This is a genomic window from Duganella rhizosphaerae, from assembly GCF_040364205.1.
In the GTDB taxonomy this organism is placed as follows: domain Bacteria; phylum Pseudomonadota; class Gammaproteobacteria; order Burkholderiales; family Burkholderiaceae_D; genus Rugamonas; species Rugamonas rhizosphaerae.
In genome coordinates this window covers 563,562-793,532 of record NZ_BPWK01000002.1, presented here as the reverse complement: position 1 = coordinate 793,532, position 229,971 = coordinate 563,562, and the positions used below count along the sequence as shown (strand labels likewise).

The 229,971-nt window shown below is 64.7% G+C and carries 193 protein-coding genes, 2 tRNA genes and 2 pseudogenes (2 of these 197 running past the window's edge); 93 read left to right on the top strand and 104 right to left on the bottom strand.

Annotated features, from left to right (window positions below):
- The 6 genes from RUGAMON1_RS07320 to RUGAMON1_RS07295 form a co-directional block, all read left to right on the top strand.
- Positions 1-250, top strand: the final stretch of a protein-coding gene (locus RUGAMON1_RS07320) for a carbohydrate ABC transporter permease (protein WP_445229869.1). The gene continues 611 nt to the left of window position 1, outside the view; only the last 250 of its 861 coding nucleotides appear in the window; its start codon lies beyond the left edge, outside the window; it ends in the stop codon at positions 248-250.
- On the top strand, positions 247-1,062 hold the full coding sequence (locus tag RUGAMON1_RS07315; RefSeq protein WP_445229868.1) for a carbohydrate ABC transporter permease: 816 nt from the start codon (positions 247-249) through the stop codon (positions 1,060-1,062). Before RUGAMON1_RS07320 ends, RUGAMON1_RS07315 begins: the two co-directional genes overlap by 4 nt.
- Positions 1,059-2,561: a glycoside hydrolase family 3 protein gene (locus RUGAMON1_RS07310; RefSeq protein WP_445229867.1), complete on the top strand. Its 1,503-nt coding sequence runs from the start codon at positions 1,059-1,061 to the stop codon at positions 2,559-2,561. The genes RUGAMON1_RS07315 and RUGAMON1_RS07310 overlap by 4 nt, the downstream gene beginning before the upstream one ends.
- Positions 2,562-2,586: 25 nt before the next feature.
- On the top strand, positions 2,587-3,888 hold the full coding sequence (locus RUGAMON1_RS07305; protein ID WP_445229866.1) for an MFS transporter: 1,302 nt from the start codon (positions 2,587-2,589) through the stop codon (positions 3,886-3,888).
- A gap of 4 nt (positions 3,889-3,892) precedes the next feature.
- On the top strand, positions 3,893-5,014 hold the full coding sequence (locus RUGAMON1_RS07300; RefSeq protein ID WP_445229865.1) for an ABC transporter ATP-binding protein: 1,122 nt from the start codon (positions 3,893-3,895) through the stop codon (positions 5,012-5,014).
- Between the two features lie 109 nt (positions 5,015-5,123).
- The gene (locus RUGAMON1_RS07295) at positions 5,124-6,428 is read left to right on the top strand and encodes a hypothetical protein (protein WP_445229864.1); all 1,305 of its coding nucleotides are present in this window, start codon (positions 5,124-5,126) and stop codon (positions 6,426-6,428) included.
- Between the two features lie 119 nt (positions 6,429-6,547).
- On the opposite strand, the gene RUGAMON1_RS07290 is transcribed toward RUGAMON1_RS07295, so the two are convergent.
- Complete coding sequence (locus RUGAMON1_RS07290) at positions 6,548-7,864, bottom strand: glycoside hydrolase family 18 protein (RefSeq protein ID WP_445229863.1); 1,317 nt, start codon at positions 7,862-7,864, stop codon at positions 6,548-6,550.
- Between the two features lie 20 nt (positions 7,865-7,884).
- Positions 7,885-8,640: a GntR family transcriptional regulator gene (locus RUGAMON1_RS07285; RefSeq protein ID WP_445229862.1), complete on the bottom strand. Its 756-nt coding sequence runs from the start codon at positions 8,638-8,640 to the stop codon at positions 7,885-7,887.
- A gap of 403 nt (positions 8,641-9,043) precedes the next feature.
- On the opposite strand from RUGAMON1_RS07285, the gene RUGAMON1_RS07280 reads away from it, so the two are divergent.
- Positions 9,044-11,785, top strand: a complete 2,742-nt coding sequence (locus tag RUGAMON1_RS07280) for a TonB-dependent receptor (RefSeq protein WP_445229861.1) — start codon at positions 9,044-9,046, stop codon at positions 11,783-11,785.
- A gap of 83 nt (positions 11,786-11,868) precedes the next feature.
- Positions 11,869-12,840 (top strand): cupin-like domain-containing protein, encoded by a 972-nt coding sequence (locus RUGAMON1_RS07275; protein ID WP_445229860.1) that lies wholly within the window; start codon positions 11,869-11,871, stop codon positions 12,838-12,840.
- Between the two features lie 25 nt (positions 12,841-12,865).
- Here RUGAMON1_RS07275 and RUGAMON1_RS07270 read toward each other — a convergent pair whose 3' ends face one another.
- The 3 genes from RUGAMON1_RS07270 to RUGAMON1_RS07260 are packed head-to-tail and all read right to left on the bottom strand — an operon-like array spanning position 12,866 to position 14,550.
- Positions 12,866-13,786: an NAD(P)/FAD-dependent oxidoreductase gene (locus RUGAMON1_RS07270; protein ID WP_445229859.1), complete on the bottom strand. Its 921-nt coding sequence runs from the start codon at positions 13,784-13,786 to the stop codon at positions 12,866-12,868.
- The gene (locus RUGAMON1_RS07265; protein WP_445229858.1) at positions 13,761-14,225 is read right to left on the bottom strand and encodes an Rrf2 family transcriptional regulator; all 465 of its coding nucleotides are present in this window, start codon (positions 14,223-14,225) and stop codon (positions 13,761-13,763) included. Before RUGAMON1_RS07265 ends, RUGAMON1_RS07270 begins: the two co-directional genes overlap by 26 nt.
- 49 nt (positions 14,226-14,274) lie before the next feature.
- Positions 14,275-14,550: an acylphosphatase gene (locus RUGAMON1_RS07260; RefSeq protein ID WP_445229857.1), complete on the bottom strand. Its 276-nt coding sequence runs from the start codon at positions 14,548-14,550 to the stop codon at positions 14,275-14,277.
- 183 nt (positions 14,551-14,733) lie between these two features.
- On the opposite strand from RUGAMON1_RS07260, the gene RUGAMON1_RS07255 reads away from it, so the two are divergent.
- Entirely contained in the window at positions 14,734-15,333 is a 600-nt protein-coding gene (locus RUGAMON1_RS07255) for a hypothetical protein (RefSeq protein WP_445229856.1), read from the top strand.
- Positions 15,334-15,347: 14 nt separating this feature from the next.
- Here RUGAMON1_RS07255 and RUGAMON1_RS07250 read toward each other — a convergent pair whose 3' ends face one another.
- From RUGAMON1_RS07250 to rpsP, 8 genes are all read right to left on the bottom strand, one after another.
- Entirely contained in the window at positions 15,348-18,098 is a 2,751-nt protein-coding gene (locus RUGAMON1_RS07250) for a M16 family metallopeptidase (RefSeq protein WP_445229855.1), read from the bottom strand.
- A gap of 105 nt (positions 18,099-18,203) precedes the next feature.
- Positions 18,204-18,539 (bottom strand): DUF3579 domain-containing protein, encoded by a 336-nt coding sequence (locus tag RUGAMON1_RS07245; protein WP_445229854.1) that lies wholly within the window; start codon positions 18,537-18,539, stop codon positions 18,204-18,206.
- 235 nt (positions 18,540-18,774) lie between these two features.
- The gene (locus RUGAMON1_RS07240) at positions 18,775-19,743 is read right to left on the bottom strand and encodes a CobD/CbiB family protein (protein WP_445229853.1); all 969 of its coding nucleotides are present in this window, start codon (positions 19,741-19,743) and stop codon (positions 18,775-18,777) included.
- A 44-nt stretch (positions 19,744-19,787) separates the two neighbouring features.
- Positions 19,788-20,456, bottom strand: a complete 669-nt coding sequence (locus tag RUGAMON1_RS07235) for a CoA pyrophosphatase (protein WP_445229852.1) — start codon at positions 20,454-20,456, stop codon at positions 19,788-19,790.
- 187 nt (positions 20,457-20,643) lie between these two features.
- The gene (rplS, locus tag RUGAMON1_RS07230; protein ID WP_008446022.1) at positions 20,644-21,030 is read right to left on the bottom strand and encodes a 50S ribosomal protein L19; all 387 of its coding nucleotides are present in this window, start codon (positions 21,028-21,030) and stop codon (positions 20,644-20,646) included.
- A 119-nt stretch (positions 21,031-21,149) separates the two neighbouring features.
- Positions 21,150-21,896 (bottom strand): tRNA (guanosine(37)-N1)-methyltransferase TrmD, encoded by a 747-nt coding sequence (gene trmD, locus RUGAMON1_RS07225; RefSeq protein WP_070358876.1) that lies wholly within the window; start codon positions 21,894-21,896, stop codon positions 21,150-21,152.
- Between the two features lie 21 nt (positions 21,897-21,917).
- Positions 21,918-22,478 (bottom strand): ribosome maturation factor RimM, encoded by a 561-nt coding sequence (gene rimM / locus RUGAMON1_RS07220; RefSeq protein WP_445229851.1) that lies wholly within the window; start codon positions 22,476-22,478, stop codon positions 21,918-21,920.
- A 14-nt stretch (positions 22,479-22,492) separates the two neighbouring features.
- Entirely contained in the window at positions 22,493-22,738 is a 246-nt protein-coding gene (gene rpsP, locus RUGAMON1_RS07215) for a 30S ribosomal protein S16 (RefSeq protein ID WP_332854645.1), read from the bottom strand.
- 218 nt (positions 22,739-22,956) lie between these two features.
- On the opposite strand from rpsP, the gene RUGAMON1_RS07210 reads away from it, so the two are divergent.
- From RUGAMON1_RS07210 to RUGAMON1_RS07200, 3 genes are all read left to right on the top strand, one after another.
- Entirely contained in the window at positions 22,957-23,385 is a 429-nt protein-coding gene (locus tag RUGAMON1_RS07210; protein ID WP_445229850.1) for a TM2 domain-containing protein, read from the top strand.
- A gap of 14 nt (positions 23,386-23,399) precedes the next feature.
- Positions 23,400-23,987 carry an outer membrane lipoprotein gene (locus tag RUGAMON1_RS07205; protein ID WP_445229849.1) on the top strand — a complete coding sequence of 196 codons (588 nt, stop codon included), beginning with the start codon at positions 23,400-23,402 and terminating at the stop codon, positions 23,985-23,987.
- 66 nt (positions 23,988-24,053) lie between these two features.
- Positions 24,054-25,037: a proline dehydrogenase family protein gene (locus tag RUGAMON1_RS07200; protein WP_445229848.1), complete on the top strand. Its 984-nt coding sequence runs from the start codon at positions 24,054-24,056 to the stop codon at positions 25,035-25,037.
- Positions 25,038-25,059: 22 nt separating this feature from the next.
- Here RUGAMON1_RS07200 and RUGAMON1_RS07195 read toward each other — a convergent pair whose 3' ends face one another.
- Entirely contained in the window at positions 25,060-25,281 is a 222-nt protein-coding gene (locus RUGAMON1_RS07195; protein WP_445229847.1) for a type II toxin-antitoxin system HicB family antitoxin, read from the bottom strand.
- Positions 25,278-25,466, bottom strand: a complete 189-nt coding sequence (locus tag RUGAMON1_RS07190; protein ID WP_445229846.1) for a type II toxin-antitoxin system HicA family toxin — start codon at positions 25,464-25,466, stop codon at positions 25,278-25,280. The genes RUGAMON1_RS07195 and RUGAMON1_RS07190 overlap by 4 nt, the downstream gene beginning before the upstream one ends.
- A 159-nt stretch (positions 25,467-25,625) precedes the next feature.
- Here RUGAMON1_RS07190 and RUGAMON1_RS07185 point away from each other — a divergent pair, with 159 nt between their 5' ends.
- From RUGAMON1_RS07185 to RUGAMON1_RS07140, 10 genes are all read left to right on the top strand, one after another.
- Positions 25,626-26,426 (top strand): 4'-phosphopantetheinyl transferase family protein, encoded by an 801-nt coding sequence (locus RUGAMON1_RS07185; protein ID WP_445229845.1) that lies wholly within the window; start codon positions 25,626-25,628, stop codon positions 26,424-26,426.
- Positions 26,419-27,381: a LysR family transcriptional regulator gene (locus tag RUGAMON1_RS07180; protein WP_445229844.1), complete on the top strand. Its 963-nt coding sequence runs from the start codon at positions 26,419-26,421 to the stop codon at positions 27,379-27,381. The genes RUGAMON1_RS07185 and RUGAMON1_RS07180 overlap by 8 nt, the downstream gene beginning before the upstream one ends.
- A 223-nt stretch (positions 27,382-27,604) precedes the next feature.
- On the top strand, positions 27,605-33,136 hold the full coding sequence (locus RUGAMON1_RS07175; protein ID WP_445229843.1) for a type I polyketide synthase: 5,532 nt from the start codon (positions 27,605-27,607) through the stop codon (positions 33,134-33,136).
- Entirely contained in the window at positions 33,133-39,684 is a 6,552-nt protein-coding gene (locus RUGAMON1_RS07170) for a non-ribosomal peptide synthetase (protein WP_445229842.1), read from the top strand. Before RUGAMON1_RS07175 ends, RUGAMON1_RS07170 begins: the two co-directional genes overlap by 4 nt.
- A gap of 4 nt (positions 39,685-39,688) precedes the next feature.
- Positions 39,689-40,444: an ABC transporter ATP-binding protein gene (locus tag RUGAMON1_RS07165; protein ID WP_445229841.1), complete on the top strand. Its 756-nt coding sequence runs from the start codon at positions 39,689-39,691 to the stop codon at positions 40,442-40,444.
- Positions 40,441-41,667 carry an ABC transporter permease gene (locus RUGAMON1_RS07160; RefSeq protein ID WP_445229840.1) on the top strand — a complete coding sequence of 409 codons (1,227 nt, stop codon included), beginning with the start codon at positions 40,441-40,443 and terminating at the stop codon, positions 41,665-41,667. Before RUGAMON1_RS07165 ends, RUGAMON1_RS07160 begins: the two co-directional genes overlap by 4 nt.
- Before the next feature lie 29 nt (positions 41,668-41,696).
- Complete coding sequence (locus RUGAMON1_RS07155; RefSeq protein ID WP_445229839.1) at positions 41,697-42,449, top strand: outer membrane lipoprotein-sorting protein; 753 nt, start codon at positions 41,697-41,699, stop codon at positions 42,447-42,449.
- A gap of 21 nt (positions 42,450-42,470) precedes the next feature.
- On the top strand, positions 42,471-43,796 hold the full coding sequence (locus RUGAMON1_RS07150) for a hypothetical protein (RefSeq protein ID WP_445229838.1): 1,326 nt from the start codon (positions 42,471-42,473) through the stop codon (positions 43,794-43,796).
- A 15-nt stretch (positions 43,797-43,811) separates the two neighbouring features.
- Positions 43,812-44,639, top strand: coding sequence for a thioesterase II family protein (locus tag RUGAMON1_RS07145; protein WP_445229837.1), 828 nt, complete (start codon positions 43,812-43,814; stop codon positions 44,637-44,639).
- 41 nt (positions 44,640-44,680) lie between these two features.
- The gene (locus tag RUGAMON1_RS07140) at positions 44,681-45,616 is read left to right on the top strand and encodes an NAD-dependent epimerase/dehydratase family protein (protein WP_445229836.1); all 936 of its coding nucleotides are present in this window, start codon (positions 44,681-44,683) and stop codon (positions 45,614-45,616) included.
- 30 nt (positions 45,617-45,646) lie between these two features.
- On the opposite strand, the gene RUGAMON1_RS07135 is transcribed toward RUGAMON1_RS07140, so the two are convergent.
- From RUGAMON1_RS07135 to RUGAMON1_RS07125, 3 genes are all read right to left on the bottom strand, one after another.
- Positions 45,647-46,348, bottom strand: a complete 702-nt coding sequence (locus RUGAMON1_RS07135) for a helix-turn-helix transcriptional regulator (RefSeq protein ID WP_445229835.1) — start codon at positions 46,346-46,348, stop codon at positions 45,647-45,649.
- Positions 46,349-46,592: 244 nt separating this feature from the next.
- On the bottom strand, positions 46,593-46,829 hold the full coding sequence (locus tag RUGAMON1_RS07130; protein ID WP_445229834.1) for a hypothetical protein: 237 nt from the start codon (positions 46,827-46,829) through the stop codon (positions 46,593-46,595).
- A gap of 74 nt (positions 46,830-46,903) precedes the next feature.
- Positions 46,904-47,641, bottom strand: a complete 738-nt coding sequence (locus RUGAMON1_RS07125) for a siderophore-interacting protein (RefSeq protein ID WP_445229833.1) — start codon at positions 47,639-47,641, stop codon at positions 46,904-46,906.
- 116 nt (positions 47,642-47,757) lie between these two features.
- Between RUGAMON1_RS07125 and RUGAMON1_RS07120 the strand changes: the two genes are divergently transcribed.
- A complete protein-coding gene (locus RUGAMON1_RS07120; protein ID WP_445229832.1) occupies positions 47,758-48,150 on the top strand; it encodes a MarR family winged helix-turn-helix transcriptional regulator in 393 nt (130 codons plus the stop codon).
- Positions 48,151-48,156: 6 nt separating this feature from the next.
- Here RUGAMON1_RS07120 and RUGAMON1_RS07115 read toward each other — a convergent pair whose 3' ends face one another.
- The 8 genes from RUGAMON1_RS07115 to ugpQ form a co-directional block, all read right to left on the bottom strand.
- Positions 48,157-48,372, bottom strand: a complete 216-nt coding sequence (locus tag RUGAMON1_RS07115) for a type II toxin-antitoxin system HicB family antitoxin (RefSeq protein ID WP_445229831.1) — start codon at positions 48,370-48,372, stop codon at positions 48,157-48,159.
- A gap of 9 nt (positions 48,373-48,381) precedes the next feature.
- Positions 48,382-48,570, bottom strand: a complete 189-nt coding sequence (locus RUGAMON1_RS07110; RefSeq protein WP_445229830.1) for a type II toxin-antitoxin system HicA family toxin — start codon at positions 48,568-48,570, stop codon at positions 48,382-48,384.
- A gap of 129 nt (positions 48,571-48,699) precedes the next feature.
- Entirely contained in the window at positions 48,700-50,490 is a 1,791-nt protein-coding gene (locus RUGAMON1_RS07105; protein ID WP_445229829.1) for an acyl-CoA dehydrogenase, read from the bottom strand.
- A 75-nt stretch (positions 50,491-50,565) separates the two neighbouring features.
- Positions 50,566-51,498, bottom strand: coding sequence for an electron transfer flavoprotein subunit alpha/FixB family protein (locus tag RUGAMON1_RS07100; protein ID WP_445229828.1), 933 nt, complete (start codon positions 51,496-51,498; stop codon positions 50,566-50,568).
- Positions 51,499-51,508: 10 nt separating this feature from the next.
- Complete coding sequence (locus tag RUGAMON1_RS07095) at positions 51,509-52,258, bottom strand: electron transfer flavoprotein subunit beta/FixA family protein (RefSeq protein ID WP_020705405.1); 750 nt, start codon at positions 52,256-52,258, stop codon at positions 51,509-51,511.
- Between the two features lie 175 nt (positions 52,259-52,433).
- A complete protein-coding gene (locus RUGAMON1_RS07090) occupies positions 52,434-52,691 on the bottom strand; it encodes a sulfurtransferase TusA family protein (protein ID WP_008445984.1) in 258 nt (85 codons plus the stop codon).
- A 201-nt stretch (positions 52,692-52,892) separates the two neighbouring features.
- A complete protein-coding gene (gene alaS / locus RUGAMON1_RS07085; RefSeq protein WP_445229827.1) occupies positions 52,893-55,502 on the bottom strand; it encodes an alanine--tRNA ligase in 2,610 nt (869 codons plus the stop codon).
- A gap of 67 nt (positions 55,503-55,569) precedes the next feature.
- Positions 55,570-56,322, bottom strand: coding sequence for a glycerophosphodiester phosphodiesterase (gene ugpQ, locus RUGAMON1_RS07080; protein ID WP_445229826.1), 753 nt, complete (start codon positions 56,320-56,322; stop codon positions 55,570-55,572).
- A 49-nt stretch (positions 56,323-56,371) separates the two neighbouring features.
- On the opposite strand from ugpQ, the gene RUGAMON1_RS07075 reads away from it, so the two are divergent.
- Genes RUGAMON1_RS07075 through RUGAMON1_RS07065 form a run of 3 tightly spaced genes read left to right on the top strand, consistent with a single transcriptional unit; the run spans position 56,372 to position 59,220 of the window.
- A complete protein-coding gene (locus tag RUGAMON1_RS07075) occupies positions 56,372-57,169 on the top strand; it encodes a M48 family metalloprotease (RefSeq protein ID WP_445229825.1) in 798 nt (265 codons plus the stop codon).
- A gap of 36 nt (positions 57,170-57,205) precedes the next feature.
- Positions 57,206-58,435 carry a CaiB/BaiF CoA transferase family protein gene (locus tag RUGAMON1_RS07070; RefSeq protein ID WP_445229824.1) on the top strand — a complete coding sequence of 410 codons (1,230 nt, stop codon included), beginning with the start codon at positions 57,206-57,208 and terminating at the stop codon, positions 58,433-58,435.
- On the top strand, positions 58,435-59,220 hold the full coding sequence (locus RUGAMON1_RS07065) for a hypothetical protein (RefSeq protein ID WP_445229823.1): 786 nt from the start codon (positions 58,435-58,437) through the stop codon (positions 59,218-59,220). The genes RUGAMON1_RS07070 and RUGAMON1_RS07065 overlap by 1 nt, the downstream gene beginning before the upstream one ends.
- A 35-nt stretch (positions 59,221-59,255) precedes the next feature.
- On the opposite strand, the gene RUGAMON1_RS07060 is transcribed toward RUGAMON1_RS07065, so the two are convergent.
- Together RUGAMON1_RS07060 and RUGAMON1_RS07055 are read right to left on the bottom strand one after the other, a co-directional pair.
- The gene (locus RUGAMON1_RS07060; RefSeq protein WP_445229822.1) at positions 59,256-59,591 is read right to left on the bottom strand and encodes a hypothetical protein; all 336 of its coding nucleotides are present in this window, start codon (positions 59,589-59,591) and stop codon (positions 59,256-59,258) included.
- A 128-nt stretch (positions 59,592-59,719) separates the two neighbouring features.
- Positions 59,720-60,478, bottom strand: coding sequence for a DUF1223 domain-containing protein (locus tag RUGAMON1_RS07055; protein WP_445229821.1), 759 nt, complete (start codon positions 60,476-60,478; stop codon positions 59,720-59,722).
- Positions 60,479-60,644: 166 nt separating this feature from the next.
- Here RUGAMON1_RS07055 and RUGAMON1_RS07050 point away from each other — a divergent pair, with 166 nt between their 5' ends.
- Positions 60,645-61,244 carry a hypothetical protein gene (locus tag RUGAMON1_RS07050; RefSeq protein ID WP_445229820.1) on the top strand — a complete coding sequence of 200 codons (600 nt, stop codon included), beginning with the start codon at positions 60,645-60,647 and terminating at the stop codon, positions 61,242-61,244.
- Here RUGAMON1_RS07050 and RUGAMON1_RS07045 read toward each other — a convergent pair whose 3' ends face one another.
- Positions 61,245-62,465: an MFS transporter gene (locus tag RUGAMON1_RS07045; protein WP_445229819.1), complete on the bottom strand. Its 1,221-nt coding sequence runs from the start codon at positions 62,463-62,465 to the stop codon at positions 61,245-61,247.
- Between the two features lie 105 nt (positions 62,466-62,570).
- Between RUGAMON1_RS07045 and RUGAMON1_RS07040 the strand changes: the two genes are divergently transcribed.
- Positions 62,571-63,464 carry a LysR family transcriptional regulator gene (locus RUGAMON1_RS07040; RefSeq protein ID WP_445229818.1) on the top strand — a complete coding sequence of 298 codons (894 nt, stop codon included), beginning with the start codon at positions 62,571-62,573 and terminating at the stop codon, positions 63,462-63,464.
- 22 nt (positions 63,465-63,486) lie between these two features.
- On the opposite strand, the gene RUGAMON1_RS07035 is transcribed toward RUGAMON1_RS07040, so the two are convergent.
- From RUGAMON1_RS07035 to RUGAMON1_RS07020, 4 genes are read right to left on the bottom strand one after another with little or no spacing between them, the layout of a single operon-like run.
- Positions 63,487-64,359, bottom strand: coding sequence for a hypothetical protein (locus RUGAMON1_RS07035; RefSeq protein WP_445229817.1), 873 nt, complete (start codon positions 64,357-64,359; stop codon positions 63,487-63,489).
- Positions 64,360-64,373: 14 nt separating this feature from the next.
- Positions 64,374-65,150: a hypothetical protein gene (locus tag RUGAMON1_RS07030; protein WP_445229816.1), complete on the bottom strand. Its 777-nt coding sequence runs from the start codon at positions 65,148-65,150 to the stop codon at positions 64,374-64,376.
- 2 nt (positions 65,151-65,152) lie between these two features.
- A complete protein-coding gene (locus RUGAMON1_RS07025) occupies positions 65,153-65,656 on the bottom strand; it encodes a hypothetical protein (protein ID WP_445229815.1) in 504 nt (167 codons plus the stop codon).
- A gap of 33 nt (positions 65,657-65,689) precedes the next feature.
- Complete coding sequence (locus RUGAMON1_RS07020; protein ID WP_116993529.1) at positions 65,690-65,983, bottom strand: DnaJ domain-containing protein; 294 nt, start codon at positions 65,981-65,983, stop codon at positions 65,690-65,692.
- Positions 65,984-66,247: 264 nt separating this feature from the next.
- Here RUGAMON1_RS07020 and RUGAMON1_RS07015 point away from each other — a divergent pair, with 264 nt between their 5' ends.
- The 4 genes from RUGAMON1_RS07015 to RUGAMON1_RS07000 all read left to right on the top strand — a co-directional run bounded on the left by RUGAMON1_RS07015 (position 66,248) and on the right by RUGAMON1_RS07000 (position 71,232).
- Positions 66,248-68,014: a glutamine--tRNA ligase/YqeY domain fusion protein gene (locus RUGAMON1_RS07015; protein ID WP_445229814.1), complete on the top strand. Its 1,767-nt coding sequence runs from the start codon at positions 66,248-66,250 to the stop codon at positions 68,012-68,014.
- 191 nt (positions 68,015-68,205) lie between these two features.
- On the top strand, positions 68,206-70,047 hold the full coding sequence (locus RUGAMON1_RS07010) for a CHASE domain-containing protein (protein ID WP_445229813.1): 1,842 nt from the start codon (positions 68,206-68,208) through the stop codon (positions 70,045-70,047).
- A 147-nt stretch (positions 70,048-70,194) separates the two neighbouring features.
- Complete coding sequence (locus RUGAMON1_RS07005) at positions 70,195-70,935, top strand: glycine-rich domain-containing protein (RefSeq protein ID WP_445229812.1); 741 nt, start codon at positions 70,195-70,197, stop codon at positions 70,933-70,935.
- 96 nt (positions 70,936-71,031) lie between these two features.
- Complete coding sequence (locus RUGAMON1_RS07000; protein ID WP_445229811.1) at positions 71,032-71,232, top strand: hypothetical protein; 201 nt, start codon at positions 71,032-71,034, stop codon at positions 71,230-71,232.
- 92 nt (positions 71,233-71,324) lie between these two features.
- Here the strand turns inward: RUGAMON1_RS07000 and RUGAMON1_RS06995 are convergent, their stop codons facing one another.
- Complete coding sequence (locus RUGAMON1_RS06995; RefSeq protein ID WP_008445950.1) at positions 71,325-71,564, bottom strand: hypothetical protein; 240 nt, start codon at positions 71,562-71,564, stop codon at positions 71,325-71,327.
- A 259-nt stretch (positions 71,565-71,823) separates the two neighbouring features.
- A complete protein-coding gene (locus tag RUGAMON1_RS06990) occupies positions 71,824-72,069 on the bottom strand; it encodes a hypothetical protein (protein ID WP_445229810.1) in 246 nt (81 codons plus the stop codon).
- Between the two features lie 161 nt (positions 72,070-72,230).
- Here RUGAMON1_RS06990 and RUGAMON1_RS06985 point away from each other — a divergent pair, with 161 nt between their 5' ends.
- On the top strand, positions 72,231-72,494 hold the full coding sequence (locus RUGAMON1_RS06985) for a hypothetical protein (RefSeq protein ID WP_445229809.1): 264 nt from the start codon (positions 72,231-72,233) through the stop codon (positions 72,492-72,494).
- On the opposite strand, the gene RUGAMON1_RS06980 is transcribed toward RUGAMON1_RS06985, so the two are convergent.
- Positions 72,495-73,373 carry an SDR family oxidoreductase gene (locus RUGAMON1_RS06980; protein WP_445229808.1) on the bottom strand — a complete coding sequence of 293 codons (879 nt, stop codon included), beginning with the start codon at positions 73,371-73,373 and terminating at the stop codon, positions 72,495-72,497. It abuts the gene before it with no gap.
- An 11-nt stretch (positions 73,374-73,384) separates the two neighbouring features.
- Here RUGAMON1_RS06980 and RUGAMON1_RS06975 point away from each other — a divergent pair, with 11 nt between their 5' ends.
- The 4 genes from RUGAMON1_RS06975 to RUGAMON1_RS06960 all read left to right on the top strand — a co-directional run bounded on the left by RUGAMON1_RS06975 (position 73,385) and on the right by RUGAMON1_RS06960 (position 76,832).
- Positions 73,385-74,413 carry a CDP-6-deoxy-delta-3,4-glucoseen reductase gene (locus RUGAMON1_RS06975; RefSeq protein ID WP_445229807.1) on the top strand — a complete coding sequence of 343 codons (1,029 nt, stop codon included), beginning with the start codon at positions 73,385-73,387 and terminating at the stop codon, positions 74,411-74,413.
- Positions 74,414-74,479: 66 nt separating this feature from the next.
- Complete coding sequence (locus RUGAMON1_RS06970) at positions 74,480-75,712, top strand: MFS transporter (protein WP_445229806.1); 1,233 nt, start codon at positions 74,480-74,482, stop codon at positions 75,710-75,712.
- Positions 75,713-75,725: 13 nt separating this feature from the next.
- Positions 75,726-76,391, top strand: coding sequence for a DUF1345 domain-containing protein (locus tag RUGAMON1_RS06965; protein ID WP_445229805.1), 666 nt, complete (start codon positions 75,726-75,728; stop codon positions 76,389-76,391).
- Positions 76,392-76,460: 69 nt separating this feature from the next.
- Positions 76,461-76,832 carry an HPF/RaiA family ribosome-associated protein gene (locus RUGAMON1_RS06960; protein ID WP_445229804.1) on the top strand — a complete coding sequence of 124 codons (372 nt, stop codon included), beginning with the start codon at positions 76,461-76,463 and terminating at the stop codon, positions 76,830-76,832.
- A 17-nt stretch (positions 76,833-76,849) separates the two neighbouring features.
- On the opposite strand, the gene RUGAMON1_RS06955 is transcribed toward RUGAMON1_RS06960, so the two are convergent.
- Entirely contained in the window at positions 76,850-77,629 is a 780-nt protein-coding gene (locus RUGAMON1_RS06955) for a helical backbone metal receptor (RefSeq protein ID WP_445229803.1), read from the bottom strand.
- Positions 77,630-77,770: 141 nt separating this feature from the next.
- Here RUGAMON1_RS06955 and RUGAMON1_RS06950 point away from each other — a divergent pair, with 141 nt between their 5' ends.
- A complete protein-coding gene (locus RUGAMON1_RS06950; RefSeq protein ID WP_445229802.1) occupies positions 77,771-78,766 on the top strand; it encodes a GGDEF domain-containing protein in 996 nt (331 codons plus the stop codon).
- Here RUGAMON1_RS06950 and RUGAMON1_RS06945 read toward each other — a convergent pair.
- Positions 78,744-79,340 carry a DUF5610 domain-containing protein gene (locus tag RUGAMON1_RS06945; RefSeq protein WP_445229801.1) on the bottom strand — a complete coding sequence of 199 codons (597 nt, stop codon included), beginning with the start codon at positions 79,338-79,340 and terminating at the stop codon, positions 78,744-78,746. The genes RUGAMON1_RS06950 and RUGAMON1_RS06945 overlap by 23 nt on opposite strands.
- Positions 79,341-79,414: 74 nt before the next feature.
- Between RUGAMON1_RS06945 and sbcB the strand changes: the two genes are divergently transcribed.
- Entirely contained in the window at positions 79,415-80,857 is a 1,443-nt protein-coding gene (gene sbcB / locus RUGAMON1_RS06940) for an exodeoxyribonuclease I (RefSeq protein ID WP_445229800.1), read from the top strand.
- 94 nt (positions 80,858-80,951) lie between these two features.
- Here the strand turns inward: sbcB and pyrF are convergent, their stop codons facing one another.
- Positions 80,952-81,773: an orotidine-5'-phosphate decarboxylase gene (pyrF, locus tag RUGAMON1_RS06935; protein WP_445229799.1), complete on the bottom strand. Its 822-nt coding sequence runs from the start codon at positions 81,771-81,773 to the stop codon at positions 80,952-80,954.
- 96 nt (positions 81,774-81,869) lie between these two features.
- Between pyrF and RUGAMON1_RS06930 the strand changes: the two genes are divergently transcribed.
- The 3 genes from RUGAMON1_RS06930 to RUGAMON1_RS06920 all read left to right on the top strand — a co-directional run bounded on the left by RUGAMON1_RS06930 (position 81,870) and on the right by RUGAMON1_RS06920 (position 84,132).
- Positions 81,870-82,631 (top strand): SDR family NAD(P)-dependent oxidoreductase, encoded by a 762-nt coding sequence (locus RUGAMON1_RS06930; RefSeq protein WP_445229798.1) that lies wholly within the window; start codon positions 81,870-81,872, stop codon positions 82,629-82,631.
- A 288-nt stretch (positions 82,632-82,919) separates the two neighbouring features.
- Positions 82,920-83,312 (top strand): VanZ family protein, encoded by a 393-nt coding sequence (locus RUGAMON1_RS06925; RefSeq protein ID WP_445229797.1) that lies wholly within the window; start codon positions 82,920-82,922, stop codon positions 83,310-83,312.
- A gap of 361 nt (positions 83,313-83,673) precedes the next feature.
- The gene (locus RUGAMON1_RS06920; RefSeq protein ID WP_445229796.1) at positions 83,674-84,132 is read left to right on the top strand and encodes a hypothetical protein; all 459 of its coding nucleotides are present in this window, start codon (positions 83,674-83,676) and stop codon (positions 84,130-84,132) included.
- Here the strand turns inward: RUGAMON1_RS06920 and RUGAMON1_RS06915 are convergent.
- Positions 84,129-85,040 carry a TraB/GumN family protein gene (locus tag RUGAMON1_RS06915; RefSeq protein WP_445229795.1) on the bottom strand — a complete coding sequence of 304 codons (912 nt, stop codon included), beginning with the start codon at positions 85,038-85,040 and terminating at the stop codon, positions 84,129-84,131. The genes RUGAMON1_RS06920 and RUGAMON1_RS06915 overlap by 4 nt on opposite strands.
- A gap of 286 nt (positions 85,041-85,326) precedes the next feature.
- On the opposite strand from RUGAMON1_RS06915, the gene RUGAMON1_RS06910 reads away from it, so the two are divergent.
- Together RUGAMON1_RS06910 and RUGAMON1_RS06905 are read left to right on the top strand one after the other, a co-directional pair.
- Positions 85,327-86,334 (top strand): LLM class flavin-dependent oxidoreductase, encoded by a 1,008-nt coding sequence (locus RUGAMON1_RS06910; RefSeq protein WP_445229794.1) that lies wholly within the window; start codon positions 85,327-85,329, stop codon positions 86,332-86,334.
- A 112-nt stretch (positions 86,335-86,446) separates the two neighbouring features.
- Entirely contained in the window at positions 86,447-87,586 is a 1,140-nt protein-coding gene (locus RUGAMON1_RS06905; protein ID WP_445229890.1) for an MFS transporter, read from the top strand.
- Positions 87,587-87,694: 108 nt separating this feature from the next.
- Here RUGAMON1_RS06905 and RUGAMON1_RS06900 read toward each other — a convergent pair whose 3' ends face one another.
- The 5 genes from RUGAMON1_RS06900 to RUGAMON1_RS06880 form a co-directional block, all read right to left on the bottom strand.
- Positions 87,695-88,159 (bottom strand): hypothetical protein, encoded by a 465-nt coding sequence (locus tag RUGAMON1_RS06900; protein WP_445229793.1) that lies wholly within the window; start codon positions 88,157-88,159, stop codon positions 87,695-87,697.
- Entirely contained in the window at positions 88,159-89,013 is an 855-nt protein-coding gene (locus tag RUGAMON1_RS06895) for a hypothetical protein (RefSeq protein WP_445229792.1), read from the bottom strand. The genes RUGAMON1_RS06900 and RUGAMON1_RS06895 overlap by 1 nt, the downstream gene beginning before the upstream one ends.
- Positions 89,013-89,807: a hypothetical protein gene (locus RUGAMON1_RS06890; protein ID WP_445229791.1), complete on the bottom strand. Its 795-nt coding sequence runs from the start codon at positions 89,805-89,807 to the stop codon at positions 89,013-89,015. Before RUGAMON1_RS06890 ends, RUGAMON1_RS06895 begins: the two co-directional genes overlap by 1 nt.
- A 46-nt stretch (positions 89,808-89,853) precedes the next feature.
- Positions 89,854-90,363 carry a DUF6160 family protein gene (locus RUGAMON1_RS06885; RefSeq protein ID WP_445229790.1) on the bottom strand — a complete coding sequence of 170 codons (510 nt, stop codon included), beginning with the start codon at positions 90,361-90,363 and terminating at the stop codon, positions 89,854-89,856.
- Positions 90,364-90,517: 154 nt separating this feature from the next.
- A complete protein-coding gene (locus tag RUGAMON1_RS06880) occupies positions 90,518-91,027 on the bottom strand; it encodes a DUF6160 family protein (RefSeq protein WP_152837113.1) in 510 nt (169 codons plus the stop codon).
- A gap of 583 nt (positions 91,028-91,610) precedes the next feature.
- On the opposite strand from RUGAMON1_RS06880, the gene RUGAMON1_RS06875 reads away from it, so the two are divergent.
- The 9 genes from RUGAMON1_RS06875 (at position 91,611) to RUGAMON1_RS06835 (ending at position 99,918) form a co-directional block, all read left to right on the top strand.
- A complete protein-coding gene (locus RUGAMON1_RS06875; protein ID WP_445229789.1) occupies positions 91,611-92,378 on the top strand; it encodes a C39 family peptidase in 768 nt (255 codons plus the stop codon).
- Between the two features lie 37 nt (positions 92,379-92,415).
- Positions 92,416-93,450, top strand: a complete 1,035-nt coding sequence (locus tag RUGAMON1_RS06870) for a transporter (RefSeq protein ID WP_445229788.1) — start codon at positions 92,416-92,418, stop codon at positions 93,448-93,450.
- A 14-nt stretch (positions 93,451-93,464) separates the two neighbouring features.
- Positions 93,465-95,096 (top strand): OmpP1/FadL family transporter, encoded by a 1,632-nt coding sequence (locus RUGAMON1_RS06865; RefSeq protein WP_445229787.1) that lies wholly within the window; start codon positions 93,465-93,467, stop codon positions 95,094-95,096.
- Positions 95,097-95,114: 18 nt separating this feature from the next.
- Positions 95,115-95,675, top strand: coding sequence for a DUF2059 domain-containing protein (locus tag RUGAMON1_RS06860; protein ID WP_445229786.1), 561 nt, complete (start codon positions 95,115-95,117; stop codon positions 95,673-95,675).
- On the top strand, positions 95,672-96,673 hold the full coding sequence (locus tag RUGAMON1_RS06855; RefSeq protein WP_445229785.1) for an AraC family transcriptional regulator: 1,002 nt from the start codon (positions 95,672-95,674) through the stop codon (positions 96,671-96,673). The genes RUGAMON1_RS06860 and RUGAMON1_RS06855 overlap by 4 nt, the downstream gene beginning before the upstream one ends.
- A 35-nt stretch (positions 96,674-96,708) precedes the next feature.
- Positions 96,709-97,422, top strand: a complete 714-nt coding sequence (locus tag RUGAMON1_RS06850) for a cyclic di-GMP-binding domain-containing protein, MshE-related (RefSeq protein ID WP_445229784.1) — start codon at positions 96,709-96,711, stop codon at positions 97,420-97,422.
- Positions 97,423-97,573: 151 nt separating this feature from the next.
- Positions 97,574-98,383 (top strand): helix-turn-helix domain-containing protein, encoded by an 810-nt coding sequence (locus RUGAMON1_RS06845; RefSeq protein WP_445229783.1) that lies wholly within the window; start codon positions 97,574-97,576, stop codon positions 98,381-98,383.
- 44 nt (positions 98,384-98,427) lie between these two features.
- Positions 98,428-99,522: a zinc-dependent alcohol dehydrogenase family protein gene (locus RUGAMON1_RS06840; RefSeq protein ID WP_445229782.1), complete on the top strand. Its 1,095-nt coding sequence runs from the start codon at positions 98,428-98,430 to the stop codon at positions 99,520-99,522.
- A 12-nt stretch (positions 99,523-99,534) separates the two neighbouring features.
- Positions 99,535-99,918, top strand: coding sequence for a hypothetical protein (locus RUGAMON1_RS06835; RefSeq protein WP_445229781.1), 384 nt, complete (start codon positions 99,535-99,537; stop codon positions 99,916-99,918).
- A 45-nt stretch (positions 99,919-99,963) separates the two neighbouring features.
- Here RUGAMON1_RS06835 and RUGAMON1_RS06830 read toward each other — a convergent pair whose 3' ends face one another.
- Both RUGAMON1_RS06830 and RUGAMON1_RS06825 read right to left on the bottom strand, forming a co-directional pair.
- Positions 99,964-100,500 (bottom strand): hypothetical protein, encoded by a 537-nt coding sequence (locus RUGAMON1_RS06830; protein ID WP_445229780.1) that lies wholly within the window; start codon positions 100,498-100,500, stop codon positions 99,964-99,966.
- 144 nt (positions 100,501-100,644) lie between these two features.
- Complete coding sequence (locus RUGAMON1_RS06825; RefSeq protein WP_445229779.1) at positions 100,645-102,273, bottom strand: M28 family peptidase; 1,629 nt, start codon at positions 102,271-102,273, stop codon at positions 100,645-100,647.
- Between the two features lie 86 nt (positions 102,274-102,359).
- On the opposite strand from RUGAMON1_RS06825, the gene gluQRS reads away from it, so the two are divergent.
- The 3 genes from gluQRS (at position 102,360) to RUGAMON1_RS06810 (ending at position 105,355) form a co-directional block, all read left to right on the top strand.
- Positions 102,360-103,280, top strand: a complete 921-nt coding sequence (gluQRS, locus tag RUGAMON1_RS06820) for a tRNA glutamyl-Q(34) synthetase GluQRS (protein ID WP_445229778.1) — start codon at positions 102,360-102,362, stop codon at positions 103,278-103,280.
- A gap of 68 nt (positions 103,281-103,348) precedes the next feature.
- On the top strand, positions 103,349-104,845 hold the full coding sequence (locus RUGAMON1_RS06815) for a CYTH and CHAD domain-containing protein (RefSeq protein ID WP_445229777.1): 1,497 nt from the start codon (positions 103,349-103,351) through the stop codon (positions 104,843-104,845).
- A gap of 66 nt (positions 104,846-104,911) precedes the next feature.
- The gene (locus RUGAMON1_RS06810) at positions 104,912-105,355 is read left to right on the top strand and encodes a MarR family winged helix-turn-helix transcriptional regulator (protein ID WP_445229776.1); all 444 of its coding nucleotides are present in this window, start codon (positions 104,912-104,914) and stop codon (positions 105,353-105,355) included.
- 19 nt (positions 105,356-105,374) lie between these two features.
- Here the strand turns inward: RUGAMON1_RS06810 and RUGAMON1_RS06805 are convergent, their stop codons facing one another.
- The 4 genes from RUGAMON1_RS06805 to RUGAMON1_RS06790 all read right to left on the bottom strand — a co-directional run bounded on the left by RUGAMON1_RS06805 (position 105,375) and on the right by RUGAMON1_RS06790 (position 108,012).
- The gene (locus RUGAMON1_RS06805) at positions 105,375-105,833 is read right to left on the bottom strand and encodes an acyl-CoA thioesterase (protein ID WP_445229775.1); all 459 of its coding nucleotides are present in this window, start codon (positions 105,831-105,833) and stop codon (positions 105,375-105,377) included.
- 94 nt (positions 105,834-105,927) lie between these two features.
- Positions 105,928-106,317: a hypothetical protein gene (locus tag RUGAMON1_RS06800; RefSeq protein WP_445229774.1), complete on the bottom strand. Its 390-nt coding sequence runs from the start codon at positions 106,315-106,317 to the stop codon at positions 105,928-105,930.
- Positions 106,318-106,344: 27 nt separating this feature from the next.
- Complete coding sequence (locus RUGAMON1_RS06795) at positions 106,345-106,944, bottom strand: LysE family translocator (RefSeq protein WP_445229773.1); 600 nt, start codon at positions 106,942-106,944, stop codon at positions 106,345-106,347.
- A 114-nt stretch (positions 106,945-107,058) separates the two neighbouring features.
- Positions 107,059-108,012: a LysR family transcriptional regulator gene (locus RUGAMON1_RS06790; protein WP_116993569.1), complete on the bottom strand. Its 954-nt coding sequence runs from the start codon at positions 108,010-108,012 to the stop codon at positions 107,059-107,061.
- Between the two features lie 99 nt (positions 108,013-108,111).
- On the opposite strand from RUGAMON1_RS06790, the gene RUGAMON1_RS06785 reads away from it, so the two are divergent.
- Genes RUGAMON1_RS06785 through RUGAMON1_RS06765 form a run of 5 tightly spaced genes read left to right on the top strand, consistent with a single transcriptional unit; the run spans position 108,112 to position 113,236 of the window.
- A complete protein-coding gene (locus RUGAMON1_RS06785) occupies positions 108,112-108,813 on the top strand; it encodes an HAD family hydrolase (RefSeq protein WP_445229772.1) in 702 nt (233 codons plus the stop codon).
- Positions 108,814-108,869: 56 nt separating this feature from the next.
- Complete coding sequence (locus tag RUGAMON1_RS06780) at positions 108,870-110,144, top strand: NAD(P)/FAD-dependent oxidoreductase (protein ID WP_445229771.1); 1,275 nt, start codon at positions 108,870-108,872, stop codon at positions 110,142-110,144.
- A gap of 25 nt (positions 110,145-110,169) precedes the next feature.
- On the top strand, positions 110,170-111,708 hold the full coding sequence (locus RUGAMON1_RS06775; RefSeq protein WP_445229770.1) for a hypothetical protein: 1,539 nt from the start codon (positions 110,170-110,172) through the stop codon (positions 111,706-111,708).
- The gene (locus RUGAMON1_RS06770; protein WP_445229769.1) at positions 111,705-112,244 is read left to right on the top strand and encodes a DinB family protein; all 540 of its coding nucleotides are present in this window, start codon (positions 111,705-111,707) and stop codon (positions 112,242-112,244) included. Before RUGAMON1_RS06775 ends, RUGAMON1_RS06770 begins: the two co-directional genes overlap by 4 nt.
- The gene (locus RUGAMON1_RS06765) at positions 112,241-113,236 is read left to right on the top strand and encodes a 2-hydroxyacid dehydrogenase (RefSeq protein ID WP_445229768.1); all 996 of its coding nucleotides are present in this window, start codon (positions 112,241-112,243) and stop codon (positions 113,234-113,236) included. Before RUGAMON1_RS06770 ends, RUGAMON1_RS06765 begins: the two co-directional genes overlap by 4 nt.
- A gap of 3 nt (positions 113,237-113,239) precedes the next feature.
- On the opposite strand, the gene RUGAMON1_RS06760 is transcribed toward RUGAMON1_RS06765, so the two are convergent.
- Both RUGAMON1_RS06760 and RUGAMON1_RS06755 read right to left on the bottom strand, forming a co-directional pair.
- Entirely contained in the window at positions 113,240-115,198 is a 1,959-nt protein-coding gene (locus RUGAMON1_RS06760; RefSeq protein ID WP_445229767.1) for an ATP-binding protein, read from the bottom strand.
- Positions 115,195-115,764 (bottom strand): TOL_0243 family YfiR-like periplasmic protein, encoded by a 570-nt coding sequence (locus RUGAMON1_RS06755; protein WP_445229889.1) that lies wholly within the window; start codon positions 115,762-115,764, stop codon positions 115,195-115,197. The genes RUGAMON1_RS06760 and RUGAMON1_RS06755 overlap by 4 nt, the downstream gene beginning before the upstream one ends.
- Before the next feature lie 218 nt (positions 115,765-115,982).
- On the opposite strand from RUGAMON1_RS06755, the gene RUGAMON1_RS06750 reads away from it, so the two are divergent.
- The 3 genes from RUGAMON1_RS06750 (at position 115,983) to RUGAMON1_RS06740 (ending at position 121,028) form a co-directional block, all read left to right on the top strand.
- Entirely contained in the window at positions 115,983-118,097 is a 2,115-nt protein-coding gene (locus RUGAMON1_RS06750; protein ID WP_445229766.1) for a TonB-dependent receptor plug domain-containing protein, read from the top strand.
- Positions 118,081-119,394, top strand: a complete 1,314-nt coding sequence (locus RUGAMON1_RS06745; protein WP_445229765.1) for an ABC transporter substrate-binding protein — start codon at positions 118,081-118,083, stop codon at positions 119,392-119,394. Before RUGAMON1_RS06750 ends, RUGAMON1_RS06745 begins: the two co-directional genes overlap by 17 nt.
- A gap of 251 nt (positions 119,395-119,645) precedes the next feature.
- Positions 119,646-121,028, top strand: coding sequence for a DUF3422 family protein (locus RUGAMON1_RS06740; protein ID WP_445229764.1), 1,383 nt, complete (start codon positions 119,646-119,648; stop codon positions 121,026-121,028).
- Positions 121,029-121,033: 5 nt separating this feature from the next.
- Here the strand turns inward: RUGAMON1_RS06740 and RUGAMON1_RS06735 are convergent, their stop codons facing one another.
- Positions 121,034-122,167, bottom strand: coding sequence for a hypothetical protein (locus RUGAMON1_RS06735; protein WP_445229763.1), 1,134 nt, complete (start codon positions 122,165-122,167; stop codon positions 121,034-121,036).
- 11 nt (positions 122,168-122,178) lie between these two features.
- Positions 122,179-123,015 (bottom strand): alpha/beta hydrolase, encoded by an 837-nt coding sequence (locus RUGAMON1_RS06730; RefSeq protein ID WP_445229762.1) that lies wholly within the window; start codon positions 123,013-123,015, stop codon positions 122,179-122,181.
- A 140-nt stretch (positions 123,016-123,155) separates the two neighbouring features.
- On the opposite strand from RUGAMON1_RS06730, the gene RUGAMON1_RS06725 reads away from it, so the two are divergent.
- The 3 genes from RUGAMON1_RS06725 to RUGAMON1_RS06715 all read left to right on the top strand — a co-directional run bounded on the left by RUGAMON1_RS06725 (position 123,156) and on the right by RUGAMON1_RS06715 (position 126,158).
- Positions 123,156-123,935, top strand: a complete 780-nt coding sequence (locus RUGAMON1_RS06725; protein ID WP_445229761.1) for an alpha/beta fold hydrolase — start codon at positions 123,156-123,158, stop codon at positions 123,933-123,935.
- 73 nt (positions 123,936-124,008) lie between these two features.
- Positions 124,009-125,010: an acetamidase/formamidase family protein gene (locus RUGAMON1_RS06720; RefSeq protein ID WP_445229760.1), complete on the top strand. Its 1,002-nt coding sequence runs from the start codon at positions 124,009-124,011 to the stop codon at positions 125,008-125,010.
- Positions 125,007-126,158, top strand: a complete 1,152-nt coding sequence (locus RUGAMON1_RS06715) for a M23 family metallopeptidase (protein ID WP_445229759.1) — start codon at positions 125,007-125,009, stop codon at positions 126,156-126,158. Before RUGAMON1_RS06720 ends, RUGAMON1_RS06715 begins: the two co-directional genes overlap by 4 nt.
- On the opposite strand, the gene RUGAMON1_RS06710 is transcribed toward RUGAMON1_RS06715, so the two are convergent.
- Positions 126,155-126,547 carry a MerR family transcriptional regulator gene (locus RUGAMON1_RS06710; protein ID WP_445229758.1) on the bottom strand — a complete coding sequence of 131 codons (393 nt, stop codon included), beginning with the start codon at positions 126,545-126,547 and terminating at the stop codon, positions 126,155-126,157. The genes RUGAMON1_RS06715 and RUGAMON1_RS06710 overlap by 4 nt on opposite strands.
- A gap of 69 nt (positions 126,548-126,616) precedes the next feature.
- Between RUGAMON1_RS06710 and RUGAMON1_RS06705 the strand changes: the two genes are divergently transcribed.
- Positions 126,617-127,846 (top strand): NADH:flavin oxidoreductase/NADH oxidase family protein, encoded by a 1,230-nt coding sequence (locus RUGAMON1_RS06705; RefSeq protein WP_445229757.1) that lies wholly within the window; start codon positions 126,617-126,619, stop codon positions 127,844-127,846.
- Here RUGAMON1_RS06705 and RUGAMON1_RS06700 read toward each other — a convergent pair.
- From RUGAMON1_RS06700 to RUGAMON1_RS06640, 13 genes are all read right to left on the bottom strand, one after another.
- On the bottom strand, positions 127,816-130,608 hold the full coding sequence (locus RUGAMON1_RS06700; RefSeq protein ID WP_445229756.1) for a glycoside hydrolase family 2 TIM barrel-domain containing protein: 2,793 nt from the start codon (positions 130,606-130,608) through the stop codon (positions 127,816-127,818). The genes RUGAMON1_RS06705 and RUGAMON1_RS06700 overlap by 31 nt on opposite strands.
- Positions 130,608-132,869: a glycoside hydrolase family 95 protein gene (locus RUGAMON1_RS06695; RefSeq protein WP_445229755.1), complete on the bottom strand. Its 2,262-nt coding sequence runs from the start codon at positions 132,867-132,869 to the stop codon at positions 130,608-130,610. Before RUGAMON1_RS06695 ends, RUGAMON1_RS06700 begins: the two co-directional genes overlap by 1 nt.
- A 1-nt stretch (position 132,870) precedes the next feature.
- Entirely contained in the window at positions 132,871-135,747 is a 2,877-nt protein-coding gene (locus tag RUGAMON1_RS06690; protein WP_445229754.1) for a TIM-barrel domain-containing protein, read from the bottom strand.
- 15 nt (positions 135,748-135,762) lie between these two features.
- Entirely contained in the window at positions 135,763-137,409 is a 1,647-nt protein-coding gene (locus tag RUGAMON1_RS06685) for a GH35 family beta-galactosidase (RefSeq protein WP_445229753.1), read from the bottom strand.
- A gap of 21 nt (positions 137,410-137,430) precedes the next feature.
- The gene (locus tag RUGAMON1_RS06680; protein ID WP_445229752.1) at positions 137,431-140,391 is read right to left on the bottom strand and encodes a TonB-dependent receptor; all 2,961 of its coding nucleotides are present in this window, start codon (positions 140,389-140,391) and stop codon (positions 137,431-137,433) included.
- 340 nt (positions 140,392-140,731) lie between these two features.
- Positions 140,732-141,874, bottom strand: a complete 1,143-nt coding sequence (locus RUGAMON1_RS06675; RefSeq protein WP_445229751.1) for a sugar ABC transporter permease — start codon at positions 141,872-141,874, stop codon at positions 140,732-140,734.
- Positions 141,875-141,879: 5 nt separating this feature from the next.
- The gene (gene xylG / locus RUGAMON1_RS06670; RefSeq protein WP_445229750.1) at positions 141,880-143,403 is read right to left on the bottom strand and encodes a D-xylose ABC transporter ATP-binding protein; all 1,524 of its coding nucleotides are present in this window, start codon (positions 143,401-143,403) and stop codon (positions 141,880-141,882) included.
- A gap of 58 nt (positions 143,404-143,461) precedes the next feature.
- Positions 143,462-144,466 carry a D-xylose ABC transporter substrate-binding protein gene (xylF, locus tag RUGAMON1_RS06665; protein ID WP_445229749.1) on the bottom strand — a complete coding sequence of 335 codons (1,005 nt, stop codon included), beginning with the start codon at positions 144,464-144,466 and terminating at the stop codon, positions 143,462-143,464.
- A 47-nt stretch (positions 144,467-144,513) separates the two neighbouring features.
- Complete coding sequence (locus RUGAMON1_RS06660; protein ID WP_445229748.1) at positions 144,514-146,286, bottom strand: IlvD/Edd family dehydratase; 1,773 nt, start codon at positions 146,284-146,286, stop codon at positions 144,514-144,516.
- Positions 146,283-148,229: a D-xylose 1-dehydrogenase gene (xylB, locus tag RUGAMON1_RS06655; RefSeq protein ID WP_445229888.1), complete on the bottom strand. Its 1,947-nt coding sequence runs from the start codon at positions 148,227-148,229 to the stop codon at positions 146,283-146,285. The genes RUGAMON1_RS06660 and xylB overlap by 4 nt, the downstream gene beginning before the upstream one ends.
- A 132-nt stretch (positions 148,230-148,361) precedes the next feature.
- Complete coding sequence (locus tag RUGAMON1_RS06650; protein WP_445229747.1) at positions 148,362-149,600, bottom strand: XylR family transcriptional regulator; 1,239 nt, start codon at positions 149,598-149,600, stop codon at positions 148,362-148,364.
- Between the two features lie 117 nt (positions 149,601-149,717).
- Positions 149,718-153,062, bottom strand: a complete 3,345-nt coding sequence (locus tag RUGAMON1_RS06645) for a GDSL-type esterase/lipase family protein (RefSeq protein ID WP_445229746.1) — start codon at positions 153,060-153,062, stop codon at positions 149,718-149,720.
- Positions 153,063-153,165: 103 nt separating this feature from the next.
- Positions 153,166-154,335 (bottom strand): MFS transporter, encoded by a 1,170-nt coding sequence (locus tag RUGAMON1_RS06640; RefSeq protein WP_445229745.1) that lies wholly within the window; start codon positions 154,333-154,335, stop codon positions 153,166-153,168.
- A 114-nt stretch (positions 154,336-154,449) separates the two neighbouring features.
- Between RUGAMON1_RS06640 and RUGAMON1_RS06635 the strand changes: the two genes are divergently transcribed.
- Entirely contained in the window at positions 154,450-154,704 is a 255-nt protein-coding gene (locus RUGAMON1_RS06635; RefSeq protein ID WP_445229744.1) for a hypothetical protein, read from the top strand.
- 26 nt (positions 154,705-154,730) lie between these two features.
- Here RUGAMON1_RS06635 and RUGAMON1_RS06630 read toward each other — a convergent pair whose 3' ends face one another.
- A complete protein-coding gene (locus RUGAMON1_RS06630) occupies positions 154,731-156,626 on the bottom strand; it encodes a methyl-accepting chemotaxis protein (RefSeq protein ID WP_445229887.1) in 1,896 nt (631 codons plus the stop codon).
- A 233-nt stretch (positions 156,627-156,859) separates the two neighbouring features.
- Positions 156,860-159,559: a phosphocholine-specific phospholipase C gene (locus RUGAMON1_RS06625; protein WP_445229743.1), complete on the bottom strand. Its 2,700-nt coding sequence runs from the start codon at positions 159,557-159,559 to the stop codon at positions 156,860-156,862.
- A 401-nt stretch (positions 159,560-159,960) separates the two neighbouring features.
- Between RUGAMON1_RS06625 and RUGAMON1_RS06620 the strand changes: the two genes are divergently transcribed.
- Positions 159,961-161,541, top strand: coding sequence for an isocitrate lyase (locus RUGAMON1_RS06620; protein WP_445229742.1), 1,581 nt, complete (start codon positions 159,961-159,963; stop codon positions 161,539-161,541).
- 439 nt (positions 161,542-161,980) lie between these two features.
- On the top strand, positions 161,981-162,235 hold the full coding sequence (locus RUGAMON1_RS06615; RefSeq protein ID WP_445229741.1) for a hypothetical protein: 255 nt from the start codon (positions 161,981-161,983) through the stop codon (positions 162,233-162,235).
- An 87-nt stretch (positions 162,236-162,322) separates the two neighbouring features.
- On the opposite strand, the gene RUGAMON1_RS06610 is transcribed toward RUGAMON1_RS06615, so the two are convergent.
- Entirely contained in the window at positions 162,323-163,201 is an 879-nt protein-coding gene (locus RUGAMON1_RS06610; RefSeq protein WP_445229740.1) for a GNAT family N-acetyltransferase, read from the bottom strand.
- 94 nt (positions 163,202-163,295) lie between these two features.
- Here RUGAMON1_RS06610 and RUGAMON1_RS06605 point away from each other — a divergent pair, with 94 nt between their 5' ends.
- On the top strand, positions 163,296-163,814 hold the full coding sequence (locus RUGAMON1_RS06605) for a transglycosylase SLT domain-containing protein (protein ID WP_445229739.1): 519 nt from the start codon (positions 163,296-163,298) through the stop codon (positions 163,812-163,814).
- Positions 163,815-164,292: 478 nt separating this feature from the next.
- Here the strand turns inward: RUGAMON1_RS06605 and RUGAMON1_RS06600 are convergent, their stop codons facing one another.
- Positions 164,293-165,156 (bottom strand): CPBP family intramembrane glutamic endopeptidase, encoded by an 864-nt coding sequence (locus RUGAMON1_RS06600; protein ID WP_445229738.1) that lies wholly within the window; start codon positions 165,154-165,156, stop codon positions 164,293-164,295.
- An 11-nt stretch (positions 165,157-165,167) separates the two neighbouring features.
- On the bottom strand, positions 165,168-165,641 hold the full coding sequence (locus RUGAMON1_RS06595; protein WP_445229737.1) for a MarR family winged helix-turn-helix transcriptional regulator: 474 nt from the start codon (positions 165,639-165,641) through the stop codon (positions 165,168-165,170).
- Positions 165,642-165,827: 186 nt separating this feature from the next.
- Between RUGAMON1_RS06595 and RUGAMON1_RS06590 the strand changes: the two genes are divergently transcribed.
- From RUGAMON1_RS06590 to RUGAMON1_RS06555, 8 genes are all read left to right on the top strand, one after another.
- Positions 165,828-168,179, top strand: a complete 2,352-nt coding sequence (locus RUGAMON1_RS06590) for a GNAT family N-acetyltransferase (protein ID WP_445229736.1) — start codon at positions 165,828-165,830, stop codon at positions 168,177-168,179.
- Positions 168,180-168,803, top strand: coding sequence for a hypothetical protein (locus RUGAMON1_RS06585; protein ID WP_445229735.1), 624 nt, complete (start codon positions 168,180-168,182; stop codon positions 168,801-168,803).
- Positions 168,804-168,808: 5 nt separating this feature from the next.
- A complete protein-coding gene (locus tag RUGAMON1_RS06580) occupies positions 168,809-169,864 on the top strand; it encodes a peptidoglycan-binding protein (RefSeq protein WP_445229734.1) in 1,056 nt (351 codons plus the stop codon).
- Between the two features lie 210 nt (positions 169,865-170,074).
- The gene (locus tag RUGAMON1_RS06575; RefSeq protein WP_445229733.1) at positions 170,075-171,313 is read left to right on the top strand and encodes a hypothetical protein; all 1,239 of its coding nucleotides are present in this window, start codon (positions 170,075-170,077) and stop codon (positions 171,311-171,313) included.
- Positions 171,314-171,439: 126 nt separating this feature from the next.
- The gene (locus tag RUGAMON1_RS06570) at positions 171,440-171,784 is read left to right on the top strand and encodes a hypothetical protein (RefSeq protein ID WP_445229732.1); all 345 of its coding nucleotides are present in this window, start codon (positions 171,440-171,442) and stop codon (positions 171,782-171,784) included.
- A gap of 747 nt (positions 171,785-172,531) precedes the next feature.
- Positions 172,532-173,173, top strand: a complete 642-nt coding sequence (gene udk, locus RUGAMON1_RS06565) for a uridine kinase (protein WP_026335110.1) — start codon at positions 172,532-172,534, stop codon at positions 173,171-173,173.
- Between the two features lie 427 nt (positions 173,174-173,600).
- Positions 173,601-173,810, top strand: a complete 210-nt coding sequence (locus RUGAMON1_RS06560) for a hypothetical protein (RefSeq protein WP_445229731.1) — start codon at positions 173,601-173,603, stop codon at positions 173,808-173,810.
- A gap of 9 nt (positions 173,811-173,819) precedes the next feature.
- Positions 173,820-174,242: a hypothetical protein gene (locus tag RUGAMON1_RS06555; protein WP_445229730.1), complete on the top strand. Its 423-nt coding sequence runs from the start codon at positions 173,820-173,822 to the stop codon at positions 174,240-174,242.
- Between the two features lie 57 nt (positions 174,243-174,299).
- Here the strand turns inward: RUGAMON1_RS06555 and RUGAMON1_RS06550 are convergent, their stop codons facing one another.
- From RUGAMON1_RS06550 to RUGAMON1_RS06535, 4 genes are all read right to left on the bottom strand, one after another.
- The gene (locus RUGAMON1_RS06550; protein ID WP_445229729.1) at positions 174,300-176,459 is read right to left on the bottom strand and encodes a peptidase domain-containing ABC transporter; all 2,160 of its coding nucleotides are present in this window, start codon (positions 176,457-176,459) and stop codon (positions 174,300-174,302) included.
- Between the two features lie 14 nt (positions 176,460-176,473).
- Entirely contained in the window at positions 176,474-177,742 is a 1,269-nt protein-coding gene (locus tag RUGAMON1_RS06545) for an HlyD family secretion protein (protein ID WP_445229728.1), read from the bottom strand.
- A 261-nt stretch (positions 177,743-178,003) separates the two neighbouring features.
- The gene (locus RUGAMON1_RS06540; RefSeq protein ID WP_445229727.1) at positions 178,004-178,483 is read right to left on the bottom strand and encodes a hypothetical protein; all 480 of its coding nucleotides are present in this window, start codon (positions 178,481-178,483) and stop codon (positions 178,004-178,006) included.
- A 627-nt stretch (positions 178,484-179,110) separates the two neighbouring features.
- Positions 179,111-179,344, bottom strand: a complete 234-nt coding sequence (locus tag RUGAMON1_RS06535) for a hypothetical protein (protein WP_445229726.1) — start codon at positions 179,342-179,344, stop codon at positions 179,111-179,113.
- 471 nt (positions 179,345-179,815) lie between these two features.
- On the opposite strand from RUGAMON1_RS06535, the pseudogene RUGAMON1_RS06530 reads away from it, so the two are divergent.
- Positions 179,816-180,196: pseudogene (locus RUGAMON1_RS06530) on the top strand (transposase); the annotation flags it as partial.
- A gap of 149 nt (positions 180,197-180,345) precedes the next feature.
- On the opposite strand, the pseudogene RUGAMON1_RS06525 reads toward RUGAMON1_RS06530, so the two are convergent.
- Positions 180,346-181,203, bottom strand: a pseudogene (locus RUGAMON1_RS06525) (phage integrase N-terminal domain-containing protein); the annotation flags it as partial.
- Positions 181,204-182,331: 1,128 nt separating this feature from the next.
- On the opposite strand from RUGAMON1_RS06525, the gene RUGAMON1_RS06520 reads away from it, so the two are divergent.
- Complete coding sequence (locus RUGAMON1_RS06520; protein WP_445229725.1) at positions 182,332-182,637, top strand: helix-turn-helix transcriptional regulator; 306 nt, start codon at positions 182,332-182,334, stop codon at positions 182,635-182,637.
- 41 nt (positions 182,638-182,678) lie between these two features.
- Here the strand turns inward: RUGAMON1_RS06520 and RUGAMON1_RS06515 are convergent, their stop codons facing one another.
- From RUGAMON1_RS06515 to acs, 4 genes are all read right to left on the bottom strand, one after another.
- On the bottom strand, positions 182,679-183,359 hold the full coding sequence (locus tag RUGAMON1_RS06515; protein WP_445229724.1) for an Arm DNA-binding domain-containing protein: 681 nt from the start codon (positions 183,357-183,359) through the stop codon (positions 182,679-182,681).
- Positions 183,352-184,662, bottom strand: a complete 1,311-nt coding sequence (locus RUGAMON1_RS06510) for a tyrosine-type recombinase/integrase (RefSeq protein ID WP_445229723.1) — start codon at positions 184,660-184,662, stop codon at positions 183,352-183,354. The genes RUGAMON1_RS06515 and RUGAMON1_RS06510 overlap by 8 nt, the downstream gene beginning before the upstream one ends.
- A gap of 230 nt (positions 184,663-184,892) precedes the next feature.
- Positions 184,893-184,983, bottom strand: a tRNA-Ser gene (locus RUGAMON1_RS06505).
- Positions 184,984-185,060: 77 nt separating this feature from the next.
- On the bottom strand, positions 185,061-187,049 hold the full coding sequence (acs, locus tag RUGAMON1_RS06500) for an acetate--CoA ligase (protein WP_445229722.1): 1,989 nt from the start codon (positions 187,047-187,049) through the stop codon (positions 185,061-185,063).
- A gap of 223 nt (positions 187,050-187,272) precedes the next feature.
- On the opposite strand from acs, the gene RUGAMON1_RS06495 reads away from it, so the two are divergent.
- From RUGAMON1_RS06495 to RUGAMON1_RS06455, 9 genes are all read left to right on the top strand, one after another.
- Entirely contained in the window at positions 187,273-187,863 is a 591-nt protein-coding gene (locus RUGAMON1_RS06495) for a YqhA family protein (RefSeq protein ID WP_445229721.1), read from the top strand.
- A gap of 28 nt (positions 187,864-187,891) precedes the next feature.
- Positions 187,892-189,421 carry a fumarate hydratase gene (locus RUGAMON1_RS06490; protein ID WP_445229720.1) on the top strand — a complete coding sequence of 510 codons (1,530 nt, stop codon included), beginning with the start codon at positions 187,892-187,894 and terminating at the stop codon, positions 189,419-189,421.
- The gene (murI, locus tag RUGAMON1_RS06485; protein ID WP_445229719.1) at positions 189,421-190,260 is read left to right on the top strand and encodes a glutamate racemase; all 840 of its coding nucleotides are present in this window, start codon (positions 189,421-189,423) and stop codon (positions 190,258-190,260) included. The genes RUGAMON1_RS06490 and murI overlap by 1 nt, the downstream gene beginning before the upstream one ends.
- Before the next feature lie 113 nt (positions 190,261-190,373).
- Positions 190,374-190,449: transfer RNA gene (locus RUGAMON1_RS06480), tRNA-His, on the top strand.
- Between the two features lie 648 nt (positions 190,450-191,097).
- A complete protein-coding gene (locus RUGAMON1_RS06475; RefSeq protein WP_445229718.1) occupies positions 191,098-191,721 on the top strand; it encodes a hypothetical protein in 624 nt (207 codons plus the stop codon).
- Positions 191,722-191,853: 132 nt separating this feature from the next.
- Positions 191,854-192,474, top strand: a complete 621-nt coding sequence (locus tag RUGAMON1_RS06470; RefSeq protein ID WP_445229717.1) for an OmpA family protein — start codon at positions 191,854-191,856, stop codon at positions 192,472-192,474.
- Between the two features lies 1 nt (position 192,475).
- Positions 192,476-194,035 (top strand): caspase family protein, encoded by a 1,560-nt coding sequence (locus tag RUGAMON1_RS06465; protein ID WP_445229716.1) that lies wholly within the window; start codon positions 192,476-192,478, stop codon positions 194,033-194,035.
- A gap of 31 nt (positions 194,036-194,066) precedes the next feature.
- Positions 194,067-194,522 (top strand): hypothetical protein, encoded by a 456-nt coding sequence (locus RUGAMON1_RS06460; protein ID WP_445229715.1) that lies wholly within the window; start codon positions 194,067-194,069, stop codon positions 194,520-194,522.
- A gap of 26 nt (positions 194,523-194,548) precedes the next feature.
- A complete protein-coding gene (locus RUGAMON1_RS06455) occupies positions 194,549-195,007 on the top strand; it encodes a hypothetical protein (RefSeq protein ID WP_445229714.1) in 459 nt (152 codons plus the stop codon).
- Here the strand turns inward: RUGAMON1_RS06455 and RUGAMON1_RS06450 are convergent, their stop codons facing one another.
- The 5 genes from RUGAMON1_RS06450 to RUGAMON1_RS06430 form a co-directional block, all read right to left on the bottom strand.
- On the bottom strand, positions 195,008-196,822 hold the full coding sequence (locus RUGAMON1_RS06450) for a CHASE2 domain-containing protein (protein WP_445229713.1): 1,815 nt from the start codon (positions 196,820-196,822) through the stop codon (positions 195,008-195,010).
- A gap of 7 nt (positions 196,823-196,829) precedes the next feature.
- On the bottom strand, positions 196,830-197,681 hold the full coding sequence (locus RUGAMON1_RS06445) for a hypothetical protein (protein WP_445229712.1): 852 nt from the start codon (positions 197,679-197,681) through the stop codon (positions 196,830-196,832).
- A 19-nt stretch (positions 197,682-197,700) separates the two neighbouring features.
- Positions 197,701-206,073 carry a two-partner secretion domain-containing protein gene (locus RUGAMON1_RS06440; protein WP_445229711.1) on the bottom strand — a complete coding sequence of 2,791 codons (8,373 nt, stop codon included), beginning with the start codon at positions 206,071-206,073 and terminating at the stop codon, positions 197,701-197,703.
- A 40-nt stretch (positions 206,074-206,113) separates the two neighbouring features.
- On the bottom strand, positions 206,114-207,688 hold the full coding sequence (locus RUGAMON1_RS06435) for a ShlB/FhaC/HecB family hemolysin secretion/activation protein (RefSeq protein ID WP_445229710.1): 1,575 nt from the start codon (positions 207,686-207,688) through the stop codon (positions 206,114-206,116).
- 199 nt (positions 207,689-207,887) lie between these two features.
- Positions 207,888-209,399 carry a cyclic nucleotide-binding domain-containing protein gene (locus RUGAMON1_RS06430; RefSeq protein WP_445229709.1) on the bottom strand — a complete coding sequence of 504 codons (1,512 nt, stop codon included), beginning with the start codon at positions 209,397-209,399 and terminating at the stop codon, positions 207,888-207,890.
- Positions 209,400-209,578: 179 nt separating this feature from the next.
- Between RUGAMON1_RS06430 and RUGAMON1_RS06425 the strand changes: the two genes are divergently transcribed.
- A complete protein-coding gene (locus RUGAMON1_RS06425) occupies positions 209,579-210,031 on the top strand; it encodes a hypothetical protein (RefSeq protein WP_445229708.1) in 453 nt (150 codons plus the stop codon).
- A gap of 127 nt (positions 210,032-210,158) precedes the next feature.
- Positions 210,159-210,284 (top strand): hypothetical protein, encoded by a 126-nt coding sequence (locus tag RUGAMON1_RS06420; RefSeq protein WP_020705285.1) that lies wholly within the window; start codon positions 210,159-210,161, stop codon positions 210,282-210,284.
- A 4-nt stretch (positions 210,285-210,288) separates the two neighbouring features.
- On the opposite strand, the gene tssA is transcribed toward RUGAMON1_RS06420, so the two are convergent.
- The 16 genes in view from tssA to tssF are tightly spaced (at most 37 nt apart) and all read right to left on the bottom strand, a layout consistent with a single transcriptional unit that may run on beyond the window.
- Positions 210,289-211,503 (bottom strand): type VI secretion system protein TssA, encoded by a 1,215-nt coding sequence (gene tssA / locus RUGAMON1_RS06415; protein ID WP_445229707.1) that lies wholly within the window; start codon positions 211,501-211,503, stop codon positions 210,289-210,291.
- Positions 211,504-211,515: 12 nt separating this feature from the next.
- Positions 211,516-212,154 (bottom strand): formyltransferase family protein, encoded by a 639-nt coding sequence (locus tag RUGAMON1_RS06410; protein ID WP_445229706.1) that lies wholly within the window; start codon positions 212,152-212,154, stop codon positions 211,516-211,518.
- Between the two features lie 23 nt (positions 212,155-212,177).
- Complete coding sequence (locus RUGAMON1_RS06405) at positions 212,178-216,320, bottom strand: type VI secretion system protein (RefSeq protein ID WP_445229705.1); 4,143 nt, start codon at positions 216,318-216,320, stop codon at positions 212,178-212,180.
- 37 nt (positions 216,321-216,357) lie between these two features.
- Positions 216,358-217,137 (bottom strand): DotU family type IV/VI secretion system protein, encoded by a 780-nt coding sequence (locus RUGAMON1_RS06400; protein WP_445229704.1) that lies wholly within the window; start codon positions 217,135-217,137, stop codon positions 216,358-216,360.
- A gap of 10 nt (positions 217,138-217,147) precedes the next feature.
- Entirely contained in the window at positions 217,148-218,473 is a 1,326-nt protein-coding gene (tssK, locus tag RUGAMON1_RS06395; RefSeq protein ID WP_445229703.1) for a type VI secretion system baseplate subunit TssK, read from the bottom strand.
- Between the two features lie 18 nt (positions 218,474-218,491).
- Complete coding sequence (locus RUGAMON1_RS06390) at positions 218,492-219,010, bottom strand: hypothetical protein (protein WP_445229702.1); 519 nt, start codon at positions 219,008-219,010, stop codon at positions 218,492-218,494.
- 10 nt (positions 219,011-219,020) lie between these two features.
- A complete protein-coding gene (locus RUGAMON1_RS06385; protein WP_445229701.1) occupies positions 219,021-220,442 on the bottom strand; it encodes a cation:dicarboxylate symporter family transporter in 1,422 nt (473 codons plus the stop codon).
- An 8-nt stretch (positions 220,443-220,450) separates the two neighbouring features.
- Complete coding sequence (locus tag RUGAMON1_RS06380) at positions 220,451-221,737, bottom strand: dicarboxylate/amino acid:cation symporter (RefSeq protein WP_445229700.1); 1,287 nt, start codon at positions 221,735-221,737, stop codon at positions 220,451-220,453.
- 9 nt (positions 221,738-221,746) lie between these two features.
- Positions 221,747-222,631, bottom strand: coding sequence for a substrate-binding periplasmic protein (locus tag RUGAMON1_RS06375; protein ID WP_445229699.1), 885 nt, complete (start codon positions 222,629-222,631; stop codon positions 221,747-221,749).
- Complete coding sequence (locus tag RUGAMON1_RS06370; RefSeq protein WP_445229698.1) at positions 222,628-222,882, bottom strand: hypothetical protein; 255 nt, start codon at positions 222,880-222,882, stop codon at positions 222,628-222,630. Before RUGAMON1_RS06370 ends, RUGAMON1_RS06375 begins: the two co-directional genes overlap by 4 nt.
- 22 nt (positions 222,883-222,904) lie before the next feature.
- Positions 222,905-223,291: a DUF4280 domain-containing protein gene (locus tag RUGAMON1_RS06365; RefSeq protein ID WP_026335104.1), complete on the bottom strand. Its 387-nt coding sequence runs from the start codon at positions 223,289-223,291 to the stop codon at positions 222,905-222,907.
- Positions 223,291-224,028, bottom strand: coding sequence for a toxin-antitoxin system YwqK family antitoxin (locus tag RUGAMON1_RS06360; protein WP_445229697.1), 738 nt, complete (start codon positions 224,026-224,028; stop codon positions 223,291-223,293). Before RUGAMON1_RS06360 ends, RUGAMON1_RS06365 begins: the two co-directional genes overlap by 1 nt.
- A gap of 1 nt (position 224,029) precedes the next feature.
- The gene (locus RUGAMON1_RS06355) at positions 224,030-226,021 is read right to left on the bottom strand and encodes a type VI secretion system Vgr family protein (RefSeq protein WP_445229696.1); all 1,992 of its coding nucleotides are present in this window, start codon (positions 226,019-226,021) and stop codon (positions 224,030-224,032) included.
- A complete protein-coding gene (gene tssH, locus RUGAMON1_RS06350; RefSeq protein ID WP_445229695.1) occupies positions 226,018-228,717 on the bottom strand; it encodes a type VI secretion system ATPase TssH in 2,700 nt (899 codons plus the stop codon). The genes RUGAMON1_RS06355 and tssH overlap by 4 nt, the downstream gene beginning before the upstream one ends.
- Positions 228,718-228,722: 5 nt before the next feature.
- A complete protein-coding gene (gene tssG, locus RUGAMON1_RS06345; RefSeq protein WP_445229694.1) occupies positions 228,723-229,739 on the bottom strand; it encodes a type VI secretion system baseplate subunit TssG in 1,017 nt (338 codons plus the stop codon).
- Positions 229,727-229,971: the 3' portion of a type VI secretion system baseplate subunit TssF gene (gene tssF / locus RUGAMON1_RS06340; RefSeq protein WP_445229693.1), read on the bottom strand. 1,507 nt of this gene lie beyond the right edge of the window; only the last 245 of its 1,752 coding nucleotides appear in the window; the start codon falls outside the window, past its right edge; its stop codon occupies positions 229,727-229,729. Before tssF ends, tssG begins: the two co-directional genes overlap by 13 nt.

The following is a 229,971-nucleotide window of genomic DNA, read 5'->3' as shown; positions in this document are numbered from 1 at the left end:
GCTGCGCCCGACCATCATGGTCTGCACCATCCTGTCCGTGCTGGCCGCCTTGAAGGCCTACCAGGAAGTGGACGTGCTGACCCAGGGCGGCCCGATGAACTCCACCTTCACCGGCTTGTACTACGCCTACGACCAGGGCCTCAAGCACCTGAAGCTGCCGCGCGCATTGGCCGCCAGCTTCGTCATGTCCATCTTCTGCATCGGCATCGCCCTGCTCTGCCTGCGCTACATCAAGCCCAAACACCGATGAAGACGATCGCCCGCTCCCTGCTCCACTATCTGCTGCTCTGCGCGATCGCGGTCGTCTGCGTGTTCCCGTTCTGGTGGACGCTGGTGACGGCCATCTCCACCGAGGGCAACATCTTCGCCTTCCCGCCGACCTTCTGGCCGAACCAGCCGTCGTTCGAGAACTTCATCGAAGTGTTCAAGGCGATTCCGATCTGGTCGTTCTTCCGCAACTCGGTCTTCATCGCCGCCTGCACCGTTTTCTGGAAGCTGGCGCTGTGCTCCGCCGCCGCCTACCCGCTGGCGCGCATGCGCTTCAAGGGCCGCAAGCTGGTGTTCGGCCTGATCCTCGCCACGCTGGTGCTGCCGTCGGAAGTGAACTTCCTGGTCAACTTCATCACCGTGACGAAACTGAGCCTGGTCGACACCTACACCGGCGTGATCCTGCCCAACGTCGTCACGGCGGTGGCCATCCTGCTGCTCAAGCAAGCCTTCGAGGAAGTGCCGCAGGACCTGATCGACGCCGCCCGGGTCGACGGCGCCTCCGAGTGGACCATCTTCAGCAAGATCATGCTGCCGCTGATCGCGCCGTGGCTGGCCACGGTCGGCATCCTGACGGCGGTCGAGGCATGGAACGAATACATCTGGCCATCCATCGTGATGAGCAAGCCGGACGAATTCCCGCTGTCGGTGGGCGTGCTGTATTTGCGCGGCACCTTCGGCAGCAGCACGCGCGTGATCGCCGCCGGCACCATCTTGACCATCCTGCCCACGCTGGCAGCCTTCCTCTTTACTCAACGATTCTTCATGCGTGGCATGGACGGAGCTGTGAAATGACCCCAACCCAAAACGACCTCAGCGAATTTAGACAGATCGCCGGACAACTTATCATGATCCGCTTCCCCGGCACCGTGCTCGATGCCGCCACCGCCGACTTCATCAAGGCCAACGGCATCCGCGCCGTCTGCCTGTTCCGCGGCAACATGACCGACTCCGAACAGCTGGCCAAGCTGACCGCCGACCTGCGCGCCGTCATGGGCCCCGAGTCGCTGATCGGCATCGACCAGGAAGGCGGCGCCGTGGTGCGCTCGACCTGGGTGCCGGCGCCGCCGGCCGCCATGGGCCTGGGCGCGGCCAATGACACCGACCTGGCCTACCGCACCGGCGCCGCCGTGGCGCGCGCGGTCAAGGCGCTGGGCTTCAACTGGAACTTCGCGCCGGTGCTGGACCTGAACAACAACCCGCACAACCCGGTGATCGCCGAGCGCTCCTTCGGCGCCGAGCCGCTACGCGCCGCCGAACTGGCGATGGCGTGGATGGCCGGCAGCCACGCGGAAGGCGTGTCCTGCTGCGTCAAGCACTTCCCCGGCCACGGCGACACCAACGTCGATTCGCACCGCGACCTGCCGACCGTGAACAAGCCGGTCGAGGAGTTGAACCGGCTGGAGCTGGCGCCGTTCCGCATCGCCTCCGGCGCCGCTCCGGCCATGATGACCGCCCACATCGTCTACCCGACACTGGACCCGGACAACCCGGCCACCATGTCGCGCCGCATCCTCACCGGCCTGCTGCGCGAGGAATGGCAGTACAAGGGCGTCGTCATCACCGACGGCATGGACATGCACGCCATCGCCGGCCGCTACGGCGTGGGCAACGCCGCCGTGCGCGCGCTGACCGCCGGCGCCGACATGGTAATGGCGCTGGGCACCACCGAAACGCAGAACGAAACCTTGGACTCCATCGCCGCCGCCATCGCCTCGGGCGAGCTGGCTATGGACGCCGTCAAGCAACGCCTGGACCGCCTGGCGTCGCTGGCGCTGGCCTATCCCTGCAAGCCGCGCTCCTACAAGGAAGACGCCGCCGACCGCGAAGTGATGGCCGAAGGCTGGCGCCGCAGCCTGACCGCCTACGGCGCGCCCACCCGCCCGCCACAGGGCGCGCAGGTGCGGCTGGTGGTGCGCCAGGACGTGGTCAGCGACGGCGTGTCCGAAGCCGGCGTGCCGGCCGAGGGCGTGGCCGCATCGCTGCGTCGCCTGTACGACGTCGAGCTGACCACCTTCGCCGACGCCGACACCTTCGACTGGAGCGCGCTGCCGCAGGATGGCCGCTTCACCATCCTGGCCTCGACCTCGCGCCTGCGCTACGGCGAACACGCCCGCGCGACATGGAAACCGGACCTGCACCTGGCCCTGTGGAACCCGTATCAGGCGCTGGACATCCAATCGCCATCGCTGATGACCTACGGCTTCGCCCAGCCGGCGCTGGACGCGGTCAACGGCTGGCTGTGCGGCGAACTGGAAGCCACCGGCAACGCACCGGTGCCCGGCTTCGCATAAACCATCAATCAGGGGAGGAGGCAATATGGACAACAAAAAAATACGCAACCCGAAGTTCTGGGTACCCAGCCTTTACCTGGCGCAGGGCCTGCCGTTCTTCGCGGTGGCGATCGTCGCCAACCAGATGTTGAAGAGCATGGGCGTGCCCAACGACGAGCTCAATCACTGGACCGGCTTGATCGGCTTCGCCTGGGTCTTCAAACCCCTGTGGAGCCCCTTCCTGGAACTGGCCAGCAGCAAGAAGCTGGTGGTGGTCGGCTTCCAGATCTTCGGCGGCTTGTGCCTGGGCGGCGTGGCGCTGGCGCTGCACGCGCCGTTCTGGTTCGCGGCCTGCATGGCCATGCTCGCGCTGGTCGGCATCTCGTCGGCCACGCACGACATCTCCTGCGACGGCCTGTACATCTCCAGCCTGGATGAAAAAGGCCAGGCCAAATACGCCGGCTGGACCGGCACCTTCTTCAACGCCGGCAAGTTCTTCACCACCGGCGGCCTGCTGCTGCTGGCCGGCCACTTCGAGAAGACGCTGGGCGTGGTGCCGGCATGGACCATCAGCTTCTGCATCCTGGCCGTCATCATGGTGGCGCTGGGCCTGTACAACAGCTGGGCGCTGCCGACCGCGCCGAACGAGGCCACCGCCGACACCAACGCCGGCGCCATCGCCCGCACGCTGGGGGAAGTGATCGTCGAATTCTTCAGGAAGCCCGGCATCTGGATCTCGATCGTGTTCATCATCCTGTTCCGCGCCGGCGAGGCGCAGGTGCAGTCGATCGGCCCCCTGTTCCTGCGCGAGGCGCGCAACCTCGGCGGCCTTGGCCTGACCACCGCCGAAGTGGGCGCCGTGTACGGCACCGTCGGCACCGTGGCCTTCGTGGTCGGCAGCATCGCCGGCGGCTACTTCACCTCGTGGCTCAGCCTCAAACGCGCCATCCTGTGGCTGATCCTCGCGGTCAACCTGCCCAACGTCGCGTTCTACCTGCTGTCGGTGTTCCAGCCCACCGAGCTGTCGGTGATCGGCGTGGCGCTCAGCGTCGAGATGTTCGGCTACGGCTTCGGCTTCGTCGGCCTGATTTTGTACATGATGCAGGTGGTCGCGCCGGGCAAATACCAGACCGCGCACTACGCCTTCTCGACCGGCATCATGCAGCTGGGCTTCGTGCTGTTCAAGCTGTTCAGCGGCGACATCCAGATCTCGCTGGGCTACCAGCACTTCTTCATCTGGGTGATGCTGTGCGCGATCCCGGTGGCGGTGCTGTCGCAGCTGATCCCGATGACGGCGCGCCCGCAGGCAGAGCAAGAGCCGGCGCCGCAAGCCGTGCGCGCGGGTTAAGCGGATGGCCAGCGTCAGCCTCAAACAGATCGTCAAGCGCTACGACCAGACCCCGGTGGTGCACGGCGTCGACCTCGATATCGCCGACGGCGAATTCATGGTCTTCGTCGGCCCGTCCGGCTGCGGCAAGTCGACACTGCTGCGCATGATCGCCGGCCTGGAAGACATCAGCGGCGGCACGCTGCACATCGGCGGCGCGCTGGCCAACGACATCGCGCCGGCGCAGCGCAAGCTGGCCATGGTGTTCCAGTCGTACGCGCTGTACCCGCACATGACGGTGTACGAGAACATGGCCTTCGCGCTCAAGCTGGCCGGCCGCAAGCCGGCCGAGGTGGCGGCGGCGGTGCAGCGCGCGGCGGCCATCCTGCAGATCGCCCCGCTGCTCAAGCGCCGGCCGAAGGAGCTCTCCGGCGGCCAGCGCCAGCGCGTCGCCATCGGCCGCGCCATCGTGCGCACGCCGCAGGTGTTCCTGTTCGACGAGCCGCTCTCCAACCTCGACGCCAGCCTGCGCGTGCAGATGCGGGTGGAGATCAGCCGCCTGCACCAGGAACTCAAGACCACCATGATCTACGTCACCCACGACCAGGTCGAGGCGATGACCTTGGGCCAGCGCATCGCGGTGTTCAACGCCGGCCGCATCGAGCAGGTCGGCACGCCGCATGAACTGTACAACCATCCGGCCAACCTGTTCGTGGCCGGCTTCCTCGGCACGCCGAAGATGAACTTCATCGCCGGCGAGATCGTCGCGCTGTCGGCCGGCCACGCCAGCGTGCTGCTGCCCGGCGGCGCCATCGTCGCGGTGGACGCCGAGGGTTCCACCGGCGGCCCGCAGCGGGGCGACCGCGTCACGCTGGGCGTGCGCGCCGAGCACCTGTCCGTCGCCGGCGCCGCCAAGGGCGACGCCAACACCATCGACGTCGGCATCGGCCACGTGGAATACCTGGGCGACCAGTCCATCGTCTACACCACCTTGGCCGGCGCCGGCGAAATGATCGCCGTCAAGCAGCCGGCCGAAGCGCCGCCGCTGCACGCCGGCGACCTGACGCGCATCCACCTGCCGCCGTCGCGTTGCCTGTTATTCAGCGCCGACGGCCGGGCACTGGCGCGCGGGCCGGCACACGCTTGAATTCGTAATTCGAACCGGTTTTATGTAACAATACGCGGGTTTGTACTGTCGCGATGGCAAGGCCTACCCGCCGGCCCTCTAATTTGTTTGATAGAAAGAAGGATAATTCATGTCCCACATTCGTCTCGCTCGTATTAGCCTGATCCTGGCCGCCATCGGCCTGAACGCCGCACCGGCCATGCTGGGCATGTCCCCTGCCTACGCCGCCGAAGCCGCCAAGCCGGCCGAGCCGCCCAAGGATGCCGTGCGTCCCGAGATCTACAAACTGATCGACCCGGCACAGACCAAGGAACTGCTGGCAGCGAAGAACTACGCCGAATTCAAGAACCGCATCGACACCGCGGCCGCCATGCCGAACGTGACGCCGTACGAAGACTTCATCCTGAACCAGATGCGCGTGCAACTGGGCCAGGCCTCCGGCGACTATCCGGGCACCGTCAAGGCGCTGAGCGCCATGATCGAATCGGGCCGCCTGAAGCCTGAAGACAAGCTGCGCTTCATCGACGCCGTCGGCGGCATCTACTACAGCAACATCAAGGACTACGACCAGGCCATCACCTGGTTCACCCGCTACGGCACCGAGTCGGGCGACACCCTCAAGCAGCGCCAGTTCATCGTGCGCTCCTACTTCTTCAAGGACGATTTCGCCACCGCCAAGGCCGAAGCGCTGAAGGACGTCGCCGCGGCCAAGAAATCCGGCGCCATCCCGCCGAAGGACGAGCTGAACCTGCTGGGCAACGTCGGCATCAAGACCAAGGACACCGAGCTGTATCTGCAAGCGGTGGAAGAGCTGACCCGCTACTATCCGAGCGAAGACTACTGGTTCGACCTGCTGAACCGCACCCGCGGCAAGAAATCCTACGCGCCGCGCCTGGACCTGGACATCGCCCGCCTGAAAGCGCTGGCCGCGCCATCGAAGATGGAGCCTGAGGACTACGCGGAAATCGCCGAACTGGCGGTGCTGGGCGGCTTCTTCACCGAAGCCAAGATCGCCATGGACAAGGGCTACCCGGGCGCCATCCCGGCCGACAAGAACAAGGCCGCGCTGCAGAAAATCCGCGACAGCGCCAACAAGGGCGCCGCCGACGACGCCAAGAACATCGACAAGGGCATCGAATCCGCGCAGAAGTCGAAGGACGGCGTCGGCCTGGTCAACCTGGGCTACAACTACGTCACCCTGGGCCAGGCCGACAAAGGCATTGAGCTGATGAAGCAAGGTATCGCCAAGGGCGTGGCCAAGAATCCGGAAGACGCCAAGCTGCGCCTGGCCTACGCGCTGGCCATCGCCGGCAAGAAGGACGAATCGGTCAAGCTGCTGGAAACCATCAGCGGCAACGACGGCCGCGGCGACCTGGCGCGCTACTGGATCATGTACCAGAACCCGCCAAAAGCAGCACCGGCGGAAGCCAAGTAATCCAGGCAAAGCCGGCCCAGCGCCGGCTTTTTGTTACCCCGCACAGCCAAGCGGGGTCAGACCCCGTGCGGGGTCTGACCCCTAAGTGGCGCGGCTGGCGTATCGCTTAAGCACACGGGTTATGGCAAGCGCCGCATGGCGGCCGACAGGGCGTCGAGCAGCTGATGCCCGCCGTCGTTGCTCAACTCCCAGAACATCGCCCCGCGCAGGCCCTGCGCCTTGATGTAGCGGGCCTTCTCCTTGAGCGAGACCGGATCCTCGTAGCTGATCCAGACCCGCTCCCCCGCATGGTACAGGTACGGCGCCTTGGCCGCGCCGTTCCAGTAGCGCCGGTAGCCCCTGCCGCCCTCGTATCCCGCCGTCAGATAGCCCTGCTTGAGCAGATGGCTGTAACCATACGAATTGCCGCCGTCCACGCCGCCGCTGGCGCCGCCGTCGCACAATTGATACTGGCCGTCGCCGTTGGCGCCGGGCGCGCAGCCCTTCCAGCCATAGCCATAGAACGGCACGCCCAGCACCAGCTTGTCCGCCGCCACGCCGGCCTGCAGGTAGCGCTGCACCGAACCCGCCGCGTGGAAGCCGCTGGCCGTCACCGGATCGCCGGGATCGCCGGGATCGGCCGACAGCGCCGCATGGTGGCCGCTGCGCTTCTCCCACGGCATGTGGTAGTCGTAGGCCATGATGTTGATCCAGTCCAGGCTCTGCGCCAGCTGCCCGATCCAGCCGCTGCCGGCCGCGCCCCCGTTGACGTAGTTGGCGTTGCCGCCGGCGGCGATGGTGATGCTGTAATGCCTGCCATCCTGCCGGCCGGCGGCGTCGAATGCCGCGCGCAGCTCGCGCGCCAGCAGGATGAAGTTCTGCTTGTCGGCCGGCCGCGCGCACACCGCGCCCGCCACGCACGGCACGCCGGCCTCGGTCGGATATTCCCAGTCGATGTCGACGCCGTCCAGGCCGAAGCGCCGCATCAGCTTCACCGCCGAGGCGACGAAGCTGGCGCGCGCCTCCACGCTGTCGGCCACGTTGGAGAACTGGTTGGACCAGTCCCACCCGCCGACCGACACCACCACCTTGAACTGCGGATGCCGCTGTTTCAGCGCCACCAGCGCGCGCAGGTTGGCGCCATCGCTGGCGGCGTCGCGGAACACCAGCGCGCCGTTGGCCGAGGCGGCGTCGCCGGCCGCGTCCTGGCACGGCGCCACGTAGTTGACCGAGGGCTCGGGGTTGCCGTGCCGGCCGTTCCAGCAGACGTCGAGGAAGGCGTACAAGGCCATCGTCAGCTGGCCCGCGCCGACGTTGGCGGCGGTGACCGGGAAGGCGTCCGACTTCCAGCCGGGATAGTAGCCGACGATTTCCGCCCCGGCGCCGGCGGCGGTGGCGGTGACGGGCCAGGCGGCGGCCAGCGCCGCCGCCATGGCCCAGCGTTTCAGTTGGTGCATGTGCATAGATCCTTGCAAGGTTAGCCGGCGTTCAGTTCCGCCACGAAGTCATACATGTCGCCGCGGAAGTACGAGCGGCAGAATTCCACCGCGCGGCCGTCGCGCAAAAAGCCCAGCCGCTCGACCGACAGCCCGGCGTCGCCCTCCTTCGCCTGCAGCAGCGCGGCCTGTTCGGCGTTGAGCAGCAGCGCCGACAGCCGCTGCAGGGCGCGCACCGGCCGGTTGCCGGCCTTCTCCAGCGCGTCGTACATCGACACGTCGACCGCCTCCAGCGACGGCAGGCAGGACGCCACGATGGTCGCGTACTCCAGGCACATCGGCACGTCGTCGGCGTAGCGCATGCGGTGGAAGCGGTACACCGCCGCGCCGGGGCTGAGCCGCAGCCGCATCGCCTCGTCCGGCGTGACCGTGCCCTCCGAGCGCTTGAGCCAGACGCTGCGCGGCGTGCGCCCGCGCGCCCGCATGTCCTCGGAAAACGAGGTCAGCTTGGCGAAGTTCTTCTCGATGCGGGTGTTGATGAAGTTGCCCGAGCCGGGCCGGCGCACCAGCACGCCCTCGCCGACCAGGCCGTCGATCGCCTTGCGCACCGTGATGCGCGACACCGCCAGGTCCGCCGCCAGCTGGCGCTCGGCCGGCAGCGCGTCCTCCGGCTTGAGCAAATGCTGCTCGATGGCCGAGCGCAAAGCCCGTTGCAGGCGCTGGTACAGAGGGAGGTTACTGGTCTCATTGAGGTGCGCCCGGATGTGTACCAGTGGGGTCAGAGTATCGCTGTCCATAACGCTGCAGGCATCCTGTTTGTAGTTGTCAATTGATAATACCAAAAAAAGACCAGCGCGCAGCCGCCGTCACCTTCCGGATCTGCAAATATTTTTCGTACCACCCTTCAAACCCGCATGGATGCTGGCTTTCAGGCTGTTGCAGATCATCACAACAGTGGTCCGTACCGGCACCGCAGCGGTATTACATAGTTGCCGAAGACACACTCTGTATGCCGCATACAACATTACGAAAAAGAATTTCAAAGTGGTAGTGATCTGGTATTAAAAGACGGGTATATTGGCGTTGGATTGGTTTTGTAAGTGGTTTGTAAGAAGTAAAAAACGGCATCAACAATCAGTGGGCTCGGCGGAGCCTTCATCAACGGGAGGGAACATGTACCACAATTCGAATAACACTAAAATGTCCAAACTGACGCCTATCGCGACCGCAGCCGCCATCCTGGCGCTGAGCGTCTCGATGACCGCTCAGGCACAACAGGCCGCGGCAGACAAAGAGCCTGAAGTCGTCATCGTGAGCGGCATCCGCGGCTCGCTGCAACAATCGCTGTCGGTCAAGCGCAACGCGTCGAGCAACGTCGACGTGATCACCGCCGAAGACGTCGGCAAGATGCCGGACAAGAACGTCGCCGACTCGCTGCAACGCGTCCCAGGCGTGAACATCTCCACCTCGGGCGCGGGCTCGGGCGGCTTCGACGAAAACGACCGCGTGTCGATGCGCGGCACCGCCCCGTCGCTGACCCAGACCCTGATCAACGGCCACGCCGTCGCCTCGGGCGACTGGTTCGTGCTGGACCAGGTGGGCGGCGCCGTCGGCCGTTCCGCTTCGTACTCGCTGCTGCCGTCGGAAATCGTCGGCCAGGTGGTGGTCTACAAATCGCCGACCGCCGACCAGATCGAAGGCGGCTCGAGCGGCTCGATCGACATCCGCACCCGTCATCCGCTGGACTTCAAGCAGCCGATCTCGATGGAGGCGACGGTGCAGGCGGTGTACGCCACCTTGCCGGAAAAAACCGATCCGCAAGTGAGCGCGCTGTTCAACTGGAAAAACGAAGCCGGCACGCTGGGCCTGATGGTGCAAGGCTTCTCGGAAAAACGCAGCCTGCGCCGCGACGGCCAGGAGCTGCTGCAGTGGACCCAGGTCGCGCCGACCAACGCCGCCGTCAAGACCAATCCCGACCTGGCCAACGTCTGGTTCCCGCGCCTGATCGGCTCCTCGCTGTTCCAGCAGGAGCGCAAGCGCAAGGGCGGCCTGATCGACCTGCAATTCAAGCCCAGCCGCGACTTCAGCCTGGAGGCGACCTACTTCCGTTCGAAGATGGACGCGTCCAACTTCAACACCAACTACATGACCGACATGAACGGTTCCGGCATGCTCGGTTCGGGCGTCGCGCCTGATCCGGGCTACGTGATCCGCAACGGCACGCTGGTGTCGGCCTCGTTCGCCAACAAGGGCACGGCCGCCAAGCCGCTGCGCTACGGCATCGTCGACGACATCGTCCGCGAAGGCGCCTACGCCCAGACCGAGTTCTTCGACCTGGACGGCAAATGGCGCGCCACCGACCGCCTGGTGCTCACCGCCAAGGCCGGCTCCACCAAGGGCAAGGGCGTGACCCCGAGCCAGGGCGTGTTCGAGGGCGACGTCAACAACTCCGGCGCCAGCTACCAGCTCAATGGCCTGGGCAGCCCGGCCAACGTCAAGTTCCCCAACATCGACGTCTCCAAGTTCACCGGCACCCCGCTGGACTGGGTGTTCGGCGTCTCGCCGGCCACCACCGACGACAAGGAGACCTACGGCCAGATCGACGCCGCCTTCGCGCTCGACAGCGGCGTGTTCCGCGAACTGAAGTTCGGCGTGCGCGGCTCGCACCACACCCGCGCCAACTTCGAAGTGGCGCAAGGCCCGAACTGGTCCAACACCGACGTCGGCGGCAGCACTACCAACCCGGCCTGGAGCGGCACCACCTATCCTGGCAACTTCGGCAAGGACCTGGGCGGCGACTTCCCTAAAAACGTCTGGATCCTGGATCCGGCGGTGCTGAACGCCTGGGGCGACCTGCACTCGAACCGCGATGTCTCGCGCACCTACTACCAGGACATGTTCGACCTGAAGGAAAACACCAAGGCGATCTACGCCCAGGCCGAGATGGAAGGCGACGGCTGGAACGGCAACGTCGGCCTGCGCATCGTGCGCACCGAAGGCACCTCGAACGGCTACCAGATCCTGCAGAACCAGCCGGCCGGCGGCACGCTGCCAGCCTATCCATGGGGCGGTTTCGTCCAGAAGACGGCGATCGACAACAACAGCACCATCCCGCTGCCTAGCCTGAACCTGAAGTTCGACCTGCGCTCCGACCTGGTGGCCCGCGTCGGCCTGTCGCGCACCATGACCCGTCCCGACTACGGCGCCCTGGGCGGCGCGGTGCTGCTGACCGACGAGACCCACACCGGCAACGGCGGCAACGCGGCGCTCAAACCGGTCAAGTCGAACAACCTGGACGCCAGCCTGCAATGGTACTTCGCACCGCGCGCCCTGCTGTCGGCCGGCGTGTTCTACATGGACCTGCATGACTACGTCGGCTACGGCGTCAGCACCGGCACCTTCATCGACAGCCGCGCTTCGCAGGAACAGAAGAAGCCGGTGTTCGCGACCTACAGCATCACCTCGCCGATCAACGTCGGCGCCAAGGTCAAGGGCATGGAACTGGCAGCCCAGGTACCGGTCGGCATGGGCTACGGCTTCGACGCCAACGCCACCTTCGCCGACTCGCACCTGGACTTCGGCGCCTGCCCGGCGATGCAGACCGCCACCTCCGGCGATCCGTGCGACATGCTGGGCGCTTCGAAGACCACGGCCAACGCCGGCGTGTACTTCGAAAACGACAAGTTCAACGTCCGTCTGAGCTACGCATGGCGCTCGGCCTTCCTGGCGGCCCAGGACCGCGGCACCCCGCTGTACCAGGACGCCTCGGGCACCCTGTCGGCCTCGTTCAACTACAACATCAGCAAGAACATCGTGCTGACGCTCAGTGGCCAGAACCTGAACAACCCGATCCTGAAGAACTACATCTTCAACAAGGATCAACCGGCACGCTTCTATGCCAACGGCGCGCAGTACTACGCTGGCCTGCATATCAAGTACTGATCGGTAACCGCTTCATTGTGTAGTCTGTTCCCGCCACGGCCGCTCCCGGCCCTGGCGGGTTTTTTTATGCCATCATACGATCCATGAACCAGATCATCGAATACCAGGACCTCGACCCGGCGCGCTTTGACAGCGAGATCGTCGGCAGCTACCGGCCCGCCATCCTGCGCGGCTTCGTGCGCCACTGGCCGGCCGTGCAGCAGGCGCGGCAGGCGCCGGAAGCGCTGTGCCAGTACCTGATGGGATTCGACAGCGGCCACCAGGTCGACGCCGTGATGACGCCGCCGGACCAGCGCGGGCGGCTGTTCTACAAGCCGGACATGGAGGGCTTCAACTTCGTCCGCAACAAGGTGCCGGTATCGAAGGTGATCGAGCAGCTGGCGCGCTACTCGCAGTTCGAGGCGCCGCCGTCGGTGGCGATCCAGAGCGCCTTGATCGACGACTGCCTGCCGCAGTTCGCGCTGCACAACGTGGCGCCGGCGCTGCCGCCGTCGGTGCGGCCGCGCATCTGGCTGGGCAACACCATCACCACGCCGGCCCACTTCGACGAATCGTACAACCTGGCCTGCGTGGTCAGCGGCGAGCGGCGCTTCACGCTGTTCCCGCCCGAACAGGTGGCCAACCTGTATATCGGCCCGCTCGATTTCGCGCCCACGCCCACGCCCATCAGCATGGTCGATTTCCGCGCTCCGGATTACGCCAGGCACCCGCGCTTCAAGCAGGCGATGGAATCGGCCCTGGTGGCCGACCTGCTGCCGGGCGACGCGCTGTTCATCCCGCCGCTGTGGTGGCACCATGTGCAGTCGAACGGCATCCTGAACATGATGGTCAACTACTGGTGGAAGAACGAAGAGCCGGCGCCTGACGCTGGCACCACCTTCGAAGCGCTGGTCGCCACGCTGCAAAGCATGAAGCACCAGCCGCCGGAATTGCGCGCCGCATGGGGCGCGATCTTCCAGCACTACGTGTTCGATGCGGCGCAAGACCCGTCCGCGCACATCCCCGAGCACAAGCAGGGCGTGCTGCACAACGCCCGCCCGCCGCGCCGGCCCTGACGCCGCGCATCGCAGGCCCAGATCCTCAGGCGGCTGCGGCCAGCCCGAAGATCAGCGACTGATGGGCGGCGGTGCCGGCCATCCCGCCGTCGGCCACGGCCAGCGCCACGCTGCCGAACATGCGCGCAGCATCGCCGCCGACAAACACGCCGGCCACGCTGGACGCCTTCATCGCATCGGTGCGCACGTGCGAGCCGGTCGGGCCCTGCTCCACCTCGCAGCCCAGCTGCTCGGCCAGCGGACTGCCGCTGTGGGTGCGGGTCAGCACGAACAGGCCCGCCATCTCCAGCTTGCGTCCATCCTCCAGTTCGACGACGGCATGACCGCCGATGGCTTTGACCGGCGTGCGTTCTATCGTCACGCCGCGCGCCTTCAACGACGTCAGTTGCGCCTCGTCGGGCTCGAAGGCGCCGTTCAGGAAGAACGTCACCTGCCCCCAATCCGGCAGCATCAGCGCGTGATGGATGGACATCGGGCCGGTCGCCAATACGCCGATCGCGCCTTGCATCAACTCATAGCCGTGGCAATACGGGCAGTGGAAAGCGCTGTCGCCCCAACGCTCGGACAGGCCGGGAATCGGCGGCAGCTCGTCGACCACGCCGGTGGCCAGCACCAGCCGCAGCGCCTGGAACGCGCTGCCGTCGTTGAGCGTGACGCGAAAGCCATGCGCCGTCCGCACCGCCTGCGCGGCCGCGCCGTCCAGCCAGCGCACCGTCGGGTACTTCATCAACTGCGCACGGCCATCGGCGACAATGGCCGCCGCCTCGCGTCCGTCCTGTCCAAGAAAGCCATGTGAATGCCGGGCATACCGGTTGCGGCGCTGGCCGGCGTCGATCACCAGCACGCGGCGGCGCGCGCGCGCCAGTGGCAGGGCGGCAGACAAGCCGGCGTAGCTACCGCCGATGATGATGACGTCGAACTCAGTCGATGGATGGGGGATGTGCATGGGAAGCTCCTTTGTGATTGGCGTAACCGTCGTTGAAGCGGGTCGACAGGTCGGCCAGCGTCACGTCCTTGAAACGTTCGATCAGCAAAGCCTCGGCTTCATCGAAGGCGCTGGACAGCGCGTCGTTGACGGCGCGCTCCACCAGGCACTGAGGATGTTCCTCGCGGTTCCCCATCGCGAACACCGTGGGCGAACCGACCGCCTCGTAGATGTCGCGCAGCGTCACCTTGCGCAAATCGCAGGTGATGCTCCAGCCGCCGCCATGGCCCTTGCCGGAGCCGACGTAGCCGCGCTCGCGCAGCCCGGCCAGCACGCGCCGCACCAGCACCGGATTGGTGCCGAGGAAGCCCGCCAGCTCGTCGGAGGTAAAAGGCCGCTCGGCGTGCGCCATGTGCAGCAGCACGTGCAGGATGGAAGATAGTTTGCTGTCTCGTCTCATGTAACTAATGATAGTACATAATCGAAAAGCGCGCTTGCCGCGTCGCTTTTTACAGCGTCGGCAGGATTTTGAAGTCGCCGTCCGCCGCTTCCAGCGCCGGGCCTTCTTCGATAACGACGTTGGCAACGCGGGCGGCGGGCGGGCCGCGCCTGGCCCAGGTGCTAATGGCTTCGATCGCCTGAGGGTGGCCATCGACGGCGGCCTCCACCGAACCATCGCGGCGATTGCGCACCCAGCCGGACAGCCCCAGCGCCCGCGCCTGCTCCGCAAACGAAGCCCGGTAGCCGACGCCCTGCACCCGTCCCTCTATCATCAATCGCCTCATGAACGCTCCCAAATTGCCGACAGAATACAGGGTGGGGGTAGCGCCGCCCGCCCCTTCGCCGGACGATACTATTTCGGCTCTCTGCTTTTATCTATTTTTGTCATTTCCGAACTCTTTTTTCGGGCGCTGGTCCAACAGAGAGAAATAGAAAACGCCAGCAAAAACCAGATAGGAGAATCAGAGATGAATTTCACAAGGTCTCAAAAAACCTCCCCCAAGGTCCCACCCGCCGCCTATGACGAGCTCTGCGATTTCCTGCGCCAGAGCGGCAGTCCGCTAACGCCCGCCGACGCCATCGCCAGCGCGATCAAGCTATGGATAGCCAAAAGCAGCGACGACGCGGCCCCGTTGCGCGGCTACCAATGGAAGCAGCTGTTCCTGCCGGAAGCCACGCACCTGCGCCTGCACAGCGGCGACAACTGGTACATCGCCGAGATCATCGGCGACGACCTCATCTTCCGTGGCGAGTCGGTCTCGCCGAATCAGATGGTACAACAAGTGTGCGGCGATGCACGCAACGCCTGGAACGAACTCTGGATACGCTTCCCGGGTGAAAAAAACTGGACCAAAGCCGCCCAACTGCGCGCCCGCCAGAACCAGCTGTCCGCCAAGGCGCCCTTGTCGCCGGCCGACGCGATGGCCGCCGCCGCCAAAGCCATGAGCGCCGCACTGAGCACGGCGCTGACGCTGGTCGAACACGCGAACCACCAGTCGCAAAACACGCTGGAACGCCGCCTGCCCCGCTACCGCCGCACCCACGACCAGCTGGACGACATTCATTGACACCGCAGGTCTGGCTATTTCGCACTCGCGGCCGATGCCGCACCTTTTGCCTTGGCCTCATCGCCCGCCGTCACCACCGTCAGCCTGGCCGGATCGACAGCCTTGCGGAAGGCGGCGTTGACTTGCGCCAGCGTGGCCGCTTTCAGCTTGTCCTCGTATTCCTTGCTCCAGCTGTAGGTGCGGTTCATGTACAGGTTGCGCGTCCAGCCTGCGGCCAGCACGCTGTCCTTGGAACGGTTCTGCACCCGCTGCTGCAACAGGCCCGATTTGGCGCCCGCCAGTTCGGCCGCCGTGAAGCCATCCTTCACCGCGCGCTCCAGCTCCTGCCGGATCGCCGCCTCCAGCTTCTTCAAATTTTGCGGCGCGGCGATGGCGTCGATGCCGAAGCTGCCGGCGCGGTCGATCTCGCCCGCCTGCAGGCCCGAGCCGCCGCCGTAGGACAAGCCATCCTTCTGCCGGATGCGGTCCATCAGGCGCGACTTCAAACCGCCTTCGCCGAAGATGTAGTTGGCCAGGTCCAGCAGCGGATAGTCAGGATCATTGACGTTCAGGTCCAGGTTAAGGCGCGCGGTGTAGAAGCCGTTCTCCTTGTCCGGCGCGTTGATGGCCTTGTGCAGCGGCGCCTTGTCCTCGTTGGTCGACGTGATCGGCGCGTAGGCCACCTTGCTGTCCCAGCCGCCAAAACTGTCGGCGATGGTCTTGCTGATCGCAGCCTTGTCGAAATCGCCGACGATCGCCAGCTCGCCGTGATTGGCTCCGTAGTAATCGCGATGGAAGGCGATCACGTCCTCCAGCTTCAGCGCCTTCACCGCCGCCAGCTGCTCATCGACCGTCATCGGCGCGCGCACATCACCCTTCGGATAGTGGTTGAAATACAGATCCACCTCCGTGCGCGCCAGCGCTTGCGGCTCATTGCGCGAGGCCTCGATCCCCACCAGCCACTGCTGGCGCAACTGCTCGAACTCCGCCGCCGGGAAACTGGCCTCCTTCAGCACATGCGCGACCAGCCGCAGCGCCGCATCCAGGTTCGGCCCCGTGGTATCGAAGCGATACAGGCTGCCGGAAATCTTCAGCTTCGCGAAGGCGTCGGCCAGCTGCTCGCGGCTGTACTTGCTGGTCCCGCGCATCAGCATCTCGCTGGCCGCGTTCGAGACGATGGCGGTGTTGAACAGGTTTTTCTCATCGCCCCAATGCAGTTGCAAGTCCACCGACACCGCCTCGCCGCGATTCTTCTTGTTCAGCAGCGCGACCTTCAAGCCGCCGATGGTCTTGATCTCGGTGCGCGCATTGATATTGGCCTGGCTCGGATCGAACACCTCCGACGTCAGCACGCTGTCCTTGCCCTTGAAGTCCTTCATCACCTCCGCCACCGAAGGCGCGGGCGGGATCTCGGCGCGCAGCGGCGCATCCTCCGGCACGAAGCTGCCCACCACGCGGTTGTCGCGCTTCAGATAGCGTCCCGCCGCGGCGGCCACCTGCTCCGGCGTGATGCTCGGCAGCTTGTCGCGGCCCTCGAACAACAGACGCCAATCGCCCAGCGCGATCTCCTCGGACAAACTCACGCCCACCCGCTGCGGATCGTTGAGCGACTTCTCGATGCCGTTGGCGAAGTTGCGCCGCGCCCGCTCCATCTCCTCCGCAGTAGGCGGCGTGCTGGCGAAGCCCTCCACCGTCGCGATCAGCGCATCGCGCACCGGCTCCAGCGGCTCGCCCGCCTTCACCACCGCGCCGATGATCTGCAAGCCCGGCGCATAGCCGGTCTGGCCGAAGCTGAACACCTGCGCCGCCTTGCCGCTCTCCACCAACGCCTTGTGCAGGCGGCCGGTCGGCGTGTCGCCCAAAATCTCGGACATGAAACTCAGCGCATCGCTATCCTGCTGCAAGGCCGATGGAATCTTGTAACCCAGCGCGATCACCTGCATGTCGCCCTTGCGGCGCACCACGAAGCTGCGCTCCCCGTCCTGCGTCGGCTCGACCGTCCAGAACGGCGGCAGGCTGCGCTTGGGTTTCGGGATCACGCCGAACGATTTGCTGATCCACGCCAGCGTCTGCGACGGCTCGAACTTGCCGGCCACCAGCAGCACCGCGTTGTCCGGCTGGTAGTAGGTGCGATAGAAAGCCTGCAGATTCTCGATCCGCACATTCTCGATATCGCTGCGGTTGCCGATGGTCGAACGGCCGTACGAATGCCAGTCGTACGCCACGCTCTGCATCCGCTTGAGCAGCACCGAGAACGGATCGTTCTCGCCGCTCTCGTACTCGTTGCGCACCACCGTCATTTCGGAATCGAGGTCCTTGCGGGCGATGAAGGAGTGCACCATGCGGTCCGCCTCCATGTCCAGCGCCCACTTCAGGTTGTCCTGGCTGGCCTGGAACACCTCGTAGTAGTTGGTGCGGTCGTAGGAGGTGGTGCCGTTGAATTCCATGCCGCGGTTGGCGAATTGCTGCGGAATGCTGCGGTTCTTCGGCGCCCCTTTGAACATCATGTGCTCCAGCAGGTGGGCCATGCCGGTCTCGCCGTAGTTCTCGTGCCGCGAGCCGACCAGGTAGGTCACGTTGACCGTCACCGTCGGCTTGGACGCGTCGGGAAACAGCAGCACCTTCAAGCCGTTCGGCAAGCGGTACTCGCTGATGCCCTCGACCGAAGGCCCCTTGACCACGCCGGCCGGCAAGGCCTGCGCCCACGCGCTGCCGGTGGCGACAAAGGACAAACCGCACAGCATCAGGCTGGCGGCGGCGGCGTGTTTCAAACGGCTGTTGTTCATGGTCTCTCGCGAAAAAAACTGAAGAACAGGCAGCATACGCCCTACCCCGCCCTCGTGGGTAGACGCTTAAGCAAATTTTAAAACACGGGGAGAGTCAGGCCAGGGTCAGGCTTTTTCAGGCAGGATGCAGGCGTCGACCATTTGCAGGTCGTTGTCCTTGGCGAAGGAGATGACGAAGTGATAGGCCAGCGGTTCGAGCTGGCGCAGCTTGCCGTTGACCACCACCGACTTGACGCCATTGATGACGGTCGGCGTGACATACGGCGAGAACTGCAAATGGGAGTCGCGGCCGCCGCCATAGCCTTCCGGCTTGAAGCAGGACATCACGCCGCACAGGCGCTCGGCCCAGTCGCTGGGACGGAATTGCCTGCCATTGCTGGTCTGGCCGAGGATGAAGAACGAATCCTGCTGTTCTGACGGTTTTTGAACTGACTCTGCCATAGGCGGCTGCTTATGAGTAGATACTTGTTGGTAACAAGAATGCGTGGAAGATCCCGACGGGTGGCTCGGGCGGATATCATTCTGTAAGATTCTTACGTATTATATCTTATAGAAGACCTGAATACGTAAGTCATTGATTTCAATCCAGATTCCAGCGCGATTAACCACTTTGGTGCAGAATAATCATCATTCTGCACCACAGCAATGCCGCTATTGTACCCGTGTTCGCGCCGCGTTACGGGGTCGCCCCGAGCCAGACTGCGCCGGACAACAGCAATAACAACATCATCCACAGCAGCAAGGCGCGCCACACCAGGCCCACCGTGCTTTGCAGCGCCCGCACGCTGGGCTCCTCGCCCGGCAGCATCTCCGGCTCCTCGTCGCCGATGTCCACGGTGGCGGCATCGGCCGGCAGCACCTTGGCGGCGTTCTCCGCCGGCGACCCCAGGCGCACGCCCATCGCGCCGCCGCCGGCCGACAGGATGATGCCGATCGCCTCGTCCGCCCAGCGGTGGGCGAAGTTGCGCCAGGCGTAGATCGCGTCCTCGAAATTGCCGACCACCGCGAAGGCCACCGCCGTCAGGCGCACCGGTATCCAGTCGATCCAGTAGAAGGCGCGCGCGGCGAACTGGCCGAAGGCTTCGTTGCGCATGTGCTCAGGCTCGTTCCAGGCGCGCGCCAGGTGCTCGGACACGCGGTACATCACGGCGCAGGCAGGGCCCAGCGGCATCAGGAACCAGAAGAACACGCCGAACACATTGCGGTGCGTGGTGATCAGCGACTTCTCGACCGCCAGGCGGGCGATCTCCGACGCTTCCATGCCCACCGTGTCCTGCCGGGTCCATTCGGCCAGCAGCGCGCGCGCGGCGGCGTCGTCGCCGGCGTTGAGCGCCAGCTGGATCGAGGTGAAGTAATGGCTGTAGTGGCGGAAGCCCAGGGTCAGGTAGACGATCAGCACGTTCCACGCGAACGCCGCCAGGAACCAGTTGTAGTGCTTCAGCACCCAGTAGATCAGCGCCGTCGGCACCATCAGGATGGCCATCATCAGGAACCAGCCCATGCGGCCGTGGGTCGAGTCGCCGGCGTTAAACCAGGTCTCCATCCGCAACGCCAGGCGCTTGATTTCGGCGTAGATCGGATTGTCCGCGCGCAGCGGCTTCATTTGCTCGATCAACAGCGCGCATAGAATGGAAAGAAAAGTCATTAGTGATCCTTTGAGTCGGCAGTCGCTACGATAGCCTAGTGCAGTTAAGCACGCAAGAAATGGAACAGGTTGCGCAGCATGCCGGCCGTGGCGCCCCAGATGTAATAGTCGCCATACGGCATGGCGTAGAAGCTGCGCCGCCCGCCCGGCAATTGCACCGACAGCCGCTGATGGTTCAGGCCATCCATCAAAAAGGCCAGCGGCACTTCGAAGATCTCCGCCACTTCGGACGGATCGGCGGTCAGCTCGAACGGCGGCGCGATCAGGCCCACCACTGGCGTGACGCAATAACCGGTGCCGGTCAGATACTTGGGCAAGGTGCCCAACACGTCGACATGGCGGCGCGCCAGTCCGATCTCCTCCTCCGACTCGCGCAGCGCGGTGTCGACCACGTCGCTGTCGTAGTCTTCGGCACGGCCGCCGGGAAAGCTGATCTGCCCGCCGTGATCGGTCAGGTGCGCGGTGCGCTGGGTCAGCAGGATGGTCAGGCCGTCCTCGCGCAACACCAGCGGGATCAGCACCGAGGCCGGCGTCGGCGTCGCCCGCTGCGACAGGCTGCCCAGCGATTCCTCGGCGCCCTCGGGCGTCCAGAGCGGCTGCTCGATGAAGCGGCCACGCAGCCACGAGGGCGTCAAACGCTCCGGCGCGACGGCGGGTTCGCCGGCGATGGCATCAACGGGGAGTTCTTTCGGGTCGAATAACGGCTTGGCCAAACACTACCTCCACTAGAGAAGTTGTTTCAAAATGATCGCAGCTAGGCGTGGCGCCGAAGACAGTGCGAATGCACGGCGAGGGCCACGCCGCAGGGGTGGCGAAACAACGACGCTGCGGTCATTTTGAAGCAACTTCGAAAAAAGGGGCGCCAGTGGCGCCCCTTTTATCCAAACACAAACGCAGCTATTAAGCGGCGGTTGCTTTCGCCACTGGGCGACGGTTTGGCAGTTTTTCCTTGATACGTGCCGATTTACCGGAACGATCACGCAGGTAGTACAGTTTAGCGCGACGTACGTCACCGCGGCGTTTCACTTCGATCGAAGCGATCAGCGGGGAGTACAGCTGGAAGGTACGCTCGACGCCTTCGCCGGACGAGATCTTACGAACGATGAAGTTCGAGTTCAGGCCACGGTTGCGACGGGAGATGACCACGCCTTCGTAAGCCTGGGCGCGCTTGCGGGTGCCTTCGACTACGTTAACGTTGACGATCACGGTATCGCCAGGTGCAAAGTCAGGGATGCTCTTGCCCAGGCGAGCGATTTCTTCTTGCTCGAGTTGTTGAATCAGATTCATTTAGATGACTCCATAAACCATCGTGCTGGCGCGCTATGAGTCGAAACTCGATGCCCAGTAGAGGATGGGGTTAAACAACCATGCGGACGACATGTCCGCCGGCTTCTACGACAACAGGTTTACAAACCTGCCAAAAACTTTTCGTCAAGCTTGGTGAGCTGCCCTGCCTCACGCGCCTTGACCAGCAAATCCGGGCGCTTGCGCGCGGTCGCCTCCAGCATGCGCTGGCGGCGCCATTTCTCGATCTCGGCGTGGTTGCCGCCCATCAGCACCGGCGGCACGCCCACACCCTCATACGTTTCCGGCCGCGTGTAGTGCGGCGAATCCAGCAGGCCGTTGACGAAGCTGTCCTCGATCGCCGACGCATCCGTGTTCAACACGCCGGGAATCTGGCGGATCACGGCATCCATCAAGGCCATCGCCGGCAGCTCGCCGCCGGACAGCACGAAATCGCCAAGGCTGATTTCCTCGTCGATGCAACGGTCCAGCAAACGCTGGTCCACCGCTTCGTAGCGGCCGCACAGGATCACCAGACCGGGCTCCTGCTTCAGCTGCATCACGCGCTCGTGCGTCAACTGCTTGCCCTGGGGCGACATGAACACCACGCGCGGCGCGGGCAGACCGGCATCGGTCTGGCGCTGCTTCGCCGCGTTGAGCGTCGCTTCCAGGGGTTTGGCCAGCATCACCATGCCGGGGCCGCCGCCATAGGGGCGGTCATCCACGGTGCGGTGATTGTCGGTCGTGAAATCACGCGGATTCCACAACGACAAGCCACATTTATTCTGTTCGAACGCGCGCCGGGTGACACCCGACTGCGTCAGTGCGGCGAACATTTCAGGGAACAGGGTCACGACATCGAATTGCATGGCGGGCCGCCCTTATGTTCTTTAATAATCAAGGCCCCAGTCGACAGTGATCTTCTTTGCGGCCTTGTCTACCTTGATGACAAACGCGTCCACAAATGGAATCAGGCGCTCTTGCGCCACAGCCTCTGGATCGGCATCTGGCGTAGCGGCTGGCTGTATGCGCAAGATCGACTGCGGACCATTGCTCATCATGTCAGTCACCGTACCGAGGTGCTCACCTTGCAAATTCTCTACTTCCAGACCAATCAACTCGGTCCAGTAAAACTCATCGTCGGACAAGGCCGGGAAACGACTGCGCGGAACCGAAACAGCTGCACCCTTGAGCGCTTCTGCCACGTCCCGATCGGTCACTCCCGCCAGCTGTGCCACCACGTCGCCGCCATGCAGCTTGCACTGCTTGACTTCGACATCGCGCAAGCTAGGCTTGTCGATCCACCAGTTTTTTACCGACAGGAGCGCATCCGCATCTTCCGAGAAAGGACGTATCCTCACCCAGCCAGCGACGCCGTAAGCACCGAAGACAAAGCCTACCTGTGCCAGATCGTCGGGGATTTGCACCCCGGATGCATTCTTATCGGTCAAACCAGCAACCAGACTTAAACAGCTTTGTTCGAAGCTACCAGGCGAGCCACGGTAGGCGACAATTGTGCGCCAACCGATTGCCAGTGAGCCAGACGGTCAGCGGTGATGCGCAGTGGCACTTCGCCACCGGATGCCATCGGGTTGTAGAAACCGATGCGCTCGATGAAACGGCCATCGCGACGATTGCGCGAGTCGGTTGCAACGATGTTGAAGAACGGACGCTTCTTGGCGCCTCCACGAGCTAAACGAATAACGACCATAATATTTCCAAAAAGTGTGCTAGGACGGAAAAAGCCGCAAATTATAGCGCGCTTTGCCGCGAAGCAGCAAGCGTTAATGAAATAATCGGGCAGATTGGGGTAATCGAAGATTATCCCCCGAACCGGCGTGCGGGGCAATAGCCTTGTCCATAAAAAAGGTCCGCCGGGGCCCGTATTATGACCGATACTGCATGTTTTCCGTCTACTGCCGAACAAACATGACTGTTTCGCACCACACATCGCACAAAAACAAGACCTTCGCCACCCTGCTGGCCTTCCTGGTTGGCGGCCTCGGCCTGCAACGGCTGTACCTGCGCGGCCCGCGCGACCCCTGGCTGTGGGCCCACCTGGCCGCGCTGCCGGCATCGGCCGCCATCGCCGCCGCCTGGCCGGACGCCGACGGCTTCTACAAGCTGCTGCCCATCATGCTCTCCGGCCTGGTCGGATTCCTCGAGGCGCTGGTGCTGGGCCTGATGTCCGACGAGAAATGGGATGCCCGCTTCAACCCCGGCTCCGGCAAGCAGTCGGACACCCACTGGCCGCTGGCCGTGGTGCTGGTGGCCAGCATGATGATGGGCGCGGGCAGCCTGATCGCCACGATTTCCCGTCTATTTGACTTGTTGTACACTGGTGGTTCCTACGGTTAATAAGGAGAAAAAGCATGAACCGTTCTATTCTGGCAGCACTGCTGCTGGCCGGCCTGGCCTCGTCGGCCATGGCACAAACCCCCAAAGAGCAATTCAACGCGGAATCCAAGCGCCTCGCCACCCGCTACGCGGATGACAAGAAGCTGTGCTCGGAAGAAAGCAACTCGGCGGCCCGCATGCAATGCACGCGCGACGCCAAATCCGAATACGATAAATCGCTGGCGCTGGCCAAGGCCCAGCTCAAAGCCAGCCCAGCCAAACCGGGCAGCTGCATGGAATGCGGCAAGGTCACCTCGGTGGTGGTCAGCGAGAAGGCCGGCGAAGGCAGCGCGCTGGGCGTGATCGCCGGCGGCGTCGCCGGCGCTTTGCTGGGCAACCAGGTCGGCAGCGGCCACGGCCGCGAACTGGCCACCGTCGCCGGCGCGGCCGGCGGCGCCTATGCCGGCAAGAAGATCGAAGAGAAGGCCAAATCCAGCCAGCAGTGGACCGTGCACGTGCAATACGACGACGGCAAGCAGGTCAGCTTCAACTTCGACCACGATCCGCGCCTGATGAGCGGCGATCGGGTCCGCAACAACAACGGCAACCTGGTCCGCAACTAGGTAAAATCAAAACAGCCTCCGGGCTGTTTTTTTTCATTCGACCATTACTGGATTACTGGAGACTCCGTGCACCAACCCGCCTTCCCCGCCCAATGGCAGCCGCTGGTAGACCAGGCCGCCACCACCCTGCGCGCGCTGGCGCTCGACGAGAGCGCCAAGGAAAAGTTCTGCAACGATCCGCTGCTGCGCCCTTACATGCACAAGGTGTCGCAGCGCTACGTGGCCGGCCGCACCGTGGCCGAGGCGCTGCAGCGGGTCGAGCACATCATCGCCCAGGGCCACGCGGCCTCGGTCGAATACATGGGCGAGAGCGTGCGCGACGAAGCTTTCGCGATGGCCGAGACCGAAGTATTCATGGAATTGACCCGCGCCATCGGCCAGCGCAACCTGAACTGCTCGGTCTCCTTCGACCTGTCGCACGTGGGCCTGACGGTGGATAAGGAGCTGGGCTACCGCAACGCCCGCCGCATCGCGCTGGCCGCCGCCGAGATCAACCGCGAAGTGATGATCTCGATGGAAGCGGCCGACCGCGCCGACGACATCTACGCCATCTACGCGCGCCTGCACAAGGAAGAAGGCTTGCACAACGTCGGCATCACCGTGCCGGCCAAGCGCCACCGCACGGCGCGGGACCTGCCCACGTTGATGAAGATCCCCGGCCGCATCCGCCTGGTGAAAGGCGCCTTCCTGGAAGCGCAAGACGTCTCGCACCACCGCAACAGCCCGGAACTGGCCGCCGCCTACCGCCGCTACGCGCAAGAGCTGCTGTTGAGCGGCCACAAGTGCTCGATCGCCACCCACGACCGCAGCATCCAGCAGGACGTCAGCGCGCTGATCCTGAAGGAACGCATCGACCCGCGCTGGTTCGAATTCGAATCGCTGATCGGCCTGGGCACCGAGCAGATCGCCGAACTGCACGCGCGCGGCTTCCCCACCCGCGAGTACGCGGTGTTCGGCGACGAGCACTTCCTCTACGTGCTGAACCGCATCGCCGAGGAACCGGTGCGCGTCTACCAGGCCATCGTCGACGTCATGGGCGCGGCGACCTGAACTACCGGCACGACCGCGCCATTCAGGCGGCCACGTCCACGTAAGCGACCAGGCTGGCGGGCGCCGGGACGGGCAATCCATCTTCACGCATGCCGTCGAGGTGGAAAGCAATTGCCTCTCTAAGGGAGGACTCCACTTCCGCCACGGTGTCGCCGGTGGCAACGCAACCAGGCAAGTCCGGCACATAGGCCGAGTAGTTCCCGCCGGCTTTTTCAATCACGATGGCATAACGAACCGTATTCATTTTTTCAACCCCGCCTGCTTGAGGATACTGTTAAGCGTACCGGGCGCCAAATCGTCGCTCAACTTTCCAGGAACGGTGACCCGTCCGGACTTGACGGCATGTTTGAATTGACGATGACTGCCCTGAATATTCACTATATCCCAACCGTCGTTCAGCAGCATTTTAATTACGGTGCGCACTTTCATCCACCGAGCTTAGCGGGCCATTGACGCGGCAAACCGACTTGCCGCAAACTTGGGCGCGATCGTCGCTCCACTTTTTCCGGAACGATCACCGGATCTCGGAACAACAATATGGTTGGTTCTGGACTTTTGCACCGACGCCCCACACACAATGGAAACCGCATGCGCCACAGTCCTCCCTTCGGCACCACGATCTTGCCGGCCGACGCAGCCGTCGTCTGGCTGGCGCGACCGGGCCTGCACGACCCGGCGCGGCTGGAAGCGCGCTACCTGCCGCTGCTCGACGACGACGAACGCGCGCGCCACCGCCAGCTGCTGCGCCCCGCCGACCGCCACGCCTACCTGGCGGCCCACGCGCTGCAGCGCCTGGCGCTGGCGGCCTGCACCGGCCTGGCGCCGGCGCAGCTGCGCTTCCGCCGCGGCCCGCGCGGCAAACCCAGTCCCGAGCTGCCGGCGCCGCACGCCGCGCTGGCCTGCAATCTCAGCCACACCTCCGGCCTGGTCGGCTGCGTGCTGACGCGCGCCGGCGCCTGCGGCCTCGACATCGAAACCGTCCGCCCGCTGGACGACATGGAACAGATCGCCCGCCTGGTGTGCTCGCCCGACGAACTGGCCCAGCTCGCCGGCCTGGCGGACCATGCCCGCCAGCGCCGTTTCTTCACGCTGTGGACGCTGAAGGAAGCCTACGCCAAGGCCACCGGCGAAGGCATCGCCATCGACCTGACCCGGGTCGCGTTCGCGCCCGACGCGCAACCGCTCCGCTGCCGCCTCGGCGCCGCCCCGGCCGGCGACGACTGGCGCTTCCACTCCGAGCAGCTGGCCGGCGGCCACGCGCTGGCCGTGGCCCTGCGCGGCGCGGCGGCCGGCGCCACCGTCACGCTGCAAGAAGTGCGGCTCGACGCCGCCGAACCGGGTAACATTGCGTTCTCGTCAACTATCCATCGCCTCAATCTCAATGCATAGCAAGCCGCCGACCCTGACCGCCCCGCCCGAAATCGACTGGCACCTGATCCGCATCTTCCTGGCGGTGGTCGACAGCGGTTCGCTGACGGCCGCCGCCACACTGCTCGGCACCAGCCAGCCCACGCTGAGCCGCCGCATCGAGGAGCTCGAGCTGCACATCGGCATGTCGCTGTTCGAACGGGCCGCGCGCGGCCTGCGCCTGACCGCGGCCGGCGAGGCGCTGCTGGAGCCGGCGCGCCAGATGCGGCTGGCGGCGCAGTCGGTGTCGCTGACCGCGCTCAGCCATACCCAGCAGCTCGACGGCACCGTGCGCCTGACGGCCAGCGAAATGACCTCGGCCTACCTGCTGCCCGACATCATCACCCGCATCCGCAACCACCATCCGGAAATCCAGATCGAAGTGGTGGTCTCCAACCACGTCGAAAACCTGCTGGAGCGCCAGGCCGACATCGCGCTGCGGCACACCGACGTCAGCCAGAACGGCCTGATCGCGCGCCGCATCGGCCAGCTCGACATCGGCGCCTACGCCCACGCCGACTACCTGGCCGCGGTCGGCGGCCGCGTCGACCCCACCTGCCTCGACCGCTATCAGTGGATAGGTTACGACACTTCCGACGCGCTGCTGCGCGGTTTCCGCGACGCCGGCATCCCGGTCAAGCGCGACTTCTTCGGCATCCGCTGCGACAACCACATCACCGGCTGGCAACTGGCGCTGGCCGGCGCCGGCATCTGCCTGGCGCCGTGCATCGTCGCCGGCCAGGCGCCGCAGATGCGCATGGTCATGCCGCGCTCGGCGATCCCGCCGATCCCCCTGTGGCTGACCGCGCACCGCGAGCTGCGCAGCAGCCGCCGCATCAAGATCGTGTTCGCCATGCTGGTCGAAGGCCTGCGCGCCGCGCTCGGCCAGGAAGGCGTGCCCGGCCGCGCCGCCGCCGCCGACCCCGACCTCGCCTGATCCGCCCTCCGCCGCCTCCCCCACCTCCCCGCCTCCCCCGCCAGCCAGCCGCCAGCCGCCCTACTTGCCCTACAGCCACTACGATTATTCGTAGCTTACGCTCCGCAAGCCTCCCTGTTACATTGTCATTATCACAACGGCATAACGCCGTCCGTGCAGCGCTTTCGACCGCCGCTACGTCCAGAGCTATTCCCAGTCAATCTACAACTCCGACCGCTAAATCATGACAACCATTTCGTCCGGCGTGCCGCGCACGCCAACCCCGGCCGTCCCGCCGGCCGCAGGCTCGCCCAGTACGGCCATCGCCGTCATCGGCATCGGTTGCCGCTTCCCCGGCCAGGCCGACGATCCGCACACGCTGTGGCGCAACCTGCTGGCCGGCGCCGACAGCGTCGGCGAAGTGCCGGCCGGCCGCTGGAACGCCGACCGCCACTTCCATCCGCAACGCGGGCTGGCCGGCAAGTCGGCCAGCCGCTGGGGCGGCTTCATCGACGGCGTCGACGGCTTCGACGCCGACTTCTTCAACATCTCGCCGCGCGAGGCGGCGCTGATGGACCCGCAGCAGCGCATGCTGCTGGAAGTGTGCTGGCAGGCGCTGGAGGACGGCGGCCAGCTGCCGCAGCAACTGCGCGGCACAGCGGTCGGCGTGTTCATGGGCGGCTTCACGCTCGACTACATGCTGATGCAGATGGGCGGCAGCGAATACCGCGCCGTCGAGCCGCACACCGCCACCGGCTCGGTGATGACCATGCTGGCCAACCGCCTGTCCTACGTGTTCGGCTTCCAGGGCCCCAGCGTGGCGCTCGACACGGCCTGCTCGTCGTCGCTGGTGGCGATCCACCTGGCCTGCCAGAGCCTGGCCAGCGGCGAATCGGCGCTGGCCGTGGCCGGCGGCGTCAACGCCCTGCTCGGGCCCAGCTTCACCATCGCCGAATCGCGCGCCGGCATGCTCTCGCCCAGCGGCCGCTCGCGCGCCTTCGACGCCCGCGCCGACGGCTACGTGCGCGGCGAAGGCGCCGGCATCGTCGTGCTCAAGCGGCTCGACGAGGCGCTCGCCGCAGGCGACCACATCTACTCGGTGATACGCGCCACCGCCGTCAACCAGGACGGCCACAGCGACGGCCTGACCGTGCCCAGCGGCGACGCCCAGCGCGCCCTGATCGGCCGCGCCTGCGCCGCCGCCGGCATCGCTCCGCGCCAGCTGGCCTATGTCGAGGCGCACGGCACCGGCACCCCGGTCGGCGACCCGATCGAGGCCAACGCCATCGGCGCGGCGGTCGGCGCCGGCCGCCCGGCCGGCCAACCCTGCCTGCTCGGCTCGATCAAGACCAACATCGGCCACACCGAGGCCGCCGCCGGCGTGGCCGGCCTGATCAAGGCCAGCCTGGTGCTGCAGCACGGCCTGGTGCCGCCGCACCTGCACTTCCGCAGCCGCAATCCGAAGATCGACCTCGACGCGCTCAACCTGGCCATCCCGCTGGCCGTCACCGCGCTGCCGGCGGCCGACGGCGAGCGCTACGCCGGCGTCAACTCCTTCGGCTTCGGCGGCACCAACGCCCACGCCATCCTGTCGGCCGCGCCGTCCCGCGCCCAGCCGCAGGACGGCGACGGCGCCAACGCCCACACCCAATACACGCTGCCGCTGTCGGCGCGCCATCCGGACGCGCTGCGCGCGCTGGCCGGCGCCTACGCCGCCGCGCTCGACGCCGGCGGCGCCCTGGCCGGCGCCGCGCTGCGCGACGTCAGCTGGAGCGCCGCCACCCGCCGCGACCATCAGCCCTGGCGCGCCTGCGTCAGCGCGGCCGGCCGCGAAGACCTGATCGCCGCGCTGCGCGCGCTGGCCGAAGGCCACGACCATCCGCAGGCCGCCACCCAGCTGGCGCCGGAAGCGGCGGCGCCGGCGCCGGTGTTCGTCTTCTCCGGCATGGGGCCGCAGTGGTGGGCCATGGGCCGCCAGCTGCTGCGCGAAGAACCGGTGTTCCGCGCCATGGCCGAACGCTGCGCCGTGCTGTTCGACGCGCTGGCCGGCGGCGCCATCCTGGAGCAAATGCTGGCCAGCGAAGAAGACTCGCGCATGGCCGACACCGACATCGCCCAGCCGGCCAACTTCATCCTGCAGGTGGCGCTGGCCGAACTGCTGGCCGCATGGGGCGTGCGCCCGGCCGCCATCATCGGCCACAGCGCCGGCGAGCCGGCCGCCGCCTACGTGGCCGGCTGCCTGACGCTGGAGCAGGCGGTGCGCGTGATCTATCACCGCAGCCACCTGCAGCACCAGACCGCCGGCATGGGCCGCATGCTGGCCATCGGCCTGGGACAGCGCGAGGCGCTGGACGAACTGGCCGCGCTCGGCGATCCGACGCTGACGCTGGCCGCCGTCAACGGCCCGACCCAGGTCACCGTCGCCGGCTCCGCCGACGGCGTCGAGCGCCTGCGCCTGGCGCTCGAGTCCCGCCAGGTGTTCGCCCGCGCGCTCAAGGTGCAGGTGCCGTTCCACAGCGTCTACATGGAGACGCTGGAAGCGCCGATCCACGCCGCGCTGGACGACCTGGTCCCGGCCGCGCCAACCATCCCGCTGTATTCCACCGTCACCGGCGGCCGCGTGGTGGGCGCCATCCACGACGCCGGCTACTGGTACCGCAACATGCGCCAGCCGGTCTGCTTCGCCGACGCCGTCAACGCCGCGTTGGCCGAGGGCCTCCACCACTTCGTCGAACTGGCGCCGCATCCGGTGCTGGCCGGCGCGCTGCAGGAAAACGCCATCATGCACGGCATCGCCGCCCACGTGGTGCCGACGCTGCGCCGCGACCGCGACGACCACGCCCAGCTCCGCCACGCCGTCGGCCTGCTGTACTGCCAGGGCGCGGGTATCGACTGGGCCGGCGCCCTGCCGCCCGGCCTGGCGCTGCCGCTGCCCGGCTATCCGTGGCGCCACCAGCGCCACTGGTACGAGACCGAGGAATCGGCCGCGCACCGCTGCGGCGCCGCCGTCCACCCGATCCTGGCGCGCCGCCTCGACGCCGACGTGCCGACCTGGGAGGCGGACCTGGACCGCACCTCGCTCGGCTTCCTGCAGGACCACTGCATCCAGGGCACCGTGGTGTTCCCCGGCGCCGGCTACGTCGAGATGGCCGCCTACGCCGCGCGCTGCCTGTTCGGCGAACTGGCTCTGGCCACCTTCGCCGACGTCTCCTTCCGCCGCGCGCTCTACCTCGGCGCCGACCAGACGCTGACGCTGCGCCTGAGCGTCGACCCGCAGACCTACGAGTTCCGCATCGCCAGCCGCGTGTTCAACCAGCCGCAGGCGGCGTGGCAGCTGCACTGCACCGGCCAGCTGCTGACCGGCAGCCGCGCCGCGTCCGCGCCGGCCGACCTCGACGCGCTGCATCAGCGCTGCGCCAGCGTCGTCAGCGCGGCCGAGTGCTACACCCACTTCGAACGCCTCGGCCTCGAATACGGCCCGCTGTTCCGCGGCATCGCCGCGCTGCGCCGCGGCGCCGACGAAGCGCTGGCGCGCATCGACGCCCCGGCCGCGCTGTGCCCGGACATGGCCGCTTTCGGCATCCATCCGGCGCTGCTCGACCTGTGCTTCCAGACGCTGGCCGCCGCGCTGCCGTTCGACGGCGCCGCCACCGTCTACATGCCGACCGGCGTGGCCGAGGGCCGCATCCTGGCGCCGCTGCCGCAGCAGCTGTGGATCCACGCGGTCATCACCCGCCGCGACGCCCATGGCATGCTGGGCGACATCCGCATGCTCGACGACAACGGCCGGCTGCTGCTGGAGATCAGCGGCTGCAGCGCGCGCGCGCTGGACGCCGCCGCGCCGTTCGCGGTCACGCCGCAGCAGCTGTACCAGCCCGAGTGGCCGGCCGCCGCCGCGCCCGAACCATCGGCCGACATCGCGCCCGGCCGCTGGTACCTGTACGGCGGCGAGCCGGCGCTGGCGCAGGCCGTGGCCGCGCAATTCGCCCGCCACGGCCACCACGCCGAAGCGCTGCCGCCCGGCTTCGCCGCCGACGACCAGCACGCGTGGCTGGCGCAGCTGGGCGCCGCCGCCGATCTGCGCGGCGTGCTGCACCTGGACCTGTGCCGCCCGCCGCTGGAAGGCGCGCCATCGGCAACCGAGATCGACGCCGAACTGGCGCGCGGCTGCCTGGTCACGCTGAACCTGACGCAGGCCTTGGCCGCGCTGCCCGGCACCGCCAAGCCGCGCCTGTGGATCGCCACCCGCGCCACCCAGCCGGTGCTGGCCGCCGACCGTCCGGACCCGTTCCGCGCGCCGGTATGGGGCATGGCGCGCGTGCTGGGCCACGGTGAACACATCGACCTGTGGGGCGGCATCGTCGACCTGCAGGCCGTGCCGCACGAGGACGACGCCCGTCACCTCGTGGCCGAATGCCTGGGCGCCGACGACGAAGACCAGATCGCCTACCGCGACGGCGCGCGCCATGTGATGCGCCTGGCCGAATGCGCGCCGGCCGCGCGCCTGCCTGCGCCGCCACGGCTGCGCGCCGACGCCAGCTACCTGGTCACCGGCGGCCTCGGTGCGCTGGGGCTGGAAGTGAGCCGCTGGATGGTGCGCCACGGCGCCCGCCACCTGGTGCTGATCGGCCGCGAAGGCTTGCCGCCGCGCGCCGCCTGGGCCGGCCTCGAAGCGGGCCACGCCAGCGCGCAGCGGGTCGCCCGCGTGCTGGAGCTGGAGCGCCTCGGCGCCCAGGTCAGCATCGAGGCGCTCGACATCGCCGACCGCGGCGCGCTCGACGCCATGCTGGCGCGCCGCCAGGCCGAATCGCGGCCGCCGGTGCGCGGCGTGATCCACGCCGCCGGCGTGGCCCATCCGCGCCTGCTCAGCCAGACCAGCAACGCCGACTTCCTGTCCGTGATGCCGGCCAAGGTGCTGGGCGCCTGGAACCTGCACTGCGCGCTGGCCGATGCGCCGCTGGACTTCTTCACGCTGTTCTCGTCGGTGGCCTCGCTGGTGATCTCCATGGGCCAGGGCAATTACGCGGCCGCCAACACCTTCCTCGACATGCTGGCGCACCGCCGCCGCGCCGACGGCCTGCCGGCCACCAGCATCAACTGGGGCCCGTGGGGCGACGTCGGCATGGCCACCCAGCTTGACCTGCTGACCTACTTCCACAGCCGCGGCTTCTATCCGATGACGGCCGAACAGGGCTGCGAGGCGCTGGGCTGGCTGATGAGCGGCAAGGTCGGCCAGGCGGTAGTGCTGGGCGCCAAATGGACGGTGGTCGGCGACACCAGCCCGCTCGGCATCGCCGCGCCGATGCTGGAACACCTGATCGCCGCCCAGCGCGCGCAGGACGCCGACGGCCGCCAGGATGACGGCGCCGTCCAGGCCGACGTGCTGCAACTGCTGGCCGCCTGCGCCGACGCCGACGCCATGCAGGCCACCGTGGCCGCGCATGTGCGCACGCTGGCCTGCCGCGTGCTGCGCGTCGACAGCGCCGGCCTGGCGGCCGACGCCAACATCAGCCACCACGGTCTCGACTCGATGATGGCGATCGAACTCAAAAACCGGCTCGAACAGACCCTCAAGGTCGGCGTCGCCATCGTCGACCTGCTGCGCGGAGTGAGCGCCAACGACATCGCCGCCCTGCTGCTGCCGCAGCTGCAAGAGCAGCGCATGCTGGTGCACGACGCCGCCGTGGCCGACATCATCGCCAACCTCGACACACTCAGCCCGGCAGACCGCGCGGCGCTGTTGAACGACCTTACCAACCAGGAGTCATCGAAATGAGCAGTCTCGGATCGAAATTGGGCGAATTGAGCGCCGCGCAGCGCGACGCCGTCAAACGGGTACTGGAGCGCGCCGCCGCCAGCCAAGGCCTGGAACAGGGCCTGCAGCGCGTGCCGTGCGGCCGCTGCCCGCTGTCGCCGCCGCAAACCCGCCTGTGGCTGATGGCCCAGCTGGACGGCGCCAACAGCGCCTACAACATCCCCGGCGTGTTCCGCCTCGACGGCGCCTTCGACCTGGCGACGCTGCGCGGCGCGCTGCACACGCTGCAACGCCGCCACGAAATCCTGCGCACCCGCTTCGAGACCGACGGCGACAACGTGCCGTTCCAGGTCATCGATGCCGACGGCGCGCCCGACCTGGCGCTGCTGGAAGCGCCGGCGCCCGGCGCCGACAACGCCGCGCTGGACGACTGCATCCGCGACGTGCTGCTGCAACCGTTCGACCTGCGCAGCGGCCCGCCCTGGCGCGCGCGCGTGCTGGCCGCCGGCGCCGATTGCCATGTACTGATCCTGAGCTGCCACCACATCATCTTCGACGGCTGGTCGCTGGGCGTGCTGGCGCGCGAGCTGTTCGCGCTGTACGGCGCAGGCCTGGCGCGCCAGGACACGCTGCTGCCGCCGCCGGCGCACCAGTACAGCGACTACACGGCCTGGCGCGTGCGCGACGGCCAGCAAGCCCGCCACGCCGCCGAGACGGCGTTCTGGCGCGCCACGCTGACCGCGCCGCTGCCGCTGCTGGACCTGCCGGCCGACCGCGCCCGCCCGCAACTGCCCAGCTACCGCGGCGCCATCCACAAGCTGGTGCTGCCGCGCGCGCTGTCGGACGGCCTGGTCGCGCTGGCCGCGACGGCCGGCGTCACGCCGTACGCCGCCTTCCTGACGCTGTTCAAGATCCTGCTGTTCCGCCACACCGGCCAGCAGGACCTGATCGTCGGCACGCCGGTGTCGGGCCGCCAGCACGCAGACCTGGCGCCGCTGGTCGGCGTGTTCGTCAACACGCTACCGATCCGCAGCACGCTGGACCCGGCCCACAGCTACATGCAGGTGCTGGCGGCGGTCAAGCAGGCCAGCCTGGACGCCTTCACCCACCAGGAACTGCCGTTCGATGCCATCATCGAAGCGGTCAACCCGGAGCGCGCGGCCGGCTGCCACCCGATCTTCCAGGTGCTGTACACCTACCAGAACGCGCTGCCGGCCATGAGCGCCGGCGGCCTCGCGGTCAGCTACATGGACGTCGACTGCGGCACCGCCAAGTTCGACCTGTCGCTCGACGTCTACCATAGCGGCGACGGCGCCAACTGCATCTTCGAATACAGCGCCGACCTGTTCGACGCTCCCCGCATCGCCGCCCTGGCGGCCCGCTACGCCCAGCTGGCGCGCGCGGTGCTGGCCGAACCGACGCGCGCGCTGTCGACGCTGCGCCTGATGAGCGACGCCGAACTGGCGGCGGTGCACGCGGCCAGCGTCGGCGAGCGCGTCGACGCGCCGTGCGGCGACGTGATCTCGCTGTTCGCCCTACGTGCGACCGAAACGCCGGACGTCGCCGCCGTGATCGACGGCGACGACACCCTGAGCTACCGCGAGCTGGACCTGCGCGCCAACCGCATCGCCCACGCGCTGGCCGCGCGCGGCGTACGCCACGGCGACGTGGTCGGCGTCTGCCTGGACCGTTCGGCCGCGCTGATCGCCGCCGTGGTCGGCGTGCTCAAGGCCGGCGCCGCGTTCGTCGCGCTCGATCCCTCGCATCCGCCCGCCCGGCTGGCGCTGATCGCCGCCGACGCCGGCGTGGCCTGCGTGATCGACCATGCCGATGCGCCCACCGCGACGCTGTCCTGCGCCCGCCTCGCGCTCGACACCGACGCCGCCGACATCGGCTCCCGCCCGAACGCCGCCCCGACCATCGCGCTGGAACCGCACGACGGCGCCTACGTGGTCTACACCTCAGGCACCACCGGCCAGCCCAAGGGCGTGATGGTCAGCCACGGCAACTGGATCAACGCCTACCTGGGCTGGCAGCACCACTACCAACTTGACCAACTGCGCGTCCACCTGCAGATGGCGAGCTTCCCGTTCGACGTGTTCTGCGGCGACCTGATACGCGCGCTCGGCAGCGGCAAGACGCTGCTGATCTGCCCACAGCATTTGCTGGGCGCGCCCGAGCGCCTGCATGCGCTGATCCAGGAACAAGGCGTCGATTGCGCCGAGTTCGTGCCGGCCACCTTCCGCGCGCTGGCCGACTACCTGGCCGCCGAACGCCTGCGGCTGGACGGCGTGCGCGTGCTGGTGGTCGCGTCGGACACCTGGTACGCCGGCGAATACCGCCGCTACCGCGCGCTGCTGGCCGACGACGCGCGTCTGATCAACTCCTACGGCATGGCCGAGGCCAGCATCGACAGCACGCTGTTCGAGGGCGAGCTGGCCGGCCGCGCCGACGGCGCGCTGGTGCCGATCGGCCGTCCCTTCCCCAACGTCGCCGTGTGGGTGATGGACGCCCAGCTGCGGCCCTTGCCGCCCGGCGTGGTGGGCGAATTGTGCGTCGGCGGCGCCGGCGTCGCGCGCGGCTACATCAACCGCCCCGAACTGAACGCCGAGAAGTTCGTAACCGACCCGATGTCGTCCGACGCCGGCGCGCGCCTGTACCGCACCGGCGACCTGGGACGCATCGGCGCCGACGGCGCGCTGGAACTGGTCGGCCGCCGCGACACCCAGGTCAAGCTGCGCGGCATGCGCATCGAACTGGGCGAGATTGAATTGGCGCTGCGCGGCGTCGACGGCGTCGAAGACTGCGCCGCCGCCGTGCGCAGCGACGACGCCGGCCACGCCCGCATCGTCGCCTACCTGGTCGGCGCACCCTCGGCCCTGCCGGCCGCCAGCGAACTCGATGCGCACCTGCGCGCGCTGCTGCCGGCCTATATGCTGCCGTCCTGCTACCTGCCGCTGGAACGCCTGCCGCTGTCGGCCAACGGCAAGGTCGACCGCACCCGCCTGCCCGATCCGCAGGCCGGCGACGGCGGCGCCATGCAGGGCTTCGTGTCGCCGCGCACGCTCAACGAGGAAATCCTGGCCACCATCTGGATCCAGATGTTCGGCGTTTCGCGGGTCGGCGTGCACGACAGCTTCTTCGCGCTGGGCGGCCACTCGCTGCTGGCGTTCCAGCTGGTGTCCAAGGTGCGCGACGCCTTCCAGGTCGACCTGCCGCTGCAGCAGCTGTTCATCAACCCGACCATCGCCGGCCTGGCGCGCGCCATCAGCGAATTGCGCGGCACCAGCGCCGCCTACGACGCCACCCTCAACGCGCTGCCGGTGGTGGTGACCGATCCCGCCAGCCGCCACCTGCCGTTCGCGCTGACCGAGGTGCAGCAGGCCTACTGGCTGGGCCGCAACGAGGTGTTCGAGTTCGGCAACGTCACCACCCACAGCTACGATGAAATGGGCACCGTCGACATCGACACCGCGCGCTTCGAACGGGCCTGGAACAAGGTGGTGGCGCGCCACGACATGCTGCGCGCCGAGATCCTGCACGACGGCACCCAGCGCATCCTGGCCACGGTGCCCAACTACGCGGTCGACGTGCTGGACCTGCGCCACGCCACGCCCGAGCAGTGCGAGGCCGGCATCGAGTCGGTGCGGGCGCAGATGTCGCACCAGATGCTCGACGTCCACCACTGGCCGGTGTTCGACGTGCGCGTCACGCTGCTGCCCGGCGCCGACGCCCGCATCCACTTCTCCAACGACGCCCTGATCTTCGACGTCTGGAGCTTCGTCATCATCATCGAGGACCTGGTCAAGTTCTACCTGGACGAGGCGGTCGAGCTGCCGGCGCTGACGCTGTCGTTCCGCGACTACGTGATCGCCGAGGACAAGATCCGCGCCACCGAGCGCTATCGCCGCTCGCTGGCCTACTGGCGCGAACGGGTGCGCGATCTGCCGGCCGCGCCCGACCTGCCGATGGCGATGGATCCGACCCTGCTCAAGAAGCCGCGCTTCACCCGCCTGCACCAAGCCTTCGACCGCGAGACCTGGGCGCGCCTGAAGCAGCGCGCAGTACGCAACGGCCTGACCACCACCGGCCTGATGCTGGCGGCCTACGCCGAAGTGCTGGCGCGCTACAGCGCCGATCCGGCCTTCTCGCTCAACCTGACCTTCCTCAACCGCCACCCGATGCACCCGCAGGTCAACGACATCGTCGGCGAGTTCACCTCGCTCACGCTGCTCAGCGTCGACCTGGCGCAGGGCGCCACCTTCGCCGAGCGCGCGCGGCGCGTGCAGGCCGACCTGTGGAACGACCTGGAACACCACGACATCAGCGGCGTGCAGGTGCTGCGCGACCTGACCCGCGCCCACGGCGGCGCCACCCGCGCCAAGATGCCGGTGGTGTTCACCAGCGCGCTGGTGGTGCCGATCCCGGTGCGCCAGGAAGCGTTCCCGATCACGCCGATCTACCGCGACGGCGTCACCCAGACCTCGCAGGTCTGGCTCGACTGCGGCGTGTGGGAGGACGACCACGTCCTGCTGTGCAACTGGGACGTGGTGCTGGAGCTGTACCCGGCCGGCCTGATTGAAGACATGTTCGCCGCCTACTGCCACCTGACGCGCCGCTTGGCCGACGACGACGCCGCATGGGACAGCCCGCTGCACGACTTGGGCCTGGCGCCGTCCGCCGGCGCGCCCGCGTCCACGCTGGCCGCGCCTCACATGGCCGACGCGGCTGACACGCCCGCCGGCCCGGCCACGCTGGATGCGCTGTTCAGCGCCAGCCTGGTGCGCCAGCCGCAAGCCTGCGCGGTCGCCGCGCCCGGCCTGCACCTGAGCTACGAGCAGCTGGCCGCACACGCGGCCTGGGTGCGCCAGCAAATGACGCTGGCCGACGCCCAGCCGGGCGAACTGGTGGCCGTGGTCATGCACAAGGGCTGGGAACAGGTGGCCGCCACGCTGGGCATCATGAACGGCGGCGCGGCCTACATGCCGGTCGATCCGGCGCTGCCGCCGCAGCGCATCGCCGAACTGCTGGCCGACGGCCGCGTCGCCACGCTGGTCACCACGCCCGACCTCGCGGCCGAGCTGACGCCGCTGCTGGCCGCCAGCGCCGGCGACGCCGCCCGCGTGGTGGTGCTCGACGCCAGCTGCACCGCGCCGCCGGCGCTGCTGGAGCACAGCCTGGCGCGCGCCGACGGCATCGCCTACGTGATCTTCACCTCCGGCTCGACCGGCAAGCCGAAAGGCGTGGTGATCGACCACCGCGGCGCCGTCAACACCATCGAGGACGTCAACGCCACGTTGGAGATCGGCCCGTCCGATCGCGTGCTGTCGGTATCCTCGCTCAGCTTCGACCTGTCGGTGTACGACTTCTTCGGCACCCTGGCGGCCGGCGCCACGCTGGTGCTGCCGGCCAACGAGCGCCGCCTCGATCCCTCGCACTGGCACCAGCTGGTGGCCGAGCAGCAGGTCACCGTGTGGAACTCGGTGCCGGCGCTGTGCGGCCTGCTGGTCGACTACTGCGAGCGCAGCGCGCTGCCGGCGCCGTCGCTGCGCCACGTCATGCTCAGCGGCGACTGGATCGCCGTCAACCTGCCCGGCCGCATCCGCGCCGTGTGGCCGCAGGCGCGCGTGCGCAGCCTGGGTGGCGCCACCGAGGCGTCGATCTGGTCGGTGTGGTATCCGATCGAGACGGTCGATCCGGCCTGGACCAGCATCCCCTACGGCCACGCCATGCGCCGCCAGTCCATCCACGTGCTGGACCACCGCATGGAGGAAGCGCCGGCCTGGGTGACGGGCGCGCTGTACCTGGGCGGCATCGGCCTGGCGCTGGGCTACTGGGACAGCCCGAAACTGACCGACGCCGCCTTCGTCACCCATCCGCGCACCGGCGAGCGGCTGTACCGCACCGGCGACCTCGGCCGCCGCATGGCCGACGGCAACATCGAATTCCTGGGCCGCCAGGACCAGCAGGTCAAGATGCAGGGCTTCCGCATCGAACTGGGCGAGATCGAGGCCGCGCTGCTCAAGCATCCGGCCGTGCGCGACGCCGTGGTGGTGTGCCACGGCGAGCGCCACGCCGAGAAGCGGCTGGCCGCCTTCTACTGCCTGCAACCCGATGCCGCGCTCGATGCGGCCGAACTGCGCGGCGCGCTGCTGGCGCAGTTGCCTGCCTACATGGTGCCGCACACGCTGCGCCAGCTCGACGAGCTGCCGCTCAGCGCCAACGGCAAGGTCGACCGCCGCCGGCTGCCGGCGCCGGAGGCCGCGCCCCTGCAGGAACGGCAAGTGGTGGCGCCGCGCGACACCACCGAGGCCGCCATCGCCACGCTGTGGGCGGCGCTGCTCGAACTGCCGGAGGTCGGCGTCACCGAGGACTTCTTCCAGGCCGGCGGCGACTCGCTGTTCGCCATCAAGATGCTGCTGGCGCTACGCACCACCTTCGGCTGCGACGTCGCCCTCAAGCATTTGTTCCAGCATCCGACGGTGGCCGCGCAGGCCGCGCTGATCCGCGCCATGCAGGCGGAGCAGCAAGCCGCCGCCCCGATTCCCCCTACTTCCGTTCAAGGATAAAACCATGATGATCGATCTCCCGGCCCCCGCGGCCAACGACCCCGGCCACCGCGCCGCGCCGGCCCCCATGCCGGTGGCCGAACTGGCGCGCCTCGGCGCCATCCACAAGACCTACCGCCAGGGCGAGGTGATGGTGGAGGCGCTGCGCGGCGTCGACCTCGTCATCGCCGAGCGCGAAATGCTGGCCATCTGCGGCCCGTCCGGCAGCGGCAAGTCGACCCTGCTCAACCTGGTCGGCATGCTCGACGAGCCCACCAGCGGCAGCGTCGTCATCGACGGCCAGGACGTGCTGCGCCTGAGCCGCGACGCCAAGGCCGACCTGCGCAGCAGCGCGATCGGCTTCATCTTCCAGAGCTTCAACCTGATCCCGGTGCTGTCGGCGCTGGAGAACGTGCTGCTGCCGCTGCGCCTGCGCGGCAAGCTCGACGCCGCCGCCAGCGCGCGCGGGCGCGAACTGCTGGCACGGGTCGGCCTGGCCGCGCAGCTGAACGCCTACCCGGACCGCATGAGCGGCGGCCAGCGCCAGCGCGTGGCCATCGCGCGCGCGCTGGTCACCCAGCCGCGCCTGGTGGTGGCCGACGAGCCGACCGCCAACCTCGACACCGACACCAGCATGGTGGTGATCGACCTGATCGCCTCGCTGCGGCGCGACCTCGACACCACCTTCGTGTTTTCCACCCACGACCACCGCATCCTCGGCCACATGGACCGCACCGTCCACCTGCGCGACGGCCGCATCGCCACCGGAGACCTGACATGAACATGATCCTGCTCGCGCTGCGCAACGTGCTGCGCAACCGCCACCGCAGCCTGGCCACCGTGCTGGCCATCGCCGCCGGCCTGACCGCCATTAACCTGTTCGCCGGCTACATCGCCAACGTCTACAGCGGCCTGCAGATCCAGGCCGTGGCCGGCGAACGCCTGGGCCACCTGACCATCTACAAGGAAGGCATGCTGCTCGAAGGCAAGCTGCATCCGAAGCGCTATATGTTCAGCGCCGACGAGGCCGCGCGGCTGCGGCGCGTGGTCGAGCAGACCGGCGGCGTGCGGCTGGTGTCGCCGCGCGTGGGCATCAGCGGCATGGCGTCCAACGGCAACGCCTCCACCATCTTCATCGGCGAGGGCGTGGTCGCCAGCGATGCCGCCATCCTGCGCGGCAAGCTGGCCGAGGGCGCCGGCGGCAAGCTCGATCCGGCCCAGAAGTACGGCGTGGCCGCCTCGGCCGACCTGGCCAAGCTGCTCAACTACAAGATCGGCAGCACCGTCACCCTGATGACCTCGACCATCGACGGCCAGGCCAACGCGATGGACGCGCAGATCGTCGACATCTTCAACACCGGCAACGTCAACACCAACGACAAATACCTGGTGCTGCCGCTGGGCCTGACGCAGATGCTGCTCGACACCGAGGGCGCGGAGCGCTTCGTGGTGCTGCTCGACGACGCCGCCCAGACGCTGGCCAAGCGCGCCGAGCTGCAGGCCGCGCTGGCGGCGGCCGGCTTCCGCGTCGAGATCAAGACCTGGAAGGAGCTGTCGAGCTTTTACACCCAGGTGCGCGGCCTGTTCGACATGATCTTCGCCTTCATCGCCTCGATCGTGTTCGTGATCGCCGCCATGAGCATCGCCAACACCATCTCGATGACGGTGATCGAACGCACCCGCGAAATCGGCACGCTGCGCGCGCTCGGCCTGCGCACGCTGGGCGTGATCCGGCTGTTCGCGCTGGAGGCCGGCTGGCTGGCGCTGGGCGGCATCGCGCTGGGGCTGGCCGCCACGCTGCTGCTGGCGGCCGTGGTCAACCGCGCCGGCATCTCCTACGTGCCGCCCAACTCCTCGTACGCGGTCGACCTGCTGGTCGACCTCGACTGGGCCCGCATCGCCGGCGTGGCCGCCGTGGTGCTGGTGCTGGCGCTGCTGGCGGCGCTGCTGCCGTCGCTGAAGGCGGCGCGCCGCGGCATCGTCGACGCGCTGGCCTTCGCCTGACTCCCCTCACCATGAACGGATCCCTGACCATGCAAGCCCTGTATATCCTGACCCTGGCCGGCGCCCTGCTGGCCGCTGCGGCGCCGGCCGGCGCCGCCGAACCGATGACCGCCCAGCAACTGCTCGAGGCCACCGACCGCAGCCGCGGCGGCGGCCTGCCCGGCGTCGCCTGGGACCTGAAGATCACCGCCGTCGACCCCGACGCCGGCGAGAACGTGCGCATGATGCGGGTCAAGGCCGACGGCGACAACAGCGTGGCCGAGACCACCTTCCCGGCGCGCTCGGCCGGCGGCCGCCTGCTGCAGCTGGGCCGCAACATGTGGTACGGCCGTCCCGACATCCAGAAGCCGGTGTCGATCTCCAGCCGGCAGAAGATGATGGGCCCGGCCGCCAACGGCGACATCGCCTCGACCAACTACGTCAAGGAATACGACGCCACCTTGCTGCCCGAGGACCAGGTCGACGGCGAACCGGTGTACGTGCTCAACCTGGTCGGCAAGAACAAGTGGGTGACCTACGACCGCATCGTCTACTACGTCTCGCGCGCGCGGCTGGTGCCGGTCAAGGCCGACTTCTACACGGTGTCGGGCAAGCTGTTCAAGTCGGCCATGTTCGAGACCGACAACACCATCCAGCGCGACGGCCGCAAGCAAGCCTTCGTCAGCCGCATGGTGATCCGCGACGCCATCGTCAGCGGCAACGTCTCGGTGCTGGAGTATTCGGCCATCAAGGTGCAGGCGATCCCGCGCGACGAGCTGACCCTCGCCGCGCTGACCCGCTAGATGGCCGCGCCACGGCCTAGCTTGCTGTTACGCCGCGCCGGCCTGCTGCTGGCGCTGGCGGCGGCGCCGTGGCCGGCCGCCGCCGGCGACGGCGCCGATGCCGATGTCGATGTCGGTCATGCCGCCGAGGCCGCCGAGGCCGCCGAGACCGGCCTCGCGCCGCGCTACACCGCGTTCGGCCAGGGCCTGCTGTACGGCAGCGCGCTGTCGCCCGCCGACAGCCGCTTCAATCCGGACAACGCGCTGGCCCGCCTGCCCCGCCGCCAGGCCGACGCCGAGCTGCGCGTCAACCTCAACGCCAAGCTGGCCGGCTGCGGCGCCTCGGCCAAGCTGCGCGCGCAGTACAGCCGCCGCATCGACGACGCCACCACGCCGGCCGACAGCCACGAAACCTTCCTCAACGAGGGCGGCCTGCGCTGCCGGCTGGGCGACCAGGCCGAGTTCGGCGTCGGGCGCGAGGTGCTGCAATGGGGCAGCAGCTACTTCCTGTCACCCAGCAATCCCTTCTTCACCGAGACCGGCAAGACCAATCCGATCCAGGAGCTGTACGGCAAGGACATCTGGCAACTGCAATGGTTCCCCGCGCCCGGCCTGACCCTGGCGGCGCTGCGCAACTTCCGCCACGGCCGCCTGGAAGCCGATCCCGCCAGCTTCTCGCCCACCTCGGCGGTCAAGCTGGACTGGATCGGCGACGACGCCAGCGCCGGCGCCATCGTGTCGCGCCGCGCCAACGGCGTGCGCCGGCTCGGCCTGTACGGCACGCTGCCGGTGTCGAAGGCCGCGCTGGTCTATGCCGACCTGTCGGCCGGTCGCGGCAACGCCGGCTGGTACGTGCAGCCGGACGGCACCTTCGCCCAGGGCAAGCTCGGCGACAACAAGCTGTACCACTCGCTGCTGGCCGGCGCCAGCTACACCGTCGAATCGGGCTGGACCTGGACCGTCGAATGGCTCAACGGCAACGAGGGCTACGGCGCCGGCGAACGCAAGGCCTACGAGACGACGGCCGCGCTGGCGGCGCAAGCCTGGCGCCGCCAGGACGCCGGCAGCGCGGCGGCGGCGCAAACGCTGGGCCGGGCGCTGGCGCCCAACCTGCCCTACCTGAGCCGCAACTACCTGTTCGTGCAACTGCTGCGCACCGAGTGGCACGACAAGGGCGACGTCGCGCTGCGCTGGGCCCAGCCGCTGGGCGGCGGCCGCGGCGGCGCCGCCTCCGGCTCGCTGACCTACTACCTGAGCAACCACCACCAGCTATTCCTGATCGCCAGCCTCAACGTCGGCGGCGACCGTTCCGACTTTGGCCGCCTGCTCACCTCATCGCTGCAGGCCGGCATCCGCAGCACTTTTTAAACGGGAGTTTTTTTCATGTTGACCTACACCGATACCGCCCCCCTCCTCGCGCCGCGCACCGCCGCGCCGCCGCGCAGCGCCTACCTGCACCGCTACGGCAGCGCCCATCCGGAGCGCGTGCGCACCCGGCTCTACCTGTTTGCCTATGCCGGCGGCAGCGCGGCGGTGTTCCGCCAGTGGCCGGCGTATTTCGACGACAGCTACGAGCTGATCGGCATCCAGCTGCCGGGACGCGGCAGCCGCATGCTGGAACCGGCCGAGACCGACTACCGGGTGCTGGTGCGCGACATCGCCGACGCCCTGCTGGAAGAAAACCAGTACACGCGCTACGCGCTGTACGGCCACAGCATGGGCGCGCTGCTGGCCCACCATGTGGCGCTGGAGTTACTGCGGCGCGGCGCGGCCCAGCCCGACACCTTGTTCGTGTCCGGCTGCAAGCCGCCGCACCTGGCCCGCAACGCGCGCCAGGTGGCGGACATGAGCGACGCCGAGTTCATCGACGAACTGCGCCGGCTGGAAGGCACGCCGGCCGCGCTGCTCGAGAACGCCGAGCTGATGCAGCTGCTGCTGCCCACCATCAAGGCCGACTTCATCCTGCTCGACCGCTGGTATGCGGCGCTGGCGCCGACGCCGCGCGCCGAACTGTCGCTGCCGATCTGCGGCATGAGCGGCCGGCGCGACATCCATTGCTCGCGCGCCGACATCGACGGCTGGCAAGAACACACCCACGGCACGCTGGAAACGCTGGAATACAACGGCGGCCATTTCTTCCTGCAAAGCCAGGAGGCCAGGGTGGTCGGCGACATCCGCGCCCGCCTCGACATGCTGCGCCGCGGCGCCTGAATCCCGGCCGCCCGCCATCCCCTCACACCTCAGGAGTCATCGTGAATCAACGCAAACATCTCATCCTCGGCACCGGCGCACTGGGCCTCAGTGTCGCCGCCTGTCTCGACGAACAGGGCATCGTGCCGCTGATGCTCAACCGCAGCGGCGGCCAGGCCGGAAAATGGCCGGTGGTCGCCTGCGACGCCAGCGATCCGGCCCGGCTGGCCGCGCTGCTGGACCAGCCCGCCGTGCTGTACGTGTGCGCGGCGCCGGCCTACTGGCAATGGACCACCCAGTTTCCGGCGCTGGCGGCCGGCATCGCGGCGGCGGTGGAAGGCAAGGATGTGCGCATCGTCCTGGCCGACAACGTCTACGGCTACGGCCGCTGCGACCTTACCTTCCGGGAAATCAGCCCCAGCCAGCCATGCAGCCGCAAGGGACGCGTGCGCCAGCAGGTGGCCCAGAGCCTGATGCAGCTCGACGGCCGCGGCCGGGTACGCGTGGCCGTGGTGCGCGCCGCCACCTTTTTCGGGCCGGGCGTGGAACAGTCCAGTGTCGGCCGCAGCGTGATCGACAGCGCGCTGAGCGGCAAGCCCGCCTACGTCATCGGCGATCCGCACGCCGCCCACGCCTTCACCTACGTGCCGGACTTCGCGGCCGCGATGGTGCGGGTGGCGGCGGATGAGACGGCGTTCGGCCGCCAATGGCACGCGCCGTCGCACAACGGCGCCTCGCTGCTGCAGTTCCTGGAACAGGTGGCGGCCCACGGCGGCCAGCCGGTCAAGCTGCGCGCGGCCGGGCCGTGGATGATGCGCTTGATCGGCCTGTTCAATCCGGCCATGCGCGAGCTGATCGAAATGCAGTATCTGCACAACACGCCATGGGCCTTCTCCAGCGAGTTGACCGAGCGCACGCTGAACATCGCCGGCACGCCGCTGGCCACGGCGATCGCGCGCACCGCGCAATCGGTGCGGCCGCAGGCGCTGGCGGCCTGACGGCCGGCAACGGCAGCCGGCGCGGCGGCATCAGCCGTGCGCCGGCTGCCGCTTGATCAGCCCCAGCCGGGTCGCGCAGTTGATCGCGTGGCGGGTCGAATAGACGTCGAACTTGCGGGCGGCGTTTTTCAGGTGGAAATAGACGGTGTGGCGCGAGATGCTCAGTATCAGCGCGGTCTCCTTGCTGGTCTTGCCGATGGCGCTCCAGTACAGGCACGCATGTTCGCGCTCCGTCAGGCTGGGCATGCGGTGCGCGTTCTGCTCGTTCCACAGGTCGCGCACGGCTTCGTGCAGGTAGGAGGCCAGCAACATCAGGTCGGCTGTCAGCGCCAGCGGCAGCGCATGGCCGCGCACGGACTGGCGGTAGAAGTCGACCCGGCTCACGGCCAGCGCGTCGCGCGCCGTCACGCTGATGCCCTGGCAGATGCCGCGCGCGCGCAGCGCCGCGTAGGGCTGGGCGCCGTCCACATCGGCCATCTTGCCCGAGCGGTCGATATCCCACGCCAGCGGCAGGCCGGAGCGCGCCAGGTGGCGGTTGACCATGTCGTCGTCGCGCTTGTGGTTGGCGCCGAACCATTGCATCAGCGGCGCCGGCAGGCTGCCGAACTGGTGGGAGCAGGGACTGCCATTGGCGGCGTCGACGTCCATGCGTATCAGGAAATCGACGATGCCGGTGCCGGCCAGCAAGCTCAGCACCCGTTCACTTAGTTGGTCCCAGTCGGACGCGGCCAAGATAGCCCCGAATTCCTTCTCCGACATCCGAACGTCAATCCCGCCTCGCATCATCGTTAGCCCTGCCCTGTCACCCAGCCGAATCGCACTGTATTGACATCATGGCGGAATGGATAACGACCAACAACACACACGGTTAAATACGCACTATTCATCAGTGAATGGCTCAACCCACGAACAACAGGTCGAGCTGCTCGGCCAGCAACTGTTCGCAGGACTTGCCGTTCTGGTTCCGGTTCACATGTCAGTGCAAGCGCAACTCCACCAGCGTGGTCATGCTGGACTCAGCCTCGCGCAGCGCGCGGGCGGATGGGCGGGCGCCGGCGGCCACGGCCCAGGCCAGCACCCAATGGCCGGCCTGGATTTCCTCCGCGGCCGACTCGGCATACAACAGGCGCTGGGCGGCGATGTTCATGCGCCCGACGGCGTAGGCTTTGCGATCGGACGCAGCAGGCGTCGGGGAAAGAACGATGGATTTCATACTGGGCCTCATGGTTGATATCCTCCTTGTACGCAGCGCACACGACGGCGGATTCAACTTTTTGAGGCCCGGGCTCAATCTTCCAGTGTCGCGTGAAAGCCACTACCGCCGCGCTTCCAATACGCCGCGGCGCGGATCTGGTGCTTGCCCAGGCCCTTCACGCCGACCAGCTCTTGCCGCACCGCCACCATCGTCGCCGCCTCGCCGGCGCACCAGGCGTAGCCGTCGCCATCCGGCAGCGTGAACGCGCGCACCGCAGCGATCAGTTCCTCATCGCTGCCGACCCAGCGCAGATCGACCTGGGCGCCGCTGGCCAGCGCGCGGCGGTCGGCGGCATCGCCCACCTTGGCAATCACGATCACGCTTACACCTGCCGGCAACTCTTCGAGCCGGCGGGCAATCGCCGGCAAGGCGCTCTCGTCGCCGACCAGCAGCTGCCAGTCATAGTCGGCCGGAATGATGAACGAGCCGCGCGGTCCGCCCACGATCACGCGCTGGCCCGGCGCCGCCTGCGCCGCCCAGCGCGCGGCGGGACCGTCGCCGTGCAGCGCGAACTCCAGGCACAGCTCGCCGGCGACCGGATCGAAGCTGCGCGGCGTGTAGTCGCGCTTGACCGCGCCCTCGCCCTGCCCCAGGATGAACTTGACGTGGTCGTCGAACGAAGCGCTATGGAAATCATGCAAGGCCGGGCCGCGGAACGTGATGCGGCGAAAATGCGTACCGACGTCGCGCACCTGTGCCACTTCCACCTCACGGATCTTGAGTTCATGGCGAACCCGCTGCACACGGCTGATTGGAGCGTCTATACTCATGTCTTTGCCTATCCGGATAATTGATAATGTCACCTATTATTTCCAAATCAAATGACAAAGTCAACCATTCTCGCGATCCCAACCTGGATGGCGTGCTCGATCTCGTGCATACGATCATGCATCAGTTCCGTTCGCAGCAATTCCAGGCCTTGCGCGAAGGCCAACATGAGATGACGCCGATGGAAGGTCGGGTTCTGGGATTTTTCGCGCGCCATCCGGGCAGCACGCAGAGCGACCTGGCCAAGCGCACCGGCAAGGACAAGGCGCAGCTGACGCGCCTGATCACGGCGCTGCGCGAGCGCGGCCTGCTGCAAGGCGAAGCCGACGCCGCCGACCGCCGCAACACCTGCCTGTCGCTGACCGACGCCGGCCGCATCGTCCAACAAAAGATCAAGCGCCAGGCCGAAGCATTGAATGCGCAAGCCATGCAAAACCTCAGCGCGGAACAACAGCAAACGCTGCGCAGCCTGCTGCTGCAAGTCAAATCCAACCTCGACGACTGCGCCTAGGGCCTTTTACGCAACAGCTACTTCAACCGACATCGCCGACGAATTGGGGTGCGGCATCGGCTTGCCATCCGCCTTCATTCCTTCAAGATGAAACTCGATCGCCTCCTGAATTAGCATCACGACCTCATCCCGCGTAGTGCCAACCGCCACGCATCCAGGTAAATCCGGCACGTATGCGCCAAAGGATTTCGGCCCCTCCTCAACGATGACCAGGAATTTCATTTTCACTCCCTATTTTCCAATTCTGGCTTGCTTCAAGACCGAGTTGAGCGTGCCAATGGGGACGTCAACATTCAGCTTGCCCGCCACAGTAACTGTGCCAGGCAGCGTCTGGTGATGGAATTGTCGATGACTGCCCTTCATCCGGACTTGAAACCAGCCATTCGCAAGCAATAGTTCAATCAGTTCCCGAGTTTTCATCTTAGCGTATCTCGAATGCCGTCAAAGTAAACGATGACGAAATCAGGGCAATCGAACTACGAAATGCTTAAGCTTCGACGAAAAAAAAAGCGACCCGAAGGCCGCTTTTGCTGGAGACGAAAACGCCGCTTAGAACTGGTCTTCGCTCAAGGCCAGCACGCCGGCGCTGCCGTCGATGATGGCGATGCGCAGGCTCGATGCTTGCGACAGGATATGGTCGGCGAAGAAGCGCGCGGTGGCGATCTTGGCTTTGTAGAAGCTGGCGTCGCCTTCATTGGCGTCCAACTTCTGCTGCGCCACCAGGGCCGCGCGCGCCATCTGCCAGCCGCCCAGCACCAGGCCGGCCAACTTCAGGTACAGCACGCTGCCCGAGAACACGCCCTTGATATCGCTCTTCATATTGGCGACCACGTAGTCCACCACCGCTTCCAGGTCCTTGCTGCCGGACGACAGCTGCGCCAGGATGGCCTTGAAGTCGGCATGATCGACAGCAGCCAGCTGCGCCTCGGTCGCGCGCACCTGGGCGATGATGCCCTTGGCCACGGCGCCGCCGTCGCGCACGGTCTTGCGGCCGACCAGGTCGTTGGCCTGGATCGCGGTCGTGCCTTCGTAAATCGTCAGGATCTTCGAATCGCGATAGTGCTGCGCCGCGCCGGTCTCTTCGATGAAGCCCATGCCGCCGTGCACCTGCACGCCGTCGCGGGTCACGTCCTGGGACATCTCGGTCGACCAGCCCTTGATCACCGGCACCAGATACTCGTACACCGCCAGGTTGGCCTTGCGCACCTCGGCATCGGCGTGGCTGTGCGCCACGTCGCTGATGCCGGCGCCGACGTAGGCCAGCGCACGCGCCGCTTCCGTCTGCGAACGCATAGCCATCAGCATGCGGCGCACGTCCGGATGATGAATGATAGCCACCGGACCGGCCGAACCGGCCAGGTCGCGCGACTGCACGCGGTCCTTGGCGAAGGCCACGGCCTTCTGGTAAGCGCGCTCGGCCAGGCCGATACCCTGCAGGCCGACGCCGAAGCGGGCCGCGTTCATCATGATGAACATGTATTCCAGACCGCGGTTCTCTTCGCCCACCAGCGTGCCGATGGCGCCGCCGTGGTCGCCGAATTGCAGCACCGCGGTCGGGCTGGCCTTGATGCCCAGCTTGTGCTCGATCGACACGCAATGCGCATCGTTGCGCGCGCCCAGCGAGCCGTCGGCGTTGACCAGGAACTTGGGCACGATGAACAGCGAAATGCCCTTCACGCCAGCAGGCGCGTCCGGCGTGCGCGCCAGCACCAGGTGCACGATGTTCTCGGTGAAGTCGTGCTCGCCGTAGGTGATGAAGATCTTGGTGCCGAACACCTTGTAGGTGCCGTCGTCCTGCGGCACGGCGCGGGTGCGCACGGCGGCCAGGTCGGAGCCGGCCTGCGGCTCGGTCAGGTTCATGGTGCCGGTCCATTTGCCCGACACCAGGTTTTCCAGGTAGGTGGCTTTCTGCGCATCGCTGCCGGCGGTCAGCAGCGCTTCGATCGCGCCGTCCGACAACAGCGCGCACAGCGCGAACGAGATGCTGCCGGCGTTGAGCATTTCAATGCACGGCGTCGCCAGCAGTTTCGGCAGGCCCTGGCCGCCGAATTCCACCGGATGCTGCACGCCTTGCCAGCCAGCCTCGGCAAACGCCTTGAAGGCGTCCTTGAAACCCTTGGAGGTCGTGACCTGGCCGTCGTGCCAGAAGCTCGGCTCTTTGTCGCTAGGATTGTTCAGCGGCGCGACCACGTTGGCGACGAACTTCGCGTTTTCTTCCAGCACGGCTTCGGCCGTGTCCGGGGTCGCGTCTTCATTGCCCGGCAGCGCATTGACGCCGGCCAGGTCGGCCAGTTCGTTCATCACGAACAGCATGTCTTTCAGGGGTGCTTGATACGGCATCTTATGTCTCCAAGAAAAAGGCCACGGCAATCCGGTCATCCGGATCAGCGTGGCCCTGTATTCATCACGGCTTGATTAGCCCAGTTCTGCAACCAGTTGCGGCACGATGTCGAACAGATCGCCGACGATGCCGTAGTCGGCAACGGAGAAGATCGGCGCTTCAGGATCCTTGTTGACCGCGACGATCACTTTGGAATCCTTCATACCGGCCAAGTGCTGGATCGCGCCGGAGATGCCGACGGCGATGTACAGCGTAGGCGCGACGATCTTGCCGGTCTGGCCGACTTGCCAGTCGTTCGGCACGTAGCCGGCGTCGACGGCTGCGCGCGACGCGCCCATGGCGGCGTTCAGCTTGTCTGCCAGCGGTTCCAGGATCTTGAACGCCTCGCCCGAGCCCATGCCGCGGCCGCCGGAAACGATGATCTTGGCGGCGGTCAGTTCCGGACGGTCCGACTTGGCCAGCTCGCGGCCGACGAAGGCCGATTTGCCGTTGTCGGCAACCGCGGCGACATTCTCGGTCGCAGCCGAACCGCCGGTGGCGGCAGCGGCGTCGAAGCCGGTCGAACGCACGGTGATGACCTTGATCTTGTCCGACGATTGCACGTAGGCGATCGCGTTGCCGGCGTAGATAGGACGCTCGAAGGTGTCCGGCGAATCCACTTTGGTGATTTCCGAAATCTGTGCCACGTCCAGCTTGGCGGCTACGCGCGGCAGGATGTTCTTGCCGTAGGCGGTGGCCGGAGCCAGGATGTGGCTGTACGAACCTGCCAGCGCCAGCACTTGCTCGGCAATGTTCTCGGCCAGGCCGTCGGCGAAGTAAGCGGCGTCGGCCACGATGACTTTCGACACGCCGGCGATTTGCGCGGCGGCGGCAGCGGCGGCGCCGGCGTTCGAGCCAGCGACCAGGACGTGCACGTCGCCACCGCATTGGGCTGCGGCGGTCACGGTGTGGAGGGTGCTGCCTTTCAGGCTAGCGTTGTCGTGTTCTGCGATAACTAATGCGACCATGATTTATCCTTTAGATGACTTTGGCTTCGGTGCGCAGTTTTGCGACCAGGGTGGCGACGTCTGGCACCTTGATGCCGGCCGAGCGTTTTGCAGGCTCGACGACTTTCAGGGTTTTCAGACGCGGGGTCACATCGACGCCCAGGTCTTCCGGCTTGGTCACATCCAGCGGTTTTTTCTTGGCCTTCATGATGTTCGGCAGGGTCACATAGCGTGGCTCGTTCAAACGCAGGTCGGTGGTGATGATCGCAGGCAGCGTCAGTGCCAGGGTTTCCAGGCCGCCGTCCACTTCGCGCGTCACGGTCACTTTGCCGTCTTCCAGCACCACTTTCGACGCGAACGTCGCTTGCGGCCAACCCAGCAGGGCTGCCAGCATCTGGCCGGTCTGGTTCGAGTCATCGTCGATCGCCTGCTTGCCCAGGATGATCAGCTGCGGCTGCTCTTTGTCAGCCAGCGCCTTGAGCAGCTTGGCGACCGCCAGCGGCTCCAGCTCGACAGCGGTTTCCACCAGGATGCCGCGGTCGGCGCCGATCGCCATGCCGGTGCGCAGGGTTTCCTGGCACTGGGTCACGCCGCACGACACGGCAACCACTTCGGTGACTTTACCTGCTTCCTTGAGGCGCATCGCTTCTTCCAGCGCGATCTCATCGAATGGGTTCATCGACATTTTGACGTTGGCGATATCGACGCCAGTGCCGTCGGATTTGACGCGCACTTTGACGTTGTAGTCGACCACGCGTTTGACGGGTACCAAGACTTTCATAGCTGTGCCTTTGGAAAAATTAAAGAATTCGGGACTAAATTATGTGGGCTAGATTATATGAGAAATTCAGCCCGCACAAGAAAATAAAGCACGATCGTGCGTTTTTTAGCTAGTAGAAATCGTCTAAAAAATAAATCTCTCAGACGATGTTTCTATAGAAAAAGACGCAGCAGGCTTATTTGCGCTGCATCAAAAAGACAAATTCGCGGCCAGTCTGGACATGGGACAACAGTGCATTGCCGGTCTGCTTGGCAAATGCCTGGAAATCGCGCACCGAACCTGGGTCCGTCGCCATGATGCGCAGGACTTCGCCACTTTGCAACTCGGACAAGGCTTTCTTGGCCTTGAGAATCGGCAACGGGCAGTTCAGGCCGCGTGCGTCGAGTTCTTTGTGGAATTCCATGATTTCGTTTTCAAGTATCGTGTCGCTCATCAAAAACCCGCATGTTTTGTTAGGACTGACGTCATACTACTCCAAAACGGATCAAATGACGCGCTGCACCAAAATAGTTCATAGTACGTTGCAAGTTTGCAACGGGAACTGGCAAGTATACAACAGCTCACACTAGACAACAACGGCCTGCGTAAGATACGCAGGCCGCATAGTTACTGCATTACAAGGCCTTTAGGCAAGTTAAGCGCGCTCGCCCACCCAGCCCGGAACAGCTGCCAGAGCCGCTGGCAAACCGCTAGGATCGGTGCCGCCGGCCTGCGCCATATCAGGGCGTCCGCCGCCTTTTCCGCCCACTTGTTGTGCAACGAAGTTCACCAGCTCGCCGGCCTTGACCTTGGACGTGGCGTCCGCCGTCACGCCCGCGATCAGGCTGACTTTGCCGTCGGCCACGCTGGCCAGCACGATGGCGGCGGTCTTCAGCTTGTCCTTCAGCTTGTCCATGGTTTCGCGCAGGCGCGCCACGTCGGCGCCTTCCAGCACCGCCGCCAGCACCTTGATGCCGTTGACATCGACCGCTTGCGTGACCAGCTCATCGCCCTGGCCCGAAGCCAGTTTCGATTTCAGCGCGGCCAGTTCCTTCTCCAGCGCCTTGACATGGTCCTGCACCTGGCCGATACGCGCGGTCAGTTCCTCCGGGTTCGCCTTCAACGCTGCCGAAGCTTCCAGCAAGCGGCGGTTCATGGACTGCACCAGCGCCACCGCGCCTTCGCCGGTAACGGCTTCCACGCGGCGGATACCGGCCGCAACGCCGCCTTCCGAGATGATCTTGAACAGGCCGATGTCGCCGGTGCGGTGCACGTGCACGCCGCCGCACAGTTCTTTCGAGCTGCCGATGTCCATCACGCGCACTTCATCGCCGTACTTCTCGCCGAACAGCGCCATCGCGCCATGCTTGACGGCGTCGTCGAACGACATGTGGTGCTGCTGGACTGCGGTGTTGGCCAGCACTTCGCGGTTGACGATGGCTTCCACCTGGGCGATCTGCTCGGCGGTCATCGGTGCGTTGTGGCTGAAGTCGAAACGGGCCTTGTCAGGATCGACCAGCGAACCTTTCTGCGCCACGTGCGAACCCAGTACTTCGCGCAGGGCTTTGTGCATCAGGTGGGTGGCCGAGTGGTTGCGGATGGTGCGCGCGCGCTTGGCTTCGTCCACGTTGGCGCTGACGGCGTCGCCGACCTTCAGCGAACCGGATTCCAGCGTGCCGTGGTGGCCGAACACGTCGGCCTGGATCTTCAGCGTATCGCTGACGGCGAACTGCGCGGCACCGGTGGCGATCACGCCCTGGTCGCCGACCTGGCCGCCCGATTCGGCGTAGAACGGCGTGGTGTCCAGCACCACGATGCCGGACTGGCCGGCCTTCAGTTCCTGCACCGGCGTGCCGGCTGCGTACAGAGCAACGATCTTGCTGCTGTGGGTCAGGTTGTCGTAGCCGACGAATTTGTTTTTCTCGCCGGTGTACTCGACCTTGGCATCCTTGGTCGACTTGCCGCCTTTGCGCGACAGTTCCTGGCTTTCCTTCAGCGCGGCGTCGTAGCCCACCTGGTCGAACTCGATATTGCGTTCGCGGCAGATGTCGGCGGTCAGGTCCGGCGGGAAGCCGTAGGTTTCGTACAGGGTGAAGGCGGTGGCGCCGTCGATGCCCTTGCCGTCCTTGGCCAGCTGGGCTTCCAGCACTTTCATGCCGGTTTCCAGCGTCTCGCCGAAGCGCTCTTCCTCGGCCTTCAACATCTGGGCCACGCGGTCCTTGGCTTCTTCCAGCTCTGGGTAGGCGGCGCCCATCTCGATCGACAGGTCGGCCACCAGCTTGAAGAAGAACGGCTTGGTCTGGCCCAGCTTGTGGCCATGACGCAGCGCGCGGCGGATGATGCGGCGCAGGACGTAGGCGCGGCCTTCGCTGCCAGGGATCACGCCGTCGACGATCATGAAGGCGGCGGCGCGGATGTGGTCGGCGATCACGCGCAGCGACTTGTTTTCCAGGTCGGTGGCGCCGGTTTCGCGCGCGGCGGCCTTGATCAGGGCCTGGAACAGGTCGATCTCGTAGTTCGAATGCACGTGCTGCAGCACGGCGGCCAGACGCTCCATGCCCATGCCGGTGTCGACGCACGGCTTCGGCAGCTTGTGCATCACGCCCGCTTCGTCGCGGTTGAACTGCATGAACACCAGGTTCCAGATTTCGATGAAGCGGTCGCCGTCTTCGTCAGGCGAGCCTGGCGGGCCGCCTGGAATGTCGGCGCCGTGGTCGTAGAAGATCTCGGTGCACGGGCCGCATGGGCCGGTGTCGGCCATCTGCCAGAAGTTGTCCGACGCGTAGCGCGCGCCCTTGTTGTCGCCGATGCGGATGATGCGCTCTTTCGGCACGCCCACTTCGTTGGCCCAGATGTCGTAGGCTTCGTCGTCTTCCATGTAGACGGTCACGGTCAGCTTGTCGACCGGCAGGCCGTAGACCTTGGTCAGCAGTTCCCATGCGTAGTTGATGGCGTCGCGCTTGAAGTAGTCGCCGAAGCTGAAGTTGCCCAGCATTTCGAAGAAGGTGTGGTGACGCGCGGTGTAGCCGACGTTTTCCAGATCGTTGTGCTTGCCGCCGGCGCGCACGCAGCGCTGCACGGAGGTGGCGCGGGTGTACGGACGGCTGTCGGTACCGGTGAACACGTCCTTGAACTGCACCATGCCGCTGTTGGTCAGCAGCAGGGTCGGGTCGTTGCCAGGCACCAGGGAGCTGGAACGGACAATCGAATGACCCTTGGATTCAAAAAACTTGAGGAATTTGTCGCGGATTTCAGATGATTTCATGTCGTAAGCAGTGGTAGCTGGCAAATGCAAAGGGTTGATTATATATGACCGCGAGAGCCACAGGGTCTTAGGCGAAACCCGGTCCGATCAAATCGATCCGATCCGTACAAAAGCCATCGACGCCCCACGACAGGATCTCCCTGCCGCGCTCGGGATCGTTGACGGTATAGCAAAACAGCCCGTAGCCGGCCGCCTTGATCTGGGCCGCCAGCTCCCGCGTCAGGTGCTTCTGGTTGGTGTGGATGGCCACGGCGCCCAGCTCGCGCGCCTGCGCCTGCCAGTCGGCGGGGATGCGGTCCAGCAGGTAGCCGCGCGGCAGCTCCGGGGCCGCATCGCGGGCGGCGGCCAGGGCGTCGAAGCTGAACGAGGACAGCAGGGGAACGGCGGCCGGGTCGCCCGCCGCGATTTCGGCGGCGTAGTGTTCGCGTGTTATTTTTGCAACCCAGGCGCCGGTTTCGCGCTCGTAGCCGTCGGCCGGCTTGATTTCCACGTTCATCCAGATGCGTTGCTGCTTGCAATAATCGATGAACTGGGTGAAGAATGGCACCGGCTCGTCGCGGAATTGCGGCCCGAACCAGCTGCCCGCGTCCATGCCGGACAACTCGATGGCGTCGGTCCCGGCCACGCTGCCCCGCCCCGCCACCGTGCGGCCGAAGTCGGGATCGTGCATCACCATGCCGATGCCGTCGCGCGACAGCATGACGTCGAACTCGACCGCATGAAAGCCGTAGGCCAGGCCGGCGCGCAGGCCGGCGACGGTGTTTTCCGGCGCCAGCGTGCCGCCGCCGCGGTGTGCAACGATTTTTGGGTAGGGCCACATGGTGGATGCCTCGAAAGCAGTAATGGACACGATGTCAACATTATCACGAATGCGGGACGCGGCAAATAGGCGGCGCCGGGCAGCCCTGCTGCTGCCCGCGCTGCTGCCCGTGCTGTTCACGCTGCTGGCCTGCGCGCCCGCCAATGCGCCCGCACAGGATGCCGCCGCCCTGACCCAGCAGCTGCTCATCGCCCGCGCCGCCCAGGTGTACGCCAGCCGCCTGAACGACCATGTGCTGGACGCCGACGCCCGCTTCACCGCCCGCGTCAACGCCATCGCCGCGACGCTGATCGCCCGCGCCAGGCGCGACTATCCCGATACGGCCGGCTGGGCCTGGGAAGTCCACACCACCAACGATCCCGACCAGAACGCCGACTGCATGGCGGGCGGCAAAATCCTGGTCAGCCAGGCCTATGTGCAGCGGCTGGAACTGGCCGACGCCGAGCTGGCCATGCTGCTGGCGCACGAGATCGAGCACGCCGCCCTGCACCACAACCTGAAGGAATACCAGCAGGCGCTGCAGTTGGAACCGCGCTGGGCCGGGCGCCCCTTCCTGGAACTGGAACACGCGGTCGACTACGACAGCGAGCTGATCGACCAACTGACGCCCATCAACTATGCACAGGAAGTCGAAGCCGACCGCGAAGGCATGCTGCTGGCCTGGCGCGCAGGCTGGCCGGCGGCGCAGCTGGCGGGCTATTTCAGGAAAATGTACCGGGGCAGCGGGTCTCCGCGCCACAGCAAGCCCGACTATCCATCGCCGCAGCTGCGCTGGCAGGCCGCGCGCGAACTGGCCGCCACCTTGCAAAAAAATTATGTGCAAGCGCCGACTGAGCCACTACACTAGCGGCCTGATCGGATTACTCAAAAGGTTACACTCATCATGACAGCTCCAAAAGCGCTAGGCCATATCCGCGTCCTCGACCTCAGCCGCGTGTTGGCGGGACCTTGGTGCTCGCAGAACCTGGCCGACCTCGGCGCCGACGTCATCAAGATCGAACGGCCCGGCAGCGGCGACGACACCCGCGCCTGGGGCCCGCCGTACGCCAGGGACGCCGAAGGCCAGGACACCACCGAAGCGGCCTACTACCTGGCCGCCAACCGCGGCAAGCGCTCGGTCACGATCGACATCGCCAGCGCCGACGGCCAGGCCCTGATCCGCGAACTGGCCAGCCACTGCGACGTGGTGCTGGAAAACTTCAAGGTCGGCCAGCTCAAGCGCTACGGCCTGGACTATGAATCGCTGAAGGCCATCAAGCCCGACCTGGTCTACTGCTCGGTGACCGGCTTCGGCCAGGACGGCCCGTACGCGCACCGCGCCGGCTACGACTTCCTGATCCAGGGCATGGGCGGCCTGATGTCCGTCACCGGCGAGCGCGACGACCTGCCCGGCGGCGGCCCGCAAAAGGCCGGCGTGGCGCTGACCGACCTGATGACCGGCATGTACGCCACCATCGCCATCCTGGCCGCGCTGACGCACCGCGACCGCAGCGGCGAAGGCCAGTACATCGACATGGCGCTGCTGGACGTGCAGGTGGCGATGCTGGCCAATATGGGCAGCAACTACCTCAACAGCGGCAAGCCGCCCAAGCGCTGGGGCAACGCGCATCCGAACATCGTGCCGTACCAGACCTTCCAGTGCGCCGACGGCTACATCATCGTCGCCACCGGCAACGACGGCCAGTACCAGAAGTTTGTCGAAGTGGGCGGCCGCGCCGACCTGGCGACGCACGAACGCTACGCCACCAATCCGCTGCGTGTGAAGCACCGCGACGAACTGGTGCCGCTGCTGGCCGAGATGGTGCTGGCGCAGCCGCGCGATTTCTGGATCGACCAGCTGGAAGCGGTCGGCGTGCCGTGCGGCCCGATCAACAACCTCGACGACGTCTACAAGAACCCGCAAGTACTGGCGCGCGAGCTGGTGATGGACGTGCCGCATCCGACCGCCGGCAGCACCAAGCTGGTGCGCAGCCCGATGAAGATGTCGCTGACGCCGACCGACAACGCGGTCGCGCCGCCGCTGCTGGGCCAGCACACCGACGAGATCCTGCGCAATCTGCTGGGTCAGAGCGACGACGACATCGCCGCCTTGCGCGCACAGGGAGTGCTGTGATGGACAAGCTGATCGCGGAATTGCAGCGGCTGTACCTGCTCGTCGACCAGGAGTGCTTCCCCGCAGGCGCGCTGACGTCGGAGCTGCTGGCGCAGCACCTGGGCGGCGAGAAGACCGGCGCCATCAACCTGGTCTCGGACAACGGCCTGGTGCGCACGATGATCGTCGACTTCAACCGCATGGGCGACGCCCCGGCCTCGCAGCACTGGGATCGCTTGTGCGGCGTGGCGAACGCGCTGCAAGATCAGCTGGGCCTGCCTGCGCCGGCGGTCAGCATCAGCGGTGGCGCAGGCTATTCGCTGTGGCTGTCGTTGGAGACGCCGGTGCCGCTGAATCAGGCGCAGCATTTCCTGCACCTGCTGCGCAAGACCTACTTCCCCGACATTCCGAACGAAGAGATCGGCCTGCGTCCCGACACCCTGACCAGCACGACGGCCGAACTGCCGCCTTGCCTGCACATGGCCAGCGGCCGCTGGGCCGCCTTCATCAATCCCGGCATGGGCGCCTCGTTTGCCGACGAATCGGGATTGGAAATGATGCCGCCCTACGCCGCGCAAGCCGCGTTCCTGGAGGGCTTGCAAAGCATCGGCGACAAGCAGTTCACGCACGCCATCACCACCATGCACCCGCCGCACGGCAAGGAACGTCCGCACAAACCGGCAGCGCCGGCGACGCACGCAGCCCCGGAAGGCCTGCTGTTGAAAGACGCGACGCTGGAAGACATCATCCAGCACCTGCACGCCAAAAACATCGAACCGACGTTCCGGCATGTGATTTCTCACTAAGCAACAGGCCGTCCTCAGACGGCCTGTGCTTTCGTCTACGAACTGATACGCATGTCCCGCTTGAGCTCCATGACCTGTCCATGCATATAGCTCACCGCACCGCGCGTGTGCGACGACAGTTGCGGGACGTTGATGCAGACTTGCCTGGCCCGCTCCGAAAGCCGCTCCATTTCGCGCATCAGCTTGTGGATGCGCAGCTGATCCTGGGACAGCAGCACTTCCTTCGCCGTATCGGACTGCCGGTCCAATCTCTGGATGCTGTCACGCAGTTCGCCGGGCACGTGGCGCTCGGCTGAACAGGCTTGCGATGCCTGTCCTATCGCTTGCTCCAATAAATGAAACCGATGTTGGATGTCGTTCGCTTGCAGCATGATCTACCCTCCTCTGTTTTCTCCGGCACAGGCGTGCCAAGGAGGTTCGACCGTGGAGGCCGCCGCCGGTTTCGGCGGACGGAACGCTAACCAAGGGAGCGCTGACGCAGATCAGCGCGCGCTCAAATTTAGCCGCCGCAAACCGGCAGCGACATTGCCTGCAACACCTCTCCCTTGTCCGTTTGCACGAAAGCGGTGATGCCCAGCCTGCTGGCCGCCGCACCGGCAGGCAGCGCCAGCGTGCGGCTGACGACCGCGCCACCCGACACCAACGACACCGGCGCCAGCCACTCGCGCACGACGAAATCATGACGCAACAGGCGGCCGCTGTTCTCGCCCGCCTTCACCTGGCTGGCCACGCCGTTCTCGACCAATGCGACAAACAGCTTGCCTTCATGCGCCGACCTGGCCGTCACGCTAACCGCCAGTCCGCCGGCACTGGCGGCGTCCAGCGCGATGCCGATATCGGCCTGCGCCGCCAGTCCGTTGATGCGCTTGACCGTGTCGACCACACCGCGCGGCCAGCCGCGCTGCTCCTTGCCGCCGACAAAAATCTCCGGCGTGTAGATGGTGCGCGAACCGGCCAGGTCGCTCAGCCAGCGCTGGCGGTCGGTGTAGGTCTTGCTGGAAAACGGATCTTTCCAGCCGATGTAATTCCAGTAGTCGACATGCTCGGACAACAGCACCGCCTGCTGCGCGGTCACGCCGTCCGCGCGCAAGCCGCTGACATAGCGGTCGGCCGGCGGACAACTGCTGCAGCCCTCGGACGTGTACAACTCCAGCAAGGCGATGCGATAGACCGGACTCTGCGCGCTGCAACCGGCGGCCAGCGCCGGCGGAATATTCAGCGCGGCCGCGGCGGCCAGGCTCAGGATTAAATGCTTCACGACGTCTCCAGGGCGATAAGTGATGCACCTTGGTCGCGCCGCCGGCGGCAAACTTACAGGCTTTGTAAGGACTTGTGACAAAACCAATAAATATCCAATTTGCAAGTTATCCTACGGCATGATCAGACATCGACCACGCCATCTGCCGGGATTGCTCATCACCGGATTGCTGCACATCGCAATCATCTACGCATTCATGCAGCGCCAGCATGCCGCCGATGCGCCACGCGCACCGCGCGAGGCGATGCAATGGCTGCTGCCGATGGCGCGGCCCGCCGCCAAGAGCCCACCCAAGCCGGAGGTCAAGCCCGCGCCTCAGGCCCGGGTCGCGCCGGTCCCGAAAACCATCACGCCGCCCAAGGCCGACGACAGCCCTCCTGCGCCGGCGACCGCGCCAACGCCGGCCAGCATCGCCGACGATCCCTTCGCCCAGGCGCCGGCCGCGCAACGCCCGCCCAGCGCCAGCGACATCCTGAGCCAGGCCAGGCTGGACGTGAGAAAAATAGACAAGGAATTGCGCGCAGCCTACCCCGAGCGCGCCCCGGTGCCGCCGCCGGACAGCAAGCAAGCCCGCCTGGAACGCGGCATCGACGCCGCGCACGAAGCCGTGCCGCCGAAGTGGTACCAGGCCGCCAAGATCATCGAACTGAGCACGCCAGACGGCGAGAACAAAACGCGCACCTACAAAATCGTCACCGCTATCGTCACCTACTGCATCAACATCCACCCGGACGGCAGGAGGTCATATGCCAACTGCCCGAAATAACTAGCGCTCGGCTTGGCCCAGCGGCGCCAGGCGACGCAGGCGCAGCGCCACCATGAACGCCAGGCCCAGGAAGCCGCTCAACACCAGCACCACGCCGGGCCAGCCGTTGCGTCCCCACATCACGCCGGTGGCCGAACCGACCACGCTGGAACCAAGGTAATAGAAAAACAGATACAGCGCCGACGCCAGCGCCTTGTTGGTGCTGGCGCGCCGCCCCACCCAGCTGCTGGCGATCGAATGCGAGGCGAAGAAGCCATAGGTGAACATCGCCACGCCAAACACGATCAGCGGCAGCCAGTTCGACAAGGTCAGCAGCAAGCCGGCGATCATGATCGTCATCACCGCCCACAGCACATGGCGGCGGCCGTAGCGGTCCGCCAGGCGCCCGGCCCACACCGAGCCATAGATCCCCAGCAGGTACAGGAACGACACCGCGCCCACCAAGCTCTGGCTCAGGTGAAAAGGCGCGGCCAGCAAACGATAAGCGATGTAGTTGTACAGGCTGATAAAGCTCCCCATCAGCAGGAAGGACAGCGAAAACAACCAGGGCAAGCCGGCATCGGACAGGTGCAGCTTGAAGCCGGCCGGAAAAGTACGCCAGCCGCTGCGCACCGCCACGAAATGCCGCGACGCCGGCAACGAGCGCCAGAATTCCCACGCCGCCAGCAGCCCGGCCACGCCCACCGCCGCCAGCGCCATCCGCCACGAAAAATGATCGCTCAGCACCGAAGCGATCACCCGCCCCGACATGCCGCCAAACGCGCTGCCGCTGATGTACAGCCCCATCGACAAGCCCAGCGAGCTCGGCTCCATCTCCTCGCCCAGGTAGGCCATGGCGATCGCCGGCATGCCGCCCAGCGCGACGCCCAGCGTGGCGCGCATCAGCAACAACTGCGTGTAGCTCTGCGCAAAGGCGCACAAGATCGTCAGCAACGCCGAGATCACCATCGCCGCCACCATCAGCGGCTTGCGCCCCATCCGCTCCGACACCGCGCTCGACGCCACCAGCGACACCGCCAGCGCCCCGGTCGACACCGACAGCACCATGCTGCTCTGCGCCGCGCTCAGCGCGAACTCATGCGACAGCACCGGCATCAGCGGCTGCACACTGTACAGCAAGGCAAACGCCGAAAAGCCGCCGAAGAACAAGGCGCGGCTGCTGCGCTTGAACTCGGGACTGCCGACGGTAATGTGGGATAGTGCGGCGGCGCTCGACGACATGGTGGTGCTCTCTTCAGAGGTACGATGTCTTCATCTTAGGATTGCGCCGAATCACTGTCCAATATATATTTAAGCCGTTACTCATACTTTAAAAAGATAACAGCGATGGAACTCCGCCACCTGCGCTACTTCGTCGCCGTCGCCGAGGAGCTCAGTTTCACCCGCGCCGCCGAGCGCCTGCACATCGGCCAACCGCCGCTGAGCCACCAGATCCAGATGCTGGAAGCCGAAGTGGGCGCTCAGTTGCTGGAGCGCAGCAAACGCTGGGTGCGCCTGACGGAGGCGGGCAAGCTGTTCCTGGACGACGCCCGCCGCGTGCTGTCGCTGTCCGAGCAGGCGGTGCAGACCGCGCGCCGGGCCGAGCGCGGCGAGGCCGGCGAACTGCGCGTCGGCTTCACCTTCTCCACCCCGCTGACGCCGCTGTTCGCGACCGTGGTCAACCGCTACCGCCAGCGCTATCCGGGCGTGACGCTGACCTTGCGCGAAATGTCGACGGTGCCGCAGATCGACGCCATCGCCGCGCGGGAACTGGATTTGGGATTGGTGCGTCCGCCGGAGGTGGCGGTGACCGATGCGGTCGAGATGACGGTGCTGCGGCACGATCCGCTGACCTTGGTGCTGCCGCTGGGCCATCCATTGGCAAAGAAGAAGGCGGTCGCCATCAGCGACCTGCAAGGCTTGCCGTTCGTGATGTATCCGAAGACGGCCGGCACCGGGATTTATCCGCAGATTTTCCGGCTGTGCCGGGCCGCCGGCTTCATGCCGACGATCGCGATGGAAGCGAACGAAGCATCGACCATCATCGGCCTGGTGGCGGCCGGCTGCGGCATCTCGGTGCTGCCCCGCTCGTTCGACATCATCCACATGGGCGGCGTCTGCTACCGCCCGCTGGCCGATCCGGAGGCCAACACCACGCTGCTGCTGGCGCAGCGCAGGGATGAAAGCTCGCCGCTGGTGGCGGCCTTCGTCGCGGTGGCGACGGAGGCAGCTGCGGCTTAGCTTGCTTGCTTAGCTTAGTTGCCTAATTATAGTCGGCGTCCAGCTCGGAGCCGGCGTAGTTTTCCAGTTCCGCGAACAGCGTTTTCATCGCCGTGCGGCCTTTGATGTTCTGGATCACCGTGCAGCCGGTGCGATAGCTGGCGATGCGGTCCAGCAGCACCGGGTGATGCTGCACCGGCACCTTGGCCGCCAGCGCCGCCCAGCCCTCTTCGTAATCCGGCTTGGACTTGCGCACCGACTTGACGAAGCGTTCGAACTCCTTCTGCCCGGTGCGCGCCACCACGCGGCCGCCGCCTTCGATGGCGAAGATGATGGCCAGCGCGATCACGCCCTCGGCATTGAGGTCGGTGTCGCTGACCGGGCCTTCGCTGTGGTGGCGGCGCAGCCAGCCGGCCAGCCGCACCACGGCCTGCACTTCCTTGCGCTGCTTGAGCAGCACTTCGTAGCGCTCCATGCCGTTCCAGTTCTGGTTCGGATCGGTCTGGCACAGGTCGATGAACAGGTCGCGCAGACGGCGCGCCGAATACACCGGATCGGTATCGTACTCGCCGACCAGCGAGTCTTCCGGCAGGGCCGACAACTCCTTGATCAGGCGGAAGCCAATCTGGAACGCATGCTCGGCGCCGTGCTCGAGCAGGAAGTCCAGCGCCGCGAGGTCGCCCTCGTGCATCAGCGCGTGGTCCAGGCCCAGCGACACGCCGCCCACCGTCAGCTGCAAGGCTTTCTGGATGCCGTCGGCGGTGCGGTCGTTGGTGAACTTCTCGGCCACCATGGCGGTGATGCCGGTCAGTTCATCGGCCAGCGCGTAGGCGGCCTCGTCGTCCGGATGGGCCGCCAGTTGCTGGATGGCGCGGGTCAGGCGCGGTAAATTTTCTACGACTATTGCTGGCAGCATGTATCAGATACCCATCACGAGAAAATGCCGGTGCCCAGGCTGCGGCGCGAACCAGGCTTGGCGGCGCTGCGGGTGGACGGTACCTGCTTGCGCAAGCGGTACAGCAATTCCTTGGTGGAGCGCTGCAGGAAGTTCGGCTCGTCGTCCGGGTCGTCGCTGAACTCGGCGTCGGCCAGGTCGGCGCTGTGGCGGAACTCCGGGAACAGCTCGAACAGCGCGCGGTCCCAGCCGTCTTCCGAGGCTTGCGCCAGCAGGATCGCCAGCGGAACCACGTCGTTGTCGGACGAGGTCTGGCCGGTCAGGTACGGGCCCTTGGAGATGATCTCGCCGGCCACTTCCAGGATTTCCTTCGGCGCCATCGAGAACAGGATGGCGAACGCGGTCGAACCGTGGTCAGTGGCCGAGGCCGCCGCCAGCAGTTCCTTGCGGCGCTCTTCATCGTCGGTGGAAAACACCACGCCGTGGATGTGGGCGAACAGCGACTCGGCGATGCGCTCCGGGTCGTCCTCGATCTGGTCGTCCGACCAGGTCGCGGCAAAGAAGGCCAGGCTGTCGGCCCAGGCCTTGGCCGGCACCAGCAGGGTCGCCAGCGACATCTTGCCGCCGTCGAAGCCGGCCAGATGCAGCGCCGTCACCTGCGGCGGGATGTTGTTGAGCACTTCCACCACCGCCAGGTCGCCGAACTGGTCGGCAGCATCGGCGAAGGCTTGCTCGGCGTGGCCCAGCGAACCGGCCAGCACCAGCTCGGTCACTTGCTTGCTCAGTGCCGGCAGATTACTTTTCTCGGTCATGATTAATCTCCATCCTGATCGAACATCTGGGCGAAGTCGTCGGTCGCCTGGTCTTCGTCGTTGACATCGTCGCCGTCGTCGTTGGCCGACAACTGGTCCAGCGACTGGTCGTCGTCGTCCCACTTGCGCGGATTCTTGTACAGGAAGGCGGTGATGATGGCCTGGCGCGCCAGGTCCGGCAGGTTCTCTTCCAGCGCCGCGTACATGCGCGCCGCGTCCTCGCCCTTGCAGGACGCCATCGCGAACACGCGGCCGGCGTCGCCGAACTCGTAGTCTTCCGCCTCGGCCAGCAAGCCTTTCGGGTTGTTGAACTCCAGATGGTCGACCAGCGCGAAGGCCAGCATGTTGACATCCTCGATGCCGCCGCCGCTGGCGTACTCGGACACCAGTGCGTCTATCATGCGCTGGTAGTTCTTGCGGTCGGGAGGGTCGCCCAGGATGCCCTCGATCTGGCCTTCGAGCTCGCGCGATTGATAGGCGAACTCAGGGTGTACTTTTCTAGACATTGCTTGCTTTCTATTTCTTGATGTGTGGCCGGCTCAGGCCGGTGGCAGCACGGTGCCATGCAGGTTGAACACCGCACGCCACAACTGGTACGCTTCCGCTTCCGGGTCGATGATGATACGGTGGTTCACGCTCTGGTTGTATTCCTCGCGCTTGACCGGATCGGACAGGATTTCATAGGCCTTGGTGATGGCCTTGAAGCGCGCCTCCGCGCCGGGCGCCTGGTTGCGGTCCGGGTGGAAGCGCATCGCCAGCGAGCGGTAAATCTTCTTGATCTCGTCGTCGGTGGCGTTAGGCGCGATACCCAGCGTGTTGTAATAATTTTCCATTTTGGAAACTCCGGGCCGTGTGAGGCTGGTTAAAAATGAGCGCAGCTAGGCGTAGCGACGAAGACAGTGCAAATGCACGGCGAGGAGCGGCAACGACGCTGCGGTCTTTTTTAAACGGCCTCCGAACAATTAAAGACGAATTATACCCGTGTAGCCATTGCAATTTCCTCCGAGGGCCGCCGCAACGCAGCATTTCCGCCGCTGTCATAGAGGGGATACGGTAAAATGCCCTTCACTCGAACTTTTGCAAAGCCAACTTTTCAGATGAGCAACGACAAAAACAGCCCAACGCCCGTCCTGACCTCCAATTTCCTGCGCGCCATCGTCGAATCCGACCTGGCGGCCGGCACCCACGTCCGCGAGGGCATGCCGAGCGTGATCACCCGCTTCCCGCCGGAGCCGAACGGCTACCTGCACATCGGCCACGCCAAATCGATCTGCCTGAACTTCGGCCTGGCGCGCGATTACCAGGGCCGCTGCAACCTGCGCTTCGACGACACCAACCCGGCCAAGGAAGAGCAGGAATACGTCGACACCATCATCGACAGCGTCAAATGGCTGGGCTTTGACTACGACTATCCGGCCGCCAACGGCGGCGTCGAGCACCATCTGCACTACGCGTCCGACTACTTCGAGCAGCTGTACGCGATGGCCGAGTACCTGATCGAAAAAGGCTATGCCTACGTCGACAGCCAGTCGGCCGACGAGATGGCGGCCAACCGCGGCAATTTCAACACCCCGGGCAAGAATTCGCCGTTCCGCGACCGTCCGGCCGCCGAATCGCTGCAGATCTTGCGCGACATGAAGGCCGGCAAATACGCCGACGGCGAGCACATCCTGCGCGCCAAGACCAGCGCCGACGCGATGTCGTCGCCGAACATGAACCTGCGCGACCCGGCCATCTACCGCATCCGCCACGCCCACCACGTGCGCACCGGCGACGCCTGGTGCATCTACCCGATGTACGACTACACGCACCCGATCTCGGACGCGCTGGAAAACATCACCCATTCGATCTGCACGCTGGAGTTCCAGGACCACCGCCCGTTCTACGACTGGCTGCTGGAAACCCTGTCGGCGGGCGGCTTCTTCAAGCTGCCGGTGCCGCGCCAGTACGAGTTCTCGCGCCTGAACCTGACCTACGTCGTCACCAGCAAGCGCAAGCTGCGCCAGCTGGTCGAAGAAAACATCGTCGACGGCTGGGATGACCCGCGCATGCCGACCATCGTCGGCCTGCGCCGCCGCGGCTACACGCCGGAAGCGATCAAGCTGTTCTGCGAACGCATCGGCGTGACCAAGGCCGACGGCTGGATCGACATGAGCACGCTCGAAGGCTGCATCCGCGAAGACCTGGACCCGAAGGCGCCGCGCGCCACCGCCGTGCTGCGTCCGCTCAAGCTGATCATCGACAACTACCCTGAGGGCCTGAGCGAGGAATGCACGTCGCCGGTCCACCCGCACCACCCGGAAATGGGCGTGCGCAGCTTCCCGATCACGCGCGAGCTGTGGATCGAGGAAGAGGACTTCATGGAAGTGCCGAGCAAGGGCTATTTCCGCTACGCGCCGCCGGTCGACGACAAGCCGGGCAGCCGCGTGCGCCTGCGCCACGGCTACGTGACCGAATGCACCGGCTACGACAAGGACGAGAACGGTAAAGTGGTGGCGGTGCACGTCAACTACTTCCCGGATTCGAAATCGGGCACGCCGGGCTCGGACAACTACAAGGTCAAGGGCAACATCCACTGGGTCTCCGCCGCCACCGCGCTGGAAGCCGAAGTGCGCCTGTACGACCGCCTGTTCACCGACGCCAACCCGGACGCCGGCGGCAAGGACTTCCTCTCGCTGCTGAACCCGAACGCCAAGGAAGTCATCACCGCCTACCTGGAGCCGGGCATGAGCGCGGCCCAGCCGGACCAGCGCTTCCAGTTCGAGCGCCACGGCTACTTCGTCGCCGACCGCGTCGATTCCACGCCAGGCAAGCCGGTGTTCAACCGCATCGTCACGCTGAAAGACAGCTGGGTCGCCAAGTAAGCGCGACTGATACGAGAAGTTGCAAGCCTCCAGGCCGGCGCGCTCCCATAGGAAGCGCCGGCCTTTTGCATGGCCGGTCATGGCAAAACGTCCAGGACGAATAGCAAATTCACAAAATTACTTGACTCGCATCGCCAAAGTTTCCTATATTCAGCCTCATCCGGTCCCAGGAGTTGCTTCAAGCAATCGATATGACAGCGTTACTTGCGCAAAAACAACTGTTCTCCCCGAGCAAGCCGGTGTGGTGGGCTGGCGTCTTGTTATCGCTGGGGGTCGGTGCGCTGTGCTATGTGCTGGTCTACAAAACCATCGAACACGATGCCGCCGAGCGCTTCACGCAGCAGGCCCGCAACGCCCAATACAACATCACCTCGCGCATCAACGCCTACACCGACGTGCTGCGCGGCACCGCCAGCTTCTTCGACGCCAGCGACCGCGTCGACCGCGCCAGCTTCCACCGCTACGTCAACGGACTGGACCTGGCAGAGCAGTTCCCCGCGCTCGACAACATCAATTTCACGCAGCACGTGACCGACGCCCAGCGCGACGCCTTCGAGCGCGCCGCCGCCCGCAGCGGCGACGGCCAGCCGGACGGCTACCCCAACTTCACCATCAAACCCGCCGGCCGGCGCGCCGAATATTCGGTGCTGACCATGATCGAGCCGGTCGCCCCCTACCGTCACCGGCTCGGCCTCGACATCGGCGCCAGGGAGCAGGCGGCGCGCGCCATCGCACTGGCGCGCGACACCGGCAAGCTGATCACCTCCGGCATGCCGATCGAAAACACCCGCAACTCCCAAGGCTGGTCGCTGGCGATGCGCCTGCCGCTGTACCACAAGGACGTGCCGCTCAACGACGTGGCGCAGCGCCGCGCGGCCTACATCGGCTCGGTGGGCATAGGCTTTAGCGTGCCGCGCCTGGTGCGCGCGGCCATGGACCAGATGCAGGTACGCGAAGTGCACCTGATGTTGTACGACGATGGCAAGAACGCCGACGGCAGCGTCTCGCCGCTCACCCTGCTGTACGACAACAGCGCCAGCACGAGGCGCTCGGCGCACCGCGACGACCAGTTCGCCATCGTGCTGCCGCTGGACTTCAACGGACGACTATGGTCGGCCCATTTCAGCGCCCCCAAGACGGTCTGGTACAGCCGCTTCGACGCCTTCCTGCCGTGGCTGGCCATGGCGTGCGGCTTCGTCGGCTCGCTGCTGTTCTACCTGCTGTTCCACACGCTGTCGTCGTCGCGCATGCGCGCCATCAAAATGGCCAAGGCCATGACCAAGGAACTGCGCGACAGCCAGGCCAAGCTGCAACTGTCGCACCACAAGCTGCGCCAGCTGGCGGCCCACGCCGACCAGATCAAGGAACAGGAACGCAAGCGCATCGCCCGCGAAATCCACGACGACCTGGGCCAGAACCTGCTGGTGCTGCGCATCGAGGCCGACCTGCTGGCCTCGCGCACCCGGCAAAACCACCCGCGCCTGCACGCGCGCGCGCGCAGCACGCTGACCCAGATCGACAGCACCATCAAGAGCGTGCGCCACATCATCAACGACCTGCGGCCGACGGTGCTGGACCTGGGCTTGAACGCGGCGGTGGAATGGCAGATCGCCCAGTTCCGCCAGCGCTCCGGCATGGTCTGCGAACTGATCGAGCACCAGAGCGACATCCGCATCGACGACCGCTGCGCCACCGCCTTCTTCCGCGTGTTGCAGGAATCGCTGAGCAACATCCTGCAGCACGCCCGCGCCAGCCTGGTGCGGGTCGAGCTGCGCCAGGCCGGCGGCATGCTCAGCATGACCATCAGCGACAACGGCGTCGGCATGCGCGAGAGCAGCCGCAACAAGGTAGGCTCCTTCGGCCTGGTCGGCATCGAGGAGCGCATCAGCCTGCTCGGCGGCCATTGCGCCATCACCGGCGGCCACAACGCCGGCACCACGGTATCGATCTCGGTCCCGGTCGACTACGAACCGCCCTCGGCGGCCGACGAGCACCAGCTCACCGCCCGCCTGGCGGCCGACGCGCCGGCGTAAATGGCAGCGTCCGGGTCAGCGCATTCCCAATACCGTAGGACGTTCCTGATAAAGCTTGAGAAAAATCAAAGGCGCTTCACTTGCGCTGGGCAAGAATTGCAATTGTTCTATTTTTTCAACCCGCCTCATCAACGCAAAGGAAATGCCATGAACGTCATCAATGCACTGGACCTGGAACCGATCAAAGTCAAGCTGATGCACAAAGAATCTGGCGAAGGCTGGTCGCTGGAACGCGCCAACGCCATCGAAACCGAATATCGCCGTTTCCTGTTCCTGATGAAGCAGTTCCCGAATGAGCAGACCGCGCCGCTGGTGGACGTGGACACCTTCTGGCACTACCACATCCTGGACACGATGAAATACGCGGTCGACTGCGACGCCGTGTTCGGCCATTTCCTGCATCACTTCCCGTACATCGGCCTGCGCGGCGAGGACGACCTGGTGGCGCATGAGCGCCTGGGCCATCGCATGCAGGAATTGTATGAGGCCACTTTCGGCGAGTCCTACCTGCGCGGCGCCGCGCATCAGGACGTGGCTTACTCGGCAGCACCTGGCGCAAGCGCTTACTCCGCCGCACCTGGCGTGACCGCCTACTCGGCAGCGCCCGGCGTTGCCGCCAACACCGCGTACTCGGCCGCCCCTGGCGTTTCCGCCAAGACCGCTTACTCGGCTGCTCCTGGCGTTGCCGCCAAAACCGCCTATTCGGCAGCCCCTGGCGTTTCCGCCAAGACCGCGTACTCGGCCGCTCCAGGCGTGACGGCCTACTCGGCGGCGCCGGGCAAGGTAGCGGAAGGCTTGCAAACGGCGGCCGACGCCGGCGCGATCATCGACCAGGCCCGCGTCGCCAGCTTCTACAGCGACCGCCCGCGCCTGACGCCGTCGGCCTGAGCACTGGCGTTTGCGCCACACGCGGCAAGGCGAACAGGCGGACTGCTCAAATAAGTGGCATACTCTGGGGATATTTATGGATGATGGGAGTTCATCATGGCTGTCAATACCGTAGCTTCCAGTACTGCCGTCGTACCGGCGACGCCGCCCCGCCAGCCTGAGCCGGTGAAGGCGGCGGACAAACCCGCCGAACGCGTCGCGCCGCCGGCCCCGCCGGCGCCGCCGCAAGTGGCAGCCGCGCCGACCGTCAACACCAGCGGCCAGCGCATCGGCACCACCATCAGCACGTCGGCCTGAGCACCGGGCCGCCGGCAAGACCAACCAGGCCGCATAAGACAACGGCGCGTGACCGAGAGGTCCGCGCCGTTTTCTTTGCGACTAGGCCATCTTTAGGCCGCCATCAGTTCGCGCAGTTCGCGAATGCTGAAATCGCTGATCTCGTGCATGCGGATCAGGATGGTCGCGCCGATAGGCAGCGTGTTGTGGCGGATCTTGCTGATGACCGGTGGCGCTACTTCCAGCGCGCGCGACAGGGCCGCATCATTTTTCAGCTGCAATTTCTCAATGATGGCGTCCAACACGCGATTTGGGTTGTAGGTCGGCGATGCGGTGATTTCTTTGATAGACATAATGTTTTTTAAGTAGGTTCTGGCCGTCTTAGACAAAAAACGACACATGGGTAAAAAAAATTTTCAGCTCTATTACCAATGAAGCACTACAAAACACAGTCATTTGTGCCGGTTTTTAGTGCTTAGCCGAGATAATACACGTTTACGTTAACGAACGGCTAACTCATCAGACATTTCTGTGAGATTTAGAGAGATTTTACCCCTATTTCTTGTGCTAGGAAGATATTTGTTGCGAGAAAAGGTATAAATATTGGTAAAGTTAGTTGGATCGGCTGATGCCGGCGGCACGGAAACACCATTCAACGGCCATCAAAGTGGCCAGTTGGGCGATAGAGCCTGGGAAGAGAAGTGTGGATGAACCGAGGAAGTCGATGTCGTGCGAGTTGTAGTACCAGCCCAGCTGGCGGCGGATCTCGTCGGGAGTAGGCGGAGGGCGGCGGTCGCACTCACGCTGGTGCATATAGGCGCGAACCTGCTCCTTGCTGGGATGGGAAGTGGCTGTCATACCCATGGCTCCTTCGTGAGATGGCTAACAATATCGTATCATGTGCAGACTTGATTGATATACCTCATACAAATTGCGTTGCCATTTTGGCACAAACCCCACGGAAACGACTTGCACTAGTGTAATTTCCGCCCCGTCTTTACTTGTTTTTACATACTCCCATGACCTACGAAGAATTTCTCGACGAAGTAACGACGCTGCTCCACGAAATCTACGACCTCGACGACGCCGCCGCCATCAAGCTGGTGGTCGACGCCCAGGACGCCGAATATTTCGTCGCCCATGATGACAATGAGGAAATGCGCACGCCGGAACAGGCCCGCAAGGACGCCATCGCCCTGTACGATGCCAAGCAGAACAAAGTGCAGACCCAGAAGAAGCAGCAACAGCGCGTGCAGCAGAAGAAGCGTCCGCCGCGCGCCTGATCATCCCCTCAACATCTGCGCCACGGTGGCGTAGCGCAGCCGCACGCCCAGTTCACGCTTGATGCGGCCGTTGCTCAGCCGCCGCGACTCCGACATAAACGACAGCAAGGCCGGCGTCACCACCTTCTGCAACTCGGCGCGCACCAAGCGCGGCGGGCGCGGCAGCTGGAAAGCGTCCGCCACCGCATCGAAATACTCCGCCATCTTCATGTCGCTGTCATCCACCGCGTGATAAACCCGGTTGGGCAAGGCGCGGAACAGTGCGCGCGCGATGATGGCGGCCAGGTCGTCCGCATGGATATGGTTGGTGTACACGTCCTCCGCCTCGACCAGCGCCGGCGTGCCCGCCTGCAAGCGCTTCAACGGCAGGCGCTCGGCGGCATAAATTCCCGGCACCCGCAGGATGGACAATTGCGCGCCGGCGCGCCGCGCCCAGCCCCGCAACACCTGTTCGGCGTCCACCCGGCGCAAGGCGCGCGGGTTGCGCGGCGCCACCGGCCGGCTCTCGTCAAACAACGCGCCGCCACAATCTCCGTAGACGCCGGTGGTGCTGACATAAACCAGACGGCCATGCTCAGGTAAAATGGCGGTCAGATTGCGCGTGCGGCGGTCCAGCGGCCCTTCGGCGGGCGGCGGCGCCAGATGCACGACATGGCTGGCCAGGCCGACCAGGCGCCGCAAAGTGGCGGGCTGGTCCAGGTCGACCACCAGTGGCACGGCGCCCAGCGCGCGCAATTCGGCGCAGCGCGACGGCTGGCTGGTGGTGGCGAACACGCGAAAATACGGACGCAACAGCGGCACCAGCCGCATGCCGACGTCGCCGCAGCCCACGATCAACAGGCGCGGCAGCTTGAATTTTTGAATAGTAAGTTTTTTCATTGAAGGATTGTATGACGTTTCAAATCACTGTACAGCCCAGCGGCCATCAATTCAGCTGCGAAGAAGACGAAACCGTGCTGGCCGCGGCCATGCGCGCCGGTGTCGGCCTGCCCTACGGCTGCAAGAATGGCGCGTGCAGTTCCTGCAAGGGCAAAGTCATTTCCGGCTCGATCACGCACAAGGCGCACCAGGAGCGCGCGCTGAGCAAGGACGAGGAAGCGGCCGGCCAGGCGCTGTTCTGCTGCGCCACCGCCCACACCGACCTGGTGATCGAAGCGCGCGAAGTAGCCGGCAGCGACGACTACCCGATCCGCAAGATGCCGTCGCGCGTGGCGACGCTGGAAAAACTGGCGCCGGACGTGATCGTCATGACCTTGCAACTGCCGGCCAACGAGACGCTGAAATTCCGCGCCGGCCAATACATCGAATTCATGCTGCGCGACGGCAAGCGCCGCAGCTACAGCCTGGCCTCGCCGCCGGACCAGGACCAGCCGCTGAGCCTGCACATCCGCCACATGCCGGGCGGCCTGTTCACCGACCAGGTGTTCAGCACCCTGAAGGAACGCGACATCCTGCGCTTCGAAGGCCCGATGGGCACCTTCTTCGTGCGCGAGGACAGCGACAAGCCGATGGTGCTGCTGGCCTCCGGCACCGGCTTCGCGCCGATCAAGGCCATCATCGAGCACCTGCGCGCGCAGGATTCGCAACGTCCGATGACCTTGTACTGGGGCGGCCGCCGCCCGCAAGACCTGTACATGGACGCGCTGTGCCGCCAATGGGAAGCGATCCTGCCGAACTTCACCTACGTGCCGGTGATCTCGGCCGCGCTGCCGGAAGACCACTGGAGCGGCCGCACCGGCTTCGTGCACGCCGCCGTCATGGCCGACCTGCCCGACCTGTCCGGCCACCAGGTGTATGCCTGCGGCGCCCCGATCGTGGTCGACTCCGCCAAGCGCGATTTCGTCGCGCAATGCCATTTGCCGGAGGACGAATTCTACGCCGATGCCTTCACCACCGAAGCCGACATCCACAAGTCCTAAGCATCCATCTCCACCGGGAGCAGACAGGGATGCGGAGTCCCAAGGCTCTGCTCCCTGAAAGCTCAAATGACCAGTACCAGCAACGGCTTCGGCGTCTTGCGCCACCGTAACTTCGCCCTCTACCTTTCCGCCCGCACCCTCGCCACCCTGGCGGTCCAGATGCAAAACGTCGCCATCGGCTGGCAAGTCTATGCGATGACCCACAACCTGTTCGACCTCGGCCTGATCGGGCTGGCGCAATTCGCGCCCTTCCTGCTGCTGATCCTGTTCGCCGGCCACGCCGCCGACCGCTACGACCGCCGCAACCTGATCGCGCTGACGCTGGGCGCGCAGCTGCTGTGCGGGCTGATGCTGCTGGGCTTCACCGTCGCCGGACTCAACGCCGTGTGGCCGGTGTTTGCCGTGCTGGTGCTGTTCGGCAGCGCGCGCGCCTTCATGGGGCCGGCCACGCAAGCCATCCTGGTCAACCTGGTGCCGGCCGAGAGCTTCAGCAAGGCCGTCGCGCTGAGTTCGTCGAGCTTCCACGTCGCCGTCATCCTCGGCCCCACCCTGGGCGGCCTGTTCTACCTGGCCGGGCCGAAAACGGTTTATATGATTTCCTCGGCGCTGCTGATGGCCGCGGTGGCGATGATGTCGCTGGTTAAGTCCGTCAAGCAGCCCAGCAACCGCGAGCCGGCCACCTGGCACACCGTGCTCGAAGGCTTGCGCTTCGTCTGGTCCAAGCCGGTGGTGCTGGGGGCGATCTCGCTCGACCTGTTTGCCGTGCTGTTCGGCGGCGCCACCGCGCTGCTGCCGGCGCTGGCGCACGACGTGCTGCATGTCGGCCCGACCGGCCTGGGCATGCTGCGCACCGCGCCCGGCGCCGGCGCCGCCCTGTGCTCGATCGCGCTGGCCTTCTTTCCGATCACGCGCCGGGTCGGCCTGTGGATGCTGGGCGGCGTCGGCGTGTTCGGCGTCTGCACGCTGGTGCTGGGCGCCACCTCCACCTTTGTCGTCGCGCTGGCGGCGCTGTTCCTGATGGGCGCCGGCGACATGATCAGCGTCTACGTGCGGCACCTGCTGGTGCAGTACGAAACGCCGGACGCGATCCGCGGCCGCGTCAGCGCGGTGAACTCGGTGTTCATCGGCGCCTCGAACGAGCTGGGCGAATTTGAGTCCGGCCTGACCGCCGGCTGGATGGGCCTGACGCGCGCGGTGCTGTTCGGCGGCGCCGCCACCCTGGTCGTGACCGGCGCCTGGGCCGTGCTGTTCCCGGTACTGTCGCGCATGGACCGTTTCCCACACGAGGACAAGCAATGAACGAGGTTAAACAATGAGCTTACGCATACCGCTGCCGGGCATCATCCACAGCCGCCCGCATCTGAGTCTGGCCGTCGCGCTCGGCGCCATCGTCGGGCCGCTGCTGCCTCAAAGCTGGCCGCTGCTGGCGCGCCTGCTGACGGGCTGGAATATCGCCGTCTGGTCCTATCTGCTGATGATGGGCTGGATGATGGTGCGCGCCGACCAGCACGACATCAAGCGCGCCGCCTGCCGCCAGGATGAAAAAGGGCCGGTGATCCTGGCCACGCTGTCGGTGGCGATCATGATCAGCCTGGCGGCCATCGTCTCGCAACTGTCGGCGCTGAAGGAGCTGAAGGCTGCCGACATGGCGTTGCACTACGGCTTCGTGGTACTGACGCTGACCGGTTCGTGGTTCATGATAGGCGTGATGTTCTGCTCGCACTACGCGCATCTGTACTACATCAAGGATGACGGCGAACGGCCGCTGCAATTCCCCGACGAGAAGCTGGTGCCGAACTACTGGGATTTCCTGTATTTCTCGTTCACGATCTCGGTGGCGGTGCAGACCTCGGACGTGGCCGTGCGCAGCCGCGCGATGCGCCAGGTGGTGCTGGGGCAGTCGGTGCTGTGCTTCTTCTACAACCTGGCGATCCTGGGTCTGTCGATCAATATTGCCGCTTCGCTCATCAATGCGTAGTGACTTAAGAGGAACCTAAGGAGAAAAGGAGTAATATTGAATTGCAGTTCAACAAACAGGAGCAAGCTTATGCAAATCAATATCAATGCCGACAAAACCATCGACCGCCACGCCGGTCTGGATGAACATGTCAATACGGTCGTGAGCAATGCCCTCCACCGCTTCGGCGAACAGATCACCCGCGTCGAAGTCCACCTGAGCGACAACCTGACGCAGAAATCGGCCGACGGCGACAACCGCTGCCTGATGGAAGCCCGTGTCACCGGATATCAACCGATCGCCGTCAGCGATCACGCCGCCACGCTGCACCAGGCCATCGGCGGTTCGGCGGACAAACTCAAGCGCGCCATCGACAGCGCCCTGGGCCGCCTGCATGACAAAGACAAGCGTCACGCCAACGGCGCCGTGCCGGCCGAAGCCGACGCAGACGACACCGAATAATTCTGAAATGGGCGGAGCTAGCGCTGTGCTAGCTCCCGCAAATACTTCAAGCCTTGCAGCGACCGGCTGCCATACCACGACATCATCTCCCCGTCGACCAGCAGCACCGGCTTGCCGATCTGTTTTTCCAGCGCGTCCGCATGGGCTTCCGTGAAGCGATACGGTTCGCTCGACAACAACACCCCATCCACTTGAGCAATCAGCTCCGACGACCATTCGAAGCGCGGATAACGCACCTGGCCCAGCTCCGGCACGCGCCAGCCGATTTCCTCCAGCATGCGCGCGATGTAGGTGTCGTGCGAGATGGTCATCCACGGGTCCTGCCAGATGCAGTACAACATCGTCTGCGGCCGGCCCGGCGGCATGGCGCGCAGCAGCGCGTATTCCGCCTCGAACGCGGCGCACCAGTCGGCCGCCGCCTGCTCGCGGCAGAACACGCCGCCCATCAGGCGCGCCAGATCCAGGTTGTCGCGCGGGCGCAATGGATGGGTGACGACGATGTTGGGAATGAACTCCGCCAGCAGCTCGACGGTCGGCTTTTCGTTCTCGTCGATATTGACCACCAGATGGGTCGGCGCCAGCTTGCGGATTTTTTCGATATTCACATCCTTGGTGCCGCCGACCTTGGGAATGGCTGGCACCACCGCGGCCGGATGGATGCAGAAGCCGGTGCGTCCCACCACCTGCCCGGCCAGTCCCAGGTCGCACAGCAGCTCGGTAATCGACGGCACCAGCGAGACGATGCGCGCGTTCGGATCGGCCCGGTGCGTAGTGCCGATCGCGTCGGTATATTCCATGTTGTCATCCAATCTAAGCAATGCGACATTGAAGCACCTGCGGATACAACGTGCAACAACTGCGGGGTGAAATTTACACTGGATACAAGGCAGTTCAGCTATGATTACTGTGCTTGCCCATCAGCACCCTGAAAGACCATTTTGAAACAAATCAGCACATTCGGCGCCTCCCGCTACCAGATCAGCGACCTGCAACTGCTGCGCAACGCCGATGACGACGCCACCATCGCCAAACTGCTGGCGCCCTGCCCCGTGATGCAACTGGAAGCCGGGCAAGCGGTCACCGATTCCAGCCGCGCCCGCCTCTACATCGTGCTGAGCGGCGCGCTGTCGGTCGCCACCGACACCCGCACCGGCATGGCCGACGGCACCGTCAGCAAGATATTGCCGGGCGAAAGCGTGGGCGAACAATCGGTATTGGACGAGGAAGCCAACCTGTCCAGCATCACCGCGCTGGAGCAGAGCGAAGTGCTGGTGATCGAGGCCGACCTCGTCTGGAAGCTGATCGACGAATCGAATGTGCTGGCGCGCAACCTGCTGCGGCTGCTGTCCTTCCGCATCCGCGCCGCCAACGCGCAGCTGCGCCGGCGCCAGAAGCTGGGCGAGTTCTACCGCCAGCTGTCGATGATCGACGGCCTGACGGGCCTGTACAACCGCGCCTGGCTCAACGACCTGCTGCCGACCATGATCGCCACCGCGCAAGGCTCGCACGCGCCGCTGGCGCTGATCATGATCGACCTCGACCACTTCAAGCAATTCAACGACAGCCACGGCCACTTGGCCGGCGACCAGGCCCTGCGCACGGCCGCGCACGTGCTCAGCAGCGCGCTGCGGCCGACCGATTTCGCGGTCCGCTACGGTGGCGAGGAAATGATGGTGCTGTTGCCGGACACCAGCGACAAGGTCGCGGTGGCGGTGGCCGAGCGCCTGTGCGAGCGCATGCAGCAGGCGGTGGTGTTTGCCGACATGCGCGTGGCGCTGCCGCACATCACGGCCTCGTTCGGCGTGGCGACGCTGCAGGCCGGCCAGGACGACCATGCGCTGATCGCCGCCGCCGACGGCGCGCTCTACCGCGCCAAGGACCTGGGCCGCAACCGCGTGGCCCATCACGACGCTACTGGGCCGGCCCAGCCTTGATCGGCGCAGCACCGGTATCGGCATCGGTCTCGGCGGCCGGCTGCGCCTTGTGCGCGGCCGCGAAGTCCGCATAGCCCTTCTGCACCAGCTCGTAAGTCTTGTCGATATTGCTGGCCACGTCGCCGTTCAACACCTTCAGCCCGTCCAGCACGCCCCGCGCCTCCTTGAAGCCCTGGTCCACGCCTTTTTTCAGCGTATCCATGAACTTGTTGAGCACCGCATCGCCGTCCTCGCCGGGGTGTTGCTGCGCGAAGGCTTCATAAAACGCCGTCGACAGCGATACAATGCGGCTCGCGGTGCCTTCCGGCGTATTATCCTGCGACACGGCGTTCTGGATGGCGTTGTCGCCGAAATCGTCCTTGAGCGCCTCGTTAATGCCGGTCAGCGCCGTTTTCAGCACCACCGACAACGGATCGTTGGAAGAATTCAGCGATACCGTCAAGGAAGCTTGTACGATAGACACGTTGAGCTGCGCCTTGGCCTTGGCCAGGACGTTCCCCTTGCTGTCGTCCTTGGCCTGGACCGGCGTCGCGGCCGTTGTACTGCCGGATGTTGCAGAGACGGGAGTGGCCATGGTGTGGCTCCTGTTGGAATATCTTTTAATTATCGGCAGATTTACGAATAACTGTAGCCCCCTTGACCGCAACTATGACCACACAGACCTTTCTCTGGCACGACTACGAAACCTTTGGCGCCCAGGCGCGCCGCGACCGCCCGGCGCAATTCGCCGCGATCCGCACCGACGCCGACCTGAACGAGATCGGCGATCCCATCATGTTGTATTGCAAACCGGCCAACGATTTCCTGCCGGACCCGCAATCCTGCCTGATCACCGGCATCACGCCGCAGCAATGCCTGGAATGGGGCGTGCCCGAGCACAAGTTCGCCGCCACCATCGAGCAAGCCTTCTCCAAGCCGGGCACCATCGGCGTGGGCTACAACACCATCCGCTTCGACGACGAGATCACCCGCTTCATGTTCTGGCGCAACCTGATCGACCCGTATGCGCGCGAATGGCAAAACCAGTGCGGCCGCTGGGACTTGCTGGACGTGGTGCGCATGACCTACGCGCTGCGCCCGGAAGGCATCGAATGGCCGCTGCGCGAAGACGGCAAGCCCAGCTTCAAGCTGGAACACATGGCCAAGGCCAACGGCCTGCTGCACGAGGCGGCGCACGATGCGCTGTCCGACGTGCGCGCCACCATCGCGCTGGCGCGCCTGATCAAGCAGAAGCAGCCGAAGCTGTTCGACTTCTGCCTGGCGCTGCACAAGAAAGACCGCGTGGCCGACGAGATCGGCATGCACCTGGCGCCGCAGCTGCGCGCGCCCTTCCTGCACGTGTCGGGCATGTTCCCGGCCGAGCGCGGCTGCATCGCGCTGGTGTGGCCGCTGGCCACGCACCCGACCAACAAGAACGAAGTGATCGTCTGGGATTGCACCTACGATCCGACCGAACTGTTCACGCTGGACGCCGATACCATCCGCACCCGCATCTTCAGCCGCGCCGACGCGCTGCCGGAAGGCGTGACGCGGCTGCCGGTCAAGAGCATCCACCTGAACAAGTCGCCGATGCTGGTGTCCAACCTGAAGACGCTGTCGCCGGCGATGGCGGCCAAATGGGGCATCGACCTGGAGCAAGGCAAGGCTTACGCCGCGCTGGCCGCAGCCGGCCGCAACATGGATGTGGAATGGGAGCAGGTGTTCCACCGTCCGGCCGGCGACGAGCTGGATGTGGACGAGGATCTGTACAACGGCTTCGTCGGCAAGGACGACCGCCGCATGCTGGACGCGCTGCGCAAGGAGACGCCGGCCAAGCTGGCCACCTCATCGCCGTCGTTCAGCGATCCGCGCTTGCTGGAACTGCTGTTCCGCTACCGCGCGCGCAACTTCCCCGAGACCTTGTCCGAAGGCGAGATGGAGCATTGGGAGCAGCACCGCGCGGCGCGCTTCTACGAAGGCGCCGGCGGTGCGCGCAGCATCGACCAGTTCTTCGGCGAGATCGACCATCTGCAACAGGATGCCGATGAGCGCGCCGAACACATATTGGCCGAGCTGTACGAGTACGTGGAGCTGATCGCTCCAGCGCACTAACCCCGAACGGCGAAGGGGTCTGACCCCGACGGGGGCATCTCGCATTGCGAGATGCGGGCGCAGCCCTCTCCAGACCCCAGGCTTGCGGGGTGGTTTAAGCGCGATGCTGGTTGATGGCGTCGCGCGTTTCCAGCGCCACGCGGCGCGCGGCGGCCGCGAAGTCTTCAGCGCCCTGCGGCGCCGCGTACAAAATCGCGCGCGACGAGTTGATCATCATGCCGGTGCCGTTGTAGGTGCGGCCCGACTTGACGGTGGCTTCGATATCGCCGCCCTGTGCGCCGATGCCAGGCACCAGCAGCGGCATGTCGCCGACGATCGCCCGTACCTGCGCCAGTTCTTCCGGGAAGGTGGCGCCCACCACCAGCGCGCATTGGCCGTTGGCGTTCCACTTGTCCGCCACCAGGCGCGCCACGTGCTGGTACAGCGGCTTGCCGTCGACGTTCAGGAACTGCAAGTCCGAACCGCCCGGGTTGGAGGTGCGGCACAGGATGATGACGCCGCGTTCGCTCCACTCCATGTACGGTTCCACCGAATCCGACCCCATGTAGGGATTGACGGTCACCGCGTCGGCGCCGTAGCGGTCGAACGCTTCGCGCGCGTACTGGCGCGCGGTGGCGCCGATGTCGCCGCGCTTGGCGTCCAGGATCACCGGGATATGCGGATAGTTGTCGCGCACGTAGTGGCAGATTTTCTCCAGCTGGTCTTCCGCGCTCAGCGCCGCGAAGTAGGCGATCTGCGGCTTGAACGAGCACGCCAGGTCGGCGGTCGCGTCAATGATCTCGCGGCAGAAGTGGTAGATGCCTTGCGGGTCGTTCTGGAACTGGGCCGGCAGCTTGGCCATGTCCGGATCCAGGCCCACGCACAGCAGGGAGTCGTTGGCCGCCCAGGCGGCAGATAATTTGTTGATAAAAGTCACGACGCACCCTTCGAATTTGTTGCAAACCCTCTATTGTAACGCCCCCCACACCGGCCTGTTAAAATTTGGCCCTCATTCCTTAGAAAGCGAATTCCTATGAAACTCATGAACAAAGTCGCGATTGTGACCGGCGCCACCCAAGGCATAGGCTTGGCTTGCGCGCAGCGCCTGGTGGCCGAAGGCGCCAAGGTCATGCTGGTCGACATCAAGCCGGAAGGCGCTGCCGCCGCCGCCACGCTGGGCGAGCAGGCGCGCTTCTTCGCCGCCGACGTCAGCCAGAAATGCGACGTCGACGCCCTGGTGGCCGCCACCCTGGCCCAGTTCGGCCGCATCGACATCCTGATCAACAACGCCGGCGTCACCCACGCCGCCGATTTCCTCGACCTGACCGAGGACGATTTCGACCGCGTGCTGCGCATCAACCTCAAATCGATGTTCCTGTGCGGCCAGGCGGTCGCGCGCGAGATGGCCAAGCAGCACAGCGGCTGCATCATCAACATGTCCAGCGTGAACGCCGAACTGGCGATTCCGAACCAGGTGCCGTACGTGGTGTCCAAGGGCGCGATCAACCAGCTGACCAAGGTCATGTCGCTCAACCTGGTCACGCACGGCATCCGCGTCAACGGCATCGGCCCCGGCACCATCCTGACCGAACTGGCCAAGCAGGCCGTGATGGCCAGCCCGGAAGCGCGCCACACCATCCTGTCGCGCACGCCGATGGGCCGCTGCGGCGAGCCGGAGGAAGTGGCCTCGATCGCCGCCTTCCTCGCCAGCGACGACGCCAGCTACATGACCGGCCAGACGCTGTACGTCGACGGCGGCCGGCTGGCGCTGAACTACACGGTGCCGGTGAAATAAAGAGTTATACGCCTTATTGATGTCTGGTATCTGAAACATCAATTAGACACATATCTTTGGCGCCCCCATAATTACACCTGTCTCCACTATTCTCCTCCAAGAAAATAGTTTTAAGCCCGCTTTAACCAGCGGGCTTTTTTTTGCCTGCTGTCATTACAGCGTCATATTCGCTCCCCATACTGGTCACATCTTCAGTACATGCAACCGATAGGCATGACGGAAGAAAGGTGCACCGGGGTTCCGGTGCACCACTCCCTCTTTTTTGCGCTGCATGGTATTGTCCGGGTCATGATCAAGCTACTCCTTCTGACCAATTCCCACGCCCGACTACGCTACTGGACCGCCATCGTCCTGTACCTGCTGATCCTGATACTCGGCTCGCTGCCCGGCGCCCGCCAGGACATCGGCCAAGTGGCGTCGGGACTGATACTGCACTCCATCGCCTACGCCGGCCTGACCTTCCTGATATTCACCGGCGGCACCGGCAGCTTGCGGCTACGCGCCGGCAAGGCCGTACTGACCATCGCCCTGATGGGCGCACTCGACGAATACGTACAAAGCTTCTTCCCCTACCGTCATGGTGCCGTGTCCGACTGGCTGGTCGACTGCAACGCCGCCGTGCTGACGGCGCTCTTCATGTGGGTCCTGTGGACCCGCTATCGCATCCAGCCGTCAAACTGATACTTCCGGCGCGTTCTCCAGGCGCGCCCATCGCCAGCTCCACGTCCAAACGCATCTGCTGCAATTGCTCCGCCTTGGCCACGCGTACCAATTCGTGCAAAGAATGCGTTAATAAATGCCGGCTGCGAGGGTCCGGCCCGTTGCCACAAGTTGAATTAATTAAATCTTCGATAATAGTGTCTGTCACGCGTGTCAACATATCGATATCCTTTAAAGTGATACCCAACAATTATTGCGTGTGAGTAGCACCGCTCAATTGATGTATATCAACTGCGGCAGATTGGAGGGGAACAAAACCTGGCGGTCAGCCTCTGAATCAAATGACTAGCCATTTTGATTAATCGACCGTGGGGAGAATGTGATGAATATGATCAGAAACACCACCATTGCGCTATTTATCCTGACGCTGGCAGCTTGTGCCTCGGACCGCAGCAGCGAACCCGGCACGAGCACCGGCACCAGCAGCTATCCATCCGATGGAAGCAGTCCCAGCACCACCAGCACTACCAGCGGCACCAGCCAGAGTGGCAGTGCCAACCAGAGCAGCACCACCGGCACCATGACCAGCAGCAGCCCCAGCGCCCAGACCTCCTACGGTGTGGTGCAGGCCATCGACCAGATGCAGCGCCAGGACGCGGGCGTGGGCATGGCGGGCGCGGCGGCGGCCGGCGGCAGCGTTGGTTTGCCGACCGACAAGGTCTACCGCGTCACCGTGCGCATGGACGACGGCAGCACCCAGATGGTGGTGGTCGACTCCATGCCCAGCTACAAGACCGGCGACCGCGTACGCTACAACAACGGCAGCTTGACCAGCTACTAGTACAGCTGCTCGACCTGATAGCCGCGCTTCCTGAGCAGTTGCGGCAGGCCGTCGTCGCCCACCAGGTGCAGCAGGCCGACGCCGACAAAGGCGGCCGGCTCCTGCTGCATGATGCGCTCGATGTTGTTGGCCATTTCCGGGTTGCGCTTGCCCAGCAACACACGGTTCATGAAGCCGGCGGAGATCGTGTCGCCGCTGGTGGCGGACTGCCATGCCGCGCGGATAGCGGGCGCGTCGGCGGCGTTCCAGGCGTCGATCAGTGCGGTGGATTTCTTCAGCGAGGCGCCGTCGGCCAGGTCGGCCAGGTTCTCCAGCAGATACTGCTCTTGCTGGCGTTCATCCAGCGTATCGAACAGGCTCAGCTGATAATCGGCGCTTTCCAGCTCGCGCACCGCCTTGTCCTGGCTCTTGGCGGCCGCCAGCAGCGCGTATTCGACCGCCTGGCTGCGCTGGAAGCCGTGCAGCTCCATCTCGGCGCCGATCAGCAGGTTGGCGATCAGCCAGGGCTTGTACTGCTGCACCGATTGCAGCGACATGCCGGCCCGCGCCAGCGCCTGCACCGTCAGGCGCAGCGCGGCCGGCGACAGATGGCGCTGGAGCGTGTCGCCGTCCGGATAGCGACCATGGCGCGCCAGCGCCAGCTGGAACGGCGCGTCCTGGCGGATGTCGAGCTCGATCACCAGCGCCTTGGAGTCCAGCAGCGCGCGCGACACCACCGGGTCCAGCGGATAGAAACCGTCCTTGCCGACATGGATGGTGCCGAACAAATAGCTGGTCTTGCCATCATGCGTCACCCGGTACAGCTGGCCTCGGTGCACGACCGAAACCGGCTCGCTCAGCCCGGCGGCAAACAGCGCCTGGCAGCAGGCCAGCAGTATCGTAAATAGAATGGCAATTTTCTTCGGCATGAGTTTTCCCCGCGATGGCAGGGATGCCATCGAAAGAATGAAAATGTAATAAGGGAGTAGTAATGCGATGCGCTTTACTGTTTCCTATGGTAAATCAGGAAAATGCGCGGTGAGGAATATTTTTAAAACTTCCGGCTAAACTTCAGCGAAATAAACACACTAAATATCAGACGTTTAATAAAAATACTGTTTAAATGATTAGATATTATTGATTTACTACGCCTAATACCCTTACTCATTCCATGGACTTCATTGATTATTGCGCCGCCGGCCAGATATAGCACCCATGATTCCATTTTCCATCCTCGACCTTTCCCCGATCGCCGAAGGCAGCACGCCCTCCGCATCGTTCCGCAACACGCTGGATCTGGCGCAGCACGGCGAACGCTGGGGCTACCAGCGCTACTGGCTGGCCGAGCACCACGGCATGCCCGGCATCGCCAGCGCCGCCACCGCCGTGGTCATGGCCCATGTGGCCGGCGGCACCTCGACCATCCGCGTCGGCGCCGGCGGCATCATGCTGCCCAACCACGCGCCGCTGGTGATCGCCGAGCAGTTCGGCACGCTCGAGGCGCTGTTCCCCGGCCGTATCGACCTCGGCCTGGGTCGCGCGCCCGGTTCCGACCAGACCACCGCGCGCGCCCTGCGCCGCAACCTCGACAGCGACGCCGACGCCTTCCCGCAGGACGTGCTCGAACTGCAAGATTACATGTCCGACACGCCGCGCCAGCGCGTGCTGGCCGTGCCGGGCAAAGGCGCCAAGGTGCCGCTGTGGATTTTGGGTTCCAGCACCTTCGGCGCGCAGCTGGCGGCGCACATGGGCCTGCCGTTTGCCTTCGCCTCGCACTTCGCGCCGCAGATGATGATGCAGGCGATCGCTCTCTACCGCAGCAACTTCCAGCCATCGGCGCAATTGTCCAAGCCGCACGTCATGCTCGGCTTCAACGTGTTCGCCGCCGACAGCGACGAGGAAGCCCACTACCGCGCCACGTCGATGCAGCAAGCCTTCGTCAACCTGCGCAGCGGCCGCCCCGCGCGCCTGCCGCCGCCGCAGGCCGGCTATCTGCAAGCGCTGGGGCCGCAGGAACGGGCGCTGCTCGACTCCGTGCTGTCCTGTTCGGCCATCGGCGCGCCGGACACGGTGCGTCGCCAGCTGCAGGAATTCATCGCCCGCACCGGCGCCGACGAGCTGATGATCACCTCGCAGATCTTCGACCACGCGCAGCGCCTGCGCTCCTACGAAATCACGGCCGAGGTGCGGCAGGGACTGCTGCGCGCGCAAGCCGGGCTGTAGCGAAATCGGCCCGAGCTCAGCAGCAATTTGCGATCGCCGGTAAAATTGCGGCCTGCAAATTGAAGGAGCACCCGTGAGCCAGTCCCACGCCCAGCAAGACATTTCCCCAGGCATGGTCTGGCTGTTTGCCACCGCGACCGGACTCATCGTCGCCAACCTGTACTACGCGCAAACGCTGATCGGCCCGATCAGCCGCGCCACCGGCCTCGACCCCGGCGCCGCCGGCCTGATCGTCACGCTGACGCAGATCGGCTACTGCCTCGGCCTGCTGTTCATCGTGCCGCTGGGCGACCTGCTGGAAAACCGCCGCCTGATCTTCATCGCCCTGCTGACCACGGCCGCCGCCCTGCTGGCGGCCTCGTTCACGCGCAACGCGCCCTTGTTCCTGCTGGCTTCCTTCTGCATTGGATTGGGTTCGGTGGCGGCGCAGATCGTGGTGCCGTTCGCCGCCCACATGGTGCGGCCGGAAAAGCGCGGCCAGACCGTCGGCAAAGTGATGAGCGGCCTGCTGATGGGCATCATGCTGGCGCGTCCCGTCGCCAGCCTGGTGGCCGACGCGTTGAGCTGGCACGCCATCTTCGTCATTTCCGCCGTCGGCACCACGGCGCTGGCCTTCCTGCTGCGCGCGCGGCTGCCGCAACGCCAGCCGGATTCCGGCCTGCATTATTTCGCCTTGCTGGGTTCGATGTGGCATCTGCTCAAGACCACGCCCATCCTGCGCCGCCGCGCCGCCTACCAGGCGTGCATGTTCGGCGCCTTCAGCCTGTTCTGGACCTGCGTGTCATTGGAATTGACCGGCCCGCGCTTCGAGCTGAGCCAGACCGGCGTCGCCATCTTCGCGCTGGTGGGTGTCGCGGGCGCGATCGCCTCGCCGATCGCCGGCCGCCGCGCCGACCACGGCAAGAGCCGCTCCACCACCGCCGTCGCCCTGACGCTGGGCGCGCTGGCCTTCGCCCTGCCGCTGCTGGTCCACTCCAGCCGCATGGTTGACCTGGGCGTGCTGGTGCTGACCTCGATCGTGCTGGACATGGGCGTCTCGGCCAACCTGGTGACGGGACAGCGGGCCATCTTCGCGTTGCCGGCCGAGATCCGCAGCCGCCTGAACGGCCTCTACATGGCCTTGTTCTTCATGGGAGGCGCGCTGGGGTCATCGCTGGGTGGGTGGATGTTTGCCGCGCACGGCTGGACCGGCGTCCTGTGGGCCGGCCTGGCCTTCCCCCTGACCGCCCTGTGCATCTTCGCCACCGAATAAAATCGGGGTCAAGTCTGACATTCGGACACGGCCTCTGCCGTAGCAGCCGCTACGGCAGAGGCCGTGTCCGAATGTCAGACTTGACCCCGAAGTTTTTGAAGCAACTTCTTAGTGCGACCAGAGGCGGACCTGGCCTTGCAGCGAGACGGTGCCGTTGATGTTGAGGCTGCCCAGGTTGCCGGTCACCGGCGCGTTCGGATCCATCTGCACGCTCAGCGATTCGAAGCCGAAGTTGGTGTAGCGTACGTAACCCGGCAGGCCGATGGCGATGTAGTCGCCGCCGCCGTCGGAGCGCGTCTGCACGCCCAGGCTGACGGCAAACATGTCCACCACGCCGCGCACATTCTTGAACACGATGTAGCGGTTCTGCCCGTCGCCGTTGAAGCCCAGCGACAGGCGACTATCACTGACCGCCCCCACCAGCGTCGGATCGTTGAGCGAAATGTGCGCCGCGAAGCTGATGCCGTCCTGCCCGCTGACCTGCGACAACTCCCGGTCGTCGAGCGCCTGCAACGGCCCGCCCTGCGCCACGCCGGCCGCCAGCAGCAGCGATAGGAACAGGGCGCGCGCCATCAGTGCTTGAACTTTATGTCGAGGTACTGGATCTGGATCGAGCCTATGCGCGACGACCCCAGGTCCACCGTCGCCTGCCCCGGGCTGACGAAGGAAATATTGTCCACCACGATGCCGCCGGCCGGCGCCACGCCGCTGCCGTAGCGCGCATCCGGCCAGTCAATGCCGATGTGCAGGCGCGGCCCGGTCTCGTCGGTCAGCGCATTGATCACCGCCGGCTGCGACGCCACATTGGCCAGCATCCACGGCGTGTTGTTGAACACGCCGTTGCCGTCGACGCCGCCGATGTGCACGCCGCTCAGCACCATCGCTTCGGTGGCGTCGGTGCGGCCGCGCGGCTGGAACGACAACTGGCCGATATCCATGCGCAGCGCGGCGCCGAAAGCCACGCCGTCGTTGACCTGCGGCGTGGAGAACTGCAAGCCGCCGCCGGAAAACACCAGGTCCTTGATCACCACGCTGCCCTGCTCGCGCGTGACGCCGTCCGCCGTCACGCCCCAGTCGTAGGCGGCCTGCCAGCGCTGGTCGGCATTGATATTCAAGGGGAAGGCGATATTGACCACATCGGCCAGGCCGGGCGCGCCGGCCACGATGTCGAGCTTGTAGGGATCGGAAAACGGCAGCGGATTATCGCTGCGCGACGCACTGAATTTTTCCACGTACAGGCTGGAACCGATAGGCGTGGTGTAGGTCACGCGCGCGTCGCCGCTCATGGCGAAGCCGTTCAGGTCGAAGCTGACGCCGTCGCGTCCGCGCACCGACGACAGCGCCGCATCGGTCAAGGCTTCCATCGCCGGCGCCGGCGCGCACACGGCGACTAGCAGCGCCAGCAAGGATGCGCGCGCGGCCCTCATCAGCGGCCCTTCGGCAGATTCGGCGGCACCAGGCCGGTGGTGTTGAGCGCTTGCAGCTTGTCGCGCCAGTTCAGCCAGATGCCGGCCTGCGCCGCATCGGAAGGCGGCACCCCGGCCGCGCTGGGGAATTGCACGCCGGTCTTCAACACGGAAATCCAGAAATCGCGGCTCGGTCCGGCGGCATCGCCGGCCGTCACACCGCCCAGCTGCGCCAGCGACAGACACGGCGCGGTGCAGCCGCCATCCCAGCGCTTGCCGCCCAGCGCATCGGTGTGCGTATCGAGCTGCACGGCGCTGCCGTCGGCCGCCAGGCCGCTCACCTTCATCGAGCCCGACAGGCTGTTGATCTTCAGGCCGATATCGCCGCTGATGCCTTCAAAGCCGAAGCGCATGCCGACCGCCTCGCGCGAGGCGCCGTCGGCCGCGTTCTTGTAGACGAATTCGAAATAGGGATTGCTGATATGGACCAGGCGCTGCGCCTCGGTGCCGTCGCTGCGGCCGAACTGCAGCAGGCCGATATCGAGGTCGGCGCCGGTGCCGTTGCGGGCGGCGTAAGTGTATTCGCCCAGGCGCATATTGCGCAGGTTGGCGCTCAGCGTGATGTCGGCGTCCAGCGCGACCTTGCTGAAATCGAAGCCGCCCAGGCTGGTGTTGGTCAGCGCGACCAGACCTTGTCCGCGCGTGTTGGACAGCTCTTCTTCGCTCAGCGGCTGCATTTGCGCCGAAGCCGTCAGCGTGCAGCAGGCCAAAGCCGCGCACAGCCACAGCGAACGCAGGAAATAGAGGGGGCTCATGATGTGGGAACGGCAGCCGCGGGCGCGGCTGCCGTTGCTCGACTGATTAGTGAGCGAAGATCCAGACGGTGGTGCCGCGCATGTCGATCTGGTTCATTGCAACCGAACCGAACGATGCTGCGCTGTTGCCCATCTTGATCGAGTCGACCGACACGTTCAGGTAGTGGCCGTCAGCAACCACGCTTGCCGGGATGGCGATCTGCACGACGTCGCCGCCGGTCGCTGGGTTGTAGAAGGTGCCTGGATTGGTCACGCCGGCGGCGCCAGCGGCGGCCAGGAAGGAGTTTTTCGACAGGATGTCGATGTTGGCGGCGATCAGGCCGTTAACTTTGATGCCGTTGAAGCTGACCGAACCGCCACCCAGGCCGTTCGCGTCCAGCGCGTCGGTGTCGGTGTAGGTGAACGATGCGATCTTGATGTTCAGGTTGGCAGCGATGGACACGCCGTCCTGGCCGCTGACGGTGCTCAGCTCTGCGTCTTGAATCGGGGTCATGGCCGATGCCGAGAAGGCCAGGGTTGCCAGGGCTGCTGCTGCTGCGGTTTTGATGAATTGCATGTGCTCGTCTCCGTGAGGTTTTGGTCTAGGTATTTGTGTTTTTTTCAATGCTACGTAACCATCTTAGGGCTACGCTGTTGCAAGCGTCTAGCATGCCGCGCTGACTTTTCAGGCCAAGCTACAGACCCTGCGAGCCAGCGCGGACAAGTCTGGATTAGTGCGCGAAGATCCAGACGGTGGTGCCGCGCATGTCGATCTGGTTCATTGCAACCGAACCGAACGATGCTGCGCTGTTGCCCATTTTGATCGCGTCAACCGACACGTTCAGGTAGTGGCCGTCAGCAACCACGCTCGCAGGGATAGCGATCTGCACCACGTCGCCGCCGGTGGCTGGGTTGTAGAAGGTGCCTGGGTTGGTCACGCCGGCGGCGCCAGCGGCGGCCAGGAAGGAGTTTTTCGACAGGATGTCGATGTTAGCGGCGATCAGGCCGTTAACTTTGATGCCGTTGAAGCTGACCGAACCGCCACCCAGGCCGTTGGCGTCCAGTGCGTCGGTGTCGGTGTAGACGAACGAGTCAATCTTGATGTTCAGATTGGCAGCGATCGACACGCCGTCCTGGCCGCTGACGGTGCTCAGTTCTGCGTCCTGGATCGGGGTCATGGCCGATGCCGAGAAAGCCAGGGTTGCCAGGGCTGCTGCGATTGCGGTTTTAACGATTTGCATTTTTTATCTCCGAGTTGTGTTTGAAATTTTTGGCCGGTCTCACGTCCGACAGGCTGATCCTTGGCTCCGGGTAGGAGCTGCGGCGCACTGCCTGGTACCGTGAAAATCTTAATATTTGACTATTAATTGAGTCCATCATATGAGTCGCTCCCGACGCCGGTCCAGCGTGTCGCGCTGACTTGCAAAGCCAACGACTTGGCCCTGAGAGCCATGCAGAGTGAGGACGCGGAGTGTGGTCGTTGTTGCACGCTTGTTGTCAAAAAGTTGCGGCAAACCGGACGCCAGGTAGCATAAGTTCGGCCCGGATTATCTAGAGTCACAGCTCTAAAAAAACAGATGCTCGGTTTTGCCAAACCATGCGTTAATTAATTACTAGAAAAGAAAGACGAGTTGTCGCCTTAATAAAGCACGACCGTTCTAATTACAAATACTGGAGACAAGATGAACCCAACAGCGGGGCGCCCGACGCCTCTGGGCGCAGCCTACGCCCGCAGTTTTTCCCGCCAGTGCCGACGGCATTTTTATCGCGCGCGTATGGACGCGCTCCCGCGCATGACGCGTGCCGTGCGCGAGGGCTGACGCCATGCTGATGATACTGTTGACCGTGATCGCCGCCGTCATCGGCGGCGCCGGTGTCATGTCGCGCCACGAGCCGCAAGACCGCCCCAAGGACCAGTTCGAGATGCCGCAAGCCCGGCTGGGCGGCGGCGCCTATGTGCAATCGGTGACGCTGGAGCCGTTCTCCGAACTCAAATACAAACACATCGTGCGCCAGGCCTTCGACTTCAGCTGCGGCTCGGCCGCGCTGGTCACCATCCTCAACTACCACCTGGGCGTGATGGTCAACGAGCAGCAGGCCATGGAAGGCATGCTGGACAAGGGCGAGAAGGAAAAAATCATCGAACGGCGCGGCTTTTCGCTGCTGGACATGAAGCGCTATGTCGGCTCGCTGGGCATGTCCGGCGCCGGCTTCAAGGCCGAGATCAAGGACTTGATGACGCTCACCGAACCGGCCATCGTGCCGATCGACTACGCCGGCTCCAAGCACTTCGTGGTGCTGCGCGGCATACGCGACGGCGTGGTCTTCATCGCCGACCCGTCGGCCGGCAACATCGTGTTCTCGGTCGAAGAGTTCGCGCGCTGGTGGGACAAGAACACCCTGTTCATCATCTCCCCGGCCAAGGATCAACAACCGGTGGCGCACCTCGCGCTGACCGACCAGGAACTGGGCGTGACCGACATGGACCGCGTCACAGGCAAGGGCCGGCAGGACGGCCTGTCCAACTCGGCCCAGCAGTTGCTGCGCGCCGTCAACTCGGGCGCCGCCGGCACCTGGATGCATCGCAATTAAACCTCAGCAGCGCCACCACTCTTCAAGGATGACCAAGATGATTTTCCGTACCCTGCCTATCGCCGCAGCCATTGCCGCCACCCTGCTGGCGCTGCCCGCTGTGGCGCAACAGACACCGCCAGCCTCCACCACCCCGGGCGCCGCCCCGGCCAGCGCCGACGCCGCCCGCGACGCCCTGGCCAAGAAGGAAGGCGAAGGCGACCAGAGCGCGCTGCTGAAGCAAACCCTGACCGCCGTCGACAAGCAGTACTCGATGATCCGCCGCAACCAGCTGTCCGTCACCTACGACCTGACCTACGCCTACGTCGGCGAGGAACGCATCGTCACCGACCTGGCCAACGGCAGCACCACCCTGTTCAACATCGAGAACACCAGCTCGCACAGCGTCACCAACACCTTCTCGGCCGACTACGGCCTGCTCGACAACGTCACCGGCAACGTCACCCTGCCGCTGATCTCGCGCTACTCGGACAACAACCTGTCCAACGGCGTCTCCAACTCGCTGGGCGACCTGCTGCTGGGCGCGCGCTGGCAGCCGTTCGAGGCGCGCCGCGACACCCCCAACCTGACCGTGACCAGCAACGTGCGCCTGCCGACCGGCCGCAGCCCGTTCAAGATCATCGCCGGCAGCGGCGAGGCCACCGGCAGCGGCGTCGGCGCCTTCACGGCCGGCCTCAGCGTCAACAAGATCGTCGACCCGGTCGCGCTGTTCGGCTCGCTGAACTACACCGCCAGCCTGCCGGCCAAGCACCTGTGGCAAGTCAACGGCACCCGCATCCTGACCCGCGTGGCGCCGGGCGGCACGCTCGGCTTCGGCATGGGCTTCGCGTATGCGCTGTCGTATGGCATTTCCACCACGATCTCCTTCCAGGAAGCGATCTCGGCCGGCTCCAAGCTGCGCTTTGCCGACGGCCTGGAAGCCAAGACCCACATGCAGACCTCCAGCATCCTCAACATGGGCCTGGGCTACCGCATCTCGCCCAAGACCACGGTCAATATGTCGGTCGGCATCGGCCTGACGCCGGACTCGCCGAACATGACGGTGAGCATGAACATCCCGCTGAACTTCTGACGGCGTAACGATCCATGAGCCAGTCCAGTCCAGTCCACGCGCGCCGCCGCGCCACCGCCGCCGCGGCCGCGGCGCTGTGCGCGGCGCTGTGTCCGCTGTCGGCGCAGGCCGCGCTGACCGAGAACCTGACCACCAGCGTGGTCGCCATGTCGCTCGGCAACGCCGTGACCGCCGATCCGCCCGGCGTCGCCTCGATCCACTTCAACCCCGCCGGCCTGGCGCGGCTGACCGGCGACGGCGAGAGCATCCACAACTTCGTGGCCTCGATCCGCACCGCGGCCAGCTTCACGCCGGGACCGAACTTCGACATCGGCGGCTGGAAGGACGACCCGATCTCCAACACCCGCACCGGCCCGGTGCGCCAGGTGATGTACGTGCCCGGCTACGGCATGCCCGGCTGGCGCCTGCCGGCGGTGGCCGTGCCCGGCGTCGGCATGTACTGGAACAAGGCCGGCTCGCCGTGGACCTTCGCCACCGACAGCTATATGTCGCAGGCGATGAGCCTGGACCGCACCACCGATCCCAACGACCCCGGCCAGTACCAGGGCCGGCAGGAACAGATCCAGCGCCTGGTCTACCTGTCGCCGTCGGTCGGCTACAAGTTCTCCGAGACGCTGCGCTTCGGCGTCTCGATCCCGATCGCCCACGCCGCCTTCGTGGTCGACACCAATATGCGCTTCCCCAACGAGCTGCTGGGCGTGTTCGGCCAGCTGCAAAAAGGCTGGTGCCCGGAAGACGGCGGCAACATCATCGACGTGCTCGGCTTCGGCGTGTGCGGCGGCGGCAAGGACGGCATGGTCAGCCCGTTCAAGAAGGCGGCCAATATGCGGCTGGAACTGACGGCCCCGTTCGACCCGACCATCAACCTCGGCGTGCTGTGGGAACCGCGGCCGTGGCTGGCGCTGGGCGCGGTCTACCAGGGCGGCTCCAAGACCCACTACACCGGCAGCTACCAGTTCGACACCGAGCCGATGCTGCGCAACTTCGTGCGCGGCATGAACGCCTCGCTGCTGGGGCCGATCGCCGGCGCCGTGCTGGGCTTCCCCAGCTCGATCCCGGCCACGCAGAAGGGCAATATGAGCGCCATCATCCCCTTCCCTTCGCACCTGCAGGTGGGGATCAAGCTCAAGCCCATCCGCTACGCCCAGCTCAACGTCGACGCCAGCTACGCCCGCTGGAGCGAATGGGACGCGCTGCGCTTCCAGTTCGACCAGAGCGTCAAACTGCTGGAGGTGGCGCGGCTGTACGGCATTCCGGATTCGACCAAGCTGGTCATCCCGCGCGGCTACAAGAGCGTGATCAACCTGGCCTACGGCGTGCAGCTGTTCCCGATCGAAAAGCTGGCGCTGCGCTTCGGCTTCGAGCCGCGCAAGACCTCTATCCCGAACGACAAGATCGACTTGCTGGCGCCGCTGCCCAACACCAAGCTGCTGAGCGCCGGCCTGAGCTACAAGATCAGCAAGAACATGGAAGTCAGCGTCACCGGCTCCTACCTGAGCGGCAAGTACGAGGTGCCGGCCAACACCGACTGCAATCTGAACTGCAGCAACTTCCTCAACATCATCTACAACCCGTATGCCGGACAGAACGTCAAGGGCGACATCCACGTGCGCTATTTTGGTTTTGAAATCAACAAGCGTTTCTGATTTTTTAAGGAGCACATTATGACGACACCCCTCACTACCCATTGCAAGCGCGGCCTGATGCTGCTGGCGCTGGCCTCGGCCTGCGCCGGCGCGTACGCCGCCGCCCCGGTGCCGCCGGCCAAGCAGGCGCTGGTCGACAAGGTGCTGAAGCTGTGGAACCCGGACAACATCGGCCAGCAGATGCTGCAAGCGCCGGTGGCCGACGCGGTGCAACAGGCGCGCGCCATGCTGCAAGGGCGCGCCGCGCCGGAGAAGCGCGACGCCGCCATGAACGACATCGTCGGCGAAGCCAAGCTGTTCATGGCCGAGGCCACGCCGATCACCAAGGGCAGCGCCGACAAGCTGATCCCGACCACCATCGCGCCGCTGCTGGCCGAGCGCTACACCGAGGAAGAACTGAAGCAGCTGATCGCCATCCTCGAATCACCGGTCAAGAAAAAGTTCGAGGCGATGCTGCCGGAAATGCAGAAGACCCTGGGCGAAGGCGTGGCCGCCGACACCCGCGCCGTCATCGATCCCAAACTGCAAGGCCTGAAGGAAAAAATCGGCCTGCGTCTGCGCACCGCGGTCACGCCATGACTTACTCCTCCGCCCTGCATCTGGTGCGCGGCGTCAAATCGCGCCTGACCCATTCCGGCGTGGAAGCGGAAGCGCTGTTCGCGCAAGCCGGTCTGGACGAAGGGGACGGCCTCGCCTGCGACGCCCTCACGCTGTCCGACAAACTGAGCCACCTGTGGGAACTGGTGGTGGAAAAATCCGGCGATCCGCTGATCGGCCTGAAGATCTCCTCGCCGCACCGGCTCGGCTGGCTGGGCGTGATGGGCCACATCATGCTGGTGTCGCCGACGGTGCAAAGCTCGATCGAGCGCTGCCACGGCCACACCCGCGTCGGCCTGCTGCTGCCGGGCGCGCGCCGCGACGTGCCGCAGCAACGCTACGACTTCGTCTGGTGCGTGCTGCTGCGTTCGCTGCGCTGCGCCGCCGGCCGCGACGACATCGCCCCGGTGGTGGTCGAATACACCTTCCCGGAACCGGCCAACGCCTACGTGTATGAAGAAACGTTCGGCTGCCCGGTCAAGTTCTCGATGCCGCACAACGTCATGGAGTTTTCCGACACCGACCTGGTCATGGCGCTGCCGGCCAATCCGCCGCTGGTGCCGGGCAGCGGCGAACGCGTGCTGGCCACGCTGGCGCGCGCCGAGCCGCCGACCTTCAGCGCCAAGGTGCAAGGCCTGCTGGCCAGCCTGCTGCCGAAAGGACCGCCGCACCGCGACGACGTCGCCGCCCAGCTGATGATGAGCGAGCGCACCCTGCAGCGCCGGCTGGCCGAGGAAGGCACCAGCTTCACCAACCTGGTCGACGACACCCGGCGCGAGCTGGCGCGGCAATCGCTCAGTTGCGGCGAACTGTCGCTGAAGATGCTCAGCTTCCAGCTGGGCTTTTCGGAACCGAGCGCGTTCTACCGGGCCTGCAAGCGCTGGTTCGGCATGGCGCCGTCGGACATCGTGCACATGGCGCATCAGCCCGGGCCTGAGCCCGAGTCGATGAACGCCACCACGCCGCGCAAATCGGCATAAAGAAATCGGCATAACAACAAAAAGGAGACGGGGCGATGGGATGGTTATCGAATAATCAAAGCAAGTCGATGCTGGGTCAGCTGCTGGTTAAACAGAAGCTGATTACCGAAGAACAACTGGCCAACGCGATCGAGCTGCAACGCACGACCGGCCAGCGGCTGGGTGACATCTTCGCCGAGCTGAACCTGATCACGCAGCAGCACATCGAAGAAGCGCTGCGCAAACAGCGCCGCCTGCGGATGGCGGCGGCCATCGCCACCTCGCTGCTGGCGCCGATGGAAACCTACGCCGCGCAGGCGCTGCCGTCGCTGGCGGTGGGCACGCCGGTGGTGCTGAGCAAGGACCAGCGCGGCCTGCAGATCAAGGAACGTCCGGGCCTGCAAGCCCTGAGCGAAGAGGAACTGGGCGACACCTCGGCGCAAGGCCTCAGTGAAGAGCTGCTGCAAATCGTCAAGCAGACCAAGCACAACGGCTTGGAAGTGGTGGGCGACATGGCCAAGCTGCTCAATCCGGTGCTGGGTTTCCTGGAGGCCGACACCAGCATGAAGAACGTGGTCTACGATCCGAGCAAGGCCACCGCCACCATCAACAAGGATGGCTCGTTGACCCTGGCCCTGCCCTCGTCGATCGGCGAACTCAACTTCAACAACATCCGCGTCAAGGGCACCGAGGGCGCCAGCTTCGGCAGCATCTCGATCAAGGGCATCGACCTGACCGGCACCTCGATCACGCTGGCCTTCCACCACTGATACCTGGTTCCCCCGCCGGCGTTCGCACGGCGAACATTGCGAGCGCCGGCGGCATACCGCACCGGTGCGTTGGGATTTTCGGAGAAGGGCCAACGCACACGCCGTTTGCATGTTACTGTCTTGCCGTCCGAGCCAACCAGGATCCCTACTCATGACGCCATTCAGTGATTTCGGTGAGGCCTTGCGCTATTGGCGAGGCAAGCGCGGCCATACACAGCTACGCTTGTCCATCGACAGCAATATCTCGCAGCGCCATATCAGCTTTCTTGAAAGTGGGCGCGCCCAACCCAGCAAAGAACTGATCATGAAGTTGGGCTTGGTGCTGGAGATTCCGCTACGGGAGCGCAACGTCATGCTGTTGGCGGCAGGTTTTGCGCCGGCCTATCAGGAACGCAAACTGTCCGACCCCGAGCTCGCGGCCGTCAAGCAGGCGCTGGACTTCATGATGCAGCAGCAGGAACCTTACCCTGCATTGGTGGTGGACCGGCTATGGAACCTGGTGATGACAAATCGACCGGCCGTCCAGCTGATGCAATGGCTGCTGGATCTGCCGGAAGACCAGGCGCTGCCAATTGAAGGGGTCAACATCATCAAGCTGACGCTGGACCCCGCCGCTTTGCGACAGTACATCGTCAACTGGCAAGACGTATGCGCCGACCTGCTGCACTGGATACAGCGCGAAGCCATGGGCGACGGCCCGGGCAGTGAGGCGACTCGCTTGCTGGCCGAGCTGGCCGCGTACCCGGGCATACTCGAAGCGGCACAGCCGCGCGATCTGGATACCCGCACGCTGCCGTTTCTGGCCACGAAAATCCGGAAAAACGGCGTTGAGTTGAACCTTTTCAGTTCCATCACCACCATGGGAACGCCCCATGACGTGACTGTGCATGAACTACGCATAGAGACATTTTTCCCCGCCGATCCTGCCACTGCAGAATGGTTCAAAGCCAGGCGGGTGTGAGCCGCTCATTACCTCCGAAGTAATTGCCAAATAATTTCGATGCCATGATGATCCGTCACGCCTTCATCGAAACCGATGCGGAAAGTGGACTCAACAGCGCGAAGAAAAGGACTATGCAAACCTACGAACTCCAGCAATTCGGGACATTTGACGGCCTGATACAGCATGAGCGCCCCACGCCGCAAGCCGGGGCCGGCCAAATCCTGGTGAAAGTGCACGCGCGATCCTTGAACTTTCGCGACCTGCTGATCGTCAAGCAGCGCTACGCCGTTCCAGCCAGAGCGGGCGTGGTTCCTCTGTCGGATGGAGCGGGCGAAGTTGTCGCGCTCGGAGCAGGAGTCACAACGTTCGCGCTCGGCGACCGTGTCACGGCGACCTATTTCCCGCTCTGGCAAGACGGCCGCCTCAACGTGCTCATGGGTGCCGACCAGTTTGGCTGTACGCGTGACGGCATGCTGGCGGAGTATGTGTTGCTGGACGCCTCGTCGGCCGTCAAGCTGCCAGCGCATCTGTCATTCAACGAGGCGTGCACCCTGCCCTGCGCCGGCGTCACCGCATGGAACGCATTGGTCGGCGGGCGGGCCCTGGCCCCGGGCGATGTGGTGTTGACTATCGGAACCGGAGGCGTCGCCTTGTTTGCGCTTCAGTTTGCCAAATTGTTCGGGGCACGTGTCGTGGCCGTCACGTCCAGCGAACAAAAAGCGGCGCTGTTGCGCGGCATGGGTGCCGACGAGGTCGTCAACCGCACGGTGCATGCCGACTGGGCGACCGAAGTACGCAAGCTGACACAAGGGCGCGGTGTCGATCACGTGGTGGAAACCGGATCCATCGAGACGCTGCCTCACTCATTGGCCGCATGCGCTGCGAATGCGGAACTCGCACTCGTGGCGGCGCTGGGCGAAGGCTACTTGAACGCCAGCGCATTGCGCGGCCTGGTGACGATACGCCGGGTGTTCGTCGGCAGCAAGGCAAGCTTTGAGACGATGAACCGCGCCATCTCACAGCACCAATTGCACCCGGTGATAGACAGCGTTTTCCCATTTGCAGAAGCCAGACTGGCGTACGCCCATTTCGAGGCCAAGCAACACGTCGGCAAGGTCGTCATTGCCGATACCGGCGTGACTGCCAGCCCACTTTAAAAGGATGCGACGATGAAAATCAATTTAACCGGCCTTGCCGAGCGCTACGCCGCAGTCTGGAATGAAGAAAATGCCCTGCGCAGGCGCCAGCAAATCGCCACCTTATGGAATGCGGACGCCGTTCACTACGTGCAGGAACGCGAGCTGCGTGGCCATGCCGCGCTGGAGTCACGCGTCATCGAAGCCCACGAAAAATGGGTGGCGCAAGCCGGCTATCTTTTCAAGTCGGTCGGCCAGGTCGCGAGCTTGCACAACAGTGTGAAATTCAACTGGATCATGCTTCCCAAAAACGGCGGCGATGCGATCGCAGCCGGTCTGAATCTGCTGCTGTTGGATGATGAAGGGCGCATAGCGGTGGACTATATGTACAACGAGCCGCTGCAACGCACTTGGTAGGGCCGGCCCGCTCTGCGGCAACGCACCAGACGGGCGCCCAACCCATCACTGAATCAGGGCGCTGGCCTTCAGTTGCGCCAGCATGGAGTCGGCCAGTTCGCGGCTGACCGATTCGGCCGAGCTGAAGGGGCTGGCCTGGATGTGGATGATGCGCGACCAGCCCTGCTTGTCGTTGCCGCGCGCGCCGTAGGAAACGGTCACCACGATATCGGCCGAGCCGTCGGTATCGGCAATGATGCGGTTGATTTCCACCGTCAGCGCGTTGCGGTAGTCCTTGTCGGAGCTGGCCAGGTATGGCGCCAGTGGGGTGCGCGACATCAGCGGCAGATTCTTGACAATGCCGTTGCCGAATTGCTTGCAGCGGGCCGATGTGGCGAGTTTTTCCTCGTCGGTGATCATCGGCTGCTGCAAGCCGGTGCCGCGTTGATGCTTGGTCCAGCCGGTGCTGGTCTTGCCGCTGAAAACCATCGCCAGCGATTTTTTCTCAATCGCCTGCTGCGCGCCCTCGCCCTGCACCACGACCACCTGCGGCCCGCCGCAGCCCGCCAAGGCCAGGCACAGCATCAACAAAAATCGCTTCATGAACACGGCATCCCAAGAAATAAAGAATAGCATCATGACATGAAAAATCAGCAATAAGAACTTACCATTTCGTAATAAAAAATTCACCGCCGCATCAAAAAAAAAGCAGCCCACAGGCTGCTTGTACTACGTGATCCCGATGGCTTACTTGGCGTTGCGCGGCTTGGCGAAAGCGTCGCCGGCTTTCCATTCCGGCAGCTTGGCGCCGTTGGCGATCAGGCGGCCCAGGTTCAGCGTGTATTGCGCCGTCTGCACCATGCCCGACAAGTCCCAGCTCGCATCGTACTCATCGCTCACCTGATGGTAGCGCTTGTCGTACGCAGCGGCCTTGGCTTTCGAACCGGCCGCATCCTTGATGTACTCGCGGCCCGACTCGATCGAGAACGCCGGCACGCCGTTCTTGGCGAAGTTGAAGTGGTCGCTGCGGAAGTAGCCGCCCGCCAGATCGGGTTCCGCTTCGGCGATGTGCATGCCCATCGCCTTGGCCGCCGTCTCGGCCAGCTTGCCCAGCTCGGTGCGCTCGCTGCCTTGCGTGCCGATGTCGCGCGTGGCGCCGACGAAATTCAGGCTGTCCAGGTTCAGGTTGGCGGCGGTCTTCGCCAGCGGCCACAGCGGCGACGAGGCATAGGCCGCGCTGCCCAGCAAGCCCTGCTCTTCGGCAGCCACCCACAGGAACATCTGGCTGCGCTTGGCCGGTGCGCGCACCGCTTCCTGCGCCATCGCCAGCAGGGCCGCCGAACCGGAAGCATTGTCTACCGCGCCGTTGAATATCGTGTCCCCAGTGTCGCCTTGCTTGCCCAAGTGGTCCCAGTGCGCGCTGTAGATCACCACTTCATCCTTCAGCTTGGGATCGGTGCCCGGCACCACGGCCGCCACGTTGAACTGCTCGACCTTGCGCACGGCCGCTTTCATTTCGCCGTTCAGCTTGGCGGCCAGCGGGACCGGCTTGAAATCCTTGCGTTCGGCGGCGCTGCGCAGCGCATCGATATCCTGCCCTGCCGCCTTGAACAGCGCGCGGGCGGTGTCGTCGGTCATCCAGCCTTGCAGCTGCGTGCCTAGCGTGCCTGCCGCCAGCTGGAAGCGCTCCACGCCCGACCAGCTGTTCTGGATCACGCTCCAGCCATACGACGCGGTCGGCGTGGTGTGGATCAGCAGCACGCCGGCGGCGCCCTGGCGCTGGGCTTCCTCAAACTTGTAGGTCCAACGGCCGTAGTAGGTCAGGCCCTTGCCGTTGAAGCGGTTGGGCTGCTCGGCGGTCGGCTGCGGATCGTTGACCATCATGACCAGGATCTTGCCCTTCAGGTCCACGCCCTTGTAATCGTTCCACTGCTCGTCCGGCGCGGTGATGCCGTAGCCGACGAACACCAGGTCCGCATTGAAGCTGTGCGACGCGGTCGCATCGCCCGGCGCGAACACCCAGTCCTTGCCAAAGCTGATCGGCAGCGCCTGGCCGCCCGCTTCCAGTTTCAGCGTGCTCTCGGCCGGCTGCGTCTTGACGCCGGCGATCTGCACCGACTGGCGATAGCTGTCGCCATTGCCCGGCTTCAGGCCCAGCGCCAGCGCTTGCGTTTCCAGATAGGCAACGGTCAGGTCGGCGCCGCGCTGGCCGGTGCCGCGGCCTTCCAGCACATCGCTGGCCAGGAAGGCCAGGTGGGCGCGCAGCGGAGCTTCCTTCACGGCGGCGTTTTTGGCGCTGTCGGCGTGGGCGGGGAAGGCCAGCGCCAGGCTGATGGCCAAGGCGGAGGCAACAAAGGAGGGTGTCATTTTTTGCATGATTTCCTGGAGACGTAAGGGGTGGTCGCGGTCCATTGAATTTGCCGCGCGTACATTGTATGCGATAGCCACGCTAAAATGGCGGCATGACTGACCGCACTCCCTACCTCGGCCGCTTCGCCCCCTCGCCCACCGGCCCCCTGCATATCGGCTCGCTGGTGGCCGCCATGGCCAGCTACCTGGACGCCAAAGTCCACCACGGCCAGTGGCTGGTGCGCATCGAAGACGTAGACGGCGACCGCAACGTGGCCGGCGCCGACCAGCACATCCTGGCCTCGCTGCAACGCTGCGGCATGCACTGGGACGGCGACGTCAGCTGGCAAAGCCACCGCACCGATCTCTATCAGCAAGCCTTGCGGCAACTGGGCGAGCTGGTCTACCCCTGCGGTTGTTCGCGCAAGGAAATCGCCGATTCGCAGCTGAGCCTGACCGGCCGCCAGGCGCAGGCGCTGATCTACCCCGGCACCTGCCGCCACGGCCTGGCGCCCGGCAAGAGCGCCCGCGCGCTGCGACTGAAGGTGCCGCAAGCGCCACAATCGCCACATTGTGTGCTGCGCTTCGACGACCGCTGGGCCGGCCCCGTCAGCCAGGACCTGACCGACGATGTCGGCGACTTCGTCATCAAGCGCGCCGACGGCTTCTGGGCCTACCAGTTGGCCGTGGTGGTCGACGACGGCGCCCAGGGCATCACCGACATCGTGCGCGGCGCCGACCTGCTCGACTCCACGCCGCGCCAGCTCTACCTGCAACAGGTGCTGGGCCTGCCACAACCGAGCTACCTGCACTTGCCGGTGGTGGTCAACGAGCTGGGCGAGAAGCTGTCCAAGCAGACCGGCGCCACGGCCTTCGACAACGGCGCCGCGCCGCAACAACTGTTGCAGGACGCCATGCTGCCTGCCGCCCGCTTCCTCGGCATGAACCTGAACGCCGACAACATCGACGCCTTCTGGCGCGCCGCCGTGCCCGCGTGGGCGCAAGTTCTACGGAATCTGCCGAATCCACGCTAGTCTCGATATCGATCAACACCGGCACTGGCGTGCGCGATACGCGCCGGCTTTTCCTCTACACTGAAGCAATGGAAGTCGAACTCAAACTACTGCTCTCGCCGGCCGACAACGACCAGCTGCTGCAACACCCGCTGATCGCCGCCCACGCGCGCGCGCCGGTGCGCTCGCAGCCACTGTCGGCCCGCTACTTCGACACGCCGGACCTGCACCTGCTGCGCCACGGCGCCGGCCTGCGCGTGCGCAAGATCGACGGCACCTGGATGCAAACCATGAAGGCCGGCGGCAGCGTGCAGAGCGGCCTGCACCGGCGCAACGAATGGGAAGGCCCGGTCGACCGTCCATGGCCGCGCCTGGGCAAGCTGCGCAAGCTGATCGGCGACCAGCAGCAATGGCTGGACGTGCTGGACGGCGAGGACCTCAAAGCCCGGCTGGAGCCGCTGTTCGCCGTGACAGTGCAGCGCCACAGCTGGGACCTGGACGTCGACGGCAACCACATCGAACTGGTGCTCGACCACGGCCACATCGAGCGCCACGGCCATCAGGTGCCGGTCAACGAAATCGAACTGGAACTGAAAGACGGCGACCCGGCCAGCCTGTTCGCCTTCGCCTTGCAGCTGCAGGAGCAGATCCCCATGCGCCTCAGCAACACCAACAAGGCCGAGCGCGGCTATATGCTGTGCCGCCAGACCGGCACCGTGCCGTACCGCGCGCAAAGCCTGTCGCTGGCGCCGGACGCCACCGCCGCCGACGCGCGGCTGGCCATCCTCAACAACTGCCTGCAGCACATCCAGCGCAACGAAAACGCCGTCATCGAAGGCGACGACGCCGAAACGCTGCACCAGATGCGCGTGGGCGTGCGCCGCCTGCGCTCGGCGCTGAAGCTGTTCGAAGCAGCAGCGCCCTGCCCGCCCGCCTTGCAGGAAGACATCAGCTGGCTGGGTAAGGAACTGGGCGCGGCGCGCGATTGGGATGTGCTGCTGGCGTCCACGCTGACGCATATCCAGGCCAATCCCGGCGGCCGCAACAGCGTGCTGGACCTGCAAGCGCTGGCGCTCAAGGCCGCCCACGCCAAGCGGCGCGAAGCGGCGCAAGCCCTGCTCTCGCAACGCTACACGCGCCTGCTGCTGACGATGGGCTTATGGATGCAGCTGCCGGCCGAGGGCATGGAAGAACCGGCGCTAGCCTTCGCCAACCGCACCATGAAGCGCCTGCACAAGAAGCTGATGAAACGCTCGCAACGCATGGACGACGACGCGCCGGACAGCATCCACCGCACGCGCATCGCCGCCAAGCGGGCCCGTTACGCGCTGGAATTCTTCCATTCCCTGCACAGCGGCAAGGCGCTGCGGACGTACCTGAAAACCCTGTCCGCCACGCAAGAGGAACTGGGACGCCACAACGACCTGGTGGTTGCCGACCGGCTGTTGCGGGAACTGGGCCAGCAGCACGACGCGGCCGGCGCAACCGTCCAGTTCGCGCGCGGCTACCTGCAGGCGCTGCAAGCCACGCAGCCGGCCGACCTGGCGACGATCTGCGCCAACCTGCACGCACTGCGGCTGCCGTAACGCCACGGAGGCTTGTGGTAAATTGGTACAACTTTGAACAATCGGCATCCGCCTCTACCATAACTCATGAAACCCCGTTCATCACCGCACGGCACGCAGGCCTGGCTGTCGGCTGTCCGCGCCTACAATCTGTGCGAAACCGTGGTCAGCCACCGGCTGGCCGATCTCCAACTGCGGGTCGGCGACCTGGAAGTGCTGGCCACGCTGGCCACCACACCGGGACTGAGCCAGCGCGAGCTGGCGGCGCGCTGCTTCATCACCAAAAGCGGCGTGAGCATGTTGCTGTCGCAAATGGAGGAGCGCGGCCTGGTCACCCGCACCGCCGATGCCAGCGATGCCCGCTCCAAGCGCCTGGCCCTGACCGGCGACGGCATGAAACTGGCGGCCCAGGCCATGAAGATCCAGTCCGACGTGGTGAGCGTCATGGTGGCCGGGGCCTCGGAACGCGAACTGGCCGATATCCGGCGCGTGATGGACCGCGTTTCCGCGCAGCTGGAGACACTGCTGTAGACCAACAACCCGCGCCTGGTCAGCGCGCTGCCTGCAGCGCGGCAATCACCGTCTCCGGCGCGATCACGCCCTGCTTGCTGAGCAACAGGCCCTTGGACGTGCCTTCGGCGATGAGCTTGTCGCCGACCGAGAAACGATGCGTCATGAAGAAATGCCGTTCGTCCCAATGGGTCAGGTGCATGGTGGCGGTGAAGCGCTGGAACACACCCAGCTGCTTGCGGTAAGTCATCGTGTGCTCGGTGATGACGGGCATCCAGCCATGCCGCCGCATCTGCTTCACCAGGCCGGAGCGGATGAACAGGTCGACCCGGTTCAAGTCGCACAGCGTCAGGTAGCGCCCGTTGTTCACGTGCAGATTGATGTCCAGGTCGTTGGGAAAGGTCAGCAGCGACAATTCGCTGGTGGCCGGGCCGACCGGCAGCCGGGGCCGGAACAGCGAGGCGACCAGCACATACAACAGGCGAAAAATGAGATTCATGGACAGGCTCCTGACGGCGTCACGCTGGTAAATGGTTCAATTTTGAACAGCATAGTTCAAAATTGAACCATTTACCAGCGCAATATCAGAAGCGCTAGCGGACCGCCTGGCGCACCTTGGACTCCACCGTCCAGGTCAGCGTTGCGGGGCACTTGGCCTGCTGTATCGCCTCCAGCGCGGCGTCGGCGTCGATGTCGGCCTGCGGATACTGCTTGGCGCCAACGATCTTGAAATGCAGCGCCGGCGCGCTGGAGCTGGCCGTCTTGGACAGCAGCGGAGAGAAGCCGCGCTCGGCCAGCACCTTGCGGCACGGCTCGATGTCCTTGAGCTGGTCCGACTCCACCTCCACCCTGAACTCCCAGCTGACGGCGATGCCGCGCGCGGCCTGCTCCGGCACCGGCCGCATCAGGTCCGACGGCAAGGTGGCGGCGGCAGCCATCAACGGAGCGCTCAACAACAGGGTGGTGGCAATCAGACGCAACATCGAAAATCCTCGGGAGACGTTAAAACATCATGGTATCAGGATAGGGTACAAGCTGGCGACCAGCAGCAAGGCCATCGCCACATTGAAGATGCGCACCGAACGCGCATCCTGCAGCACACGCCGCATCGCCACGCCGAACACCGCCCACGAGCCGACGCAGAATATTCCGATCACACCGAACACTCCAGAAAGCAGCGCCACATCCAGCACCTTGAAGCCAGGCGGCAGATACGTGGTCAGCGCGCCTATCGCCATCACCCAGGCCTTGGGATTAATCCACTGGAAGGCCGCCGCGCCGGCAAAGCTCATCGGCTTGGACAGGCCGGCCTGCTCGGCGCTCATCGGCGCCGCGTGCGCCAGCTTCCACGCCAGCCACAGCAGGTACAGCGCACCGGCGTACTTCAGGATCAGCTGCAACACCGGCACCTGCTCGAACACCGCGTGCAGGCCCAGGCCGGTGGCGAAGATCATGAACGTGAAGCCGCAGCAGATGCCGAACAGATGCGGCAGCGAGCGCGTAAAGCCATAGTTCAAGCCCGAAGCCAGCATCATGGCGTTGTTCGGGCCGGGCGTGATGGTCGAGATGGCGGCAAAGGCACAAAGAGGGAACAACAGATCGGGCGTCATGGGCGTATCCGGTGGCAGGCAGGAGCCCCCATTGTAGGGAAAGTGCGCCCAACTGTACCAGTACACTTCTGCAAACAGTGGGCGGGAGTGTATTGGTAGTTTGGCCGGTACGACTCAGCCCCGCTTGCGCTGCCGCCCCAGCAGCTTGTAGAAACTTTCCAGCTCGCGCCGCACCAGGTCCTGGCCGTTCTCGATGACGAAATCCTGGAACGCGGCCGCCACCTTGGGGATGGGCTGGCCGGTCAGGTGCATGATGTGCCAGTCCGCCTCCACCGGATTCTCCTGCATCGGCAGGATCGCCAGTAACCCCGCCTCGAACTCCAGGCCGCAGGCGTGCACCGACAGGAAACCCAGCCCCAGCCCGGCCGACACCATGCGCTTGATCGCCTCGTTGCTCGACACTTCGGAACCGAATTCCAGCGGGTGCCCGGCGTCGCGCAGCAGCCGCTCGACCGCCGTGCGCGTACCCGAGCCGCGCTCGCGCACCATCAGGTTGGCCGCCATCACATCGTTGAGCGTGATCTTTTTCTTCTTCATCAGCGGATGCGTGGGACTGGCGACAAACGCCATCGGATGCCGCGCAAACTTGGCGGCATTGGTGCGCAGTTCGCGCGGCGGCGTGCCCATGATGGCCAGCTCGATCTCATGCCGCGCCAGCATTTGCACGATCTCCGCCCGGTTCCCCACCTGCAGCTTGAGCCGCACGTCGGGCCGCTCGATCGTGAACGGCACCAGCAACGGCGGCAGCAAGTGCTCCGCCGTGGTCACCGCGCCGATGCGCAAGGTGCCGCTGGTGACGCCCTGCAACGCCGCCAGCTCGTCGCCGGCCTGCTCCCACAGCCGCAGGATGCGTTCGGAGAATTCCACCATCACCTCGCCGGCCGCCGTCAGCTGGATGTTGCGGCCGACCTTGCGCGTCAGCGGAATGCCGGCGATTTCCTCCAGTGTGCGGATTTGCAACGAAACCGCAGGCTGCGTCACATGCAGCGCGTCCGCCGCGCGCGACACGCTCTCGTGGCGTGCGACCAATACCAGCGACTGTAGCTGGCGAAAGCTGGCGTGATACATAAGTCATTCCTTATCGATTATTCAAAATGTTTAATTTTTCTTTTGTTCATTGTACCCGTATATTCATAATCATCTGACATCGTTTTAAGCGAGACCGACATGAGCATCGACGTAATCTTCCTGGGCCTGGACGGCGTACTGTTCGACACCGAAGCACTGCACCTTGCGGCATGCAACGCGGCGTTTGCCAACGCCGGCCTGTCGGTACGCTGGACCTTGCCGGCGCTGCGTACAGCCGCCGCCACCCACGGATACGCCCGCGCCATCGGTTCCGCCATCGCCTGCGAACTGCTCTCGCGCGACAAGGCCCGCGTGGCCGAACTGTTCGCCGACAAGCACCGCCAGTTCCATCAGGCGATCAGTGCCCAGCCGCCCAAGGCGCTGCCGGCCGCGCTGGCCCTGATCGACGACGCGCTCAACGCCGGTTGCAAGATCTGCGTGCTGACCGACCTGCCGGCGCCCGCCACCTCGGCGCTGCTGAGCGGCTGCTTCGGCGCCGACGTCAACAGCCTGTTCACGGTGGTCACCGGCGGCGCCAATTTCGACGGCCCTGCCGGCACCGGCCCCTATGCCCGCGCGCTGAACGCCATGGGCGTCGCGCCGCAGGACGCCATCGCCATCGACACCGCGGTGCCCGGACTGCGCGCCGCCGAGGAAACCGGCCTGTGGACCGTCTCCGTCGCCCCATACGGCAACGAGGTGGTACGCCCACGCCAATTCATCACTTACGACGCGCTGCGCGAGCTGCGCTCAAGTCCCTACACGCCGGACCAGCGCGCAAAACACGAACTGGCGGCGTAGCACCAAGCGGCGCCTCAGCCGCAGCACAGATTTTTTCACTTATCTGGAGACGCAACATGGAAACCATCGTCATCGTAGGAGGCGGTGCGGGCGGACTCGAGCTCGCAACCCGTTTGGGCGACACCCTCGGCGCCAGCAAGCGCGCCCGCGTGCTGCTGGTGGACCGCTGCCCAGGCCATTTCTGGAAGCCCTTGCTGCATACGGTCGCTTCCGGAAAATGCGATCCCCGCGTGGAAGAACTGTCCTTCCCCGCCCAGGCCGTCGAGCATGATTTCGAATTCGTGCAAGGCGAAGTGCTGTGCGTGGACCGCGTCCACCAGACCATCACCCTGGCGCCACGCAAGGGCAGCGGTACCGATGGCGTCTGCCGCATCGTCGCTTACGACAAGCTGGTGCTGGCACTGGGCGCAGTCACCAATTTCTACAACGTGCCCGGCGCCTCCAAGCATGCGCTCACGCTCGACAGCGTGGACGAAGCCGAAGCCTTCCGCCGCCGCTTCATCGAAGCCTGCATCAAGGCCGGCGAACAGAAGACCGGCGTCGATGTCGTCATCGTCGGCGGCGGCGCCACCGGCGTCGAGCTGGCGGCGGAGTTGAGCAACAGCGCCCGCGCCTTGGCCGCCTACCGCGTGCACACGCTGAACCCGGAAACCGATATCCGCATCAGCATCCTCGAACGCGGCCAGCACCTGCTGCCGCATCTGCATCCGCAGCAGGCCAACCGCGCGGCGCGCGAACTGCGCGCGCTCGGGATCGACGTGCTGACCAGCACCGCCGTCGCCGAAGTGCAGAAGGACGCCGTGATCGACGCCGCCGGCAACACCCACTGCGCCGACCTGACCTTGTGGGCGGCGGGCGTCGAAGCGCCGCAGCTGTGCGCGACGTTCGGCCTGACCGTCAACCATCTGCGCCAGATCGTGGTGGACTCCAGCCTGTGCTCGACCAACGACAGCCAGATCTACGCGCTGGGCGATTGCGCCAGCTACGTCTGCCCGATCAAGGGTGCGGCGCCGCCGCGCGCGCAGGTGGCGCATCAGCAGGCGATGTTCCTGGCCGACCTGCTGGCCCGCCGCAGCGGCACGCCGCGACCGGACTTCCGCTATCACGACTACGGCTCGCTGGTTTCGCTGGGGCCGCAGGCCGCGGTGGGCGTGCTGACCGGCGCCATCACCGGCAAGAGCATCCGCGTGGGCGGCGCGACGGCGAGCCTGCTGTATCAGCTGCTGTACCAGAAGCACTTGCTCAGTTTGCACGGCACAACGCGCGTCGTCACCCAAGCGCTGGTCGACTGGCTGCGCGCAAAGATCCTGCCGCCGGTGAAGCTGCACTGAGGGGATATCGCCGTATAATAAGGTTATGACAACCTTAACCCCGTTAAGCAAAAACAGTACGCCCACGTCTCCGCCCGCCACGGCGGAGACGTCCGGCATTTCGTCCGCCGCCGCTGCCAGTATTGCGCCGCCCGCCACGCCGGCCTCGGTGGTAACGCTCAGCGTTGCCGGCGCACAGGCGGTGGATGGCGCTTCGCGCGCGCCGCTGGTCTGGGAGCGCAGCGACAAGGACGCCATCTCCGCGCTGGTCGCGCGCAACTACAACGGCCTGCCGTCCGCCAGCCGCTTCAAGAACCTGGGCGCCGCGCTGCTGGAGCGCTTCAAGACCGACGGCTCGGACTACTCGCAATCGGTGCAGCAGTCATCCCGGGATGCGCGCACCGGCACCTACGATACGCTGCTGTACGCGCAGCTGCCGCCGCTGCATCGCGTCGGCGACGACCAGGCCGGCCTCACCGTCACGACCAAAAGCGGCGTCAAAGTCAGCCTGGCGCTGGACAGCTCGGACAACGGCGTGGCGGTGCAGGTGCAAAGCAGCGGCAAACTCAGTGACGACGAACGCGCGGCGCTGGCCGCACTCTCGGGCGCTTTTCAACATGCGATCGACGGCCTGGCCGCCGTGCCGCCGAAAATCGACCTGTCCGGCCTGACCGGATTCGACTCCTCCGTGCTGTCGTCGGTGGACCTGCACTCCCAAATCAAACTGAACGCAACCGACACGCAACGACTGGACTTCCACGCCGATGCCAAACAACGCTCGGTGCGCTTCAGCGGCCCGGCCGGCGAAGCGAAGATCGGCGTGGACCTGAGCCAGCCCGCGGCCTGGGGCAGCAAGGAGCAGCAAGCCAAGGCGCTGGTCAACTACCTGCACCAGTTCGACCAGGCTGCCTCGCGCGGTCACGCCGACGCCGAGCTGGCGGGCCTGTTCAAGGACGCGCTCACAGAGATGCACAGCGACTACGGCCAGCAGCCCGCCGCGCCGCAGCAGCGGGTCACGCTGGCGGACCAGGACCACGCCGCCCTCACCGGCCTGGCCGATTTCAGCGCCTCGATCACGCAGACCGAAACGTCGCCCAATCCGCTGCGGCTCGGCGAGCATGACAGCTTCGATTACCAGGCCTCGCAAAGCACCAGCGTGCAAGGCCGCAGCCAGTTGGACCGCTCGATCGCGCAACAGCAGCAATCGCAGCTCAAGGCCAGCTACCACGCGCCCAGCAGGGCGGACGGCATACTGGCCCTGACGCTCGACCGCGCATCGCAAAACTACAACTACGTGCTGGTCGACGACAACGCCAGCAGCAACGCCGCGCTGGCCTACGAGGACGGAGCCCTGGCCAAGGCCACGCTGGATCAATCGGCCAGGCAATCGACGCGCACCGTCAAGTACCTGCTGGACAAGCAGATCGAAGACCTTACCGTCCCATCCAGCGCGGCCCACACCCGCGACCTGCTCGATATGCTGTCGCCAAAAAAGAAACCCGACGAAGATGAACGCCGCAATAAGCTGGACGCGGTCAACCAAATGATCTTCCTGCAACCAGAACCAGGCGCGCTCACAAAATGACACCAGAATCCACAGTCCTGATGGCGGCCTACAACGCCTCGATGAACCAGAAGCTGTACGCCGCCGCCGCGAAGCTGCCGCACGGCGAGCTGGCCGCAGACCGCAAGGCCTTCTTCGGCTCCCTGCTCGGCACCATGAACCACCTGCTGGCGGGCGACACCATCTGGCTGCGCCGCTTCGCCACCCATCCGGCCAGATTCAGCGCGCTGGAGTGCATGCGGGACCTGCCTGCGCCGTCCGGACTGACGCACAGCTTCGGCGAAGACCTGCCGCCGCTGCTGGCCTACCGCCAGCAGCTCGACACCATCATCACGCAATGGGCGGCGCAGGTCAGCGCGGCCGACCTGGCGCATGCCTTCGAATACAGCAACACCAAGGGCGACCTGTTTTGCAAGTCCTTCGGCGGCGTGGTGCAGCACTTCTTCAACCACCAGACCCACCATCGCGGCCAGGCCAGCACCTTGCTGTCGCAGGCGGGCGTCGATATCGGCGTCACCGATTTGCTGGTCATCGTTCCCGACATCGAAGCGCCATGAAGATCGCCGTCTACAGCGCGCAGCCCTACGACCGCCGCTTCCTCGACGAAGCACGCCAACAGCATGCCGTCGACGCGGTCTACTTCTCCGATCCGCTGACGCTGGACACCGTGCCGCTGGCGCAAGGCTGCGCCGCCGTCTGCGTGTTCGTCAACGACCAGCTGGACGCCGCCGTGCTGCAAGCCTTGCATGCGCTGGGCGTGCGCGCCGTGCTGCTGCGCTGCGCCGGCTTCAACAACGTCGACCTGAACGCCGCCGCGCGCCTCGGCCTGTTCATGGCGCGGGTGCCGGCCTACGCGCCGGAAGCGGTGGCCGAACACGCGCTGGCCCTGGTGATGACGCTCAACCGCAACACGCACCGCGCCTACGCGCGCGTCCGCGAAGGCAACTTCGCGCTGGACGGCTTGCTGGGCATGACGCTGCACGGCAAAACCGTCGGCATCGTCGGCGCCGGCCAGATCGGCACGGCGGCGGCGCGCATCTTCAAGGGACTGGGTTGCACGGTGCTGGTCAGCGATCCGGCGCCGTCGCCGCAGCTTGACGGCGTGGTCACCCGCGTGCCCCTGGACCAGCTGCTGGCCGCGTCGGACATCGTCTCCCTGCATTGCCCGCTGATGGAAGCCACGCGCCACATGATCGACGCCGCCAGCCTGGCGCGCATGAAGCCGGGTGCGATGCTGGTCAACACCTCGCGCGGCGCGCTGATCGACACCGCCGCCGTGATCGACGCGCTCAAGTCGCGCCAACTGGGCGCGCTGGCGATCGACGTCTACGAACAGGAGGCCAGCCTGTTCTTCCACGACCACTCCAGCGACATCATCGCCGACGACGTGTTCCAGCGCCTGATGACCTTCCCCAATGTGCTGGTCACCGGCCACCAGGGTTTCTTCACGATCGAAGCGATGCGCGAGATCGCCGCCGTCACCTTCGCCAACCTGGCCTGCCACATGAACGGCGCGCCGTGCGCCAACCTGCTGCCGGTCAGCTGGTGATGGTCAGCTGGTGACGGGCAGGGTCAATACGAAGCGGGTGCCGGCGCCAAGTTCGCTCTCCACTTCGATCTTGCCGCGCAAGACGCCGTAGACGATGTTGTAGACGATGTTCAGGCCCAGGCCCGAACCGCCCCGTCCCAGCTTGGTGGTGAAGAACGGATCGTAGATGCGGCCCATGTTCTCGGGCGCGATGCCGGCGCCGTTGTCGCGGATGACCACCTGCACCCACTCCGCATCGAGCATGCGGGCGGAGATCAGTATCTCGCCTTCGGTGCGGTCTTCGAAGGCGTGCGTCAGGCCGTTGTTGACCAGGTTGATCAGCACCTGCCCGAACGGCCCCGGATAGCTCTTCATCTGTATCGTCACCGGTATCTCCTGGCGCACCGTGATGCCGCTCTTCTTGAACGACGGCAGCAGCAACAGCAGGATCTCATTGGCCAGGTCGCACAGCAGGAACTCGCGGCACTGCGAGGTGGTGCGGTCCACCGCCACCTGCTTGAAGCTCGACACCAGGTCCACCGCACGGTGCAGGTTGCGCAGCACGATCTCGCCGCCGCTGGCGACATCGTCGACAAAGGCTTGCAGCGTCGAGCGCTTCATGCCGTCCGCAGTCAGCTTGGTGAAGGAACGGGTCTGGTCGATCAGCGTGCTGACCGCCAGCAGGCTGTTGCCGATCGGCGTATTCAGTTCGTGCGCCACGCCGGCCACCAGCGATCCCAAGGCCGCCAGCTTCTCGCTGCGCACCAGCTCATCCTGCGCGCGGCGCAGCGTCTCCAGCGATTCGGCCAGGTCCTTGTTGGCGTCGACCATCTGCCCGGTGCGCAGCTGCACCAGCTCTTCCAGCTTGTCGCGGTACTGGATCAATTCCACCTCGCCCTTCTTGCGGTCGGTGATGTCGGTCGAGATGCCGCCCATCGCCCACACCTTGCCGTGGTCGTCGCGCAGGCAGAATTTTTCCGAGATATAGGTGCGCACCATGCCCTGCGCATCCGGCACGCCTTCCTCGTAGATGTAGGAGTGGGTCGATTCCAGCGCGCGCCGGTCGCCTTCGCGTATCACCTTCACGGTGTCGTCGTCGAAGATGTCGGCGTCCTTGTGGCCGATCGGATCGGGCGAGCCTGGCGGCAGCACCTGGCGCAATCGCTCGTTGACCATCAGGTAGCGTCCCTCCAGGTCCTTGACGTAGATGACGGCCGAGGATTTGTCGGCGATATTGGTCAGCAGCGACTGGCTCACCCGCAGCGCCGCGTCGCGCGCGGCGATGGTGGCCAGCATGGTGTTGAAGGCAGCCGACAGCCGCCCCACTTCGTCGTTGGAAAAATGCGGCGCGCGCAGGTCGTAGCGCTCCTCGCGCGTCACCTGGTCCGCCACTTTCGACAGTGCCAGCAAGGGCTGCGTCACCAGCCGCCGCAGGCCGAGCGCCTGCAATCCGCCGCCGATCAGCAAAGTCATCATCACTACCGCCAGCACCAGGCCATATTTGCTCAGGCGCTCGGCCAGCGGCTGCAAGGCGTATTCCACCTGCAGGTAGCCCACCACCTCATGCTGGAAGCGCACCGGCGCCAGCATCGACAGATAGTCGCCGTGGAAGCGGTGGCCGGACGGCGCCATCTCCTCCGACCAGTCGCATTGCGCGGCGCCGCTGCGCGCATAGTTGGCGAACGGCTGGTACTGCGCGTCGAACAGGCAGGCGCTGTGGATGTCGGGCGTGCCGCGCAGCGCCGACAGCGTGCGGACGGCGGCGGGACGGTCGCCAAAATTCAGGTCGACGTCGAGGTTGAGCGACACCAGGTCCATGCGGCTGGCCAGGTCCTGCACCAACCGCACCCGCACCACGCTGAAGTCGTAGGCGATCAGCGCCACCAGGGCCACCAGCATCGCCGCCAGCGCCGTCAGCAGCGAGACGATCAACAGCTTGCGCTGCAGGGCCAGGTCGTGCCAACGCTGGGGCAGCCCGCTCACTTGGGATCTCCGCCGACCACCCGTTCGGCCAGCGCCAGCATGCGGGGATTGAGGCTGACGCCGGAATGCTTGGCCGCCGTCAGGTTGACTTCAAAGCGGATGCTGCCATCGACCAGCAGCATATTGATCATGCCGCCGTCGGCCAGGAAGGAGGTGGAGTCGCCGATGGTGAGGATGGCCTGCTCGCGCATGCGCGTCAGCCATGCGCTCTGGCGGCTGCGTTCGGGCAGCGCCAGGTAGACTGCGTGACAGGGTTCGGTTTCTTCGACGCGGTTGACGATGCGCAGCTCCAGCGGATGGCTGCCGGCTGCGCGTTTTTGCAACTGGCGCGCCATCTCGACCGCGCCCGGTCCAACCATGCACACCACCAGCGGCGCATGCGGCTCGACCAGCACCGGCGCCGGCCAGCTGGCGTAGCGGGTGAAGTTGAGGATGTAGGCGGCCTTGACCTGCTGCTCGGGGATGGCCTGCTCGGCGCGCGCGGAAACGCCGGCCAGCGTCGCCGGCAGGCAGGCCAGCAACAGCACGGCCAGCATCCTGATGTTCGCAGCGCCCAGTCGTCTCATCACGCACGCCCCTCCCGATAGCGTAGCCGCATGTTTCCGCGCATCCAACGCCCATTGATTTTATCCGAATAGCCCCCGATGCAATATTTTTTTGCATCGTGGTAAGGCCTTGTTCTCTAAACACAACGCATCGTGCGGACGGCAAACTTGCAGCTTGTGATCATGTCGGAATTGGTGAATACTTTGTTAAATAAATAGTGCAGCATAGGGGAAACCTCTTGAGCCAACGCACACAGCATCGCAGCACCTACCGCCGACGCCTGGCACTGCTACAGGCCGCCTGCGCACTGCTGCTGCCGCTGGCCGCCGCCGGCGCCGACGGCGCCAGCGATGACGACACGCTGTTCGACCTCAGCCTCGACCAGCTGCGCAACGTCAAGGTGCTGACCGCCACCAAGACCGCCACCCCGCTGTACGCCACGCCCGCCGTGGTCACGCTGGTCACGGCCGACGACATCGCCCGCTACGGCTACCAGACGCTGGCCGAGGCGCTGTCCCACGTGGCCGGCTTTATCGAAAGCGACGACCGTCTCAATCACAACTTTGGCGTGCGCGGCATCAACGCCGGCGCGCAGTCGGCCAGCCGCGCCATCAAGATTTTGCTGGACGGCCAGCCGATCGCCTTCCGCAGCACCCAGCAGCAGCTGACCGGGCTGGAATTCATTCCGCTCAACATGGTCGAGCGCATCGAGATCGTGCGCGGGCCGGTGTCGGTGCTGTACGGCGCCGACGCGCTGCTGGGCGCCGTCAACGTCATCACCCGGCGCGACGGCACCGAACAGCGTCTGGGGCTGTCCCACGAATGGTCCGGCGGCGGCCGCAGCGCCGACCTGCTGTCGGCCAGCGGCAGCGTCCAGTTCGGCGCGGCCGAAGGGACACCAGCGCCGTACTGGCTGGCGTGGGGCATGCAGGCCGCCAAGGCCGACCGGGGCGGCCTGGCGCTGCCGCGCATCTCGCCCGACTACAATCGCTACGCCAGGCTCAGCCCGGCCCCGGCGGACGACGCCGATCCGCGCAGCCTGTACCTGCGCGGCGGCTGGCGCGGCGCCAGCGACGAGGTGCAGGCCAGCGCCTTCTGGCAACGGCAGGACAGCGACAACGTCTACGCCAATCTGAACCCTCTGCTGCGCCCGCCCAGCCACGTGGTGCTGGAGCAGGGATTTGTGCATCTGGAGGCCAGCCACCGTTTCAACGAGCGGCACACGCTGCGCGCCAGCCTCAATTACGGCCAGGGCGAGCCGGGCAGCGGCGACATCCTGCGCACCGGCGCCGCCGACTACTACCTGCTGCGCGACTTCGGCTACAAGGCGGTCGACGGCAGCGCCGAATGGCTGTGGCAGCCCGGCCCGCAGACCAGCCTGCTGCTGGGCGCCGACGTGCTGCGCGACCGCGAGACGCTGGAATCGTTCCGCCGCCACAGCCTGGTCGACGGCAGCAATTTCCAGCTCAGCCAGCCTGGCGAAAAAACCCTGCGCAACACCGGCCTGTATGCGCAATGGCAGTTCCCGCTGGTCGGCAAGTGGCAGGCCATCCTCGGCGGCCGCCAGGACCGGCACTCGGTCTACGGCACCCAGGAATCGCTGCGCGCCGGCGTGGTCGGCACGCTGCCGGGCGACTGGGGCTTGAAAGTGCTGGGCGGCACGGCCTTCCAGGCGCCGTCGGCCGAGCTGCTGTACCGCACCGCCGTGCAGCCGGGCGACGTCAAGGGCAACCCCAACCTGGCGCCGCAAAAATCGCGCACGCTGGAACTGCAGCTGAGCACGCCGCCCCGGCCGCACTGGAACGGCGCGCTGACGGTCTACCACACCAAGGTCAGCGAGCTGGTCACGCTGGAGCAGGAATTCTTCAACCTGGTGGCGCGCAACACCAGCGACAGCAAGGTCAACGGCGTGGAGCTGGAGCTGCGCTACCAGCAGGACTGGTTCAACGCCTACGCCAACCTGAGCCGCGCCAACGGCAGCCGCGGCATCAACCGCTACACGCTGGCGCCGCTGGCCCAGCGCAGCGACGGCGAACTGTTCCCCACCAACAGCGCCAACGCCGGCGCCAGCGCCAGCCTGATGGGACAGAAGCTGCTGCTCAGCCTGGACAACCGCTACGTCGGCCGGCGCCCGGCCGCCACCTCCAACGTGCTGCTGGCCAACCAGGCCTACCATCTGGCCAGCTATGTCGACACCACGCTGGGCGCGCGCTGGAGCATCAACGCCCGCTCCAGCCTGCGCCTGCAGGTGCGCGACCTGTGGAACAGCCGGTACGTCGATCCCGGCGTGGGCGGCATCGATTACCCTTCGCTGGGACGGCGCTATGGAGTGCAATATGAATACCGCTATTAGCCGCCTGCTCGCCGCCGCGGCATGGACGACCGCCCTGGCGCTGCTGGCGTCATGTGGCGGCGGCGGTGGCGGCACCGGCGACGCCACCACGCCGCTGCCGGCCAATCCGATCAAGGCCATGATCGATCCGGCCGCCATCAACATCGCCTCGGTCGGCTGGCGCACCTCGACCCGCGACGCCTTCCTGCTGGCGGCCAAGCAGGTCAACGATGCCGGCGGCGTGCTGGGCAAGCGCCTGAACGCCATCGCGCTGGTCGCGCGCGACAACGCCGAGGCGCAGGACATGGGCCAGCAACTGCTGGACGCCGGCGTCATTGCGCTCAACGTCTCGACCTCCACCCGCGTGCTGAACCTGCTGCCGCAGGCGCTGGCCAAGGGCGTGCCCATCCTCACCGAATCGAGTTCCTCGCCGTCGCTGAGCACCGTGGCCGATAACGACCTGATCTACCGCATCGGCGTCTCCGACGTCGACGCCACGCCGGTGCTGGCCAAGGTGGCGTGGGAGGCGGGCAAGCGCCGCGCGGTGGTGCTGATCAACGCCGGCGACGCCTTTGGCGCCGGCCTGGCCAGCCTGTTCTCGCCCGCCTTCCAGAAGCTGGGCGGGCAGGTGGTGGCCACCGTCACCATTCCTTTCGGCCTGAAGAACGGCTTCGCCAGCTACCTGCAACAAGTCTACGACGCCAAGCCGGACGTGATCCTGAACGGCATCCTGGCGGCCGACATCTCGGCCAATGTGCTCAACGAATCGCTGCCGTTCCAGAGCGGCGCCATGTGGCTGCTGCCCGGCACCGCCGCCGGCAACCAGACCTTCCTCGACAACCTGGCCGATCCGGGCAAGCTGACTGGCGGCGTCAGCGGCTCGGCCGCCACCATCGGCGCCTACGGCAACGGCTCCTACCAGAGCTTCCGCAGCGGCTACATCGCCCAGTACGGCAGTGAGCCGCAGGACTTCACCGCCCCCACCTACGACATCGCGATGGTGATGGCGCTGGCCATCGAGCGCGCCGGCCTGGTCAACAACAGCAAGAGTCCCACCGGCCTGATGGTGCGCGACAGCCTGCGCTTCGTCATGAACGCGCCGGGCGACAAGGTCAGGCCGGAAAACATCGGCGCCGCCCTGGCGCTGGTCAGGGCCGGCAAGGACGTCGACTACGCCGGCGCCTATGCCGACATCGACTGGGACGGCGTCGGCGACATCGTCGGCCAAGTGCCGTTCACCGTGTTCCGCCTCGACACGGCGGCCCGCAGCTGGGACGCCAGCCAGCAGCTGATCATAGCCCTGCCCCGCACGCCTTAGCGATACGCCAGCCACACCACTTAGGGGTCAGACCCCGTTCGGGGTCTGACCCCAGCCTGGTCGTGCGGGGTTAGCGGCATCACTAGCGATCAAAAAGTGATCGCTTAGACAGCTTTTCCCCGGTAACATCAGCGTTCCGCATACCAGTCATGCGGAATGCATGGTTGTGCCGGTGCGATGGGCTAGCTATACTGCACTGCAACAATGCGCGTTTTTTCACATCCGATCGCAGTCTATTCCCGGGGAAGGTCATGTCTCTCGCTTACCGCGCCAATGCCGATTTCGCCAAGTTGAACCATCCGATGCGGGTGCCGCTGTCGGCGGAAATCCACTCACGCCCCTTCCTGCAGCTGCAAGCGCCGGAAAGCCTGACCCATTTCGCGCTCTACGTGCAGCAGGACCAGCCGTCGCAGAAATTCCACCGCAGCAGCCAGCACCAGATCCTGGAGCAGCTGTGCATGCACTACGGCGTGGCCGCGCCGTCCCCGCAGGCGCGCTATTTTTTCCATGACTTCGACCGCTTCCGCCTGAAGTGGGAATGCCACACCGAGTTCGCCACCTACACCTTCGTCGAACGCAGCGAGCCGGGCGCCGCCTGCGGCGAGGCCTTCGAGCGCATGCCGCTGCAACACGTGCCGCAGGAATGGCTGGCCGGACTGCACGGCAAGATCATCGTCGCCGCCCATGTACTGCTGTGCAAGGGCGAGCCGGACGACAGCGGCGCGGTGGGCGCCATCCGCGACCTGTTCCAGGGCAAATCGCTGGTCGGCAGCAGCGTCGGCAGCGGCGCCGAGGTGTGGACCGACTTCCTGATCCAGCCGGACGGCTTCAGCCGCTTCGTGGTGCGCGACCTCAGCCTGCGCGAATTCCAGGCCGGCCGTCTGGTCGGCCGCCTGCTGGAAATCGAAACCTACCGCATGATGGCGCTGCTGGGTCTGCCGCAGGCGGAAGCCAGCCAGCCGGTGCTGAACGGCATCGAGAACGAACTGGCCGACCTGACCGCCACCCTGGTGCAGGGCGACCAGTCCGACGGCGCGCCCAACGAGGCGCGCGAAGAACAGGCGCTGCTCCACCGCATCACCAGCCTGGCGGCGCGGCTGGAAAAACTGTCGGTCAACAACAGCTACCGTTTCGCCGCGGCGCAGGCCTACTTCAGCCTGGTGCAATCGCGCATCCAGGAACTGCGCGAAGTGCGCATCGCCGGCATGCCGACCCTGGCCGAGTTCATGGGCCGCCGCCTGGCGCCGGCCATGCACACCTGCACCTCGGTCTCGCAGCGGCAGGAAACGCTGGCCAAGCGTATCGCCCGCAGCAACGACCTGCTGCGCACGCGGGTCGGCATCGAGCAGGAGCGGCAGAACCGCAAGATCCTGCAATCGCTGGACGCGCGCGCGGCGCAGCAGCTGCGCCTGCAACAGGCGGTGGAAGGCTTGTCGGCGGTGGCGATCTCGTACTACACGCTGGGCCTGATCGGCTACGCGGGCAAGGCCATGAAGGCCAGCAACGTGCCCATCAATCCGGACATCCTGACCGGCCTGGCGGCGCCGCTGGTGTTCATCGGCGTGTGGATGGGCTTGCGCAGGCTGCACAAGCAGCTGACCGGACCGGGCGGCGGGCAGGCCCGCCACGCCTGACGGTCTCAGGGAGCGACGCTGACGTCCAGCTCCTTCTTGCCGACCCAGCGGCCTTGCAGCGCGTGGGCCGGCTCCGACCAGGCCAGCTGCAGCGTCGCACTGACCGTGTCGCCGCTGCGCTCGTTCAGCACCAGCTTGCCGTCGCGCTCGGCGCCATCGAGCGCGATGGGCTGGCGGAACTTATCGTAAAAATACGTGCCCTGGACGCTACCGTCGCTATCTTGTTTCAGCGTCATCGTCACCGCCGTCGTCCCCAGGCGGCCATGCAGCACCTGGCCGAAATATCCGCCGGCCGGCGGCACCGGCCCCGTCCCCAACAGCAGCGCCTTGCCATAGCCATTCAGCTGCGGCGACAGCTCGGCATAGGAAATCGCCAGCTTGACGGTGTCGACATCATCCAGCGCGTGCTCGGCATGACTGGAGCAGCGCTCCGAATAGATGTTGTACTTCTGCGCGCCCGCCTCCAGCCGATAGAACCGGAACGCCGCCAGCAAATCGGCGTCAGACTGCTTGGCCAGCTGGCTTTCCTTGCTGGCGCATTCGGCATTGAGCGCCACGCGCTGCTCAAGATCGTCGAGGTCGTCCTTGGACGGGTTCTTGGTCTTGCGCAGCGCGTCCAGCGCTGCCTTCTGCCGCGCCAGCTCGCCGCGGTAGCTCGCCAGGCGCTGCTTGCGCATCTGCCGCGCCAGCTCGCGCATGCCGGCGGCCGTGAAGATATCCTCCGCCTGCACCGAGCGTCCGCTGGCCATGTCGAAGCTGTAGTATTCCCGGCTGCTCTCGCAATAGGCGCCGCAGAATTCGCTGTCGACGGCGATGGTCAGGATGCGGCCATCGTTGCGGCCGACCTCGAACGATTGCGTCGCGATGCCGTCCAGGGCTATGCCGTCGGCCGCGCCCACCGCCTTGCCTGCCTGCTTGGGCGCCAGCACCCCGAATCGCGACAGAAACAGCTTGTCGTTGATCTTGGCCGACAGCAGCGGATCGCCGGCCTGCACCAGCGGCATGACGATATCGCCGGCGGGCGCCGGCTTGCCATCGGCAGACTTGCCCTGCACCGCCAGGCTGCGCACCACGGCGGGCGCGGCCGCCTGCGCCAGGCCGGCGCAACAGAGCAGCAACAACCAGGGAGCACCACGCATGAACGGGCCCGTCATGTCTGGCCGAACCGACCGCGCAGGAAGCTGGCGATGCGATCTTGCGTGGCTTCCAGGTAGGGGATGTTCATGTGGTCGGAATCGGGGACGATTTCGTCCGCATGCAATTGCCCCAGCTTCTCGACCAGCAGGTCGGTGTGCGAATGCGGCACCACGTCGTCGAAGGCGGCGCGCAGCACATAGGTCGGCGCCTTCAGATGGTGCGCGTACTTCACCGATTCGAATTTATGCCGCAGCACATATTCGACCGGGATCGCCTTGAACTTGCGCTTGGCGATGGCCAGGATGGAATCGTAGGGCGTGATCAGCACGATGGAATTGGCGTCGCGCTCCATCGCCACCTGCACCGCCACGCCGGAGCCGAGGCTGCGGCCGACCACGGCGATGCGCTTCGGGTCGACATGATGGCGTTCGCTGAGCCAGTCGAACAACATGCGGCCGTCGTCGACGAAATGTTCCTCCGCCGGATCGCCGTGCGAATCGCCGTAGCCGCGATAGTTCACCGCCAGCACCGCCATGCCAGGAAACAGCTTGCCGGCGTCGCGCGCCACCCAGGACACTTCCTCCGAACGGCCGCCGAAATAAATCACGCCCGGATGCGGCCCATTGATAGGCGGAGTCATCAGCCAACCGGCCAGCCGCGTGCCGTCATTCGAGCGCACCACGATGGGCCGCGTGCGATGACCGCTGCTGTAGGGCTTGAGCACCTCGCGCTTGCTGCCAAGCGGATTGAACAGTAACCGTTTCTGGTTGGCAGCCACCGCGGCCGTGAGCCCCATCCACAGCACGCTGGCGATGCCGGCCAGACCCGCGACTTTTTTAGTATGTTTCATACCTCTACTTTACCTTCGTTCCAAGCTGGCACGGTAAGGAAAAATCGCCCCGTGCGTGATATAGGCCACAGATTGTGCGCTCGGCCGGTTTCACAAGAGCCGGTATAATACGCGCTCCGTTTTTTCGTGCATTCCCGATAATGAAACCTGCTGTCGTACTGCTGCATAGCTCCATGAGTTCCAAGGCCCAGTGGGCCGACCTGATCGCTCAACTCGAAAGCAATTTCCGCTGCATCGCCGTCGACCTGCTCGGCTACGGCGCCTCGCCCTTCCCGGCCGATGTCGACGCCGGCTATGTCCACACGCTGGCGCATGAGGTGGACGCCGTCAACGCCGCCGTCGCCTCGCGCCTGGAGCCGGGCGAAGCCTTCCACCTGATCGGCCACTCCTTCGGCGGCGCCTCGGCGCTGCACATGGCGCGCCGCATGCCGGCCCGCGTGCTGTCGCTGACCTTGTTCGAGCCGGTGGCCTTCCACCTGCTGCCGGCGCAGCATCCGGCGCGCGCCGAAATCGTCGCCGTGGTGGAGCGCATCAACGCCTGCGGCGCCGACCAGGACCGCGACGCCACCCGCATCTTCATCGACTACTGGAACCGCGCCGGCGCCTTCGACGCCGCGCCGCCGGCGGCGCAGGACAAGATGGTCGGCATGATCGCCAAGGTGCGGCTGGACTTCCAGGCGCTGCTGGGCGAAGCGGCCACGCTGGACGATTTGTCGGCGCTGACGATGCCGTCGCTGGTCATGTCCGGCGCGAACAGCCCGGCCTCGACCCGCCTGCTGGCCGAAGCGCTGGCCGCCGCCCTGCCCGACGCCACCGCGCTGCAAACGCGCGGCGGCCATATGGGGCCGATCACCCACGGCGCCGTGGTCAACCCGGCCATCGTCAACTTCCTGGCCGACGCCGAAGTCACCACCGATTGACAACGGCCGATTGACAAGCACAACGGCGGTGTGACACTGTCGGTGTTTCGCCACCAGCCGGAGTCGTTACGCCATGCGCCGTCCTAGCTTCTTGCTGTCCGCAGCCCTGCTGTGCCACTCCGCCACGGCGGCCGACTACAACCTGCCGGCGCGGCCGGATACCGTGGCCTGGGGCTACTACTCCGGCCAGTCCAAGCCGGTGCTGACGGTGCACAGCGGCGACACGGTGCGCATGCAAACCCTGTCCACCTGCGGCACGCCGGAGCGCATGATCGCCAACGGCGTCAAGCCGGAAGACATCCCGCCCTACACCGCCGCCATCTACAACGAAGTCAAGGACAAGGGACCGGGTGGGCATATCCTCACCGGCCCGGTCGCCATCGCCGAAGCGGAACCGGGCGACGTGCTGGAGGTACAGATCCTCAAGGTGGACCTCGACGCCAACTTCGCCTGCAACGGCTTCGCGCTGGGCAAAGGCTTCCTGCCGATGGAGTATCCGTACAGCCGCAGCAAGATCATCCCGCTGGACCGGCAAAAGATGATCGGCCACTTCGCGCCCGGCATCGAGATTCCCCTGAAGCCCTTCTTCGGCAGCATGGGCCTGGCGCCGGCCGGCGGCAAGATCGACAGCGCACCGCCGTTCGCCCACGCCGGCAACATGGACAACAAGGAGCTGGTGGCCGGCGCCACGCTGTACATCCCGGTCGCCGCCAAGGGCGCGCTATTCCAGGCCGGCGACGGCCACGCCGCGCAGGGCAACGGCGAGGTGGATATCACCGCGCTGGAGACCTATCTGAGCGGCAGCTTCCGCTTCATCGTCCACAAGGACCGTCACCTGATCTGGCCGCGCGCGGAAACCCCGACCCATTACATCTCGATGGGCTTCAGTCCCGACCTGAAGACCGCCACCGAACACGCGCTGCGCGACATGATCGATTTCCTGGTCGCGGAAAAGCACTTGAGCCGAGACGACGCCTACATGCTCGCCAGCGTGGCGGTGGACATGGAGATCACCCAACTGGTCGACGGCAACGTCGGCGTGCACGCCATGCTGCGGAAACGGATCTTCAAATGAAGGCCGCGCTAGCGCTGCTGCTGGCCTGCGCCGCTGCGGGAGCCGGGGCCGCGTCGCAGGCGCCGGTCGAGGCGCATGCGCTGCACGCGCCGCAAACGGTGACGGGCGGCGACGGCGTGCGCCGCCTCTACTACGAGCTGGATATCGGTAACTTCTACGCCGACACCGGCACGCTGAAACTGACCGAGGCCGCCGTCTATGCAGACCGCGACACCAAGCCGCTGGCCACCTTCAGTGGTGCGGCGCTGGCCGGCCTGCTGCGGCCCAACAAGGAACTGGAAGCCGACAACAGCCTCGCCATCGCCGGCGGCGCGCATGCGCTGCTGCTGATCGCCGCACCTTTGCCGAACGGCCGCAAACCGCCGCACACACTGCGCCACAAGCTCACCTTCAAGACCACCAAGGGCGAGCTGCAAACCGCCGACGACATCACCGTAGCCGTCGACACCAGGCCGCCGGTCGTACTGAGCCCGCCCCTGCGCGGCGGCCTGTGGCTGGCCGACGAAGGCCCCGGCCACGCGCAATCGCACCACTGGGGCAGCGTGATCGCGCAGAATGGCCGTCTGACCATCCCGCAGCGCTACGGCATCGATTTCTTCGGATTGGATGCGCAGGGCCACGCCGTGCGCACGCCGGTGGAAAAACTGGCGGAAAGCCGCGCGGAGGATTGGACCGGCTGGAACAGCGACGTGCTGGCCGCCGCCGACGGCGTGGTGCGCGACACGCGGGACGGCCTCGCCGACCGCAAACCCTTGTCGCCGCAGGAAGAGCCGGAAGAACTCAGCGCCCGCTCCCTGTACGGCAATTTCGTCGTGCTGGAAGTGCAGCCCGGCGTGTTCGTCCACTACGCCCACCTGCGCCAGGGCAGCGTGCAGGTCAAGCCGGGGCAGCACGTGAAACGCGGCGCGCCGCTGGGGCGCCTGGGCCTGACCGGCGCCGCCGGCGCACCGCACCTGCACTTCCACGTTTCGGACAAGGCCAGCTTCGCCGACTCCCAAGGCCTGCCCTTTGTATTCGACAGCTACACGCCCGCAGGCCACGGCAGCGAGAGCGAGGCGCTGAACAACACCTCGTCCGTCAAGCTCGTGCCGCAAGCGCCCAAGCTGCGCCGCCGCATGCCGCTGGACGGCGACATCGTCGGCTTCTAGCGCTTTGCAGCCGCCAGGTCGGCATTGCTCAGGCATTCATTGTTGGCCCAGGACCGCTGTAGTCTCTGCCGCGTGTCCAGCAACGACTCGCGCTGGTTGCGCAGCGTCCGCATCATCTGCTCGATCTCGCCCAGCCGCGCATCGAGGTTATGCAGCAGCCCATCCTGGAAAGCAGCACCTTCGAGCTGCGACACCGCGCGTATCGCCTCCAGCGTAAAGCCGAGGTTCTGGCCGATCTGGATCATGTGCAGACGCTCCAGCGCCGTCTCCGCATACTCGCGATAGCCGTTGGCGCCACGCGCCGCCTTCGGCAACAAGCCGGCCTTCTCGTAGTAGCGGATCGCCGACGCCGCAAGGCCCGAACGCTCCGCCAATTCGCCTATTTTCATTTTTCGCTTGACCTTAAAGTGAACTTCAACCTTAGCATACATCATTCCTATACCAAGCCCGGACCCGACATGATGTTCACCCCACTGACACTACCGAACGGCAGCACCCTCCCCAACCGCCTGGCCAAGGCCGCGATGGAAGAAAACATGGCCGACGCGGGCCAGCTGCCCGGTCCTGCGCTAAACCGTTTATACCAAAGCTGGGCCGAGGGCGGCGTGGGCCTGATCATCACCGGCAACGTCATGATCGACGGCCGCGCGATGACCGGTCCGGGCGGCGTGGTGCTGGAAGCGAGCACGCCGCTGCAACCGTTCCGGCTATGGGCACAAGCGGCAAGCCAGCAAGGTGCGCAGGTGTGGATGCAGATTAACCACCCTGGCCGTCAGGTGATGGCCAATATGGGCGGCAACGCCTGGGCGCCGTCGGCGGTGGCGCTGGACCTGGGCAAGCATAGCAAGCTGTTTGCGCAGCCGGTCGAGATGAGCACTGTGCAGATCGAGGAAGTCATCAACCGCTTCGCCGCCACCGCGCGCGCCGCCGAACAGGCAGGCTTCAACGGCGTGCAAATCCACGCCGCGCATGGCTACCTGCTCTCGCAGTTCCTGTCGCCACTGACCAACCGCCGCCGCGACAACTGGGGCGGCAGCCTGGCCAACCGCGCGCGCCTGCTGCTGGAGGTGGTGCGCGCCGTGCGGGCACGCGTATCGCCCGGTTTCAGCGTGGCCGTCAAACTGAATTCGGCCGACTTCCAGCGCGGCGGCTTCTCGGAGGACGACGCCAGGCAGGTCGTGCTGCTGCTGAACGAACTGCCGGTGGACTTGATCGAACTGTCGGGCGGCAGCTACGAAAGCCCGGCCATGCAGGGCCGCACCGCCGACGGCCGCACGCTGGCGCGCGAAGCCTACTTCCTGGAATTCGCCAAGGAGCTGGCGGCGGTGGCGCGCATGCCGGTCATGACCACCGGCGGCATCGCCCGCAAGGCTGTGGCCGAGCAGGTATTGACCAGCGGCGTCGTCGTGGCCGGCATTGCGACCGCATTGGCCGAAGTGCCGGACTTGCCGCTGCAATGGCGCGTAGGCCGCGAACCGGCGGCACTGCCTGCGCCAGTGGAATGGAAAGATAAAACCATGGCGTCGGTGGCCGCGATGGCGCTGGTCAAACGCCGCATGCGGGCGCTGGGCAACGGCGATACCGCGCCGGCACGCCGCTACTCGCCGCTGTTGACCATGATCGCCGGCCAGTTCCGCATGGCGCTGCTGACCAGGCGCTATCGGGCCTGGCTCACGGCCGCCGGCTGATCCCCCACGACGATATCGATCGTATTCTCCAGCCAGACGCCAAGGTTGGGCGTACGGGAGCGTTGCGCCGCCGGCCCCAGTTCCGCCGGCGCATGGAACTTGGTCCCGATGGGCAGTATCGCGTTCAGGAACGAGATATCGCCAGGCGGGAAATCCACGTGCGTAGCCTTCGGTTCGAAACCTTCTCCGCTTGCCTCGCGCGGCGTGAACAGCCGCAAGGCGATATCGTCCGCGTGATTGATGAAGGTGATCGGCAAATTGGCTGTCGCCAGGCGCGCCCAGTAGACCTGGTCGTGGAAGCCCTTGAACTCCGGGTAGTTCCAGGACAGGCCGGAAACGGTGTCGTTGTAGGCCTTGTTCCAGACATCGAACTCCACGCCCTGCCTGCGGTTCTTCCATACGCGGTAAGGGCCCCGTCCCAACCAGCGCACCGACTGCACCTGGTTTTCCGGATAGTCGAAGCTGACGCCCAGCGCATCGACCTGCTGGCCGCCGTCCACGTGGTAAGCATAGTTGACGCTCAGCGTGCCGGCCGCACCCAGGCGCCACTTGATCTTGCGCAGGTTGCCGGTGTACTCGGCCTGCACGACGACATCGCCGCCGTCGCCGTCCGCCTGTATCGACTTCAGCGCGGCAGTGCCGGCCACCAGGCGCGGGCCGTTCGTCAGCGGCGCGACGATATCGCCTTTCCTCAGTTCGCGCAGATAGCCGGTGCCCTTGTCGATCGTAACGCTCAACGCGCCCGCCCGCAGCAGGAAGCCGTCCGCAAGCTCCGTCAACGTGGCGACGGACGCCGCCGGCTGCCTTGGCAGCATACGCACCGCGACCTTTTGCGCGCTGGAGATCATCCACGACCAGGTATAGATTTCGCGGCCGTCGGCGTCCACCGCAGTGAAGTACAACGCATCCTGCTGCGCCCACCCACGCGGCAGCTCGATGCGCGTCGTGCCGCGCATGCCGGCCGCAGCGTCGGGCGCCCTGGCGCTGCCCTGTGCGACGACAGTGTGGCCGGCATCCACGCCGAAATTCACCAGCTTCCAGCTTAACTTGAGCCGATTCAGGTTGCTGAAGTCGTAGCGGTTCTCCAGCACGATCCTGCCGTCGAAGGTGGGCGCCAGCGACGACAGTTCGGACAACGGCAAGTACACCGGCGACCATATCTTTTTGATCGCGTAGAAGCTGCCTTCCTTTTCGCGGTATGGTCCAAGAATGCCATCCGGCGCCTGGTTGCCGGCGACGTCGACCATGCCGCCCTTGTCGTCGCGGACGATGCCCTCGTCGACAAAGGACCAGATAAATCCGCCCGCGCTGAGCGGATTGGCCAGCATGGCCTTCCACCAGTCGTCCAGGCTTGCGCCGGCGCCGCCGTCGTACAGGCCGTGCAGGAATTCGGTCGGCATGAACACGTCGCGGCCATGGAACAGCGACGTCGCGCAGCAATCGTAGGCGGGATAGTGCGCGGTATCGATGCCGCCGAAATTCTCCCACGGATGGATCACCGGCCGCCGCTGCAGGTCCCAGGTCGGATACAGCCGGTCCAGGTCCCGATTGAAGCCGCCCTCGTTGCCGTTGGCCCAAAGGATGACCGATGGGTGGTGCTGGTCGCGTTGCACCAGTTCCTTCACCAGCGGCGTTGCGACACCGGTATCGTAAGCCTTCTGCCAGCCGGTCAACTCGTCGATCACATAGAGGCCAAGTTCGTCCGCGACGTCGAGGAAGTGCGCATCCGGCGGATAGTGCGACATGCGCACCGCGTTCATGTTCATGTCCTTCATCAGCTTCGCATCCAGGTAGCTGAGCTCTTTGCTGGTGGTGCGGCCGGAGGTCGGCCAGATCGAATGGCGGTTCGATCCCTTGAGGCGCACCTTCTGGCCATTGACGTAGAGGCCATCGCGCTGGCGCAGTTCGATCGTGCGGAATCCGATCACCTTGCTGATCTCGTGAACCACACGCCCGCCGCCGAGCAGCAGGAAGCGCACCCGATAACGCTGCGGCGATTCCGCCGACCACGGAACGATCCGGTCGAGATGTCCGTACACGTGCGCCTTCCCGTCCGCGACCACGGCGCTCATCTCCCTGCCCAGGGGTTTGCCGTCCAGCGTGAACACGCGGGCGACCACCTTGCCGTCCCCGCCCGCCATGAACACGTCCGCTGCGAAGTCGCCATCGTGCTTCGCGTCCAGGCTCACGCGTTCGATATGGTGCTGTGGCGTGGCCTCCAGCCATACCGGCCGGTAGATGCCGCTGAACAGCCAGAAGTCCGCGCTGCGCTCGGCGCGGTTGACGGATGCATCGGCGGAATAGCGCCTCACCGTCACCTCCAGCCGGTTCTCCGCGCCCGGCTTCAGCAGCGCCGAGATATCGTAGCGGAACTCGTAAAACCCGCCCTGGTGTACCGGCCCGGCCGGCTGGCCGTTGACCTTCACCAGCGTATCCGTCATGGCGCCGCCGAAGACGATGTCGATCCGCTTGCCCTGCCAATCGGCCGGCACCTTGAACGTATGGCGGTAGATGCCGGTATTGTCCGGCGCAGGATCGTTCTGCCAGTCGCTGTAGTAACGGTAGGTGCCGAAGCCCTCCATCTCCCAGTTCGACGGCACCGGGATGGTCTTCCAGCTACCGCTATTGCGCCCGCCGTTGACCATGAACTCCCAGTTCACGCGGTGATCCTTGTCCGTACCGCTCAGGTACTGGACCTGGGTGACATCCGCTGCGCACAACCTGCACAGCGCGAGCAGCAGACAGCACAACAGGCCACGCATCACAACCGCGCGGCCAGACGCTTGCTCTCGCCGGCCTTCAGGTTCAACGGAACGACCTTGTCGCCGTAGCGCACCTTGCCCGGACCTGAGCCCGCGGTGCGGCGGATGATGGCCGACGTCAGCTTGCCGCCGGCCCATGCCACATCGACCTCATAGCCGCCGCGTGCGCGCAGGCCCTTGACCGAGCCGGCCGGCCACGCCGATGGCAGCGCCGGCAGCAGATGGATTTCACCGGTCTGCGACTGCACCAGCATCTCGCAGATCGCCGCGACGGCGCCGAAGTTGCCGTCGATCTGGAACGGCGGATGCGCGTCCAGCATGTTCGGATAAGTACCGCCTGCGTTGTTACCCTCGCTGCCCTTGCCGCTTTGCTGCGCGGCGCGCGCGCCCGGCTTGGCCAGCTGCCCGCGCAGCATCGTGTAGGCGTGGTCACCGTCCAGCAGGCGCGCCCAGTAGGCAGTCTTCCACGCCATCGACCATCCGGTGCCGGCATCGCCGCGTGCTTCCAGCGACTTGCGCGCGGCGGCCGCCAGTTCAGGCGTTTGTGTCGGCGAGATCTGGCGGCCGGGGTACAGCCCGAACAGGTGTGACACATGGCGATGCGTATCGTCCGGCGTATCGAGCACCGGATCTTTTTTCTCTTCCATCCATTCCAGCAGCTGGCCCCAGCTGCCCACGCGCGGCGCGGCCAGCTTGTCCCGCATGGCGGCGACCTGCGCGCGGAAGGCCTGGTCGTCGCCCAGCGCGTCCGCCGCTTCGACGGTGTTGTTGAACAGGTCCCAGACGATCTCCTGATCGTAGGTCACGCCATCCTCGATCGGCCCATGCTCCGGCGACCATCCCAGCGGCGCCACCAGGCGGCCGTCCGGCAGCTCTTTCAGGTAGTCCTGCCAGAAGTGCACCGCCTCCTTCATCACCGGATAGGCCACGTTGCGCAGGAAGGTCTTGTCCTGCGTGTAGGCGTAATGCTCCCAGAAGTGCTGGGCGTACCAGGCATTGCCGGTCTTGTTCCACACATAGCCCATGGCGCCGAACGGATTCGATTCGGTACGCACCGTCCAGCCGCGCACCGGCTTGCCGGCGTTGCTGGCGAAGGTGTCGGCGGTCACCTGACGATACACCGGCGCCACGCCCTGCACCAGCGCGAAGAACGGCAGCGCGTTCCGCGACAGGTTGGCCGGTTCCGCCGGCCAGTAATTCATCTGGATGTTGATGTTGGTGTGGTAATCGGAATTCCACGGCGGCGTAAGGCTGTTGTTCCACAGACCCTGCAGATTGGCGGGCAGCGAATCGCGCGAGCTGGAAATCAGCAGGTAGCGGCCGTACTGGAAGAACTGCGCCTCCAGACCGGGATCGCGCCCCTCCGCCGTGTAGGTGGCGATACGCTGGTCGGTCGGCAGCGCGCGGCGTGCCGGCACGGCGCTACCAAAGTCCACGCTCATCCGATTGAACTGCGCGTGAAAATCCTTCTGGTGCTCGGTCAGCAGCGTCCCCCACGGACGCGCAGCAGCGCTGACCTGCGCCGCCACGCGCGGCAGCGGATGCTCGCCCTGGAACTTCTTGAGCGGATCGAGAACGTAGCTGGTGCCAGCGCCCAGTATCAACGTCACCGCATCGCAGCCGGTGAACGTGATGCGGTTGCCATCGACCGCTATCGTTCCGCCCTCGTTGAGCACCTGCACCTGGCTGGCATAGTCCATCGCATTGCTGGACGCCTGTCCCTTGCCGCGCAATGAACCCGTGGCGACGATGCGGTTGCCCAATGCCTTGATCTGCGCGTCGTGCATATCGGTCAGCTCGATCGAGCCGGTGTACTGTCCGCGCTTGTCGGCGCTCAGGCGCATCGCGATCACCTGCGCCGGATAGCTGGCGAAGGCCTCGCGCTTGAACCTGACGCCGCCGTGCGTGTAGCTGACGCTGTGCAGGCTTTGGGCTATGTCCAACCGCCGCGCATAGCCCGTCGTCCCCTGCTCATGCCCCGGCAGGTTGATATAGACATCGCCGAACGGCTGGTAGGCGCCCATCGCCTTGTCGTCGCCGGTCCACAGCGTGATGTCGTTGAACTGGATACGCTCCCGCGCCAGCTGGCCGAAGATCATCGCGCCGATGCGGCCATTCCCGATCGGCAGCGCTTCCTGCTCCCAGCCTTGCGCCATATCGGGCGCAGGCCGGTCGTAGCGCAGCGTGAGGTCGCGCGTTTCCGCCGCGCCGCACAACTGCGCGGCGAGCAGGCACGCCGAAATCAACATCTTTCGAAACATCTTATTTCCTGACCGTGATCGACTTTCCGTCATACGCGACGACCTTGTCGGACGCATCGAAATCGTCCGAACTCGAAATGCCAGCCTTGATGAAGCGCAGCTTGAACTGGCGCTTGCCAACCATGCCCTTGTACTGGCCCACGCGGTCGCCGATGGTGACCACGCCGGTCTTGTCGTTGTAGCTCAACGGGATGCGGCTGAACTCTCCGCGCAGATAGGCGTTGCTCACGCCATCGTCCTCGTACAGGCTGAACTTCCCGTCGGCGCCGGTGTAGACGTTGAGGGTGATCGGCGCATCCGGCTTCTCGTCCACGTACTGCGTCACTGGGCCCATCGGCAGTATCGAGCCGGCCTTCACCAGCAGCGGCATGCGGGTCTCCGGCGCCTTGATCGCGGCGGTGCTGCCGCCCTTGTGGACTTCGCCGGTATAGAAGTCGTACCAGCTCGCGCCCCGAGGCATGTAGACCTTGCGTTCGCGCGCGCCGTACACATACACCGGAGCGACCATCAGGTTATGACCGAACAGGTACTGGTCCTTGATATCCTTGACCGCTTCGTCTTTCGGGAAGTCCATCACCAGCCCGCGCATGATGGCGCCGGATTCGTAGTGGATATCGGCGGCGGCCGAGTAAATGTAAGGCATCATGCGATAGCGCAGCTTGTCGTACCAGACCATCGAATCGCGCATCGGCGAGCCTTCCGGCGCAATCTCGTGGATCTCGCGCTTCACCACCTCGCCATGGGAACGGAACAGCGGCGAGAACGCGCCGAACTGGAACCAGCGCAGATTCAGTTCGCGCCATTCCTTCATGTCCTCCGCATTGCCCTTGGCCGCGCCGGTAGCGCGGTTCTCCTGCGCCGAGCCGACATCGCCGACCTGATAACGGACTTCCTGCGCATAGCCGCCGATATCGTGCGTCCAGTTCGGAATGCCCGACATCGAGATGCTGACGCCGGCCGAGATCTGGTCGTACAGGTTGTTCCAGCGGCTCGCCGTATCGCCGCTCCACACCGCGACCGCATTGCGCTGGATGCCGGCGAACCCGGAACGCGACAGGATGAACTGGCGCTTGTCCGGCTGGTCGTGCTTCAGGCCCTGGTAGAAGCCTTCCGTATGCACCAGGCTATAGGGATTGAAGGTGATCTCGCCGCCGCCGTACACGGTGGGACCGATCAACTTCTTGAAGTCGGCGACGCTGGTGTTGGACAGCACGTCAGGTTCGGTGTTATCCATCCACCAGGCGTCGAAGCCCAGGTCGACCAGCTTCGGCTTCATCTGGCGATAGTAGATGTCGCGCGCTTCCTTGGTGTATGGATCGTAGTGGCTGTTCTTGTAGCCGGGTCCCACCCAGTCCAGGGCGCCGTCCTCGACGTTCTTGGTCCACATATGGCCCTTGGCTGCAAGCTCCTTGTAGTTGTCGGTGTTCGAATAGAACTTGCCCCAGATCGAAATCATCACGCGTGCATTGGCCTTGTGGGCTTCGTCCAGCATCGCCTTCGGATTCGGGAAGCGTACCTTGTCGAAATCGTGCGAACCCCACTGATCCTGCGGCCAGTAGAACCAGTCCTGCACCATGTTATCCACCGGCCAGCCCTGCTTGCGGTACTCGCGCAGCACGCCCAGCAGCTGCTCCTGCGTTTCGTAGCGCTGACGCGATTGCCAGAAGCCGTAGGCCCACTTCGGCATCATCGGCGCCTGGCCGGTCAGGTGGCGATAGCCGGCGATGACCTTGTCCATGCTGTCGCCGTTGATGACGTAATAGTTGATGCTCTGTGCGACTTCCGACGAGAAGGTCAGCGAGTGGCGTTCCGCATCGGGCAGCGGATCGTTATGCGTGATGGCGACCATGCCGCCGGACGGCTTCCACTCCAGGTGCAGCTTCACCGGTTTGCCGGCTTCGAACTTCACCTCGAAATTGTGATACCACGGATTCCAGCCCTGGCGCCATACGTCCATGACCTGCTTGCCGTCCAGCGTCAACGTCGCGTAGTCCGACGAATACAGCTGCATCTTGTGCACGCCCGGCTTGTCGGAGCTCAGCGTCGCATCCCATACGACCTTGACGTCGTTCAGCGTTTTCAGGTCGCCCAATTCCTTCGGCCAGTTCTCGGCCACGTCCTTCAGGTACTGGTAGGCGATATCCTTCTCGTGGCGGGTCAGCGCCAGCTTGCCGCCGATGTAATAGCGCGCCGTCAGGCCGCCGGCCTTGCCTTCGTCGTCGACAAGCTTCAGGTCGCGCACCATCGGCCCATACGGCTTGGCGTCGCCGAAGCGCGAGATCGAATTGTTATCCCACAAAACGCCGTAGTTCTTGTCCGAGACGACGAACGGCACGGCGATCGCCATATTGTGCTGCATGAGCAGCACGTCTTCGCCGTTGAGGTTCATCTGCGCGTTCTGGTGCTGGCCCAGGCCATAGTAGGCGTCCTTGGTGCCGTGGTTGAAGCCTTCCTTGACCGCCATGAACGGCTTGCCGCCGACATCGACCGGCGCCATGCTCTCCGAGGCCTGGCTCAGGAAGGCCTTGCCGACCGCATTGAAGAACTGCACCTCGCCCGTGGCCAGCGACACCGCCACCGAGATCTTCTTCGCCTTCAGCGTGACCTTGTCCTTGCCCGCTGCGGCAACGCTGAAGTTACCGCTAACAGGAGCCGCCACCGTCATCAGCGAAGGCATGAGCTCCTTGCCCGACCGATCGAGCTTCACCACGTGGATGATGTTATCGCCCATGACTTCAAGCCGCACTTCTTTCGCCGCGCCCGAATCGGGCTTGACCACCACGCCGGTGACGGTCTTCTCAAACGTGCCGGCCAGCGCCTGGCCCGACACCATCACCGCCAGGCACGACGCCGCAGGCACCATCGATTTGAATCGCATTTAATCTCCGTATTTTTAGTATGTACCCAGTTTGACCTTGAGAACCACCGGATTGCCGGTCAGGTTCAAGCCGTAATCTGTCTGGTCGCCGTTCCAGTTGCGCTCCATGATCCATTTTCCGGATGGGTCGAAGTGTCCCTCCTCCGCCCGCGCCAGCATGGATGGCTTGCCGTCGCTGCTGGCGAAGCTCACGCGCGCGTGCTGCCCCACCACGATAAATTCGTTGTCGCCGATCTGCGCGATCGACACGCCGCCGTTGGGCTGTTCGGTATCGGCCGGCAGGTCCTTGACCTTGGCCAGCCACTCCGCATCGCCGAACTGCCACAAGCGGAAGCTGACGGTGGCAGTCCAGTTCTTCAGCGCGACGGTCTGCGGCTTGCGGTCGTCGCCCTCGGCCACGCCATGGGTGCGGCCTTCAAACGCCCACCTGGCCCACTGGCGTTCCATCGGCCGGAAGGCGGCGTAGATTTTTCCGAACGGCGCCACCATGGTCTTGTCGGTGGCCTTGGAGCCCAGCGGGAAATTGCTGTAGTCCGCGTAGTCGATACCGAAGGGCGAAAAAGCCAACGAGCCACGTCCCAGCACCAGGTAAGCATAGCGCACATACTGCGCCGCGTTGCTCATTTCCGGCAGCATCAGCGCATTGTCGGCGCGCTGGAAGCGGTCCAGCGTGGCATGGAATTTATCCGACTCCGGCGCGTAGACGTCCGGCGCAGCGATGTCAATGTGCGGGGCGGCCGCCTTGTAGATATCGATCACGTCGTACGTCGGGCCGCCGCTGGCGAAGTTGCCCTTCCACGGCATCACCGGCGATTCCAGCGGATCGCGCAGCGCGTTGTTGACGTACATCGGCAGGTTATAGACTGCGCGGCCGGCCTTGGCGATTTCCTCGATATAGCTGGCGATGGAATAGGCGTGGAAGTATTCATCGGCGTAGTCGCCATAGACCTGCTTCCAGCTGCCGCTGGCCGCCAGCGCGACCGGCGATTTTTTATGATCCAGCACGACCTGCGGCACGTTCTGCTCGAACGCCGCCTGCGCCTTGGGCGCGAAGTCGCGCGCAAAGCCGTAGGTGCCGACCTCATTCTCGACCTGCATCATGATGACGGTGCGCTGCGCCGCGTCGGCCTTCTTGATGTGTTCCATCAGCGCGACAAAGGCCTTCCTGTCGGCCTTCATGGTTTCCTCACTGTTGGGCGACAGGCAGTAGATCGACTTGCCGTCCTTGTCCAGCATGCGCGGGAAGCGCTTGTTGTCGAACTTGACCCACTCCGGCGTGTACTGCGGACCGGTATTCTTCCAGGTGCCGAACCACAGCAGCACCAGGCGCACCTTGTGTTCGCGCGCCTGCGCCAGCAAGGTGTCGACATAACTGAAATCGAACTTGCCTTCGACCGGTTCGATCTGTTCCCACGCCACGGGAATCTCGACGGTGTTGGCGTTCATGTCTTTGATGGCAGGCCACACCTTGCTCAAGGCCAGCGGATAATTGCTGGAATTGTGCACCTGGGCGCCGAACATCACAAACGGCGCGCCATCGACCATCAAGGCGTGGCGGCCGTCCTTCTTCACAATCTGCGGCAGATCGGCTGCCGCCGCGCCAGCTGCGGCCAGGGCCGCGAAACTCAAAACGGAAACAAGCTGGCGGGCGGTATGCTTCATCTGGTCAAAGCCTTTCGTGGTTTAGAAGTCGTAGCTCAGTTTCGCGACCACGCGGCGACCGGTCTTGAACCATGCACGCCCCATCATGCCGGTCGATTGCTGCATCAGCTGCTTGTAGGTCGTATCAGTCAGGTTCTGCGCTTCCAGGCCGAGTTGCACCTTGTCGGTGAGTTTGTAGAACACCGACGCATCCAGCTGGCCGTACGAATCCGACCAGGTAGGCAACGCCCAGGCGACATTGGTCTGGCCGTAGGTCGGGCTGGCCGGATTGCTATCCAGGCCATCACCACCCTTGGTGCCGTTGACGTTCACGCCTTGCAGCGACTTGGAGCGCCAGTTGTACGCCAGTCGTGCTGACACCGGGCCTTTGTCATACAGCAGCGCCAGATTGTACGATTGACGCGACAGGTTCTCCAGCGGCAGGTTGCCGAAGGTGGTGCCGTTGGTGTCGCAGCCGTTCAGGTTCAGGTTGACATTGGTGGCGCTGTCGCCGCCGGTGCAATACTTCGAGTACACCGGGTTATACAGATCGCGCTTGCTGTCGACGAAGGTGAAGTTGGCCTGCATGCCAAGGCCGGACAATGCGCCAGGCAGCTTGTCGAAGTACTGCTGGAAGGCCAGCTCCACGCCGCGGGCATGGCCCTTGGCGCCGTTGATCGGGCCTGTCACCGTGAAGTTCTGCGCCTTGCCGGTCGCGTCGGTCAGCTGGTAGTTGTAGACCTGCTTGATGATGACGTCTTTCAGATTCTTGTTGAACACCGCTGCGGTGAACGAACCGGTCGGCGCGAAGTACCACTCCATCGTCAGGTCGATCTGCTTGGAGGTGGTTGGACGCAGGTTGGGATTACCCGAGCCGGTACCGCTTTGGTCCAGGCTGCGGACGGTGGTGACGCCGTTGACCGTCAACGTATCCGCCGTCTGCGACAGCGAGGTATAAGCCTGCAGATCGCTGAAGTCGGGACGGGACAGCGCCGACGACGCGGCAAAGCGGAACTGCAGCGTGTCGGAGGCCTTCAGGCGCAGGTTCAGGCTAGGCAGGAAGTTGTGGTAGGAGTTGTCGAAATCCTGCGCCTTCGCGAACGGCGCGATGACCGGGATCGGAATGCCCAGCGTGGCGCCGGTCGGTGCGGTCGACTTGAACACGGTGTAGCCGTGCGCGGTCGAATCGGTTTGCACATAACGCAGGCCGATGTTGCCATCCACAGGATACTTCAACTTGTCCCAGCCGAAGCGCAGCTGGCCATACAGCGCCTTGGTCTTTTCCGTCTGCTCGTTGGTGCCGGCGGGATCGGTGCCGAAGGTGGCCGGCGTCCATGGCGAGCAGGTATTGCCTTTTTCCGCGCACAGGATGTCGTGGTAGGTATGCAGCGCGGCATAGCTGCTTGGATAGCCCTGCGCCAGCGAGGCGTTCGGGAACACCACCGACGGTACGGAAACGCCGCCGTTGAAGAAGTTATTGAAGCTATGCAGATTGGTGTTGCCGGCGAAGCGAGGATCGCCCAGGTAGGCCAGGTGCGAAATCTCGCCCTGCCATGGCTGGGTGATGGGCGACCAGTTATAGTCGGGATTGGATTTCACCGTCGTCGCCGAGCGGTCCGTCAGGCGCACACCGAAGCGCACGTCGCGCAGCACCGGATGATCGAAGTCGTACTTGACGTCGGTCTTCCACGCGGTTTCATTGGCCTTGCTCTGGTCCAGGTGTTCCATGGTGAACGCCCAGTAGTAGTTGTTCGGATTGGCCAGGTAGGCGCGGTCCGCGTCGCTGAAGATCAGCTTAGGCACGCTGCCGGTCAGGTCCAGCTGCTCCTTCGGCATCTGCACGCCGGTCGCCACGGTGGAATCGAGGCTGTTGGTCTTGGCCTTGATGTGCTGCACGTCGGTGGTGACGGTCCAGCTGTCATGACGCCAGCGCAGGTTCCACGACAGGTCGGTGGTTTCCGACTTGCGGTTGGCGCCGCGGGTATCGTCACCGAAATTGATGCCGGCGCCGGAGGAATCGGTCAGCGTTCCGGTCAGCAGCGCGCCTTTCGAATTAAAGGTCGAATCCGGGGAGAGACGGATGTTGTACGGGCTCGATTGCGCGAAGATCGCCTGCTCATCCCATGTCATCTCATACTTCGATTTGAAGTAGGTCAGGGAACTGGACCAGTCATCCTTCTTCCATTGCAGCGCACCGTAGGCGCCTTCGCGCTTGCGGTTGAATTCCAGCGTACGCCATTGAGCGCCCTTCGGTGCGTAGACCGAATTGCCGTTCGCGTCTTTCAGCGGATAGTAAGGCTCGACCTGGAAGGCGTCGGTGCGGGTAGCGCTTTCCGAGTAGGCCAGATCGAGCAGCGCGCCGACTTCACCGACCGGGGTTTTCCAGCGGTTGGACACCAGGCCGGAATACGATGGCGAGGTCTTGCCCTTCTTCAGTTCCGACCAGGTGCGGTCAGCCGAGACGGCGGCCTTGAAGCCCTTGTAATCGAACGGCATCGCGGTGCGCAGGTTCACCAGGCCGCCGACGGCGCCCTCGATCTGTTCGGCCGACGGGTTCTTGTAGATGTCGACGCCGGCCACCAGCTCCGGCGGCACGTCTTCGAAGTTCAGCGAACGGCCGCCGTTGGCGGAGAACGAATCGCGGCCATTGAGCTCGGAGCGCACATAGCTCAAGCCGCGAATCGATACGCCAGAGCCTTCGACCGAGAAGTGCTCCGGATCGCCCTTGGACATGGTGCGGTCGATGGTCACGCCCACGATGCGCTGCAACACTTCCGTCACCGAGCGGTCCGGCAGCTTGCCGATGTCGTCGGCGACGATGGAATCGACGATTTCATCGGAATTCTGCTTGATCTTCTGCGCCGATTGCAGCGCCGCGCGCTGGCCGGTCACCACCACCGTCGCGCCGGTATCGGTAGGGGTGGTTTGTGCGAACGCCACGCCCGACATGGATGCCATCTGGGCCAGGCCCAACGCGATCGCTGTTTTCTTAAACTGTTTCATCTATGCTCTCCGGAGTTATACGAATTATTCATGGCTCTTTGGCCATCTGTTACGGGTGTTTTTTTCAGGCGAACGGGTTCGCAGGCGCTGAATAGCGCAGGGTTGTCATCGTCATTTGATAGTGTCTCGCTCTTGGTTTTTTTTATCGTTATGGCTTACTGGCGGGGTGCCAGGTCATACGATGTTATGAGACCATTTTGCAAGTTACGCCAACTGGCCGCAATTGCGAAATTCACCAAGCGGGAGAATGATAATCAGCAAGCGTAGCGTCGATCAGACAACGTAGCCGCAGAAGTGGCGCGGTCCGGCCCAGTGAGCGTTATGGACCGCGCGAAAAACATCAACGACGGCCGGAGCGCGTCGCCACGTCGACCCAGACAGCCAGCGTCAGGATGCAGCCCTTGACGATCATCTGCCAATAGGTGTCCACGTCCAGCATGGACATGCCGTTATCCAGGCTGGCCATGACCAGCGCGCCGATCAAGGCGCCGTAGACGGTGCCGGAGCCGCCGCGCATCGAGGTGCCGCCGATGAAGCAGGCCGCGATCGCATCGAGCTCGCCCGAGGTGCCGGCCGACGGCGAACCGGCCGCCAGCCGCGCCGTGTTGACCAGGCCCGCCAAGGCGCACATCAGGCCCATGATCCCGAAGATCCACAGCTTCACCGCCTGCACGTTCACGCCGGACAGGCGGGTCGCCTCCATATTGCTGCCCACCGCGTAGATGCGGCGGCCGAACACGGTCTGCGTGGCGACGTAGCTGAAGGCGCCCAGCAGCACCAGCAGCAACAGCACCGGCAGCGGTATGCCCTCATAGCTGTTCAGCGTCCTCACGAAGGCGAACAGCACCGCGCCGATGGCGGCCAGGCGCACGCCGTCGCGCCACATCGGCGGCACCGGCAGGCCGTGGCGGCCCAGGTTCAGGCGCTGGCGCCAGGTCAGCACGGCCGCCAGCGCGAACAGCACCACGCCCAGCGTCACGCCCAGCTCCGGCGACAGATAGCCCTGCCCCACCTGCACCATCGCTTCCGACACCGGCGCCACCGTCACGCCGTCCGTCACGCCCAGCACGATGCCGCGATAGGCCAGCATGCCGCCCAGGCCCACGATGAAGGACGGTATGCCCGCATACGCCGTCAGGTAGCCGTTGAACAGGCCTAGCAGCAGGCCGCAGGCCAGCACCGCCGCCACCGTCACCGGCAGCGGCATGTGGTGCGTGACGTCGAGCACCGCCGCCACGCCGCCCAGCAGGCCTAGCAGCGAGCCTACCGACAGGTCGATCTCGCCGGAGATGATGACGAAGGCCATGCCGCAGGCGACCACGCCGGTCACCGACATCTGCCGCATCAGGTTGGACAGGTTGCGCGCCGAGATGAAGCCGCCCTCGGTCTTCCAGCTGAAGAAGCTCCAGATGATGGCGATGGCGATCAGCAGCGCCAGGATTTTATACTGCGTGAACAGTTGTTTGAGTTTGTTGGTATGCATGGTCACTATGAATGATCGAGCGCCGCAGAGAGCAGCATTTCCTGGGTCAGGTCCTGGTTGATGAAGTCTCCGCGCAGCCGGCCTTCGCCCATCACCAGCACGCGGTCGGACACGCCCAGCACTTCGGCCAGTTCCGACGACACCATGATGATGGACACGCCCTGGCTGGCCAATTCCAGCATCAGCTTGTAGATCTCGTACTTGGCGCCGACGTCCACGCCGCGCGTGGGCTCGTCCAGTATCAGCACCTTGGGCCGCGTCAGCAGCATCTTGGACAGCACCGCCTTTTGCTGGTTGCCGCCGGAGAGCGAGGTAATCGGCAGGAAGGGGCTGGCCGTCTTCAATCCCAGCCGCGCGATTTCCTCGCTGACGGTTTTCAGCTCGGCCTCGCGGTCGATGCGGGTGAAGCGCGCGTAGCGGCCCAGCACCGACAGCGTGATGTTCTGGCCCACGTCCAGGTCGCGGATGATGCCGTGCTGCTTGCGGTCCTCCGGCACCAGCGCCAGCCCGGCGCGGATGGCCTTGAGCGGCGTGCGGGTATCGATCTTCTCGCCGTTGAGCCACACCTCGGCCTCGCAGCGGCCGTTGTAGGCGCCGAACAGCGCGGACACCAGCTCCGTGCGGCCCGCGCCCACCAGCCCCGCGATGCCGAGGATCTCGCCCCGGCGCAGCGTGAAGGAGACGTTGTCGACCTTCCTGCGGTCCGGTTTCTCGGTGTCGTAGCACACCACGTTGCGGGCTTCGAACATCACCTCGCCCTGCGTGCGCTCCAGTTTCGGGTATAACTGGTTCATCTCGCGCCCCACCATCTGCGCGATGATCTGCCGCACGTCCATCTGCTGCATCGGCGTGGTGGCGATATGCTTGCCGTCGCGGATGACGACGATGGTGTCGCAGATCGCTTCCACTTCATCGAGCTTGTGCGAGATATAGACGCAGGCCACGCCCTTGGCTTTCAGGCCGCGGATGATCTCCAGCAGCACTTCGATCTCCGACGTCGTCAGCGACGATGAGGGTTCGTCCAGGATCAGAAGGCGCGCGTTCTTGTTGAGCGCCTTGGCGATTTCGATCAGCTGCTGGTGGCCGCCGCCGTAGTTCATTACCGGCAGCACCACGTTGACGTCGTTGAGCTTCAGTTCCTTGAGCAGGGTCTCGGCGCGCTGGTTCATGGCCGGGTAGTCCATGCGGCCGCCGGGCAGCGTGATCTCGTTGCCGAGGAAGAGATTCTCCGTCACCGACAATTCGGGCACCAGCATCAGCTCCTGGTGGATGATGACGATGCCGGCCGCTTCGCTTTCGCGTATCGATTGCGCCTTCAGCGGCTGGCCGTCCATCAGGATCTCGCCGTCCCAGGTGCCGTGCGGGTAGACGGCGGACAGTACTTTCATCAGGGTCGATTTGCCGGCGCCGTTCTCGCCGCACAAACCGATGCACTCGCCGGGCCTGACTTGCAGGTCGATGCCGTCGAGCGCGGGGACACCGCCGAATTTCTTGACGATGCCCTTCATTTCTAGCAAATAGCCGGACATACGGGTTCTCGCAAAGGTGAGGTGCGGGAACCCGTGGAACGCGTCCCCGCCAGAGGAATTACTTGGCCGCGAGTTGGGCCTTGGTGTAGAAACCATCGGTGACCACCAGGTCGATATTCGCCTTGGTCAGCATGGTCGGTTTCAGCAGCAGCGTGCTGACCTGCTTGAAACCGTTCTGATACTCAGCGTTGTAGGCCGGCTTCTCATTGCGCACCAGCTGGATCGACAGCTTGGCCGCTTCGGAAGCGATCAGCTTCAACGGCTTGTACACCGTCATGGTCTGCGAGCCGGCGATCACGCGCCGCACCGCCGCCAGATCCGCGTCCTGCCCGGACACGGCCACCTTGCCATCGAGCTTCTGCGAAGCCAGCGCCTGGATCGCGCCGCCGGCGGTCGCATCGTTCGACGCCACCACCGCATCGAGCTTGTTGCCGTTGGCGGTCAGCGCGTTTTCAACGATGGACATGGCCTCGGCCGGATTCCAGTCCTTGACCCACTGCTTGCCCACCACCTTGATATCGCCCTTGTCGATCAGCGGTTGCAGCACCTTGAGCTGGCCCTCGCGCAGCATCTTGGCGTTGTTGTCGGTCGGAGCACCGCCCAGCAGGTAGAAATTACCCTTCGGTTTGACAGCCACCACACCCTGCGCCTGCATCTCGCCAACCAGCTTGTTATCGAAGGAAATGTAAGCGTCGATGTCGGCGTTGAGGATCAGGCGGTCGTAGGAAACCACCTTGATCTTGGCCTTCTTGGCCTCGCGCACCGCGTTGTTCAGCACCGTGGCGTTGTAAGGCACGATCACCAGCACATCGACACCGCGCGAAATCAGGTTCTCGATCTGCGCGATCTGACGCTGCTCGCTGGCGTCGGCCGACTGCACATAGACCTTGGCGCCCTGCTGCTCGGCGGCGGCGACGAAGTAATCGCGATCGCGCGCCCAGCGCTCCAGCCGCAGGTCGTCGATGGAAAAGCCGATTTTCGGGTTCTTGGCGTCAGCCATGGCGTTCCCGCCGGCGCACACCAGCATGACGGCGACTGCCGCCGCGCTCAGTAATTTCTTCATTGTTACGGTCTCCTGTTTGTTCGGTGGATCTTTGTCCAACTAGTTCACTAATGATTATGGCGAGCCTGGTTATTGGCCACTCCGCGATATGGTACAGCCAGTTCCATGCAGGCGCCGTTTTCCATTTGTCCCACGGTGCTGCGGTAGATTTCCTGCCATGGCGTCTGGCTGGCGGGAATGGCCGGAATGCCGTCCTTCTTGCGCTCCTCCCACTCCGCCTCGCCGACCTGCACATCGCAGCGGCCGGCGTTCAAATCGACGCGGATACGGTCGCCGGTACGCAGCCAGGCAAGGCCGCCGCCGACCGCGCTCTCCGGCGACGCGTTCAGTATCGACGGGCTGTCCGAGGTGCCGGACTGGCGGCCGTCGCCCAGCGTCGGCAAGGCATTGATGCCGCGCTTGACCAGCGCATCGGGCGGCTGCATGTTGACCACTTCGGCCGAACCGGGCCAGCCTATCGGCCCGGCGCCGCGTATCACCAGCATACAGTCTTCGTCGATGTTCAATGCCGGATCGTTGATGCGGGCGTGATAATCGCCGGAGCCGTCGAATACGATGGCGCGACACTCGAAGATATTCTCGCTGCCCGGCGTGCTCAGATAGCGGGCGCGGAAGGCGTCCGAAATCACGCTGGTTTTCATGATCGCGAAATCGAACAGGTTGCCCTTCAGGACGAAGAAGCCCGCATCCTTCTTCAACGGCTGGTCGAAGGCGTAGATCACTTCGCGGTCATTCGTCTCGCGGCCGGCCAGGTTGTCGCGCATGCTGCGGCCGGTGACGGTAGGACGGTCCGAGCGCAGCATGCCCTGCTGCTCCAGCTCCCACATGATGGCCGGCACGCCGCCGGCGCGATGGAAGCGCTCGCCGAGGAATTTGCCGGCCGGCTGCATGTTCAGCAGCAGCGGCACGGCATGGCCGTACTCCATCCAGTCGCTCGAATGCAGTTCGACGCCGGCATGGCGTGCCATCGCCATGATGTGCTGCTGGGCGTTGGTGGAGCCGCCGATGGCGGCGTTGACCACGATCGCATCGAGGAACGCTTCCCGGTTCAGGATACTGGAAGGCTTGATATCCAGCCGCGCCATCTCGACGATGCGCCTGCCGGTTTCATATGCCATCTGCCCCCGTTCACGATACGGCGCGGGGATCGCCGAGCAGCCGGTCAGCGACATGCCCAGCGCCTCGGCCATCGCGTTCATGGTGGAGGCGGTGCCCATGGTGTTGCAGTGTCCCGCCGACGGCGCCGAGGCGGCGGCGATCTGCAGGAATTTTTCATTGTCGATCTCACCGGCAGCCAGCTGCCGGCGGCCCTTCCAGATCGCGGTGCCGGAACCCGCCAGTTCGCCTTCGAACCAACCGTCCAGCATCGGCCCGCCGGACAGCACGATGGCGGGAATATCCACCGTCGATGCCGCCATCAGCTGCGCGGGCGTGGTCTTGTCGCAGCCGGTGGTCAGCACCACGGCGTCGATCGGATAGCCGTGCAGGATTTCCACCAGCCCGAGGTAGGCCAGGTTGCGGTCGATGGCGGCGGTCGGACGGCGGCAGTTTTCAAAGATCGGATGCAGCGGGAACTCCATCGCGATGCCGCCCGCATCGCGGATGCCGTCGCGCACGCGCTTGGCCAGCTCCAGGTGGATGCGGTTACAGGGGCTGATGTCGCTGCCGCTCTGCGCGATGCCGATGATGGGACGGCCGGAACGCAGTTCCTCCGGCGTGATCCCGTAGTTCATGAAGCGCTCCAGGTACAGCGCCGTCATGTCGATATGGTCGGGATTGTCGAACCAATCCTGCGAGCGGTAGCGGCGCGGAGTACTCATGCGCCGTACCAGCCCGCGTCGACGAAGTAATCGCGCCCGGTGCAGCGGCCGGCGTTGTCCGACGCCAGGAACAGCGCCAGTGCGGCCACGTCGTCCACCTGCACCCGCTGCGGCAGGCATTGGCCGGCCAGGATGCGCGCTTCCTCTTCCGGCGTGTGCCACAAGGCTTCCTGGCGCGGCGTGCGCACCGCGCCGGGGATGATGCAGTTGACGCGGACGTTCTGCGGACCGAGGTCGCGCGCCAAGCCGCGCGTCATGCCCTCGATGGCGGCTTTGGCCGTCATGTACAGGGTCAGCTCAGGCAACGCCAGGTGCCACGAGATCGAACCGAAGTTCAGGATCACGCCACCGCCGCGCTGCTGCATGCCGCCGGCGACAGCCTTGGCGCAGAAGTACTGGTGCCGCAGGTTGACGGCCATGCGCTCGTCCCAGTATTCCGGGCTGACGTCGGCCAGCTTGTGGCGGTCGTCGTTGGCGGCGTTGTTGATCAGTACATCGACCGGGCCGATGCTGTTGAAGGCTGCGGCCACCGCATCGAGATCGGTCAGGTCGCAGCGCACGAAGGACGGCGGCGCCGCCATTTTCGACAAGCGGCCTTGCAGCGCCAGCGAGTCTTCTTCGGCGATGTCGAGGAAGTGCACCTTCGCGCCCTGCTGCGCAAATGCCTCCACCATGCCCGCGCCGATGCCGCTGCCACCACCGGTGATGACCACGCGCTTGCCGGCCAGGCTGGGATAGATCGCCTGCTGCACCCTGGTCTGCAGGGCTGGCGCAACGCGCATCGCGGCCGCACCGCGCGCCCGGCTCAGCAAGGCCCGCACGCCAAACGTCCAGGGCGCGATGGTATCGCTGCGCTGCACGTGGTTGACCAACGCGCCCAGCGACGGCGTCGAGATGCTGACGCGATCACCCAGGTGGTGCGTGAAGCCGCCGCCGGCGGTATCGCGGTCCTTGATCGGCGAGAACATCGTGCCGAGGAAGAGCATGAAGCCGTCCGGGTATTGATGGTGGCGGCCGCAGACCTGGCTCACCAGGTCGAGCGGATCGCGGCTGATCTCGCGCATGCGGCTGGCGCCGGCCAGGTGGAAGCCATCGTCCATGCCTTCGATCAGCATGCTCAATTCCGCGTTGCGGATGGTGTCGATGGTGAAGTGTTCATCGAACAGGCGGATGAACGGGCCGATGGCGCAGGAGCCGTTGTTGTCCTTGGCCTTGCCCAGCAAGAGCGCGCTGCGGCCTTCGATGTCGCGCAGGTTGACGTCGTTGCCCAGCGTGGCGCCCTGCACGCGCGCCTGGCTGTTGACGGCAAGGACGATCTCCGGCTCCGGGTTGTTCCATTTCGAATCCGGATGCAGGCCGACGTCCGCGCCCTGCCCCACCGCCGACATGGGCTGCGACTTGGAGAACACCTCGGCGTCCGGGCCGATGCCCACTTCCATGTACGGCGACCACAGGCCGCGTTCGATCAGGTCCGCCTTCAGCCGCGCCGCTTCCGGCGAACCGGGACGGATGGCCGACAAATCGGAACCGATGATGGCCTGGATTTCCGCGCGCAGCGCGCTGGCGCGGGAGGCGTCGCCACCGGCCTGCTCTTCGATCACGCGCTCCAGCAGGCTGACGGCGAAGGTGACGCCGCAGGCCTTGATCGCTTGCAGGTCGCACGGCGCCAGCAGGCGGGGCATGCCGATATGAGCGCCGGCGAAGGCCTTGCCATCCAGCGCGTGCGCCATCAGCTGCCGCACGCTGCCCAGCGATTCGCCGGGTGCGCTGCGGGCGATGTCGAGGACATCGTCGCGCTCCAGCAGGTCGGACATGGTGGGGGCGTGGCCGGTGATGTCGAACACCTCGCCGTTGCGGACGGCCACCACGCAAGGCCCGTCGATGACGCCATCGCGCCAGACACGGCCCACCAGGACTGCCCGTTCGATATCGTCGGGCAGCATCGTTTTCACATTATTTTCCAAGGTCTCTCTCTCCAAGCTGGCAAGCAAACTGCGTGGAGGATTTTGACCCGATTCCCCAGTGACGGCAATTATGAAACTCACCAATCACGGTCATGTTTTACGCGTCCGCGCTCAGGCGACGCTGCGCAGGTCGGCCACGGCGGCGCCGTCGTCGGCGCCGTGGTCAACTTTCTCGTCGGCGCCGCCCTGCATCGCCCGGTCCTGGTAGGCGCGCGGCGTGCAGCCCAGCTCCCGCTTGAACACCGCGTGCATATACTGCACCGACGTGAAGCCGCAGCTGAGCGCCACGTCGGCGATGCTGCGCTCCCCGCGCGCCAGGATCTCGGTGGCGGCATCGAGCTTGAAGCGCAGGATCACGTCATGCACGCTGCAATCGAGCTCCTGGCGGAAGTAGGATTCCAGCGACGAGCGCGAAATGCCCACGTACTCGGCCACCTGGTGGGTCTTGATGCCCTGGCAGGCGTACTGGCGGATGAAGTGGCGCGCCCGCATCACGTGCGGATGCTTGGGCGCTTCGTGGCGGGTCGAGGTCAGCACGTTGATGCCGACCGGCGGCACCAGGATGCGCGTGCCGCCCAGGCGCACGCCGTGCAGCATCTGGTCCAGCAGGTGGGCGGCGGTGCGGCCCATCTCCTGCGCGCCCTGGATCACGGAGCTGAGCGGAATGCGCGTGAGCATGCGCGCCAGCGGGTCGTTGTCGATGCCGATCAGCGCCACCTGCTCCGGCACCTCGATGCCGGCCATGATGCAGGCCTGCAGCAGCTGGCGCGCGCGGGCGTCGGTGACGGCGATGATGCCGACCGGCTTGGGCAGGCTGTGCAGCCACTTGATCTGCTGCTCCACCGCCTCGTCCCAGGACGGCGCGCTGGTGCCCAGGCCGCGGTAGATCTGCGGCTCCATCTTGTCCTTGCGCATCAGCGTGCGGAAGGCGGTCTCGCGTTCCTGCGCCCAGCGGTTCTCCTGCGCCTCCGGCAGGCTGAACATCGCGAAATTGCGCAGGCCGGCCTCGATCAGGTGATCGTGGGCCATCTTGATCAGCTTGAAGTTGTCGGTGGCGACGTAGGGCACGGCGTCCGGGTAGCTGCTGTCGTCGGCATAGGAGCCGCCCACCGCCACCACCGGGATGCGGCTGCGGCTGAGCGCGGCCGCCACGGCGGGATCGTCGAAATCGGCGATGATGCCGTCGCCCTGCCAGTGCTCGATGCCGGGCAGGCGCAGGCGGAAGTCTTCCTCCAGGAACAAATCCCAGGAGGCGCGGGTGCTGCTCAGGTGAGCGGCAATGCCGGCGATCACTTCGCGGTCAAAAATCTTGTTTGCGTTGAACAGCAACGCAATACGGTGGGACTTCATCGACATTTTCAACGACCTCAATCTCGGAACAACATGTCTCGACGCACCCTCTGCGTGATGCGCTGGGTATTGTGGCATGTTTCCGATCCCGTTCTGATGAAAAAGGCGAACTCGTCCCTATTTGGCGACAATCGGCTTGCCAGTCACTATGCCGCGACCCGCCGTGCTCATGTACACAACACCGTAGGTATTGGCGTCTCCGATAACGAATTGGGCATCGCCCGGACCGCCGTATTGATGATTATCGTCATTAATCCTCGTCCAGCTGGCGCCGCTGTCGTCGGAGCGGAACACGCCGCGCACGCTATCCACCGAGCCCCAGATATACACCGCCGGATAATCCGCGCCCGGCGCGGCCTTGCCGAAGCCCACCGCCGCCGCGTAGCCGACATTGGCGAGCCTGGCGAAGCTGGCGCCGGAATCGGTGGAGCGCGCCAGGCCGCCGTCATACAGCGCGACCCAGACGTCGCCTTCCCTGCCGGGCGCGGCCCGCACGACCGGCGATCCCTTGGCGCCGCCCACGGCGCCAGCGGCGGCGAAGCTGGCGCCGGCGTCGGTGCTAACCAGCATGACGGCGCCGCTGAGCGCGTAGAACTTGCCGGCGTTGACCGGATCGGCCACCGGCCGCGCGCCGTTCAGGCCCCTGACGGCGCTCCAGCTGTCGCCGCCGTCGGTGGAGTAGTAGCTGGTGGCGGATTTTTCCGGACTGTGCACGATCACCTTGCCGTCCGCGCTCAAGGCCAGCTGCCCCTGCTTGCCGTGCATGCCGGCGGTCTTGTTCCAGCTCACGCCCATGTCGCGCGACACATACATCGCGCTGCCGACGCGCGCCAGCACGTTCGGCTTGGCGGCCGCGTAGTCCAGCCCCCAGGTGGTGCCCATGGTCGGCGTGTGGATCGGCGCGTAGCTGCTCACGTCGGTGTGACGGAAGCCGTCGTAGTCGCCGATGGCCGAGACGACCGGGCCGCCGGGAATGCTGACGATATTGAGCGGCACGGATTCCTCCAGCCCCGCGTCCTCGAACTTCCACACCGCCGGCGCGGCATGGATGTCGGTCGATTTGAAAATGCCGTTGCCCGACACCACCATCACGGTGCGCGTGTCGAAGGGATCGAACTCGATGCTGGAGGTCCAGTGCATGAAGCTGCCCGCGATCCAGCTCACGCCGTTGGGATCTATCCGCACGCCCTGGTCGACGATGCTGTTCCAGTGCTTGCCGCCGTCCAGCGTTTCAAAGAACCGGTCGCCCATCGTGCCGGGCTTGCCGTAGTAGTTGGTGGTGGAGACGATCATGCGGTCCTGGTTGGCCGGATCGACCGTGATGCCGCCGTAGGCGCGGTTCAGCGGCGGCGAGATATCGCTCCAGGTGCCGGCGGCGATATCGTACTTCCATACCGCGCCCCGCTCCATGCCTTCGCCGTGCGCCACATCGCCCCACGGGCCGGCGCCCTTGGCGTAGACCACCACCAGGCTGCCCTTGGCCAGCACCGCGCGCTGCGGCATCAGCCCGCTGGGGCCGCCGCTCAATGCGCTGAAGGTCTTGCCGCCGTCGCCGGACAGGTAGAGATTGGCGCCAACCGAGCCAAAGCGCGAGACGCCGGCGAAGATGCGCTGCGTGGCGCCGCCGGCCGCGCTGGCCGGGTCCAGCACGACGAAGCTCAGGCCGTTCTGGTTGGGCGTGGCCGCCACCGGCAAGCCGTCCAGGTGCCGCCAGCTCAGGCCTTCGTCCACGCTCTTGAACATGCCGTTGGCGCGGGTGCCGATGTAGAGGATCTTGCCGTCGACCGGATCGACTTGCAGCTTCTCGCCGTTGCCGCGCCCCATGCCGTTGCCGTGCACCTTGAACTGTTGGGTGACGTCGATCTGGGTGAAGCTGCGGCCGTAGTCGTTCGATTTCAGGATCGCGCTGGCCCCGCCGTTCAGGTAGCCGATGCCGGCCGACAGATAGACCTTGCCCGGCGCATTCGGATCGAGGGCGATGGACTCCACGCCCAGCAAGCCGGTCTGCTGGTCGGATACCCAGTCCAGCAACGGTATCCAGCGCCGGCCGGCGCCGTCCCAGCGATAGGCGCCGCCGACGTCGGTGCGGAGGTAGACCAGCCCCTTCTCGGTCTTGCTGGTGACGATGCCGGAAACATAACCGCTGCCGCCGATGGCGACGTTGTCCCACGCGTAGGCCGGGCCGCTCGCCATCAGCTTCGTCAGGGTCGGCGCCATGGCCTTGGCCCAGATTTCGTAGCCCTGCTCGTTCGGGTGCAGCAGGTCGGGCATGATGTCCTTCGACAGCGTGCCATCGGCCGCCAGGAACGCCTGGTTGATGTTCAGGTAGAAAACATGCTGGTTGTCGGCAAAGCCGGAGATGATGCCGTTGACCTTTTCGTTGATCTGGCGCAGCTCGTCGTCCGGCTTCTCGCCGCGCGGGAAAATCGCCAGCAGCAGGATCTTCGTGTTGGGCAGGCGCTGGCGCAGTTCGTCGATATTGCGCCGGATGCCGGCGGCGGTGGTGCGCGGATCCTCCCGCCGATGACCGGCGTTATTGGTGCCGAACATCAGCACCGCGACCTTGGGCGCCAGGCCGTCCACCTCGCCGTGCAGCAAGCGCCACAGCACGTTCTCGGTGCGGTCGCCGCCGAAACCCAGCGCCAGCCCGTGCATCGGCTTGTAGTTGCGCTCCCAGACCGGCGCGCCGCGCTTCTCCCAGCCCTCGGTGATCGAATCGCCGATGAACACCACTTCGGCCGTTTTACCCAGCGCCCGCGCTTCGGCCAGCTTCTGCTCGTGGCGCGGCGTCCACCACGCGATCGCCCAGGGTTCGTTCAGCTTGTCCGGCGTGACCGACACGGTCTTGTAGTCCGGACAGCTGGCATTGGGTACGCCGCTGGCCTGGTATCTGACATGGGCGACCGCCACCTCGCCGCTGCCGTTGCCGTCCAGCGTGAACGGTTGGGTGACGGCGCTGAAATCGTCGCCTTCGCGCGCGAAACAGCGCATCGAAAACACCACGTGCTGCCAGCCCTTGCCGGCCATGGCGCGCGCCGGCAACACGTAGGGCACGCTGCGGCCGCACCAGGTGCCGCAGCCGATCGCGAAGCTGATGCCGCCCTCCGCCATCTGCTTGACGTTGACATCCAGCGCCAGCACGCCGTCGGCCAGGTAGGGCCGCAGATCGACCGGAGCGCCGCCCTCCACGCGCAGGCTGGCGTACCAGCTGTCCTTGAAGCGCAGGCTCACGGCCTTGCCGTCCTGGCTGGCGCTGACGCGGCGCTTCGGCTCCTTGGCCGACGCCGGAGTGGCGGCGCTGGCGCCGTTCATGGTCACGTGCGTGTCGGGGTCGGCAAGGGTGATGTGCCAGGAAGGCGACGGACGGCCGGTGTAGATATCCAGGTCGGGCGTCGGCGCCGCCAGGGCGGAGGCCGACAGGGCGGCCAGGCACAGGGCCAGGCGCCAGCGAGTCAATTTCATGGGGGAATGTCTCATTTGAATTCTTGTGCGTATATTCTGCAAGCTCCCCCCGCATGCCGCAATTACGAAATTCACCAAGCCGGCCAATGATATTGGCGGCGCTTCAGCTGCCCAGCGATGTCTGCACGCGATACGACAACGGCAGCGTCAACAGCAGCAGCGCCGCCAGCGCCATCACCGCGACCGGCACGCCGGCCACATCGCCCAGCCGGCCGAACAGCACCGGCGCCAGCGCGCCGCCGCCGATGGTGCCGGTGTAGAAGCGGGCGAAAGCCTGCTCGCGCTTGCCCGCGCCGGCCAGCTCGGGCACGGTGCCGTACAACACCGACGAGGTGCCGTTCAGCGCCAGTCCCAGCAAAGGCAGCATGGCCATCATCGCCGTCAGCGGCAGCCACACCGACAGCAGGATCAACAGCGCCGTGGCGGACTCGGTGATCCACACCGTCTTCATCATGCCGATGCGCGCGCCCAGGTAGCCGCACAGCAGCTTGCCGAAGGCGCCGCCGACAAACAGCAGCGACAAGGCCAGGCCGATGCCGGCGGTGCCGGCGCCCTTGCTCTGCAACAGGAACGGCAAAAAGGTCAGGAAGCCCATGCGCACCGCGCTGTCGAGCACGCCGGTGGCGATCAGCGCGCGCAGCCCGCCGGCCGACCCCTTGCCGGCCACCACCTTGGCCGACGCCGCATGGTGGCGCGCCGACTCGGCCGCCGTCGGCAACAGCCACCACAGCAGCGCGGCCGCCGCCAGGCCCAGGCAGCCGATCAGCGTCACGCTGGCCTGCCAGCTCACCACCACCAGCAGCAGGCCGACCGCGCCCGGCACCAGCGTCTTGCCGATGTCGCCGGCAAAGTTGTATTGCGCCAGCGCCTCTTTCACGCCGCCGCCCGCCTCGTGCGTGTCGGTGACGATGGACGAGGCCAGCGGATGCTGGGTGCTGGCGCCCAGGCCGCCCAGCAGCAGGGAGATCAGCAGCACCGTCATGCCGCCGGCCAGGCCGGCGATCAGGTAGGCGACGCCGGCCAGCGCGGTGCCGCCGATCAGCATGTGCTCGCGGCCCCAGCGCCTGGCCATGCGGCTGGCCAGCAGCTGGAAGCCCGCCATCATGCCCGAGTAGGCGCCGCGCAACAGCCCCACCATCGCCAGGCTGATGGCAAATTGCGCCTGCCAGATCGGCAGCAGCACGTAGATCACGTCGGTCAGGCCGTCATGGATGGCATGGGCGCTGCAAGCGGCGATCAGCGAGCGCCGGCGGACATTCTGGGTATCGGTCATGGTCGGGTTTGTATCTGCGGTGCAGCGATTGTAAAGGATTGCAGAAACTGCGCGACATTACCGGTCCGGAGCGCGTACATTGGTGGCGTGACGCCAGCCATCAGGGAGGTAGCCGTGCCGACCAAGTACATCGACGACTATGAAGTGGAGATTTCAGCGGAACGCCTGGAGGGTTGCCGGCTGTGGGGCGCCTACGTCGCCGTGTTCGCGCCGTCCGCCACGCCCATGCATCGCCTGAACGTCAAGCGCAAACACCGGGTGGCGGTGATCCAACGGTTCGAGGACGCGGCCTCGGCCTGCGCCGCCGCGGAAGTGGCGGCACGCGATATCGTGGCCTCGATCAAGGCCGGCCCGACGGGACGCGGCTAGCGGCGGCCCCGTCCTTCCTTGCCGGTTCAGTAGCGGACAAACTGCGATTCGTCGGGCGCTTCCACGGCGATGGCGCGCAAGGCGGCCGGACGCATGCGGATCGCGCCGCCGCTGTCCCGCTGCCGGGCAGGCCTTCCGCCGGAACCGTTCACTACAAAGAAGCCCATGGTCTGCTGCAGTTCCTCCGCCTGGCTGCTCATCTGCTCGGCGGTGGCCGCCAGTTCCTCGGAACCGGATGCGTTCTGCTGGGTGGTCTGGCTCAGCTGGCTGATGGCGGAATTGATCTGCGCCAGGCCGGACGACTGCTCTTCCGAAGCGGCCGTGATTTCCTGCACCAGGTCGGACGTCTTTTTAATGTTGGGCACCATCGCGCCCAGCATCTGCCCGGCCCGCTCGGCCAGGTCCACGCTGCCGCTGGCCACCTGGCCGATTTCCTGGGCCGCCACCTGGCTGCGTTCGGCCAGCTTGCGCACCTCCGCCGCCACCACCGCGAAGCCCTTGCCGTGCTCGCCCGCGCGCGCGGCCTCGATGGCCGCGTTCAGCGCCAGCAAGTTGGTCTGGTAGGCGATATCGTCGATGATCAGCACCTTGGCGGCGATCTGCTTCATAGCCGCCACCGTCGAGCGCACTGCGTCGCCGCCTTCGCTCGCCTCGTTCGCGGCGCGGCTGGCCATGGCGTCGGTGACCTTGGCGTTGTCGGTGTTCTGCGCCACCGAGGCGGTCATCTGCTCGACCGAGGCCGAGGTTTCCTCGACGCTGGAAGCCTGCTCGCTGGCCGCCTGCGCCAGCGACTGCGAGGTCGCGCTGACTTCCTCGGAAGCGGCGGCCAGCGCCTCGGCGCTGTTGTTCACTTCGCTGACCACCTGGGCCAGCTTGCTCACCGTGTTGTTGGTGAATTCCTTCAGTTCGCCAAACGCGCCCTCGTAGGGTTTGTCGATGGTCTTGGTCAGGTCGCCTTCGGACATCGCACCCATCACCCGCACCACGTCGGCGATGCTGGCGCCGGTGGTGATGGCCAGCTGGTTCAGGCTCTCGCCCATCTCCTGCTGGAAGCCCGACATGCCGGCCAGGTCCACGCGGGCGTCGAAATTGCCGCGATTGGCGGCCGCCACCAGGCTGCGCTGGCCGTCGACCACCTTGCGCATCTTCACCATCATTTCGCTGATGGAGTACAGCATGCTGCTGCGGTCGTTGGGCTTGAGGCGGACGTCGGCGCTCAGGTCGCCTTTGACGACGCGGTCCATCAATTCGGCAGCATAGTAGGGCTCGCCGCCCAGGCGCTTGACCAGGTCGCGCGTGATCAGCCATGCGATCAGCAGCGCCATCAGTACTGCGGCGACGGATAGCGAAATGACCAGCTTGCGGGTCTCCAGATAAGTGGCGTCGGCGGCGGCGGCCTCCTGGTCCATCAAGTCGCCCTGGAATTTAGCCATCGCTTCCAGCGAAGCTGCGTAGGCGTTATTACCCGCGGCAAAATCGTTCTTCAGGAATTCGATGGCTTTTTTCTGGTCGCTCTTGACCAGGGAGTAGAGCGTGTCGTACTTGGCGAGCAGCGCGTCGCTCTTGGCGGTGATGTCCTTGAACAGCGCGCGCCCCTTCTCGGTGGTGATCAGCTTGTCTATTTTATCCAGCGACTCGGTGACCTTGGCGCGGTTGGCATCCACCAGCCGGCGGAACTTGTCGCGCTCCTCGTCACTCGTGGAAAGCATCATGCTACGCAGTTGACGGCCGTTGTCGATCGTGTACCGGATCACGTCCTTGGACAGCACCACTTTCGGATAGCGGTCTTCGGTTATTTTTCTGATGCCCTCATTGAGCGCCGCGAGGCGCATGGTACTCACCACCGACAGCACCAACAGCAGGATTACAACGGCGCCAAAACCCAGACCCAGGCGGGTCGCCACTTTCATATTTGCGAACATCATCTCTCCCTAGAAGGACGTTATGTGCTGCTGCTCGTGGAATGCGGTGGTCCAGCGATGATCGAAAAAACAAAGCTGGCATCAGGGCAAGCTTAACGCCCTGTTATGAATAATTTTTAGAATGAATTGCATGCCACCGGGACACATTCTCCACCTGCAAATAGGCTGGGTCAATCAATCGATGCCGGAGGTGTGGTGCGATTTCACCACACCTCGGAAGTGTGCTGGACGGTTCAGGCGACGCTGAAGTTGGCGGGACCAGCGAGGAGCGCGTAGCCGTCGTTGTAGAGGCACCACGCGCTATAGTTGCCGGATGCAAGTTTGCTGGTATCGAAACTGGCGCTGCCGCTGGCGGCGGTCACGTACTGCCACGCGATGTAGCCACCGCCGCCCGGCGCCACGCCCGCCTTCCAGATGCCGATCCAGTTGGTGCTGCTGACCTTGGCGGCCGGCAGCGCATAGTTGAAGACGATCGCCACGCCCGGCTTGACGCTGGCGGCCGAGGCCGTCAGCTGATTCACGCTGACCGCGACCGGGCCGCCCAGCACCACAAACGCATTCTGGTACAGATACCAGGCGTTGTACTCGCCCACCGCCAGCGCGCTGGTATTGAACGACACGCTGCCGCTGAAGTTGGGCGCATACGCCCACTGCACCGCATTGCCTTTGCCCGGCGAGGTGCCGGCCGCGTACAAACCGATCCAGTTCTTAGCGTCGATCTTGCCCGGCGGCGCCGTGTAGCCGAACACGGCGGCGCCGCCGCGCGTCACGTTGGGCGTGCCGGTGCTGAGAAAGATCTTGACGCGGTTGGTGCCTATCATCGGATCGGTGTGGCTGGCCTGTCCGGTTTCCACGTGGCCGGCGGCGCGCCGCAGCCATTGCGGATCGGCGTTGCTGGTGACGCTGAAATCGTACCAGCCGAAACTGCCGGACAGATTGCAAGGCACCGACAAGGTCTGGCCCGCGGCCACGCTGTAGCTGGCCACCGCCGCGCCGTAGGCATTGTCGGTGACGGTGAAGCTGCACGCCTGCGTTCCCTCCAGGTTGGACAGCACCAGGCTGATGTCGCCGTTGCTGCGGTCGTAGCGGGTTTGCAGTTCCGGCCGCGCGCCGCCGGCGATGGCCAGCGCGCCTTTGAACCGGCGCAGGTAGCCATTGGCGCCGTGCACGCTGAGGTCGTAGGCGGCGCCGGTCCAGTTCCACATTTCGTGGGCGATTTCCTTGTCCGCTTCGACCGTGTAATACCACGGGCCGTCGCTGCGCAGGCTGGAGTACACGATGAAAGCCGCGCCGGCCTGGCCGCTGTTGGCGAAGCTGAGCTCGAACTGCGTGGCGCCGGCCAGCCGGCCCTGCACCGACAACTCGTACGGCAACGCGCAGGCGATGCGCGGACCGGGCGCGCTGGTGCTGGGCTCCTGCCTCGGCAGCGATTGCACCACCGGCGGCGTCGGATACGGCTTGCCGGACACACGCTGGTAGGCCGCCGTCTTCGGCACGCTGGCGGGCCAGCTGCTGTTGGGCGCGCTGAAATCGAAGGCCGAGGTGAGGTCGCCGCACACGGCGCGGCGCCACGGCGAGATCAGGTCGCACTGGACGTTCGCGCGCGCCTTGCCGCGTCCCGCCACCAGCCACTCTTCCAGGAAGCGGATCTTGGAGGTGTGGTCGAACAACTGCGAGCACACGCGGCCGCCCTTGCTCCACGGCGAAATCACCAGCATCGGTACGCGCGGCCCCAGGCCCACCGGCACGCCCTGATAGTTTTCATGCGTGCCGATATCGGCCAGCGTGGTCTTGCCCATGCTGTCGTTGAGCGGCGCGATATCGGGCGGCACGTGGTCGAAGAAGCCGTCGTTTTCGTCGTACATCAACAGGAACACGGTCTTGGACCAGACTTCCGGATTGGCCACCAGCGCGGCCAGCAGGCGCGCCGTGATGTTCTCGCCGGCGTTGGGCGAGTTGGGCGCGTGCTCGGTGTAGTCGTTCGGCGAGCAGATCCACGACACCTGCGGCAGGCGGTTGTTGCGCACGTCATCGGCGAAGGCGTTGACCAGCCAGTCGCCGGTGGTGCCGGTGGAGTTGGCGGCGGTGGAACCGGGCGCCAGCGTGCGCGCCTTCTGGTACAAGGGCGCGTTGGGACTGAGATGGCTGCCGTCGGCGTTGACGCGGAAGTTCTTGAAGTAGGCCAGGTAGTTGTCGCCGTAGTTGTCCCACTCCTGATACACCTTCCAGCTCACCTGGTTCGCCTCCAGCACTTCGGCGTAGGTGCGCCAGTTGGGCGCGCTGGCGGTGACGCTGGCCGTGACGTTGTCGCCGGCCGGGTCGGCGTTGTAGTAGCCGGCGGCGCTGATGTTGTACAGGCCGCCCATCGCGCCCATCCAGCCCTGGTTGCTGCCGGTGAGCGAGTACAGGCGGTTCGGATCGGTGGCGCCGAATATCGAGCAGTGGTAGGCGTCGCAGATGGTGAAGGCGTCGGCCAGCGCGTAATAGAACGGCAGGTCGCCGCGGTCGAAATAGCCCATCGACTGCGGCGTCTTTTGCTTGACCCAGGCATCCCAGCCCTGCCAGGTGGCTTGCGAACCCTTCCAAGTGTGGTTGGTGCCGACCGACAGCGCGCTGGTGTTCTTGGCGTCGAAATGGAAAGGCAGCACGTAGCCGCCGGTGCCGTCCGGCTGGTACCAGACCGGGCGGCCGTCCGGCAGGTCGATGGCGCGCGGATCGTCGAAGCCGCGCACGCCGGGCAAGGTGCCGAAGTAATGGTCGAAGGAACGGTTCTCCTGCATGAAGATGACCACGTGCTCGACGTCGGCCAGGGTGCCGGTGACGTTATTGGCGGGTACCGCCAGCGCCTGGCGGATCAGGTCGGGGAACATGGAAGTGGCGGTCGCCCCCGCGCCGGCGGCGTAGCGGAGGAATTTGCGGCGGCTGATGGACATCGGCTGGGCTCTCGTATGCAAGGAAGCGGTAAGGATAACGAGCAAATATGACAACACGGTTGCACATAGCTGACAAAGATTCATTAACCGGCGCGCAATATTGCTGACGTCGCCGATAGCCCAGCCAGCTCAAAAGCTGAAAAATCGTTTCACATCGCGAAATCTCCGTCGAAAACTTGACGAGGCTTTTAGCTCACCTTTTGAAAATTCGTTTCACATCCCAAAAATCAATACTCAAGTCATTGAAAAATAACAGATTAAATTTAGTTATATGTCTTATATAAGACCTTGATGCAGTGCACCAGAATGGCCTACTATTTAGTCATGCAGTTTGCTTCAACAAAGACGCAGCGGCTCACTCGACGATTTTCTCAAACTTGCTTTATTTTTAGGAGATACACATGTCCCAATATCAAGACGACATCAAGGCAGTTGCTGGTTTGAAAGAGCAACAAGGCAGCGCCTGGAACGCCATCAATCCCGAGTCGGCCGCCCGCATGCGTGCGCAGAACAAATTCAAGACCGGGCTGGACATCGCCAAGTACACCGCCAAGATCATGCGCGCCGACATGGCCGCCTACGATGCGGATCCATCCAAGTACACCCAGTCGCTGGGCTGCTGGCACGGTTTCATCGGTCAACAGAAGATGATCTCGATCAAGAAGCACTTCAACAGCACCGACCGCCGCTACCTCTACCTGTCGGGCTGGATGGTTGCCGCGCTGCGCTCCGAGTTCGGCCCGCTGCCTGACCAGTCGATGCACGAAAAAACCGCCGTCTCGGCGCTGATCAAAGAGCTGTACACCTTCCTGCGCCAGGCCGACGCCCGCGAACTGGGCGGCCTGTTCCGCCAGCTGGACGCCGCCGAAGGCCCTGCCAAGGCAGCCATCCAGGCCCAGATTGACGGCCACGTCACCCACGTCGTGCCTATCATCGCCGACATCGACGCCGGTTTCGGCAACGCCGAAGCGACCTACCTGCTGGCCAAGCAATTCATCGAAGCCGGCGCCTGCTGCATCCAGGTTGAGAACCAGGTGTCGGACGAAAAGCAATGCGGTCACCAGGACGGCAAGGTCACCGTGCCGCACGAAGACTTCCTGGCCAAGATCCGCGCGATCCGCTACGCCTTCCTGGAACTGGGCGTGGACGACGGCATCATCGTCGCCCGTACCGACTCGCTGGGCGCAGGCCTGACCAAGCAGATCGCCGTGACCAACACGCCAGGCGACCTGGGCGACCAATACAACTCCTTCCTCGACTGCGAAGAAGTGTCGGCCGACGCGCTGGGCAACGGCGACGTGATCATCAAGCGCGAAGGCAAGCTGCTGCGTCCTAAGCGCCTGCCAAGCAACCTGTTCCAGTTCCGCGCCGACACCGGCGAAGCGCGCTGCGTCCTCGACAGCATCACCTCGCTGCAAAACGGCGCCGACCTGCTGTGGATCGAAACCGAAAAACCGCATATCGCCCAGATCGGCGGCATGGTCAGCGAAATCCGCAAGGTCATCCCTAACGCCAAGCTGGTGTACAACAACAGCCCGTCGTTCAACTGGACGCTGAACTTCCGCCAGCAGGTGTACGACGCGATGAAGGCAGAAGGCAAGGATGTATCGGCCTACGAACGCAGCCAGCTGATGAGCGTGGAATACGACACGACCGAACTGGCGATCACCGCCGATGAAAAGATCCGCACCTTCCAGGCTGATGCAGCCCGCGAAGCCGGCATCTTCCATCACCTGATCACGCTGCCGACCTACCACACCGCCGCGCTGTCGACCGACAACCTGGCCAAGGAATACTTCGGCGACCAGGGCATGCTGGGCTACGTGGCTGGCGTGCAGCGCAAAGAGATCCGTCAAGGCATCGCTTGCGTCAAGCACCAGAACATGTCCGGCTCGGACATCGGCGACGACCACAAGGATTACTTCAGCGGCGAAGCAGCCCTGAAGGCCGCTGGTAAAGACAACACCATGAACCAGTTCTAATCAAGGTTCCAGCATCACAAGAAAGCTCGCTTCGGCGAGCTTTTTTTCGCTATAGGATCACGTTGTGGGAGTTTTGAATTGGCGCAATTATCTGAGGAATGTCCTCCCAGCATTCCTTGTGCTACTTTCTCGGGAACCAGACTCGGATCGGCTGGAGGCGAGACCTTGATGATACTCGGATCATCGGTTGGAACAGCGGCACTTTGATGCGATTTTTCGCGGAGTAAGCTTTGCATATACTTCCCTGTTTTTTTGGAGACTATCCGAAAATACCAATGAGAATAAACCCGTATGCCAAGAGCAACAGCGTCGCCTTTACGACTGAAACGCCTGTTCGCGGCTGTGAGTCCCATAGAGAACCAAGGGAGCGGTGCCGCTGACGCCATATAGATTGAATGTCGCTGACTGCCAGCATCATAAAAATGATTGCGCCCCCAAAATGTACGAAACCGATGCTGACGTCGTTATCTATAAACCCGATAACGGCCCGACATGCGATCAGGCCAGCGGCCAACAGCAGCACAACTCTAAAAAACAAATTGTCAGTGAAATTTATTCTTTTCAAAACTCACCTCATCCATCAATTCATTTAGTTAGCCACCAGACAAGCATGCTAGACGAGCGCGCGCCACAACCCAATGGAGGCTTTGGACAAATTTGTCGAATTCTGACGCTGTCGTTGGCCGTGGCGTGATGGCCGTCGATGATGATGATGATGCCGGCGCCACTGAAATTGGCGGCGTCGAAGGAGACGTCCGGCGAGCCGCTATGCAGCTCCTGCTCAGCCCAGTTCGAAGCTGGTGATGCCGTACTGCCGGTCCATGCTTATTTCGGGCTGCTCACGCGTGTACATGCGCGCAGTCTCGAAGCAGCGCTGCATCTGATGACGCTCGGCCAGCGCAACGGCCGCCGGGTTCAGTTCAGGGACATCAAGAAATACGGTCACATCCGGCGCCAGCTTGCCCAGCACGCTGGCAAACAGCTGCTCGGCCACGGCCGGCGTATCTGCAAACAGCGGGCCGACTTTGTAGCCTGTGCGGCACGGCCGCGCCACCGCGTAACCGGCCAGCCCCTGCGCGCCCACGACACCCAGCGCGATATGCTGCCGCTGCCCCACCCATTCATGCAGGAAGCGGTCGCGCTCCTCCGGGAAGAAGCTGCGATCGTAGCGGCGGATTTCCTCCTCGCCCAACGCGGACAGCGGTATCGCTGGACACGCATCCATGGGCCGCCCACTGCCCCGCCCTTCGTATCGGAAATTGCGATGCGCGAGACGGAAGCCTGACCTGGCATAGTTGGCCTGCTGCGCCACCACGCCATCGAGCCCGACGTTGCGGCCGGCCAGCCGCGCCATCGCAGCCTGCCACAGCGCCCAGCCATGGCCATGGCCCCGCCAGGCAGGCCTGACGATGTAGCCGCCGATGAAGCCAAAACCGGCGCCATACTTCACCGCAAAAATACTACCAACCAGCTCGCCTTCCAGCACCCCGGCCAGGAATCCACCAGGGTCGGCGGCATAAAAACATGCAGCGTCATGCAGGCCGGGATTCCAGCCCTCGGCATCGGCCCAGCCCAGCACGACTTCAAGCTCGGCCTCATTCATCTGACGTATTTCCAGCGGTGATGCAACCATGTTCGGCTCCCGGTCGGCGACATCCAATTCTAGCGCGCCATCGACTCCTGCGCTGGCTCAAATCGCGCCCCCGCATCCAAACAATAATGAATCACTAGCGCCTGCTACGGGAGAATTTATTATGGAACATCCCACTGAAGAAATCGTCGACTCGACCAGGCTGCGCGAAATCCGCAAGCTCGTTGAAGCAAACAATCAATCCTCGCTAAGCAGCGACATCATCATCTGCCAGATCTACATGGAATCACGATTTGATAAAAACGCCCGCGCCCAAGGCAGCTCGGCCCGGGGACTCATGCAATTGCTGAAAGCCCCCGTTCGAGAACTGGCGCGCCTGGCCAATCTCGCCAAAGCCCCCAAGGACCGCCGGCCGGAGGCGGAACTCTATCGCGAAGCCGATGCTTTCCACGACAGCCCGGAGTTCGTAGACGAAGCCACCAACATCCGAACCGGCACCGCCTATCTGCAAGCGCTGATAAAAAAGAATACGGCGGCCGGCGCGAAGTTCCCCGTCGTAGAGGCCTTCAAGGACTATCGCGGCATCAGGAACGGCCTTTACTTCAGCAAGATCCAGGCGGCGGCCGACAAGCTGGCCGCAAATCCCGACTCCATGCAAATTCTGAAGGACATGGTCCTATGAGGTTAGCCATCAGCTTGCTTCTGGCATTGACGACGTCAACACTGCATGCGGTCGAGTTGTTCAAGGCATGCGATATCGGAACACGCATCGCTATCGTCAGGGATGCGCAAATAGCGGACACGCATATCTACTACCTGCGGCGGGACGGCAAGCACAGCCCGGTGTTCGGCGATCCGGAACAGTCCAGGGGTTCGGCCGTCCGGGCTGAATGCGTCGGCAAGAAAGTCCGTGCGCTGGTCGTATCGGGCGAGTTCACCGCCAACTTCCTGCAAGGTTTTGTGCTCACCTATCGCCCGGGTTCAGGCGCGCCCGAGCGCCTGGACTTTGCCGAAAAAAGCCGCCCGCAGTGGCTGTATCTGAGCGCACGCGAGATCATCTTGATTATCCCGACATTGCGATACGGCGAGACCAACGCCAAATATGCCGCGTATCACCATGTGCTTGGCAGAACCGATCTGGATCGGACGGATGGCATCAATCAGTTGCCATCGCCGGCGGGATTTGAAGTGGTGAACTTGCATACGCAAAACACAGCGGCGGCGCCAATCAACAAGACCACAATCAACGAAGCCTCCACGCCGAATACACCGCCGGTCAACAAGGCATCGCCCACCAGCTCGCCGCGCAGCAAGCCATCGGTGGCGGCGTGGCCCGACACGGTCGACGAGAACACGGTACTGACACAATAGTTCCATGCGATGTGAGTGCCGATGCAGATCCACAAGCGGCGCGTCTTCATGTAGAGCGCTGCCTGCAGCACGCCATACGCGGCAAGCGAGGCGATCGCCAGTATCGACATGCCCTCATTCGGCAAATGGCCCAGGCTGAACAGCAGCGCCGAAATCACGATGGCAGGCTTGCTGCCCAGCGAGCGCTCGATCACGCCGAAGATCACGCCGCGGAACATCATCTCCTCGGCCATGCCAACCAGCACCAGTTCAGCCAACGGCAACAGCATCGCGAAGCTCAGCGCGTTGACGCCCTCGAACCGGTAGGCGCCGAGCGCCCCCAGCACGGCAAAGCTGGACATCACCAGCGCGGCGCCGATCAGCAAGCCGGCGCCCACTTCACGCGCCATGCCCTGCGTCGCCAGTTCAGTCGGCTGGCGTTTTTCAATACGGCGTACATAAAAGCGATAGCCGAACCACACGAACACGGCAGCGAGCAGTTGCGGCCACGCGATGCGGTAGGGCTTGGCGACCAGCTGCGAGGCGACGATCATCGTCAGCGGCACTGCGGCAAAGGTCAGCACCAGGCCGAGCACGATGCGCACCACGGGATTTGCCATCAGACGCGAGGCCAGGGTCGGTTTGTTCGATGCCATGTTCAGAGTAGTTTCCATAATCGCTTTCTTCAGGAAGTTGGACGTACTTTCTTGTTTGCTGCGCGGATGCGGTCGCCGAAGGAGCGTTGTTCCAGCACGGCGATGGCTTGAGCCAGACACTCGGACAATGGAAACTCCAGTTCAGCATCGAGGCTGTCGGCCGCGCGCTTGGTGGCCTGCCAGCACGCCTGCAGATGAGGCAACAAAGCCTCGCCCTGCTCGCTGAGGCGCACCACGCGCTGCCGGCCGTCGTCGTCGCTGGCAACCACCAGCAGCAGGCCTTCCTTCTTCATCAGCGCCACCGTTTGCGTGGCCGCAGGTTGCGTGATGCCGGCCAGTTCGGCCAGTTCGCCGACGGTCGCGCTTTGCTGCTGCGCCAGTACCTTCATCACCGGCGTGTAGCGCGGCCGGTAATCGAGGCCCGCGTCGGTATAGGCTTGCTGCACCGCGCCGTCGAGCAGTTCGATCAGGTGTCGTAGTTGGGTTCCGAGTCCTTGTTTCATGTGGCGATAGTAACACCAATTACATAAGCGCTTATATAAATATTTGACGAAATCCGGGAAAAATCTTCTCGCAGTTAAACGAAGAATCATGTTGCCAATTTCATATAAATGGATGGACTATGTGGGAAGTCTGTCGAAATCGGAGCGGCGACACGCGCATGCGCCACCGACAAAGGGGTTGCGAAGATGTTCAAACTGGACAAAAACTCATCCGTAGATACGGACAGCGCCTTAACGGCGCCTACAGCTGCGCCTGCCGCAGCCGAGACATATACCGCTTTCGCCGACTCACATTTGTGGCAAATGCAGCGTTCGTACTACGAACAGGCAGGTTTGGCGGCATGGTCAGAAGCTCAGGTTCCCCACTACCTCAGCAGCAATCCTGTGATGGCCAGAGCCTACGCAGACATGGTGCTCGGCTACTGGCGCGACCTTAAGGCGCAACACAGCACCGTCGACCAGACCTTGTACGTGATTGAACTCGGCGCGGGTTGCGGGCGGTTTTCCTACCATTTTCTGCTGCAGTTTTTTGCGGAATTTGACGCGGTTCGCGAACCCGGCGACAAGGTCTGCTATGTGATGACGGATTTTTCCCGCGCCACAGTCGCGGCATGGCAACACCCCATACACGACAAGCTGAAGTCTTTCATCGCGGAAGGACGCTTGGACTATGCGTGTTTCGATGCGGAAGAAGATACCCACCTCCACCTGCAACAACAAAACAAAATACTCTCCCCTGGCTCGCTGCAATTGCCACCAGTCGTAATTGCCAATTACGTCTTCAGCGCAGTGCGACAAGACTTATTTTTCCTGGATAAAGAACGCATCTACGAAGGATGGATTGCGCTCAACCCGGACGAGGAAATCGGACTGGAGGATGCACCAGAACACTTGCAGATGCATTACCAGAAACGACGGATCAGCGGCGGGCCGTATGCGAACGCGCACTGGAACCAGTTGATCGAAACCTGTGCAAAAAACTGGCCGCCATGTGCAATGCTGTTTCCCTCCTTCGCGCTGACGGCCCTGGAGCGTCTTGGCAATCTGCACCAAGGCGAGTTGTTCTTGCTCAGTGCCGATCGCGGTAGCCACGAACTCAGGGCGCTGGTGGCCCAGCACGAACCGCAGATCGCTTTTCACGGCAGTTTTTCCTTCCCCGTCAATTACCACGTCCTCAGCCAACTGATACAACAACAAGGCGGCCAATGCTGGGCCGCCGCGCGGGATGATCTGACCATCGTTGCCGCGCGCTGGCAGGGAGCAATGCAGCAGACACCGCCGGCACGGTCAGCGAGGTTGTGGCGTGAGACGGCCTTGGCGGCTCAGCGGGCGTTGCAGCAGTTTAATCCCAACGACTATTACAGCATCAAGCAAGCATTGGAGGAGCAGGCCCAGTATCTGAGTCCTGAACACATGCTGGCTTACCTGCGCCTCGGCCAGTGGGACACCAAGCTGTTCTACCTCATGTTTCCGTATCTGTTCGATGTATTGGCCCAGATCCCTGCCTCGCAACAAAACGCATGGTACTCGGCGTTGGCGGAAGTATGGCGCCACCACCTCCCCATAGGCGAGGACTACGACCTCGCTTTCGACCTGGCGATGTTGGCTGGAGAACTATCCCGCTGGCGCTGGGCGATTGATCTTCTCTTGCAGTCCCTGGAGCATCCCGGTCAGCAGCATGCACAGAATAAAAGCGCCGTGTATTTCAACCTGGGAATTGCCAATTGGCAGATGGCCGAGTACGCCAAAGCCGAACATTACCTGACGCGCGCGATCACGCTGGCGCCGGAGCGTCAAGAAGATGGCGCCAGCGCTTTCGACGAGGATGCGGAGGATGAGGAAACCGACGAGAGTGGCCAAGCCCCGGCGCGGCCGGCGCCCCGCATGGACGAACAACTGACGGAGCTGCGCGCATGGCAGGCGCAATGCCAGAGCATATTGGGCGCACAGACATTGCGAACGCCGCCGAGCGCGCTGACGTCGCCGCAACCGGTTTACGCCACCCTCTTGGGCCCCCACCATGCGCAAGCGCTCTACCGCTTGCAACGCAATCCCGCGCTGGCCGAATCGGCAAACGTGGAATGCCTGGAAAGCACCGAACATGCACGGACGTGGATACTGCAAGAGCAGGCCGCTCACAAACAACCCCTCGCCATCCTCCATCCCGACCTTGGACTGATAGGCGTGGCATCCCTGGAATTCCCGCCGCGGGCACTGGCGCCCCAGGGGAGCCACGGCGCGCGGTTCTACTTTTGGATAGGGGAGGAATTTCAGTGGCAAGGGTATGGCACGCAAGCGATGCAACTGCTCCATCAGCTCGCCGACAGGTCTGGCATCCGGCACATTTTCAGCACGGTCGACCAGGCCAACGTCGCCTCGCAGCGCGCCCTGGCCAAGCTGGGCTACCAACAACTGCCGTTCAACCCCGGCGCCCAACCCAGCGGCCACCGCCTCCATTACTTCGGACCGGCGACAGGCCAGGTGCAACTTGCCCGCATACTCGCTCAGCTACGCGCCGAGCTGGAGGAGCACGAATAAATGCAACGCATCAGCCCGGCACATCTGCAAACTTTTGCTCAACAGGCACACGATAATTTTGTTGCGGCCATGGCCGCCCACCTGCACACGCATTTCCCTGCCCTGGCCTGGTCGCTCACGCCGGATGAACTGCGCGATCATATAAACGCCTGCATTGAACGCGCCGCCCGCTATCAGCTGACCAGCCAGCGCCAGGTATGCCGCTACCTGAACCTGGCGGCGACCTACGGATGGAATTTCGATGGCGACCCCGAGCGATCTTGGATGCGCGAGATCCTCACCGATAGCAGCTTGGCTCAGCCGGGCGATCGGCTAGATCGGCTGGTGCAAAGCTGCCTGCATCGGCAAGGCATCGAAGCGCAAAATCTGGCGCTGCGACAGCAGCTTGGCTTGCAGCCAGCGCAGCCTCCCCAGCAACCGGCGCACGACTATCTGGGTCCCCAACGCGCCGACCGCACGGTCGAACCGACCACCGATGCAAGCATATTCTCGTTGAACCCCTTGAGTTATCACCTTAGCCGGAGCCTGTGGCAAGACGAGGAGTTTCTTCCTGCATCCACGCCCGCGCTCTCGCCGGCACTCGCCTGGCAACACAACAGTCATCCCCTGATGCGAACGAAATAATCGCCATGAACTCTCCAAGCAAAGCTGAGTCACCCCTCGCAAGCGCCGACAAGGCAGCGCAGGCATACAGCGACAGCAAGTCGGTGCAGGCTGCCATCTTGCCCTGCCCGCTTCAGGCAAAGAAAAAGGTCCTCGAAGTGATCGTCCTTGACGAGGACGGCGCAGGCGTGAATAGCGTTGATCTGCTGATCACCAGCGCCGACCAACAGGCCTTGACCGGCAAGACCGACCCCACAGGCACTTATCGCTTTAAAGGCCTGGACGCGGGCAGCTATCAGCTGAGTCTTGACCACTTGGACCAGAGTGCATGGCTGGTGGACAGTACCCTCACCTTGTCGGACGATGCAGCCAATTGCAACGGCGCCGCCGATTGGCAAAGCCCTGCTCCCCCCACAGCCGCAAGCGATCAGATTCACTCGGTCAAGCGGGGGGAATGCGTGAGCAAGATCGCCGAGCGTTACGGTTTTTTCCCGCAAACCATTTGGGATCATCCCGCCAACGCCGCGTTGAAACAGCAGCGCCACGACAACATGCACATCCTGTGCGAAGAGGACAAGGTAGTCATCCCGGCCATACGTCCGACCGCCGTTACGGTGGCTGCCGGCGACCAGGTCACGCTGCGACGACTGGGCGTGCCGCGACGTTTGCGCATTCGCTTCCTGCACTTCGACGACACACCGAGAGCGCAGGTGCCCTACCTGCTTAGCCTGGCCACCGACAAGCAAAGCCCGCAGCCCGATATTGCCGGCATGACCGACGACTTGGGCTTTGTCGATCAGCCCGTTCCAGCGGGTACTGTGCAAGCGACCATCACCCTCCATCCGGGGACTTGGCCGGAGATTCATGTATTTAACATTGGCTCCACCTATCCGATAGACGAAGTCTCCGGCTGGCAAACGCGACTGAATAATCTCGGGTATGACTGCGGCGCTGAAGATCAGCAGTCTGGCCCCAAGACCAGGGCGGCGATCCGCGACTTTCAGGAGGCCAGGAATCTGGCGCAAACCGGAGAAATGGACGAGCCCACCAAAGCGGCATTACTGGCCTTGGCGTTGTCATGAAGTGCGGTATCGATATGGTGGGACTATAAATTGGAAAGTTCAAACTACCAGAGAAGATGCAGTAATCCGGACTGCAGGAAGCCGATTGCCGCTTCGGCAAACTCGGATCTATGCGGAGCTTGCTCCCGGCGATCGCAAAGCCCGCCTCGTTCCGTAAAACAGAAGCGGTCACCAAAGTTGGTCAATAGCACGCGGCTGCCAAACGCCCCTTTGAGTAAGAAAAAGACCGAGAGCTCTGAGCCCGCCGATAAAAAACCTGAAGTGAAACCGAAGTCAGACAAAAAGAGGAAAGCTGTCAAGGAAGCGGTCCCCCTCACCAATCCGCAGATCGACAAGAAAAGCAAACTTAATAGCGGCGTATCCAATAGCAACATCCAGTATAGCAAGCAGCGGCCCCTGTCCGAACCTCCGTCCGCAGACTATCTCATACTAAATACCCAGAAATTGGCAACCGATATCGTGATCACCTGCGAGCATAATTATCTAAAAGAGCTTGATAAAAATATCAATACGAGTGGGCTCCGCTATAAGCCGTGCCACGTTCCCAGAGAAGAATTAAACGATAGCAACGAGGGGGTGATCCAAGCGCTATACAACCGGCGCATCAATTGCCTGACGACATCGGAATTGGAAGTAGTGATCAAAGTCAAGCCGACTCCACTCGAAAACAACCAAAACCGCAAGATCTGCCTGGCGATATCGGTAGGATGCCCTGCCACCCTGACTACAGAGGAATACCTGCAACAACTACACTGGTTCCGCCATGCCCAAGACCGACCGACCTACTTGTTGATACACAAATCCGAGTGGAAGACTTATAAAAAGTATGTCGTGCCTCTCTTAAAGAAGGGAAAGGTCGGCTTGGCATTCTGGAGCTGCGGAACGGCTGTGGGGTTTGGGTTGACGCGGCGCGCCGCGCAAGTGCTCAGTTATAAATCGCGGCCCAGCTATGAACTTGTGATGTGCGACTCGAATGTCGCACTCAATGATGAGTTGAGTGCCGGCTATGAGACGGACGAAAAAGAGAGGAAAAGACGATTGGATCCGCTGGACGCTCATCTCTGCTCGCCTGGCCTCGGCGAGGCAAAACCAACGGCAAAATGGGGCAAGAAACTGGGGGATTTGGCATCGACAACCGGAGCTGGAAGGCCTATCGAACAAGTTACGGTGGCCAGTGCAAAAAAATATCTATTCGACCCGGCGTTCATCACATCTAACGAAGACATGGCGCTGACGGCACTGCGCTACCCTAACGAGAAGGAATGGCAGCTCAACAAAAAGAAAGCGAAAATTCGAAAATTTCCCCACAAAGACCCTGGAGCCAAGTCCAATGGAGACAAGACGGACGTCTATGCGACCATGCGAACAACCTATCTTCAAGCCCCCCTCGCAGCCGAAGACGATGTCATGGTGATCTATCAGTGGCCGAAGGACAAGGACGACCCCTAGAAAACCGAGAAAAACAAGTTCAACCTGTATCGGCTGACACTGGGCCAGCTCACCGCCTATTTGCACACCATACATCCAAGCCGCGATCCATGGATAGTGCGCTCGACAATAATCGAAGTAATACTCATGGCATGGTTGAAAAAGGGTAGGAAAAATAACATCAACCCCCTTACCGCATCGAACGCCAATTGGCCCATCAATGCCACGTCAAGCAGCGCGGAACTGACCGACGACGAGGATGAGGACGACGAGGACATGGACACAAGCCCCACGGTCGTCTCGACCAAGCCGTCCGCGTGGAGCGACGATGACGAGGAAGACGAATTCGATCAGTACGGTGGCAACGAAGATTCGTCCCCCTCAGGCTCCGAGGAGGACGACGAAGAATATATGACGCGACAACAGCGGGAGAAACGCGACAGCGGATATGGATACCGTGAAAACAATGACGACGAGGAGGACATATACTGACCGCAAGAGTGCAAGCCCAGCATGGTGATCAGATGGCGCTGGCTGGTGCCGCCCTGGTAGATGTTGAGCTGTCCATCGTCATCCTAGAACACGGCCAAGATTAATCGGCTGAGCACCGTCATGAGTTTGCTTGCCTAAGGCCTTTCAAGCGTGCCCGCGAATGGGGAGAGGGGGATTCCTATCATGACCGCGAGCCGCGCCAGCACTAATTTTTCGGAAAAATCGATTCGCAATTTACCCTCATTAATCCCCCTAAAAATTATCACTTAGTCAATATTTTTAAAATATCGCATTGGCCCGAATTATCCGTGGCTATCATTAAAAAGAACCGGCGATTGAATGTCGGATGGATTTACGACGAACTCATCTATAAACCCCGATCATTCTGATAAACACTATCTCAGGATAAGGATTACTCAGCATGGAAAGTTTTCAATTTACAACTACCTAAACGACAATTCATATCGGTGATGGTGATTACTAGATTGAGGATAGGAAACCTGTGACAGCGGTTCAAATGCTTAACCTCACATATCCTACCCGTCATTTCTGCGCTTTTTCCGCCGCTGAACGCGGTCGCACGCTGTACAAAAGCGTTTCAAACGCTATTTCTGCTAACCAAATGTGATTGAAGCAGCTGGCCAGAAGCAGCAACTCACAGGCAATCATCAGTCTGCGTCACAGGAAAGCTTCATTGGGGACTACCCGGTCCCTGTCGGTTCGGTCGCGGTTCCGGTATCATTCGGCATGAATACGATTTCTTTCCAACCGTTTATTATTGGCGTCGCAGGCGGTAGCGGCAGTGGCAAGTCCACGGTGTCCCAGAAAGTGCTAGCTGCGTTTGGCGCTGACATGGTCTCGGTCGTGATGCAGGACGACTACTACTGCGACCAAACCCATCTCTCCCCTGAAGTCCGCCCCCAGCAGAATTACGACCATCCGCAGGCTTTCGAATGGTCATTGCTTGTGCAACATATCCAAGCCTTGCGCAATGGCGAATCGATCGAGATGCCAGAGTACGACTTCACGCTTCACAACCGCTCCGACCGGACCATTCCGGTCAAGCCAGCCCCGGTGATCGTGATCGAAGGCCTGTTTGCCCTGTATGACGCGGACTTGTGCGACATGATGTCGCTGAAGATCTATGTCGACACCGCCTCCGACATCCGCTTCATCCGCCGCATGCAAAGGGATATTACCGAACGCGGCCGCTCGGTAGAAAGCGTCGTCAGCCAGTATCTGGAAACCGTACGCCCGATGCACAAGCAATTCATCGAGCCGACCAAGCGCAACGCCGACATCATCATCCCGCACGGCGCTAATGGCCCGGCAGTCGATATGATTACCACCAAGGTGGCGAGCGTTATCGACCAGCTGAAGCGGCCCTGATTTTATCGGCGCCCGTCCTGGGCAGGCATACCTCGTCATGCGGCCTTTGCAACGCGGTTGGCCGTACCAATGACGATCCGACTGTTGGCGCCGACGCCAAATTGAACCAGACGGCCGAGATTCGTTGACCCGGGCCAATTCGCGCAAACGCAGGCCCCATGCGGCTCCCAGAGGCAGCACCTGGGTCAGGCATAATCGGCGCGATGGGTCAATCTGGCGTCGGCGCCAACAGTCTTGGCTGCCGAAAGGCGTGAAACATCGCGTCAAATCGAATTAGAATCGCGTCACTCGGCGCGCTGTTCGATCGTTCGGTGTTCACTTCTGCGCTAAAAAGACGAATTGATCAGCGGCTCCCTAAGGAAAATATCCCATGGCTTTGACAGAGAAGCAGCAGCAGGTGATGTTGGACAATTAGGTTTCTGCGTGGGTGGCTGAGCTGCGTCGGGAGTCAACCCGGCTGGCTGACCTGATCACTGCTGCTACCGGCAAGCACCATGCGGTAGTGATGGTGTCTGGTACCGACGACGGCTACGCTGATGTGATCCCTGAGTTGATTCTGGGCGATGTGCTGCGCGTCCCCCCCCACGGCTGGCCGGAAGGCTTCAATATACAACTGCTTAACCCGACTTCGGCCTAAAGGAAAATTATGGATACGAACACGATCGTTTCCACGGTGGCCGGTGGCGTTATTTCAGCACTGGTCTCTTGGATTTTCTATTGGTTGGGTGGGCGTGGACTCGCAAAGGAAGCAAAGCGCCTGCACGATCTAAATGTGTTGTTGCTACGGTCTTTTGAGGAGGCCGGCCTTGCTCGCTTAAACCGTGACGCCTCTGGGCAACCCATTGGTTTGGTTTTTGAAGGAGCCGCAGTGATGAAATCGACTTCTGCCATCGATTCATGCGATGTAGAGGTCATCCGGGCTACAAAGATACCCCGCCCAGGCCATGTTGGGCCGCTCATGATTGTAAGTCCAGAGCCAGCCAGTAACAAAATCCTGGATCTCGTTAACCTTCGAATTCGTACCGAGACTTTATTGTTCGGCTCTGCCGAAGGGAGGACGGCTAAATGACTAGCAATCCTGCGAGCAAATGAACAAACAACCACTGAATGACTGCCATCACCTGACTCAGGCCACTTGTTTGGCTGATTCCTGATACAGGTCTGCTACATCTGAGTCGTGGACAACTTTGCCTGCCTGTAGGGCAATTACTCGGTTGGCTGATGCAATCGTCTCCGTGCGATGCGCGATGATGATCCGGGTGATATTTAGCGCCTTCACGGCGATGTTGACCTCGTATTCCTTCGCGATATCCAGATGGCTCGTAGCTTCGTCAAGGAACAGGATCTTGGGACGTTTGTACAAGGCGCGAGCCAGCAGTACGCGTTGTTTTTGTCCGCCCGACAGGACAGTGCCCATATCGCCGACCAGGGTGTTATAACCCATCGGCATCGCGGCGATTTCAAGCGCGATCGCTGCCAGGCGCGCACATTCCTCGACCCAGGCCTGATCGGCGCTCGGATCGAAGAAACTGATGTTTTCCGCAATCGATCCCGCGAACAGCACGTCTTCTTGCAGTACCGTGCCGACCATCTGGCGTAAGGTCTCGCAGCCGACCTGCTGAATATCGATACCACCCACCGTCACCTTGCCATCGGTCAGCGGCAAAATGCCAAGCAACACGTTCATCAGGGTGGTCTTGCCACAACCGGATGCTCCCACGATCGCCACCGATTCGCCCGACGTGATCCGGAAATTCACGTCATCCAGCACCCATGGCTCCTGTTCAGCATAGCGGTAGCGCAGGTTACTCACTTCAATGACAGGTTCAAGGCCGGCTGCGTCCATCAAATGAGAACCATTCATGGATTCGGGGGCCGTGAGGACGATGTCAGCCAGGCGCTCAACCTGCAAGCGAAGCATCTTTAATTCGAAGAACTTGTCTATCAGCGAACCGACTCGGCCATCGAACTGTCCCTTATACGCGTTAAACGCCATCAGGACGCCGACGCTGAAATCGCCGTCTAGAACCATCTTGGCGCCCAGCCAGATGATCAGGATGTTTTCGATACCGAACAGCACGCCGTTCACGGTCCGGTACAGCAACGTCAGCTTTTGCGTGCGGATGTCTGCGTTGATTTGGTCGACCAGCAGCGTCAGCCAGCTGGCGCGGCGCTCATCATGGCGTTGGAACAGCTTGATTGCCTTTACGCCACGTACAGTCTCCAAGAAGTGACTCTGCTGCTTAGCCGCGTGGACGATCTGCTCCTCAGTGGCGCTGCGTAGCGGCCGATACCAAACCCAGCGCGAAAGTGCATATAGGGTCATCGTGCCGACCGCGATCCAACCAAGCGTTGTGCTGTAGATGAACATCACGATCAGTGTCACCAGCGACATGAAGCCGTCGAGGATCGCCTCCAAGAAGGAAGTCGTTAGCGTATGCTGGATCTGGTCGACCGTACCGAAGCGGGACACGATGTCACCCAAGTGGCGCTTTTCGAAGTACTCGACGGGCAGCCGGAGCAGGTGGGTGAAGACATTCGCACGCCACTGGACATTGAGTGTGGTGGACATGTACATGATGACCCAGGAACGGATGGTGCTGACAGCTTGCTGCATGAGCATTAACAGACCGAAACCAAGGGCTAGCGTCGTTAATAGGTCACGGTCGCCGGACACGATGACGTTGTCTATGACCCATTGCAAGAAGAATGGACTGATCAAAGCAAACACTTCGAGCGACGCAGCCAGAATTAAGATCTGGCTGAATGAACGCGCGAGGCCCGAGACGTTGCCCATCATCGAACGCAGTCGGATCGTTTGTACTTGTACCTGTGGCTCAAAATTTTGGCTCGGCCACAACTCGAGCGCCACCCCGGTAAATGCCGCCGATAGCTCGACCATTGCGATCTCGCGTACGCCCGATGCAGGATCGTGAATTGTTAGACTTTTGGCGCCCACCTTCTTTAGCACTACGAAATGGTTGAAGTTCCAGTGCAGGATGCACGGGAGCTTCAACCTGTCGAGATCTTCGAGGTCCACTCTCAGCGGACGCGATTCCATGTCCAGCTGTTTTGCCATCTTGATCAGGTGCGCGAGCGTGGCGCCCTTGAGCGAAATCGAGAACCGCCGCCGAAGCGTCGCCAGGTCGGCCTGAAAGCCGTGGTAGCCCGCAACCATGCCGAGGCAGGCCAGGCCACATTCTGTGGCTTGGGTTTGTAGAATTACGGGCAGCTTGCTGCCATACCCAAATTTGATGTTGCTGAAAATATCACTTAGAAAGCGCATATCGAGTATCTCAATCAGAGTTTACCGCTGAGGCTATACAGCGGTTCGAGCACCCATTCGTATAGGCGACGCTTTTCCTGCAGAATGTCGGCCTCGAGCGTCATGCCGGCTTGTAGCAGCTGGGGACGGCCATACGCCTTAATCGTTTGCTCAGAAAGGCTAACAGTGACGCGGTATAGTGGCTCGCTGCCGCTCGCCTGTCCGGAAGAGCCGCTCATGCCGAACAGGTCGCTGCTGGAGAGAGCCACTTTGGCCGCGTACGCAACCGTTCCTTGCGCTTGGCCGAATTTTTGGTACGGATATGCCTGGTAGCGCATCAATACCTTGTCACCGGGGCGGACAAATCCAATGGCACGGCTGGGGGCATACAAGTAGGCCTGCATTGTCGCGCCCATCGGGACGATGCTTACCAGCGGCTTACCTCCGTCGACCGTCTGGCCAACTTCGGCCATGACTGCTGTCGCGACGCCTGACTCCGGAGCCGTAATTTCGAGCCTGCGCTTGGCTTCGCTCTCGGTGAGTTCCTGACCAAGGCTAATAATGTCCCGCTCGATCTGTGCCAACACGTTCTCGTGACGCAACGGCATACTCGCCAGGTCGCTGCGCTGGCTGGCTAGGTCGCGCCTAACACTGATCCTGTCGCGTTCCAGCGATTGTAGGCGCGCACGCTGGTCAAGCAAGTCCGCCTGCCGCTGCTGCAGTTGTTCTTTTGAAATGAAGCGCTGGGCCTCGAGGTCGCGCATTCGTACGACGGCTTCCTCGGCCAGCTTGACTCGGCTAGCTTGGCCCTCGATCTGGTTGCCGATTTTGGCTATTTCTGAATCCAGGCCGTCGATGCGTTTCACTGTAGCAATTCGCTCGTCTTCATTTAGCCTGCGTGTTTTTTCAAGCGCGTTTCTCAGCGAGTCGCGCCGTGTACTAACTTGGCTGCTGATAGTCTCCTGCACCCCCCCCTGGGTATCGCTGCGCCTCTCGCTCGACAGTACATATAGGACGTCGCCCTGTTTGATGACTTGTCCTTCGACCACATTCTTTTTCACGACAATGCCGAACTGAGGCACGTAGATCTTGACTAAACCAAGATCGGGAACAAGTTGTCCCGTCACGGTCGACCGTTTGGTATAAGTACCGAAAAACAGGAATAGCAACACGATAAGTGCGCACAGGCAGGTCAGAAAACAAAGAAAAGTGAAAGCAACTGGACGAATTAAGATAATATCGCCGAGCCATTTAATCTGGCGGGCGTTCAATGCTTCTGTGCGGTACAACTGTCTATCACTCATAAAGGATTTTTCGCCGCCATACTAAAATATTACCTTGAGGTATACTGCTAACTTGTCGCGGCTCGTTAGTCTTTTTAAAATTCCGCGATGAAAAATACTCAATATTTTTTAGAAACCATCTTCCTTTCATACATTGGAACTCGTGCAGCAGTGATATGAAAATTTTCCTCGACCACGATTTCCCAATAGTATTTTTAATAAATATTTGATGAACTCACTAGATTCAGATCGTTATCATCTGCGGATATACATGCTAGAATATTAGCCAGGTAACATATTTGATGCATATCTATGCAACATACTAATTATAAATATTGGACCCTTTAACATCAAAGTCACGCCAGACTCTGTTATTAGTATTTCATTCTCGCTCCATTTGAGCGGTGCTGGTAATTTGGATTGAAAGATGGTTTTCCCATTGCCTCTCGATATATTGTTATAACCTTGGTTTTTAATTTTTTTTTCCAGAAACTCTTTTATCGCCGCACAACCTTCCGGAGAGTCGGCAGCAATATGGAATCTTGCTGGAAGCGTCATTCTTAGGATAACTGATGATCCAGCAAATGCGAACAGCAGAGTTATTGGCGCAGCAATAGGCTCGCCAAAAAATATTAAACCTGCCTGCAAAATAAAAAAACCTATCAAGGTGGCAGCAATATAAGATCCTAACTGTCGTAAGGATTGAATTGCAAAAATTTTTAGAAGCGGCGACCCTAATGATTCAACTTTGGAAATTTTCATTTGAATTTTAATAAATTTTCGGTTTGTTTCATAAGTAATCTGAGCAATTGAAATTCCAGGCTCTATATGAATTTCGGATACGGCAACAGTAGTGTTCCTGTCTAAGCACATAAATCAATTGCGGATGATAGCGCGCACCTGCAACCAGCTGACTTGACTGTCGAAGGCGCACTTTGTGAGACGTTTGCCGAACAGCTTCAAAGATCCATTTAAGTTTCTAAGACGAGGCTCCGATTATAACAGGACCATCGCTTCTGTGTTTTCCTGTCAACTCCCAGTGTAGCCTCATGGATGGTATTGTGGCCGCAATGCAAAGATGCCGGCCTTCCATGGCCTAGTATTACTACGCACTGGAATAATTATTTGTTTTATGCAGTACGCTAGCGCATATTCACGTAGAGTCGAAAGGGGCAAGTGCCCCTTTCGTGTAACACATCAAACAACAGCGATGGCTTTCAGCTATGCAAAAATACCAGAAGCTACAAGTAGGAATTTTTCATTTCGCGGCAAGTGCGATATTGAGATATTTATTGTGAAACGACGTAAAAATTTACCGCCAAATAAATAACTCAAGTGTGAAATAATTAATATCCTAAATATGTTATTTGATGCTGGTTTTTTAAGCCGTTACTTGTTGTTGGTAGGGCGCAGCAAGTAAAATGCCAAACCTCCACCAACCATCGCTCCAACTACTGCGCCGAGAGGGCCGAGAAAAGCTCCAGCACCAAAGCCTTCAGCAAGTCCAGCACCAAAAGCAGCACCTGCACCCGAAGCAGCACGCGACAAGCCAGCCCCGACAATGACGTCGGCGGCGCCAGCGCCGGACACTTCTTCAATTTCAAAAATACTTAATTCACGCATTTAATAACCTCATATATTTTGTTGGTTTTGATTTTGCCATTTATAACTCGGGCCAATGCGATAGTTTATAAAAAATATTAAAATTAAAATCTTCCAGTTACTATTTCATAGTACCCGATTACTCGCTCATAAATAAACGATGTTTCCCGTCGTAACCGGCATATTTCAAATAGCCATTATGTTCGGAGAGCGGTAAATGATCACGAAGGCGTTAGCTATCGTTCTCATGTTGAGAAAATCATAGCAGATACTTCTATGTAAATAGTCACCAATTGTAACGTAGTGGAAATTTCTTTTGCAAATGTGCAAGTAGGTCTGGGGTGACGTTTGCACTGGTGATTGTGTCCCCAGGCGTGGTGTATGAAGGTCATGCCGAGTTCGGCGCTGAGGCTTGATCAATGATGAGGCGGCCATTCTGATTCATGGGGAGGTTTGGGTTTGCGAACACAACCAAACTCAGAGGAGATCGCAATGACCGACCCCACTACTATGGCGTTGACGGAACTTGCCGCCAAGGGTGCCGATGCCGATTTCGTCAAACAAACGCTGCAATTTGCCTTGCAAAGGCTCATGGAGATGGATGTCGAGGCGTTGTGCCAGGCGGCTTACGGCGAGCGCAGCGACGAACGTATCAACAGCGGCAACGGCTACCGTGATCGCGCCTGGGAAACCCGCGCCGGCACTGTCGACCTGAAAATTCCCAAGCTGCGTAGCAGCAGCTATTTTCCCGGTTTTTTGGAGCCCCGTCGGACTTCCGGGAAGGCCCTGACGGCGGTCATCCAGGAAGCCTATATCCAAGGCATTTCGATGCGCTCGGTCGACGAACTGGTCAAAGCCATGGGTATGACCGGCTGTTGGCGCCGACGTCAAATTGAACCAGACGGCCGAGATTCGTTGACCCGGGCCAATTCGCGCAAACGCAGGCCCCATGCGGCTCCCAGAGGCAGCACCTGGGTCAGGCATAATCGGCGCGATGGGTCAATCTGGCGTCGGCGCCAACACAAGTACACCGCTGTGATTTGCTCTCGACCATGGCCCATTTCTTCCGACATTAGCAAGCGCGCCGAGAGATCACGCTGCCTTTGCTCCGGCTCCAACTGAGATGACCGGGGGCCACCTCGCGCCGGGCATTGCCAGCCGGTGAGCTGGCGGTAGCGTTCCTGCGCGTAGTTGTAGCGCAGTCCATGGACACCATGAATTCCCGCCTTATCGCACTGCGCGCGAAAGCGTTGAAGCTGATCGCGGTAACGCAGGTTAGACGGAATAAGACTGCCGCCTGCTGCAAGCCGCTTGGACTCATTGAGCACCGTACGTTGTTCAGGCGTGCGGATTGCGATCTCGCGATACTTGCCGCCCTTAGTCCACGTATCCTTGAGCTTCAGTCGATCACCGCCATCGGCCCACGCAGGAACGATCTTGATGCTCTCCTCGCGCCTCAATCCAAACGCCGATTGCAACCGCAGCGACATCGCGGTATAGACATCCGTGATCTTCGCCAGGCGCGCATCGTCAAGCACCTTGGCCTTGGAGATGTTGGTGACAAAGGTGCGCTTGTCGATGTCATAGCTGCCGTTGTCGCGCGCGATGATGTTGTCTTTGCCGATCTTCTGCGCCCACCATCGCATGGCGCTCATTCGGTTCTTCATCGTGCCGACGCTGACGCCATCGGCCTTCCACTGCTGCACCAGCGCGTCCACATGCTTGGGACGTAGACTGTCAGCATTCATATGGCGATATCCGAGATCGTGCAACTGGTTCGCCACGTGCGAAAGTATCCGCGCACGGTCGGACTGCGTAGCATAGCTGCCATCGCGATTGCGGTCGCACAGCTGCTTGAGTTGATAGTTCAAGTCGCGCATCGCATGCTCCTAAAATCAAACTTGGTGTGATCGAGTCAGGTGAGTGTTTCTGGCCACCGTGCTTGCCGCAGCAAGGACGGTTTGTAAAGGCCCCGGGACACCACTCCCGTGTATGCGGTATGTTCACTGCTTGCCCGCGCCGCATGCGCGTATGGCGCCGCGATCCGCTCCTTGTAGAAGCCTGATCGCGGTGGGACCAGTTACCCAGGGTCCATGGGGTGTGCCTCGCACACGTTGTCGGCCCACGAGGGGCAAGGTTGGCAAGCAGCGTTCTGCTGCGCTGATAGCGGTAGATCCGCTGTCACTGGCTGCCGTCACTGAGAAAACAGTGGCGGAGCCCATATAGCGCTTGGTTGCTAGCGCGTCGTCACTGGCAGCAGGCCGCCAGTAACGACGCGCGGTTTGCGCCGCGGACTAGGGCGGCGAATCGACATGCACGCGGCGGCAGATCGCCGCGTGAGGTGGGGACGGTGCGTGAATGCGCACGATGTGACGCGCATCGCCCTCTGGGGAAGGATGCGCAATATGGATGCAGCCAATCCAGGCTGATCGCAGGTTCGCTCAAAGGCGAAGCCAATCTAAAAACAAATGTGGAGACTAAGGGCGCGTGACGAGCGCTACGCCTGGCGCGATGCCAGGTTGCGCGAAGGGCGATCCTTCGCGTCGAAAAGCATATTATCCTCCACCGGGCATCGCGCCGGGATCACCGAGTTAAAATTCTCATCGATTTATTTGTCGCGAAAGCTGCCCCCCCTCTTCACTGCACATCTGATCGGCTGTCCGAAGTAATAACGATCCTGGCGCCCTCACACAACTCCGCGCGAGCGCACACCGAGAGCTAACGCGAAAGCAGTGGAGTACATTTACCGGCGACAGCCTATCCTGCATTAGTCACCTTCGTTCCATTTCGCTTGATAATATCAAGCTCCGCGATGCATCCAAGCTAGCTAGCAACCCCAAACCTCACGGCATGGGGCGACACGAGAAAAAATCTAGCAGCACTAACCCACGCAAGAATGATGCTGTACGCCATCCCCTTCTGCAACACTTATAGCGCTGCCGCAAGTACCTCGCTACTCGAAACGGCTACTTTACCTAAAGGCTTTTCGAGATAACAAAGGGGAGAACATGGACACCACCAAAACCGTACCAGGCACGCGTCGCTTGATCCGCATTCGCGAAGTGCTGCAGCTATGCGGCATGTCGCGCGCGACGCTGTACCGCGAAATTAAACTGCATATGTTCCCCGCACCGGTGAAGCTGTCGGCGCGCTCGGTGGCGTGGCTGCATGATGACGTGATGCAGTGGATCGACGCGCGCGTCGCGCAGCGTGGTCCGGCCTTTCAGGCCTACCGCCAGCTCGAACCATGCGACACCAGGAAGGTATCGCCGATCAGCCCTGGCCATCGTCAGGCTCAGGAGAAATCGAAATAACATCGGCACCAGCGCGGATCGTGTACCGTACGTTGCCACGCCTACCTGATGTCCTGCAGACGATTCTTGGAGGCTCGTCTGCCTGTGTACGGCGTATCGTCAGCGCGGCGCGTCCTGTTCCTCGTATCCTTCATCGCACTGACCAATTCATTCATGCTCATCCCGCTCCGCAAATAACTTGCGACAAGCGCTATCGCTACGCTTTCTAGCTGGCGAGATATGGACTGCAACCCGGCGTGCTCGGCCTGCCGGATGGCGACCCGCTGGATGCTCCGCCGGGCATCGTCGGTGGGGATACGTGCCAGTGAAGGGAATAAGGCAGCTTCGAGATCGTGGATAGCGTGCTGGCTAGCACGCGAAATACTCGACTGCACATGTCGTCGCTCGGGCTCTTCAAACATTTCATCGAGTGGAATCGGCTTTGGTGGTGGATGCAGTTTTTCTCGACTAAATTCTGGTCGAGGATCCTGCTTCTGTTTCAGCAGTTGGCGCACGGTGAGCCTGTGTTCGCGAGCTTTGTCGATGGCAACTTCAGGATAATGGCCGAAAGTGAGAACATTTTCGCGGCCGTCATGCCGGCGAAACTTCATACGCCAGACCTTGCTTCCGCCAGGCAGTACTTCGAGATACAGACCGCCTCCGTCGAATAGCCTATATGGTTTCTCTTTCGGAGCAGCTTGCTCGATGAGCGCTTCGATGAGGGGCATAACACGCTTAGGCATGGTGGTCTCCCGCTTCGTCATCCCGTGTCAATTCACTTTTGATCAGCTTTAACCTTGGCCGTTTGGGCGGCGCGCCCTTTCCGCTGATCGCGTCAATATAATCAGCCCAGTCCTGCATCATCTTGCGTCGCTCGGCAAGGAACTGCGCGCGGTCGTAAGCGCTGGCGACCTTGTCCTTCGGCGCATGCGCCAGCTGCCGGTCCACGACCTCATGCCGGTATCCCAAGCGCTCCTTGATCGTGCTCATCGCTAGCGCCCGAAACCCGTGACCAGTCATCTTCCCCTTGTAACCCATGCGCCCCAGCGCGACCAAAATCGTGTTGTTGCTGATCGGTTTCTGCGGATCGCGCTGGTTCGGGAATAGATGCTTGCTGCGCCCGGTGATGTCATGCAATTCGCGCAGCAATGCCAATGCCTGCCGGGACAGGCAAACGTGATGGTTGGTCATGTCCGGATTGACGGTCAGCTTGCCGCGCTTCATGCGCTGCCAGGGAATGATCCATTCGCCGCGCTCCAGGTCGATCTCGCTCCAGGGCGTTTCGATCAACTCGCTGGTCCGCACAAAGATCAGAAGCATCAGGCGGAGTGCGATCCGCGTCGGCGCGAACATGCGTGCCTCGTTCCGCTCCAGTATGGTAAGGAACTGTGGCAGTTCATCGGCATCGATGGCGGCGAAATGCCCAGTGCGTACAGTTTTCAGCACGTCCTTCATATCGGATACAAGATTCTGGCTGATAAAACCGCACTGGATCGCATAGCTGAAAATTTGCGAACACACGGCTTTCAGGCGGTGCGCCACTTCGTTCGCGCCGCGATCTTCGATCTTGCGCAACACGACAATCAGGTCGCGATGCTTGATCTCATCGATAGGCATGCGGCCAATTGCCGGGAAGATGTCCGCTTGCAGGCGCTGGATGGTGTTCTTGGCCGTTCGGTCGCTCCACGTCGGCACTTTATTGGCGTGCCACTCGCGGGCGATCTTCTCGAACGTGTTGGATGCCTTTTCCTTGAGCAGGCGCTTGGCGTCATCGCGGTGCTTGGCCGGATCTATCCCTTGCAGCAGAAGGCGGCGGGCCGCCAGGCGCTTTTCTCGCGCTTCGTGCAAGGTGATTTCCGGATAAGGGCCGAACGTCAGCGTGTTTTCTTTGCCGTTGGCTTGGCGGAACTTAAATCGCCAGATGCGGGAGCCGGTGGGCGCGACGTCCAGGTACATCCCGTCACCGTCGAACAACTTGTACGGCTTCTCGCGCGGCTTGGCGTTACGGACGAGTAAGTCTGTCAGAGGAGTAATGATCTTGGGCATGGCGACCTCCTATGCGGCCTGCTGTAAAGATCAATATAGTCCTTTTTTTAAGTTTTGGGGGCACCCGTGCCGCACCTGTTGAGCTGGAGCCCCCAAACCTGCACTTTCTGGAGGTGGATGTCGGGAGACGTCCTGATGCGTCCAGAAACAAAAAAACCGCCTAGATTCAAGATCTTAGGCGGTTTTTTGCGACGTTTTTGGACGCCTTTGGACTTGCTGAATTGTATCCTTGGCGGAGAGAGGGGGATTCGAACCCCCGATAGGCTATGAACCTATACACGCTTTCCAGGCGTGCGACTTCAACCACTCATCCACCTCTCCTGCATTTCCTTCCCCTTCCGGAGAAGCCGCGAATTATAGCAAACATTCCCAAGAGTACAAAGTTTATTTCCCCAACCTCAGGAAGCTTCCTTCAACTGCTCCAGAATCGCCGGATTCTCCAAAGTGGACACATCCTGCGTAATCACTTCGCCCTTGGCCAACACCCGCAGCAAACGCCGCATGATCTTGCCCGAACGCGTTTTCGGCAAATTATCCCCAAAACGAATCTCCTTCGGCTTGGCGATCGGACCAATCTCCTTGGCCACCCAATTGCGCAACTCCAACGCCAGCTTCTTGGCCTCATCCCCAGTCGGACGCGCCTGCTTCAGCACCACAAACGCGCAGATCGATTCACCCGTCGTGTCATCCGGCTTGCCCACCACCGCAGCCTCAGCCACCAGCGGATTGGCCACCAGCGCCGATTCAATCTCCATCGTGCCCATGCGGTGACCCGACACGTTCAGCACATCATCGATACGCCCGGTGATGGTGAAGTAACCCGTATCCTTGTTCCGGATCGCGCCATCGCCAGCCAGGTACATCTTGCCGCCCAGCTCCTCCGGGAAGTAACTCGACTTGAACCGCTCAGGATTGTTCCAAATGGTGCGGATCATCGAAGGCCAAGGACGCTTGACGACCAGGATGCCGCCCTGCCCGTTCGGCACATCCACACCAGCCTCGTCCACGATGGCCGCCATGATGCCCGGCAGCGGCAAGGTGCACGAACCCGGCACCATCGGCGTCGCGCCCGGCAGCGGGGTGATCATGTGGCCGCCGGTCTCGGTCTGCCAGAAGGTGTCGACGATCGGACACTTCTCGCCGCCCACCTGCGTGTAGTACCACATCCACGCTTCCGGATTGATCGGCTCGCCCACCGTGCCCAGCAAACGCAGCGACGACAGGTCGTAATTTTTCGGATGCACTTTCGGATCCACATCCGACGCCTTGATCAGCGAACGGATCGCCGTCGGCGCAGTATAGAAGATGCTGACCTTGTGCTTGGCGATGGTGTCCCAGAAGCGGCCGGCGTTCGGGAAAGTCGGCACGCCTTCGAATACCACTTGCGTCGCGCCCACCGCCGTCGGACCGTAGGCGATGTAGCTGTGGCCCGTCACCCAGCCGATGTCGGCCGTGCACCAGTACACATCGCTAGGCTTGATGTCGAAAGACCACTTCATCGTCAGCGCGGCCCACAGCAGGTAGCCGCCGCTCGAATGCTGCACACCCTTCGGCGTGCCGGTCGAGCCCGACGTGTACAGGATGAACAGCGGATGCTCGGCATCGACCCACTCCGGCTCGCATTCTGCAGGCTGGCTGGCGACCAGCTCGTGCAGCCACAGATCGCGCCCCGCCTGGAAGTTGATGTTGCCGCCAGTACGCTTGTAGACGATCACGTCCTTGATGGTGTCGCAGCCGCCCAGCGCCAGCGCTTCGTCGACGATGGCTTTCAAAGGCAAGTGCTTGCCGCCGCGCAGTTGCTCGTCGGCGGTGATCACGGCCACCGCGCCGGCGTCGATGATGCGCTCTTGCAGCGATTTGGCGGAGAAGCCGCCAAACACCACCGAGTGCGTGGCGCCGATGCGCGCGCAGGCCTGCATCGCAGCCACGCCTTCCACCGACATCGACATGTAGATGATCACGCGGTCGCCCTTCTTGATGCCGCGCGATTTCAGGCCGTTGGCGAATTTGCAGACCTTCTCGTGCAATTCCTTGTAGCTGACGTTGACCGACTTGCCGTCGTCCGCCTCGAAGATGATGGCGGTCTTGTCGGCGTTGCCGTTTTGCAGATTGCGGTCCAGGCAGTTGTACGAGACGTTCAGGTGGCCGTCTTCAAACCATTTGTAGAACGGCGCGTCGGCTTCGTTCAGGACTTTGGTGAAGGGCTTTTGCCAGACCAGGTTTTCCTTCGCCAGGCGGCCCCAGAAACCTTCGTAGTCGGCCGCCGCTTCCGCGCACAGCGCGTTGTAGGCTTCCATGCCGGCCACGGTGGCCTGCGCCACAAACTCCGCCGGGGGTGTAAAGACGCGGGATTCCTGTGGACCTTGTTGGGTGGTAGTGCTGCTCATACGTGTCTCCAGTGTTTGAATTCGTTTGCCATAAACATAAACTTCGTCGCTTACTGAGCCCTTACAGATTGGTGATCCCCGGCGGAGGATGTAATGCCCTATGCAATTTTACCAATATTTCATCAACCATACGTAGTAGCCACACGCCGCTGCGATTGCTGAGCAGCACGTGTAAAATGTCGGCATCCCATTAGTCTGCACCAATTCAAGGAGTCCCGCCGTAATGACCAAGCCACCACCGAAGCTGCGACCGCTGCCCGCCTTTATCTTCATGACGCGCTGGCTCCAGTTGCCGCTGTACCTGGGCTTGATCCTGGCGCAGTGCGTCTACGTGTTCCATTTCTGGGTCGAGCTGAAAGACTTGATCGGCGCCATACTGGGCAACGAGTCCGCGCTGCAGCACATCTTCCAGGCCGTCGCCGTGCCAAACGCGCCGGTGCCAGTCAAGCTCAACGAAACCACCATCATGCTGGTCGTGCTCGGACTGATCGACGTCGTCATGATCTCCAACCTGCTGGTGATGGTCATCATCGGCGGCTACGAGACCTTTATCTCGCGCATGAATCTCGATACCCACCCGGACCAGCCGGAATGGCTGTCGCACGTGAACGCCTCCGTGCTGAAGACCAAGCTGGCGATGGCCATCATCGGCATCTCGTCCATCCATTTGCTGAAGACCTTTATCAATGCCAGCGTCTACGATGAAAAGACGCTGATCGCACAAACCGGCATCCACGCGGTGTTCCTGCTGTCGGCCCTGGCGATCTCCTATACCGACCGCATCACCACGCTGACCCACAACGAATCCCACTAAGCATCCCTCAAACCCACGCGAGAACATCATGACCATCATAAAGCAAGAAGACCTGATCGAATCCGTTGCCGCCGCGCTCCAGTACATCAGCTACTACCATCCTGCCGACTATATCCAGCATCTGGCGCGCGCCTATGACGCCGAGCAAAGCCCGGCCGCCAAGGATGCGATCGCGCAGATCCTGACCAATTCGCGCATGTGCGCCGAAGGCAAGCGTCCGATCTGCCAGGATACCGGCATCGTCAACGTCTTCCTGAAGATCGGCATGGGCGTGCGCTTCGAGGGCTTCTCCGGCACCGTCACCGACGCCGTCAACGAAGGCGTGCGCCGCGCCTACAACTACGACGACAACAAGCTGCGCGCCTCGATCGTGGCCGACCCGCACTTCGACCGCAAGAACACCAAGGACAACACGCCGGCCGTGGTCCACATGGAACTGGTCGAAGGCAACACCGTCGACGTCAAGGTCGCGGCCAAGGGCGGCGGCTCGGAAAACAAATCCAAGATGATCATGATGAATCCTTCCGATTCGCTGATCGACTGGGTGCTGAAAACCGTGCCGACCATGGGCGCCGGCTGGTGCCCGCCAGGCATGCTGGGCATCGGCATCGGCGGCACCGCCGAGAAGGCGATGCTGATGGCGAAGGAAGTGCTGATGGAAGACATCGACATGTTCGAGCTCAAGCAGCGCGGCCCGCAGAACAAGCTGGAAGAACTGCGCATCGAACTGTGCGACCGCATCAACGCGCTGGGCATCGGCGCGCAAGGCCTGGGCGGCCTGACCACCGTGCTGGACGTGAAGATCATGACCTACCCGACCCACGCCGCCTCCAAGCCGGTCGCCATGATCCCGAACTGCGCCGCCACCCGCCACGGCCACTTCGTGCTGGACGGCTCCGGTCCCGCCTACATGACGCCGCCTCCGCTGTCGACCTGGCCTGACGTCAGCTGGGCGCCGGACACCGAAAAATCCAAGCGCGTCGACCTGAACACGCTGACCAAGGAAGAAGTCGCTTCGTGGAAGCCGGGCCAGACCCTGCTGCTGAACGGCAAAATGCTGACCGGCCGCGACGCCGCGCACAAGCGCATCCAGGACATGCTGGCCAAGGGCGAGGAACTGCCGGTCAGCTTCAAGAACCGCGTGATCTACTACGTCGGCCCGGTCGATCCGGTGCGCGACGAAGTGGTCGGCCCAGCCGGCCCGACCACCGCCACCCGCATGGACAAGTTCACCGACATGATGCTGGAAAAAACCGGCCTGATCGCGATGATCGGCAAGGCCGAGCGCGGCCCCGTGGCGATCGAATCGATCCAGAAGCACAAGTCGGCCTACCTGATGGCGGTCGGCGGTTCGGCCTACCTGGTGTCGAAGGCGATCAAGGGCGCCAAGGTGCTGGGCTTTGCCGACATGGGCATGGAAGCGATCTACGAGTTCGACGTGGTCGACATGCCGGTCACCGTGGCGGTCGACGCCGCCGGTACGTCGGTGCATGAAACCGGTCCGAAGGAATGGAAAGCCAAGATCGAAGCGCTGAACGTTCCGGTCGTCACTGCCTGATGCACGCCGCCCGCTCTCCCGAAGCTCCGATCGGTGTCTACGACTCCGGCGTGGGCGGGCTGTCGGTGCTGCGCCACATCCGGGCGCAGCTGCCGGCGGAAGACTTGATCTACTTCGCCGATTCCGGCCACGCGCCGTACGGCGAAAAAACCGAAGAGTACGTGGTCGAGCGCGCGCTGCTGGTCGCCGCCTTCCTGCTGGAACGCGGCATCAAGGCGCTGGTGGTGGCCTGCAACACCGCCACCGTGGCCGCCATCAAGGCGGTGCGGGCGCGCCATCCAGAACTGCCGGTGGTCGGCGTCGAGCCCGGCCTGAAGCCGGCCGCGGCCGCCACGCGCAGCGGTAAGGTCGGCGTGCTGGCGACGGCGCGCACGCTCAAGGGCGACAAATTCCTGCAACTGCGCGAGCAGATCAGCGCCGCCACCCAGGCGGAGTTCCTGCTGCAACCGTGCGTCGGCCTGGTCGACCAGATTGAGCTGGGCGACCTGCAAACTCCCGCCATCGCCGCGCTGCTGGAGCAATACGTGGCGCCGCTGCTGGACCAGGGCGCCGATACGCTGGTGCTGGGCTGCACCCACTACCCCTTCGTCCAGGCCGGCATAGAACGGGTGCTGCAAGCGCATGGCCACGCGGACGTGACCCTGATCGATACCGGCGACGCCGTGGCCCGCCAGTTGGTGCGCCTGCTGGGCGCCGCCGGCCTGCTGCGCCCGGCGCGCGGAGACGCCGAGACGCCCGCCTCGCTGCGCGGCTACACCACGGCGGCCGTCAGCGCCCTGGCGCCGGCCTTCGCCAACCTGTTGGGCCTGCATCCACCAGTGGAAAAAGTGGCCGTTTAAACAATCTGGTATTTTTTGAAGAAACTTCGCATTTAGATTTGCAGGATTCAAAACTGGCTTGTATAATTCGACACCTGTCTACGAAACAGCAGACAAAGTGAAGTAAATCAGTGGTGGCTGTAGCTCAGTTGGTAGAGTCCAGGATTGTGATTCCTGTTGTCGTGGGTTCGAGCCCCATCAGCCACCCCACAGAATTCGTTTCTTGAAATAAGTGCTTGTTTTCCTAGGGAAACAGGCATTTTTTTCGTCCTCACGTTTTTCCTTGCGACACCATCCGTCCTTCCCCCCTCGAAAAATGGCTCCAGTCGCCGCTGCTGAACAGGCAGCCGGCCAGCGGAACATTTGTTATTGCGTAAATTATGTATTTATGAAAATATTAACGCAGCGGAAATCGTTATCACTCGGGAGGATACAGCGATGAGCATGACCAAGCAGGCTTTGGAGGCCTTACAAAAAAAGGCTCCTGGATTACTACGGGCGCCTATGTCGTCTGTCTCCAGCACGGTACTTCAGACGCGAAGCAGAGGGCCAACGCAGATATATCGCAGGCGACCGATATGGCACTCGACGCAATCGCCAATGAACCTTACTCCACTCATACAAAGTTCAACCAGCTCAGCAACATCCCTCACATCCATACAAACCCCGAGCGTTCTTCATCGTTCGTACTCGATATCCCGAGGACCTTCTCAGCCGTCAAGTTCCGGCGCTTCCTCATCCAGCAGTAGCTCGTCATCCAGCAGTAGCTCGTCATCCAGCAGCAGCTCGTCGTCCAGTGTCATCACGGACGATTCCCGATACGTTGTTCCTACCCCGGATAAGTTCCGAGGTAAGCGTTTGTTTCACGTGCCAGCGGGCGACGGCGTATTCATCCCGGTATCACAATGGCCTGCCGTGGCCGCGATTTACGGGCTGGTGTTCTGCAGAGGTTTCGCGGTCGAAGTTTATTCGCCACGCGGCGAATTATTGGGAATGGCAGTGGGGCATTACAACGGAAGCAACGACACCGAGATAAGGCTTGGATGGGAAAAGGGGATAGCCGATCTCGGTTTGAAGCATCGTGAGCCGCACGGGACAGCAGATGTGGATTTGCAGCTGGCCCATTGCAAATTGAAGTTGGTTGCGTTTCATTCAGGAACGACATCTCATAACGAAAATGCTGGTGACATCGACATGAGCCTTGCCACCACCGACCTGCTAAGATCTATCAATACTGAGTTGGCTGGGCAAATCGAAAGAGCGATGAGGAGTTCCGCGGCCCAGACAGAGAAATATTACGAGGACCACGTCGTGGCACCGTCGTTCTTCCAGAGTGTAATGAACCTCTTTAATTCGGAGAGTCACGCTTTGATCTATATGGGTGCGGAGGGCATTTGCAGCGTGTACTTTGAAACTGCTGAGGATCTTCCGATGGCGCGCACATATCCGCAAGCTGTCGTCAGGCCGAGCACGGAAATCTAGCCGCTTATGCGGCTTTTTTTTCGTCTGCAAAATTGCACACTTCGACAGAATATTTCTCGATTTCCCGCAAAGAAGAATTGACTGAGATGAATTTTCAGTACAATACAGACATCACTTCCTGCGGGGGTTTTCATGTCGAACAAACAATGGCTATCGCTATTTTTGCACGCATTACTGCTGGTCTCCAGCACCGCCGCACTGGCCCAGGACGCCGTTCCCGCCGCCCCCACCACCCAACAAATGATAGACGCGCTGACCGCCCGCCCCGCCGGCGCGCCGGCTGCGGCGCCAACGGCGCCGCGCAAGACCCGCAATCTCGCCGTCGAAATCAACACCCTGCCCGAGGGCGGCGCGGCGCCTGCGCCCAGCACGCCGCCCAGCGCGGCGACACCGCCGCCGGCGCCCGCTCCGGTACCGTCGATTAACCTGGCCATCCAGTTCGAAGTCAATTCCGACCGCGTGCTGCCGGCCAGCATGAAGCTGCTGGCCAACCTGGCGCAGGCGCTGCAGACGCCGGAACTGCTGCCGCTGCACTTCCTGGTCGAAGGACATACCGACGGCAACGGCAAGCCGGCCTACAACAAACGCCTGTCGGCCCAGCGCGCCGAGCAGGTCAAGCGGGCACTGGTGCAACAACATGTCGACGCCAAGCGCATCGTCACCGAGGGCAAGGGTTCCAGCGAGTTGCTCAATCCCGCCATGCCGGGCGCGCCGGAGAACCGCCGCGTGCGCATCGTCATGCTGGGGCAATGAGATGAGGGCGCACCAAGGTTCTGCCCTGCTGCTGGCCTGCGCGCTGGCCGTGGCCGGCCAGACCAGCGCCGCCACGCCGGCCGCGGTCCCGGACAAGGCCGCCGCCGCCGGCTCGCGCCTGCAGGCGCGCGCCACCCGCCATGCGCTGATCATCGGCGTCGGCGACTACCTGAGCCCGACCGTGCCGCAGCTCAAGGGCATCGCCTACGATATCGACTCGGCCAGCAAGATGGCGGTCGCGATGCAGGTACCGCCGGAAAACATCACCATCCTGCGCGACCACGAGGCCACGGCCGAACGCATCCAGCAGGAAATTGCCGCCCTCAATGAGCGCACCCAGCCCGGCGACCGCGTGTTCTTTTACTTCTCCGGCCACGGCAGCCGCTGGTACGACGTGCAGGCCAAGGACAACGGCTGCGTCGAGGCGCTGCTGCCGGCCGACAGCCAGCCGCTGACCAACGAACGGCTGGCCACGCTGCTCAAGCCGATCTCCGACAAGGCCGACAAGCTGTTCGTGTTCTACGACGCCTGCCATTCGGGCGGCGTGGTCGGCAAGCCGATGGCGCTGACGCGCAGCCTGAAGGCGCCCGACGGCGCCAGGCTGACGCCCAAGTTCAGCCCGGGCGGCATCGCCGAGGCTTGCGCCAAGCCGGCCAATATCCGCACCCGCAGCCTGACCGGCGAGGCCATGCGCAGCGGCAGCCTGCCGCAGAACATCGTGCAGATCTCCTCCTCGCGGCCGGAGGAAATCTCCTTCGACGACGAGAGCGCCGGCGGCCTGGCCACCCAGGCCTGGCGCGACTGCATGCTGGGCGACGGCAAGGACCTGGACAACTCGGGCGGCATCTCCGTCAATGAAATCGCCGCCTGCGCCCAGGGCAAGATCGACCAGCGCTTCGCCGGCAGCCAGCAATACAGCACCCAGCACCTGACGCTGGGCGGCAACACCGGCTTCGTGCCCGGATGGTTCGCCTCGGCGTTCGAGCAGGCCAGCGTGACGACGGTGGCGCCGGCCGCCTCGGCCGCGCCCGGCGCCGCCTTCAACGACGTGCTGGCCCAGCGCGATCCGCGCCGCAAGGTCGCGCTCAATTCGCCATCGAACCTGCTGCGCATCGGCAAGGACGCGCTGGACGTCTCGGTCACCTCCTCGCACGACGGCTATGTCTACCTGGTGCTGCTGGGCTCGGACAACAGCAGCTACTACCTGCTGTTCCCCAACGACAAGGACCGCGCCAACGCCATCAAGGCCGGCGAAACGCTCAAGCTGCCGCGTCCCAACTGGCGCATCACCGCGCAGGGGCCGGCCGGCGTCGACCGCATGCTGGTGGTGGTCAGCGAATCCGAACGCGACCTGTCCGCGCTCGGCAAAGACAAGGCCGGGCCGTTCGTGCAGAGCCTGAGCGACGCCGCCGGCCGCGCCAATTTGCAATGGTTGCTGGGCACCTCGCTGCGCGCGTCCACGCCGCAATGCCGCCGCGGCGGCGCGGCGCGCACGCCGGCCAGCAGCGCCCAATGTTCCGACGCCTTTGGCGCCGCCCTGGTCGAATTCACCGAGTGGTGACGCCGGCCCTGCCACACCGACGAGAGACGCCATGAAACTGTCCACCCTGCTGCTGTGCTGCTCCGTGCTGGCCCCGGCCCTGTGCCGCGCCGGCGAACCGCTGATCACGCTGGCAGAAAGCCAGGCCGAGCAGGCGGTGCTGTCGCGCTCCATCCTGATCGCCAAGGGCGTGCCGCAAGCGGGCGCGCCCAGCATCGACCTGCTCGAGCCGGCCGACCCGCAAAACATCGCCACCACGCCGTTCCCGGTGCGCGTGCAGTTCCGCACCGAGGGCGGCGCCGCGCTGGTGCCGGCCTCGCTGCAGGTGTACTACGGCGCCTTCGGCATCAACATCACCGACCGCCTGCTCAAACGCGCCACCTTCGACCACAACGAGTTGCGCATCGACCAAGCCGACGTGCCATCGGGCAAGCACCGGCTGCTGCTGAAGATCCAAGACACCAGCAACCGCAGCAACGAGAAGCTGCTGACGCTGGTCGTCAAATAGCCGCCCCCTCCTCCATAAGGCCTGCCATGAACCCGCTCCGCCACTCCCTGCTCCTGCTGACGCTCGCCGCCCCGCTGGCCCTTGCCGCGGAGACGCCGGCGCCGGCCGCCGACAGCGCGCCCATCACCTTCCTCGACTCCACGCTGTTCGACAACCTGCTGTCGCGCGAACTGGGCAAGGGCAAGAACGAGGTGGAGGTGAACATCAGCGGCAAGATCTCGCTCAACAGCATTCCGCCGCGCGTGGACAAATGGATCACCGCCGTGGCCGAACAGGGCGAGGTCACGCTCAAGCCGGCCGACCCCGCGCTCAAGCCCAAGTTCATCCTGGCGCTGCTGCCGGTGGTGTACTCCTTCATCAAGCAGGCCAACGCCGAGCGCAGCATGAACAGCGCCAACCAGTACAACGCCCAGGTGATCTACCACATCGACAAATCGGGCGAGTCGGTCATCGACAAGATCGTCTTCGTCAAGAAAAAAGAGTGATCATCCGGGCGGCTCCGGCGCCCAGCCCAGCACATGGACCGGGCTGTGGCCCTTGATCTCGCGCAGGCCGAGGTCGCACAGCCCATGCTCGCCGTCGAGCCGTTCGGCCACCGCCAGCGAACACAGCACCGGCATGCCGACCTCCTTGCACAGGCTTTCGATGCGCGCCGCGACGTTGACGGTGTTGCCGATCGCCGTGTACTCGTGGCGCTCCGCCGAGCCGATGTAGCCGATCACCGCCAGGCCGCTGTGCAGGCCGACGCCGATGCGCAGCGACGGCGCCCCCAGCTGCGCCGACTCGGCGTTCAGCGCCGCCAGTTCGGCCAGCATCTCGCGCGCCGCCGCCAGCGCCGCCGCCTCCGGACAGGCCATCTCGTTGGGCGCGCCGAAGAAGGCCATCATGCCGTCGCCGATGAACTTGTCGACGGTGCCGCCGTGGCGGTGCACCACCGCCGTCATGCGCGCGAAGTAGCGGTTCAACAGCGCCACCACCTGCTCGGCGGGCAAGGCTTCGCTCAGTCCGGTGAAGCCGCGCACATCGGAAAACAGCACGCACACGGACAGTTTGCGCCCGGACTTGCGGGCGTCGATGCCGCCGTCGAGGATGTTCTGCATGACCTGCGGGCTGACGTAGCCGCCAAAGCAGCGGCTCAGGCGCTGCCGTTCGAGGAACTGCTGCCACGACTGCCAGCCGGCGCGCGCCAGCAGCGCGATCCAGCCGCCCAGCAGCGGCGCGGCCGGCGCCAGCCACACGCCGCGCAGCAGCAGCGCCGTGCTCAGCGCGCACAGGCCCAGCGACAGCAGCAACAGCAGCGCCAGCTTGCGCCGCAGCCGCGCGCCAAACCAGAACAGCGCCATGACGGCCGAGCCGGCCCATATGCCGCCGCGCGCCAGCGGCGCGATCAGGCCGCCGTTCAGCATGCTGCGCACCGCCTGCGCGTGGGCCAGCATGCCCGGCACCCGCGTGGCGCCGGGCAGCCACGCCGCCAGCGGCACCGGCAGGTCGACCAGGTCGATATCGTCCAGCACCGCGCCCAGCAGCACGGCCTTGCCGGCGAAACGGCGCGCCAGCTCGTCCTGCCTGCCCTCGCGCGCCAGCTGCAACACCTGCTGCAGCGGGATGTACTGGAACGGCGCGCCCAGCTGGTAATTGATCAGCCCGGTCCACGGCTGGCGCACACCGGCCGCCGCCGCGATCTCGCTCGACAGCGTGAACGGCGTGCGGTCCGGCTGCAGCGCCGCGTCGGGATAGCGGCGGATGCGGCCGTCGTCGTCGGCGACAAACAGCGCCGAGGCGTTGCCGCGCACGGCCTCGCCCTGGCTGGCCAGCACCGAGCTGTAGTCGAGCTGGATGTCGCGGAAGTGGCGGCGGTCGTGGTCCCAGACCTTGGCCACCACCACCGGGCTGCTCTGCATGGCGCCCAGCAGGCCGGCCAGCAGCGTGCGGTGGAAATCGAATTCCGGGTCGCTGCGCGACTGCAGCTGGTCGTAGCGCTTTTCCGGCAGCACCAGGTCCATGCCGATCACCAGCGGCCCGGCCGCGCCGGCCGCGCGCAGGAATTGCGCCAGGTAGCGGTGGCTCAGCGTAACCGGCTCGTCGACGCCGTCGAGGAAGGCCTCGTTGATGCCCACCAGCACCAGGTCGCGCTGCACCGGCTGCGGGAAGCAGGCGCGGTTCACGCCGAACTGCAGGTCCAGCAGACGGGCGTCGATGGCCGGCGCCAGCGGCAAGGCGCAGGCCAGCGCCAGCAGCACGCAGGCGTAGCCGCGCCAGGCCGTCCAACGGCGCGCGGCGGCTAGCGGCGGCGCGGCCAAGGTCGGCCTAGCGCGCCAGGCTGCCGGCCTTGCTCAGGTCCGGCCGGCGTGCCGCGATCTCCTGCCAGACCGCGCGGGCGTCATCGAGCATCTGGCGGTTTTGCAGCAGGCTGGCGTACAGCACCCACTCGTCGATCGGCGCGCCCGCGCCGGGCCGCAACGCCACCAGGCTGGCGTGCTCGGCCTCGCTGGCCACCTGGAACTGGGCCGTCGCCTGGCGCGCCTCGCCGTCCACCGCCGAGGTGTAGGCCACGCTCCAGCGGTAGCTCTGGCCATACGCCAGCGGCGCGGCCGGCGGCGGCTCCCATGCCGAGGCGTCGGTCTTGAACTGCGCCACCACGGCGCCGTCGGCACGCTCCAGCGTGAAGGTGTAGGAGGTGGCCTCGTTGGCCTCCCAGCGGAATTGCGGACGGGTGTTCAGCGCCAGCGTGCCGTTCTTCGGCCCCAGCAGCGTGACGTCCAGCATGATGGCCCGCATCTTGAACGCCGCCGGCCCGGTGTTGGGGCTCAGCGCCGCCAGCACCACCTTCTCGGCCAGCGACTTGGTCGCCAGCGCCGTGCCGCTCAGCACGCGGATCGCGCCGGGATCGACCTCGGCCAGCACCGGGCCGGTCAGCTGGTAGATCAGCTTGGCGCCGTAGTGCGACACCGAGGCCCTGGCGCCGGCGTCCAGCCGCAACTGCTCGCCCGGCTTGACGTAGTTCAGCAACTGCAATTTGCTGTGCTGGGTGTTGCGCACGAGCTCGCCGTTGCCCTGCACGTCGAGCACCATGCCGACCACCTCCTCGGCGGCCCTGGCGGGCGCGCCGGCCAGGGCGCAGGCGGCGGCCAGTAACACTACACGGATCAACCACATCATTCTCTCCCCGGCTCACGCCTTATTTATAGCTGCGCGTCTCGAACAGATAATCGCCGCCGGCCGTGTGGCCGGCCGACACCGCCGCGCCGTACTGCGGCACCTGCGGATAGGCCTCGGTCACGCCGGCCTTGGTGGCGTTGAACACCGTATTGCCGGTGTCGTAGCGGGTGACCCGCTTCATCGCGTTCATCAGGCTCCAGGCGAAGATCGAATGGCCTTCGACGCCGTCGTCGGCCACCGGTTCCTCGCCGCCCGACGACATCACCACCACCGAGCGGCGCCCCAGGATTTGGCCTGCGTCGGCGCCGGCGTCGACCTTTTGCCCCTCGGCGAAGGTGCCCGAGTAGCAGCTGTCCGACACCAGCATCACCTGCCGCGCCGGCACGCTGGCCAGCAGCTTCGAGACGTCGCTGGTCGAGATCCATTTGGCCGGGCTGCTGCCGCTGCCGTCCGACGGAATCCAGTAGCCCTGCTTGCCGCTCTTGGCGTTGCCGGTCATGTAGCCGTGGCCGGCGTAGTACACCGTCAGGCTGTCCTTGGGCCCCAGTTCGCGCGACATCGCGCCGATGCCGTTGACGATGTCGGCCCGCGTGGCGTCGCGCAGCACGTGCACCTCGTAGCCCATCTTCTCGGCCATCAGCGTGGCCACCGCCTCGGCGTCCGGCACCGCCGAATCGAGCGTCGGGATGCGCGCGTCCTGGTAGCGGTTGATGCCGATCACCACCGCCACCTTGCGCTCGATCTGCGGCAGGAAGGCCGCGCTGGGCAGGCGCAGCGCCGGACGCGCCGGCATCGCCTGCAACTGCGCCTGCTGCGCCTGGCCGGGCACGCACAGGCCGCCGGCGCCGGGGCCGCACGGCGGCAGGTCGGCCGCGTGGGCGTTCTGCTCGAGGATCTTCAGCGCCTCCTTGAACACCACGGTCTTGTGCTCGTGGCGCAGCACCGACAGCTCGGCCAATTGCTCGGCGCTCATCGCCGCCGTCGCCGTGGCGGCGAAGGCCTTGAGCGCCTTGGCGCGGCGCGCCTCGTCGCGCTTGGCCACCACCAGGGCCGCCGCGTCCGCCTTGGCCTGCCTGGCCTTGGCCTCCTCGGCCTTGGCCGCCGCCGCCACCTTCTGCGCCTCGGCCTTCCTGGTCTGGACGGCCAGCTGGCGGTCCGCCGCCGCCTTGCCGCCGACCGCCGCCTTGACCAGCTCGGGCTTGCCGCTGGCCTCGGCGCGCTGCACCTGCGCCTCCTCCTTGCGGCTGCGCGCGGTGGCCGCCTGCGCCAGCGATTCCTCGCGCTTGGCGCGCGCCTCGAGCACGCTGGCCTGGGCCTGGCTGCGCCGCGCGTCGGCCTGGTCCCTGGCCTGGGCCGCGGCCAGCCGCAGGTCGTCGGCCTGTTCCTGGCGCACCCGGCTCTCGGCCGTCTTCTGCGTCGCCTCGACCCGCTTGTCGCCGGCCAGCCGCTCGGCCGCCGCGCGCTGCTGCGGCGACTTCGCCTCGCGCGCCTGCGCCAGCGCCTCGCTGCGCGCGGCGTCGGCGATCTTGGCCTCGGCCGCGGCGGTGCGCGCGCGCGCGTCCACCCCGAGCGCCTCGGCGGCGGCGCTCTTGGCGCCGGCCTCGCTTTGTTTCGCCCCGGCCTCAGCCTTCTTGGCGTTGGCGTCGGCCACCTTGGCTTCGAAGCCGGCCCGGCGCGCATCGGCGTCGGCCTTCTTCGCCTGCGCCAGCACCTTCAGCACCGGCGTCGCCGCGCCCAGCACCTCGGCTTCGGCCTTGCGCGCGTCGCTGTCGGCCTGCTTGCCGTCGGCCTCGGCGCGCTTGGCCAGCGCCTCGGCGCGCTTGGCCTGGGCCTCGACCTTGGCCGCCTCGGCGCTGGCCTGCCTGGCCTCGCCGGCGTCCTTCTTGGCGGCCAGCTCGGCCTTGCGGGCGCCGGCCAGGTCGGCCTTGGCGGCGCCGCTCGCTTCGCGCGCCTCGCGCTTCAGTTCCTGGGTCGACTTCTTGTCGTCGGCGGCCTGCGCCACCTCCTTCTCGCGCGTCGCCTCGCGCTTGCCGCCGAAGCCGACCTTGGCGCCGGCCACGCCGGCGGCCGGCCCGTCCTCGGCCTTGGCTGGCGCAGCGGCCGACGCCGGCGCCGGCGCCGCCGTCGCATCGGCCACCGCCAGCTTGACGTCGTAGGTCACCGGCGCCGCCGCCGTGGCGGCGCCCGGCAGCGTGCTGCCACTGGTGCCGCCGCTACTGCCGGTGCTGGCGCACATGGCCGGGTTGTTGGTGCAGGTCGACTGGACCGCCGCGTCGGCCACGCGCAGGTCGACCACCGGGCTGCCTTGGGGCAGCAGGAAGCGGAACGCCGCCGCGTTGGCGCTGTCGTACACGGCCGGGCTCCAGCTGTAGCCGTGGGCGTTGATCAGCTCATAGCTCAGGGTGCTGCTGCCGGACGGGTCCAGCGCGGCGGCCGCGTTCTTGCCCAGCGCGACGATCCAGTTGCCGTTCGGCGTGACCAGGCCGCCGCTGCGCACCGTGTAGGCGTCGCTGGCGTAGATCTCGGCCTGCAGGTTCTTCGCGCCCAGCACGGTCCAGTCGACCTGGCCGCCGGCCGCCGGCGCGTTCGGGTTGTAGTTCGGCAGCAGCGTCGCGTTCGGCTCCGAGCCGGTGGCGTTGATGGTGCCGTTCAGCTCGACCGTCTTGCCGCTGGCGGCAAAGGTCGACGTGTTCAGGCTGCCGTCGCCGCCGAGGTCGACCAGCACGCCGCCCTGCGCCCTGTTCGGCAGCAGATTGGTGGTGTGCGCGGCGATCGAGGCCGACGCGGCGCCGGCGATCAGGCGCGTGGCGCCGCCGACCGCCACCGTCACAGTGCTGTTGACGCCGGTCGCGTGGATCAGCGCGTCGCCGCTGGCGCCGCTGCCGCCGGTCAGGTTCAGGTTGCCGCCGACGTTCAGCGTCAAATTGCCGTCCGGGTTGATCGCCGCCACCGCGCCCTGGTCGCGCGAGAACGCCGTGGCCGGATCGGCCGGCGTCAACAGGGTCACGCCGCTGGCGCCGCCCGTCATAGTCAGGTCGCCGGTGACGTTGACCAGCGCCGCGCCGCGGCCGCTGCCCAGCAGCGCGCCGCCGTGGGTGGCGGGCGTGCCGCCGCCGTCGAGCGTGATCGATTTGGCGTTGATGGTCTTCAGCCCGCCGCCCTGCCCCTTCTCGTGCTGCGAGGCCGAGGCCAGCGCCGCGACGTTGGTCATCATCGCGCCGTCGGCGGTGTTGTAGTAGCCGCCGCTGCCGCCGGTCAGCGTGATGGTCGGGTAGTTGGCCGCGCCGCCCGAGCTGGTGACGGTCTGGCGGTTGCCATTGCTCAGATCGGCGAGGATGACGGCGCTGTTGTCCGAGCCATTTTTGCCGCCCACCAGATCCAGCGTGCCGCCGGCAACAAAGTCCAGGATCTGGTCGCCGCCGCCGAAAGCATAGATGGCCGCCTGATTGTTGCTGGTGCGGCAGCCGGGGCAGTAACCGGCCGCGGGATCGCCGTCCAGCAGGCCGTCGCCGTTGCCGGCACGCAGCCTGACCGTGCCGCCGCCGTTGATGACGAATTTCTGCGCGCCCGTGCCGGTCTGGTAGATGACGGCCTTGTTGTCCGCACTACCGCTGCCGCCGCCGCCGGCCAGCGTCAATTCCGAGCCGGCGCCGGTCAGATTGAAAGTTTGCGTGCCCGATTGCGCATAGATCGTCACGTTACGGCCGCTGCCATCGGCGCCGGCCACCATGTTGAGGCGATGCGCGCTGATAGTCTGCGCGCCGTTCGTGATCCCCTCGGCAGGCACCTCCTGGATAAAGGCATTGCTCTGATCCGCCGTCCCGGCGCGCATGCTCAGGGTGTCGCTGACGGTGATGGTCTGCACGATGCCGCTGCTGATGCCGGAACTGGAACCGGTCGAACCGCCGCCGGCGATACTGAGGTTGGTGGCCGTGATGGTTTGCTTGCCGCTCCCAAACAGGCGGGCCCAGTTGTTGCCGTCGGCGGCGTTCGCGCTGGCGTCGCCGCCCACCAGGCTCAAGTTGTCAGCCTTGATGTTCTGGTCCGATACCGTGACGCCATCGGACAGCCCCAGCGCATGGATGCGCGCGTGATTGCCCGAGCCGCCAGCCCCCCCGGTCAATTTCAGCGCGGTGGCCGTGACGTTCTGCGTGCCGCCGTTCGCATTGATGGTGATTTGCGCGACATTCTGGCTGCCGCCGGCGCCGCCGGTCAGGCTCAGGCTGGACGCGACGACCTCCTGCACCAATCCGCCCTGCGCGGCATCGTTGGACAGATTTAAATGCGCGCGGTTGCCGGTGCCGGCTGCGCCGCCGTTGAGGGCAATGACATCGGCGTGGATGGTCTGGTTGCCGCTGCTGCTGACGTTGGCGCTATCGTTGCTGCTGCCCGAGCCGCCGTTCAGCGTCAGGCTACCGGCGGTGATGGTTTGCGCCGCCCCGGCGTTGACAAACGCCACCTGGTTCGCGCCGGTTCCGCCGGTCACGGTCATCGCGCCGCTCACGCTGATGTTCTGGTCCCGGTCGGTGCTGACGCCGGCGCCGTTGGTGCCGTTGAAACCACCGTGGATGCGCAGCGTGGCGGCTGTGACGGTCTGATGCGCGTTGCCGCCGATCATGGCGTTGCTGTCCAGGACCCCGCCGCCGGTGATATCGATCGCGCCGCCGGTGATGACCTGGGTCGCCGCCACGGTGTTGGTGTCGTCGAAGGACCACAGGTGGGCCCAGTTGCCGCTGACGCCGGCGCCGCCCTTGATGGTCAAGGTGTTGGCGCTCACGCGCTGGGTGACGCCGGCGCCGGTCGCATGCAGGCCGGCGAAGTTTGCCGTGCCGACGCCGCCCTGCATGACGAGGCTGTCGGCGCTGATCGCCTGGGTGTGGCCGGCGCCCTTGTTCAGGCTGAGGTTGGCATGGTTGTGGTCGCCGCCGCTGCCGCCGCTGATGGTCAGCGTCTTGACGGCCACGGTCTGGTTGCCGTCGCTGCTGACATCGACGCCGCCGCCGCTGCCGGTCGCGCTGCCGGTCAGCGACAGCGACGCGGCCGTGATGCTTTGATTGCCGCCGACATTCATCGATGCGTTGCCGCCGCTGCCGCCCTGCAAGACGATGGCGTTGGTCACGTTCAGCACCTGGTCGTGGCTGGTGTTGATGGTCGCGCCGAGATTGGCGGCGCCGCCGCCCTGCAGCAGCACGCTGTCGGCCGTGACCGTCTGCGTGCCGTTGCCGCTGATCGAGGCATTGTTGTTGACGCCGCTGCTGCCGCCCGTCACGACCAGCGTCTTGACGGCGATCGCCTGATCGCTGCTGCTGCTCACGTCGGCGCCGTTGTTGCCGCCGGAGCCGCCGCCAGTCACGACCAGCGCGTTCCCACTGACATGTTGCTTGCCGCCGGCGTTGATCGATGCGGCGTTGTATGCGGCCGCGTCGGTGGAGCTGCCGCCGGCGACGGCGATGGTCTGGTTGGCGCTGACGGTCTGGTCCAGGCTGGTCGTCATGCGCGCGCCCGCGCCACTGCCGGCGCCCGAACGCAGCGTGATGTTGTCGGCGGCGATGGTCTGCGCCGCCTTGCCGCCGATGTAAGCCTCGCTGAACGTGCCGCCGCCGCCGGTCAGGGTGATGTTGCTGGCGTTGATGATCTGAACCTGCGGAACCACGTCGGCCGCATCCCACGCATTGATAAAGGCGCGGTTCTGGTTGCCCGTGCTGCCGCTGCCGCCCTTCAGCACCAGATCCCCGGTGGTGATTTTCTGCACCACGCCGGTGCCGGTCGCGGTCAGCATGGCAGTGTTGCTGACGCCGTCCAGCCCGCCCTGCAAGGTGATGCTGTTGGCGCTGATGGTCTGGGTCAGACTCAGCGGCGGCGTAACGACATTGTTATCGCGGTACAGCCCGATTTCTGCAGAGTTGTTCGCGCCTGCGCTGCCACCGATGAGCGTGATGCTGTCGGCTTTGACCGACTGGCTGCCGAAGGTGTAGATATTGGCCGCCGTCCTGCCGAGACCGCTGCCGCCGTTCACTTTGATCGCGCCGGTGACGTTGATGCTCTGGCCGCCGGGGCCGTCGCCGATGAAGGCGTGCGAGGCCCCGTAGTTCGGCACGGCGACGGTGGTGCTGCCGGCGTTGAGGGTGATCGAGTCGGCGTTGATGACCTGGCTGCCGGCCGAATCGAGCGAGGCGTTGTTGCCGCGCGTATCGTCGGTCACGCCGCTGACGCCGCCGTTGACGGTAATCGCGCCGGCCGTGATTTTTTGCGTGGCCGACGCCTGCGCCGAAGCGCCGTCGGCGCGGATCTGCGCGGTATTGCCGGCGCCGCCGGTGCCGGCGTTCAGCGTCAGGCTGACGCCGGCGCCTATCGTCTGGCTGACATTGAGCCCGCTGGCGTTGATCGACGCGCCGTTGAACAGGCCCGCGTTGCCGCTGGTCAGCGTGATCCGGTCGGCGTTCACCGTCTGCTTGCCGCCCGCGCTCGATGGCAGCCAGATGGTCGCACCGCCGCTGCCGCCGCCGAGCAGATTGATATCGTCGGCCTGCACGGTCTGATTGACTCCGGCGATCAGACCGGCGCCGACGTTGCTCACGCTGGCAGTATTGCTGCCCTGCAGATTGATTTGACCGGCATGGATCGTCTGACTGCCCTGCGTGGTGATTTGCGCCGCGCCGGCCGCCGCCGTCAGGTCCAGATGGCCGGTGGTGGTGACCGACTGCGTGCCCGAGGCCAGCCCCATGTTCAGGGAGGCCGGACCGGCGCCGTCGACGCTGCCGATACGGATATTGCCGCCCGTGCTGACCAGGGTCTGGCTGGCGTTCGACGCCAGCACGCCGCCGATGACGATGCTGCCGGTCAGGCTGGCGCCGGCGCTGTCGACCCGGCTGGTGCTGCCGTAGGCGCCCGAGGCATCCAGCTTGAGGCCCACCACGCCGGTGTCGATGTTGGCGTTGCGGCCGATTTCAATGTAGGGCGCCTGCACCGTCAGGGTCAGGCCGGACGGTATCGACGGGCTGACCGTGGCATTGCCGCCGCTGGGCAGGAAGGTGACGAAGTCGCTGGCCGCCAGCGTGCCGTTGCTGGCCACCAGCAGATTGCCCAGCGAATTGAAATCGGTGGCGCCGGCCGCCGCCGGGCCGCTGCACTCGCCGGCGCTGCTGGTGTAGAAGCAGAACACCGCCGGATCGAGCAGCCAGTTGCCGGTGCGCCCATGCGGCGCCAGCGTGTCGACATAGCCCTTGGCCTGCAGCGTGTGGCCGGAGGTCTCGACCTGGCCGCCGTCGCCGCCCAGCGCGCCGCCGCGCGCGGTGATGCTGCCGGCAAAGCTGGTGAGGTCGCGCGACCACAGCACCACCTTGCCGCCGTCGCCGCTCTGCCCCGCGCTGGCGGCGATGCGCGCGCCGGCCGCCATGTCGACCCGGCTGGCGTTTTGCACTGCCGCGTTCTTGCCCTGGTAGTCGCCGCCGACCAGCACCGTGCCGCCGCCCAGGCTGCCGCTGGCGTCGACGCGCGCGCCGTCGCCCAGGCTGACCGTGTCGCCCAGCAGCTGCACGCTGCCGCCGGCGCCGTCGCGGTTGACCGCGCTCACCGTGCCCGCCACGCTGGTGGCGCCGCTGGCCTTGAGCACGATGCGTCCCTGGGCGTCGCGCGCGCTGCTGTCGGCCCGCGCCACGCCCTGCAGGTCGATCAGCGCGCCGTAGATGTCGATGCGCCCGCCGGCCGCGTTCAGCTCGCCCAGGTTGAGCGCCTTGCCGCCGGTGTCCAGGGTCACCGACAGGTTGGGCGCGCCGCTGTCGGCCAGGCTGACGCGCTGGCCGGCCGCCAGCAGGATCTGCCCGCCCGGCGCGCGGATCACGCCGCCGTTGCCGACGTCGCCGCCGACCAGGTAGACGCTGCCGCCCAGCGGCGTGGTGATGGCGCCGAAGTTGTGGACGCCGCCGGCGCCGCCGGCGAAGTTGTATTTGCCGGCCAGGAAGTCGGCGTCCGACAGCCGCAGGCTGGAGGCGACCAGGCCGGCCACGTCCACCGTCGCGTTGGCGCCGAACAGCACGCCGTTGGGATTGACCAGCAGCACCCGACCGTTCGACTGCAGGGCGCCGAGGATCTGGCTGGGATCGACGCCGGTCACGCGGTTGAGCACGGTCGACTGGGCGTTCTGCTGCAGGAAGCGCAGCAGCTCGCCGTTGGCCACGTTGAACTGGCGCCAGTCGATGATGGTGTTGGGCGTGTTGGTGACGGTGAAGACGTTGCCGTTGACGGCGAAGCTGGCCGTGCCGGCGCGCACCGTCGGGTCGACCGGGCCGCCCAGCGCCGGCGGCGCCAGGGTCAGCACCGTCAGCAGGACGGCGCCGGCCTGCACGCAGGGATGGGGAAACAGCGTACGGGTCAGGAATGCGAGGCGCAACATAGCGGAATCTCCGGCAAGGTTTAACGCAAGGTGTGACGCTTTAGAACGCGTACTGGAATGCCACGTGGACGAAGCCCTGGTTGCTCTGGCGCGGGGCGTTCGCGCCCGGCGCCGTCGCCACCTGGGCCGCGCCGGCGTCGCAGCGCAGGCTGACGTCCTTGTCGAAGCTGTAGCGCAGGCCGACGCCGACGCTGGCCAGGTGGCCGCTGGCGATCGGCGAGGCGTCGCTGTTGCGGACCCAGCCGGCGTCGTAGAACAGCAGCGCGCGCAGGGCGTGGCGCTCGCCCAGGTGCAGCCGGGGCGCCAGCTCCGGCGTGTACAGTTCCAGGTTGGCCGAGGCGCCGCGGTCGCCGGCCGCGGTGCGCTCGTCGTAGCCGCGCACCGAGGCCGCGCCGCCCACGCCGAACTGCTCGCTCGGGATCAGCGCGTCGCCGCTGTATTGGGCGTTGAGGGTCGCGCGCCACTGCCACTGGCCCAGCGGCTGGGCGAAGTAGGCGCTGGCGCGCCAGGCCTGCCAGCTGCGCGGATGGGTGCCGTAGCGTTCCCGCTGGCCGTGGCGGCCGCCCGGCAGGTTGTGGAAGTAGCCGATGCTGCCGCCGGCCTGGTAGCCCGGCGTGGCCTGCTGGCCCAGATAGCTGACGCTGAGCGGCACGTCGGTGATGGTGCCGCAGGCGGCCAGCTCGATGCCGGCGATGCTGCAGTTGTTGTTGAAGTCCTTGTAGTCGATGCCGTAGACCAGCTTGTGGCGGTACTCGCCGCGGCTCGCCAGCGCCTGGTTCAGCCGCGCGCCGGCGTACACGCCCTTGCCCGAAAAGAACAGCGGACCGGCCGGCGACACCGCGTTGCTCTTGCTGTCGGAATAGGCCGCCACCAGGTCCAGCGACAGGCCCTGCCGGTAGAACGGGATGCGGTAGCCGGCCGTCACGCTGGCGGCCTTGTCGGGCTGCTGCACGCTGGTCATCAGCTGCACGCTGAGCACATGGTCGCGCCCGAACAGATTGGCGTGCTGGTAGCCCAGGCCGATGCGTTCGCGCCCGGTGGCCGCCGCGCCGGCATTGTCCAGCGTCACGCTGACCTTGCCGACGCGGTCCTCGGCCACGTCGATGCGCGCATCGACCTCGGTGGCGCTGGCGCCGGCCGAGAAGTTGACCGCCAGCTGCCGGGCTGGATTGTCGTTGGCCAGCAGCACGGCGGCGACGATGGCGTCGGTATTGGGGGCTTCGCCCTCGCGCAGCGGCGGCAGGCTGGCGCGCACATTGGCCTCGCTGTAGACCTTGTTGCCGCGGACCTCGACCCGGGCCAGCTTGCCCTCGCTCACGCGCAGCACCACGGTGCCGGCGCCGAGGGTCTGCTCGGGCGCGTAGACCTGGACGATGGGATAGCCGGCGGCGACATAGGCCGCCTTGACGGCCGCGACGGCGCGCCCGACGTCGTCCATGCCGCGCTGCTTGCCGGCGAACGGCGCCACCAGCGCCTGCAGGCGCTCGGCGCCCAGCAGGCTGGCGCCTTCGAAGCGGAAACCGCTGATCTCGAACGGCGCAGCGTCGGCCGCGGACGCGGACGCGGACAACAATACCAGCAGCGGCAGCAAGCCGGCTGTCATGCACTTCTTCATGAGTTCTCCCAAGCACCGGCGCAGCGGCGCGTTGCTTCAAACAACAATCTGAAAGACTATCGCGACGGCAATATTGGTATTTACTTATGGAAATTAAGTTTCATTTCGATAACTATATCGCAGGGTAGCACTATTCATCGCGCATGGGAAAGCTGGCGCGATCTTTTGTCGCTTTAGCATCACAGTCGTGGAAGCGGGCTTATTTCAAGCCGAAAAAGCGCCGTATGCTGGACCGGTAGTTGGCTTGCCGGACCGGCCCGGGGCCGGCGTGGTCGTTGCGGATGGCGCTCAGCACCTCGTTGCGGTCGCTGAGCACATGGGCGAACTCGTCGGCAAGCTCGGGACGCTGGTGCAGGATGGTTTCGAAATTTTGCTTGTCCAGCCGATAGCACAGCACATCGGTCCTGGCGGTGACGGTGGCGCCGCGCGGCGCGCCGGTCAGCAGGCCGATTTCGCCGAACACGTCGCCGGCCTGCAGCGTGGCGCAATGGATGCGCTCCTGCCCTTCGGCCTCGAACCAGACGTCGGCCTCGCCGCCCACCAGCAGATACAGCCAATGCGCCACCGCGCCCTGGCGGGTGATGATGTCGTCCTGGACGAAGGGCGTGTGGCGCAGCGCCTTGGCGAGCTTGGCCAGTTCGTCTTCGGTCAGGCCGGAAAACAGCGCGACCTTGGCCAGCGCCTGCTTGCGCACGTCCATCTCCGCCGCCAGCCGGACGCTCGAGCGCCGCTCCGAATCAGAGTTCAGGCGGATGTCCATGCAGGGATGGGCGAGCGACAGGCTCTGCCGCTGCAGGGCGCTGTAGAAATGGATGCGCACGGCCGAATCGGTGCTGTCGTCGTGGCCGGGATGGGTGAGCCAGTAGCGCACCGCATACTGGATCAAGCCTTCGCGGTAATCGATGACGATGCATTCGGGCGGCCGGGTCGACGAGATGTGTTCGATATGGGTCTGGCGCAGCGCCGTCTGGACGGTGGCGATCACTTGCTGCGGCGGCACGCCGTTCTCGATCCAGAAGTTCACCCAGCGCCGGAACTCCGGCTTGCTCTCGCGGCTGTACACGTCCACCTTCGATTTCATCAGCACGCTGTTGGGAATGACGATCAGGCTGCCGTTGTTGGTCTGCACCGCCGTGTGGCGCCAATGCACTTCCACCACCTTGCCGCGCACGTCGTCGATCTTGATCCAGTCGCCGATGCGCACCGAGTTGTCCAGTTGCAGCGCGAGGCCGCCCAGGATATTGCCCAGCGTTTCCTGCATCGAAAAAGCCACCACGCCGGTGATGACCGCCGACGTGGTGACCAGGCCGCTCAGGTCCAGGCCGGCCACGCGCAGCCACACCAGGCCCCAGACGATGTAGGTGATCACCAGCAGGATGTCTTCCATGATGCGCGGCGGGTGCATGCGCAGCGCCGGCAGCAGCACGCGGAACGCGGTCAGGCCAAGGATGCGTATCAGCAACAGCCCAAAGCCCAGCATGGAGGCGCTCTCGAGCAGGCCGGCGGCCTGGCGCTGGTCCATGTCGATCATCAGCTTGCTGGACAGGCTGAGCATCAGGCACAGGCCGCCGAACAGCAGATGGTGGCGGAACATGTGCGGGCTGTCGGGATCGGAGCGGGTCAGCAGCAGCTGCATCGCGCTGCAGACGAGGACGGCGGCAACCAGGCCGGCGTGCCATGGATTGATCCACGGGCCATCTATCGTCAGCATCCCGGCTCCCCATTCGTTGCTACCTTGCATGTATTGTGGACCGATCGCCACCCGGGCGCAACGTGCACCGTTACAAAAATTTGTGCGTTGCTGTTGCCTAATGGAACTAGATTGACGCTACAATGAACCCCTGTGCATCCGCATGCAACGCCTCCCCTTTTTCCAGATTAAGCCCAGCCATGTCCCAAGAGAGAACACCCCTGCACGAAGTCGCCACCTACAGCAAGGACACGCCGGTCGGCTGCCCCGACGTCAACGGCCGCGCCGCCGTGTTCGTGCCGACCGCGCTGTTTGACGTGAACGGTTCCACCACCATCCGCAAAGGCGCCGGCATCGTCGGCTACGGCAACCCGGATGGCTCGCTGACCGTCTACTTCGAAGCCAACCGCTTCGACGAGAGCAGCCTGCACAAGTGGGAAAACAAGGCCCGCAAGGCCTACGACCGCATGGTCGCCGGCGCGCCGACCGTGTCCAAGGCCAAGATGGACCCGAAGATGGTCGAGCAGATCGGCTACATCGACGGCAGCGGCATCCAGCTCAAGCAGCCGGAGCAATTGCAACACTGGCTGCAAGTGTCGAACGCGCTGGACACCGCGCCGACCGACGCCTTCATCGTCTGGAAGACCAAGTAAAAAGTTAGCATAAAGATAGAGACGGGCAGTAGTCCTACAAAACGTCGGACATTCGGCTGATGTCCATCCTACAACTCCCGGGGTATTCTGGACTTACCGTAAGTCCAACCCATCCTGGGAGTTTGTCATGGCACGCTATCTCCATATCGCCTTCGGCGCGTTGTTGCTCAGCCTGGCCTGCGCATCGACCTATGTGTTGTGCTCGGAAAACGCCTTGCAAGACCAGACCATCTCGCTCTACCAGCTGCGCTGAGTCCTCACTCGCGCAAGCCCAGCATATTCACCAGGCGGTTCAAGTCCCCTTCTTCCCGGATAATCTCGGCCATCAGTTCCGGCAGCGGCATGCGTCCCCAGTTGACGGCGCGCCGCAGCAGGTAGGGCGTCGGACTGTGCGGCTCCACCAGGCTCAGATAATCGGCGATCGCCCCCAGCGCTGCATAGGCCTCGTCGCGGTTCTTCCAGCCTGACAGGGCCACCGCCGGCGGCGCCAGGCCCGCCGCCATGCCGACCACTTCCTCGCCGCCCTGCGGCTGTTCCGGCGTCGTCATTTCTTCTTCCTTTTGCTCGGGGACCAGTTGTTGCAGCACGCGCTCCAGCGCCACCAGCGTCCCCTTCAGTTTAGACAGATTCGGCGCCTGCGCGCCCAGTTGCAGGTCGACAAACACCAGCATGGTTTCCAGGCAGTTCAGGCAGCGATGCACCACCTGCTGGCGGATCGCCAGCTCGCGCCCCAGCCGCTGATGGGCGTAAGCGATCACTTCGATGCGGGTCAGCGGCGCCTCGCCGTCGGCGTTGGCCTGTGTCTCGCCTGGATGGCCGGCCAGTTCGCGCGCCGTCATGCGCTCCCAGTCGACCAGGCTCTGCGCCGGCGGCTTGCGGCCGTTGATTTTCAGGATGGGCACGTGCACCCGCACCGTCGTCGCCAGCGATTCGTTGAGCCACTCCAGCGGCGCGATGCGGGCGTCGGCGTCGCCGTCCTGGATGGCCGGATGCAGGCTGTCCCAGAACTGCCGCAGCAGCCGGTCCACCAGGCTCAGGCCGCGATACAGGCCGTCGATGCCGTACTGCCGGGTCCACGCCTCCAGCAGCCAGGCGGCGATCTGCAAATCCTTGGAGCGGCTGCCCAGCATGGTCTTGCAGCGCGCCTCGATCAGCGGCCAGTCGGCCTTCTTCAGCGGCCGCTCCCACTGCCCCATCGGCAGGCTGGGGTCGTCCTCCTCGCGCGCCAGCCGGATCTCGGTAAAGATCGGATCGTAGCGCAGCGGCGGACCGCTGGGCTGGTCGGCGGCTATGGGCTTGAGCAACTGTTCCAGCTCCTCCTGGTGTTCCTTGCTCATCAGGGAGAGCGGTATCGGCAGGCTGGGTGCGTTCATGGGGGCGGTCGGGGTCTCGATACTGGGTGGTCGGTCGTCGGCAATCAAGTGGCGCGCCTTGTCGACCAGGTTGAGCAGATTGTCTTTGATGGTCGCCATGCGCGGTTCCGCCTACGGTAGCATCTTGCCGAGCTGGTGCGCAAAAAACTTGGCCGCCAGCGGCGACGTCAGCTTGTGCAAGTCCACCACCGTGGCGCCGGTCGGCACGTATATCTTCTCCGACAGCGCCAGCAGCCGCCCGGTATCGAAGCCGTCGTCGATCTCGTGCATGGCGATCAGCACATGGTCGGAGCCGTTGTCCAGCAGCGCCTGGAAGGGATTGGGCCCGGCGTAGTGCGACGGCCAGCCGTCGTCGATGCAGGGATGCAGGTTGTAGAAGCCCAGCCTGGGCCACTCGAACAGGCGGGCGTCGATGCGCTGGCCGAAGGTGGCGGCGATGCACAGGTCCGGCTGCCACTGGTCGCGGTACATCTGCCAGAACTCGTCCGCCTTGACGCGCCCCTTGTACGGCACGATGCCGTGCGACAGCGCCAGCCGCTCCACCATCACCTCCTCGGCCGGCGTGTGCGGATAGGCCCACACCCGGCGCCCGCGGCTGACGTGGTCCGAGCCGACGTCGTCGGTGGCCACGCCGACCACCCGCACCCGCTGCGCCAGCGGCCCCTTGAGCAGTTCGCTCAGCACGTGGAAGCCGCGATGGAAGCTGCCGAACATGGCGATACGCACGAGAGGTGGAGGCAAGGATGACATGGCAAAACCTCGGTAAACCCGGCCTACCAGGCCGGCGCCTTGACGGGGAACACCGGCGGCCACACCAGCGGCGCGCGCTTGCCGGCCGCGCTCACGGTCAGCCGCACATACACCTTGGCGCGGCTGTCGCGGGTGGCGATGCGGCCGTCGCCGACCGCGCTGATCGGGAATTCGAACTTGAGCAGCTGCGAGCGCGCGCCCGACGCCGGCGCCGCTTCGGCCTCGCGGTAGGCCGACACCAGGCTGAACAGCGCCCACGGATCGTCGAAGCGGTAGCTGACGGTGCGCTCGTCGACCGCCATGCCGGGATGGCCGGCCTCGGCCTTGGGCAACACCGGCCCGTCCTGCGCCAGCCGCAAGGTCAGCACCACCGGCAGCCCCGGCTCCCAGCGCAGCGGCCGCGGCGCGTCGCGCTGGTGCACGGTCTGGCCGCCGATGGTCAGCGACCAGTCGATGATCTTGTTGCCTTCGCTTTCGACGGCGCTGTTGGCGCGGAATTCCGCCATCACGTCCAGGCCGGCGGCCTGGCCCTCCTCGGCCGGGTACAGCGGCGCCAGGAATTCGCGCACCTTCTGCATCTGGTCGTCGACCTTGCGCACCGTGCTGGCCGGCGACGGCCGCGTGGCGTCGCGGTCCGACGCCAGCGCCAGCACATGGGCCTGGTCGAACAGCTTGAGCACCGTCCCCACTTCCTCGACATCGGCCGGCACCCGCTCGCCTGCGGCGCCCTTGCCGCCGGTGTCGGCCGTCAGCGCGCGGAACGGCGCGCGGCTGGCCAGGCTGGCGTTGAAGGCGTCGGCGAAGCGGGTCCAGGTGTCCTGGTAGCGGGTCTGGGTCAGGTCGCGGCAGCGCATGTACAGCCCCATCTGCAAACCCTGCATGCGCTCGGAGAACAGGTCGCCGGCGCGGCGCTGGGCCGCGCGCGCCGACAGCTTGTCGAGGCAGTTGTCGATGCTCAGGTCGGCCGCGCCGGACAGGATGAACTGCTCCAGCGTGGTCAGGCTGCTGCTCGGGCTCTTCAGCTTGTAGCGGCCCAGGTCGGCCACCGTGGCCTGCCAGCGCAGCACCGACGGATGATTGGCGGCGGCGCCGCCCAGTTGCAGCAGCAGCGCTTCCGCGCTCTTGCCGGCGGCTTCGATGAAGCCGATCTGCTGCCCCACGTAAGCGTGCAGCCCGCCCACGTCCGAGGCGCCGAAGGCGTCCACCAGCGGCCCCTTGGCGCCGTTCCAGGAACGGAAGGCGCGGTCGCGCGGCGTGAACAGGTCGGCGCGGGTCAGCGTATCGTCCAGCTGCTGCAGGCGGCTCAGCGCATCCTGCGTCAGCACCGCCGACAGATGCTCGGCCACGCCGGCGCCGCCGTTCTCCTGCAGCCAGGCGCGCACCCGCAAGGCCTTCGCATGGTCGGCCTCGTTGACCGGGGCCGGCGTGTCGCGCGCCGAGACCAGGTAGGCCTGCGCCAGGATGTCGCGCGCGGAATCGGCCAGCGCGGCATCGGCCAGGCGCCCGGCCGGCCCCTGCAGCATGACCGGGAACTTCGGCAGGAAGTCGGTCTGCACCCGCTTGCGCACGTCCGCCAGCGCCAGCACCTGGTCCAGCCGCGCGCCGTCCCAGCTGACGGTGGAACCGGCCACCATTTCCGGCAGGCGGCCGGCGTGGCTGGACTTCATGAACGGCAGCGACAGCAGGCCATTGAGCGCGTCCAGCAGCGCCCGGCGGTCGGGCGCGAAGGCCCACGAGGACTTGGCGTCCAGCCATTCCAGTCCCGAGCTCAGCCCCTGCGCATGGCGCTCATCGGCCATCGGCGCATCCCACTGCGCGCTGAACCAGCGGAAGCCGTCCTCGGTCTGGCTGCGCGCATTGTCGGCCGCGTCCTTGCCCAGCAGCGCAACGCTTTCGACCTGCTGCAGCAGGTGCGCCCAGGCCGGGCCGAGGTCGAGTTTTTCGCCGCGCATCCAGCCGCCGGTGCCCGTCAGCAGATAGGCTTCCTGCGCGTGCAGCGCGTCGCGCAGCGCCAGCCAGGGAGCGACATTGACCTCGGCTTTCGGGTCGCCCTGGTACAGCGCGGCCAGGCTGTCGTTGACGCTCTGTTCGGCCTTGAGCAGACCGTTGTTGAGGAACAGCCGGTTGGACAGGGCCTTGACCCCCAGCCCGAACGAACAGACCGCCGCTTCCTGCATCGGCTCGATCGCCAGCGTCGGCTTGGTCTTGGCCACCGTGCTGAACAGCGCGGCGGTGCGGGTCAGGTTGCCGTTCATCTCGCGGTTGAACAACACGTTCACCACCTGCGCCAGATCCTCGCCCGAGGGCGCTTCGGCGCCGGGCGACTTGAGCCGCATCATCGCCTGCACCGCCAGCTCGAGCTGGGTAATCCCCTCCACATACGTGCTCAGCGCGGCGTATTCCTGCGTGCTGGTCACGTCCAGCCCCCCGGCCACGCCGGACTGCTTCATGCCCTTGGGCGCGGCGCACAGCCGGCCGATGATCAGGGTGCCCGAACTGGCGTCGAGCGGCTTGCCGGTCAGTTCGCTGACGCGGGCGTAGGCCGCGCGCAGCAGCGGGTCGAAGGCGGTTTCGGCGAAGCTCTTTTCCATGCGCCGCTGCACCTGGTCCTGCAAGTCGTTGAACCACGGCCACGAGCCCGGCATGAAGGGCGACCACAGGCGGGCATTGGAGATCTGCTCGATGCTGGTCAGCGCCTCCAGCGCGCGCTGCTGGCTGCGCTGCGCATCGACCACATGGTTGTTTTTCACCAGCTGGCTCATCCTGGTGTCGTGGTTCAGCGCCTGCAGATTCGTCACCACCTCGGCGCCCAGCCCGTGCAGGCGCAGCGTGGAAAACACCAGCCCCAGCACCCACACCACCGGCAGCGCCACGGCGCACCAGCGCGCCACGCGGTTCATCGCCGGACGGCGCATGCGGTGCACCGACGAGGAGCGCACCAGCCCGGCCTCGGCAAAGATCTTGCGTTCGAAAATATCGCGCAGGAAGGCCGGCACCGCGCTGTCCCGTCCCGCCCGGTACGCGGGCGCGGGCGCGCCCGCGGCCAGCGACGGCTCGGCCCAGTCGGGCAAGGCGGCAGTGGCTGCCGCCGCCGGCTCGACCGCCATGAAGCCGTCGTTGTCGGCCGGCGCCGGCGCATGGCCCTCGCCCAGCAGCGCGGCCTCGTCGCTGCAATCGCCGGTCAGGTAGATGCCGCGCAGCAGGAACGGCTCGTGGTAGGCGCTGGGCCGCATCAGTTCTTCGGCGAACATTTTCAGGCCGGCGCGCAGGCGCTCGACCTGGTTGGGCAGCAGGAAGTATTCGCTGCTGTCCGAGTCCGACGGCTCCAGCGCGCACAGCTCGGCGCAGCTGTCGGACAGCGTGCGGCCGATCTCGTTCATCGCGGTGTCGATCCACTGCGCCTGGAACGGCGCGACCAGCTCGTGCGGCGACGACCAGCCCAGCATCGAACGGCGCAGCGGTTCCGGCAAGGCGGCCGCGAAGCGGGCGAAGCCGGGGATGGTTTCGCAATCGCTGATCGCCAGGTAGATCGGGAAGCGCAGCGCCAGCCGGTTCTGCGCCAGCCACAGGCGGCGGTGGATGGCCTTGGCGCGCGCGGCCAGGTCCAGCTGGCCGGCGCCCTCGACGTCGAGCAGCGCGCTGGCCGGCAGCGCCAGCACGATGGAATCGAACGGCCGGTCCGGACGGTAGTTGCGGCACAGGCCGAGGAAATCGTCCCAGGTGGTGTTGGCCATGGCGCTGGCGTCGGCGGCGTCGGCGTCGGGCGTGCCCAGCGAGTCCGAGTGCAGCTGCACCGCGATGCCCTGGTCGAAGAAGTTCCAGTTGATGCCCTGGGCGCCGGCGGTCAGCGTGCTGTCCGCGCTGAGCGCGCTTTGCAGGCCCGATTGCGGCAGCGGCAGGTCGCGCCCGGCGGCGCCCTCGTTGAGCACCAGCGTCCACGCCAGGTTGTAGCGTTCCGCGCGGGCCGCGATATTGTTTTCGATCAGCTCCACCGCCACGCGGAACGATTGCTTGAGCGAGTCGGCGCTGATCTGGCGCGGCTTCTGGTCGGCCGGCTTGTCGGCTTTTTCCGCGCCCTTCATCGCCGCCCAGATGACGATGGCGAACAGCAGCATGACGAGCAGCGTCAGCACCAGCAAGGTGGCTATGGCCGTGTTATCAGACAAGAAGTTCAACACTATGTGCTCATCCCGTAAGGTTGGTTCACACGGTTGCCGACAGCGCGGCGCGCACCGGCCACGATTGCCACAACCACAGCAGTTCAGACAGTCCCAGCAGGATTAGCAGCGCCAGCACGAACATCAATCCGCTGCGATTGAACTTGGGCAGGCGCCGCGCCGCCAGGTGCGACAGCGTGCTGGCGTACGCCTGCTCGGACAGCGTGCGGTCGCGCCCCTGCAGGTCGGCCGGCCGCAGGTACACGAACTGGAACAGCTCGCGCCGGTACTCGGCGATCTTGTCCTGCTTCTGGCCGCGGTACCGGCCCTGGAAGCCCAGCGACAGCAAATACAGGTACAGCCGGCCGACGTTGCGGCGCGACGCCTCGCGCTCGCGCAGCAGCTGGTCGAGGTCGTCGAACACGCGCTCGCCGGCAAAGCTGGACTTGAACAGCGTGGTCTCGATCAGCACGTGGCGCCAGTGGTTGCGCCCGGCCCATTCGGTGTTCAGCAGCACCTCGTCGGCCAGCGCCGCCTTCAGGAAGCGGCCCTGCGCCTCGGCCTCCATGCCGGCCTTGCCGACGATGCGGCGCGCCTCCAGCGACTGCAGCTCGATCAGCTGGCACAGCTGGCGGCTGAGCGCCTCGGCGGCCGACCTGGCCTCGCCCTCGCCCACCCGGGTGGCCGCCTGCGCCGAGCGCGACAGCACATCGTAGAAGTCGCGGAACTGCACCGAGGCCAGGTCCACGCCCTCGCTGGCGGCGCCGTTCCAGGCCGGCGCCGCGCTGTTGCCATGACTGGCGCTGCTTGCATTATTCGATAGCATGCTCACGGCATCATCCCTTTATGAACAACACCACTTCCTGCGGGCGCTGCGCCAGCAGGCTTTCATTGGCGTTGCTGATCAACAAAGCCTGACCGGCCACGATGAATTCGTCCGACACCTCGACGCTGAACAGGGTGTAGCCGGCGCTGGCGCGCAAGCCCAGCTCGGGCGCGGCGTCGATGCGGGTGCGCGGCGCGCCCAGCACGCGGCGGTCGGTCAGCGAGGTCCACACCGTCTGCGAGCCGACCACCGCGCCGGCCATCCATTGGGTGGCCTCGCGGTCCGGCTGGCCGCGCAGGCCGATCACCAGCCGCGCGCCGAGCCACTCCGCCTGCATCGCCAGCGCGAACGCCTGGCCGTCGTAGTTGAACACGCAGGTCTTCCATTCCTGGCTGACCTCGCCCACCAGGTCGCTCAGCGCGCTCAGCACGGCGTCGAAGGCCGGGCCGCTGTCGGCGTGGTCGTAGGCCGGCGGCATGATGGGCACGGCGCCGGGACGCAAGGTCGCCAGCGGCCCCAGCTGCGCGCACAGCGCCAGATACAGCGCCAGCGGATGCACGACCGGGGCGCGCAGCAAGGCTTCCAGCAGCGGCAGGTTCAGGATCAAACTCGACAACCTGGCCTTCTGCTCCAGCATGTTGATGCGGTCCTCGGTGCGCGACGACGGCTGCGCGGTCTGGCGCGCCAGGAACACCGCCTTGTTGCGCATGTGCGTGGCCAGCTGCTGCGCGCGCTGCAGCACGCCCGACGTGGCCGGCAGGTCCAGCAGCGCCGGCAGATAGGCGCCGCGGTGCACGATCTCGTTGCCCTTGTTGACCGTCATCAGCCGCAGCGCGGTGTAGGCGGCCGACGGCACCGGCCCGGCCGCCAGCGCCAGGTTGACCGCCATGCGCGGCACGTCGGCCGGCAGCGCCTGCGATACCTCGTCCTCCACGGTCGGGCTCTCGACGCCGCGGAACATGGCCGGCTGGCCCGGCTGGCGCAGCGAACGCGTGTTGCCCACCACCAGGTACACCGACAAGTCCTGCTGCGCCATCGCCTCCGCCCACGGCGCCAGGTCCAGCTCCAGCGGCAGACCCTGCGCCAGCGCGCTGTCGTAGGTCACGGCCATGCCGTTGGGCAGGATCGCCTGCAGCTGCTGGATGCGCAGCAGGCCGGTGGTGAGCAGCGCCTCGTCGATGACGAGCTCGCGCACGCCCCAGCCGTAGGGATTGGTCGCCATCGACTGCCAGGCCAGCAGCGCGTCGAGGCGCGCGCCCTCCTGCTGGAAGTGCTGTGGCGTCAGCAACATGCCTTCGTGCCACTGGATGCGATGTGAAAGTTGAGGTACGGTCATTGAGCGGCTTCCATAAACTTACTGTGCCGCGCCGGACTTGGGCTCGGTCGCCACAAAGCCCTGCGCGTTGAGTTGCACCACATATCCCGAGGCGTTCAGCAGCAGGCGGGCGCGGTGCTCGCCGGCGTTGGCGTAGCCGGCGAACACCAGCGCGGCCCAGGCTTTCTGGTCGCCCCACTTTTTATCGTTCAACTTGATCGTTTGCGCCGGCACCAGCTCGTAGGGGTAGACCGTCAGCGCTTCCGGAAAGGTGCGCTGCAATTCCGCGCGCGAGGCGAACCATTTCGCGGCCGGCATGGCCAGCAGCGAGTCGAGGACGGCCTGGTCCTTGACCAGCACCACATCCACCGCCACCGCGCTGTTGTTGTTGGCATCGTCGGCGGCGCGCAGGGTCAGCGTCTTCCAGCCGGGCGAGGCCATGCTGGGGCCGAACAGCGCGCGCGTGGCGCCGCAGCCCGCAAGCAGGCTTAGCAACACAGCGAGCAGCACAAACAGCAACATGCCACGGCGGGGAATCGAGGTCATCTTCAGTTGCATAAGTCAGTCTTCAAAAGGCCTTGCGCAGGCCATAGCCCACGCCGGCGCAAAACACTGTGAACAGAGCAATCAACAACAGGAACAACACGGACAGCGCTTGCTTGCGGGTGAAGACGAGCTTCAGCGTGGACGGATGCCACACTTCGGAATCTTGCTCATTATTAATATACAGACCATCCGCCACCAAGGCAATCAGAGCCGATGATATAAGAAAGGAAAGTAAATTCCTTGGTCCCTCGCACAACACTTCGACTAGCATAAACACCGGCAACACGGCCTCCAGCGGCAGGCCCAGCGAGGCCATCACGAAGCCGCCGAGCAGCACCGACTTCACGCCTGCTATCCCCACCGACCACAGCGCGGCGGCCCAGGACAGCGCGCAGATCAAGGCGATCTCGCTGGCCGTCAACGCATGGTGGTACAGGTTGGAAATGAAGATCGCCAGCACCGCGAAGAACATCGCCTCGCCGGCCTTGATGAACACCGGCGCGATCGGCGAGACCAGCTCCACCATGCCGCGGCTGAAGCCCAGCCGCACGCTCATGCCCTGGATGAAGCCCGGCACCGCCGCCACCGCCACCGGCGAGAACAGGCAGACGGTGATCGGTTCGCGCAGCGCCATCAGCACCAGCCACGGCGACTTCTTCAGCTTCCAGCAGATGACGGCGATGGCCGCCGCGCACACCGCGAAGGCGGCGGCAAAGAAGGTCGCCAGGAAGCTGCCCAGCAAGACGATGGCCTCGACCCCGGCGCTGGCGGTGGCGGCCGCCGCCAGCACGAAGGCGGCCGCCGGCAGCAGGGTGTTGAAGCGGTTCACCAGCGATTCCAGCGCGCGGTACATGCCCTCGAAAATGCCGCTGAGCTGGGCCGAGCGCTGCGGGTCCTGCACCGACACCGCGGCGCCGAAGCACAGCACGCCGATCAGCACCGACGGCAGCGAGCCGTAGGCCAGCACGCCGAAGAAATTGTCCGGCACCAGCGCGCCGATGTCCCACGGTTCGGCCACGCCGTCGTCGCCGCGCAAGCTCATGCTGAACTGCGATTCCGAGCGCAGCGCCAGCCTGCCCAGCGCCGCCGTCTGCGCCGCCGACATGCCGGAGCCGGCGCCGCCCAGGCTGGCCGCCAGCACCCCCACCACCGCGCACAGCAGCATGGCCAGCAGCGCCATGGCGGCCAGCCGCGCCAGCCGCGCGCCGGAACCCGGCTCCGCCGGCAGCCGCTGCAAGCCGAAGTAGACCGCCAGGATCACGAACGGCAGCGCCGCCATCTGGATCAGCGACAGGTACAGCAGCGACAGCGCCGCCAGCAGCGCCGCGCTGCCGGGGAACAGCGTGCCGATCCAGCCGCCCAGCAGCATCGCCCCCAGCAGCGTGGCCGGGTGCTGGAAGATATCCCTGATCTGGAACATGGCGGGTTTGGCGAGGGTCTGCATGGCCGGGCCTAGAGCTTGACGGGTTTGGCGCAGATGGCGGCCACGGCGGCGCAGCTGCCGATCACCGTGACCGCCGTGCGCGCCATGGCGCAGATCGGATCGACCGCGATCAGCAGGATGAAGGCGGCCTCGAACGGCAAGGTCAGGTAGCCGCAGATGGTGCCCACCAGCGACACCGTGACCACGCCCGCCATGCCGGCCGAGGCAAAGCCGGACAGCACCGACACCAGCACCAGCACGCCCAGGTCCAGCGGCGACATGGCGCGGCCGTACAGCGCGGCGATGAACAGGGTGCTGCAGACGAAATACGCGACCGCCCCGACCCGCAGCAGCGAGATGCTGAGCGGCACCAGCAGCTCGACCCGCGCGCGCGCGAACTGCAGCTGCTCGACCAGGCCGCTGACCATGGCCGGCATGCAGGTGGCGCTGTTGTTGGTGGCCACGCCGAGCGCGAACGGTTCGCGCATGGCCGCCAGCACGGCGCCGTAGGGCACGCCGGCGCGGCGGCTGATCAGCGCCATCGCCAGCGCCATCAGCAGGCCCGACACCAGCAGGAACAGGATCACGAAGCCGGCCATCGCCGCGATCGGCTGCAGGCCGGTCTGCGCCACCTGGCTGGCGGCCATGCACACCAGCACGAACGGGATCGGCAGGTTGACCCAGCGCGTCAAGGTCTGGCAGGCGTGGTAGATGGTCTCCAGCGCCTGGTGCAGGCCGCCCGAGATGCGGCTCGGCACCTGGCCGGCGGCAAAGCCGAACAGCAGCGCGAACACCAGCGCCTTGAGCGTCTCGCCATTGGCCAGCGAGGCGAAGATGTTTTGCGGGATCAGCGACTGCAGCACGTCCTTCAGGTCGGTATGGTGCGGCGGCGCCTCCTCGGCGCGCAGCGCCATCTCGGTATTGCTGCTCTCGCCGTCGGCGCTGATGATCTTGCCCAGCGCGGCGCGCGTCTCGGCCGGCAGGTTGCCGCCCGGCCGCACCAGCAGCGAACCCACCGTCGCCAGCACCGCCACGATCAGCGAGAAGCTGATGAACACCACCACCACCCGCTTGAAGATGCGCGCCGCGCCGCCGTCGCGGTACAGGTTCTGCAGGCTGAAGATCACGGCCGAGATCATGAACGGCAGCACGATCATCTTCAGCAGGTCGACATACACCACGCCCACCGCGCCCAGGTGGCGCGACAGCGACGGCGCGGACCAGCCCAGCAGGGCGCCGGACAGCACGCAGCCGATCACCGTCCACGGGTTCAGGGCCCAGTACTGGAAACGCTGCATGCCGGTCGGAGCGTCCACGTGGTTTCCTTATTTGATGGCTTTGAGCACGCTGCTGGCGGTGGGCTTTTCGGCCCGCTGCGCGATCAGCTCGTTGACGAAGGACAGCAGGGTCAGGTCGCGGATGCCGACCATGATGCTGAGCGGCGACTCCAGGTCGTTGAAGGTGACGGTGCGCAGGGTCAGCGCCAGGCTGGGGTCGTTGTTCACGATCTGCATCACCTCCAGCTCGTCGCGGTAGGCCGCCACCACCTCGCCCTTCTTGGCGGCGTTGACGGCGTCGGTCCAGCTGGGGTAGCTGACCAGCTTGGCCTTGGGGAAGTTGCGGCGGCCAAATTCTTCCCACGACGAATTGGCGATCACGCCGATGGCGCCGGTGAAGTGGCGGATCACCTCCGGCAGCGGCCGGTCGCCGGCCATCTCGGCAAAGCGCACGCGGTTGATCAGCAGCGCGTGGCCGAGCCGCATATAGGCGACCGAAAAATGCACCGACTGCCCGCGCTTGAGCGTGCGCGCCAGGCGGCTGATGCCGAGGTCGGCCTGGCCGACGGCCACCGCATCGGCCACGCCGTCGAAAGTCTTGGGGCTGCGGTCGAAGCGCACCGGCACGCCCAGCTCCTTGCCGATCAGCCTGGCGAGATCGACGTCGGTGCCGGCCAGCTCGCCGTTCTTGACCGAGAAGAAAGGCGGATTGTCGGCCGCCAGCATGGCGACCACCAGTTCGCCGCGCGTGACGATGCGGGCGATTTCCGGCGCCAGCAGGCGGCCGTCGGCCACCTTGACCAGCGGCGAACGGTCGGCCTGGGCGGCCGCGGACGACGCGGCCGCGCGCGCTTTCTGCGCACCCTGCGCCCACGCGCCGCCGCACAGGCACAGCGCGGCCAGCAGCAAGCCGAGATGGCGCAGGCGCTTCATTGCGCGGCCTTTTGCGCGGCGTTCACGCGTTCGGTCACGGGCGCGGCGGCCGCGGCGGCGTCGCCGGTGATCTTGCCCTTCAGCTGTTGGCGGGCGCGGTTGGCCGCGTTGTCGGCCACGGCCGGCGCGGGACGCGCGGCCATGCTCGTTCCGACCTGGTAGCCCAGGGCAAACAACAGCACCAGCATCGCCACGCCGGAGAAGATGGCCAGCGCGATCAGGCGGGGAGTGAGGCTGAATCGGTATTCCATGGTGGCGGTCGCGGTGAGGGGTTCAAGGAATGGAAACGGTGGCCTGGCCGGGCGCGTTGATCTCGATCACGCCGCCCCACATGCACATCAGTTTCGACGAATTGTTCAGCGCCGGCATATTGCCGATCAGGACGGTCGGCGAGCCCGGCACCCACGGCGCGGTGGTGGCCGGGATGCACGGCATCGGCGTCAGCACGCCCAGCGCGGCAGCCGTGGCCGCCGCCACCATGGGATTGGCCATCGACTGGCACATGCCGAACGGCAGGATGTTCACCATCGGCTTGTTGTCCATGATGTTGGCGTCGGGGACGGCGGTCAGCACGGCGTTGGCCGGCAACACCATCAACGTGCCCGGCGCCACGCCGAACGAACATTTGAGCATCGCGCCCATGCAGACCTGTTGTCCCATCAGCTCCCCCTCACCAGCTTGTGCAGCCGGTCCAGTATCGCGGGCGCGGCGGCGGCGTTGTCGGTGCGCTTGCCCTTGGGGTCGAAGCGCGCCGGCGAGCCGACCGGCTTGCCGTCGCGGTAGATCGTTTCTTCCATCAGTTCGCCGTCCGGCCAGTAGCGGCGCAGCGGCCCGTGCAGCAGGTTGGCGCGGTAGCTACAGGTCTGCACCACGCCGCCCTGGGCGTCGTAGTCGGTGGACTCGCCGTCCATCAGGCCGGCCTTGTAGTGCGACTTGCGCACCCGCAGGCCTTCGAAGAAAAATTCCGCCGGGCCGTGGATCTGGCCGTCGAACATGTTCAGGCGCGCGGTCAGGTGGCCGGCCTCGTCGTAGGACAGCGACTGGCCGGCCGCCACGCCGTCCACCATCATCTGCCGCGCGACGCAGCGGCCGTTGACGTAGGTTTCCATCAGGCCGTGCGGCACGCCGTGCTGGAACTGCGATTGCTGCACCAGTTTGCCGTCCGGCGCGAACACCGCCATGGCGCCGTGCATCTTGCCGGCTTCGAAGTGGGTCTTCATCAGGGTGCGGCCCTGCGCGCTGAACTGCTCGAACGGGCCGTGCAGCACGCCGTCGCGCAGCCACGCGCGTTGCAGCACCTGGCCGCCGTCGCCGTGGGTTTCGAACAGCTGCGGCGCGGCAGGCTGCGCGGCCTCAGCAGCTAGCGGGTCCTGTGGCAGGTCGGTGTCGGTCGTCATGTCAGTTCACCTTGGCCATGGCGCCCTTGAGGGTCAGCATCGCGCCGGCCTCCACGGTCTGGGTGGCGTCGGCCTTGCTGTTGATCACCGGCGCCTTGTTGTCCATCTGTACGCCCGCCTGGTTGGTCATATTGGTGCCGGCCTTGTTGGTCAGCTCGGTGCCGGACTGGTTGGTCAGGGCCGTGCCCGACTTTGCGGTCAGCGCCGTGCCCGCCGTGATGCCGTAGGTGGTGCCGGATTCCTCGGTCACCGCCGCGCTGGACTTGATGCTGATGTCGCCCGTCACCGTGATGGTCAGCTTGCCGTCGATGGTCAGCGCATAGTCGCCCGTCACCTTGTGGGTGAACTTGGCGGCATTGGTGTGCGTCTCGTCGCCGGTCACCGTGACCTCGCGCGTGCCCTTGACGTTGTGGGTCTCCTTGCCCTTCTGCACATCGACGGTGCGGTCGCCCTCTTGCAGCGTATGGATTTCCGCGCCCTTCTTCACCGTCGTGGTCAGCGCGTTTTCGATCTCGGTCAGCATGTCCTTCTGCGCGTGCATGTACAGCTGCTCGGCATCCTTCTTGTCCTCGAAGCGCAGCTCATTGCCGGCCGCGCCCTGCTTGGACGACCAGGTGCGCATGATGGTCTGGGTCTGGTTGGCCGGCAGTTCGGCCGGCGTGGCGTTCTCGCCGTTGTAGACGCAGCCCGTCACCAGCGGCCGCTCGGGATCGCCGTTCAGGTAGGTGATCACCACCTCCTGCCCCACGCGCGGCAGGAACAGCGCGCCGAAGCCCTTGCCCGCCACCGACTGCGCCACCCGCATCCAGGTCGAGCTCTTGTCGTCCTTGACGCCGTCGCGGTCCCACGGGAACTGCACCTTGATGCGGCCGTACTTGTCGGTCCAGATTTCCTCGCCGCTGGGGCCGACCACCAGCGCGGTCTCGCAACCGACCGCGCGCGGACGGGCCGTCTGCACCGGCGGGCGGAACGGCACCGTCACCGGGAACGCCTCGAAGGAATTGGTGTACATGTCGTCGCGCGCCGTGTGGTGCACGCGGCGCAGCACGAAGGCGGCGTTGAGCGCGTCGACGAAATGCTCGGACAGCGTGAACTTGGCGCCGGCGCAAAACGGGTAGCAGAAGCTGTCGCCGCGCAGCACTTCGGCGTTGACCTGGCTGGCCTCCACGCGCAGCTGGGCGATCGCCGTGGCGGCGGCCGCCGCCAGGTGGCCGGTGGCGAACTCGTACACCGCGCCGCTGCCGCCGGCGGCCGAATGCGTGCCCTCCAGCGAAGTGCTGGGATTGATGAAGTCGTAGTCGTTGACGGTGGCCTTCTTCACCGCGATGGTGTTCTCGTGCGCGAAGCGCGACACCGTGTCGATTGCGTTGTTCATGCCGGTGCGCGGGAAGAAGCGCACCGCCGCCGCGCCGGCGCAATCGGCAAAGTTGGACGAGGCGTCGCCCAGCACCATCGTGTGCGCGCTGCTGCTGAAGGTGAAGAAATAAAAGATGCCGGCCTGCTCCATCAGGCGGCAGATGAAATCGAACGCGGTTTCGTCGTACTGCACGATGTAGTCGACCGGGTCGTAGGTCTGGGTCAGCTTGTCGTCGAAGGTGATGCTGAAATCGCCCAGCACCGCCTTGATGATGTCCGCCACCGATTTGGTCTGGTAGATCTTGCGGTCGCGCGACAAGGTCAGCAGCCACAGCATGGGCACCACCTCGGCCTCGTAGGTGGCGAAGTCCTGGTCGAAGCCGCTCTGGATGAAGCGCGACACCATGCCGGTGATGTAGCGCTTGGTGCCGCCGGTGACGTCCAGCGTCACCGTCATGGTCTTGCCGACCACGGTGGCCGCGCTCAGGCTGGTGCTGCCGGAACGCATGTGCAGGTTGAACTTGAACAGCTCGGAAATGCCTTCGCTGCCTTCGACCGCGTCCAGCAGCAGGTCGTTGTCGCCGAACGGCGAGGACACCGACAGCAGGCCGCCGGGCTGCTCGAAGCCGGTCCTCATGGCTGGCCCCGCAGCGGATGGTCGCGGAAGGCGTAGGCGAAGTGCTCGTCGGCCCCCACGCTCATGTGGATGGCGGTGAACGGCTTGAGCATGGACATGCGTTCCAGCACCAGCGACGACAGCAAGGGCAGCACGGTCTGCGTCAGGATGAAGTCGATGTTGCGGGCGCCGCTGTCGACCTCGGTGCAGCGGGCGGTGATCACCTCGGTCACGCGGTCGTCCCAGGTGAAGCGGGCATTGTGGTTCTCGGCAAAGCGCGCCGCCAGCTTGGCCAGCTTGAGGTCGACGATGTTGCTGATCTGCTCGTCGCCCAGCGGGTAGTACGGCACCAGCACCAGCCGTCCCAGGAAGGCCGGGCTGAACTGGCGCAGCAGGGCCGGCCGCAGTTGCTCGATCAGCTCGGTAGCGTCGGGCCGCTTGCCGTTGGCGCAGGCTTGCGTGATGACGTCCTGCGCCGCGTTCGAAGTCAGCAGGATCAGCGTGTTCTTGAAGTCGATGGTGATGCCTTCGCCATCCTCCATCGTGCCCTTGTCGAACACCTGGAAGAACAGCTCCAGCACGTCCGGATGGGCTTTTTCCATTTCGTCCAGCAGCACCACGCAGTAGGGGCGCCGGCGCACGGCCTCGGTCAGCACGCCGCCCTTGCCGTAGCCGACGTAGCCGGGCGGCGCGCCCTTCAGGCTGGAGATCGAATGCGCTTCCTGGAACTCCGACATATTGATCGTGACCATATTGCGTTCGCCGCCGTACAGCATGTCGGCCAGCGCGAACGCGGTCTCGGTCTTGCCGACGCCGCTGGGGCCGACCAGCAGGAACACGCCGACCGGCTTGCTCGGATCGTCCAGCTCGGCGCGGAAGGTGCGCACGCGGCGGGCGATCGCGTCCAGCGCCTGCGGCTGGCCGACCACGCGGTCTTCCAGCCGTTCCTTCAATTGCAGCACGGTGTGGATTTCATCGGCCAGCATCTTGCCGACCGGGATGCCGGTCCAGCCGGAGATGACGCCGGCGACGATCTTCGAATCGACGCACACCGGCACCAGCGGCTCGTCGTCCTGGATCGCCTCCAGGCCTTTTTGCAGGCGCTGCAGCTGGTCGCCGCGCGAGATGCGTTCCTCGTCGTCGAGCGAGGCGTGGTCATCGGCCGCGGCGGCGATTTCGCGCCGCAGCACCAGGATCTCTTCGACGGCGCGGCGCTCCTCGGCCAGCTTCTCCTTCAGGCGCTCCAGGCGGGCCAGGTACAGCGCCTGCTGGATCTCCATCTTGGCGATGGCGGCGGCCCGGTCCTCGCCGCGCGCGTGCTGCTGGCGGGCGATGCGCAGTTCTTCGCTGTTGAGGACGATGTCGTGTTCCAGCGCCTCCAGCTGCTGCGGCGCGCCGGCCTGGCCGATGGCGACACGGGCGCAGGCCGTGTCGAGCACGCTGATGGCCTTGTCCGGCAACTGGCGGCCGGAGATGTAGCGGTGCGACAGCCGCACGGCGTCGGTCACGGCTTCGTCGAGGATCTCGACGCCGTGGTGCTTTTCCAGGGTGGCGACCATGCCGCGCAACATGCCGATGGCGGCGTCGGTGCTCGGCTCCTCCACCTTGACGACCTGGAAGCGGCGCGCCAGCGCGGGATCGCGTTCGACATATTTCTTGTACTCGGCCCAGGTGGTGGCGGCGATGGTGCGCAGTTCGCCGCGCGCCAACGCCGGCTTGAGCAGGTTGGCGGCGTCGCCCTGCCCTTCGCTGCCGCCGGCGCCGATCAGCTGGTGCGCTTCGTCGATGAACAGGATGATGGGCGTGGCCGAGGCGCGCACTTCGGCGATCACCGATTTGAGGCGGTTTTCGAATTCGCCCTTGATGCCGGCGCCCGCCTGCAGCAAGGCCAGGTCCAGCGTGCGCACCACCACGTTGGCCAGCGACGGCGGCACCGCGCCGGCGGCGATGCGCTGGGCGAAGCCTTCCACCACGGCGGTCTTGCCGACGCCGGCCTCGCCGGTCAGGATGGGATTGTTCTGGCGGCGGCGCAGCAGGATGTCGATGATCTGGCGGATCTCGGCGTCGCGGCCACGGATGGGATCGATGCGGCCGGCGCGCGCCAGCGCCGTCATGTCCACCGTGTACTGGTCCAGCGACGGCGTGGCGCCGCCGGCGCTTTGCGGCGTCGGCATCGTGCCGGCCTGCCCGCCCGTCTGCGCGGCCGGCGCGGCGGACAGGGGCGCGCCCGCGACGCCGCCATCCTCGGACGAAGCGGCCAGCAGCGACGGCAAGTCCTTCTTCAACTGGTCGCGCGGGATCTTCAGCAACTCGGGCGCGCTCTCGATCAGCATGCCGCGCAGGCTGTCCACTTCCAGCATCGCCAGCAGCACGGTGCCGGAACGCACTTGCTGGCTGCCCAGCAGCATCGAGCTCAGCAGCCACGCCTCCTGGAACAGCGGGATGAAGTGCGGCGACAAGGCCGGCGTGCGGCCGTTGCCGCGCTTGAAACCATCCATGCTGCGCTGTAGCTGCGCCGTCACCGCGCTGTCGACGATGCCGAAGCGTTGCAGCACCACCACAAAATCCGGCGCCCGTTCTTCCAGCAGGGTGAACAGCAGATGCTCGAGCTCGACGTTGTACTGCGTCTGCTTCACGCACAGCTCGGCCGCATGCCCCATCGCACGCTTGCATTCGGGGTTGAGCTTGGACAGCAAGGTGCGGATATCGATTTCCATGCCGCTCACTCCTCTTCCGTCGCCAGCAGGAAGTTCGCCGGCTGGTGCCGCGCGGTCGACGGGCCGGGGCTGCACAGCCAGCTGCTCAGGCCCAGGCGCGGCGGCAGTTCGCCGTTGGCGCTCAGCCGAGTTTGCGGCTGCACCGCCAGGTCCAGCCGCAGCCGCACCTGGATGTCGCGTTGCAGATGGCGCGCCACCAGCCAGCCCAGCAGGGAGTTGTTTTTTGCGCCCGGCAGCAAGGCGGCGTACTGCGCCGGCTGCAGCGGCGGCGCGTCCAGCGCCATGCCGGCGCCCTGGTCCCACGCCCGCGCGCCGAGGCTGGCGCCCATGCCCAGCCGCGCCGTCATCGGCGCCGGCTTGCTCTGGTCGTGCAGCCTGGCGCGGTCGCACGGCGCCAGCGCATGCCAGCCGCCGACGAACTGCTTGCCGCTGAAATGCACGCCCATGCGGTCGCGCACCACGGCCAGCAGCGACACCATCGAGCGCGGCGCCGCGCCCTGCAGGCCGGCGTGGCGCAGCCAGGCTTGCTGGCCGTCCGGCCCGCGCACGCCTTCGGCCCGGCCCAGGCTGGACAAGGCATCCAGGCTGCGCACGATGGGCGCGTGGTTGATGCTGTCCGTGCTCAAGGCCAGGTGGTGCTTGCGACGGCTGCGGTACAGGAAGCCCAGCAGGCGCTGGTTGAAGATGTCCAGGAAATCCAGGCCCGACATGTCGCGCGCGCGGCGGCGCTCCATCAGCAGCTCGGTGAACGGCATCGGCAGCGGGCCTTGCGAGCCGGCCAGCGTCAGCACCGGCGTTTTCAGCGTCAACGGCGGGCCGGGCTGCTGACTGTCCAGCAGGCCGCTGACGTCGCTCGGCGCGAACGCCAGGTCGACCTGCGCCGACAGCCGCAGCGCCTCGTCCATGCCGACCGAGGTGCCGACGTGGGCGCGCGCAGGTTCGCCGCGCTCCAGGATGCTGATCGCCTGGAACAGATCGAAGGCGTGCGGGTCGTCCCGCAAGAGCGTCATCAGATCAGGCATTGGCGTCCACTCATGGCAGGCCACTGCATCCACGGTTCGCCGCCGCGCGTGACGGCCAGGCGGACGAAGGAATTGGCGGAGGTGTACAGGGCAAAGAACCGCGACAGCACGCCGGCCAGCACCAGCGGCGAGGTGCCGACGAAGGCGTCGGCGTCGAACTCCAGCACGATGTCGGTGCCGCGGCAGTGGCCGCGCCAGGTGTCGGCGCCCAGCCGCGCCGTCGCCACCGAGG

What these genes read in the sequence shown, in the direction of transcription:
- RUGAMON1_RS07315 (WP_445229868.1), top strand. Translation starts at nt 247, where the DNA reads ATGAAGACGATCGCCCGCTCCCTGCTCCACTATCTGCTGCTCTGCGCG.
- RUGAMON1_RS07310 (WP_445229867.1), top strand. Translation starts at nt 1,059, where the DNA reads ATGACCCCAACCCAAAACGACCTCAGCGAATTTAGACAGATCGCCGGA.
- RUGAMON1_RS07305 (WP_445229866.1), top strand. Translation starts at nt 2,587, where the DNA reads ATGGACAACAAAAAAATACGCAACCCGAAGTTCTGGGTACCCAGCCTT.
- RUGAMON1_RS07300 (WP_445229865.1), top strand. Translation starts at nt 3,893, where the DNA reads ATGGCCAGCGTCAGCCTCAAACAGATCGTCAAGCGCTACGACCAGACC.
- RUGAMON1_RS07295 (WP_445229864.1), top strand. Translation starts at nt 5,124, where the DNA reads ATGTCCCACATTCGTCTCGCTCGTATTAGCCTGATCCTGGCCGCCATC.
- RUGAMON1_RS07290 (WP_445229863.1), bottom strand. Translation starts at nt 7,864, where the DNA reads ATGCACCAACTGAAACGCTGGGCCATGGCGGCGGCGCTGGCCGCCGCC.
- RUGAMON1_RS07285 (WP_445229862.1), bottom strand. Translation starts at nt 8,640, where the DNA reads ATGGACAGCGATACTCTGACCCCACTGGTACACATCCGGGCGCACCTC.
- RUGAMON1_RS07280 (WP_445229861.1), top strand. Translation starts at nt 9,044, where the DNA reads ATGTCCAAACTGACGCCTATCGCGACCGCAGCCGCCATCCTGGCGCTG.
- RUGAMON1_RS07275 (WP_445229860.1), top strand. Translation starts at nt 11,869, where the DNA reads ATGAACCAGATCATCGAATACCAGGACCTCGACCCGGCGCGCTTTGAC.
- RUGAMON1_RS07270 (WP_445229859.1), bottom strand. Translation starts at nt 13,786, where the DNA reads ATGCACATCCCCCATCCATCGACTGAGTTCGACGTCATCATCATCGGC.
- RUGAMON1_RS07265 (WP_445229858.1), bottom strand. Translation starts at nt 14,225, where the DNA reads ATGAGACGAGACAGCAAACTATCTTCCATCCTGCACGTGCTGCTGCAC.
- RUGAMON1_RS07260 (WP_445229857.1), bottom strand. Translation starts at nt 14,550, where the DNA reads ATGAGGCGATTGATGATAGAGGGACGGGTGCAGGGCGTCGGCTACCGG.
- RUGAMON1_RS07255 (WP_445229856.1), top strand. Translation starts at nt 14,734, where the DNA reads ATGAATTTCACAAGGTCTCAAAAAACCTCCCCCAAGGTCCCACCCGCC.
- RUGAMON1_RS07250 (WP_445229855.1), bottom strand. Translation starts at nt 18,098, where the DNA reads ATGAACAACAGCCGTTTGAAACACGCCGCCGCCGCCAGCCTGATGCTG.
- RUGAMON1_RS07245 (WP_445229854.1), bottom strand. Translation starts at nt 18,539, where the DNA reads ATGGCAGAGTCAGTTCAAAAACCGTCAGAACAGCAGGATTCGTTCTTC.
- RUGAMON1_RS07240 (WP_445229853.1), bottom strand. Translation starts at nt 19,743, where the DNA reads ATGACTTTTCTTTCCATTCTATGCGCGCTGTTGATCGAGCAAATGAAG.
- rplS (WP_008446022.1), bottom strand. Translation starts at nt 21,030, where the DNA reads ATGAATCTGATTCAACAACTCGAGCAAGAAGAAATCGCTCGCCTGGGC.
- trmD (WP_070358876.1), bottom strand. Translation starts at nt 21,896, where the DNA reads ATGCAATTCGATGTCGTGACCCTGTTCCCTGAAATGTTCGCCGCACTG.
- rpsP (WP_332854645.1), bottom strand. Translation starts at nt 22,738, where the DNA reads ATGGTCGTTATTCGTTTAGCTCGTGGAGGCGCCAAGAAGCGTCCGTTC.
- RUGAMON1_RS07210 (WP_445229850.1), top strand. Translation starts at nt 22,957, where the DNA reads ATGACTGTTTCGCACCACACATCGCACAAAAACAAGACCTTCGCCACC.
- RUGAMON1_RS07205 (WP_445229849.1), top strand. Translation starts at nt 23,400, where the DNA reads ATGAACCGTTCTATTCTGGCAGCACTGCTGCTGGCCGGCCTGGCCTCG.
- RUGAMON1_RS07195 (WP_445229847.1), bottom strand. Translation starts at nt 25,281, where the DNA reads ATGAATACGGTTCGTTATGCCATCGTGATTGAAAAAGCCGGCGGGAAC.
- RUGAMON1_RS07190 (WP_445229846.1), bottom strand. Translation starts at nt 25,466, where the DNA reads ATGAAAGTGCGCACCGTAATTAAAATGCTGCTGAACGACGGTTGGGAT.
- RUGAMON1_RS07185 (WP_445229845.1), top strand. Translation starts at nt 25,626, where the DNA reads ATGCGCCACAGTCCTCCCTTCGGCACCACGATCTTGCCGGCCGACGCA.
- RUGAMON1_RS07180 (WP_445229844.1), top strand. Translation starts at nt 26,419, where the DNA reads ATGCATAGCAAGCCGCCGACCCTGACCGCCCCGCCCGAAATCGACTGG.
- RUGAMON1_RS07175 (WP_445229843.1), top strand. Translation starts at nt 27,605, where the DNA reads ATGACAACCATTTCGTCCGGCGTGCCGCGCACGCCAACCCCGGCCGTC.
- RUGAMON1_RS07170 (WP_445229842.1), top strand. Translation starts at nt 33,133, where the DNA reads ATGAGCAGTCTCGGATCGAAATTGGGCGAATTGAGCGCCGCGCAGCGC.
- RUGAMON1_RS07165 (WP_445229841.1), top strand. Translation starts at nt 39,689, where the DNA reads ATGATGATCGATCTCCCGGCCCCCGCGGCCAACGACCCCGGCCACCGC.
- RUGAMON1_RS07160 (WP_445229840.1), top strand. Translation starts at nt 40,441, where the DNA reads ATGAACATGATCCTGCTCGCGCTGCGCAACGTGCTGCGCAACCGCCAC.
- RUGAMON1_RS07155 (WP_445229839.1), top strand. Translation starts at nt 41,697, where the DNA reads ATGCAAGCCCTGTATATCCTGACCCTGGCCGGCGCCCTGCTGGCCGCT.
- RUGAMON1_RS07145 (WP_445229837.1), top strand. Translation starts at nt 43,812, where the DNA reads ATGTTGACCTACACCGATACCGCCCCCCTCCTCGCGCCGCGCACCGCC.
- RUGAMON1_RS07130 (WP_445229834.1), bottom strand. Translation starts at nt 46,829, where the DNA reads ATGAAATCCATCGTTCTTTCCCCGACGCCTGCTGCGTCCGATCGCAAA.
- RUGAMON1_RS07125 (WP_445229833.1), bottom strand. Translation starts at nt 47,641, where the DNA reads ATGAGTATAGACGCTCCAATCAGCCGTGTGCAGCGGGTTCGCCATGAA.
- RUGAMON1_RS07120 (WP_445229832.1), top strand. Translation starts at nt 47,758, where the DNA reads ATGCATCAGTTCCGTTCGCAGCAATTCCAGGCCTTGCGCGAAGGCCAA.
- RUGAMON1_RS07115 (WP_445229831.1), bottom strand. Translation starts at nt 48,372, where the DNA reads ATGAAATTCCTGGTCATCGTTGAGGAGGGGCCGAAATCCTTTGGCGCA.
- RUGAMON1_RS07110 (WP_445229830.1), bottom strand. Translation starts at nt 48,570, where the DNA reads ATGAAAACTCGGGAACTGATTGAACTATTGCTTGCGAATGGCTGGTTT.
- RUGAMON1_RS07105 (WP_445229829.1), bottom strand. Translation starts at nt 50,490, where the DNA reads ATGCCGTATCAAGCACCCCTGAAAGACATGCTGTTCGTGATGAACGAA.
- RUGAMON1_RS07100 (WP_445229828.1), bottom strand. Translation starts at nt 51,498, where the DNA reads ATGGTCGCATTAGTTATCGCAGAACACGACAACGCTAGCCTGAAAGGC.
- RUGAMON1_RS07095 (WP_020705405.1), bottom strand. Translation starts at nt 52,258, where the DNA reads ATGAAAGTCTTGGTACCCGTCAAACGCGTGGTCGACTACAACGTCAAA.
- RUGAMON1_RS07090 (WP_008445984.1), bottom strand. Translation starts at nt 52,691, where the DNA reads ATGAGCGACACGATACTTGAAAACGAAATCATGGAATTCCACAAAGAA.
- alaS (WP_445229827.1), bottom strand. Translation starts at nt 55,502, where the DNA reads ATGAAATCATCTGAAATCCGCGACAAATTCCTCAAGTTTTTTGAATCC.
- ugpQ (WP_445229826.1), bottom strand. Translation starts at nt 56,322, where the DNA reads ATGTGGCCCTACCCAAAAATCGTTGCACACCGCGGCGGCGGCACGCTG.
- RUGAMON1_RS07075 (WP_445229825.1), top strand. Translation starts at nt 56,372, where the DNA reads ATGCGGGACGCGGCAAATAGGCGGCGCCGGGCAGCCCTGCTGCTGCCC.
- RUGAMON1_RS07070 (WP_445229824.1), top strand. Translation starts at nt 57,206, where the DNA reads ATGACAGCTCCAAAAGCGCTAGGCCATATCCGCGTCCTCGACCTCAGC.
- RUGAMON1_RS07065 (WP_445229823.1), top strand. Translation starts at nt 58,435, where the DNA reads ATGGACAAGCTGATCGCGGAATTGCAGCGGCTGTACCTGCTCGTCGAC.
- RUGAMON1_RS07060 (WP_445229822.1), bottom strand. Translation starts at nt 59,591, where the DNA reads ATGCTGCAAGCGAACGACATCCAACATCGGTTTCATTTATTGGAGCAA.
- RUGAMON1_RS07045 (WP_445229819.1), bottom strand. Translation starts at nt 62,465, where the DNA reads ATGTCGTCGAGCGCCGCCGCACTATCCCACATTACCGTCGGCAGTCCC.
- RUGAMON1_RS07040 (WP_445229818.1), top strand. Translation starts at nt 62,571, where the DNA reads ATGGAACTCCGCCACCTGCGCTACTTCGTCGCCGTCGCCGAGGAGCTC.
- RUGAMON1_RS07035 (WP_445229817.1), bottom strand. Translation starts at nt 64,359, where the DNA reads ATGCTGCCAGCAATAGTCGTAGAAAATTTACCGCGCCTGACCCGCGCC.
- RUGAMON1_RS07030 (WP_445229816.1), bottom strand. Translation starts at nt 65,150, where the DNA reads ATGACCGAGAAAAGTAATCTGCCGGCACTGAGCAAGCAAGTGACCGAG.
- RUGAMON1_RS07025 (WP_445229815.1), bottom strand. Translation starts at nt 65,656, where the DNA reads ATGTCTAGAAAAGTACACCCTGAGTTCGCCTATCAATCGCGCGAGCTC.
- RUGAMON1_RS07020 (WP_116993529.1), bottom strand. Translation starts at nt 65,983, where the DNA reads ATGGAAAATTATTACAACACGCTGGGTATCGCGCCTAACGCCACCGAC.
- RUGAMON1_RS07015 (WP_445229814.1), top strand. Translation starts at nt 66,248, where the DNA reads ATGAGCAACGACAAAAACAGCCCAACGCCCGTCCTGACCTCCAATTTC.
- RUGAMON1_RS07010 (WP_445229813.1), top strand. Translation starts at nt 68,206, where the DNA reads ATGACAGCGTTACTTGCGCAAAAACAACTGTTCTCCCCGAGCAAGCCG.
- RUGAMON1_RS07005 (WP_445229812.1), top strand. Translation starts at nt 70,195, where the DNA reads ATGAACGTCATCAATGCACTGGACCTGGAACCGATCAAAGTCAAGCTG.
- RUGAMON1_RS07000 (WP_445229811.1), top strand. Translation starts at nt 71,032, where the DNA reads ATGGCTGTCAATACCGTAGCTTCCAGTACTGCCGTCGTACCGGCGACG.
- RUGAMON1_RS06995 (WP_008445950.1), bottom strand. Translation starts at nt 71,564, where the DNA reads ATGTCTATCAAAGAAATCACCGCATCGCCGACCTACAACCCAAATCGC.
- RUGAMON1_RS06990 (WP_445229810.1), bottom strand. Translation starts at nt 72,069, where the DNA reads ATGACAGCCACTTCCCATCCCAGCAAGGAGCAGGTTCGCGCCTATATG.
- RUGAMON1_RS06985 (WP_445229809.1), top strand. Translation starts at nt 72,231, where the DNA reads ATGACCTACGAAGAATTTCTCGACGAAGTAACGACGCTGCTCCACGAA.
- RUGAMON1_RS06980 (WP_445229808.1), bottom strand. Translation starts at nt 73,373, where the DNA reads ATGAAAAAACTTACTATTCAAAAATTCAAGCTGCCGCGCCTGTTGATC.
- RUGAMON1_RS06975 (WP_445229807.1), top strand. Translation starts at nt 73,385, where the DNA reads ATGACGTTTCAAATCACTGTACAGCCCAGCGGCCATCAATTCAGCTGC.
- RUGAMON1_RS06970 (WP_445229806.1), top strand. Translation starts at nt 74,480, where the DNA reads ATGACCAGTACCAGCAACGGCTTCGGCGTCTTGCGCCACCGTAACTTC.
- RUGAMON1_RS06965 (WP_445229805.1), top strand. Translation starts at nt 75,726, where the DNA reads ATGAGCTTACGCATACCGCTGCCGGGCATCATCCACAGCCGCCCGCAT.
- RUGAMON1_RS06960 (WP_445229804.1), top strand. Translation starts at nt 76,461, where the DNA reads ATGCAAATCAATATCAATGCCGACAAAACCATCGACCGCCACGCCGGT.
- RUGAMON1_RS06955 (WP_445229803.1), bottom strand. Translation starts at nt 77,629, where the DNA reads ATGGAATATACCGACGCGATCGGCACTACGCACCGGGCCGATCCGAAC.
- RUGAMON1_RS06945 (WP_445229801.1), bottom strand. Translation starts at nt 79,340, where the DNA reads ATGGCCACTCCCGTCTCTGCAACATCCGGCAGTACAACGGCCGCGACG.
- sbcB (WP_445229800.1), top strand. Translation starts at nt 79,415, where the DNA reads ATGACCACACAGACCTTTCTCTGGCACGACTACGAAACCTTTGGCGCC.
- RUGAMON1_RS06930 (WP_445229798.1), top strand. Translation starts at nt 81,870, where the DNA reads ATGAAACTCATGAACAAAGTCGCGATTGTGACCGGCGCCACCCAAGGC.
- RUGAMON1_RS06925 (WP_445229797.1), top strand. Translation starts at nt 82,920, where the DNA reads ATGATCAAGCTACTCCTTCTGACCAATTCCCACGCCCGACTACGCTAC.
- RUGAMON1_RS06920 (WP_445229796.1), top strand. Translation starts at nt 83,674, where the DNA reads ATGAATATGATCAGAAACACCACCATTGCGCTATTTATCCTGACGCTG.
- RUGAMON1_RS06915 (WP_445229795.1), bottom strand. Translation starts at nt 85,040, where the DNA reads ATGCCGAAGAAAATTGCCATTCTATTTACGATACTGCTGGCCTGCTGC.
- RUGAMON1_RS06910 (WP_445229794.1), top strand. Translation starts at nt 85,327, where the DNA reads ATGATTCCATTTTCCATCCTCGACCTTTCCCCGATCGCCGAAGGCAGC.
- RUGAMON1_RS06905 (WP_445229890.1), top strand. Translation starts at nt 86,447, where the DNA reads ATGGTCTGGCTGTTTGCCACCGCGACCGGACTCATCGTCGCCAACCTG.
- RUGAMON1_RS06900 (WP_445229793.1), bottom strand. Translation starts at nt 88,159, where the DNA reads ATGGCGCGCGCCCTGTTCCTATCGCTGCTGCTGGCGGCCGGCGTGGCG.
- RUGAMON1_RS06895 (WP_445229792.1), bottom strand. Translation starts at nt 89,013, where the DNA reads ATGAGGGCCGCGCGCGCATCCTTGCTGGCGCTGCTAGTCGCCGTGTGC.
- RUGAMON1_RS06890 (WP_445229791.1), bottom strand. Translation starts at nt 89,807, where the DNA reads ATGAGCCCCCTCTATTTCCTGCGTTCGCTGTGGCTGTGCGCGGCTTTG.
- RUGAMON1_RS06885 (WP_445229790.1), bottom strand. Translation starts at nt 90,363, where the DNA reads ATGCAATTCATCAAAACCGCAGCAGCAGCAGCCCTGGCAACCCTGGCC.
- RUGAMON1_RS06880 (WP_152837113.1), bottom strand. Translation starts at nt 91,027, where the DNA reads ATGCAAATCGTTAAAACCGCAATCGCAGCAGCCCTGGCAACCCTGGCT.
- RUGAMON1_RS06875 (WP_445229789.1), top strand. Translation starts at nt 91,611, where the DNA reads ATGCTGATGATACTGTTGACCGTGATCGCCGCCGTCATCGGCGGCGCC.
- RUGAMON1_RS06870 (WP_445229788.1), top strand. Translation starts at nt 92,416, where the DNA reads ATGATTTTCCGTACCCTGCCTATCGCCGCAGCCATTGCCGCCACCCTG.
- RUGAMON1_RS06865 (WP_445229787.1), top strand. Translation starts at nt 93,465, where the DNA reads ATGAGCCAGTCCAGTCCAGTCCACGCGCGCCGCCGCGCCACCGCCGCC.
- RUGAMON1_RS06860 (WP_445229786.1), top strand. Translation starts at nt 95,115, where the DNA reads ATGACGACACCCCTCACTACCCATTGCAAGCGCGGCCTGATGCTGCTG.
- RUGAMON1_RS06855 (WP_445229785.1), top strand. Translation starts at nt 95,672, where the DNA reads ATGACTTACTCCTCCGCCCTGCATCTGGTGCGCGGCGTCAAATCGCGC.
- RUGAMON1_RS06850 (WP_445229784.1), top strand. Translation starts at nt 96,709, where the DNA reads ATGGGATGGTTATCGAATAATCAAAGCAAGTCGATGCTGGGTCAGCTG.
- RUGAMON1_RS06845 (WP_445229783.1), top strand. Translation starts at nt 97,574, where the DNA reads ATGACGCCATTCAGTGATTTCGGTGAGGCCTTGCGCTATTGGCGAGGC.
- RUGAMON1_RS06840 (WP_445229782.1), top strand. Translation starts at nt 98,428, where the DNA reads ATGATGATCCGTCACGCCTTCATCGAAACCGATGCGGAAAGTGGACTC.
- RUGAMON1_RS06835 (WP_445229781.1), top strand. Translation starts at nt 99,535, where the DNA reads ATGAAAATCAATTTAACCGGCCTTGCCGAGCGCTACGCCGCAGTCTGG.
- RUGAMON1_RS06830 (WP_445229780.1), bottom strand. Translation starts at nt 100,500, where the DNA reads ATGAAGCGATTTTTGTTGATGCTGTGCCTGGCCTTGGCGGGCTGCGGC.
- RUGAMON1_RS06825 (WP_445229779.1), bottom strand. Translation starts at nt 102,273, where the DNA reads ATGCAAAAAATGACACCCTCCTTTGTTGCCTCCGCCTTGGCCATCAGC.
- gluQRS (WP_445229778.1), top strand. Translation starts at nt 102,360, where the DNA reads ATGACTGACCGCACTCCCTACCTCGGCCGCTTCGCCCCCTCGCCCACC.
- RUGAMON1_RS06815 (WP_445229777.1), top strand. Translation starts at nt 103,349, where the DNA reads ATGGAAGTCGAACTCAAACTACTGCTCTCGCCGGCCGACAACGACCAG.
- RUGAMON1_RS06810 (WP_445229776.1), top strand. Translation starts at nt 104,912, where the DNA reads ATGAAACCCCGTTCATCACCGCACGGCACGCAGGCCTGGCTGTCGGCT.
- RUGAMON1_RS06805 (WP_445229775.1), bottom strand. Translation starts at nt 105,833, where the DNA reads ATGAATCTCATTTTTCGCCTGTTGTATGTGCTGGTCGCCTCGCTGTTC.
- RUGAMON1_RS06800 (WP_445229774.1), bottom strand. Translation starts at nt 106,317, where the DNA reads ATGTTGCGTCTGATTGCCACCACCCTGTTGTTGAGCGCTCCGTTGATG.
- RUGAMON1_RS06795 (WP_445229773.1), bottom strand. Translation starts at nt 106,944, where the DNA reads ATGACGCCCGATCTGTTGTTCCCTCTTTGTGCCTTTGCCGCCATCTCG.
- RUGAMON1_RS06790 (WP_116993569.1), bottom strand. Translation starts at nt 108,012, where the DNA reads ATGTATCACGCCAGCTTTCGCCAGCTACAGTCGCTGGTATTGGTCGCA.
- RUGAMON1_RS06785 (WP_445229772.1), top strand. Translation starts at nt 108,112, where the DNA reads ATGAGCATCGACGTAATCTTCCTGGGCCTGGACGGCGTACTGTTCGAC.
- RUGAMON1_RS06780 (WP_445229771.1), top strand. Translation starts at nt 108,870, where the DNA reads ATGGAAACCATCGTCATCGTAGGAGGCGGTGCGGGCGGACTCGAGCTC.
- RUGAMON1_RS06775 (WP_445229770.1), top strand. Translation starts at nt 110,170, where the DNA reads ATGACAACCTTAACCCCGTTAAGCAAAAACAGTACGCCCACGTCTCCG.
- RUGAMON1_RS06770 (WP_445229769.1), top strand. Translation starts at nt 111,705, where the DNA reads ATGACACCAGAATCCACAGTCCTGATGGCGGCCTACAACGCCTCGATG.
- RUGAMON1_RS06765 (WP_445229768.1), top strand. Translation starts at nt 112,241, where the DNA reads ATGAAGATCGCCGTCTACAGCGCGCAGCCCTACGACCGCCGCTTCCTC.
- RUGAMON1_RS06755 (WP_445229889.1), bottom strand. Translation starts at nt 115,764, where the DNA reads ATGAGACGACTGGGCGCTGCGAACATCAGGATGCTGGCCGTGCTGTTG.
- RUGAMON1_RS06745 (WP_445229765.1), top strand. Translation starts at nt 118,081, where the DNA reads ATGAATACCGCTATTAGCCGCCTGCTCGCCGCCGCGGCATGGACGACC.
- RUGAMON1_RS06740 (WP_445229764.1), top strand. Translation starts at nt 119,646, where the DNA reads ATGTCTCTCGCTTACCGCGCCAATGCCGATTTCGCCAAGTTGAACCAT.
- RUGAMON1_RS06735 (WP_445229763.1), bottom strand. Translation starts at nt 122,167, where the DNA reads ATGCGTGGTGCTCCCTGGTTGTTGCTGCTCTGTTGCGCCGGCCTGGCG.
- RUGAMON1_RS06730 (WP_445229762.1), bottom strand. Translation starts at nt 123,015, where the DNA reads ATGAAACATACTAAAAAAGTCGCGGGTCTGGCCGGCATCGCCAGCGTG.
- RUGAMON1_RS06725 (WP_445229761.1), top strand. Translation starts at nt 123,156, where the DNA reads ATGAAACCTGCTGTCGTACTGCTGCATAGCTCCATGAGTTCCAAGGCC.
- RUGAMON1_RS06720 (WP_445229760.1), top strand. Translation starts at nt 124,009, where the DNA reads ATGCGCCGTCCTAGCTTCTTGCTGTCCGCAGCCCTGCTGTGCCACTCC.
- RUGAMON1_RS06715 (WP_445229759.1), top strand. Translation starts at nt 125,007, where the DNA reads ATGAAGGCCGCGCTAGCGCTGCTGCTGGCCTGCGCCGCTGCGGGAGCC.
- RUGAMON1_RS06710 (WP_445229758.1), bottom strand. Translation starts at nt 126,547, where the DNA reads ATGAAAATAGGCGAATTGGCGGAGCGTTCGGGCCTTGCGGCGTCGGCG.
- RUGAMON1_RS06705 (WP_445229757.1), top strand. Translation starts at nt 126,617, where the DNA reads ATGATGTTCACCCCACTGACACTACCGAACGGCAGCACCCTCCCCAAC.
- RUGAMON1_RS06700 (WP_445229756.1), bottom strand. Translation starts at nt 130,608, where the DNA reads ATGCGTGGCCTGTTGTGCTGTCTGCTGCTCGCGCTGTGCAGGTTGTGC.
- RUGAMON1_RS06695 (WP_445229755.1), bottom strand. Translation starts at nt 132,869, where the DNA reads ATGTTTCGAAAGATGTTGATTTCGGCGTGCCTGCTCGCCGCGCAGTTG.
- RUGAMON1_RS06690 (WP_445229754.1), bottom strand. Translation starts at nt 135,747, where the DNA reads ATGCGATTCAAATCGATGGTGCCTGCGGCGTCGTGCCTGGCGGTGATG.
- RUGAMON1_RS06685 (WP_445229753.1), bottom strand. Translation starts at nt 137,409, where the DNA reads ATGAAGCATACCGCCCGCCAGCTTGTTTCCGTTTTGAGTTTCGCGGCC.
- RUGAMON1_RS06680 (WP_445229752.1), bottom strand. Translation starts at nt 140,391, where the DNA reads ATGAAACAGTTTAAGAAAACAGCGATCGCGTTGGGCCTGGCCCAGATG.
- RUGAMON1_RS06675 (WP_445229751.1), bottom strand. Translation starts at nt 141,874, where the DNA reads ATGCATACCAACAAACTCAAACAACTGTTCACGCAGTATAAAATCCTG.
- xylG (WP_445229750.1), bottom strand. Translation starts at nt 143,403, where the DNA reads ATGTCCGGCTATTTGCTAGAAATGAAGGGCATCGTCAAGAAATTCGGC.
- xylF (WP_445229749.1), bottom strand. Translation starts at nt 144,466, where the DNA reads ATGAAGAAATTACTGAGCGCGGCGGCAGTCGCCGTCATGCTGGTGTGC.
- RUGAMON1_RS06660 (WP_445229748.1), bottom strand. Translation starts at nt 146,286, where the DNA reads ATGAGTACTCCGCGCCGCTACCGCTCGCAGGATTGGTTCGACAATCCC.
- xylB (WP_445229888.1), bottom strand. Translation starts at nt 148,229, where the DNA reads ATGCTGCCCGACGATATCGAACGGGCAGTCCTGGTGGGCCGTGTCTGG.
- RUGAMON1_RS06650 (WP_445229747.1), bottom strand. Translation starts at nt 149,600, where the DNA reads ATGAAGTCCCACCGTATTGCGTTGCTGTTCAACGCAAACAAGATTTTT.
- RUGAMON1_RS06645 (WP_445229746.1), bottom strand. Translation starts at nt 153,062, where the DNA reads ATGAAATTGACTCGCTGGCGCCTGGCCCTGTGCCTGGCCGCCCTGTCG.
- RUGAMON1_RS06640 (WP_445229745.1), bottom strand. Translation starts at nt 154,335, where the DNA reads ATGACCGATACCCAGAATGTCCGCCGGCGCTCGCTGATCGCCGCTTGC.
- RUGAMON1_RS06630 (WP_445229887.1), bottom strand. Translation starts at nt 156,626, where the DNA reads ATGTTCGCAAATATGAAAGTGGCGACCCGCCTGGGTCTGGGTTTTGGC.
- RUGAMON1_RS06625 (WP_445229743.1), bottom strand. Translation starts at nt 159,559, where the DNA reads ATGTCCATCAGCCGCCGCAAATTCCTCCGCTACGCCGCCGGCGCGGGG.
- RUGAMON1_RS06620 (WP_445229742.1), top strand. Translation starts at nt 159,961, where the DNA reads ATGTCCCAATATCAAGACGACATCAAGGCAGTTGCTGGTTTGAAAGAG.
- RUGAMON1_RS06615 (WP_445229741.1), top strand. Translation starts at nt 161,981, where the DNA reads ATGTACGAAACCGATGCTGACGTCGTTATCTATAAACCCGATAACGGC.
- RUGAMON1_RS06605 (WP_445229739.1), top strand. Translation starts at nt 163,296, where the DNA reads ATGGAACATCCCACTGAAGAAATCGTCGACTCGACCAGGCTGCGCGAA.
- RUGAMON1_RS06600 (WP_445229738.1), bottom strand. Translation starts at nt 165,156, where the DNA reads ATGGAAACTACTCTGAACATGGCATCGAACAAACCGACCCTGGCCTCG.
- RUGAMON1_RS06595 (WP_445229737.1), bottom strand. Translation starts at nt 165,641, where the DNA reads ATGAAACAAGGACTCGGAACCCAACTACGACACCTGATCGAACTGCTC.
- RUGAMON1_RS06590 (WP_445229736.1), top strand. Translation starts at nt 165,828, where the DNA reads ATGTTCAAACTGGACAAAAACTCATCCGTAGATACGGACAGCGCCTTA.
- RUGAMON1_RS06585 (WP_445229735.1), top strand. Translation starts at nt 168,180, where the DNA reads ATGCAACGCATCAGCCCGGCACATCTGCAAACTTTTGCTCAACAGGCA.
- RUGAMON1_RS06580 (WP_445229734.1), top strand. Translation starts at nt 168,809, where the DNA reads ATGAACTCTCCAAGCAAAGCTGAGTCACCCCTCGCAAGCGCCGACAAG.
- RUGAMON1_RS06570 (WP_445229732.1), top strand. Translation starts at nt 171,440, where the DNA reads ATGGCATGGTTGAAAAAGGGTAGGAAAAATAACATCAACCCCCTTACC.
- udk (WP_026335110.1), top strand. Translation starts at nt 172,532, where the DNA reads ATGAATACGATTTCTTTCCAACCGTTTATTATTGGCGTCGCAGGCGGT.
- RUGAMON1_RS06555 (WP_445229730.1), top strand. Translation starts at nt 173,820, where the DNA reads ATGGATACGAACACGATCGTTTCCACGGTGGCCGGTGGCGTTATTTCA.
- RUGAMON1_RS06550 (WP_445229729.1), bottom strand. Translation starts at nt 176,459, where the DNA reads ATGCGCTTTCTAAGTGATATTTTCAGCAACATCAAATTTGGGTATGGC.
- RUGAMON1_RS06545 (WP_445229728.1), bottom strand. Translation starts at nt 177,742, where the DNA reads ATGAGTGATAGACAGTTGTACCGCACAGAAGCATTGAACGCCCGCCAG.
- RUGAMON1_RS06540 (WP_445229727.1), bottom strand. Translation starts at nt 178,483, where the DNA reads ATGAAAATTTCCAAAGTTGAATCATTAGGGTCGCCGCTTCTAAAAATT.
- RUGAMON1_RS06535 (WP_445229726.1), bottom strand. Translation starts at nt 179,344, where the DNA reads ATGCGTGAATTAAGTATTTTTGAAATTGAAGAAGTGTCCGGCGCTGGC.
- RUGAMON1_RS06520 (WP_445229725.1), top strand. Translation starts at nt 182,332, where the DNA reads ATGGACACCACCAAAACCGTACCAGGCACGCGTCGCTTGATCCGCATT.
- RUGAMON1_RS06515 (WP_445229724.1), bottom strand. Translation starts at nt 183,359, where the DNA reads ATGCCTAAGCGTGTTATGCCCCTCATCGAAGCGCTCATCGAGCAAGCT.
- RUGAMON1_RS06510 (WP_445229723.1), bottom strand. Translation starts at nt 184,662, where the DNA reads ATGCCCAAGATCATTACTCCTCTGACAGACTTACTCGTCCGTAACGCC.
- acs (WP_445229722.1), bottom strand. Translation starts at nt 187,049, where the DNA reads ATGAGCAGCACTACCACCCAACAAGGTCCACAGGAATCCCGCGTCTTT.
- RUGAMON1_RS06495 (WP_445229721.1), top strand. Translation starts at nt 187,273, where the DNA reads ATGACCAAGCCACCACCGAAGCTGCGACCGCTGCCCGCCTTTATCTTC.
- RUGAMON1_RS06490 (WP_445229720.1), top strand. Translation starts at nt 187,892, where the DNA reads ATGACCATCATAAAGCAAGAAGACCTGATCGAATCCGTTGCCGCCGCG.
- murI (WP_445229719.1), top strand. Translation starts at nt 189,421, where the DNA reads ATGCACGCCGCCCGCTCTCCCGAAGCTCCGATCGGTGTCTACGACTCC.
- RUGAMON1_RS06470 (WP_445229717.1), top strand. Translation starts at nt 191,854, where the DNA reads ATGTCGAACAAACAATGGCTATCGCTATTTTTGCACGCATTACTGCTG.
- RUGAMON1_RS06465 (WP_445229716.1), top strand. Translation starts at nt 192,476, where the DNA reads ATGAGGGCGCACCAAGGTTCTGCCCTGCTGCTGGCCTGCGCGCTGGCC.
- RUGAMON1_RS06460 (WP_445229715.1), top strand. Translation starts at nt 194,067, where the DNA reads ATGAAACTGTCCACCCTGCTGCTGTGCTGCTCCGTGCTGGCCCCGGCC.
- RUGAMON1_RS06455 (WP_445229714.1), top strand. Translation starts at nt 194,549, where the DNA reads ATGAACCCGCTCCGCCACTCCCTGCTCCTGCTGACGCTCGCCGCCCCG.
- RUGAMON1_RS06445 (WP_445229712.1), bottom strand. Translation starts at nt 197,681, where the DNA reads ATGATGTGGTTGATCCGTGTAGTGTTACTGGCCGCCGCCTGCGCCCTG.
- RUGAMON1_RS06440 (WP_445229711.1), bottom strand. Translation starts at nt 206,073, where the DNA reads ATGTTGCGCCTCGCATTCCTGACCCGTACGCTGTTTCCCCATCCCTGC.
- RUGAMON1_RS06435 (WP_445229710.1), bottom strand. Translation starts at nt 207,688, where the DNA reads ATGAAGAAGTGCATGACAGCCGGCTTGCTGCCGCTGCTGGTATTGTTG.
- RUGAMON1_RS06430 (WP_445229709.1), bottom strand. Translation starts at nt 209,399, where the DNA reads ATGCTGACGATAGATGGCCCGTGGATCAATCCATGGCACGCCGGCCTG.
- RUGAMON1_RS06425 (WP_445229708.1), top strand. Translation starts at nt 209,579, where the DNA reads ATGTCCCAAGAGAGAACACCCCTGCACGAAGTCGCCACCTACAGCAAG.
- RUGAMON1_RS06420 (WP_020705285.1), top strand. Translation starts at nt 210,159, where the DNA reads ATGGCACGCTATCTCCATATCGCCTTCGGCGCGTTGTTGCTCAGCCTG.
- tssA (WP_445229707.1), bottom strand. Translation starts at nt 211,503, where the DNA reads ATGGCGACCATCAAAGACAATCTGCTCAACCTGGTCGACAAGGCGCGC.
- RUGAMON1_RS06410 (WP_445229706.1), bottom strand. Translation starts at nt 212,154, where the DNA reads ATGTCATCCTTGCCTCCACCTCTCGTGCGTATCGCCATGTTCGGCAGC.
- RUGAMON1_RS06400 (WP_445229704.1), bottom strand. Translation starts at nt 217,137, where the DNA reads ATGCTATCGAATAATGCAAGCAGCGCCAGTCATGGCAACAGCGCGGCG.
- tssK (WP_445229703.1), bottom strand. Translation starts at nt 218,473, where the DNA reads ATGACCGTACCTCAACTTTCACATCGCATCCAGTGGCACGAAGGCATG.
- RUGAMON1_RS06390 (WP_445229702.1), bottom strand. Translation starts at nt 219,010, where the DNA reads ATGCAACTGAAGATGACCTCGATTCCCCGCCGTGGCATGTTGCTGTTT.
- RUGAMON1_RS06385 (WP_445229701.1), bottom strand. Translation starts at nt 220,442, where the DNA reads ATGCAGACCCTCGCCAAACCCGCCATGTTCCAGATCAGGGATATCTTC.
- RUGAMON1_RS06375 (WP_445229699.1), bottom strand. Translation starts at nt 222,631, where the DNA reads ATGAAGCGCCTGCGCCATCTCGGCTTGCTGCTGGCCGCGCTGTGCCTG.
- RUGAMON1_RS06370 (WP_445229698.1), bottom strand. Translation starts at nt 222,882, where the DNA reads ATGGAATACCGATTCAGCCTCACTCCCCGCCTGATCGCGCTGGCCATC.
- RUGAMON1_RS06365 (WP_026335104.1), bottom strand. Translation starts at nt 223,291, where the DNA reads ATGGGACAACAGGTCTGCATGGGCGCGATGCTCAAATGTTCGTTCGGC.
- RUGAMON1_RS06360 (WP_445229697.1), bottom strand. Translation starts at nt 224,028, where the DNA reads ATGACGACCGACACCGACCTGCCACAGGACCCGCTAGCTGCTGAGGCC.
- RUGAMON1_RS06355 (WP_445229696.1), bottom strand. Translation starts at nt 226,021, where the DNA reads ATGAGGACCGGCTTCGAGCAGCCCGGCGGCCTGCTGTCGGTGTCCTCG.
- tssH (WP_445229695.1), bottom strand. Translation starts at nt 228,717, where the DNA reads ATGGAAATCGATATCCGCACCTTGCTGTCCAAGCTCAACCCCGAATGC.
- tssG (WP_445229694.1), bottom strand. Translation starts at nt 229,739, where the DNA reads ATGCCTGATCTGATGACGCTCTTGCGGGACGACCCGCACGCCTTCGAT.